Source organism: Bacillus sp. T-10(2022), assembly GCF_056502895.1.
The window spans coordinates 3,930,106-4,160,791 of the sequence record NZ_CP113518.1; the positions used below are offsets into that span (position 1 = coordinate 3,930,106).

The 230,686-nt window shown below is 42.1% G+C and carries 215 protein-coding genes, 1 tRNA gene, 1 other RNA gene, 3 pseudogenes, 1 riboswitch and 6 other annotated features; of the genes and pseudogenes, 33 read left to right on the plus strand and 187 right to left on the minus strand.

Features of this window, described 5'->3' with window-relative positions; genetic code table 11:
• Positions 1–24: 24 nt before the first annotated feature.
• The 13 genes from cps2T to OSJ91_RS19290 all read right to left on the minus strand — a co-directional run bounded on the left by cps2T (position 25) and on the right by OSJ91_RS19290 (position 14,435).
• Positions 25–1,182, minus strand: a complete 1,158-nt coding sequence (cps2T, locus tag OSJ91_RS19230) for a beta 1-4 rhamnosyltransferase Cps2T (RefSeq protein ID WP_485890244.1) — start codon at positions 1,180–1,182, stop codon at positions 25–27.
• The gene (locus OSJ91_RS19235) at positions 1,179–2,570 is read right to left on the minus strand and encodes a glycosyltransferase (RefSeq protein ID WP_485890245.1); all 1,392 of its coding nucleotides are present in this window, start codon (positions 2,568–2,570) and stop codon (positions 1,179–1,181) included. Before OSJ91_RS19235 ends, cps2T begins: the two co-directional genes overlap by 4 nt.
• Before the next feature lie 5 nt (positions 2,571–2,575).
• Positions 2,576–3,280: a DapH/DapD/GlmU-related protein gene (locus OSJ91_RS19240; protein ID WP_485890246.1), complete on the minus strand. Its 705-nt coding sequence runs from the start codon at positions 3,278–3,280 to the stop codon at positions 2,576–2,578.
• A gap of 12 nt (positions 3,281–3,292) precedes the next feature.
• Positions 3,293–4,594, minus strand: coding sequence for a glycosyltransferase (locus OSJ91_RS19245; protein ID WP_485890247.1), 1,302 nt, complete (start codon positions 4,592–4,594; stop codon positions 3,293–3,295).
• A 292-nt stretch (positions 4,595–4,886) separates the two neighbouring features.
• Entirely contained in the window at positions 4,887–6,149 is a 1,263-nt protein-coding gene (locus OSJ91_RS19250) for an oligosaccharide flippase family protein (protein ID WP_485890248.1), read from the minus strand.
• Positions 6,150–6,155: 6 nt separating this feature from the next.
• A complete protein-coding gene (locus OSJ91_RS19255; RefSeq protein ID WP_485890249.1) occupies positions 6,156–7,889 on the minus strand; it encodes an asparagine synthetase B family protein in 1,734 nt (577 codons plus the stop codon).
• Between the two features lie 34 nt (positions 7,890–7,923).
• A complete protein-coding gene (locus OSJ91_RS19260; protein WP_485890250.1) occupies positions 7,924–9,039 on the minus strand; it encodes a glycosyltransferase family 4 protein in 1,116 nt (371 codons plus the stop codon).
• Between the two features lie 18 nt (positions 9,040–9,057).
• Positions 9,058–10,320, minus strand: coding sequence for a UDP-N-acetyl-D-mannosamine dehydrogenase (gene wecC, locus OSJ91_RS19265; RefSeq protein WP_485890251.1), 1,263 nt, complete (start codon positions 10,318–10,320; stop codon positions 9,058–9,060).
• Between the two features lie 18 nt (positions 10,321–10,338).
• Positions 10,339–11,019 carry a sugar transferase gene (locus OSJ91_RS19270; RefSeq protein ID WP_485890252.1) on the minus strand — a complete coding sequence of 227 codons (681 nt, stop codon included), beginning with the start codon at positions 11,017–11,019 and terminating at the stop codon, positions 10,339–10,341.
• A gap of 28 nt (positions 11,020–11,047) precedes the next feature.
• The gene (gene galU / locus OSJ91_RS19275; RefSeq protein WP_485890253.1) at positions 11,048–11,923 is read right to left on the minus strand and encodes a UTP--glucose-1-phosphate uridylyltransferase GalU; all 876 of its coding nucleotides are present in this window, start codon (positions 11,921–11,923) and stop codon (positions 11,048–11,050) included.
• Between the two features lie 224 nt (positions 11,924–12,147).
• Positions 12,148–12,915, minus strand: a complete 768-nt coding sequence (locus OSJ91_RS19280) for a tyrosine-protein phosphatase (RefSeq protein ID WP_485890254.1) — start codon at positions 12,913–12,915, stop codon at positions 12,148–12,150.
• Between the two features lie 94 nt (positions 12,916–13,009).
• A complete protein-coding gene (locus OSJ91_RS19285; protein ID WP_485890255.1) occupies positions 13,010–13,702 on the minus strand; it encodes a CpsD/CapB family tyrosine-protein kinase in 693 nt (230 codons plus the stop codon).
• Positions 13,695–14,435 carry a YveK family protein gene (locus OSJ91_RS19290; RefSeq protein ID WP_485890256.1) on the minus strand — a complete coding sequence of 247 codons (741 nt, stop codon included), beginning with the start codon at positions 14,433–14,435 and terminating at the stop codon, positions 13,695–13,697. Before OSJ91_RS19290 ends, OSJ91_RS19285 begins: the two co-directional genes overlap by 8 nt.
• A 198-nt stretch (positions 14,436–14,633) precedes the next feature.
• On the opposite strand from OSJ91_RS19290, the gene OSJ91_RS19295 reads away from it, so the two are divergent.
• The gene (locus tag OSJ91_RS19295) at positions 14,634–15,416 is read left to right on the plus strand and encodes an SGNH/GDSL hydrolase family protein (protein WP_485890257.1); all 783 of its coding nucleotides are present in this window, start codon (positions 14,634–14,636) and stop codon (positions 15,414–15,416) included.
• A gap of 47 nt (positions 15,417–15,463) precedes the next feature.
• Here OSJ91_RS19295 and OSJ91_RS19300 read toward each other — a convergent pair whose 3' ends face one another.
• Positions 15,464–16,231 carry a tyrosine-protein phosphatase gene (locus OSJ91_RS19300; RefSeq protein WP_485890258.1) on the minus strand — a complete coding sequence of 256 codons (768 nt, stop codon included), beginning with the start codon at positions 16,229–16,231 and terminating at the stop codon, positions 15,464–15,466.
• Positions 16,232–17,208: 977 nt separating this feature from the next.
• Between OSJ91_RS19300 and OSJ91_RS19305 the strand changes: the two genes are divergently transcribed.
• Together OSJ91_RS19305 and OSJ91_RS19310 are read left to right on the plus strand one after the other, a co-directional pair.
• Positions 17,209–17,400: a hypothetical protein gene (locus tag OSJ91_RS19305; RefSeq protein WP_289350504.1), complete on the plus strand. Its 192-nt coding sequence runs from the start codon at positions 17,209–17,211 to the stop codon at positions 17,398–17,400.
• A 127-nt stretch (positions 17,401–17,527) separates the two neighbouring features.
• Positions 17,528–17,872: a VOC family protein gene (locus OSJ91_RS19310; protein WP_485890259.1), complete on the plus strand. Its 345-nt coding sequence runs from the start codon at positions 17,528–17,530 to the stop codon at positions 17,870–17,872.
• A 63-nt stretch (positions 17,873–17,935) separates the two neighbouring features.
• Here OSJ91_RS19310 and OSJ91_RS19315 read toward each other — a convergent pair whose 3' ends face one another.
• Entirely contained in the window at positions 17,936–18,100 is a 165-nt protein-coding gene (locus tag OSJ91_RS19315) for a hypothetical protein (protein WP_181762351.1), read from the minus strand.
• A gap of 358 nt (positions 18,101–18,458) precedes the next feature.
• Between OSJ91_RS19315 and OSJ91_RS19320 the strand changes: the two are divergent.
• Together OSJ91_RS19320 and OSJ91_RS19325 are read left to right on the plus strand one after the other, a co-directional pair.
• A pseudogene (locus OSJ91_RS19320) lies at positions 18,459–18,727 on the plus strand (MFS transporter); the annotation flags it as partial.
• Between the two features lie 203 nt (positions 18,728–18,930).
• The gene (locus tag OSJ91_RS19325; protein ID WP_048681418.1) at positions 18,931–19,122 is read left to right on the plus strand and encodes a hypothetical protein; all 192 of its coding nucleotides are present in this window, start codon (positions 18,931–18,933) and stop codon (positions 19,120–19,122) included.
• Positions 19,123–19,285: 163 nt separating this feature from the next.
• Here the strand turns inward: OSJ91_RS19325 and OSJ91_RS19330 are convergent, their stop codons facing one another.
• On the minus strand, positions 19,286–19,795 hold the full coding sequence (locus OSJ91_RS19330; RefSeq protein ID WP_413019063.1) for a hypothetical protein: 510 nt from the start codon (positions 19,793–19,795) through the stop codon (positions 19,286–19,288).
• Between the two features lie 207 nt (positions 19,796–20,002).
• Between OSJ91_RS19330 and OSJ91_RS19335 the strand changes: the two genes are divergently transcribed.
• A complete protein-coding gene (locus tag OSJ91_RS19335) occupies positions 20,003–20,476 on the plus strand; it encodes a VOC family protein (protein WP_350299579.1) in 474 nt (157 codons plus the stop codon).
• A 49-nt stretch (positions 20,477–20,525) separates the two neighbouring features.
• Here the strand turns inward: OSJ91_RS19335 and OSJ91_RS19340 are convergent, their stop codons facing one another.
• From OSJ91_RS19340 to OSJ91_RS19400, 13 genes are all read right to left on the minus strand, one after another.
• Entirely contained in the window at positions 20,526–22,409 is a 1,884-nt protein-coding gene (locus OSJ91_RS19340) for a S8 family peptidase (protein WP_485890260.1), read from the minus strand.
• Between the two features lie 623 nt (positions 22,410–23,032).
• Complete coding sequence (locus OSJ91_RS19345; RefSeq protein ID WP_350299582.1) at positions 23,033–23,740, minus strand: ABC transporter ATP-binding protein; 708 nt, start codon at positions 23,738–23,740, stop codon at positions 23,033–23,035.
• Positions 23,740–24,522: an ABC transporter ATP-binding protein gene (locus OSJ91_RS19350; protein WP_101222747.1), complete on the minus strand. Its 783-nt coding sequence runs from the start codon at positions 24,520–24,522 to the stop codon at positions 23,740–23,742. Before OSJ91_RS19350 ends, OSJ91_RS19345 begins: the two co-directional genes overlap by 1 nt.
• Positions 24,494–25,459, minus strand: a complete 966-nt coding sequence (locus tag OSJ91_RS19355) for a branched-chain amino acid ABC transporter permease (RefSeq protein WP_101222748.1) — start codon at positions 25,457–25,459, stop codon at positions 24,494–24,496. Before OSJ91_RS19355 ends, OSJ91_RS19350 begins: the two co-directional genes overlap by 29 nt.
• A 13-nt stretch (positions 25,460–25,472) precedes the next feature.
• Positions 25,473–26,351 (minus strand): branched-chain amino acid ABC transporter permease, encoded by an 879-nt coding sequence (locus tag OSJ91_RS19360; protein WP_095390668.1) that lies wholly within the window; start codon positions 26,349–26,351, stop codon positions 25,473–25,475.
• 162 nt (positions 26,352–26,513) lie between these two features.
• The gene (locus OSJ91_RS19365; RefSeq protein WP_350299583.1) at positions 26,514–27,692 is read right to left on the minus strand and encodes an ABC transporter substrate-binding protein; all 1,179 of its coding nucleotides are present in this window, start codon (positions 27,690–27,692) and stop codon (positions 26,514–26,516) included.
• A 549-nt stretch (positions 27,693–28,241) separates the two neighbouring features.
• On the minus strand, positions 28,242–28,949 hold the full coding sequence (locus OSJ91_RS19370; RefSeq protein WP_137020395.1) for an ABC transporter ATP-binding protein: 708 nt from the start codon (positions 28,947–28,949) through the stop codon (positions 28,242–28,244).
• A complete protein-coding gene (locus OSJ91_RS19375; RefSeq protein WP_260358218.1) occupies positions 28,949–29,728 on the minus strand; it encodes an ABC transporter ATP-binding protein in 780 nt (259 codons plus the stop codon). Before OSJ91_RS19375 ends, OSJ91_RS19370 begins: the two co-directional genes overlap by 1 nt.
• Positions 29,703–30,674, minus strand: a complete 972-nt coding sequence (locus OSJ91_RS19380; RefSeq protein WP_350299584.1) for a branched-chain amino acid ABC transporter permease — start codon at positions 30,672–30,674, stop codon at positions 29,703–29,705. The genes OSJ91_RS19375 and OSJ91_RS19380 overlap by 26 nt, the downstream gene beginning before the upstream one ends.
• Before the next feature lie 13 nt (positions 30,675–30,687).
• A complete protein-coding gene (locus tag OSJ91_RS19385) occupies positions 30,688–31,566 on the minus strand; it encodes a branched-chain amino acid ABC transporter permease (protein WP_101222754.1) in 879 nt (292 codons plus the stop codon).
• A gap of 76 nt (positions 31,567–31,642) precedes the next feature.
• A complete protein-coding gene (locus OSJ91_RS19390) occupies positions 31,643–32,833 on the minus strand; it encodes an ABC transporter substrate-binding protein (RefSeq protein ID WP_350299585.1) in 1,191 nt (396 codons plus the stop codon).
• 190 nt (positions 32,834–33,023) lie between these two features.
• Positions 33,024–33,785, minus strand: coding sequence for a tRNA threonylcarbamoyladenosine dehydratase (locus OSJ91_RS19395; protein WP_241593321.1), 762 nt, complete (start codon positions 33,783–33,785; stop codon positions 33,024–33,026).
• Positions 33,786–33,896: 111 nt separating this feature from the next.
• Positions 33,897–35,003: a M20 family metallopeptidase gene (locus tag OSJ91_RS19400; RefSeq protein ID WP_350299586.1), complete on the minus strand. Its 1,107-nt coding sequence runs from the start codon at positions 35,001–35,003 to the stop codon at positions 33,897–33,899.
• A gap of 170 nt (positions 35,004–35,173) precedes the next feature.
• On the opposite strand from OSJ91_RS19400, the gene OSJ91_RS19405 reads away from it, so the two are divergent.
• Complete coding sequence (locus tag OSJ91_RS19405; RefSeq protein WP_485890261.1) at positions 35,174–35,494, plus strand: hypothetical protein; 321 nt, start codon at positions 35,174–35,176, stop codon at positions 35,492–35,494.
• Here OSJ91_RS19405 and OSJ91_RS19410 read toward each other — a convergent pair.
• The 5 genes from OSJ91_RS19410 to OSJ91_RS19430 form a co-directional block, all read right to left on the minus strand.
• On the minus strand, positions 35,451–36,467 hold the full coding sequence (locus OSJ91_RS19410) for an NERD domain-containing protein (protein ID WP_485890262.1): 1,017 nt from the start codon (positions 36,465–36,467) through the stop codon (positions 35,451–35,453). The two genes, OSJ91_RS19405 and OSJ91_RS19410, sit on opposite strands and share 44 nt — an antisense overlap.
• Positions 36,468–37,024: 557 nt before the next feature.
• A non-coding RNA gene (ssrS, locus tag OSJ91_RS19415) (6S RNA) lies at positions 37,025–37,210 on the minus strand.
• Positions 37,211–37,296: 86 nt separating this feature from the next.
• A complete protein-coding gene (aspS, locus tag OSJ91_RS19420) occupies positions 37,297–39,066 on the minus strand; it encodes an aspartate--tRNA ligase (RefSeq protein WP_350299588.1) in 1,770 nt (589 codons plus the stop codon).
• A gap of 12 nt (positions 39,067–39,078) precedes the next feature.
• On the minus strand, positions 39,079–40,350 hold the full coding sequence (gene hisS, locus OSJ91_RS19425) for a histidine--tRNA ligase (RefSeq protein ID WP_413243181.1): 1,272 nt from the start codon (positions 40,348–40,350) through the stop codon (positions 39,079–39,081).
• A 97-nt stretch (positions 40,351–40,447) separates the two neighbouring features.
• Positions 40,448–40,686 (minus strand) — a binding site (T-box leader).
• A gap of 78 nt (positions 40,687–40,764) precedes the next feature.
• Entirely contained in the window at positions 40,765–40,938 is a 174-nt protein-coding gene (locus OSJ91_RS19430; protein ID WP_034308777.1) for a hypothetical protein, read from the minus strand.
• Positions 40,939–41,066: 128 nt separating this feature from the next.
• Here OSJ91_RS19430 and OSJ91_RS19435 point away from each other — a divergent pair, with 128 nt between their 5' ends.
• Positions 41,067–42,836, plus strand: a complete 1,770-nt coding sequence (locus OSJ91_RS19435) for an N-acetylmuramoyl-L-alanine amidase family protein (RefSeq protein WP_350299590.1) — start codon at positions 41,067–41,069, stop codon at positions 42,834–42,836.
• Between the two features lie 66 nt (positions 42,837–42,902).
• Here the strand turns inward: OSJ91_RS19435 and dtd are convergent, their stop codons facing one another.
• The 6 genes from dtd to OSJ91_RS19465 form a co-directional block, all read right to left on the minus strand.
• Complete coding sequence (gene dtd / locus OSJ91_RS19440) at positions 42,903–43,346, minus strand: D-aminoacyl-tRNA deacylase (protein WP_241593340.1); 444 nt, start codon at positions 43,344–43,346, stop codon at positions 42,903–42,905.
• A 15-nt stretch (positions 43,347–43,361) separates the two neighbouring features.
• Complete coding sequence (locus tag OSJ91_RS19445; protein WP_413019088.1) at positions 43,362–45,560, minus strand: RelA/SpoT family protein; 2,199 nt, start codon at positions 45,558–45,560, stop codon at positions 43,362–43,364.
• A gap of 320 nt (positions 45,561–45,880) precedes the next feature.
• On the minus strand, positions 45,881–46,393 hold the full coding sequence (locus tag OSJ91_RS19450; protein WP_034308789.1) for an adenine phosphoribosyltransferase: 513 nt from the start codon (positions 46,391–46,393) through the stop codon (positions 45,881–45,883).
• Positions 46,384–48,759 (minus strand): single-stranded-DNA-specific exonuclease RecJ, encoded by a 2,376-nt coding sequence (gene recJ, locus OSJ91_RS19455; RefSeq protein WP_350299592.1) that lies wholly within the window; start codon positions 48,757–48,759, stop codon positions 46,384–46,386. Before recJ ends, OSJ91_RS19450 begins: the two co-directional genes overlap by 10 nt.
• Before the next feature lie 146 nt (positions 48,760–48,905).
• Entirely contained in the window at positions 48,906–51,167 is a 2,262-nt protein-coding gene (gene secDF / locus OSJ91_RS19460) for a protein translocase subunit SecDF (RefSeq protein WP_350299593.1), read from the minus strand.
• 195 nt (positions 51,168–51,362) lie between these two features.
• Entirely contained in the window at positions 51,363–51,668 is a 306-nt protein-coding gene (locus tag OSJ91_RS19465; protein ID WP_137020410.1) for a post-transcriptional regulator, read from the minus strand.
• Between the two features lie 171 nt (positions 51,669–51,839).
• Here OSJ91_RS19465 and spoVB point away from each other — a divergent pair, with 171 nt between their 5' ends.
• Positions 51,840–53,402: a stage V sporulation protein B gene (gene spoVB, locus OSJ91_RS19470; protein WP_350299594.1), complete on the plus strand. Its 1,563-nt coding sequence runs from the start codon at positions 51,840–51,842 to the stop codon at positions 53,400–53,402.
• Between the two features lie 29 nt (positions 53,403–53,431).
• Here spoVB and OSJ91_RS19475 read toward each other — a convergent pair whose 3' ends face one another.
• Positions 53,432–54,088 carry a DUF421 domain-containing protein gene (locus tag OSJ91_RS19475; RefSeq protein ID WP_350299595.1) on the minus strand — a complete coding sequence of 219 codons (657 nt, stop codon included), beginning with the start codon at positions 54,086–54,088 and terminating at the stop codon, positions 53,432–53,434.
• A 193-nt stretch (positions 54,089–54,281) separates the two neighbouring features.
• Here OSJ91_RS19475 and OSJ91_RS19480 point away from each other — a divergent pair, with 193 nt between their 5' ends.
• The gene (locus OSJ91_RS19480; protein ID WP_096337820.1) at positions 54,282–54,653 is read left to right on the plus strand and encodes a TIGR04086 family membrane protein; all 372 of its coding nucleotides are present in this window, start codon (positions 54,282–54,284) and stop codon (positions 54,651–54,653) included.
• Between the two features lie 46 nt (positions 54,654–54,699).
• Here OSJ91_RS19480 and yajC read toward each other — a convergent pair whose 3' ends face one another.
• The 10 genes and pseudogenes from yajC to safA all read right to left on the minus strand — a co-directional run.
• Positions 54,700–54,984: a preprotein translocase subunit YajC gene (yajC, locus tag OSJ91_RS19485; RefSeq protein ID WP_214773395.1), complete on the minus strand. Its 285-nt coding sequence runs from the start codon at positions 54,982–54,984 to the stop codon at positions 54,700–54,702.
• A gap of 43 nt (positions 54,985–55,027) precedes the next feature.
• A complete protein-coding gene (gene tgt / locus OSJ91_RS19490; RefSeq protein ID WP_170946880.1) occupies positions 55,028–56,173 on the minus strand; it encodes a tRNA guanosine(34) transglycosylase Tgt in 1,146 nt (381 codons plus the stop codon).
• Between the two features lie 30 nt (positions 56,174–56,203).
• The gene (queA, locus tag OSJ91_RS19495) at positions 56,204–57,232 is read right to left on the minus strand and encodes a tRNA preQ1(34) S-adenosylmethionine ribosyltransferase-isomerase QueA (RefSeq protein WP_350299596.1); all 1,029 of its coding nucleotides are present in this window, start codon (positions 57,230–57,232) and stop codon (positions 56,204–56,206) included.
• Between the two features lie 38 nt (positions 57,233–57,270).
• Complete coding sequence (locus OSJ91_RS19500) at positions 57,271–57,477, minus strand: DUF2905 domain-containing protein (protein ID WP_034308809.1); 207 nt, start codon at positions 57,475–57,477, stop codon at positions 57,271–57,273.
• On the minus strand, positions 57,474–58,472 hold the full coding sequence (ruvB, locus tag OSJ91_RS19505; RefSeq protein ID WP_413019099.1) for a Holliday junction branch migration DNA helicase RuvB: 999 nt from the start codon (positions 58,470–58,472) through the stop codon (positions 57,474–57,476). The genes OSJ91_RS19500 and ruvB overlap by 4 nt, the downstream gene beginning before the upstream one ends.
• Before the next feature lie 11 nt (positions 58,473–58,483).
• Positions 58,484–59,098, minus strand: coding sequence for a Holliday junction branch migration protein RuvA (gene ruvA / locus OSJ91_RS19510; RefSeq protein ID WP_350299598.1), 615 nt, complete (start codon positions 59,096–59,098; stop codon positions 58,484–58,486).
• 335 nt (positions 59,099–59,433) lie between these two features.
• The gene (locus tag OSJ91_RS19515; RefSeq protein WP_350299599.1) at positions 59,434–59,934 is read right to left on the minus strand and encodes a BofC C-terminal domain-containing protein; all 501 of its coding nucleotides are present in this window, start codon (positions 59,932–59,934) and stop codon (positions 59,434–59,436) included.
• Between the two features lie 110 nt (positions 59,935–60,044).
• Positions 60,045–60,644, minus strand: coding sequence for a YhcN/YlaJ family sporulation lipoprotein (locus OSJ91_RS19520; protein ID WP_350299600.1), 600 nt, complete (start codon positions 60,642–60,644; stop codon positions 60,045–60,047).
• Between the two features lie 102 nt (positions 60,645–60,746).
• Positions 60,747–61,694 carry a phosphotransferase gene (locus OSJ91_RS19525; protein WP_413019104.1) on the minus strand — a complete coding sequence of 316 codons (948 nt, stop codon included), beginning with the start codon at positions 61,692–61,694 and terminating at the stop codon, positions 60,747–60,749.
• A 2,721-nt stretch (positions 61,695–64,415) separates the two neighbouring features.
• Positions 64,416–64,560: pseudogene (gene safA, locus OSJ91_RS19530) on the minus strand (SafA/ExsA family spore coat assembly protein); the annotation flags it as partial.
• Positions 64,561–64,944: 384 nt separating this feature from the next.
• On the opposite strand from safA, the gene ypfJ reads away from it, so the two are divergent.
• Complete coding sequence (gene ypfJ / locus OSJ91_RS19535; RefSeq protein ID WP_485890263.1) at positions 64,945–65,790, plus strand: KPN_02809 family neutral zinc metallopeptidase; 846 nt, start codon at positions 64,945–64,947, stop codon at positions 65,788–65,790.
• 418 nt (positions 65,791–66,208) lie between these two features.
• Here ypfJ and nadA read toward each other — a convergent pair whose 3' ends face one another.
• Genes nadA through nadB form a run of 3 tightly spaced genes read right to left on the minus strand, consistent with a single transcriptional unit; the run spans position 66,209 to position 69,727 of the window.
• On the minus strand, positions 66,209–67,315 hold the full coding sequence (gene nadA / locus OSJ91_RS19540; RefSeq protein WP_350299604.1) for a quinolinate synthase NadA: 1,107 nt from the start codon (positions 67,313–67,315) through the stop codon (positions 66,209–66,211).
• Positions 67,312–68,163, minus strand: a complete 852-nt coding sequence (gene nadC / locus OSJ91_RS19545) for a carboxylating nicotinate-nucleotide diphosphorylase (RefSeq protein ID WP_350299605.1) — start codon at positions 68,161–68,163, stop codon at positions 67,312–67,314. Before nadC ends, nadA begins: the two co-directional genes overlap by 4 nt.
• Positions 68,144–69,727 (minus strand): L-aspartate oxidase, encoded by a 1,584-nt coding sequence (nadB, locus tag OSJ91_RS19550; RefSeq protein WP_485890264.1) that lies wholly within the window; start codon positions 69,725–69,727, stop codon positions 68,144–68,146. Before nadB ends, nadC begins: the two co-directional genes overlap by 20 nt.
• 103 nt (positions 69,728–69,830) lie before the next feature.
• Here nadB and OSJ91_RS19555 point away from each other — a divergent pair, with 103 nt between their 5' ends.
• Together OSJ91_RS19555 and OSJ91_RS19560 are read left to right on the plus strand one after the other, a co-directional pair.
• On the plus strand, positions 69,831–70,958 hold the full coding sequence (locus OSJ91_RS19555; RefSeq protein WP_485890265.1) for an IscS subfamily cysteine desulfurase: 1,128 nt from the start codon (positions 69,831–69,833) through the stop codon (positions 70,956–70,958).
• Between the two features lie 49 nt (positions 70,959–71,007).
• Entirely contained in the window at positions 71,008–71,538 is a 531-nt protein-coding gene (locus OSJ91_RS19560; RefSeq protein WP_101222780.1) for a transcription repressor NadR, read from the plus strand.
• A 58-nt stretch (positions 71,539–71,596) separates the two neighbouring features.
• Here the strand turns inward: OSJ91_RS19560 and OSJ91_RS19565 are convergent, their stop codons facing one another.
• From OSJ91_RS19565 to OSJ91_RS19615, 11 genes are all read right to left on the minus strand, one after another.
• A complete protein-coding gene (locus OSJ91_RS19565) occupies positions 71,597–72,289 on the minus strand; it encodes a DUF6944 family repetitive protein (RefSeq protein ID WP_485890266.1) in 693 nt (230 codons plus the stop codon).
• A 368-nt stretch (positions 72,290–72,657) separates the two neighbouring features.
• Positions 72,658–73,533 (minus strand): prephenate dehydratase, encoded by an 876-nt coding sequence (pheA, locus tag OSJ91_RS19570; RefSeq protein WP_350299610.1) that lies wholly within the window; start codon positions 73,531–73,533, stop codon positions 72,658–72,660.
• 614 nt (positions 73,534–74,147) lie between these two features.
• A complete protein-coding gene (locus tag OSJ91_RS19575; protein ID WP_034308837.1) occupies positions 74,148–74,597 on the minus strand; it encodes an ACT domain-containing protein in 450 nt (149 codons plus the stop codon).
• A 40-nt stretch (positions 74,598–74,637) separates the two neighbouring features.
• The gene (gene obgE, locus OSJ91_RS19580; RefSeq protein WP_485890267.1) at positions 74,638–75,927 is read right to left on the minus strand and encodes a GTPase ObgE; all 1,290 of its coding nucleotides are present in this window, start codon (positions 75,925–75,927) and stop codon (positions 74,638–74,640) included.
• Between the two features lie 48 nt (positions 75,928–75,975).
• Positions 75,976–76,515 (minus strand): Spo0B domain-containing protein, encoded by a 540-nt coding sequence (locus OSJ91_RS19585; RefSeq protein ID WP_485890268.1) that lies wholly within the window; start codon positions 76,513–76,515, stop codon positions 75,976–75,978.
• 541 nt (positions 76,516–77,056) lie between these two features.
• A complete protein-coding gene (gene rpmA / locus OSJ91_RS19590; protein ID WP_061143474.1) occupies positions 77,057–77,347 on the minus strand; it encodes a 50S ribosomal protein L27 in 291 nt (96 codons plus the stop codon).
• Positions 77,348–77,359: 12 nt separating this feature from the next.
• Complete coding sequence (locus OSJ91_RS19595; protein WP_101222784.1) at positions 77,360–77,692, minus strand: ribosomal-processing cysteine protease Prp; 333 nt, start codon at positions 77,690–77,692, stop codon at positions 77,360–77,362.
• A 13-nt stretch (positions 77,693–77,705) separates the two neighbouring features.
• Positions 77,706–78,014: a 50S ribosomal protein L21 gene (gene rplU, locus OSJ91_RS19600; protein ID WP_034308849.1), complete on the minus strand. Its 309-nt coding sequence runs from the start codon at positions 78,012–78,014 to the stop codon at positions 77,706–77,708.
• Between the two features lie 13 nt (positions 78,015–78,027).
• Positions 78,028–78,111: a sequence feature (ribosomal protein L21 leader region), on the minus strand.
• Between the two features lie 75 nt (positions 78,112–78,186).
• Positions 78,187–79,659, minus strand: coding sequence for an Rne/Rng family ribonuclease (locus OSJ91_RS19605; protein ID WP_485891925.1), 1,473 nt, complete (start codon positions 79,657–79,659; stop codon positions 78,187–78,189).
• 42 nt (positions 79,660–79,701) lie between these two features.
• A complete protein-coding gene (locus OSJ91_RS19610) occupies positions 79,702–80,568 on the minus strand; it encodes a M50 family metallopeptidase (RefSeq protein ID WP_485890269.1) in 867 nt (288 codons plus the stop codon).
• Positions 80,561–81,310 carry a peptidoglycan DD-metalloendopeptidase family protein gene (locus tag OSJ91_RS19615; protein WP_485890270.1) on the minus strand — a complete coding sequence of 250 codons (750 nt, stop codon included), beginning with the start codon at positions 81,308–81,310 and terminating at the stop codon, positions 80,561–80,563. The genes OSJ91_RS19610 and OSJ91_RS19615 overlap by 8 nt, the downstream gene beginning before the upstream one ends.
• Positions 81,311–81,547: 237 nt before the next feature.
• Between OSJ91_RS19615 and OSJ91_RS19620 the strand changes: the two genes are divergently transcribed.
• Positions 81,548–81,991 carry a S1 domain-containing RNA-binding protein gene (locus tag OSJ91_RS19620; RefSeq protein ID WP_034308861.1) on the plus strand — a complete coding sequence of 148 codons (444 nt, stop codon included), beginning with the start codon at positions 81,548–81,550 and terminating at the stop codon, positions 81,989–81,991.
• Between the two features lie 125 nt (positions 81,992–82,116).
• Here OSJ91_RS19620 and minD read toward each other — a convergent pair whose 3' ends face one another.
• The 9 genes from minD to OSJ91_RS19665 all read right to left on the minus strand — a co-directional run bounded on the left by minD (position 82,117) and on the right by OSJ91_RS19665 (position 89,933).
• The gene (gene minD, locus OSJ91_RS19625) at positions 82,117–82,920 is read right to left on the minus strand and encodes a septum site-determining protein MinD (protein ID WP_034308862.1); all 804 of its coding nucleotides are present in this window, start codon (positions 82,918–82,920) and stop codon (positions 82,117–82,119) included.
• 2 nt (positions 82,921–82,922) lie between these two features.
• Complete coding sequence (minC, locus tag OSJ91_RS19630) at positions 82,923–83,606, minus strand: septum site-determining protein MinC (RefSeq protein WP_350299613.1); 684 nt, start codon at positions 83,604–83,606, stop codon at positions 82,923–82,925.
• A gap of 116 nt (positions 83,607–83,722) precedes the next feature.
• The gene (gene mreD, locus OSJ91_RS19635) at positions 83,723–84,241 is read right to left on the minus strand and encodes a rod shape-determining protein MreD (RefSeq protein ID WP_350299614.1); all 519 of its coding nucleotides are present in this window, start codon (positions 84,239–84,241) and stop codon (positions 83,723–83,725) included.
• On the minus strand, positions 84,238–85,110 hold the full coding sequence (gene mreC, locus OSJ91_RS19640) for a rod shape-determining protein MreC (protein ID WP_034308869.1): 873 nt from the start codon (positions 85,108–85,110) through the stop codon (positions 84,238–84,240). Before mreC ends, mreD begins: the two co-directional genes overlap by 4 nt.
• A gap of 126 nt (positions 85,111–85,236) precedes the next feature.
• Positions 85,237–86,256 (minus strand): rod shape-determining protein, encoded by a 1,020-nt coding sequence (locus OSJ91_RS19645; protein WP_034308871.1) that lies wholly within the window; start codon positions 86,254–86,256, stop codon positions 85,237–85,239.
• A 148-nt stretch (positions 86,257–86,404) separates the two neighbouring features.
• Positions 86,405–87,079 (minus strand): RadC family protein, encoded by a 675-nt coding sequence (gene radC / locus OSJ91_RS19650; RefSeq protein WP_053537324.1) that lies wholly within the window; start codon positions 87,077–87,079, stop codon positions 86,405–86,407.
• Between the two features lie 58 nt (positions 87,080–87,137).
• Positions 87,138–87,707, minus strand: a complete 570-nt coding sequence (locus tag OSJ91_RS19655; protein ID WP_413019121.1) for a Maf family protein — start codon at positions 87,705–87,707, stop codon at positions 87,138–87,140.
• 191 nt (positions 87,708–87,898) lie between these two features.
• Positions 87,899–88,873, minus strand: coding sequence for a hypothetical protein (locus OSJ91_RS19660; RefSeq protein ID WP_350299616.1), 975 nt, complete (start codon positions 88,871–88,873; stop codon positions 87,899–87,901).
• A 307-nt stretch (positions 88,874–89,180) separates the two neighbouring features.
• The gene (locus OSJ91_RS19665) at positions 89,181–89,933 is read right to left on the minus strand and encodes a prepilin peptidase (protein ID WP_485890271.1); all 753 of its coding nucleotides are present in this window, start codon (positions 89,931–89,933) and stop codon (positions 89,181–89,183) included.
• Between the two features lie 557 nt (positions 89,934–90,490).
• Here OSJ91_RS19665 and OSJ91_RS19670 point away from each other — a divergent pair.
• Positions 90,491–90,802 (plus strand): annotated as a pseudogene (locus tag OSJ91_RS19670) (transposase); the annotation flags it as partial.
• 15 nt (positions 90,803–90,817) lie between these two features.
• Here OSJ91_RS19670 and OSJ91_RS19675 read toward each other — a convergent pair.
• Complete coding sequence (locus tag OSJ91_RS19675; protein WP_485890272.1) at positions 90,818–92,107, minus strand: bifunctional folylpolyglutamate synthase/dihydrofolate synthase; 1,290 nt, start codon at positions 92,105–92,107, stop codon at positions 90,818–90,820.
• 98 nt (positions 92,108–92,205) lie between these two features.
• On the opposite strand from OSJ91_RS19675, the gene OSJ91_RS19680 reads away from it, so the two are divergent.
• A complete protein-coding gene (locus OSJ91_RS19680) occupies positions 92,206–93,147 on the plus strand; it encodes an ATP-grasp domain-containing protein (protein WP_485890273.1) in 942 nt (313 codons plus the stop codon).
• Complete coding sequence (locus tag OSJ91_RS19685) at positions 93,116–93,958, plus strand: ATP-grasp domain-containing protein (RefSeq protein WP_485890274.1); 843 nt, start codon at positions 93,116–93,118, stop codon at positions 93,956–93,958. The genes OSJ91_RS19680 and OSJ91_RS19685 overlap by 32 nt, the downstream gene beginning before the upstream one ends.
• Before the next feature lie 49 nt (positions 93,959–94,007).
• Here the strand turns inward: OSJ91_RS19685 and OSJ91_RS19690 are convergent, their stop codons facing one another.
• Positions 94,008–96,659: a valine--tRNA ligase gene (locus OSJ91_RS19690; protein WP_485890275.1), complete on the minus strand. Its 2,652-nt coding sequence runs from the start codon at positions 96,657–96,659 to the stop codon at positions 94,008–94,010.
• Between the two features lie 43 nt (positions 96,660–96,702).
• Positions 96,703–96,929, minus strand: a binding site (T-box leader).
• Between the two features lie 225 nt (positions 96,930–97,154).
• Here OSJ91_RS19690 and OSJ91_RS19695 point away from each other — a divergent pair.
• Entirely contained in the window at positions 97,155–97,346 is a 192-nt protein-coding gene (locus OSJ91_RS19695; protein ID WP_101222799.1) for a hypothetical protein, read from the plus strand.
• Positions 97,347–97,403: 57 nt separating this feature from the next.
• On the opposite strand, the gene ysxE is transcribed toward OSJ91_RS19695, so the two are convergent.
• From ysxE to hemA, 8 genes are all read right to left on the minus strand, one after another.
• Positions 97,404–98,474 carry a spore coat protein YsxE gene (gene ysxE, locus OSJ91_RS19700; RefSeq protein ID WP_350299622.1) on the minus strand — a complete coding sequence of 357 codons (1,071 nt, stop codon included), beginning with the start codon at positions 98,472–98,474 and terminating at the stop codon, positions 97,404–97,406.
• An 87-nt stretch (positions 98,475–98,561) separates the two neighbouring features.
• On the minus strand, positions 98,562–100,004 hold the full coding sequence (locus OSJ91_RS19705; protein WP_485890276.1) for a LysM peptidoglycan-binding domain-containing protein: 1,443 nt from the start codon (positions 100,002–100,004) through the stop codon (positions 98,562–98,564).
• 433 nt (positions 100,005–100,437) lie between these two features.
• Complete coding sequence (gene hemL, locus OSJ91_RS19710) at positions 100,438–101,727, minus strand: glutamate-1-semialdehyde 2,1-aminomutase (RefSeq protein WP_350299624.1); 1,290 nt, start codon at positions 101,725–101,727, stop codon at positions 100,438–100,440.
• Positions 101,728–101,768: 41 nt separating this feature from the next.
• Positions 101,769–102,761 carry a porphobilinogen synthase gene (gene hemB / locus OSJ91_RS19715; RefSeq protein WP_485890277.1) on the minus strand — a complete coding sequence of 331 codons (993 nt, stop codon included), beginning with the start codon at positions 102,759–102,761 and terminating at the stop codon, positions 101,769–101,771.
• Between the two features lies 1 nt (position 102,762).
• A complete protein-coding gene (locus OSJ91_RS19720; protein ID WP_485890278.1) occupies positions 102,763–103,554 on the minus strand; it encodes a uroporphyrinogen-III synthase in 792 nt (263 codons plus the stop codon).
• Complete coding sequence (gene hemC / locus OSJ91_RS19725; protein WP_485890279.1) at positions 103,554–104,486, minus strand: hydroxymethylbilane synthase; 933 nt, start codon at positions 104,484–104,486, stop codon at positions 103,554–103,556. Before hemC ends, OSJ91_RS19720 begins: the two co-directional genes overlap by 1 nt.
• Positions 104,487–104,495: 9 nt before the next feature.
• A complete protein-coding gene (locus tag OSJ91_RS19730; RefSeq protein WP_350299627.1) occupies positions 104,496–105,326 on the minus strand; it encodes a cytochrome C assembly family protein in 831 nt (276 codons plus the stop codon).
• Positions 105,327–105,336: 10 nt separating this feature from the next.
• Positions 105,337–106,683 carry a glutamyl-tRNA reductase gene (hemA, locus tag OSJ91_RS19735; protein ID WP_350299628.1) on the minus strand — a complete coding sequence of 449 codons (1,347 nt, stop codon included), beginning with the start codon at positions 106,681–106,683 and terminating at the stop codon, positions 105,337–105,339.
• A gap of 254 nt (positions 106,684–106,937) precedes the next feature.
• Here hemA and OSJ91_RS19740 point away from each other — a divergent pair, with 254 nt between their 5' ends.
• Complete coding sequence (locus OSJ91_RS19740) at positions 106,938–107,420, plus strand: LiaI-LiaF-like domain-containing protein (protein WP_101222808.1); 483 nt, start codon at positions 106,938–106,940, stop codon at positions 107,418–107,420.
• A 73-nt stretch (positions 107,421–107,493) separates the two neighbouring features.
• Here OSJ91_RS19740 and yihA read toward each other — a convergent pair whose 3' ends face one another.
• The 20 genes from yihA to OSJ91_RS19840 all read right to left on the minus strand — a co-directional run bounded on the left by yihA (position 107,494) and on the right by OSJ91_RS19840 (position 129,549).
• A complete protein-coding gene (gene yihA, locus OSJ91_RS19745; RefSeq protein WP_034308918.1) occupies positions 107,494–108,075 on the minus strand; it encodes a ribosome biogenesis GTP-binding protein YihA/YsxC in 582 nt (193 codons plus the stop codon).
• Positions 108,072–110,393 carry an endopeptidase La gene (gene lon / locus OSJ91_RS19750; RefSeq protein WP_137020107.1) on the minus strand — a complete coding sequence of 774 codons (2,322 nt, stop codon included), beginning with the start codon at positions 110,391–110,393 and terminating at the stop codon, positions 108,072–108,074. The genes yihA and lon overlap by 4 nt, the downstream gene beginning before the upstream one ends.
• Positions 110,394–110,648: 255 nt before the next feature.
• Positions 110,649–112,319, minus strand: coding sequence for an ATP-dependent protease LonB (lonB, locus tag OSJ91_RS19755; protein ID WP_350299629.1), 1,671 nt, complete (start codon positions 112,317–112,319; stop codon positions 110,649–110,651).
• A 407-nt stretch (positions 112,320–112,726) separates the two neighbouring features.
• Positions 112,727–113,995, minus strand: coding sequence for an ATP-dependent protease ATP-binding subunit ClpX (gene clpX / locus OSJ91_RS19760; RefSeq protein WP_101222811.1), 1,269 nt, complete (start codon positions 113,993–113,995; stop codon positions 112,727–112,729).
• 430 nt (positions 113,996–114,425) lie between these two features.
• Complete coding sequence (gene tig, locus OSJ91_RS19765) at positions 114,426–115,718, minus strand: trigger factor (RefSeq protein WP_485890280.1); 1,293 nt, start codon at positions 115,716–115,718, stop codon at positions 114,426–114,428.
• Between the two features lie 184 nt (positions 115,719–115,902).
• On the minus strand, positions 115,903–116,937 hold the full coding sequence (locus OSJ91_RS19770; protein ID WP_350299630.1) for a tetratricopeptide repeat protein: 1,035 nt from the start codon (positions 116,935–116,937) through the stop codon (positions 115,903–115,905).
• Between the two features lie 160 nt (positions 116,938–117,097).
• Positions 117,098–117,697, minus strand: a complete 600-nt coding sequence (leuD, locus tag OSJ91_RS19775; protein WP_241593815.1) for a 3-isopropylmalate dehydratase small subunit — start codon at positions 117,695–117,697, stop codon at positions 117,098–117,100.
• Between the two features lie 28 nt (positions 117,698–117,725).
• Complete coding sequence (leuC, locus tag OSJ91_RS19780) at positions 117,726–119,135, minus strand: 3-isopropylmalate dehydratase large subunit (protein ID WP_485890281.1); 1,410 nt, start codon at positions 119,133–119,135, stop codon at positions 117,726–117,728.
• 70 nt (positions 119,136–119,205) lie between these two features.
• Complete coding sequence (gene leuB, locus OSJ91_RS19785) at positions 119,206–120,318, minus strand: 3-isopropylmalate dehydrogenase (protein WP_350299632.1); 1,113 nt, start codon at positions 120,316–120,318, stop codon at positions 119,206–119,208.
• 15 nt (positions 120,319–120,333) lie between these two features.
• Positions 120,334–121,869 carry a 2-isopropylmalate synthase gene (locus OSJ91_RS19790; protein ID WP_350299633.1) on the minus strand — a complete coding sequence of 512 codons (1,536 nt, stop codon included), beginning with the start codon at positions 121,867–121,869 and terminating at the stop codon, positions 120,334–120,336.
• Positions 121,856–122,884 (minus strand): ketol-acid reductoisomerase, encoded by a 1,029-nt coding sequence (gene ilvC, locus OSJ91_RS19795; protein WP_101222818.1) that lies wholly within the window; start codon positions 122,882–122,884, stop codon positions 121,856–121,858. The genes OSJ91_RS19790 and ilvC overlap by 14 nt, the downstream gene beginning before the upstream one ends.
• A 66-nt stretch (positions 122,885–122,950) precedes the next feature.
• The gene (ilvN, locus tag OSJ91_RS19800) at positions 122,951–123,463 is read right to left on the minus strand and encodes an acetolactate synthase small subunit (protein WP_101222819.1); all 513 of its coding nucleotides are present in this window, start codon (positions 123,461–123,463) and stop codon (positions 122,951–122,953) included.
• A 3-nt stretch (positions 123,464–123,466) separates the two neighbouring features.
• A complete protein-coding gene (ilvB, locus tag OSJ91_RS19805) occupies positions 123,467–125,182 on the minus strand; it encodes an acetolactate synthase large subunit (protein WP_350299635.1) in 1,716 nt (571 codons plus the stop codon).
• A gap of 115 nt (positions 125,183–125,297) precedes the next feature.
• Positions 125,298–125,556: a binding site (T-box leader), on the minus strand.
• A gap of 291 nt (positions 125,557–125,847) precedes the next feature.
• Positions 125,848–126,369: a M15 family metallopeptidase gene (locus OSJ91_RS19810; protein WP_413019154.1), complete on the minus strand. Its 522-nt coding sequence runs from the start codon at positions 126,367–126,369 to the stop codon at positions 125,848–125,850.
• Positions 126,370–126,518: 149 nt separating this feature from the next.
• Positions 126,519–126,794 (minus strand): GNAT family N-acetyltransferase, encoded by a 276-nt coding sequence (locus OSJ91_RS19815; protein ID WP_350299637.1) that lies wholly within the window; start codon positions 126,792–126,794, stop codon positions 126,519–126,521.
• Positions 126,795–127,234: 440 nt separating this feature from the next.
• Positions 127,235–127,597, minus strand: coding sequence for a YidH family protein (locus tag OSJ91_RS19820; protein WP_485890282.1), 363 nt, complete (start codon positions 127,595–127,597; stop codon positions 127,235–127,237).
• Between the two features lie 44 nt (positions 127,598–127,641).
• Complete coding sequence (locus OSJ91_RS19825) at positions 127,642–127,815, minus strand: hypothetical protein (protein WP_170971560.1); 174 nt, start codon at positions 127,813–127,815, stop codon at positions 127,642–127,644.
• Positions 127,816–127,994: 179 nt separating this feature from the next.
• On the minus strand, positions 127,995–128,273 hold the full coding sequence (locus OSJ91_RS19830; protein ID WP_252278123.1) for a 2TM domain-containing protein: 279 nt from the start codon (positions 128,271–128,273) through the stop codon (positions 127,995–127,997).
• A 139-nt stretch (positions 128,274–128,412) separates the two neighbouring features.
• The gene (locus tag OSJ91_RS19835; RefSeq protein WP_350299639.1) at positions 128,413–128,775 is read right to left on the minus strand and encodes a GIY-YIG nuclease family protein; all 363 of its coding nucleotides are present in this window, start codon (positions 128,773–128,775) and stop codon (positions 128,413–128,415) included.
• A gap of 18 nt (positions 128,776–128,793) precedes the next feature.
• On the minus strand, positions 128,794–129,549 hold the full coding sequence (locus tag OSJ91_RS19840; protein ID WP_485890283.1) for a DUF2087 domain-containing protein: 756 nt from the start codon (positions 129,547–129,549) through the stop codon (positions 128,794–128,796).
• A gap of 267 nt (positions 129,550–129,816) precedes the next feature.
• Here OSJ91_RS19840 and OSJ91_RS19845 point away from each other — a divergent pair, with 267 nt between their 5' ends.
• Positions 129,817–130,077: a hypothetical protein gene (locus OSJ91_RS19845; RefSeq protein ID WP_485890284.1), complete on the plus strand. Its 261-nt coding sequence runs from the start codon at positions 129,817–129,819 to the stop codon at positions 130,075–130,077.
• Between the two features lie 91 nt (positions 130,078–130,168).
• On the opposite strand, the gene OSJ91_RS19850 is transcribed toward OSJ91_RS19845, so the two are convergent.
• The 16 genes from OSJ91_RS19850 to OSJ91_RS19925 all read right to left on the minus strand — a co-directional run bounded on the left by OSJ91_RS19850 (position 130,169) and on the right by OSJ91_RS19925 (position 143,325).
• Entirely contained in the window at positions 130,169–130,369 is a 201-nt protein-coding gene (locus tag OSJ91_RS19850; RefSeq protein ID WP_063575539.1) for a hypothetical protein, read from the minus strand.
• Between the two features lie 191 nt (positions 130,370–130,560).
• Positions 130,561–130,634: transfer RNA gene (locus tag OSJ91_RS19855), tRNA-Arg, on the minus strand.
• A gap of 173 nt (positions 130,635–130,807) precedes the next feature.
• Complete coding sequence (locus OSJ91_RS19860; RefSeq protein WP_350299642.1) at positions 130,808–131,320, minus strand: metallophosphoesterase; 513 nt, start codon at positions 131,318–131,320, stop codon at positions 130,808–130,810.
• A 2-nt stretch (positions 131,321–131,322) separates the two neighbouring features.
• Entirely contained in the window at positions 131,323–131,934 is a 612-nt protein-coding gene (locus tag OSJ91_RS19865) for an XTP/dITP diphosphatase (RefSeq protein WP_485890285.1), read from the minus strand.
• A gap of 207 nt (positions 131,935–132,141) precedes the next feature.
• A complete protein-coding gene (locus tag OSJ91_RS19870; protein ID WP_350299644.1) occupies positions 132,142–133,263 on the minus strand; it encodes a Ger(x)C family spore germination protein in 1,122 nt (373 codons plus the stop codon).
• Positions 133,260–134,735 (minus strand): spore germination protein, encoded by a 1,476-nt coding sequence (locus OSJ91_RS19875; protein WP_350299645.1) that lies wholly within the window; start codon positions 134,733–134,735, stop codon positions 133,260–133,262. Before OSJ91_RS19875 ends, OSJ91_RS19870 begins: the two co-directional genes overlap by 4 nt.
• The gene (locus OSJ91_RS19880) at positions 134,732–135,814 is read right to left on the minus strand and encodes a GerAB/ArcD/ProY family transporter (RefSeq protein WP_485890286.1); all 1,083 of its coding nucleotides are present in this window, start codon (positions 135,812–135,814) and stop codon (positions 134,732–134,734) included. The genes OSJ91_RS19875 and OSJ91_RS19880 overlap by 4 nt, the downstream gene beginning before the upstream one ends.
• A gap of 218 nt (positions 135,815–136,032) precedes the next feature.
• On the minus strand, positions 136,033–137,118 hold the full coding sequence (locus OSJ91_RS19885) for a GerMN domain-containing protein (protein ID WP_350299647.1): 1,086 nt from the start codon (positions 137,116–137,118) through the stop codon (positions 136,033–136,035).
• Positions 137,119–137,180: 62 nt separating this feature from the next.
• The gene (locus tag OSJ91_RS19890) at positions 137,181–137,309 is read right to left on the minus strand and encodes a dihydrofolate reductase family protein (RefSeq protein ID WP_350299648.1); all 129 of its coding nucleotides are present in this window, start codon (positions 137,307–137,309) and stop codon (positions 137,181–137,183) included.
• 273 nt (positions 137,310–137,582) lie between these two features.
• Complete coding sequence (gene racE, locus OSJ91_RS19895) at positions 137,583–138,386, minus strand: glutamate racemase (protein WP_101222834.1); 804 nt, start codon at positions 138,384–138,386, stop codon at positions 137,583–137,585.
• A 10-nt stretch (positions 138,387–138,396) separates the two neighbouring features.
• Positions 138,397–138,840 carry a MarR family winged helix-turn-helix transcriptional regulator gene (locus OSJ91_RS19900; RefSeq protein WP_485890287.1) on the minus strand — a complete coding sequence of 148 codons (444 nt, stop codon included), beginning with the start codon at positions 138,838–138,840 and terminating at the stop codon, positions 138,397–138,399.
• A gap of 222 nt (positions 138,841–139,062) precedes the next feature.
• Complete coding sequence (locus tag OSJ91_RS19905; protein WP_028392149.1) at positions 139,063–139,287, minus strand: helix-turn-helix domain-containing protein; 225 nt, start codon at positions 139,285–139,287, stop codon at positions 139,063–139,065.
• 122 nt (positions 139,288–139,409) lie between these two features.
• On the minus strand, positions 139,410–139,874 hold the full coding sequence (locus tag OSJ91_RS19910) for an acyl-CoA thioesterase (RefSeq protein ID WP_350299650.1): 465 nt from the start codon (positions 139,872–139,874) through the stop codon (positions 139,410–139,412).
• A gap of 229 nt (positions 139,875–140,103) precedes the next feature.
• Complete coding sequence (sdhB, locus tag OSJ91_RS19915; protein ID WP_048689018.1) at positions 140,104–140,877, minus strand: succinate dehydrogenase iron-sulfur subunit; 774 nt, start codon at positions 140,875–140,877, stop codon at positions 140,104–140,106.
• 17 nt (positions 140,878–140,894) lie between these two features.
• The gene (sdhA, locus tag OSJ91_RS19920; protein ID WP_048689080.1) at positions 140,895–142,646 is read right to left on the minus strand and encodes a succinate dehydrogenase flavoprotein subunit; all 1,752 of its coding nucleotides are present in this window, start codon (positions 142,644–142,646) and stop codon (positions 140,895–140,897) included.
• 70 nt (positions 142,647–142,716) lie between these two features.
• On the minus strand, positions 142,717–143,325 hold the full coding sequence (locus OSJ91_RS19925) for a succinate dehydrogenase cytochrome b558 subunit (protein ID WP_034308986.1): 609 nt from the start codon (positions 143,323–143,325) through the stop codon (positions 142,717–142,719).
• Positions 143,326–143,709: 384 nt separating this feature from the next.
• Between OSJ91_RS19925 and OSJ91_RS19930 the strand changes: the two genes are divergently transcribed.
• A complete protein-coding gene (locus OSJ91_RS19930) occupies positions 143,710–144,180 on the plus strand; it encodes a YslB family protein (RefSeq protein ID WP_048689015.1) in 471 nt (156 codons plus the stop codon).
• 63 nt (positions 144,181–144,243) lie between these two features.
• On the opposite strand, the gene OSJ91_RS19935 is transcribed toward OSJ91_RS19930, so the two are convergent.
• From OSJ91_RS19935 to zapA, 14 genes are all read right to left on the minus strand, one after another.
• Positions 144,244–145,476, minus strand: coding sequence for an aspartate kinase (locus OSJ91_RS19935; RefSeq protein WP_350299651.1), 1,233 nt, complete (start codon positions 145,474–145,476; stop codon positions 144,244–144,246).
• Between the two features lie 90 nt (positions 145,477–145,566).
• A riboswitch (Lysine riboswitch) is annotated at positions 145,567–145,743 on the minus strand.
• Between the two features lie 61 nt (positions 145,744–145,804).
• Positions 145,805–147,577: an excinuclease ABC subunit UvrC gene (gene uvrC, locus OSJ91_RS19940; RefSeq protein ID WP_485890288.1), complete on the minus strand. Its 1,773-nt coding sequence runs from the start codon at positions 147,575–147,577 to the stop codon at positions 145,805–145,807.
• Positions 147,578–147,680: 103 nt separating this feature from the next.
• Complete coding sequence (gene trxA / locus OSJ91_RS19945) at positions 147,681–148,001, minus strand: thioredoxin (protein WP_328113193.1); 321 nt, start codon at positions 147,999–148,001, stop codon at positions 147,681–147,683.
• 201 nt (positions 148,002–148,202) lie between these two features.
• The gene (locus tag OSJ91_RS19950) at positions 148,203–149,180 is read right to left on the minus strand and encodes an electron transfer flavoprotein subunit alpha/FixB family protein (protein WP_485890289.1); all 978 of its coding nucleotides are present in this window, start codon (positions 149,178–149,180) and stop codon (positions 148,203–148,205) included.
• A 69-nt stretch (positions 149,181–149,249) separates the two neighbouring features.
• Positions 149,250–150,023, minus strand: coding sequence for an electron transfer flavoprotein subunit beta/FixA family protein (locus tag OSJ91_RS19955; RefSeq protein WP_350299653.1), 774 nt, complete (start codon positions 150,021–150,023; stop codon positions 149,250–149,252).
• 122 nt (positions 150,024–150,145) lie between these two features.
• Positions 150,146–150,919 (minus strand): enoyl-CoA hydratase, encoded by a 774-nt coding sequence (locus OSJ91_RS19960; RefSeq protein WP_350299654.1) that lies wholly within the window; start codon positions 150,917–150,919, stop codon positions 150,146–150,148.
• Positions 150,920–151,043: 124 nt separating this feature from the next.
• Positions 151,044–151,631, minus strand: a complete 588-nt coding sequence (gene fadR / locus OSJ91_RS19965) for a fatty acid metabolism transcriptional regulator FadR (protein ID WP_053535880.1) — start codon at positions 151,629–151,631, stop codon at positions 151,044–151,046.
• A gap of 197 nt (positions 151,632–151,828) precedes the next feature.
• Complete coding sequence (locus OSJ91_RS19970; protein WP_485890290.1) at positions 151,829–153,532, minus strand: long-chain-fatty-acid--CoA ligase; 1,704 nt, start codon at positions 153,530–153,532, stop codon at positions 151,829–151,831.
• Positions 153,533–154,128: 596 nt separating this feature from the next.
• Positions 154,129–154,299, minus strand: coding sequence for a hypothetical protein (locus tag OSJ91_RS19975; protein WP_350299656.1), 171 nt, complete (start codon positions 154,297–154,299; stop codon positions 154,129–154,131).
• 199 nt (positions 154,300–154,498) lie between these two features.
• The gene (locus OSJ91_RS19980) at positions 154,499–154,906 is read right to left on the minus strand and encodes a DUF350 domain-containing protein (protein WP_034309012.1); all 408 of its coding nucleotides are present in this window, start codon (positions 154,904–154,906) and stop codon (positions 154,499–154,501) included.
• Between the two features lie 65 nt (positions 154,907–154,971).
• Positions 154,972–157,326 (minus strand): endonuclease MutS2, encoded by a 2,355-nt coding sequence (locus OSJ91_RS19985; RefSeq protein ID WP_350299657.1) that lies wholly within the window; start codon positions 157,324–157,326, stop codon positions 154,972–154,974.
• Between the two features lie 35 nt (positions 157,327–157,361).
• Positions 157,362–159,080, minus strand: a complete 1,719-nt coding sequence (gene polX / locus OSJ91_RS19990) for a DNA polymerase/3'-5' exonuclease PolX (protein ID WP_350299658.1) — start codon at positions 159,078–159,080, stop codon at positions 157,362–157,364.
• 210 nt (positions 159,081–159,290) lie between these two features.
• Positions 159,291–159,836 (minus strand): CvpA family protein, encoded by a 546-nt coding sequence (locus tag OSJ91_RS19995; protein WP_485890291.1) that lies wholly within the window; start codon positions 159,834–159,836, stop codon positions 159,291–159,293.
• 4 nt (positions 159,837–159,840) lie between these two features.
• Positions 159,841–160,101, minus strand: a complete 261-nt coding sequence (zapA, locus tag OSJ91_RS20000) for a cell division protein ZapA (RefSeq protein ID WP_048678967.1) — start codon at positions 160,099–160,101, stop codon at positions 159,841–159,843.
• 173 nt (positions 160,102–160,274) lie between these two features.
• On the opposite strand from zapA, the gene rnhC reads away from it, so the two are divergent.
• Positions 160,275–161,234 carry a ribonuclease HIII gene (rnhC, locus tag OSJ91_RS20005; protein ID WP_485890292.1) on the plus strand — a complete coding sequence of 320 codons (960 nt, stop codon included), beginning with the start codon at positions 160,275–160,277 and terminating at the stop codon, positions 161,232–161,234.
• Positions 161,235–161,805: 571 nt separating this feature from the next.
• Here rnhC and pheT read toward each other — a convergent pair.
• From pheT to OSJ91_RS20020, 3 genes are all read right to left on the minus strand, one after another.
• Complete coding sequence (pheT, locus tag OSJ91_RS20010; protein WP_413019196.1) at positions 161,806–164,220, minus strand: phenylalanine--tRNA ligase subunit beta; 2,415 nt, start codon at positions 164,218–164,220, stop codon at positions 161,806–161,808.
• Between the two features lie 28 nt (positions 164,221–164,248).
• The gene (gene pheS, locus OSJ91_RS20015) at positions 164,249–165,289 is read right to left on the minus strand and encodes a phenylalanine--tRNA ligase subunit alpha (protein WP_098370018.1); all 1,041 of its coding nucleotides are present in this window, start codon (positions 165,287–165,289) and stop codon (positions 164,249–164,251) included.
• A 58-nt stretch (positions 165,290–165,347) separates the two neighbouring features.
• Positions 165,348–165,589, minus strand: a binding site (T-box leader).
• 44 nt (positions 165,590–165,633) lie between these two features.
• Entirely contained in the window at positions 165,634–166,392 is a 759-nt protein-coding gene (locus OSJ91_RS20020) for a TrmH family RNA methyltransferase (protein WP_350299661.1), read from the minus strand.
• A 122-nt stretch (positions 166,393–166,514) separates the two neighbouring features.
• On the opposite strand from OSJ91_RS20020, the gene sspI reads away from it, so the two are divergent.
• Positions 166,515–166,724 carry a small acid-soluble spore protein SspI gene (gene sspI, locus OSJ91_RS20025; RefSeq protein ID WP_076364828.1) on the plus strand — a complete coding sequence of 70 codons (210 nt, stop codon included), beginning with the start codon at positions 166,515–166,517 and terminating at the stop codon, positions 166,722–166,724.
• Positions 166,725–166,740: 16 nt separating this feature from the next.
• Here the strand turns inward: sspI and OSJ91_RS20030 are convergent, their stop codons facing one another.
• The 7 genes from OSJ91_RS20030 to OSJ91_RS20060 form a co-directional block, all read right to left on the minus strand.
• The gene (locus OSJ91_RS20030) at positions 166,741–167,124 is read right to left on the minus strand and encodes a general stress protein (RefSeq protein WP_485890293.1); all 384 of its coding nucleotides are present in this window, start codon (positions 167,122–167,124) and stop codon (positions 166,741–166,743) included.
• A gap of 380 nt (positions 167,125–167,504) precedes the next feature.
• Positions 167,505–168,305, minus strand: coding sequence for a general stress protein (locus OSJ91_RS20035; protein ID WP_485890294.1), 801 nt, complete (start codon positions 168,303–168,305; stop codon positions 167,505–167,507).
• Between the two features lie 166 nt (positions 168,306–168,471).
• Positions 168,472–169,401 (minus strand): YsnF/AvaK domain-containing protein, encoded by a 930-nt coding sequence (locus OSJ91_RS20040; RefSeq protein WP_485890295.1) that lies wholly within the window; start codon positions 169,399–169,401, stop codon positions 168,472–168,474.
• A 244-nt stretch (positions 169,402–169,645) separates the two neighbouring features.
• Positions 169,646–170,971 (minus strand): (Fe-S)-binding protein, encoded by a 1,326-nt coding sequence (locus OSJ91_RS20045; protein ID WP_485890296.1) that lies wholly within the window; start codon positions 170,969–170,971, stop codon positions 169,646–169,648.
• Entirely contained in the window at positions 170,968–172,380 is a 1,413-nt protein-coding gene (gene glcD / locus OSJ91_RS20050) for a glycolate oxidase subunit GlcD (protein WP_350299666.1), read from the minus strand. Before glcD ends, OSJ91_RS20045 begins: the two co-directional genes overlap by 4 nt.
• A 115-nt stretch (positions 172,381–172,495) precedes the next feature.
• Positions 172,496–173,608, minus strand: coding sequence for a PucR family transcriptional regulator (locus OSJ91_RS20055; protein ID WP_485890297.1), 1,113 nt, complete (start codon positions 173,606–173,608; stop codon positions 172,496–172,498).
• A 74-nt stretch (positions 173,609–173,682) separates the two neighbouring features.
• The gene (locus OSJ91_RS20060; protein WP_485890298.1) at positions 173,683–175,371 is read right to left on the minus strand and encodes an L-lactate permease; all 1,689 of its coding nucleotides are present in this window, start codon (positions 175,369–175,371) and stop codon (positions 173,683–173,685) included.
• A 254-nt stretch (positions 175,372–175,625) separates the two neighbouring features.
• Here OSJ91_RS20060 and OSJ91_RS20065 point away from each other — a divergent pair, with 254 nt between their 5' ends.
• The 4 genes from OSJ91_RS20065 (at position 175,626) to OSJ91_RS20080 (ending at position 179,406) form a co-directional block, all read left to right on the plus strand.
• Positions 175,626–176,357, plus strand: a complete 732-nt coding sequence (locus OSJ91_RS20065) for a FadR/GntR family transcriptional regulator (RefSeq protein ID WP_350299669.1) — start codon at positions 175,626–175,628, stop codon at positions 176,355–176,357.
• Between the two features lie 179 nt (positions 176,358–176,536).
• On the plus strand, positions 176,537–177,253 hold the full coding sequence (locus tag OSJ91_RS20070) for a (Fe-S)-binding protein (protein WP_350299670.1): 717 nt from the start codon (positions 176,537–176,539) through the stop codon (positions 177,251–177,253).
• Between the two features lie 24 nt (positions 177,254–177,277).
• Positions 177,278–178,708, plus strand: coding sequence for a LutB/LldF family L-lactate oxidation iron-sulfur protein (locus OSJ91_RS20075; RefSeq protein WP_485890299.1), 1,431 nt, complete (start codon positions 177,278–177,280; stop codon positions 178,706–178,708).
• Positions 178,702–179,406: a LutC/YkgG family protein gene (locus tag OSJ91_RS20080; RefSeq protein ID WP_350302915.1), complete on the plus strand. Its 705-nt coding sequence runs from the start codon at positions 178,702–178,704 to the stop codon at positions 179,404–179,406. Before OSJ91_RS20075 ends, OSJ91_RS20080 begins: the two co-directional genes overlap by 7 nt.
• A 63-nt stretch (positions 179,407–179,469) precedes the next feature.
• On the opposite strand, the gene OSJ91_RS20085 is transcribed toward OSJ91_RS20080, so the two are convergent.
• Complete coding sequence (locus OSJ91_RS20085) at positions 179,470–180,555, minus strand: M42 family metallopeptidase (protein ID WP_350299671.1); 1,086 nt, start codon at positions 180,553–180,555, stop codon at positions 179,470–179,472.
• Between the two features lie 64 nt (positions 180,556–180,619).
• A complete protein-coding gene (locus OSJ91_RS20090; protein ID WP_485890300.1) occupies positions 180,620–181,114 on the minus strand; it encodes a dUTP diphosphatase in 495 nt (164 codons plus the stop codon).
• 102 nt (positions 181,115–181,216) lie between these two features.
• Here OSJ91_RS20090 and OSJ91_RS20095 point away from each other — a divergent pair, with 102 nt between their 5' ends.
• Positions 181,217–181,597 carry a sigma-w pathway protein ysdB gene (locus OSJ91_RS20095; protein WP_101222875.1) on the plus strand — a complete coding sequence of 127 codons (381 nt, stop codon included), beginning with the start codon at positions 181,217–181,219 and terminating at the stop codon, positions 181,595–181,597.
• 54 nt (positions 181,598–181,651) lie between these two features.
• On the opposite strand, the gene OSJ91_RS20100 is transcribed toward OSJ91_RS20095, so the two are convergent.
• The 26 genes from OSJ91_RS20100 to OSJ91_RS20225 all read right to left on the minus strand — a co-directional run bounded on the left by OSJ91_RS20100 (position 181,652) and on the right by OSJ91_RS20225 (position 207,965).
• Positions 181,652–182,221, minus strand: a complete 570-nt coding sequence (locus OSJ91_RS20100) for a TVP38/TMEM64 family protein (protein WP_485890301.1) — start codon at positions 182,219–182,221, stop codon at positions 181,652–181,654.
• A 60-nt stretch (positions 182,222–182,281) separates the two neighbouring features.
• Positions 182,282–182,557 (minus strand): DUF1294 domain-containing protein, encoded by a 276-nt coding sequence (locus OSJ91_RS20105; protein ID WP_350299673.1) that lies wholly within the window; start codon positions 182,555–182,557, stop codon positions 182,282–182,284.
• Positions 182,558–182,625: 68 nt separating this feature from the next.
• Positions 182,626–182,985: a 50S ribosomal protein L20 gene (gene rplT / locus OSJ91_RS20110; RefSeq protein WP_034309067.1), complete on the minus strand. Its 360-nt coding sequence runs from the start codon at positions 182,983–182,985 to the stop codon at positions 182,626–182,628.
• A 35-nt stretch (positions 182,986–183,020) separates the two neighbouring features.
• On the minus strand, positions 183,021–183,221 hold the full coding sequence (gene rpmI, locus OSJ91_RS20115) for a 50S ribosomal protein L35 (RefSeq protein ID WP_034309070.1): 201 nt from the start codon (positions 183,219–183,221) through the stop codon (positions 183,021–183,023).
• A 34-nt stretch (positions 183,222–183,255) separates the two neighbouring features.
• The gene (gene infC, locus OSJ91_RS20120) at positions 183,256–183,756 is read right to left on the minus strand and encodes a translation initiation factor IF-3 (protein WP_034309072.1); all 501 of its coding nucleotides are present in this window, start codon (positions 183,754–183,756) and stop codon (positions 183,256–183,258) included.
• 98 nt (positions 183,757–183,854) lie between these two features.
• Positions 183,855–183,991, minus strand: a sequence feature (ribosomal protein L20 leader region).
• Between the two features lie 125 nt (positions 183,992–184,116).
• Entirely contained in the window at positions 184,117–184,611 is a 495-nt protein-coding gene (locus OSJ91_RS20125) for a GNAT family N-acetyltransferase (protein ID WP_485890302.1), read from the minus strand.
• A 52-nt stretch (positions 184,612–184,663) separates the two neighbouring features.
• Entirely contained in the window at positions 184,664–184,834 is a 171-nt protein-coding gene (locus OSJ91_RS20130) for a hypothetical protein (protein WP_153246102.1), read from the minus strand.
• A gap of 106 nt (positions 184,835–184,940) precedes the next feature.
• Positions 184,941–186,872, minus strand: coding sequence for a threonine--tRNA ligase (gene thrS, locus OSJ91_RS20135; protein ID WP_214748463.1), 1,932 nt, complete (start codon positions 186,870–186,872; stop codon positions 184,941–184,943).
• A 389-nt stretch (positions 186,873–187,261) separates the two neighbouring features.
• Positions 187,262–188,122: a sporulation protein YtxC gene (gene ytxC / locus OSJ91_RS20140; RefSeq protein ID WP_485890303.1), complete on the minus strand. Its 861-nt coding sequence runs from the start codon at positions 188,120–188,122 to the stop codon at positions 187,262–187,264.
• Between the two features lie 121 nt (positions 188,123–188,243).
• The gene (gene dnaI, locus OSJ91_RS20145) at positions 188,244–189,182 is read right to left on the minus strand and encodes a primosomal protein DnaI (protein ID WP_485890304.1); all 939 of its coding nucleotides are present in this window, start codon (positions 189,180–189,182) and stop codon (positions 188,244–188,246) included.
• Positions 189,169–190,587, minus strand: coding sequence for a replication initiation and membrane attachment family protein (locus OSJ91_RS20150; RefSeq protein WP_350299677.1), 1,419 nt, complete (start codon positions 190,585–190,587; stop codon positions 189,169–189,171). The genes dnaI and OSJ91_RS20150 overlap by 14 nt, the downstream gene beginning before the upstream one ends.
• 58 nt (positions 190,588–190,645) lie before the next feature.
• Complete coding sequence (gene nrdR, locus OSJ91_RS20155; protein ID WP_034309080.1) at positions 190,646–191,107, minus strand: transcriptional regulator NrdR; 462 nt, start codon at positions 191,105–191,107, stop codon at positions 190,646–190,648.
• A gap of 269 nt (positions 191,108–191,376) precedes the next feature.
• Positions 191,377–191,757 (minus strand): adenosylmethionine decarboxylase, encoded by a 381-nt coding sequence (speD, locus tag OSJ91_RS20160; protein ID WP_034311443.1) that lies wholly within the window; start codon positions 191,755–191,757, stop codon positions 191,377–191,379.
• A 347-nt stretch (positions 191,758–192,104) separates the two neighbouring features.
• Positions 192,105–193,142 (minus strand): glyceraldehyde-3-phosphate dehydrogenase, encoded by a 1,038-nt coding sequence (locus OSJ91_RS20165; RefSeq protein ID WP_350299678.1) that lies wholly within the window; start codon positions 193,140–193,142, stop codon positions 192,105–192,107.
• A 159-nt stretch (positions 193,143–193,301) separates the two neighbouring features.
• Positions 193,302–193,901, minus strand: coding sequence for a dephospho-CoA kinase (gene coaE / locus OSJ91_RS20170; RefSeq protein ID WP_350299679.1), 600 nt, complete (start codon positions 193,899–193,901; stop codon positions 193,302–193,304).
• A 21-nt stretch (positions 193,902–193,922) separates the two neighbouring features.
• Entirely contained in the window at positions 193,923–194,555 is a 633-nt protein-coding gene (gene ytaF / locus OSJ91_RS20175) for a sporulation membrane protein YtaF (protein ID WP_034309090.1), read from the minus strand.
• Positions 194,556–194,634: 79 nt separating this feature from the next.
• The gene (gene mutM / locus OSJ91_RS20180; RefSeq protein ID WP_350299680.1) at positions 194,635–195,465 is read right to left on the minus strand and encodes a DNA-formamidopyrimidine glycosylase; all 831 of its coding nucleotides are present in this window, start codon (positions 195,463–195,465) and stop codon (positions 194,635–194,637) included.
• Positions 195,466–195,484: 19 nt separating this feature from the next.
• Complete coding sequence (gene polA / locus OSJ91_RS20185) at positions 195,485–198,109, minus strand: DNA polymerase I (protein WP_485890305.1); 2,625 nt, start codon at positions 198,107–198,109, stop codon at positions 195,485–195,487.
• 126 nt (positions 198,110–198,235) lie between these two features.
• Positions 198,236–199,168, minus strand: coding sequence for a protease modulator HflC (gene hflC / locus OSJ91_RS20190; RefSeq protein WP_350299682.1), 933 nt, complete (start codon positions 199,166–199,168; stop codon positions 198,236–198,238).
• Positions 199,165–200,199 carry an FtsH protease activity modulator HflK gene (hflK, locus tag OSJ91_RS20195; RefSeq protein WP_485891926.1) on the minus strand — a complete coding sequence of 345 codons (1,035 nt, stop codon included), beginning with the start codon at positions 200,197–200,199 and terminating at the stop codon, positions 199,165–199,167. Before hflK ends, hflC begins: the two co-directional genes overlap by 4 nt.
• Before the next feature lie 444 nt (positions 200,200–200,643).
• A complete protein-coding gene (gene pnpS, locus OSJ91_RS20200; protein WP_350299683.1) occupies positions 200,644–202,422 on the minus strand; it encodes a two-component system histidine kinase PnpS in 1,779 nt (592 codons plus the stop codon).
• Entirely contained in the window at positions 202,419–203,138 is a 720-nt protein-coding gene (locus OSJ91_RS20205) for a response regulator transcription factor (protein WP_101222903.1), read from the minus strand. The genes pnpS and OSJ91_RS20205 overlap by 4 nt, the downstream gene beginning before the upstream one ends.
• Positions 203,139–203,379: 241 nt before the next feature.
• A complete protein-coding gene (gene mdh / locus OSJ91_RS20210) occupies positions 203,380–204,315 on the minus strand; it encodes a malate dehydrogenase (RefSeq protein ID WP_350299684.1) in 936 nt (311 codons plus the stop codon).
• Between the two features lie 122 nt (positions 204,316–204,437).
• The gene (gene icd / locus OSJ91_RS20215; RefSeq protein WP_342605834.1) at positions 204,438–205,754 is read right to left on the minus strand and encodes an NADP-dependent isocitrate dehydrogenase; all 1,317 of its coding nucleotides are present in this window, start codon (positions 205,752–205,754) and stop codon (positions 204,438–204,440) included.
• Positions 205,755–205,849: 95 nt separating this feature from the next.
• The gene (citZ, locus tag OSJ91_RS20220) at positions 205,850–206,965 is read right to left on the minus strand and encodes a citrate synthase (RefSeq protein ID WP_048681140.1); all 1,116 of its coding nucleotides are present in this window, start codon (positions 206,963–206,965) and stop codon (positions 205,850–205,852) included.
• 538 nt (positions 206,966–207,503) lie between these two features.
• Positions 207,504–207,965: a DUF441 domain-containing protein gene (locus OSJ91_RS20225; protein ID WP_350299685.1), complete on the minus strand. Its 462-nt coding sequence runs from the start codon at positions 207,963–207,965 to the stop codon at positions 207,504–207,506.
• Positions 207,966–208,157: 192 nt separating this feature from the next.
• Between OSJ91_RS20225 and ytvI the strand changes: the two genes are divergently transcribed.
• Positions 208,158–209,282: a sporulation integral membrane protein YtvI gene (gene ytvI / locus OSJ91_RS20230; RefSeq protein WP_137018179.1), complete on the plus strand. Its 1,125-nt coding sequence runs from the start codon at positions 208,158–208,160 to the stop codon at positions 209,280–209,282.
• Between the two features lie 87 nt (positions 209,283–209,369).
• Here the strand turns inward: ytvI and aceA are convergent, their stop codons facing one another.
• From aceA to dnaE, 10 genes are all read right to left on the minus strand, one after another.
• Positions 209,370–210,653 (minus strand): isocitrate lyase, encoded by a 1,284-nt coding sequence (gene aceA / locus OSJ91_RS20235; RefSeq protein WP_350302917.1) that lies wholly within the window; start codon positions 210,651–210,653, stop codon positions 209,370–209,372.
• Between the two features lie 39 nt (positions 210,654–210,692).
• Positions 210,693–212,285, minus strand: a complete 1,593-nt coding sequence (gene aceB / locus OSJ91_RS20240; protein ID WP_350299687.1) for a malate synthase A — start codon at positions 212,283–212,285, stop codon at positions 210,693–210,695.
• Positions 212,286–212,661: 376 nt separating this feature from the next.
• Positions 212,662–213,054, minus strand: a complete 393-nt coding sequence (locus tag OSJ91_RS20245) for an FxsA family protein (protein WP_034309123.1) — start codon at positions 213,052–213,054, stop codon at positions 212,662–212,664.
• Positions 213,055–213,136: 82 nt separating this feature from the next.
• Complete coding sequence (gene pyk, locus OSJ91_RS20250; protein WP_350299688.1) at positions 213,137–214,897, minus strand: pyruvate kinase; 1,761 nt, start codon at positions 214,895–214,897, stop codon at positions 213,137–213,139.
• 119 nt (positions 214,898–215,016) lie between these two features.
• Positions 215,017–215,976, minus strand: coding sequence for a 6-phosphofructokinase (pfkA, locus tag OSJ91_RS20255; RefSeq protein WP_485890306.1), 960 nt, complete (start codon positions 215,974–215,976; stop codon positions 215,017–215,019).
• 280 nt (positions 215,977–216,256) lie between these two features.
• Positions 216,257–217,255, minus strand: coding sequence for an acetyl-CoA carboxylase carboxyl transferase subunit alpha (gene accA / locus OSJ91_RS20260; protein WP_350299690.1), 999 nt, complete (start codon positions 217,253–217,255; stop codon positions 216,257–216,259).
• On the minus strand, positions 217,252–218,115 hold the full coding sequence (gene accD, locus OSJ91_RS20265) for an acetyl-CoA carboxylase, carboxyltransferase subunit beta (protein ID WP_230176751.1): 864 nt from the start codon (positions 218,113–218,115) through the stop codon (positions 217,252–217,254). Before accD ends, accA begins: the two co-directional genes overlap by 4 nt.
• 90 nt (positions 218,116–218,205) lie before the next feature.
• Positions 218,206–218,835, minus strand: coding sequence for a FadR/GntR family transcriptional regulator (locus OSJ91_RS20270; protein ID WP_350299691.1), 630 nt, complete (start codon positions 218,833–218,835; stop codon positions 218,206–218,208).
• A gap of 5 nt (positions 218,836–218,840) precedes the next feature.
• Positions 218,841–220,082 carry an NADP-dependent malic enzyme gene (gene ystJ / locus OSJ91_RS20275; RefSeq protein WP_485890307.1) on the minus strand — a complete coding sequence of 414 codons (1,242 nt, stop codon included), beginning with the start codon at positions 220,080–220,082 and terminating at the stop codon, positions 218,841–218,843.
• Positions 220,083–220,194: 112 nt separating this feature from the next.
• Positions 220,195–223,581: a DNA polymerase III subunit alpha gene (dnaE, locus tag OSJ91_RS20280; RefSeq protein WP_485890308.1), complete on the minus strand. Its 3,387-nt coding sequence runs from the start codon at positions 223,579–223,581 to the stop codon at positions 220,195–220,197.
• Positions 223,582–223,736: 155 nt separating this feature from the next.
• Here dnaE and ytrH point away from each other — a divergent pair, with 155 nt between their 5' ends.
• Positions 223,737–224,072, plus strand: a complete 336-nt coding sequence (gene ytrH, locus OSJ91_RS20285; RefSeq protein ID WP_034309135.1) for a sporulation membrane protein YtrH — start codon at positions 223,737–223,739, stop codon at positions 224,070–224,072.
• Positions 224,069–224,572 (plus strand): sporulation membrane protein YtrI, encoded by a 504-nt coding sequence (ytrI, locus tag OSJ91_RS20290; protein ID WP_350299694.1) that lies wholly within the window; start codon positions 224,069–224,071, stop codon positions 224,570–224,572. The genes ytrH and ytrI overlap by 4 nt, the downstream gene beginning before the upstream one ends.
• A 68-nt stretch (positions 224,573–224,640) precedes the next feature.
• On the opposite strand, the gene OSJ91_RS20295 is transcribed toward ytrI, so the two are convergent.
• Positions 224,641–225,579: a DHH family phosphoesterase gene (locus OSJ91_RS20295; protein ID WP_485890309.1), complete on the minus strand. Its 939-nt coding sequence runs from the start codon at positions 225,577–225,579 to the stop codon at positions 224,641–224,643.
• Positions 225,580–225,747: 168 nt separating this feature from the next.
• Here OSJ91_RS20295 and OSJ91_RS20300 point away from each other — a divergent pair, with 168 nt between their 5' ends.
• Entirely contained in the window at positions 225,748–226,050 is a 303-nt protein-coding gene (locus OSJ91_RS20300; RefSeq protein WP_034309143.1) for a YtpI family protein, read from the plus strand.
• A 25-nt stretch (positions 226,051–226,075) separates the two neighbouring features.
• Here OSJ91_RS20300 and OSJ91_RS20305 read toward each other — a convergent pair whose 3' ends face one another.
• From OSJ91_RS20305 to OSJ91_RS20315, 3 genes are all read right to left on the minus strand, one after another.
• A complete protein-coding gene (locus tag OSJ91_RS20305) occupies positions 226,076–227,395 on the minus strand; it encodes a DRTGG domain-containing protein (protein WP_137018167.1) in 1,320 nt (439 codons plus the stop codon).
• Between the two features lie 71 nt (positions 227,396–227,466).
• Positions 227,467–227,691: a hypothetical protein gene (locus tag OSJ91_RS20310; protein WP_350299696.1), complete on the minus strand. Its 225-nt coding sequence runs from the start codon at positions 227,689–227,691 to the stop codon at positions 227,467–227,469.
• A 198-nt stretch (positions 227,692–227,889) separates the two neighbouring features.
• A complete protein-coding gene (locus tag OSJ91_RS20315; protein ID WP_485890310.1) occupies positions 227,890–228,570 on the minus strand; it encodes a metal-dependent hydrolase in 681 nt (226 codons plus the stop codon).
• Between the two features lie 120 nt (positions 228,571–228,690).
• On the opposite strand from OSJ91_RS20315, the gene OSJ91_RS20320 reads away from it, so the two are divergent.
• Positions 228,691–229,788: a M24 family metallopeptidase gene (locus tag OSJ91_RS20320; RefSeq protein WP_485890311.1), complete on the plus strand. Its 1,098-nt coding sequence runs from the start codon at positions 228,691–228,693 to the stop codon at positions 229,786–229,788.
• An 81-nt stretch (positions 229,789–229,869) separates the two neighbouring features.
• On the opposite strand, the gene OSJ91_RS20325 is transcribed toward OSJ91_RS20320, so the two are convergent.
• A complete protein-coding gene (locus OSJ91_RS20325) occupies positions 229,870–230,439 on the minus strand; it encodes a hypothetical protein (RefSeq protein ID WP_350299699.1) in 570 nt (189 codons plus the stop codon).
• Between the last annotated feature and the right edge of the window lie 247 nt (positions 230,440–230,686).

Sequence of the window (230,686 nt, forward strand, 5' to 3'; positions counted from 1 at the left end):
AACCTTGCTTTATACAGCAGGGTTTTAATTTTTAGAAAATAAAGTTTCATATTCATTAATGATTTTTTCCCATGAGTATTCTTTTCTTATTCTTTCCTTAGCCGCTTTACCTAGGTTCTCAATCTGACTTGGGGTATAATTCTCCACTTCATTAATTAAATTAGAAAGTGAATCAGTTTCTTTCGAGAAATAAACAGCTCCATTTTGACCAACTTCTTTATTGAAAACGACGTCCAAGAGTAAATTTAAATTTGTTGAAGCTAATGCTTCTAAAAGTGAAGGATTTGTTCCCCCCACTTCATGTCCATGGAAGTAACCGTAAGCATTTTCTCTTATTCTTTTAAGTAATTCTTGATCATAAACCGTTCCAACAAACTTAATACGCTGATCCTTTTCAAAATTGGTGGTTTGTTTCAATTGTTCATAAAATGCATTTTCCTCAACATTTGCGATAAGAATAAAATCTTTTGTTGATGAAGATTTCATAAATTCTTTTATCATTAATTCATAGTTGTTTTCAGGAACAAATCGTCCAACAACTAAATAATACTCTTTAGACTGAATTTGATGCTTTTCATACCAATCGATAATCTTTTTATCCTCATTACTCAAAATAGACGGAGTAATATCAGCACCGTAAGCAATAAATGTTGTTTTAGGTTCAAATGCAGAGTAATCGGTTTGTATATAATTCTCTATCCCGATAGAGTCACAGATTAATAAATCTGCATTTTTTACCATTAATTTTTCAGATATCTTCCAATAGCGCTTAACCCAGTAATTCCATTTACTTCGTTTCCATTCATGCCCATCGGGATTTACAAATACTTGTGCCCCAAGTTTCTCTAACTGACTTTTAAAGTACGAAAAGACTGGACCAATTCGACAGGCTAAAATATATACAATACAGTTCTTTAGCTGATTCTCCTTAATATATCGAATACTCTCTTGTAAACTTAATATGTCATATAAAATAGCTCTTGCACTTCCTATTTTGGGAACTTTCACATTAAAACAACGCGCTTTATTATGATAGAATTCACTATTATCTTCACCTAAACACGAAACATGATACATGATATTATTACTGACCTTACGTGCTGTTAAATACTCTACAAAAGTTTCAAATCCTCCGTATTTAGCCGGAATACCTTTAGAACCTATAATAAATATATTTTTCATTTTAAAACTCCTAGAACTTCATTATATAAAGCTTCAATATTTATCGAATGTTTTTCTAGAGAATATGGAAAAGCATCATTATAAATATTGTGGTTCATTTTTTTTAGAATATTTCTATCATTTATTAACTTTTCTAAAATTGTTTCAAGTTCTTTGGTATCTGGATCAAAGATAATTCCTGTCTCCCCGTCCCTTAATATATCTTTAAATCCTACATGGTTGGATACTATAACCGGCACTCCAAAAGATAAAGCCTCTAACCCAATAAATCCAAAAGTCTCTTTCCAAACACTAGGAACAATTAAAACGTCTGTATTATCGAAAATATTTTCTAATTCATCATGCTGATAACGCCCATGAAACCTGATATGATCACTTTCACCTTGTTCTAATACTAGCTCAGCATTGTTACCGTACACATTTAACTCCCAGTTATTTTGATCAATACTTAACAATCTATTGACTGTCTCACGAAGCAAAGGAAAACCTTTATATATATCTAATGGACCTAGAAAGCTAATCTTTAATGGGAAGTTACCGTTGTATACTTTCTTTTTTCTATTATCAGCTATATTCTTATGTGAAATTGGCAAAACAGCACCATTGATATCTAAAAATCTTTCAAATTCAATTTTGGTATTTTCACTATTAAAATGAAAATAATCAATTAAGCCAAAAATCCCTAAATAGTATTCTCTCAAATCATTGAATTTGGCAGCTAAAAATTCATCAATTTTCTTACTATGTGTTATCTCCTTATAATTTGAATTTTGTTCCTTAATAGTATTATTTTTTCTTTTTCTTAATTTCTTGATTATTTTACTATCCTTAAAATTCCGATAGGTTTTAGATTGCATTAAATAAATTAATGGTAAACTATAGGCATTTTGATTGCAGGTCACACAGTTATTACCAAGAACATTATCAAAACAGATATCTCCCTTATAATCAATAAGATTCACCTTCGGACAAATTCCATAGTAATCATGAGAGGTAAAAACCAATTTAATTTTTAAATCTTTCGCAGCTAAAAAAAATTCCTTATGAATCCCCATAAGAGTATGAATATGAATTATATCTGGCTTTAATTTATTTAAAAAGGAATAATAAATATCCTCTGGAAAAACATTTTTCATGAATTGTACTGGATCACTGATTCCACCCAATAGCGAAACGGGTAATGGGTTGATAATTTCAAACACTTCTAATCCTTCAATCTTTGATTCTGCATTTATTGATGTTTTTTTACTGATATTGAATTGACCTGGAAAAAGTAAAAAAACCTGATGGCCTGTATTTTTTTGGTGATTCATTAAATCAAATGAGTATTTTGTAAGGCCACCGGTCCTGAAAGGCGGTAACCCCAATGAATAATGTAGTATCTTCATATAAGTTACGACTCTTTCCTGTTTTTAACAATTTTAACAGGGCTACCAACTGCTACACTATACGAAGGAATATCTTTATTTACTAGGGCATTTGCACCAATTACACAACCATCACCTACAGTAACTCCATCTAAGAAAACAGCCCCCGCACCAATCCAGCAATCAGAACCTATTTTTATCCCTTGGTTGCTAACACCTTGGTGTTTAATCGGAATATCTAATCTACTAAAATTATGATTCTCAGAGTGAAATCTTACATTTTGACCCATAATTACATTTTCTCCAATATTAATACCACCAGCAGCACCAAAAAAGCAAAAATCACCAATACCACTATTTTTCCCTATACGAATACCATCACCAATATTTTTTAAACTACCAGTACATTTTATCTGCGTATAACTACCGATTTTCACATTTTCCTCTAATATGAGTCCTTTCCTTGATAAACCATCAAGGACGACAAATTCTTCAATTGTAACTCCATTTCCAATTTCTATATTCCTTTTAGATTTTATTTTTACTCCTCTTCCAATAAATAATATTTTTCCACATTTTTTAAAGCCAAACCGTCTAAAAACCCCATTTATAAAACTAAAAATTTTCTCGATTATTAAACCCAATAAATAAGTTGAGTGTAATCCATCAGACAACTTGTATTCTTCTTTCTTTATAATAGATACACCCAACTCTAAAATTTTTTTAAACATAACTAACCCCTATTAATTGAATATTTTATATTCCAAATCTTTAACAACATTCTCCCATTCATATTGCAAATTAGTCTCTTTCCATATTGAGTTTATATTATCTTTATTATATCCCTTAATGATATCTTTAAGTGTCAAGTATATTTCTTCTTTATTGTTTTCGATAATAGGGCCTTTTTTGACGTCCTCCATTATCTTTCTCAGTTCATCATTTGGATCACCATACAAAGTCATTATTACTGCTTTACTACCAAGGTACTCGTATACCTTACCAGGTATTTGTGTACTATTTTTATTACCATATAGCAATAATGCGTCAGCTTTTACCGTGTACCTTAATGCATCTTCATAAGGTATTAGTGGTAATATTGAAACCACCTCATGAGTTAAGAGTTGTTTCTGATCATCTATGTTATCAAACTGTCCTATAAATAAAATATTAAGCTTTTGATATAAATCAAAATCATTCTTTTTTAAATTATTTAATGCATTACATAGCGGTTCTACATCTCTAAGTTTCTTGTATATTGTCCCAATATGTATAATGTTAAATTTGTCATTCTTAATTCCATGTAAGTTCGAAAGATCTTCATTTTGTACCTTCAAATAAAAATCTTTATCATATCCTCTGTACACAAGCGATACTTGCTTATCGTCCAATTTATAATTTTTCTTATATAATGACTTAGTTTTTTCTGTTGTAAATAATAATTTATCACTTTCTTTTACAATTAATTTTTCCAATCTTTCTTCAATAAACTTTTTAAAATAACTTCTTTCTTCTCGTAAGCTATCTCCATTCCATGGGTCACTCCAATAACTTACCCAACTTATTTTTTTGAATTTTCTTTTTATAAGATATCCTACAATGTGACTTGATGGGGTCTCATGGAGTGTAAATATTACATCATAATCATTTTTTTTTATTAGATTTTTTCCAAACCCATAAGCAGGAAAAATCCAAAGCACAAAAGCATCAGGGATTACAAAATTTTTTTTTATAAAAGAGTTAATCTTTCCTTTGAGAGAACTATTAATTGATGTATTACCATTGTTTGTTCTTGCTGTTTCATGAGACTTTTTTCTATAAAAAAAGCGATAAAAATAACCTGGTTTTATTCTATTAACTGTAACTTTCTCATCAAAGGAATTTTCCAAATGTATATCATAAGCTACTGAATCTTTTGGATAGTCAACACCAATTACATCTACTTGGTGACCTAATCGAGACAAATAATTTATATAATTTAAAGCCCTAACATTACCAGACCCAATATATGGTGGTAACTGTGTTGCAATTACTAATATGTTCAATGTATCCCTTCCTTATTTACGAAGAATGCATTTGATTTCATTTTTTAAACCAAAAGTTCATTGCCTCTTATTCTATTGCACGATTCCAAAATTTATAAATATAGGAAAATGTATTTTATTAAATATTATAGAATTAAACTTTCAAAAACATGAATCCTGCTAGAGCCTCGTTATTACAGTTGGGGAAATTATCAATATGACCTGCAAATTTTTTAGAAAAGATTAGGTAAGGAATTCATAATAATTTATAAAAGTCCTAGCACTGAAGCTACAGTAGCCTTTCAAACTTAAGTTATTCTTTTCTTTTTTTGAAATATCTTAATAAAAAAACATTATAAATCAAAGCAGATAACCCAATAATTATAATAGTTGTCAAGGCTGCACCGATTATTGAATAATATTTAATCATAAAATAATCTAATAGTATATTGATGACACCCACAAATAGATTGACAACAAATAAGGTTTTTACTTGTTTTACCATTGCTAGCACATTTCCTGCTGGTATACGGAAAGTACTAGCAAAGAAAAACCCTAAAGATAAGATTCTGAAAACTAAAACACCTTCGAGATATTCTACGCCAAACAATAACTTAATTATTAAAGGCGCAAATATCAATAAAATTGTTGTTATAAAGATATTAATTAACAATAAATATTTTACCAATATTTTATATGTTTTAATTAACCATAATATATTCTCTCTATTTTTAGCGAAGTAAGGATATACAAATGTCATTATTGATAACGGAATAAAATTCAATGCAAACGGAATTAAAGTAGAAGCTTTATATATGGCTACGATATTAGGATCTTTAATTAAAAGACCAATTAAAAAGATATCAATCAGGTAAATGATTTGAGAGATAAAATTATTCGACATAGAAATAATTGAGTAGTTTTTCAATTCTTTTTTTTCAGATACTGTTAATGAACTTGATAGCTTTACAAAAAAACTATCTGCCATTAATAAATAGCACCCTATTAGAATTGATGTGAAATACGCAATGTATACCCCAATTACAACTCCGACAACTCCTTCAATCAGAGCTCCAAATACTGAAAATATGAATATTGCCAATGTGTTATAGGTACTTAATCTTGAAAACTCAATATTCATTAGATTTGTGCGAAAATATATTTGGATATACTCATATCCAAATAAAAAAATAGGCATTAAAAACATCAATAATAATAAATTTGATGTCATAATGTTCTCTTTTAAAAAAACAAAACTATATAATAAAAGAGCTATAGAAATGAAAATATTAAAAAACATTCCAATTTTAAAAGAATACTTGAAATACGCATTGCTTTTCTCTTTTGTTTGACTTTCGCTGCCAAATTGCAATAGTGCAAATAATATTCCCATTCCATTAAACAACATAAAAATATTTAAGATATTTTGAGCATAGCTATAATTCCCAAAATCTTCTTTCATAAGTAACCTTACTAAAAAGATACCACTTGAAAATTGAACTATTTTATTTATTACATTAGAGCCAAATATATGAAAAAAACCCTTTTTTACTATTTTATTAATCAATTCTTTCATTACAATTTATTCCTCACTAAGAATCACATTCATAGTAGATAGAATCGTTAGAACTTGAATTTTCTCTACTGTTATACCAGTTTTAAACATTACTTCACACATTTCTTGTATATTCTTGTACTCATTTAATATTCCAATATTCTTTTCATAGTAATTATCAATAAATTTCTTAAATTCATTGTTGTGCCTATACCAATAATCAAAAGGATTCATACCTCTTTTTGTATTGTATCCGTATAAAGTTGGCAACTTTAAAATATTTAATCCTTTATTGATTACTTTAAAACCAAAGTTCATACTTTTTATCACTAGTTTCGGTGTCGTTATTTTAGATTTTATTCTCTCATATTTGTACTTCGCAGCTGAGGGGTACTTCTTAAGTATCCATTTATAATACAAATTATGATTAATCCTGTATTGAAGAGGAATATTTAAACAGTACTGCATAAAATCAACATCACAAAATGGAGAAAATGATTCCGTTCTTTCTTGGAAAGAAAGATTTCCATTTAATGCAAAATTCAAGCCTCTATTGTACATTTTGAACAATTCATCATTACCATAATCTTCAAAGGCTAAGTTTTTTAACCTATTTTGATATTTAGTGGAATAAACATAGTTGGAGAACTCCACCTTTTCATGCTGAACAGATTTTGAAAAGCTTCCTACAACAACATCACCTATCTGACCTGTATGTACAAGACCATAAGCTTCTAAATTTAAACTATCTAAATTATTTTTCGAATGTGCTAATCCATAATATATACTAGTTCCACCATTAATCTTCACAATACTATCTATATCAAACAGAAACTTAGCATCATCAAGAGATTTAAATATAAATTCATGATTTAGGTCTACGGCAATTTCCTTGGCAATTTTTTCGTCCAAATAGTTAGATTGTGAAAAAGTATAATTTAAAATATCGTTATATCCTAAGTCATGTGCCACAACATTCACCATTCTAGAGTCAAGCCCACCACTGATCGAAGCTAGATGTTTATAGCCATATTCATTATCTTTTTCAAATTGAAGTTTTACTGATGATCTAAATAATTCATCTAATTGATCAATTATTTCATCTTCAGTACCTTGAACAAGTGGTTTGTTATTAAATTGGAAGTATTTTTTTATTTGCAAACTATTATTTTCAATTTTCAGGTAGTGACCCGGTAATAATTTTTTAATTTCCTTAACCATAGTATTTTCATCTATCATGTAACCAAAGGTTAACATGCATAAAGAACTATCTTCATCAAGTGATAATTTTTTTTTATTAGCCTTAAATACAGTAGCGATATCAATGACTCGAGAACCAATTATGTAACCTTCATTAACCTCAGAGAAATAAACTTTTTTATCGCCTAATTGATCCGTGTACATTAACCATTTATTAAATTTTTTATCAAATAATACACAGGAATAACTTCCTCTAATTTCACTAAAAAATTGTTCACCTTTAATTTCATACATTCTAATTATTGTATCTACAAGGTTTTTACTTTTATATTTGTTAATCAGTTGCATACTATTTAGTAAAATTCCATCCGTTATAATAAAATATTTATCAGTATCATAAAAAACTTTATCATTTTGAAATTTTTTATTCACTTTATTTTCGAAGTGATAATTATCACCTTTAGCTTCATTAAATAGTAAATTGGATTCTATATCATTAGCTGATTCAGGAAAATATAAATCCTCCATACTTTTACCTATATAACCTATAAACCCTGGCATTCTTGTTCCCCCTTATAACTTGGGACTACTAATACTACTTATTTTGTATAACGTTTACTTCTTCATTTATAACTTTTTCTGGACTACATCTGGTCATCGAAGCAGAGGCATTTCTTGAGAGTTCACTAAAGACTAAAGGATTTTTATATAAATAATCGATTTCGCTTACAATACCATCTGCATTTTTAGTAATTAAACCAGTTGAGTTATGTTCTACAAACTCGGGAATTGCAGAATTGTTGGAGGTAATAGGTACCAAACCACTAGACATTGCTTCACACATTGAAACCCCTTGAGAGTCTTGTCTTGTTGGGCACAAAAAAATACCATTTTTACTATGCTGTTCTTTTATTTCATTGTGTTTAAGATAAGTATCGTGTATTTTCACATTATCCAAATGCCGTATAGAACTAACTGTTTTTTCAAATAATCGCCCAGAACCGAATATATTAAACTCTAACTCACTAAAATATGCCTTCTTTTTTAATTTCAATATTGCATCAACTGCAACATCATTTGCATATTTCCTGGACTCAAAAGGCCTAATTAGTAATATTTTCTTTCTTAATTCAATATCTTTTTCCTCATACTTAAACAAATTAGTATCTACGACATTGTGTATAATTTTATAATTATCAATTTTGGTAAAAGTATCTTTTTGTGTTGCATTTTTTATCCATTTTGAAACAAATACAAATTTTATATCTCTTTTATTTGATTTTTTAATAAATTGCCTTAAATTTATCATTTGCCTAGTATTTTGTAGAATATACTTAAAAAACCCACCATCTTTATAGTTAAATAACCTTCTATGCCATCCAATAGCTTCCATTAGATGAATCCATACAATTATTCCAATTTTTTTATCAATTGAATTCAAAACATCAATCATGTGACGATTAATAAAATGTATTAGAATTTTAGCCGGTTTTTTATTTGAAGTATACTCGATAAATGAGTTCTTATTGCCTTCTATTACTTTGATTCCTTCAAAAAAATATATCTTGGTTTCGGAAGTCTTCTCGTCCAAAACAAAGACTTCGATATCTAATCCTCTTTTAACATATTCTATAACCCTGCGATGTATAAAAACATTCCTATATAAACTCTCATCCTTAGGATACATATTTGTGAGTACTGTATAATTCAAAGATTAATATCTCCTATCTTAAGTTAGACTTGCAACTTTATTTGTCCCATTATTTGTTATCCCCCTAGTATCAACAACTATCTTATCTTGTAAATCTAGAGCATCTATCAATTTAAAGTAATCATGATCTACTAGTAAAACAATCAAATCCGCGCGTTTAATAGCCTCTTCTGTGCTAACTAAACATACATTAAAATTATTCAATGAAGAAGGAAGTTCATTAATGTGTGGTTCTGCTATCAATATATTTTGGTTGGATTCCTTTGAAAGCTCTTTGACAATCTCTATTGCAGGACTTTCTCTTAAGTCATCGATATTGGCTTTGAAAGATAACCCCAAACATGCTATAGTCTCACAATTGTATTTATTAGCCGCTTCTTTTACTTTATCAATCACAAATATCGGCTTTGAATCGTTTACCTTTCTGGCCGTATGAATTAACTTAGACGTTTCGGGTGCAGCATCAACAATAAACCACGGATCAACAGCAATACAATGTCCTCCTACTCCTGGTCCAGGTTGTAAAATATTAACACGAGGATGATGATTAGCTAATTTTATCAGTTCCCAAACATCTATATCTAAATCATCACAAATCATGGAGAGTTCATTTGCAAAGGCAATATTTACATCTCTATATGAGTTTTCAGTTAGCTTTGATAATTCAGCAGTCTTTGCATTTGTTTGAAGAACCTTACCATCAACAAATGATTCGTAAAACTCTGCTGTCTTTTGCGTGGACAGCTTATTTACTCCACCAACAATACGATCATTTTCAATTAATTCTTTTAGTATTTTTCCAGGCAGTACACGTTCTGGACAATGTGAAACATATATTTGACTAGAACTTTTTTCATCTATACTTAAATCTGTTCTTTCATTTAATATCAATTCGACTATTTTTTCAGTAGTACCAATAGGACTAGTAGATTCAAGGATTATTAGATTCCCTGGTTCAATATAGGGAATGATTGATTTCGTTGCTGATTCTACATAGGCTAGGTCTGGCTTATGATTTTCTTTAAATGGGGTAGGAACCGCTAGAATATAAACATCTGCCTTTATTGGCTTTATATCGGCACTCAATTTTCCTGCTGTTACAACTTTTTTCACAACTTTTTCTAGGTCTGGTTCATAAATATGAACTTCTCCATTATTTATTAAATTAATAGCCTCTTCATTAACGTCCACACCATGGACCAAAAACCCTTTATCTGCCAATACGGCAGCAGTTGGTAAACCAATATAACCCAAGCCAACTATACATACTTTTTTATTCAATCTAATCATCTCCATTTTTTAGTATGCCTCTTCCGAGTTAATCATGCATTTCACGGTTTTCAAGATTATTTTGATATCAAATATTATATTCCGGTTATAAATATAGTAGATATCTAATTTAACCATTTCCTCGAACCCCAAACTATTCCTACCATTTACTTGCCATAATCCTGTACATCCAGGTGTTACTAGTAATCTCTGTTTATCGAAGGGTAAGTATTCATCAACTTCGCGACGGAGTGGAGGTCTTGGTCCTACAAGACTCATTTCTCCCTTTAATACATTCATCAATTGTGGTAACTCATCAATACTTGTTTTCCGAATAAATTTCCCGATTTTCGTAATCCTCGGATCATTTTTCATCTTAAACATGGCTCCTGATACTTCATTTAGGGCAAGTAAATCTTTTAATTGCTCCTCAGCATTCGAGACCATTGATCGAAATTTATACATTTGAAATTCCGTTTCGCCTTTCCCAATTCGAATCTGCTTGAAAAAAACAGGTCCTTTTGGGTCTTCTATTTTTATCAAAATAGCTACTATCAAAAAAATGGGCGATAGTAAAATAAGTCCAATAATTGATCCAAATATATCTATTAATCTTTTCATTCTTAAATAACTCAAATTAGCGTTTACTTGATCTTCTGTTAATAAGCGGTCAGATGACGCTACTCTCTGCTCAACTGCTACAGCTTTCAAATTGGCTCCTCCCTTACTCTTGTTATTTTTATAACTTTTGTTTTTCTAGTAGGTTTTCCATAAACTCTAAAACATCATCTTTTATAGTTATATCCTTCAAAGCAAACTCTATCGTTGTCTGAATGAATCCTAATTTCTCACCAACGTCGAATCGCTTCCCTTCGAAGTCATATGCAAAAACTCGTTGAATTTCGTTTAATTTTTGGATTGCATCTGTCAGCTGGATCTCTCCGCCTGCTCCCAGTTCTTGTTTTTCCAAGAACATAAATATTTCTGGCGTGAATATGTACCGGCCCATAATTGCCAAGTCGGATGGAGCTGTTCCTTGTGCAGGCTTTTCGACAAAGTTATTTACTTCATAGCGTCGGCCGTTTTGGTTACTTGGATCTACAATCCCATAACGATGGGTTTCTTCTTTAGGGACTGTTTGTACACCGATGACTGAGGATAAGGTTTTATCATATTCATTCATTAACTGTTTTAAGCAAGGTGTTTCCGCTTGGACGATATCATCACCTAATAAAACGGCGAATGGTTCATTTCCAATGAATTTCCTTGCACACCAAACTGCGTGGCCTAGACCTTTTGGTTCCTTTTGTCTAATGTAATGAATATCAACTTTGGAAGGAGCTTGGACCTTTTCAAGTAATTCGAATTTATTTTTTTCCATTAAATTATTTTCAAGTTCAAATGCATTATCGAAATGATCCTCAATTGCACGCTTACCTTTTCCGGTTACAATAATGATGTCTTCAATACCTGAGGCCACCGCTTCTTCGATGATATATTGAATGGTTGGTTTATCCACGATAGGAAGCATTTCCTTCGGCATAGCCTTAGTCGCTGGCAGGAACCTTGTACCCAATCCTGCTGCTGGTATTATTGCTTTTTTTACCTTTTTCATTTATTCTCCTCCTCATGTTATCCTGTTCATTTATTAAAAATATCTGGATGCTGATAAAATTTTATGCATTTGCCTATTTATCGAAAAAGGATTAAAGTATTAGAGTTTTAGTCCGATATATACTATGCCATAATATTTGTTCTTCGTTAAAAATTAGAAACATTCAGAAAACATAAAATGACTCTGCTGGTTATTAGAATTGACCAAAAATCGTGCTTCAGACATTAAAAAATTCCCAATATTTTTTTCTTTTTAATCTTTTCGGGAACTTCTTTATAAACCGTCTTCCCTGCTACAAGCAATTCCGCATTATCTAGAAAAAGATCAACATAATCGACACTGAATTTCTTTTCAATCACATCAAAAGCGTCATTCATTTTGAAGCTTCGACTTGTGATATTGTGAGCATCTGATGAAATGAAATGTGTTAGATTCGATTCAATTAATTGCATCGAAAACTTTTGAATGTTCTTTCCGAAGGCACCTGAAACACTGGCAGCAGTTACCTGGGTAAGTGTTCCGTTGTTCACAAACTTGTATAAAAGGTCTGGATTTTCGATTAATTCTTGGTTTCGTTCTGGGTGGACGATTATCGGAGTCAGTCGCTCGAATTGTATATCTGAAAGCAATTGTTCCGTATAACGCGGGACATGTGCAGATGGCAGTTCAATGAAAAGATACTTTTTTCCATCATTCAGTGTGATGATTTCTTCCAGTTCATAGTCTTTCAAAATCTCTCCATATATCCTTGTTTCTTGCCCTGGCAGGATTTCTAGTGGAATCGCTTCAGCTTTCAATACCTCATTAAGCTCTGCAACTCTGTTTATGATATCTTGTTTCCGATTTTCGTATTTCCCATTCATATGATGCGGCGTGGCAATGATCTTATGTATACCTTCTAAAACCGCCATTCTCGCCATCTCTAAACTATCCTCAATCGATTGAGCGCCATCATCTATCCCTGGTAATATGTGCGAGTGAATATCTATCATTTCCCGACCTCCTCCCTCTGATTCTTTCAACCTATAAAAATTACAATCTTTCCCTTGTAAATATAATATAAAAAGCAGGAAATAAGTAGTGCTTTTACTTATTTCCGTAATAATAATAATATTGGCTGTTTTTTTGCATTTTTTTATTATTTAACACAACCCCCAAAAGGTTACATGAAGCTGCATTCAATAGTTCTTTTGCCTTCAACGCTTGTTCAGTTCCTGTTTTCCCGCTCGAGATTACAAGAATCGTTCCGTCACATTTGTTCGATAGAATTTGTGCATCCGTAACCGCTAAGACTGGTGGTGTATCCATGATAATGACGTCAAATTCTTCGTAGAAACGTTCGAATAATTCATTCATCGAGTTAGAGCCTAGCAATTCAGCCGGATTAGGGGGAATTGGGCCGCTGGATAATACGTATAGATTTTTTTCATCCGTTTCAACGACAGCATCTTTCAAATCCATCCGTTTCGTTAATACATTCGTCATTCCAAAGGTATTAGGTAAATTGAAGGTATAATGAACTGTTGGTTTTCTTAAATCCGCATCTACAAGCAAAACCTTTTTTCCTTGCTGTGCAAATACGACCGCAAGATTGGCTGCTGTGGTAGATTTTCCTTCTCCTGGTCCTGTAGAAGTGACCATGATTGAACGCATTTCTTCATCAACGGCAGAAAATTGAATATTCGTCCGAATGGTACGGAATTGTTCCGATATCGGGGATTTCGGATTGAATTTCGCAATTAATTTTCTTTTAGTATCCAAATTTTTCTTTTTAGCCAATTTTTTCACCTCTTCCACGTGTTGCTGGTCTTTCAGAACGTAAGCTATTATCTCCTTGACCATCAATTGTCCCAATGACACCAAGAATAGGCATACCTAGTTGCTTCTCGATATCTTGCTCTGTCTTTATCGTGTTATCCAAATATTCCAAAAGGAAAGCAACACCTACACCTGCCATTAATCCGACAACCAAAGCAATCGCAATGTTAAGTAATGGTTGCGGCTTGATTGGTGATGGATTTTCTTTATACTCTGCCTTTGCCAGCAAAGTCACATTATCTACATTCATGATCTCGACTATTTGCTTTTGAAACACTTCTGCCGTTTTATTAGCAATATCCACTGCTGTTTTGGGATTTTCATCCTCGGCAATGATGTTGACAACCTGTGAATTTTGTTCACTGGCAACCGAAATTTTTTCATTTAGCTCTGCTGCTGTCATGTCAAGATTAAGATCTTCTTTAACTAATTCCAATATCGCCGAACTTTTAATGATGACATTATATGTATTAATTAATTGAAGATTCGTTTGAACTTCGTTGTAATTATAAAGTGCTTCTTCATTCTTGGATTGATTGACAAGTAATTGTGTGGATGCCTGATAGATTGGCGTTAATAGAAAATAGCTGACAATACCGCTTACTAAAACAGCAAGTGCCGTAATGACGATGATAAGGCTTAAACGCTTTCGCAAAGTTAAAAATAGGTCTTTTATACTTATTGTTTCTTCCATGATTCCCTCCAACTTTTAAATAACAGCATTGGTATTATAACACAAAACCTTGCCATTCATTGTTTTTTTTGTCATAATTTTAGGTAATTTGATATTTATATTAAATCTTATTTCCCTATATATTGGTATGGTTATTTGATAGTTGGTATAAATTACAAAAAAACTGTGTCTAAATACAGCATATTATGGAGGAATCATATGAAGGTCTTCTTACCTACTTTTATTATTTTAGCATGCGTCGTATCTCTAGTTATAGGTAATATTCATTGGAATGGTAAAATCTCTGATGCTAGTGTCAGTCAGACTGAGCAAAAAAGTACGAAGGGGGAAACTAGTAATTCAAGTCCCGATAATGGAGAACTCGTAAAATACATAGGGAATTGGCCGAAGGCAAGCAAAGACTTATATAAAAAAAGATTGGCAGAAGGGAAACCTTTTAAGATTTTGCTGGTTGGATCGAATTCCCTTGGCAATGAGGGGTATAACTTGCCTGATGATTTAGCTGATCAGCTTAAAGATGTTTATGGAGACACCGTTCATGTGGACGGTTTACTTTACGATTTGATGTCTTCACAGTTTGTTCTTCAAAACAAACAAAATGATTTAATAGAGGCCAAAGCCGATTTAATTTTGTTCGAACCTTTCACACTAAAGGATAATGGGAATGTCGCCATTGAAGATTCTCTTGGAAATATAACGACGATTATTGAGGATGTCACTGCAGCAAACAAAGAAACACAATTCATTCTGCAGCCCCCTAACCCTTTATATAATGCAACCTACTATCCTAACCAAGTGAAGGAATTGGAAAAGTATGCAAAAGATAAGGATATTCCTTATCTCAATCATTGGAGTAATTGGCCTGATCAAGCATCAGATAAAATGATAGACGTTTTGAACGAAGAACGGGAATTACCTAATGAAAAGGGCTATAAAATATGGAGTTTGTATCTGGAAGAATTCTTTATTAAGCAGTTTTAAAACAAAAAGCCGCATCACCCTATACTGGGATGCGGCTTTTTTGGTATTTAAAATATACCTAAGAATTTTCTTGATTCAATTTTCTGCGGCATTTCTTTGTATGCCAATTTACCTTGAATCAAAAGCTCGGCATTGTCCATGAATAAATACCTCATATCGACACCAAACTTATTTTCTATTTCAGTAAAAGCCTCGGTCATATGGAAAGCACGGCTTTTCGTATTATGGGCATCAGATGCTATATAGTGAGTCAGGTTTTTCTCGATGAGTTGAAAGGCAAACTTTTTAGTTTTCTTACCAAATCCACCAACGATACTTTTTGCTGTTATCTGAGTCAAAGCTCCATGTTTAACCAGCTTGTAAAGGTGATTTGGAGATTCCATAAACTCCAGATTCCTTTCTGGATGGACAATGATGGGAACTAGCCCTTTCATTTGCAACTCATATAATAAGGGCTCTGTATATGCAGGAACATGGTCTGTCGGCAATTCGATGAACACATATCTTCCACCATCATTCAAAGTTAAAATTCTTTCGGCCTGATAATCCGCTAAAAGATCTCCATAGATTCGTGTTTCCTGACCTGCTAACACTTCCAAATCAATTGATTCAGCTTTCAATGCATCGTTTAGTTCTGCCACTTTTTCTATAATATTAAATTTCTCATTTTCAAAAGAACCATTTTTATGATGAGGAGTAGCAATGATGGTCCGTATACCCTCCGATACAGCAAGCTTAGCCATGGCTATACTCTCTGTAATGTGCTTAGCCCCGTCATCAACGCCTGGTAATATATGTGAGTGTATATCAATCATCTATAAAACCTCTTTTCGCTCTTTCGGACAAACTTTGTAATTATTTACACATAAATCTAACATTTTAATGAATTTTATACAAATAAATATGATTGGTAATTACTATTAAACTCCAGAAATCCTTAAACGGATATTTTTAGTCATAAAAATCCTTGAACTATTGAATTATCCTGAATATTACATAAATCTTAACTCTGTTCTCTATTATGAACAATAGGAAAGAAGGCATGACTTTTATTTAATAACCAATACTAAAAATTTATTTCAATAGATTTGTCCTATAGTCTTTTTATGTTTTCATCTGAAATATAAAAATGCTTTTCATTAAATTTTAACGATATAAACCCGAGGACATGATCTCCCATCTGGTTTATTACCAAGGGGCAACTACTCACATTGTATTAGCTGTACCTGATTTGATGCTGCGATTAAGTGGCATGAACAGCTGTTGTACTTCAAGTTATTGGCAAATTGCAGATGCAGTGTTTGTTTCTCCAACACCAAAATAAAAAGAGCCCTAGGGCTCTAAAATAAACTATTAAGAATTAATTTTATCCATCCAATAAAAGAAATCCATAACGGTATGCTCAAAGATGTACCAAACAAAAGTCCTTTTAAGAAATTCCCTTCATTTTTACCTACCATATTGAACACACCTCTCGGCTTGGTTTTCTTGTGATAATTATAATTGAAAGCGCTTTCTTTGTATATGAGGCATTTGTAGTAATTACTTTACAATTTTGATCCTTAAGAGGTGCCGGCAAGTTGAATCAGTCGGTTAACTGAAGAAATTAAAACAATCCTCTAGGACTCATCATGAAACTCTACCCCTGATGCTAGACATGATTCCCCATCGGCACATTTTTTAACCCTATGTAAACTATGTTATGGTTTTATTTGTTTTAAGTAATGTTATTGTATTTCCAGTTTCCTTCTCACTTTTTCGTTGTATGATAGAAAAAAAAGGAGTTTTGGGAATGATTATTCTGCAGTATATTGGAAAAGTTTTTTCATTCATGCATAAGGATATACCGGAAACTCATGTTAAATGCCATGTTTGTGCAGGTACAGGTGCCTATGATATTTATACAGATTGTCTTACTTGTAATGCAAAGGGATTAATAAGTAAATTTGAGTATAATAGGAGGCTTGAAGAGGGTGAAATCTAAGGAATTCGTGAGGTCGATATATGTAATCAAAGAAGCAGTATTGGCTATTGCTTCTTTTTTTTGTCCAAAAAAAGTACCGTTTGCCCCTCACCTTAAATGGGTATTTTAATGATCAGGGGGGAAACATATGACAGCAATTACTCACATTGGATTGGCTGTACCTGATTTGTGTGCTGCGATTAAATGGTATGGGCAGGTATTGGGATTCAGGTTATTGGCGGGTCTCTATTCGTTTGATGCAAGTATGGAGAATAAACCTAATATGACTAATGATCTTCTTGGTAATACTGTTAAAAAGATGCTAAATGCTCATTTGATGGCGGATAATGGAGTGGGGATTGAGCTTTTTGAGTTTCTGGAAATAAGCCGCGATTATTCCGCTTTGCCATTTACTTTTGTCGTTTTGTACCACCTCCATTTACTGTCGGTTTCACAGAGGCTGTTTTATCTTCTATATCATTCGAAGTACTAGATCTAATTAAAATTATTTAAATTCAAAAATCCAGCATTTCTGCTGGATACTCCAAAGTACCAATCACTTAACCAAATTCAATACTTCTAGAAGTCTACCATCTGAATTATAGTTGAAAGTGACCGTCTTATCGTCATGAATGTGATAGCTTAAACCAAAAAACTCTCCGTCTTCCGGAAATTTTTGTATAAAATCCTCGAGTTGTTCGGAATTTAGTTTAACGACCATAGGTTTCTTCCTATTATGTAGAGAATCTTCTACCCTCTCCATTACAGTCTCTGTAAATCTACCCATAATTAACTCCTTTAATCTCTCATTTCCCAAATAATATACCTTATAAAAGGTAAATAAAAGGTCCTTAATTAAAATTTCATAATAATGACACGATTCCTTAACAACTCTCCCAAGCATCTGATATTTTTACCATAATTACCAATAATATTAATTAATTACCATTGTATCTGCACGGTTGTTTCACGCAAAGTTAATTCCACGCTACAGAAGGGTTCTGTATAGACAGGAACATGATTTAATGGCAATTTGAAAATAATCCGCTATAATATCCTGGATGCCAAGTAACATAATTCTGTGTATGGCAGCTATTTTTTATGGCATTGGATTCGGTGCTGTCCAACCGGCTCTTCAAGCGTGGTCTCTTGAACACGCTGCCCGAAATCGAAAAGGCATGGCCAATGCCACTTTCTATTCCTTCTTTGATCTTGGAATCGGTTTCGGTGCCATCCTCTTCGGACAAATCGGCTATCTGTTTGGTTATAAAGGCATTTAGATAATGGCAGCTGTCTCTGTGGGGATTCAATATTGGCTTACCTATGGATTTTAAGAAAAATGAAGTAATTTAAATTAAGGGACATCTTTGTGGATGTTCTTTTTTTCTTAAAACAGAATGATTTTGTAGAACAGTTTATCGCATTTGCATAAGCACATTTTTAACCCTATGTAAACTATGTTATGGTTTTATTTGTTTTAAGTAATGTTATTGTATTTCCAGTTTCCTTCTCTCTTTTTCGTTGTATGATAGAAAAAAAGGAGTTTTGGGAATGATTATTCTGCAGTATATTGGAAAAGTTTTTTCATTCATGCATAAGGATATACCGGAAACTCATGTTAAATGCCATGTTTGTGCAGGTACAGGTGCTTACGATATTTATACAGATTGTCTTACCTGTAATGCAAAAGGGTTAATAAGTAAAGTTGAGTATAATAGGAGGCTTGAAGAGGGTGAGATTTAATGATTCCATAAACAAAAAGTTAAATATCATCATCTTATAGAGGATTTAAATTGTTACGCTAAAGCAGAATGAAACTGCACTGGGACTAATTCACAAAACAGTTTTAAATCCATTTTTCTAACTCACTATTCCACCGTTAGTTAAAAGATTTTTAATAAACATTTTAATTCCACACAAAATTGGGATTGAACTCTTCTGGGTCGATCTCTGCTTGTTTGTAGATAACAGGTTTTTCATTGGGCTTTTTTATAGTTAATTCAGTTTTTTCTTCGTTTAATTCTAAGGTAAGAAATGAAGTCCTGTTTGGCTCTTCTTCATTAAATATGACAGCAGTGATTTTGTTTTCCACTGGCTCTGTTACTTTGAAATAACTCACCATTTTCTCTTTGCCTTTTTTTGAGATTTTATCCATTATGTAATTGCCATCACCATCACTTTGGATAAGTATATACGACTCATCCTCTATCCAACCACCGTAAAGATGATACTTTGGAGCATCATAAGATGGTACATTATTGGGTCTTATAGGATTTTGAATCTCTTTTTCCTCTTGTACTTCCACCTTTTCGGTTTTGATGTTGTCACACGCAGCAAGACTTACCATAACAAGAAATCCTAAAGCAATTTTTTTAATATAAACAAATTTGTTCCCCAAAAAAAGTGCATGATGCATATAATGAACACCCCAGTTTTTTTATAGGTTCAATATTCTATTCTCCATCGTGTTAATTCCATTATACGTAAAAAATGGTAATTTCACTATCCCGTTTTTTGATTTATAACTTTAAATATTAAAATATAAAAACGAAAAGCCTCTCCCGCAAATGTACCGTTTGTCCCTCCCCTACAAAGGGTATTTTAATGATCAGGGGGGATACATATGACAGCAATTACTCATGTTGGATTGGCTGTACCTGATTTGGATGCGGCGATTAAGTGGTATGAGCAGGTGTTGGGATTCAAATTATTGGCGGGTCCCTATTCGTTTGATGCGAGTGAGGAGAATGAACCTAATATGACGAATGATCTTCTTGGTGATGAAGTTAAAAAGATGCGTAATGCTCATATGATGGCGGATAATGGAGTGGGGATTGAGCTTTTTGAGTTTGAGGAACCGAGAATGCCTAAAGGTGAGAGTCGCGGTTATGAGGGCTTTTTTCATATTTGCTTAGTATCGGATGATATCGAAAAGCTGGCTGATGATATTGCTGCTTCTGGCGGTAAAAGGCGAAGCGATATATGGAATACCTGGGAGAACAAGCCCTATTATTTAATCTATTGTGAAGATCCTTTCGGCAATATCATTGAGCTTTACAGCCGAAGCACGGAATTGATGTATGGCAACAAAGATTGAGACAGAAGCAGCCCCCAATTTATTATTGGGGGCTGCTCTTGTTTTTCTATCACTTTTTAACCGTTACTTTTCTTGATTCGCTTACGTTTTTCGCTTTATCTTTGGCATAAATATATAGGTTCCTTCCCTCTTTTTGCTTAGGAATTCTAACCGTGAAGGTACCTTTGGTCGTTGCTGTGGCAGAGCCGATCACTTTTTTTGATGCTTTGATGTACACTGTGGAGTTAGCCTCTGCTTTCCCTGCTACTATTGTGGTTTTTATGTTGACTGGGTTGACCGTCGGTTTACTTGGTGCTGTTTTGTCTGCGACGGTCACGGTTTTGATCGAGCTTATATTTCCTGCTTTATCGGTTGCTGTAACGGATAGGACTTTTCCGGCTTTTTGTTTTTTTGACATCGTTACGGTGAAATTCCCTGAGCTGTTCGAATTTGCTTTGCCTAAAACCGTTCTGCCAGTTTTGACAGTGACGGAGGAGCTTGCTTCCGCTTTGCCGGTTACTTTTACGGTATTGTCACCTACCGTATTTACCGACGGTCTTGCAGGAGCCGTTTTATCTGCCACTTTAAATGAAACGGGTATACTTTTATTTCCCGATTTATCGATAAGCCTAGTAGAGATGGTCGTACCGGCTGTTTGTTTTGCGATGGTCGCTGTAAACGTTTTTTCGCCGTTGATATTCATTGTGGCCAGTTGTTTTTTATCGGTATAAATGGAGACGGTCCCCGTTTTAAAATCAACCGGGATTTTCCCATTGATTTTGGTGTCCTTATCGGATATTGCGGTCACGGCCGGTTTGGTCAGCGTCTTCATTTCCAGTGCTTTTTTTGCATTGACCCTCCCGTTTCCATAGTAGATGTCTTTCCCTTTTGCACCTAGGTCCAAGGCTGAATCATAGAGGCGGTATTCGACCTCCGTTGTGTTGAGTTTGGGCTCATGGGACCAAATCAGTGCAGCTACACCCGCCACCATCGGCGTGGCCATCGATGTTCCGCTCATCCAGCCGTATTTACCATAAGGCAGGGTCGAAAGGATATCATCTCCAGGGGCCGCAATATCGACTGTTGAATGGTAGTTGGAATAACTGGGACGCTTGTCCCTTGAGTCAGTGGCAGCAACGGAAATGACGTGGCTGAAGGCGGCTGGGTACACACGCTGTACATTTTTTCCCATATCCCCTTCATTCCCGGCAGCCGCCACGATCAGGACGCCTTTTTTATAGGCTTCCTGGACAGCCTTGTTCAAGGCCTCCGAATAACTGGTGTCTCCTAAACTCATATTGATGATGTTTGCCTTTTGCTGAACGGCATAATGTATCGCTTCAATAATGTCGGCCGTATCGGCATACTCCCCATCAAAGACATTGATCGGCATTAGTTTAACGTTCGGGGCAACACCCGTTCCGCCTATGCCGTTGTTCGCAGAACCGGCAATGATGCCTGCGATATGCGTTCCATGCTCCCCTTTTGGGACGATATGCTTCCGATTGCGTATCGTATCATAGGCATTGACGATCCTCCCTTTTAAATCTTCGTGGTTGCGATCGATTCCGTCGTCAATGATGGCCACGATCAATTCCTTCGAGCCCATCGATTTTGTCCACGCTGCATTCGTACCAAGCTTTTTATGGTGCCACTGGTCTATGTAGGCTGGGTCGTTCGGACTTTCCATCTTCTTGAAAAGATAGTTTGGTTCTGCATATTCCACATTCTTCTGTTCTTCAAGTTCCTCAATCAGGGCGTCGGTTGTCTCCCCTTTAGGAACCTCCACCTTTTCTATCAACTCGTTGATCGGTTCATCGTTTTCCTCTTTATACTTGACGATGACACCATCAGATTGCGGCGTTTCTTCTGCAGAAGCAGAATCTGGCTGGTAGATTGGCAGAATCATAAACAGTAATACTACCGGCAATATGGCCTGAATAAGTTTGTGCATACAATCACTCCAAAAAATATGATTAAGAATAGCTAACGATGAGGTTTGATCATGAACCATTTCTACTATTATTCCTAACTAGATTGTATACCGTCTGATTTGGATTTACTAACCTTTTTATCTAGTTAAATTAACTTATTTGCACAACAAAAAAACCACTATAAAGTGGTTTTAGTTTGTCGACAAAATGGGGTCTACACAAAGCGGTTGACTGTAGATAATAATTTGACTGTAAATTTGTACGTTGATTTCCTCTCCAGGCACTCGCTTTTCCCGCAGGAGTCTCGTACCTTCCGTTCCAATCAAATTATTCAGGTAGAACACTTTTGTCTAAAAAAGGGTTCTAATTCTCACCCCGAATCCTTTTTTTAAAAGAAGACTTGTATATTCTTCATGTTTTTTACTTTTTATATGGATCAAACACTAGATTGAAGAAATTTGCGACACTCCTGCCGAATTACTGGCTAGCCGAGACCACAGCCAGTTACTTTGATGAAGCATGGCAGACAGTCGGCGGAAAATGAGCGGATTTCTGCAATCAACTGGAACTTTTTAAAATAAAAAAACTGTAGACAAATTCGCTTTCCTTCGAGTTTGTCTACAGTCAACCGCTATAAAGTGGTTTAATGTCCGCCTAAATAGGCATTCTTGATTTCTTCGCTTGCGGTCAGTTCCTCTGATTTGCCTGATAGGACGATTCGGCCGGTTTCGACAACATAGGCTCTGTCCGCGATGGATAGTGCTAAGTTGGCATTTTGTTCGACTAGCAGAATCGTTGTACCCGTTTTGTTGATTTCTTCGATGATATTAAAGATTTGCTTCACCAATAATGGCGCAAGTCCCATCGATGGCTCGTCCAATAACAGTAGCCGGGGCTTGGCCATGAGTGCCCTGCCCATTGCGAGCATTTGCTGTTCCCCGCCGGAAAGTGTTCCGGATTGCTGTTTCAGGCGCTCTAGCAAACGCGGGAATAATTCATAGACTTTCTCCATATCCTGCTTAATGCCTGCCTTATCCTTACGTAAATAAGCACCAAGCTGAAGGTTTTCTTCAACGGTCATGTTGGCAAAGACCCGCCGGCCTTCTGGGACATGGGAAATGCCCATTTTCACGATCGATTGTGCTGCCTTTCCGCCGATGGAATCCCCTTCGTATAGAATCTTCCCTTGTTTTGGTTTTAATAGGCCGGAAATGCTTTTCAGCAACGTGCTTTTCCCGGCTCCGTTCGCCCCGATCAGGGTTACGATTTCGCCTTCGTTAATAGAAAGCGAGATTCCTTTCAGGGCTTGAATGTTTCCGTAATAGACGTTGATGTCCTCGATTTTTAACATTATGAAACCTCCTCGCCCAGATAGGCCTCGATGACTTTTGGATTGTTACGGATTTCCTCTGGCTTTCCTTGAGCGATCAGTTGTCCGTGATCGAGTACATATATGCGTTCGCAAACACCCATGACGAGCGGCATATCATGTTCAATCAATAATACGGTCAAATCGAATTTCTCACGGATGAGGGCAATCAGGTTCATGAGTTCGTGCGTTTCCTGGGGGTTCATCCCTGCAGCCGGTTCATCCAGCAAAAGCAGTTTTGGGTTGGCTGCAAGTGCACGGGCGATTTCCAAACGTCTTTGTTTACCATATGGCAGGTTCTTCGCCTTTTCATCCTTATATTGATCAAGGTTGAAAATCTTCAGGAACTCAATCGCCTTTTCATCCATTTCCTTTTCGCCTTTAAAATGGATCGGCATGCGGAAGATCGAACTTAAGATATTATGCTTCGAAAGCGAATGATAGGCCACTTTTACATTATCGATCACGGATAGTTCACTGAACAAGCGAATGTTCTGGAATGTCCGGCTGATTCCTTTTTGCGTGATTTTATATGGAGGCAGTTTTCTTAAGTTCTCACCTTCCAAAGAAATCGTGCCCTCCGTCGGGACGTAAACTCCTGTCAGTAAGTTAAAGAAAGTCGTTTTTCCAGCGCCGTTCGGCCCGATCAAGCCAATCAGTTCTCCTGGATATAACTCGACGTTAACATCAGAAACGGCTTTAAGACCCCCGAACTGGATGCCGACTGAATCGACTTTAAGCAGCGGTGTTTTTATTTTTTTCATGGCTGCTTCCTCCTTTACGTTTGAACATGGATGTTATTTCTTTTGTCCCCATTAAGCCTTGTGGGCGATAGAGCATCATCACGATTAGCACAAGACTGTAGATGATCATTCGTGTTTCCGGATAATCCTGCAGGAAAGTCGTTACGACAGTCAATAATATCGCGGCCAATACGGCACCGGAAAGACTTCCAAGACCGCCAAGCACGACTAGGATCAAAATATCAAATGATTTCAAGAATCCGAAGTTCGATGGCTGGATGATATAGAAGTTATGAGCGTAAAGCCCTCCGGCAATACCGGCAAAAAAAGCACCGATCGCAAATGCCACAACTTTATAGTACGTCGTGTTGATTCCCATCGAATCGGCAGCCGTTTCGTCCTCGCGGATCGATATGCAGGCCCTGCCGTGGGTCGAGCTAGTAAAGTTTCGGATGACGATGATTGTTACGATAACGGAAGCGAATACCCAAGGCCAAGTGGTCAAATGGGAAACCTGCATGCCGCTCGCCCCGCCGACATAATCGATATTCAAAAGCATGATCCGGACGATTTCACCAAAACCCAGGGTCGCAATCGCCAGATAGTCACCTTTTAAGCGTAAGCTTGGAATTCCGATGATCAAGCCTGCCAGCGCTGACGCCAAACCGCCGACTATCAATGCCGCATAAAATGGCATTTCCAGCTTCATCGTCATGACGGCTGAAGCATAGGCACCGACTGCCAGGAATCCGGCATGTCCGATGGAGAACTGCCCGGTTATCCCGATGATCAAATGCAGGCTCGCTGCCAGAATGATATTGATCCCGATGAACATGAGCGTATTTTGATAAAAAGGATTTAGCGATCCGCCGCCGATTAACACTTGAACTGCGGCGAAAAAGATCAATGATAGTGAAATCGAGAGCCAAAAACCTTTTGCTCGCTTAATTGTAGTCATTGCTTTGTCTCCCCTATACTTTTTCTTTTTTGTTTTTACCGAATAAGCCTTGTGGCATGAAAATCAAGATAAGAATCAGTACGACGAAGGCTACAGCATCACGCCATAATGAGTAACCGGCGGCACTGACCAAAGCTTCGATGACACCTAGCAATAGGCCACCGACCATCGCGCCCGGTATAATCCCGATCCCTCCAAGTACGGCGGCAACGAATGCCTTCAATCCCGGAAGCACACCCATGAGCGGCTCGATCTTAATATAGTAAATACCGAAAATGACGCCCGCTGCCCCAGCCAATGCGGAACCGATTGCAAAGGTGGCAGAAATCGTGTTATCGACATTTATCCCCATTAGCTTAGCTGCATCCGCATCGTAGGAAACGGCACGCATCGCTTTTCCTATTTTTGATTTATGAACGATGATTTGAAGGATGATCATCAAGACTACAGCCACTCCAAAAATCAAAACCGATTGACTATTGATGGAAACTCCAAAAATATTGAACTTGTCTGTCGGCAATACATCATTCGGATAAGCTTCCGGCTGTGCACCGCGGACGTAGATGAATCCGTATTCAATCAAAAGGGAAACACCGATGGCAGTGATAAGTGCCGCGATACGTGTTGCGTTACGTAATGGCTTGTACGCGATACGTTCGATCAATACTCCAAACAGCGCACAGACCGTCATCGAGATTAATAGGGCAGGCACGAATGACAGATCCAGGACCGTTATTGAGTAAAACCCAACGAATGAGCCGACCATGAATACATCACCATGTGCAAAGTTTATCAATTTAACAATCCCGTAAACCATCGTATATCCGAGAGCGATAAGGGCATAAATACTTCCTAGTGAAACCCCGTTTATTAACTGTTGTATCAATTCCATGTTCGACTCTCCTTGAAAATCTAATTTTATGAGTGATTAGTCCAGTCTCTTTCATTCCGCTAAGGGGATGTTCAGCATCCTGGCATGCTTGAAAAATGAGAATTCGCCAGCACCTTCTTATTGACGAAGGGCCGGCGAAAGGATTGGAGTTGTACTCCGAAATTAAGGATTGATTTTTGTGTTGAAAACTTGCTCTCCCTCTTTAAACTCAAGGATGGTAGCAGATTTGATTGGATTATGTTTTTCATCCAATGTGAATGTACCCGTTACAAGCTCAAGGTCAGCCGTTTTTTCCAGCGCTTCTTTGATTTTTTCTGAATCCGCTGATCCAGCACGTTTAATCGCGTCTGCAAGGAAGTATCCTGTGTCATATCCTAGAGCGTTAAATGCATCCGGGGATTTATCTTTGTACTTCGCTTTAAATGCAGACACAAAATTCTGAATTTTCTCATCAGGGTCACCTGAAGAATAATGGTTCGTGATGAACGTATTATTTAGAGCTTTTGCACCGGCAATTTCTACTAGCTTAGGAGAATCCCAGCCGTCGCCGCCCATGAATGGAACGTCAAGTCCAGTTTCACGTGCCTGCTTCACGATCAGACCAGCTTCCTCATAGTAACCAGGAAGGAAAATGAAATCAGGTTTTGCCGATTTCAAACGAGTCAATGTGGAACGGAAATCAGTATCCTTCGCGATGTAAGCTTCCTCAGCAACGATTTTTCCGCCATTTTTTTCAAATTGTTCTTTAAAGGCTGCCGCTAATCCTTTTGAATAATCACTTGCGCTGTCAATATAGATGGCTGCACTTTTCGCTTTGATTTCTTTAGTGGCAAAGTTCGCAGCTACCGTTCCTTGGAACGGATCGATGAAGCTTGTCCTGAAAACGTAATCGTTCAATTTATCCTTGCTGAAAGTGATTTCCGGGCTTGTACCGGAAGGTGAGATGACCGGCACTTTATTATCTTGTGCAATCTGTACTTGTGCAATCGAGTTCGTGCTTGTCGCTGCACCTACGATCGCTGCAACCTGATCTTGTGATGTCAGCTTGATCGCTCCGCTTGTCGCTTCTGACGCTTCTGATTTATTATCGACTTTTATAAGTTTGATTTTTTTACCGTCAATGCCTTCTTTATTTATTTCTGCAGTCGCAAGCTCCAGACCTTCTGCAATCGATTGTCCATATGAAGCAACACCGCCTGATAATTCAAGGTTGACACCGATTTTTATCGTATCTCCATCTCCGCTTGATTTTTCTGATGAACCAGAGCTGGAACAACCGGCTAGCACTCCTGCAGCAAGTGTTAGAGAAAGGAATGCACCTGCTAGTTTTTTCTTTTTCATAAATAATCCCCCCGTTTAGTAATCATCGCTCTGATGCATGAATATTTATTCAAGATGCCTCAGAAAAAGTTGATTAGATGAAATTTTTGAAATTAAATTAATATTTCGAAAAATAGTTTACCGCATAATTTTCATTCCGTCTATACAATAATTGTGAGAAGATTTCGCCAAATAGGATATTTTTCACAGGAAGTGCTATATCATTTTTATCTTTATATATTTTAAATATTGCGAAAATAGGCGGTATAATCAGAAAAAACTGATAATTTAATTATATCGATATTGTAAATTCCTTATTTATTGCTCAAAAAATTTTATTCATTCCCTTATTTTTTTCATCCTTTTAATTACATTTTTACCAAAATAGAAGTATATTGATAGGGAATTAAACCCAGTTTTTTAGTTCTTTTTTAGTCTTAATTCCTATATCAAAATTGAATAATACTATATTGGATGTATAAAATCATGCATGAAAATATTGTACTTTTTTATCTTCCTGCATATATTGCATAACCCGATCATCAAACAAAAAAACCGCCAAACGGCGGTTCAATGGCCTCCTAAATAGGCCATTTTTATTTCTTCACTTGAAGTGAGTTCCTCGGCATTGCCCGACAGGACGATTCGGCCCGTTTCAACTACATAAGCCCGATCTGCAATCGATAATGCAAGGTTGGCGTTTTGCTCTACCAAAAGGATCGTTGTTCCGGTCTCACTGATTTCCTGGATGATGTTGAATATTTGCTTCACCAAAAGCGGTGCAAGGCCCATCGAAGGTTCATCGAGCAGTAATAACCGTGGTTTTGCCATTAAGGCCCGGCCCATTGCAAGCATCTGCTGTTCACCGCCTGAAAGCGTGCCGGCCTGCTGTTTGATTCTCTCCAGCAGCCTCGGAAATAGCTCATACACCTTTTCCATATCATTATTGATGCCATCTTTGTCTTTCCGCAAATAAGCCCCAAGCTCCAGGTTTTCGGCAACCGTCATGTTGGCAAAGACACGTCGCCCTTCAGGTACATGGGATATGCCCATTTTCACGATGGACTGTGCAGCTTTTCCTCCAATCGGCTCGCCTTCGAACAGAACCTTTCCTTGCTTTGGTTTTAACAGACCGGATATCGTTTTGAGCAACGTGCTTTTTCCCGCTCCGTTCGCCCCGATCAGGGTCACGATCTCGCCCTCGTTAATCTCCATGGAAACCCCTTTTAACGCTTGGATATTGCCATAATAAACATTGATGTCCTCTATTTTCAGCATCAGGAAACCTCCTCCCCTAGATATGCCTCGATAACCTTAGGATCATTGCGGATTTGTTCCGGCTTTCCGTGAGCGATAAGCTGTCCATGATCAAGAACGTAAATCCGTTCGCATACCCCCATGACAAGTGACATATCATGCTCGATGAGCAACACGGTAAGGTTGAATTCCTTCCGGATAAAAGCAATGAGGTTCATTAATTCTTTCGTTTCGTGCGGGTTCATCCCGGCTGCGGGTTCGTCCAGTAAAAGAAGTTTCGGATTGGCGGCTAGAGCACGCGCAATTTCCAGCCGCCTTTGCTGTCCGTATGGAAGATTCTTCGCTTTTTCATCCTTAAAATGGTCAAGATTAAAAATCCTCAAGAATTCGAGCGCCTTTTCATCCATTTCCTTTTCACCGGAAAAATGTCCCGGCAGCCGGAATATGGAGCTTGGAATTCCATGCTTGGCAAGCGAGTGGTAAGCAACCTTCACGTTATCGATCACGGATAACTCACTGAAGAGGCGAATGTTTTGAAAGGTCCTCGAGATCCCTTTTCGGGTAATTTTATATGGCGGCTGCTTATTTAGATTTTCCCCATTCAAAGCAATCGTTCCTTCTGTAGGGACATACACACCCGTCAATAAATTGAAGAAAGTCGTTTTCCCAGCTCCATTCGGCCCGATCAGGCCTACAAGTTCCCCTGGAAATAATTCCACGTTCACATCGGACACAGCTTTCAACCCGCCAAAACGGATACCCACCGAATCTACTTTAAGCAACGGTATTGTGGCTTCCATCCTTTGGGCCCCCTTTCGTTTTTTTATTTGTGAACAATGCCGTGATTTCTCTTGTTCCCATTAAACCCTGCGGGCGGAAAATCATCATCAGGATCAAGACAAGGCTGTAGATGATCATCCTCGTTTCCGGATAATCCTGTAGGAACGTCGTCACGATCGTCAGTAAAATTGCGGCCAAAACCGAACCTGAAAGACTTCCAAGACCGCCAAGTACGACGAAAATCAGAATATCGAAGGATTTTAGGAAACCGAAATTCGATGGCTGGATAATATAGAAATTATGGGCATAAAGCGATCCGGCGATTCCGGCAAAAAAAGCTCCGATGACGAAAGCCGCCACTTTATAATAGGTCGTATTGATTCCCATCGCATCAGCGGCCGTTTCATCTTCCCTTACGGATATGCATGCCCGTCCGTGAGTCGAATTGGTGAAATTCCGGATGACTAAGACGGTGATCATCACACAGGCAAAAACCCATGGCCAAGTAGTCAGGTGGGATACCTGCATCCCGCTTGCCCCGCCTACATAATCAATATTCAAAAGGACGATCCGGACAATTTCTCCAAATCCAAGCGTAGCTATCGCCAGGTAATCCCCCTTCAGACGCAAGCTCGGCACCCCGATCACCATGCCCGCAACAGCGGCTATTACGCCCCCAGCCAATACAGCTATGATGAAAGGAAGTTCAAGCTTCATTGTCATGACTGCCGAAGCATAGGCCCCTACCGCTAAAAAACCTGCATGACCAATCGAGAACTGCCCGGTTATTCCAATGATTAAATGCAGGCTCGTCGCCAGCATGATATTGATGCCGATGAACATGAGCGTGTTGATATAAAATGGGTTGAGCATTCCGTTTGAAATGGTGTACTGCATGATTCCGAAAAAAATAAGTGCGAGCACGATCGAGAGCCAAAAACCCTTTGAATTCTTTAAAGTAGTCATCGCCATGTCTCCCCTATACTTTTTCTCTTTTATTTTTACCGAAAAGACCCTGCGGCAAGAAAATCAAAATCAAGATAAGTACGACGAAAGCCACACCATCGCGCCATAATGAATAACCGGCAGCACTGACCAAAGCCTCGATCACTCCAAGCAGTAGACCGCCGACCATCGCGCCCGGAATGATGCCGATGCCGCCCAAGACTGCTGCAACAAATGCTTTAAGGCCAGGAAGGACACCCATCAACGGCTCGATTTTAATATAGTAGATTCCAAAAATGACACCCGCTGCCCCTGCTAGGGCCGAACCTATGGCGAACGTAGCTGAAATCGTATTATTCACATTGATTCCCATCAGCTTAGCCGCTTCGGAATCGAATGAAACGGCACGCATCGCTTTGCCGATTTTGGTTTTATGGACAACGAATTGTAGGATGATCATTAATATGATGGAAACAGATAAGATCAATATCGATTGACTGCTGATGGAAACTCCCAATATATCGAGTTTATCCATCGGAAGGACATTATTTGGATAGGCTTCCGGCTGGGCGCCCCGGATGTAAATCAGCCCGTTTTCTATCAGAAGGGAAACACCGATGGCCGTTATCAAGGCCGCAATCCGTGTTGCATTACGAAGGGGTTTATAAGCAATCCGTTCAATTAAAACGCCAAAGATGGCACATGAGACCATCGAAATCAATAAAGCTGGGATGAAGGATAAGTCCATTACGGTAATGGCGTAAAACCCTACAAATGAACCGACCATGAATACGTCTCCATGGGCGAAGTTTATGAGCTTGACGATTCCATATACCATCGTATAACCAAGCGCGATCAAAGCATAAATGCTTCCGAGTGAAATGCCATTTACCAATTGCTGAATCAGTTCCATATTGCACTCTCCCCGTTAAGGTGTTTTTTAAGTGAATATAGAATAGGGGGGACTTGCCCCCTATCCACGTAAGGTATTATGGATTGATTTTTGTTTTGAATGTTTGTTTGCCATCCACATATTCCAAGATGGTCGCCGATTTGATCGGATCATGGTTTTCATCGAGGTTCAGCGTTCCGGAAACTAATTGAAGATCTTTGACATCTTCCAACGCTTGTCTGATTTTTTCGGGAGAAGCATCACCAGATCTCTTGATGGCATCAGCCAGGTAGTAGCCAGTGTCATAGCCAAGTGCGGCAAAGGCATCCGGTGTTTTATTGTATTCCTTTTTGAAGGCTGCAACGAAATCCTGGATTTTTGCATCTTCATCTTCCGGAGAATAGTGATTCGTGATATAAGTATTTTTCAAAGCATCCGCTCCGGCAATTTCAACGACCTTCGGGGAATCCCAGCCGTCTCCGCCCATGAATGGAAGGTCTATGCCGTCTTCACGTGCCTGTTTTAAGATCAATCCGACTTCCTCATAATAACCAGGAAGGAAAACGAACTCTGGTTTTGCGGATTTGATACGTGTCAATGTAGAGCGGAAATCAGTATCTTTAGTTACATAAGCTTCTTCCGCCACGATTTTACCGCCCTTGGCAGTGAACGCTTCTTTAAAAGCTGCGGCCAATCCTTTGGAATAATCACTTGCGCTATCCACATAGATCGCAGCCGTCTTTGCCCCTATTTCGTCAGTTGCGAAATTGGCTGCCACCGTACCTTGGAATGGATCGATAAAGCAAGTCCTGAACACATAATCATTTAATTTTCCAGCTTTGTTGGTGATGTCGGGATTTGTTGCAGTTGGTGTGAGTAGAGGAACTTGATTATCCTGTGCGACCTGAACCTGTGCCAATGTATTAGTGCTTGTCGCAGATCCGACTACAGCCACAACCTTGTCCTGGCTGACCAGCTTGATCGAACCGCTAGTAGCTTCTGCAGCATCTGATTTATTATCTACCTTAACTATTTCCAATTTTTTACCGTCGATGCCCTCTTTATTAATCTCATCGATGGCCAGTTGCAATCCATCGGCAGCCGATTGGCCGAATGATGCCGTACCTCCGGACAATTCAAGGTTGGCCCCAATTTTGATTGTGTCACCCGAGTTTGATGAACCCCCGCCTGAACTGCTAGTTTTCGAGTCGCCGCCACTACAACCTGCCAGCGCCCCTGCAACCAATGAAAGTGATAGAAACACTCCTGCTAGCTTTTTCTTCTTCATTTGAAACCCCCTTGTTTTGTATGTTCTTTTAACCAAATAGAATATCTGAATAAAAATAATATTCTGAAAATAGTTTATCTCATTCTTTCGACCCCGTCTATATGATATGGATAAAAAAGTTATTAAAAGGGAATATCTACTATTCGACACAAAAAAAAACTGACCCTTTATAGAGTCAGTTAACTTCTTATCAATCGTTTACACGGCGAACTTCAATGTTTTTTAATATATCATTGATCACCCAGCTAGCTGCAATTAAGCCTGCTACGGATGGTACGAAAGCATTCGAAGATGGCGGCATTTGCGCTTTACGGATTTTTGCCTCATCATTGCCGACTTCTTTTCGGACATCCTCACGAATGACAATAGGGCTCTCATCGGAGAAGACAACCGGGATTCCCTTTGTTATGCCCTCTTTACGCAATCTAGTACGAATGACCTTGGCAAGCGGATCGGTATGCGTTTTGGAGATATCGGCAATTTGAAAACGCGTCGGGTCCATCTTATTAGCGGCCCCCATGCTTGAAATCACCTTGATATTCCGTTTCAGGCATTCCTTCATCACATGCATCTTATAAATGACCGTATCCGATGCATCAATGACATAGTCAAGGCCATAACTGAAGAATTCCTCAAACGTTTCTTCTGTATAGAACATTTTAAGAGCGATCACTTCGCAGTCGGGATTGATGTCTTGAATGCGATTTTTCATCAATTCCGCTTTCGGTTGACCGACTGTTGATAATAGAGCATGGATCTGCCTGTTTACATTCGTGATGTCGACATCGTCTTTATCCACAAGAATAATACGGCCTACCCCCGTACGTGCCAATGCTTCGGCTGAAAATGAACCAACGCCTCCTACACCCAGGACCGCAACCGTCGTGTTTTTCAGAATATCGATTCCTTCCTTGCCAATTGCCAATTCATTTCGTGAAAACTGATGCAGCATATATATTCAACTCCAATAAATTCTGTTCTTATTTAGCTTCCCAATTAACAATATATCATAAACATCATTTATGACAAGCGAAATATGAGCAGTCTAATCGGAATTAGTGCACTAGGTCATTTTTGATAATTTTTGAAGGACGGTAGCCAAAAGGAGCGTCCTTTCCGTCAGGCTCGGAATTTCCAAATACTCCTCTTCACTATGTGCATTTCCTCCAACGGGCCCGAGTCCATCCACTGTCGCGATTCCCAATTCAGAAGTGATGGAAGCATCCGAGCCTCCACCCGTGGCCGTATCCGTGATTTCGATGCCGATTTCCTTCCCAGCCTGACGGATCGTCTCTAAAAGCAAGTTTGATTTCTCATTCTTTTCCATGGGAGACCGATCCATTTTTCCGCTTAGTGTCGTTTTCGTTCCGGGAATATAGGTCTCGGCACAGATTTTTTTCAACTGCTTGAGAACGATGCCTTCCTGTTTTTTTTCCGAAATCCGCACATCGACGAAGGCAGCCGCATGGGAAGCGATCATATTGACAGCGGAGCCTCCTTCAATTTTGCCGACATTAACGCTGATCCCTTTCTTTTGATCATTCAATCGGTGTAAGGCGATGATCTTATGGGCCAATTCTTCAATTGCACTTCGTCCCTTTTCCGGTTCGATCCCCGAATGGGCAGCCACTCCCATAATATCGACTTTAAACTGACCGCAGCCCCTTCTTGCCGTGACAAGCGAACCGTCAGTCCTTGCCGGTTCAAGAATTAATGCGAACTTCTTATTTGCCGCTTTTTCCGATATGAGGGATGCGGACGTCGGTGACCCGATCTCTTCATCACTATTAAGAATGATTTGGATATGCTTATAGCCTGTCTGCCCCGTCTGTTTCAAGCAATGGATCGCATAAAATAGCTCAACCAAACTAGACTTCATATCCGCCACACCAGGACCGTATGCCCGATTTCCTTTCACCTTAAATGGACGTTTTTGCGCTGTCCCCTCTGGAAAAACCGTATCCATATGGGCAACGATTAAAATATGCGGTTGATTCGCCTCACGATGCTGGATGACCAGCTGATTGCCATAATTCTGTTGCTCAACAGTATTCACAATAAAATCCAGACTTTCAAATTTCGCTTTTAATATCGAACCAATTTCATCAATACCCTTTTTCGTATGAGAACCACTATCTATATTCACTAGCCGCTCCACTAATTGAAGCATTTCCTTCCTCTTTGCATACAATAAGTCTTTCAAAGCCCTCACTACTTTCTATCCTTGGCTGAATATTGCTCAACCTTACTATAATTTACGAATCTATATTGCCGAATGTTACTTAAATGGGAAGATTTGAAGTTTATTCGAGGTTTTTGGGTTTTTTTCGTTAGATTGGGGTGTTTAATCGTGAATTTGGGCCATTTACTCGTGAGTTTGCGCCTTTTACTCGTGAGTTTCCGCCGTTTACTCGTGAATTTGGGCCGTTTACTCGTGAGTTTGCGCCATTTACTCGTGAATTCGGGCCGTTTACTCGTGAGTTTGCGCCATTTACTCGTGAATTAGGGCCGTTTACTCGTGAGTTTGCGCCGTTTACTCGTAAATTTGGGCCGTTTACTCGTGAGTTTGCGCCTTTTACTCGTGAATTTGGGCCGTTTACTCGTGAGTTTGCGCCTTTTACTCGTGAATTAGTCCATCAAGTCTATACGCTCTATTTTTAAATTGCCCCGAATAAGGCAACTCCAGTGCAGACAGTATCCGCTGCATGATATCAATTGAATCTATTTGTAAAAAGAGCCGTGCTTGTTTATTTGTTATATTGGGTTTTATAAGGAGAGCAAAATCGCGAAGAGCTTGAATGTGGGCATCCTTTGAAGTGTAAGAACAATGACTACAGGACCATTTGCCCCAGTGATATTGCATATGGAGAGCAGAGCATTCTGGACATTGAACGCTTTTGAGCAGATCTTGCTCATCGATTTGATACAATTCGAGGATATCAGGATTATGCGGAGTGTTTTTTTGCAGAATCGTATTCGAAAGTCTATTGCTCTGCCTTTGGGTTAATTGCTTAGAAGAATATTTTTCATCGAGGGTATGAATTTTGGAGATCAGGGTTTCTTTTCCCGTGATTTTTTTGAAAATGGGGGTAAAACCTGGGGTAGTCCGGATGATGGTATTCGAGTTTGCATTGGCAATGAGCGTTTCAATCGGCAGCGAGGGGAATTTGTGAAAAGTAAGCCAATCATTAAATCGGGATTTTTGCACGTCAACCTGGATCAGCGGATCTAGATAAGCTTGTTCCTGTCCATCTTTTGTCCGAATCAGTTGGGGATAGGCACGGTCAAAATAGAGCGTTCCCGCAAAGTTTTTTACTTCGATGATGATGCCGTAATTCCGGGTGATTATTAGGAAATCCATTTGAAAATAACGGCTCCCGTCGTAGCCTAACCTCAAATCATGAAATACTCGATATTCTTTCGGAAGATTCTTCAGTTCTTTTCCGATACTCCGCTCCCCGTTAAATCCTGTACGGATTTTCCGGAAATCGTTCCTTATTCTTTCCTGTTTTGGATGATTTGCTGATAGCCTCCTGCTTAATGCCTCCAGTTTGAGCATTTTCATAGGCCTTTCACACGGTTTTAGCATATATATATCAACTCCTTCTCCTTTAGCTTCTTTGTTAATGCCCATTTTTCCTGCTAAAATACTGAAATCAGGTGTTTTACCGTGAGTTTGCTCGGTTTAATTCTTGTGATTTGTAGCTTACTTATGAGTTCTCATCATTTACTCTTGAATTTGCACGATTTACTCGTGAGTTCCCGCCATTTACTCGTGAATTTATGTTTTACTCGTGAATTCGCATCATTTACTCGTAAATTTGAACTATTTACTCGTGAATTCTCACCATTTACTCGTGAATTTATGTTTTACTCGTGAGTTCGCGGCATTTACTCGTGAATTTGCACGTTTTACTCGTGAGTTCCCGCCATTTACTCGTGAATTCTCACCATTTACTCGTGAATTTATGTTTTACTCGTGAATTTGCACGATTTACTCGTGAATTTGCACGTTTTACTCGTGAGTTCCCGCCATTTACTCGTGAATTCTCACCATTTACTCGTGAATTCTCACTATTTACTCGTGAATTCGCACCATTTACTCGTGAATACACGCATTTTCTCGTAAGTTCACTATTTTCACGCACAAAAAAACCCATGTTATGTAACATGGGTTGCTTTGTAAGGTGTAAGAGTCCCAATTGTGCCGTTTACGCCTTTGTTTTGAACCCGCTCTCCGCAGGTGGGTGCTCGGTTCCTCGCGTTTGTAAGTCCTCTTCGAGGGAGGCTTTTACGCGGCCAGGAAACTAGTGCTCCCGGTAACTATAAGTGTTCGGTCAAAACTTATAGGTTAAAGAACGAACACATCAGGACTCTTACTTATTGGAAATATCATATCATAATGCTTAACTCTGTTTCAAGAAAAAACACCTAGGTATTTTTTCATATTTTTCCCAAATGAATTATTTTTTAAGTGCTGCAAGTCTTAGGTTAAGTTCGGCCAATTGCTTGTCACTTACAGTACTCGGTGCGTCAACGAGCAGGTCGCTTGCACTTGCTGTTTTCGGGAACGCGATGGTGTCGCGAAGGTTCGTGCGGCCTGCGAGCAGCATGACCATGCGATCCAGTCCAAGGGCGATTCCGCCGTGTGGAGGCGTTCCGTATTCGAATGCATCCATTAGGAAGCCGAATTGTGCGTTTGCTTCTTCTTCGGAGAATCCAAGTACTTTGAACATTTTTTCCTGAACGTCGCGTTCGAATATCCGCAGTGATCCACCGCCAAGTTCGTAGCCGTTCAGTACAAGGTCATATGCTTGGGCACGGACGCTTGCTGGGTCTGACTCCAATTTGTCCATGTCTTCACGGAATGGCATTGTGAATGGATGGTGTGCTGCATAGTAGCGTCCTTCTTCTTCGTCATATTCAAATAATGGCCAGTCCGTCACCCATAGGAAGTTGAATTTGCTTTGATCGATCAAGCCTCTTTCTTTACCAAGCTTGATGCGTAGTGCTCCAAGCGCATCAGCTACTATGCCTTTCTTATCCGCCACGAATAAGATTAAATCGCCCACTTCGGCTTCCAATACAGATACTAATTGCTCTTGATCTTCAGCGAAGAATTTGGCGATCGGCCCTTTTACGCCGTCTTCTTCAACTTTCAGCCATGCAAGGCCTTTTGCACCGTAAATCGCTGCAAATTCAGCCAATCCATCAATGTCTTTACGGGAATAATCCGCATTTCCGTCCTTAACGACGATTGCCTTTACTTGTCCGCCGTTTGCAACAGCGCCGGTGAACACTTTAAAATCACTGTCTTTGACGATTTCGGAAACATCTTTAAGTTCCATTCCGAAGCGTGTATCCGGTTTGTCGGATCCGTAACGGCTCATCGCTTCATTGTAGGTCATTCTAGGGAATGGCAGTGTTACGTCCAGTCCTTTAACATCTTTCATCACTTTAGCCATCATATTTTCTGCGGTCTTGATGATATCTTCTTGGCTCATGAAGCTTGTTTCGATATCGATTTGCGTGAATTCAGGCTGTCTGTCAGCACGTAAGTCTTCATCACGGAAACAGCGGGCAATTTGATAATAACGTTCGAAACCTGATACCATCAATAGCTGCTTGAAGATTTGCGGTGACTGCGGAAGTGCATAGAACTCCCCTTCGTGCACACGGCTAGGCACTAAATAGTCACGTGCTCCTTCAGGTGTACTTTTTGTTAAGATAGGTGTTTCGATATCAAGGAAGCCTTCACCGTCCAAGTAATCACGGATGGCTTTTGTTGTTTGGTTACGCATTTTCAGCGTTTCGAACATCGCTGGACGACGGAGGTCCAAATAACGATATTTCAAGCGGATGTCTTCTGATACATCCGTTCTTTCATCAATGATGAATGGTGGGGTCTTTGCTTCGTTTAAAATTGTAACGTTTTCGGCTTGAACTTCAACGGTCCCTGTTGTTACGTTCGGGTTGAAGTTGGCTTCATCACGTTTGATGACTGTCCCTTGGATATCAAGGACGTATTCATTACGGATTTTTTCGGCTGTTGCCAGCGCTTCTGCCGAAATGTCCGGATTGAAAACGACTTGGACGACTCCGCTTCTGTCACGTAGGTCGATAAAGATGACACCGCCCAAATCCCGGCGTTTTTGTACCCATCCTTTTAATGTTACTTTTTCACCAATAGCTGCTTCTGTCACTTCACCATTGAAGTATGTTCTGCCAAACATGGTATTTCCCCCTTAAGCCTGTAGCTTTTTGAATTGTTCAACGAATGTAGCAAGATCCATCTGGACTTGTTCACCGGTTTCCATGAACTTCACATTGATTTTATTATTTGCCAATTCATCATCTCCGAGTGTCGCCACATATCTTGCTTCGAGGCGGTCGGCTGATTTGAATTGTGCTTTCACTTTACGGTCTTGATAGTCTTTTTCGACGGTAAAACCGGCATTCCGCAATTGATGGGCAAGTTTGACGGTATAATCCTTGGCTGTTTCACCTAATGAAACAAGATAGCAGTCAATTCCCTTTTTGATCGGAAGCTCGATGTTTTCTGCTTGGAGGGCTGCAATCAGGCGTTCAATGCTAAGTGCAAAGCCGATTCCGGGTGTTTCCGGTCCGCCAAGTTCTTCAGCAAGCCCGTTATAACGGCCGCCTCCGCAAAGTGTAGTGATGGCGCCAAAGCCTTCTGCATCACTCATGATTTCAAAGGCGGTATGATTATAGTAATCCAAGCCGCGCACTAGAGTCGGATCTTCGACGAAATCGATTTCCAAATCGGTTAAATGCTGTTTCACCTTTTCGAAATAAATACGGGATTCATCATTTAAATATTCAATGATGGATGGAGCCGTGTTCATCAATTCGTGACCGTGATCCTTTTTGCAATCCAGGATACGCAAAGGATTCTTTTCCAGACGGTTTTGACAATCGCCGCAAAACTCACCGATGCGGGGTTCGAAATGTTTGATTAACGCATTGCGATGCGCTGTCCGGCTTTCCTTATCACCAAGGCTGTTGATCACAAGTTTCAGCTTTTTCAAACCAAGTTCCTTATACAGGTTCATTGCAAGTGACAGAACCTCTGCATCAATTCCGGGATCCTTACTTCCTAAAGCTTCGATGCCGAATTGAACGAACTGGCGGAATCGGCCTGCTTGCGGACGTTCGTACCGGAACATCGGCCCGATATAATAAAGCTTGACCGGTTGATTGGCCAACCCGAACATTTTGTTCTCGATATAAGACCGTACAACAGATGCGGTGCCTTCCGGACGAAGGGTTAAGTTCCTTTCACCGCGATCTTGAAATGAATACATCTCTTTTTGGACGATATCGGTTGTATCCCCTACACCACGTAAAAATAATTCCGTGTGCTCAAAAATTGGAGTGCGGATTTCTTTATATTGATAACGGTGACAGATCTCACGCGCCGTGTTTTCGATATACTGCCAAATTTCCGTTTGGCCCGGCAATAAATCCTGGGTACCTCTAGGAATCTGAATAGACATTTGTGTTTCCTCCTTTAAAGCAAGACGCCCTTTCTGATACGGCGCTATACTGATTTTTTCCAAACAAAAAACTCCCGCCCCTTGTAACTTATATGTTACAAGGGACGAGAGTTTGGATATCCCGTGGTGCCACCCTAGTTGAAACACAAAAAAAAGTGCCTCCGCTCAAAAAACAGTTAACGCCTGTTTTACGTTCATCTCCTATTAAGTAAATCCGTTCGGAGTGAAGCCTACGGAGGGTTCTTTCATTAAGTCATCATGTGGAATGCTTTCAGCCTCGGCATTTCCTCTCTTTTCATGTGTTTCTTAATTACTCTTCTCCATCATTGGTTATTGCAGTAATAAGTCTGATATTTTATAATCATACGGACGTTAACATCAAATGTCAAGGCAGACTGAGGATTTTGTCTCATTTTATTGGTTCAAACGTTTTTTCAGATTTTTGATCGTCCGGACATTGACTCCGAATTCAGATGCCAATTCAACAAGGTTTGCGCTTTGTTCCTTTTGGATGAAATCGTGAAAATCGACACCAAGTACTTGATTGCCTCCGCTTAAGCTCGTTTGATCTTTTTCGCTGAATTTCATGTGGTTCCCTCCTAGAGTTATATAAGCTCTATTCTTTCCTAAAAAAAATGTTTTTTGCACAGGGAAAGAGGGAAATTTTCATTGAACGAGAATACATACATATAGACATTAAAAGGGAGAGACAACTTATGAAGAAGAAATCGGGTTTATTCGGCCTGACACTTATGCTGATATTCTCAGCGATTTTCCCCGTCAATCACGCTTTTGGAAAAGATGAAGGGAAAAATATCGTGACGACCCAATTGGTCAATGTCCGTGAAGGTGCAGGTCTCAGTTTCCCTATCGTAAAAAAACTGGCAAAAGGGGAATCGTATCCCATCCTGAATGAAGATGGCGACTGGATCGAAATCCGGATTGGCGCCGGCAAAACGGGTTGGGTTGCCAATTGGCTAGTGGAGAGACAAACGGGGTCTGATACAGATCTGGTCAAAAAGGAATCCGGACAAGGTGTGATATCAGGCAGCTCGGTCCGCGTCCGTACAGGTCCAGGCACTACATTTCAAACGGTTGGGTCCTTGAGTAAAGGTACAGCTGTTGACATCATCGAAAAAAATGAAAATTGGATAAAGATCAAAACGGCGGATATCGAAGGGTGGGTCTCTTCTGACTACCTTAATCTCCCCGCCGCATCAGGAAATGCAGCGAAAAAAGATTCAACTAAGAAAAAAGAAACGAATCAATCCGTAAAAACCGGAGTAACTTTGGTGGATCGGCTCAATGTCCGTTCGGAACCGTCGAAAAGCAGTGCCACACTCGGAAAGCTGAATAAAAATACGGCAGTGACCGTTTACCGGGTTGAAAATGAATGGGCTGAAATTGATTTCCAAGGAGTCCGCGGTTGGGTAGCTGAACCCTACATACAAGTAAGCGAAGGTAAAGAAGACATGAAAAATGATCCGGCAGGCGCCACTGCAAGGGTGACCGCTACGGGTTTAAATGTCAGGAAAGAAGCCTCTCTCTCAAGCAAGGTCATCGGTTCGGTGAACAAGGATGAGACGTACGCCGTGCTGCAAACAAAGGGAAATATGACACAGATCAAGCTCTCCGGTTCGAAAAAGGGCTGGGTCGTGAGTTGGTATCTGGAAAAAGAGAATGTTGAACAAACGGTGAAGGAAAAAAAGGTTGATGTAAAAGGTAACAAGATTACCATCATTCATGATGGTACGATCCTTAGAAGCGAGCCTGATGGCAACTCGAAGATTGTCGAACAGGCCAATGCAGGTGAAACGTTCTCCGCATCAGGTATGGAAGGCGACTGGTATTCCATTAAACTGAAGAGCGGACAAACGGCTTATGTGGCCGGATGGATCGTGACGATCGAAGGGAATTCCGAGCAGATCCAACGACCTGGCGTTGAAAAATACTTAAAGGATAAAACCATTGTGATCGATCCGGGCCATGGCGGCAGGGATAGCGGTACAATAGGCGTCGGTGGAACATTCGAGAAAAACCTGACGATTCGTACGGCAGAGCTGCTGCGGGACAAACTTCAGGCGGCAGGAGCTAAAGTGATCCTGACCAGAAGCGGAAATACCTATGTTCCACTCCCTTCCCGGGTCAGCACTTCTCATATACATAACGCGGATGCTTTCATCAGCCTCCATTATGATAGCACCAAGGACCAGATCACCAGCGGGATAACCACATACTACTATCATGACTACCAGCGTGCATTGGCGGCTACACTGGCCAATTCACTCGGTACAACCATGCAGGTGCCCAATCGTGGATCACGTTACGGGAATTTTCATGTTACCCGCGAAAATAAACGGGTAGCTACACTTATTGAACTAGGTTATTTAAGCAATCCCGTGGAAGAATTGACGTTAACATCGAATGAGTATCAAGAAAAAATCACATCTGCCATCTATAATGGATTGGCGCGGTATTTTAAATAAGAATTAGAAAAAAGCCAGCTTCGCATCGAAGCTGGCTTTTCTACAAAAAAAACCTGCCGCAGCAGGTTATTTTTTGCTTTCAAGTATTAGTGTAACGGGACCGTCATTAGTAAGCTGAACATCCATCATGGCACCAAATTGACCGGTTTCCGTATGGACGCCTTTCTTGCGGAGTTCCTCGTTAAATGCCTCATATATTTCATTCGCCTCTTCAGGACGGGCGGCGTCCATGAAGTTCGGTCGACGGCCTTTGCGGCTATCGCCGTATAAGGTGAATTGTGAAACTGATAAAATCGAACCTCCCACATCCAAGAGTGAATGGTTCATCTTTTCATTTTCATCTTCAAATATTCTGAGATTTACAATCTTATCTGCCAAATAGGCGGCGTCATCGATGGTATCCCCATGGGTGACACCAACCAACAGGACGAGCCCGCTGTCGATTTGCCCGATTATTTGGTCTGCGACAACGACTTTTGCCGCTTTGGAACGTTGTAAAACAACACGCATGGCAATAAAAACTCCTTAGTTCATGATCCTTCTAACGGAATAAACATCTGAAATTTGTTTGATACGGTCGACGACCTTTTGTAAATGGGCAATGTTATGGATATAGATCGACATGTGAATGGTCGCCACCTTATTCCTGTCGGATTTACCCGAGACCGCCGAAATGTTGGTCTTGGTTTCATTGACGGCTTGCAGCACTTCGTTTAATAAGCCGCGACGGTCATAGCCGCTGATTTCAATTTCAACGATGTATTCCTTGCGTTCATTAATCGTACTTTCCCATTCAACCGGCACAAGGCGATGGTCGGCATCCCCGCTATCCAGATTTGGGCAGTCCTGTCTGTGAACTGAAACTCCACGGCCTTTGGTTATATAACCAACGATTTCGTCCCCTGGCACTGGGTTGCAACAGCGTGATAAACGGATAAGCAGGTTATCAATACCCGGTACCTGTACACCTGAGTCACGTTTTTTAGATGGATTGGAGAAGGTTTTCAGATCGGCTACCGCTTCAGAAATATCCGCTTCTTGCTCGACCATTTTCTGCTTACGCCATTTTTCGGTAAGGCGGTTAGCTACCTGAAGGGCAGTGATTCCGTTATATCCGACTGCTGCATACATATCTTCTTCATTCAGGAAGTTGAATTTATCTGCAACACGCCTGATATTCTCGGCCGTCAGGATTTCCTTCAGGTCGAACTCCATATCCTTGATTTCCTTTTCAACAAGTTCTTTGCCTTTTTCGATATTTTCTTCCCGGCGCTGCTTCTTGAAAAATTGGCGGATCTTGTTTTTCGCCTGAGATGTTTGCGTTAGTTTAAGCCAATCCTGACTTGGACCATATGAATGCTTGGAAGTTAAGATTTCTATGATGTCGCCAGTTTTCAGTTTATAATCCAGCGGTACCATTTTCCCATTCACTTTGGCACCAATCGTTTTGTTTCCGATTTCCGAATGAATCCGGTATGCGAAATCTATCGGGTTGGATCCTGATGGCAGTTCGATGACATCGCCTTTTGGTGTGAAAATGAATACCATATCAGAAAAAAGATCTATTTTAAGGGATTCCATGAATTCCTCTGCATTAGTCGCATCATCCTGGAATTCAAGAATTTCCCGGAACCATGTCAATTTTTCTTCCAGTGAAGGCTGTTCACCGACATCTTTTCCTTCTTTATAAGCCCAGTGCGCGGCAACCCCGAACTCGGCAATGCGATGCATATCGGAAGTACGGATCTGCACTTCCAGCGGGTCGCCTTTCGGTCCGATCACCGTCGTATGGAGCGATTGATACATATTCGGCTTCGGCATCGCAATATAATCTTTGAATCGGCCAGGCATCGGCTTCCAGCATGTATGGATGATCCCTAAAACGGCATAGCAATCCTTTATGCTATTGACGACGATCCGAACTGCAAGCAAATCATAAATTTCGCTGAACTGCTTATTCTGCAAAGCCATTTTACGATAAATGCTGTATATATGTTTCGGTCTCCCGGAAAGGTCAGCCTTAATATTGACTTCCTCAACGTTTTTACGCACTTCATCAATGACTTCTTCCAGATACTTTTCACGTTCTGCACGCTTTTTCTTCATCAGGTTGACGATTCGGTAATACTGCTGAGGATTCAAATACCTTAGTGCAGTATCTTCAAGTTCCCATTTAATTGTACTGATACCAAGACGATGAGCAAGCGGTGCGAAAATTTCCAACGTCTCGTTCGATATCCTTCTCTGCTTTTCCTGGGGCAGATGCTTCAAAGTCCGCATATTATGAAGTCTGTCCGCAAGCTTGATCAAGATGACCCGTATATCCTGGGCCATAGCCACGAACATTTTCCGATGGTTTTCCGCCTGTTGCTCCTGCTGTGATTTATACTTGATTTTCCCTAACTTTGTCACGCCATCCACAAGCATGGCGACTTCAGGACTGAAATTTTCTTCAATATCCTTCAGAGTGATCTCCGTGTCTTCAACAACATCATGTAAAAAACCTGCCGCAATGGTTGCAGGGTCCATTTCAAGTTCAGCCAGAATGCCCGCCACTTGAATCGGATGAATAATATACGGCTCTCCCGATTTACGGAATTGTTCTCGGTGAGCATACTCTGCATACTTAAACGCTCTATGAATAAATTCAGCTTCTTCCGGCTGAAGATATAAGCTGGCCCGTTCTACAACCTGCTCGGCAGTCAATATTTGATCATTAGCCATTTAATCACCTTAACCCCACTTTAACTGCCACCGGATATGATCCGGATTGAGTATGATTGGTAGCACTTCCCTTTATTATTCTGCAAAACGTGACAATTTTTGCGAAAAAAAATAAATCCGCTTAAACGGATAAAAGTGCAAATAAACTTATTAGCAGAAAAACTCTTTATTATTACTATTATCGAAAAAAAAGGCAAGGATGTAAAGAGTTAAACGTGTATTTTATAAAGAATACTGCATTTTTTCACTGGAAATTCGACAAAATCCAGAAAAAACGGGTAAAAACAGAAAGAGCACCCTGGTCAGAGTGCTCTTCTTTATTAAAAGCTCATTAATGTCAAGACATCATAGCCGTCTAATTTATCTTTACCATCCAAGTCAGTCAATTCAATAAGGAATGCAATCCCGGCTACAATCCCGCCAAGCTGTTCAACCAATTTGATCGTCGCTTCGATTGTTCCCCCGGTAGCAAGTAAATCGTCCGTAATCAGTACACGCTGTCCCGGTTTAATGGCATCTTTATGGATTGTCAATACATCCTTGCCATATTCTAATCCATATTCGACTTTTATCGTTTCACGTGGAAGTTTTCCTTCTTTTCTCACTGGCGCAAAGCCCACTTCCAATGAGTATGCGACTGGACATCCGATAATGAATCCGCGCGCTTCCGGCCCGACCACCAAGTCGATATTCTTATCGCGAGCGTACTCGACGATCTGGTCTGTTGCGTATTTATAAGCTGCACCGTTATCCATTAATGTTGTAATATCTTTGAAGACAATACCCGGTTTTGGCCAGTCTTGCACAATTGTTACATATTGCTTTAAATCCATTGCTTTGTTTCCTCCTCAAGGTCTGTTGCCTCATGAACTAAATAATGATTGAACCAATCGAATAATTGCTGATAGGAAGAATAAACAAGCTCTTGTTCAAGCTCAAATTGCTCTTTCTTTCTTGTATACGATTCAGATTCACTGAGATCGCGTTTTTTCGCATTGGTTGTGAGCATAATTAACCCATTCTCTATTGTAACAAAATCAAGCTCAAAAAACACCTTAGAAATGAAATCCACCGTATCTCTTGACCAGCCGCGATATTTGGCTAGGTCATCACCATATCTTTTCACATCGAGCGGCCCCTTTTTGGCAAGGAAGGCATAAAACCATTTAAAATGATCTCTTGTTGGCATCGTACTTAGAAAATGGTCCTGTTCATGGGAAAAGTGAGCGTAGATACGCGAAGGGTGTTTATCGGCAATCACCCGTTTCAAATATTCCCTTGACTGCGGCATGTCCATGAATACCAAATGACCTTCGAAGCAATCGAGCTGCTCTGCATCCAGTTCATTCTTTATAATAACGAGATCCGGATGGTTTTGTAAAAATGGATATCTGCTATAAATATCTTCCGAGAAAATGACGATCTTCCGGTTTTGTGCAGGAATGTCGGCAAGCCACTTCTCTGCCTGTCCCTTGCCGCGGTAATCGAATAACTGCCAATGGTTTACCGAGACATCCTGGACAAAGATCTGGGGCTTTTTCATATTATTCCACTCATTGATGGAAAGCTCACCAATAACCGAGACCTCAGCATGCGGAGCTATTTCATCGACAAAATGACCAAGACCGAAGCCCACACCGTCAAGTTTGTGATTTTCACCATCTTCAAGCGAGACCTTCAAGTGATTTTGGTTGGCACCTATTTTGCGGACACTTGAAAGCTGTACGGAATCTATCAATATTTTCGGCTTGGGATTCGTTACCCCAAATGGCGCCAGCAAGCTCATTTCCTGAATCGTTTGAATGGAAACGTCAGCTAAAGTCGTAGCACCGTCCAAGTTTGTAATCGGTGTGAAGTCCTCTTCGTTCAGTTGTTCCTTCGCAATCAAGTTCATGCGGTCCCTGAGTTCCTGGACATCTTCAATTTTCAATGTCATTCCAGCAGCCATCGGATGCCCACCGAAATGAGGCAGCAGTTCACGGCATGCGGAAAGACTTTGAAAAAGATCAAAACCGGCGATGCTCCGAGCAGAACCTTTCGCGTATCCCTTTTCCCGGTCATAGCTCAATACAATCGTGGGCCGGTAAAAGCGTTCAACAAGTTTTGAGGCCACAATCCCCACGACTCCTGCGTTCCAGCCTTCCCTTCCGATGATGAGCACGCCATTGGACTCCGGCGGGAAGTTTTCCTCGACCTCAGCTATCGCTTCCGCCGCCATTGCTGCAACCATTTCCTGCCGCTCTTTATTGATATCATTGATTTCATTCGCAAGTTCCACCGCTTCTTCCAGGCTTGCGGACATCAATAAATCGACAGCGGGATCGGCATCTCCAAGGCGCCCGACAGCATTGATCCTCGGTGCCATCGCAAAGCCGATCGATTCTTCATTCAATGCTTCCTGCTGAACATTCGCCACTTTCATTAACGCAACAAGTCCCGGGCGGCGAGTCAAACGTAACTGCTCGATGCCTTTCGCAGCAATGAGGCGGTTTTCCCCTTGCAAAGGCACTAAATCCGCTATCGTGCCGATTGCCGCTATTTCAAGCAGATCCTCAGGCAATTCCCCAAGCAGGGCGTGTGCAAGCTTAAATGCGACCCCTACTCCGGCAAGGTCTTTAAATGGATAGGAACTGTCCTCAAGTTTAGGATGGATGATTGCCAATGCCTCAGGCAGTTCCGGCCCCGGTTCGTGGTGGTCAGTCAATATATAATCCATGCCAAGCTCGCCGGCAAGTTTCGCTTCATCGATTGCAGAAATTCCTGTATCGACGGTTATTAATACGTTCACCCCTTGCTCAGCTGCAAGGCGGAACGCCATCGGATTCGGACCATATCCCTCTGTAAAACGATTCGGGATATAAAAATCAACATTGGCCCCCAATTTCATCAATGCCGTCATCATCACTGTGGTCGATGTCACGCCATCCGCATCATAATCACCGAATATACGTATTTTTTCTCCATTTTGAATGGCTTCTCTTATTCTATATACCGCTTTATCCATATCCTTCAATAAAAATGGATCATGAAAAGTTTGATTTTTTACAAATAAAAATGATCGGGCACTTTCAATCGTATCCAGGCCTCGATTCACAAGCAGGGCTGCAACCAAAGGTGTGATATGAAGCTCTTCAGCTAGTACAGCAACTTTGTTTTCATCGGCAGTACGCAAGTTCCACCGGGTTTTTGGCTTTAACATTTATTCACCCCTCAACTTACTCATTATACAAAACGAATATACCAGTTTCAATTTTATTTTAAACTCATAAATGGCTGTAATTCCCTATCCTATAAACTTAGTTTAACAAAAAGAAGGCTGGCATCATGCCAGCCCCCTCTCACTTATTAAACTTGTCCTTCAAGACTTTGTTTCTTTTCTTTTGCGGTATTCAGCGGACCTTTCTTCTTCAATTCCCTGATTTTCAAATCAAGCCAGAATTGGGAAGCGATCAATAGCGATGAATACACGCCGCATATTAAACCGATAAACAGCGCAATGGAGAAGTTACGGATAGCTTCACTACCGAAGATCATCAACCCGATAACTGTAATTAGAACGGTCAGAACCGTGTTAATGGATCTCGTCAAAGTTTGCCTGATACTGATGTTCACAATGTTCTCAAGCTCTTCGGCGGTTTTGATTTTACGGCTGAAGCGCAGGTTTTCACGAATACGGTCAAAGGTTACAATCGTATCATTGATCGAATAACCGACAATCGTCAGAACCGCAGCAATGAAGGTGATATCCACTTCGAGCCGGAGTAAGCTAAAAATCGTGATGATGAAGAATGCATCATGTATAAGCGCAACCACAGCAGGTACGGCCATTCGCCATTCAAATCGTATCGATACATACAAAATGATACCGATTGATGCAATCGCTAACGATTTCATGGCATTTTTCGCAAGCTCTTTCCCTACAGTCGGTGATACGGTGCTGACATTCGGTTCTGCTCCGTAATCCTTTTTGAAATGGTCCTTCAATTCAGCAATCTCTTGTTTATCGAGGACACCGACTGTCCGAACGACAGCATTTTTATTGTCTTGTCCAGCGAGCCTGACATCCTTGATATCCTTCTCGTCAATACCGACCTTTTCCATTTCGGTTACGACTTGCTGCTTCGTTAAAACATCGTTGGACGCAATCTCGATGCGGGTACCGCTCGTGAAATCAATCCCAAGATTCAATCTGAAGACGAGCAGGAAGATGATCCCGATAATGGTGACACCGATTGAAATGCCATAAAAAACTTTCCGATGTTTGACGAAATCGATTTTATCAAAGCGTGTTGGCAATGACATTAAATCCATTTTCTCGGATAAATCGTGAATGTGCTTCTTCTTCACGCCAAACCATGTTGTACGTTTGTCGAGGAATCCGCTATTCACCCACAGGCTCATGAAGAGGCGTGTACCATAAACGGCTGTAATGAAACTCATTAAGATCGAAATGATCAAAGTGGTGGCAAACCCTTTAACCGAGCTTGTTCCATAATAGAACAGTACGGCCGCAGCCAACAAGGTCGTTAAGTTGGCATCCGTGATTGTAGCAAGTGAATTCTTGGTACCTTCTTTATAAGCTGCCTTAACGGATCTGCCAAGTTTCAATTCATCCCTGATTCGCTCATAGGTTATGATATTGGCGTCGACAGCCATCCCGACACCGAGAACCAATGCCGCAATACCAGGCAGAGTGAGCACCGCATTCATCCAATCAAACACTAATAGCGTCAAGAAAAGGTATATGCTTAAAGTGACGACTGCAATGAATCCCGGGAAGCGGTAATACACAAGCATGAAGATAAAAACAAGTGCAATTCCGATGATTCCTGCAAAAATAGTATCATTCAGGGCACCTGCACCGAATTGGGCACCTACTGAAGTGGAGTACTTTTCTTTCAAATCAACAGGCAGGGCACCTGCATCCAGAAGGGCTGCAAGCTCTTTCGCTTCTTCCACCGTGAATTGACCGGTAATATACACCTTCTTCGTATTAAAAACTTCACTGACAGCTGGAGCTGAAATCATATTGTCCTGTGAAGAGGTATCTTTGATGGAATCTTTTCCTTCCTCAAAATCCAGCCAGATTGCAAGTACATTAGTAGGACTTTCCATCGTGGATATTTTTTGAGTGATATCCTTAAATTTATCCACATCTTTCAATGTGACTTCAACAACCGGTTGATTATCTTGGAACGTTTGTTTCGCGCCGCCTTCTTTCAGATCGGCACCGGTCATCATTTCCTTATCGTTGTAGTCACGGAAGGATAATTTAGCTTGTGTCGAGAGGATTTCCCGAGCGTTGTTTTGGTCTTTGACCCCAGCCAATTGAACGCGAATCCGGTCTTTCCCTTCGATTTGAATGTTAGGCTCGCTAACACCCAAAACATTGACACGCCGCTCAAGTGAGCTTACTGTAGCCCGTAAAACATCGGGGGTGATCTTTTCCCCATTCAGCGGTTTTACTTCATATAACACTTCAAAACCGCCTTGAAGATCAAGACCCAGCTTGATATCCTTTAGGATTCCTTTTGAAGTCGTCCCCATCGCTGCGAAAATCAAAAGTGCGATTAGAAAAAACGCAACGATCCTGCTTCTTTTTACCATTATGTAGTAGGCCCCTTTCTATAATACGCCTGTTCCTGAAGTTAAAAAAACTGTCATTTTTTGTTTAAATGATAACTGCATTCCCTTTGCTGTTTAAGAAAAAAGACACAGCTTTCCATGCTTTTCCAAAAAAAGCATAACCATATCTATTATGAGTCAAATACAAACAGCTGTCAATTTAAGTATATCTTTGCGTCATTCTTTCAAAAGTTCCTTCAGTTCCTCTTCAGAAAGCGGCTCAAATAGGTTTGGTGATTTATAAGCTTCGACCATTTGGAAAGTCATGAACTGGTTGCTCGAAAATGTCACGATATCTGCGACAAGTTCATGTATGTGAATGTTTTCCTGCGGACGCTTCCATTTATTTTTGGTTAAGGTTCCCCATATGTCTTCCTCCGTTACGGCATTCAATCCGACCATTTGGAATTCCTCACGCTTGCTCTTCAAGAATGGACGCACCTTTAGATAATACCTTTGATAGGGATGATTCTTTTTTGCCATCACTTTGCCTCCAGTAAAAATGATTCTCAAATGAATGCGCATTTTCTTAGAAGGGTTTCTAATCATTTGTTAGAACGCAAACAAACACTTTTGTCATGCTTTGTCCAAGTACAAGCATATAGATAATTGTATAGCATAACCGCTTTTTTGAGAAGGCAGGGAGGGAGTTCAATGTCCAAATTTTTAAAAGGGACGCTGATATTATTAATCGCAAGCCTGATTACAAGGGTTCTTGGTTTCATTAACCGCATTGTCATCGCCCGCTTCATCGGCGAAGAAGGCGTTGGTTTATATATGATGGCTTTACCGACCCTCTTTCTCGTCGTGAACATAACCCAGTTAGGCCTGCCAATCGCCATTTCGAAATACGTGGCTGAGGCAAATGCCAGAGGTGATGAACGGAAAATCAAGAAAATCCTTGTCGTTTCTTTGGCCTGCACCTTTACTCTATCGATGATTTTCACTCCTGCGATGCTGCTTTTCGCGCCGGCTCTCTCAGAATACCTATTCACTGACAAACGGACGTTATGGCCGCTCATGGCGATTGCCCCTATCGTACCTATCATCGCCATATCTTCCGTACTGCGCGGTTATTTCCAAGGCAAGCAAAATATGAAGCCCTTCGCTTTCTCACAAGTTATCGAACAGGTGGCCCGAATCACTTTCATAGCCGTCCTGACGAAGGCCTTTTTGCCATATGGAATCGAATATGCTGCAGCCGGGGCGATGTTCGCATCGATTATCGGTGAGCTTGTATCTCTCATCTACTTATTGACCAGCTTTAAATTAAAGAAACATTTTAAGTTCAGAAAGGGTTTCTTCAAGAATGTCAAATCCGGAAAAGGAACATTCACCGAATTGATGGGGATTGCCCTTCCTTCCACCGGGAGCAGGATGATTGGATCGGTTTCGTGGTTTTTCGAACCGATAGTGGTCGCCCAGAGTTTGGCACTTGCCGGAGTCACCGCGGCCGCAGCCACAAGTCAATATGGGGAGCTGACAGGGTACGCCCTGCCTTTACTCATGCTTCCTTCCTTCGTTACGTCATCATTGGCGACGGCACTTGTCCCGGCAGTGAGTGAAGCCCGTACGACCGGAAACTTTTTACTCGTTGAACACAGGCTTCAGCAGGCACTGAAGATCACCTTTATCACAGGCTGTTTAGCTATCGTCATTTTATTCATCTTTGCCGAACCGATTTTACAAGTCATGTACGGCTCTTCGCATGCTGCCGTTTTCATTAAATTCCTGGCACCCTTTTTCATCCTATATTACTTTCAATATCCGCTGCAATCCATGCTGCAAGCACTGGATCTTGCAAAGGCCGCAATGTTCAACAGCCTGGCTGGTAACATCCTTAAAATCGGTGTGATCTGGCTGCTGGCGTCAAAGGAAAGTTTCGGAATCATGGGAGCCGCAATCGGGATAGCCGTCGGTACGATGCTCGTTACCTTCCTGCATTTTTCAACTGTGCTGAAGGTCGTCCCTTTCACGCTTCATTTCCGCAGCTATATGTCAGCTTTGGTCCTTGCTTTAATTTCCGGATGGGGCGGTTATTATCTTTATCAATTCCCGCTCTCCTCACAGCCACTTGGCATACGGCTTTTGCTTTCCGTGACGGTCGTTATCCTGCTGTTCACATTTTTCCTGTTCATGACCGGCAGCATAAAAAAGGCCGATCTGATCAGGATTCCCGTAGTGGGCGGCTTTTTATCAAAATTCGCTTGGAAATAAAATGAACCGAAGCATCCAAGGGCTTCGGTTCATTTCTTCGTTTCATTTTTATCGATGTAAAATTGGCCATCTATGTATCCGCAAATCGAAATCTCTTTAACCTTCGTTTCTCCATGTTTTTTTAACTGATTCAGAAGCCAAAAATGGTTTTTCCCAATTTTATCAAGATTTTCTTCCTGTATCTCTCCGTCAACAATTAGCGGGAATGGTACCTGACTTTCTGACCCTTCTTCGTCGCTTTTTTTAATCACCGAGAGCCTTCCTGAAGTTTCAAGGATGGCAAATTGAACTTCGTTTATATCAATAATTCCTTGTTCACGAAGTTGGGTCAATAAGTCATCAAAATTATATCTTTGTCTGCGCATCGCTTTTTCATCTATTTTCCCCTGATTAATGATGATCTGCGGCTTGCCGTCCATGAAATTGCGTAATTTGACACTTTTCAATGAGGCAAATGCCAATGTAATTTGGAGGATCGCGAGGACAAACATTGGGATAGTCTGTCGGATAAACGGTTTTTCCAAATCTTCAAAGGATAGCACAGCAATGTCCCCTATCATGATGGATACCACTAAATCGAGAACGCTCAGTTCCCCAACTTCCCGCTTCCCCATCATTCGAAAAAGGAACCAGATGACCAGATAGATTACCGCCGTTCGAAAAATGATCCCTAGATAGATATCCACTTTAACAACACTTCCTTCATCCATAGCATGGCTTGGGAATTGAAAAATTACTCCATAATATTTTCTAATTTTACGGGAAGCTTCTTAAACCTGGTCTAAAGGTTCGATATCGGGAATATGCTTGTACAAACACATAAACAGGCTATACGTATCAGCCTTTTAAAAAGGAGGAATACCCATCGAAACTAAAAAAATGAGTGTCGCCGTAATTTATGGCGTAGGCTCCATCTTTGCCATAGCGATGATTGCTAGTTTAATCGTTTCCATCCTTCTTCGTTTTACTTCACTGACGGAATCATCCCTGACATACGTGGTCATGATCGTGTCCTTTTTATCGCTGTTCATTGGTGGATTCATTTCAGGAGGCAAAGGGAAAAAGCAAGGACTATTCTTGGGCGGAAGCACTGGGCTGCTTTATCTGTTGGTCGTGTTCCTTTTTCAATATTTAGGTCACGATGCACTTTTCACCATCAAGCAATGGATATACTATGGCTGTTTTGTGATTACGGCCATGATGGGTGGCGTTCTTGGGGTCAACATGAGTTCAGACTCACGCTCCGATTAAAAAAAGACAGCAAAAAACCGGGCACATGGCCCGGTTTTCGTTTGTTTTATAGGGATGTTTCTTTATTCGGTGCGCTTTCCGTAATTTCACGGATTGCTGCACGGTCAAAAGTCAGTTTTGTACCGTCTGGTGATTTAATGACGATTTGCAGTTCATCGATTGCATCGATTGTTCCGTGCATGCCGCCGATAGTAGCAACCTTATCACCTTTTTTCAAACTGCTTTGCATGTTTTGCGTAGCCTTTTGGCGTTTTTGCTGCGGGCGGATCAATAAGAAATAGAACAATACGAACATTAAAATCAACGGAAGTATTTGTGCTAAAGAACCCATTTAAGTATATTCACTCCTTTCGTTCATTAAAATATTTATGGAATTAGAAGTTTCTCGCATTTGGTTCATTGAAACCATACTGCTCAAAAAACTCTTCCCTAAAGTCTCCAAGACGATCTTCTCGAATAGCTTGTCTGACCTGTTCCATCAAGTTTAACAGAAAGTGAAGATTATGGTAAGTCGTAAGGCGAATACCAAAGGTTTCTTCACATTTAATCAAATGGCGGATATATGCCCGGCTATAATTCTTGCAAACATGGCAATCGCAATTTTCATCGATTGGACCGAAATCGCGTGCATACTTCGCATTTTTCACAACCAGCCGCCCATTGCTCGTCATGAGCGTGCCATTACGTGCGATTCGCGTCGGCAGTACACAGTCAAACATATCAACACCGCGGAGTGCACCATCGATCAATGAGTCCGGTGAACCGACCCCCATAAGGTAACGCGGTTTGTCAGATGGCAGCAGCGGAGTTGTAAACTCAAGGACGCGGTTCATGATATCCTTCGGTTCCCCTACGGATAACCCTCCAATAGCATAACCCGGGAAGTCAAGGGAGACAAGGTCTTTTGCACTTTGTTTGCGAAGATTTTCAAACTCCCCGCCTTGAACGATTCCGAACAGCCCTTGGTCATTTGGACGCTCATGTGCATTCAAACAGCGTTCAGCCCAGCGCGATGTCCGTTCAACTGACTTCTTCATATACTCTTCAGTCGCCGGAAATGGCGGACATTCATCAAATGCCATCATAATATCGGAGCCAAGCGCATTTTGTATTTCCATAGCTTTTTCCGGAGATAAAAATAATTTATCGCCATTCAGATGGTTCCTGAAATGCACACCCTCTTCTTCAATTTTGCGGAACTCGCTTAAACTGAAGACTTGAAAGCCGCCTGAATCGGTCAAAATCGCCCGATCCCAGTTCATGAACTTATGCAATCCGCCAGCTTCCTTGATGATTTCATGCCCCGGACGCAGCCATAGGTGGTACGTATTGCTCAGGATGATGCCTGCCCCCATTTGTTTCAAATCTTCCGGGGACATCGTTTTGACAGTAGCCATCGTTCCAACCGGCATAAATGCCGGCGTTTCAAAAGAACCATGCGGTGTATGGACCCGGCCTAGCCGTGCCCCTGTCTGTTTACATGTTTTGATTAACTCATATCGTATTGCAGTCAACGCAATAACTCCCTTCAAGAGCTTCTCACTCTTATATTACTTAATTAACATTGCATCTCCAAAACTAAAGAACCTGTATTTTTCTTCCACAGCCGTTTCATAGGCATGAAGGACATGCTCCCTGCCTGCAAGTGCAGAAATAAGCATGATTAAAGTCGATTTGGGCAAATGGAAGTTCGTTATCATCGCATCGATCCCTTTGAACTCATATCCAGGATAAATGAAGATGCTCGTCCAGCCATTCTCTTCCTTGAAAACCCCATCATTGCGGGACGCAATCGTTTCCAATGTCCTTGTGGACGTAGTGCCGACCGTAATGATTTTCCCGCCTTTTTCTTTCACATCATTCAGTAATCTGGCAGTGCCTTCCGTCATTTGATAAAATTCCGAATGCATTTCGTGACTATCTATATCGTCGACACTTACCGGACGGAATGTACCAAGCCCAACATGCAGCGTGATGAAGGCGATGTGGACACCCATCCCTTTAAGTTTCCCGAGCAAATCCTCCGTAAAATGCAGGCCAGCGGTAGGTGCGGCTGCAGATCCCCGTTCCCGCGCATAAACCGTTTGATAGCGGTCCTGGTCGTCGAGTTGTTCCTTGATGTATGGAGGTAACGGCATTTCGCCAAGCTTCTCCAGTATTTCATAAAATATGCCTTCATATTTAAATTCAAGGATTCGGCCGCCATGCTCAAGTACACCTGTACAAACAGCACTCAGCTTACCATCGCCGAAAACGATCGTCGAGCCTTCTTTAATCCGTTTGGCCGGCTTCACAAGCGTTTCCCATACATCATCATGCTCTTGCTTAAGCAGCAAGACTTCGATTTTTGCACCCGTTCCTTCTTTACTGCCGTATAGCCGGGCTGGAAGCACCTTCGTATCATTCAACACAAGGCAATCTCCCGGTTTGATATATTCCGTAATATGGCTGAATACATCATGCTCAAGCTTGCCGGTTTCTTTGTCTAGCACCATCAATCTACTTGCTTCTCTATCCTCCAAAGGAACTTGGGCAATCAGTTCCTCCGGTAAATGAAAATCAAACATATCCAATTTCATCTGTTCCACTTCCTTACGTGTCTATCAAGCTGTAATCATTATTTAAAACGGCCGATCAAATAAAAAATCGCGGACAATACAACACTGACGATGATTGATGTAACGATGGGAAAGTAAAACGTCGTATTCCCCTTTTTTAGAAAAATATCTCCCGGCAGCCTGCCGAGATGGATATATTTCATCGCAAAACCAATCACGAATATAATCACACCCAAAATCATGACCATCTTTGGTATATTCATCATTCAGGCATCTCCATTCCGAAATGCTCATAAACAAGCTGTGTTGCCATCCGGCCTCTTGGGGTACGCTGAAGAAAACCGACTTGTAACAGATATGGTTCATACACATCTTCGATCGTATGTGCCTCTTCGCCAATCGTTGCCGCAATCGTTTCCAGACCCACGGGCCCGCCACGGAATTTTTCAATGATCCCTTTAAGTAATTTATGGTCAATATGATCGAGTCCTAAACGGTCGACCTGCATTAATTCAAGCGCATAATCGGCAAGTTCGGCCGTTATCGTACCATCACCGCGTACCTGGGCGAAATCCCTGACCCTTCGTAAAAGCCGATTGGCAATCCTCGGTGTGCCCCTTGATCTTCTTGCAAGCTCTGCCGCTGCTTGATCATCCATTTCCGTATCCATGATTCTTGCCGTACGGATGATGATATCAGTCAAATGGTTTTCCGTATAATATTCAAGACGGCTCAAAACGCCAAAACGGTCCCTGAGCGGTGCAGACAGTGAGCCTGCACGTGTTGTGGCCCCTACGAGGGTAAACGGCGGCAAGTCGATCCTGATCGAACGGGCTTCCGGTCCCTTGCCGACTACAATATCCAGACAGAAGTCCTCCATAGCCGGGTATAGAACTTCTTCAACGACACGGGGAAGACGGTGAATCTCATCAATGAACAATACATCACCCGGTTCAAGTGCACTCAAAATGGCCGCCAGATCTCCCGGCCGCTCAATGGCGGGACCGGAAGTCGTGCGGATATTCACACCCATTTCATTGGCGATGATGACGGCAAGCGTCGTCTTTCCAAGGCCAGGCGGTCCATATAAAAGTACATGATCGAGCGTTTCTTCACGCATCCTTGCCGCTTCGATGTATACACCTAAATTCGCTTTCACTTTATCCTGTCCGATATATTGCTTTAAGTTTTGCGGCCGCAAGCTTTGTTCAAAGGACAGTTCGTTCAAATCGGCTTCCTGATTGAATATTCTCTCCTCCATTGCGCCACTCCTTATCTTAACATCATTTGCAATGCTTTCTTAATATATTGCTCGGTCGTCATATCTTCAGACTGCAATTTCTTGGCAACCTTTTGGACTTCCTTTTCAGAATAACCAAGAGCCTTCAATGCAAGAACGGCTTCATCCAACTCCTCTGTATAACCATTTGGACTGAGTGCAGCCGTGACGCCTTCGTTAAACAAGCTTGGAAACGCATCCGGAATAATATTTTCAAGTTTCCCTTTTAAATCGAGGATCATTTGCCGTGCCGTTTTCTTTCCGACTCCCGGGAATTTCACCAAAAACGATTCATCTTCATTTTCGATCGCCTGCACCACCTGATCAACCTGGCCAGATGCCAATATGGCTAGAGCACCCTTCGGCCCGATTCCGGTTACATTCAATAATTTTGTGAATAACGCCTTTTCTTGACGAGTCTGGAATCCGTATAATGCGGCCATATCCTCACGAACATAATGATACAAGAAAACTTGAATTTCTTTCTGGTATTGAGCGGAAAAAATAAAAGGATTCGGCGTCATCACTTGATATCCGATCCCCCCATTTTCCACAACTATGTATTCAGGTCCAATATAATCGACCTTGCCTTTTATATAATCATACAAATTAATTCTCTCCCTGATTTTGCTGTACCTCTCATTTTATCATAAAAAGGGGGTGTTGTTCATTAAAAGTTATTTCATAATCGGCAAAGTCTTTTCACAAGGATTTTCGGGTGTTACAACTATGCTTAAAACAAAGTTGATTGGAACGGGTGTGCGAGACTCCTGCGGGAAATACGCGTCCAAGGAGACCGCAAAGGCGCCGTGGGCGGACCGCCCGCGGAAAGCGAGTGCCTGCAGTGGAAGTCAACGGCCAATGTAAAATACTAAAAAAACTGTAGACAAACTCCATCCTATCGAGTTTGTCTACAGTCTGAAAGATGGGGTGTAATCCCACCCTAGTTTACCGAATATGGCTCATATTCTTTAATGAGCTGTTTATATTGGTCTTTATTCATGATCGGAATCCCTTTTTGCAGTTCCTCCTGCTTGTATGCTTCAAGTTTACCAACGTCTATTTGGTAGAAAGTATGAATGATCTTGGCGTGCTCAGGCCTTCCGATAAAAATGGATAACGTACCATCTTCCCTCATCCCAAGGTAACCATTCGCTTTTAAAAGCGGAGATATGTCATTTTCAATTTTCTTCATGACAATCTGCTCTTCATTTTGATCGACTACTTTCCATCCTTCATATTTTGACCAAAAGTCCTCCATCGACCAAATGGTTTCTGTCAATTTCTCTTCACTTAACTCGCCATCCAGATACATACGCTGAAGAATGACCTTCCTCTCAATTGGATCATTTTCCTTTTGAACGGTTTCTTCGGCAAAAACGGTTAAGCAAAATGGCAATATGATAAGCGTCATGAAAAATTGGATTCTGAGTTGATTAATCAATATACTCACCTCTTAAGGCGTTTACTTTTTATGTAGTTTGACCCAAATAAGGATTATTAACCAGAAAAAAATCAAAAAAGAGCTGACTCCATATCGGGTCAGCCCACTAATTATTTCAAGTGATTTTCGTGAATGTTAAGATTATCGAACATGTCATTGGCATCCAAAGTGATCATTTCCCTCGTGTCTCCATCCCGAAGATTGTTATCAAGTGTCATCGTTCTGAAATAGACACCTTCATCGGTGGTGACATATAGGGTACGGCCATTGGTAAGCGGTCCGATTTCCTTCTTGATTCTTTCTTTAACATCTTTTGCTTGGCTGTAGTCATCAAGCAGCAAGGCTACCAGCATTTCGTCTTTCATGATGATCGTCCTGGCATCGATGACCGGCTCCACTTTATTGGCGACACCATTGACTTTGTCGGCTAAAGCGCCTTCATAAGAATTATAATAAGATGATCGCGCCTTTAGCGGTTTACTCTCATGTCCATGGTAGTTACGGTCACTCTTACTGTATGCATCATCTTTATTGTATAAACCTTGCACCATATTCTCATAATTGATGTTGCGTACCAATGCATCTTTTTCATGGTATCCTGTATCATTCGTGATATTTTCATCTTCCGCAGTATCATTATTAGCACATCCAACCAAACTGACGGCGGCCAATACCGTACAAAGCGGCTGTGCCCATTTTATTTTCTGCACCAATAACCCTCCCATTGCAATTGAATGAGCTATATTCCGCTCATAATTAGCATGGGTGTCGAACGGGAAATGTACTCTGTAAGATACGGCCAAAAACCCGTTTTAATTCCTATTAAGGGAAGAAATCCTTTTTGCCAATTTTTCATTCATCGCCATCCGCTCCGAAAAACCTTCCACGGTCATTTTCCAGACCGAATGAAGCTGGGAAGAACTTTTATTAAGACGATTCCATTCTCGGAAAATATCGGTAGGATAAGTTAAAGCATATAAAAAGGCCAGGTCTGACTGATACCTTTGCAATTGCGGCACATCCCACAGCTCGGTGGCCGCATCTTCCAAATGATGCGATATTCGATTTGCATATTGTAAATAATCAATGCACCTCGGGGCATTTGCCATTAAGTCAAAATCGATTAAAGTCAAAGTGCCGTCCGCTCTGCGCAAGAAATTATGGTGGGCACAATCACCATGAATGATTACTTTCTTTTCCTTATTCCATAAAGACTGATTTTTATCAAACCCCTCTAGCGCCCACTCACCCCATCTAATCCATTCCTTGATAATATCTTCGGAAACATATTGGCGAACATAAGAAAAGTTCTTTTTAAAAAGTGATAAACGTTCTTTCCACTTTTTTGATTGATTGAACACAGGCGCGTTAATGGAGAGATGTTCCGACACATCATGGAAGCTTTCCAGTAACTTAATTCCCTCTAAACGGTCCTTATGATTGGAATATCTGAATTTTTTCTTACTCGGCGGAAAATAGTCCATACTCCCATACCATTTCCCTTTAAATTCAAAGGGCATTAAATTCTGATGAATATAATACGTTTGATGAAAACCCTTTTGTTTTAACAAAGAAGTCAATTCTCTTTGCCGATCCCACTTTTCAAAGCTATCGAATCCTTTAAGGATCATTGGATGACCCTTTTCAAAAGTTATTAAATAGACACTGCTTTGAATATGGCGGACATTCTTTGGCTTACGATTTAAATAAGATAGGAGACGAGTGTTAAAAACACTGTCTCCTTGATAATTAGTAGTCATCGCTTTCATCTACATATGTCGGTATCCCAAATGTTTCAGGCGCACGAACGCCCCCGAATTGGCCTGGCTGGCCACCCATTTGTCCAGGTAACATAGCTTCAGGTTGCCCCCCTAGCTGACCGCGCATCATTTCCGGCTGACCACCAAATTGTCTAGGCATCATTCCCGGCTGGCCTCCATTTTGACGGCCCATCCACGGCAGACCACCGTTTTGATCGCCCATCATCTCTGGCTGACCTCCGTTTTGACCGCCCATCATACCTGGCTGGCCTCCATTTTGGCCGCCCATCATCATACCTGGTAGGCCTCCGTTTTGACCGCCCATCATCATACCTGGTAGGCCTCCGTTTTGACCGCCCATCATCATACCTGGTAGGCCTCCGTTTTGACCGCCCATCATCATGCCCGGCTGGCCTCCGTTTTGACCGCCCATCATCATGCCTGGCTGGCCTCCGTTTTGACCACCCATCATCATGCCTGGCTGGCCTCCGTTTTGACCACCCATCATCATGCCTGGCTGACCTCCGTTTTGGCCGCCCATCATCCACGGCTGACCTCCGTTTTGACCGCCCATCATCCACGGCTGACCTCCGTTTTGACCGCCCATCATCCACGGCTGGCCTCCGTTTTGGCCGCCCATCATCATACCTGGCTGGCTTCCATTTTGGCCGCCCATCACCATGTTCGGCTGGCCTCCGTTTTGACCGCCCATCATCATGTTTGGCTGGCCTCCGCTTTGTCCGCCCATCATCATGTCTGGCTGGCCTCCGTTTTGGCCGCCCATCATCATGTCTGGCTGGCCTCCATTTTGGCCGCCCATCATCATGTCCGGCTGGCCTCCGTTTTGGCCGCCCATCATCATGTCCGGCTGGCCTCCGTTTTGACCGCCCATCATCGTGTCTGGCTGGCCTCCGTTTTGGCCGCCCATCATCATGTCCGGCTGGCCTCCGTTTTGGCCGCCCATCATCATGTCTGGCTGGCCTCCGTTTTGACCGCCCATCATCATGTCTGGCTGGCCTCCGTTTTGACCGCCTATCATCATGTCTGGCTGGCCTCCGTTTTGACCGCCTATCATCATGTCTGGCTGGCCTCCGTTTTGACCGCCCATCATCATGTCTGGCTGGCCTCCGTTTTGACCGCCCATCATCATGTCTGGTTGGCCTTCGTTTTGACCGCCCATCGTCATGACCGGTTGGCCTCCGTTTTGACCGCCCATCGTCATGATTCCTTCATATTGGTAAGCCGATTCTACTGACTCTTCTTCATATTGTTGCATCTCTTTCTCCATTTGAGATGCATTAGGTGACATCCCTTGGTATGGGGCCTGATGCTGTTGCTGGTGCTGCAGCTGTGACTGAACGGATTGATATTGGTGATAATCTGGATGGTGATGTGCATCGGCATCCATTTTTTGGTTTCCTTGATACTGCCCCTTCACTTCCGGCCCATAAGTTCCAAGTAACCCCTTATTACAGCCGCAATCTTCCTCTTCCTCACCGGCAGCCTGGTTATACTGCTGAGGAAAGTTATAGTTATTGTTGTTGTATGAAGATGGCGATTCGCCTGGTGACTCATAATCTTGCTGCATATATGAACCTGCTACTTGAGCTTGTTGATTCATCCCTCCATAGTAATGGTGCGGAACCGGTGCGGAGGCTTGATATGGATATTGTTGCTGGCTTGGTATATTCATGCTCGCCCCTTGGACGAATCCTTGATCCATCATGTACATGTCAGAAGATTCTCCCCAAACATCAGAGCTCTCTTCCATCATTTGATAACCATGTACTTCCGGAGCCGCCTGATACCCTGGAACTCCTTGATATGGGGCTTGCATATGCATCTGCGCCCACGGTGGCGGCTGAATGCAATAACCGCTTCCGGGCAAAATTGGTGTTACTGGAATACAATCATCCACCGGCTCACTGTATTCCTGAGCTGGCTGTACAGCTGGCTTTTTCTTCTTCTTTTTAGTGACTGCCGGCTCTTCTTTTTTCTTTGGTAAAGGTGGTGGTGCAGGAGGCTTTTGCACACTCATATTGGTCATGTTGACCATATAATAATTATTGATATCGATTTCCGGAATCACCGGCATGGGCACCGGAACTTCTTTTGGAACGATTTTTTGCTTTTCTTTAATGATCGGCTTTGGCTGAATGATCTGCTGCTCTTTCTTGACTGGTTGTTCCTTCACTGGTTGTTGAACGATTGGTTGCTCTTTTATCGGCTGTTGATATTTCGGCTGCTCTTTTACCGGCTGTTGAAACATCGGCTGTTCTTTTACCGGCTGCTGAAATTTCGGCTGTTCTTTTACCGGCTGTTGAAACATCGGCTGTTCTTTTACCGGCTGCTGAAATTTCGGCTGTTCTTTTACCGGCTGTTGAAACATCGGCTGTTCTTTTACCGGCTGTTGAAACATCGGCTGTTCTTTTACCGGCTGTTGAAACATCGGCTGTTCTTTTACCGGCTGTTGAAACATCGGCTGTTCTTTTACCGGCTGTTGAAACATCGGCTGTTCTTTTACCGGCTGCTGAAATTTCGGCTGTTCTTTTACCGGCTGTTGAAACATCGGCTGTTCTTTAACAGCCGGTTTTTGCATAATTTGCTGTTCTTTTATAGGCGCTGGCTGAGCCTGGTACGGTTGAATTTGGGATTCTTTAATTCCCGGTTGAATATTCACGTTTGATTTAGCCGTTTCTTTTATTACAGCTCCGGATGTCCCTGGTATTTTAATTTTCATTCCGGGCATCATCATGTCCGGGTTGCTCAATTGTGCGTTAACTTTTTTAAGTTCTTCAAAACTGACGCCGTATTTTTTGGCGAGTTTCCAAAGTGTATCGCCTTTTTGGACTATATGAATTTTCACGCTGTTAACCCCTCCTGTGCATATGTCCATATATTCTATGAAGCAGTGGGTGAATTGCTATTATTTTTATCATGAAAACTTATGCGTGAAAAATGACATTTATGATTGGATCAATGATTTAGGAAAATGGAAGGTACTTTTTTGGAGAGGAAATAAATGATATGACATCTTCGAAAAGGAATGCCATTCTTAAAAAGTATTTAATTGCGACCATTGCCTTCATTCTAAAAAAAGGAAGCAATGGTTTTTAAGTTTGAAGCTATCATGTTATGAAACACTTCTTTCAAGCTTCTGTCTAAACTCAGGGAAATCCGGGTATAAGAAAGTAAATGACCTAAGGCTTTGTCTTCAGGTACTTATCTTACATCCCTGGGGGGAATAATAATGAAATGGAAAGGTAGACAGGGCAGCTCGAACGTCGAGGACAGAAGAGGCATGAGCGGAAAAGGCATGGCCGGAATCGGCGGAGGGGTCGGATTGGTAATTGTCTTGATCGTGACGCTCCTTGGCGGTAATCCTAGCGAATTGCTAGGCAGTTTGAATTCTACTGAATCGAACGATGGCAGCACTTATGTCGAGACTGATGAAGAGAAGGAACTTGCGCAGTTCGTATCTGTCGTCCTTGCAGAAACGGAGCAGGTCTGGACAGAAGAATTCCGAAAAAATGGACTGGAATATAAGGAACCGAACCTTGTCCTGTATTCAGGCAGTGTCGAATCGGCATGCGGAATGGCAGCTTCTTCGGTAGGGCCATTTTATTGTCCGGGTGACAAGAAACTATATATTGATCTCAGCTTTTATCAAGAGTTGAAGCAAGAGTTCCAGGCACCCGGTGATTTCGCCATGGCCTATGTTATTGCCCACGAAGTCGGACATCACGTTCAGACAATTTTAGGGACAACGGAAAAGGAAATGCCCGATCGTTCACAGGTCAGCGAGACCGAATATAATAGGTATTCTGTCCGTCTTGAACTTCAGGCCGATTATTTGGCTGGAGTTTGGGCACATCATGTCCAAGGAGAGAATTTACTTGAAAAAGGCGATCTTGAGGAGGCCTTGAATGCAGCAAGTGGTGTGGGGGATGACCGTATCCAAGAAAAGGCACAGGGTTACGTGGTTCCGGACAGCTTCACGCACGGTACATCCGAACAGAGAAAACGGTGGTTCAATAAAGGTTTTAAATCCGGTGATATGAATGAAGGCAATACTTTTAAATCGAGTAACCTTTAAAAGTTCTTACCTGTTTTGATTACAATAAGAGAAAAGGGGGTCTTATCCCCCTTCAGATTGTAGACCAATTCGAAGAAAAACGAGTTTGTCTACTAAAAATTGCAGTTGATTTCAGAAATCCGCTCCCTTTCCGCCGACTGTCTGCCAAGCCTCCTCGACGCAAGCGTCTGTGGGGTCTAGGCTAGCCAGTTATTCGGCAGGAGTGTCGCAAATTTCTTCACCCCTGTGAGTTTCAGCTAAAAACAGTAAAAATACATGAGGATAACTCGGTATTGTTTTAAAATCATGGCAATAATCCCTTGATAAAATCGTGATAGGGATTCGGGATAAGACCATTCCAATCCCCATTAGGTGGACAAACTCAAAGGGGTATTGCCCCTATTTCCTTATGATCCAAAGTCTTTTTAAAATGCACAACTCAAACGCGTTCCAGCATTCTGTTTAAAGCTAGGATGGCATTATCCGCAATGTTCTTCTCCACTTTGATCGGATTGATGATTATACCTTCTTCAATTGATTCAAGCGCCCACAGCAGGTGAGGCAGATCAATTCGATTCATCGTAAGACATGGACACATATTCGGATTTAACGAGATGATGTTCTTGTCAGGATTATTGGCGATAAGTCGCTTGACAAGGTTCATTTCCGTTCCGATTGCCCAGGAACTACCTGGTTCGGCTCTTTCGATCATATTGATGATGTACGATGTCGAACCCGCATAATCTGACAGTGCGACTACCTCACGGCGGCATTCGGGATGAACGATGATATTCATTTCAGGCTGCTCCGCTCTAAGCGTTTCAATATTCGCAATGGTGAAATTTTCATGGACTGAACAATGGCCTTTCCATAGAAGTACTTTCAGGTCTTCGAGTTCCCCTTCATAAATCAATTCATCCTTATGCGGATCCCAGACAGCCATTTCATTCAATGGGATTCCAAGGTCAAAGGCTGTATTCCTTCCAAGATGCTGATCGGGAAGAAAAAGGATCCTTTCTTTTTGCGAGAGGGCCCAGGAGACCATCCCCTGTGCATTGGAAGAAGTCACCGTCGCCCCGCCATTTTTCCCAACAAAAGCTTTGATGGCCGCGGTGGAATTAACATAAGTTAGCGGAAGGATCGTATCGCCAAATAAATCCTGAAGCTTTGTCCACGCCCGTTCCGTTTGTTCAATATCCGCCATATCCGCCATAGAACAGCCTGCACGCATGTCAGGAAGGATAACCGTCTGCCCTTCTTCCGTCAAAATATCGGCTGTTTCAGCCATGAAATGCACACCGCAAAACACGATATAATCCGCTTCGCGATTTTGCGCGGAAAGCTGAGCCAATTGAAGTGAATCCCCCGTTGAATCCGAAAATTGAATGACTTCCTCCCGTTGATAATGATGGCCTGGGATATATAGACGGTTCCCCAGTCGTTTCTTGATGTCATGGACCCGATTCTCCATCTCTTCCTTTGTCATCGTTTTATACTTTTCAGGCAATGTATTTCCTGCTGTTTTAGCCATCTCCAATATGTTCATTTCAATATCCCCTCACGTTCTTTGACCTTTGCGCTAATATCAAGTGACCTGACACTGTGCGTCAAGCTGCCCAACGAAATATAATCTACCCCAGTTTCCCGATATGAAGCTAGATTGTCTAAATGGATCCCTCCAGAGGCTTCAGTTATGATGTGGGCGGGAACCAATTTTATCAGTTGCTTGATTTCTTCGGGGCTCCGGTTATCGAACATGATGATATCTGCACCGGCTGCCACTGCTTCAAGCACCTGTTGTGGTGATTCCGTTTCCACTTCCACTTTAGTGGTATGTCCCAGTTTGGATTTTACCGTTTGAACCGCTTTCGTTATGGACCCAGCGAAAGAAATATGGTTGTCCTTTATCATGACTGCATCATACAGACCATTTCTGTGATTGTATGCCCCGCCGGAACGGACCGCATATTTTTCAAGCATCCGCAGGCCTGGTGTTGTTTTCCTCGTATCACAAGCTCTCGTCTTCGTCCCCGCTAAAATCATGGCAGCTTTATGAGCCTGTGTCGCAATGCCGGACATACGCTGCACTAAATTCAAAACGACCCGTTCCCCTTTTAAAAGAGAGGCCATATCGCCGGTCATTCTTGCAAGCTGCTGCCCTTCTTCAAAGACTTCGCCATCTTGAACAAAAACGAAAACCTCGATTTGCTCATCCAACAATGCAAATCCCGTCTTGATGACGTCCCCTCCACTAAAGACCCCGCCTTCTTTTGCGATGAATGTCAAAGTTCCTTGTTCACCTTGATCAAAAATCGTATCACTCGTTACATCGCATTCCCCTATATCTTCCATTAAAAATTGTTGCAGCATCTGCTTAAGCTTCAATATATTCATATAGTCGTCTCCCTTTCACTCGGTTTTTCACATCCGTGCAAGCAAGGATAACCGAATTTTCAAGCCATTGGGCGTCATCTTCGTTTGGATAGTCACTGCGGAAATGACCGCCCCTGCTTTCCGTCCTGGTCAATGCGGATTCGGCAATCAGCCACGCCACTATCATGGCATTGGTTTTCGTTATTTCTTCTATCGATAATTCCGTTACTTCCAAATGCAGCAATTTTTCGATATTAAATGTCTCAAGATAATCCTTTAGTCGAGTTAATCCCGCTTCATTTCGAACGATTCCCGCTTCGTTCATTAATTTTTCCTGCAATGTCTTGAGATCAGGTAAAAAGGAAACTGGACTGGAACTCTTGGACTGCTCTTTTTCTTCCGGTATCGCCCTTGCCGGCACTTTAGCAAGGAAACGGCCAAGTGCATTTCCAAAAACCAGCCCTTCGAGAAGGGAGTTGCTTGCCAATCGGTTTGCACCATGTACACCCGTGCACGCTACTTCACCTACAGCAAACAAAGAAGGAACTGAGGTCTGCCCGAATTCATCCACTTCAATTCCCCCCATTAGAAAATGGTTTCCAGGTGCAACGGGGATTTTCCCTGATTGAAGGTCCAGCCCGCTTTTTTCACATAATGAGCTCACTGTCGGAAAACGATTCTTAAAATCCTTAATCATCGAAATATCCAAAAATACCTTTTCACCGCGCTGCAAATAAGAAAAAATCGTTTGTGCCACAATATGCCTTGGAGCTAGATCTTTCAAGCTATGGACATCCTTCATGATCGGCCTTCCCATTTCCGTCACTAATCTCGCACCATCGCCCCGGACCGCTTCTGAAACCAGCCCTTGCGCTTTGCCATTTACAAAAAGCAGGGTCGGATGGAACTGTATGAATTCCATGTCACGAACTTTTGCACCGGCCTTGAATGCAAGTGCGATTCCATCACCTGAAACCGTTCGTGAATTTGAAGTGAAATGGTATAGTGAACCACAGCCGCCTGTTGCCAAAACCGTCTGTTCAGCATGATAGGTAACAAGATCCCCTGCCTTATCAAGTGTTTTGACCCCTATGCAGGAATCATCTTTCCCGATGATCAACTCCACTGCAGCAACATTCTCCATTACAGTAATCGATGATTTTTTCAAGCACCCTATAAGATGTTCCATGATGTACTTTCCTGTAGCATCTCCGTGACTATGGAGGATTCTTCGTTCACTGTGGGCACCCTCCATGCCAAGCAATAGAGTTCCGTCATGATCATGGTCAAATCGCATACCCGATTCTATTAGCTCAGCTATAACCGAAGGTGCCTCTGCGACGAGTTTTTCCACTGCCTTCACTTTGTTATATCTCTGACCAGCCGCCAGCGTATCTTTTTTATGTAAGGATACTCTGTCACGACCAGATATTGCAGCAGCAATCCCGCCCTGAGCTAAATATGAATTGCCATGACGGATATTTGATTTTGTGATGAGTATCACATGCTTATGTTCACTTGCTTCCAATGCCGTTTTCAAAGCAGCAATCCCGCTGCCTATCACGATGATTTCCGCTTTTCCCATTATTTCATTCCTCCTGTTTATGACAGGTGTCTTGACAACTATATTTACATATTATTAAACTATTATCAAGAGTTTTTTAAGATTAAAGGATGGAAGTGATTTCTTGATTTATTTGGATTATGCCGCTACAACTCCGATTGATGAGGAGGCTCTCGACGTATTCAGCCAAGCATCCCGGAAGTTTTTCGGGAATGCGAGCAGTTTGCATGATATTGGCTCTGAGGCGGCACGTTTATTGGATATGTCACGACAGCAACTCGCAGAAATGCTGAACATAAAAAAGGAAGGAATCATCTTTACGAGCGGCGGATCAGAAAGCAATATGCTTGCCCTAGATACATTCATCGCTTCGAAACCATCCTGGCAGAACCACTTGATCGTAAGCCGAACTGAACATGCATCTCTTGCCAATTTCGTGGCAAAGCTTGAACAAGATGGCTTCGAGGTTACTTATTTACGGCATTTGGAAGATGGCCGTGTTGATATTGAACATCTCCAGGAATGTATGTCGGAGAAAACATGTTTGGTCATTGTTCAGCATGTGAATTCGGAAATCGGGGTCATTCAACCCATTGAGCAAATAAGTGAAATCGTTCGTAAACACCAGGCTTTTTTTCATGTGGATTGTGTCCAATCATTTGCCAAATTACCGCTTGGCAAGATAGCTGCCTCATGTGATGGACTATCCGTTTCCAGCCATAAAGTTTATGGTCCAAAAGGGACTGGGGCCGTCATTTTCCCGGCCATCCACCAGTTGAAGGCTTCGGTACCGAATATCACACATGAGTATGGTTTCCGACCAGGAACAGTGGACGTCCCCGGAATAGCCTCCTTCGTAACCGCTGCTAAGAAATTGGGGGATGTCATGGAAGATGAACGAAAACGGATTTCCACACTTAGGATGCAATTGATCCAACAGCTAACGGAAAGGAAAATCGATTTTGAAATCATCGAAGCAAAAAACGAGCAATTGCCTCACATCCTGGCGCTGACCTTCGCTGGATTGCAAGGACAGTACATCATGCTGGAATTAAACCAGAAAGGATTCGCCGTTTCGACGGGAAGCGCCTGTCAAATCGGTAAACAGGATCCTTCAAAAACGATGATGGCCATTGGGAAAAGCGAAGATGAAGCCCATCAATTCGTCCGCTTTTCCTTTGGCAAAAACACGTCGGCCGACGACATTCACAAGTTGGCGGACTGCATCGAAGGAATAGCTGCCATTCGATAAAACCCTACAATCTGTGTTAGAATGTTTGTAATTAAAGAGGTGAATGTTTATGGAAAGAAAGAAATTACTCGGGGAAGAAAGACGGACGAAACTCTTACATTTATTGCAAACAAGCGCGGAGCCTGTAACAGGCAGCGAGCTTTCGCAGATAACGAATGTAAGCCGGCAGGTTATCGTTGGTGACATAACCCTCCTGAAAGCGCGGAATGAGCCTATCATTGCGACGAGCCAAGGCTATCTGTACTTACAAACGGGGAGCACGCAAAAGCCTGAACGGATCATTGCTTGCCAACACGATCCTTCCCGGACCCAAGAAGAGCTATATTTACTCGTGGATATCGGCATCACGGTGAAAGATGTCAAAATCGAGCATCCCGTATACGGCGACCTAACAGCTTCCATTATGGTCAGCAGCCGTAAGGAAGTCCAGCAATTCCTTTCAAGGGTAACGGCAACGAATGCATCGTTTTTATCGGAACTAACGAGCGGCATCCATCTCCATACACTGAGCGCATCATCTGAAGAACTGCTCGACGAAGCGGAGTGTGCTTTGAGGGATGCCGGCATTTTAGTCGATTGAATGAACGAAAAAACCTCAAAAGCCATATCTTTTGAGGCTTTTTTTATTGGCCTTATGTTCACTCATCATTGGAATTGCTTTCATTTGAGCTGCCATCCCCGGAGTTTTCATCTTCGTTACTTCTCAACTGCCCGATAAGACTAATGACGGAACCGACCGCCTGTACCCACCCTCCCATCACTTGGATTGATTCAGCATCAGATGGCTTCTCTTCCAAATAAGGATATTGATATTTTTGCAGTTCCTGCTCCTTATCTTGTTCTTCTTGCTCTTGATCCTTATCTTGGTCTTTTTCTAGAATGCTATTTTTAAGTTCGGCAATTCCACCTATCGCTTGCATCGAATTCCCAATCGCCTGTAACAAATTCCCCGTTGCATTGAAGGCCTGCTCCGGTTCATCCGGATTTTCGTATGCCCCCGCCAAAGCGGTGCCTCCGCCCAACGCTTGAATCAGATTACCTTTGATGATTAATTCCTGTTTCGTTATTTCATCAAAATCAACGACTAGGCCTAAGATAACGGTCGAATTCCCGATCGCCTGTATTATATTACCGAATTTATCCAGAGACCAGGTTTCTTCTGCGTCCGCCAATAAGGCATTTCCTGTTGCTTGAAGTTCATTTCCAATCAAATCCAAGTTCTTACGAAATTCTTCGTCCAAGACATTGGATGGTGTACCAGCAACAGCGGAAATGACGGTTCCTATCGCTTGAGTCCAAGAACCGAAAGTTTCTTTGAATTGACTATCCATCTCTGCTGACCACCACCCTCTCTCTGCTTTTTTGATTAAAAAGGTGTATCCACTGAATTAGTCATCAACTTATGTATTACCGTTCCTATTTCCACATGTGCCATATCGAGATTTACCTATTGTATTTGCTTTCATCACAATCGGTGTTTGTTTTTCATCCAGAATCATTCTGCCTATTTCTATATATTTCATAAAATGACAGCCAACCATTTTAGGAACTTGTACGCAAAGGGAATACAAACCTTTACGACAGCCTTCACAAAAAAATGCCCCGGAAATACTCCCGGGGCACCCTTTTTATTCTTGTATATAACTCAACTGAGGCTGTACCATTTATCATTTCAGAAAAAAATTTCACAATAAAAAAATCAGCGCTGCGGTACACCTGTTTGGACTTTAAAGCATGAATAGCTTCCCATGATCGATACCGTACATCCTAAGGCCTCAAGCTCGGAAATCGCTCCTGGGATTAGGACATCGTCAAGGGGCATTTCGATGTCGATGATGAAAAAGTAATTGCCCAATCCTGTTTTCATGGGTCTTGATTCAATCTTGGAAAGGTTAAGCTTCCTCCAGGAAAAAGCGGAAAGGACTTGGTGCAGCTGCCCTGAGTGGTCGGCAGGCAGCTGAATCATCAAGGTCGTTTTCTTGTCCCCTTCAACGGTCAAATGCCCTTCAAAGTCGACTTCACTGTTGGATACGACGACAAACTTGGTGTGATTATGTTCGTAATCGTGAATATTTTGTTTTGCAATCGTCAAACCGTATTCCTCTGCTGCCATATCATTTGCAATTGCAGCAATATTGATATCGGGATTCTCCATCACCATCTTCGCAGCGGCTGCTGTGGATGTGACATACTCATACGGAATGCCCCTTAGCTCATTATGTAGAAATTTGCGGCATTGAGCGATGGCATGGGAATGCGAATATACCATGTCAGGTTTGAAACCAGGATATGCATGGTCCGGATGCACCATATAATGCTGTTGGATTGGAATCGTCACTTCGCCTTTCATCGGCAATGTGACTTCATGGACTAAGTAATCCATCGTTATATTTACCGAACCCTCCAAAGCATTCTCGATCGGTACGAGCGCGTGATTCACTTCCCCGTCCCGAACAGCATCAAGGCAGTCCGGAATCGTGTTCATCGGTATTTTTATATCATTAGGAAATAGTCGCGATACAGCTAAATCCGTGAACGTTGCTTTTGGTCCAAGAAATGCAATTTTTGATGTCATATTATAAACTCCTTCTCACGGAAAATCTACTGTTTATGTTATGCCATTTTCTGATTTTTTACAATACTTAATCGTTAATTTCCTCTTACAAATGAAAACAGCCTGTAGACAAACCCGATAATAAATGAGTTTGTCTTCAGGCTGTTTTAGGTTTTTAAACTTTGACCGTTGATTTCCGCTCCAGGCACTCTCTTTCCGCGGGCGGTCCGGGAGCCTCCTCGGCGCATTTGCGCCTGCGGGGTCTCCCTTGGACTCGCTTTTCCCGCAGGAGTCTCGTACCTTACGTTCCAATCAACTTTGTCTATTCAGCGAGATCAACTTGAAATGATTACTAGAGCCCGTTGGTCTTTAGGTTACGGTTTCCATGATAAATGCCTCACTTCTCTACGTTCGGCAAAAATTATGAGCACTCTTTTGCGGTGCTACTATCGTCCCCAACACAAATCCATTACAGTCTGCGCCGCAGGAAACGAATAGGCATACTGTTTTGTTTCTTCACCTTTCACATAGTAGCCACTCTCAGGATCAGTTGGAAAAGGTTTCAGAATCAGACCAATTCGAAACCTTTTGTCTACAAACTGACAGCCTGTACATGTGAAATGTACAGGCTGTTTTCATGCGCCGTTACCAATGATTTCGACTTTTTCGACGAACTCCATTTTACGCAGTTTAGTAAGCAGTTCATTAATATCCATCGTCATCCCACCCGTATTCAGGGATAGGGTGACATTTGCACGTCCCTGCAAAGGAATCGTTTGGTGGATGGTCATGATGTTGCAACCGGATGAGGCGACGAGCCGTAAAAGCTCCGATAGAGTACCAGAACGATCTTCGAGATAGAAGAACAGTGTAATCAGCTTTTCCTTAACAACTGTATGAAACGGAAAAACCGTGTCACGGTATTTGTAAAAAGCACTCCTGCTTAGGTCCACTCGCTGTACCGCTTCCCAAACTGATTCCGCTTTTCCCCGTTCAATCATTTCTTTTGCATCCAGCGTTTTTTTCATCGCTTCGGGAAGGACATCCTCTCGAACGAGGAAAAATTTCTGATCGGACTTATTCAAACTCCGCACGCCTCCTTTTGCCTGCCATCATGGTCTCCAATCAATCAACAAATTCAAATTCATATTCAAGGATACGGACGATATCGCCATTTGTCGCACCTTTTTGGCGAAGGCCTTCGTCGACTCCGAATGAACGAAGCTGTCTGGCGAAACGACGTATGGACTCTTCACGGGTGAAGTCAGTCATTTTGAATAAACGCTCGATCTTGAATCCTGATACGGCAAAGCTGCCATCAGGTTCGCGTTCAATGTTAAATTCATCCGACTGTGATGTATGTTTATATAGAACCCGGTGGATTCCAGTATTCTCTTCTTCATGTTCAAGAGGGAACTCAGGTGTCTCTTCGATTTTATCAGCAATAGCATAAAGAAGCTCACGGATCCCTTCACGCGTCACGGCAGAAATCGGGAAGACAGGATAGTCTTCTTCCAGCATTTCTTTGAAAGCCGCTAAGTTATCCTCTGAGTCCGGCATATCCATTTTACTTGCTACAATGATTTGCGGACGTTCAGTCAAGCGCAGGTTATACTCTTCCAACTCTTTATTGATTGTTTGGTAGTCTTCATATGGATCCCGGCCTTCAAGACCCGACATATCGATTACATGAACGATTACCCTCGTTCTTTCAATATGGCGCAGGAATTGATGTCCAAGGCCCACACCTTCTGAAGCGCCTTCGATCAGACCAGGTAAATCGGCCATGACGAAGCTGCGGTGATCTTCCGTTTCCACCATTCCGAGGTTCGGTACGATCGTCGTAAAATGGTATTCGGCAATTTTGGGCCTTGCTGCGGATACGACAGATAGCAAAGTGGATTTCCCTACACTTGGGAAACCAACCAAACCGACATCAGCCAACAGTTTCAATTCCATGACTATATCACGTTCTTGGCCCGGTTCGCCGTTCTCAGCGATTTCAGGTGCAGGGTTGGCTGGTGTGGCAAAACGGGAATTTCCCCGACCTCCGCGGCCACCTTTGGCGATAACGGCGCGTTGTCCGTGCTCAACTAAATCAGCAATGACTTCCTTCGTTTTATCATCAATGACAACGGTGCCAGGTGGAACCTTGATGACCATATCCTTTGCAGCCGCACCATGCATGTTTTTGGACATGCCATGTTCTCCGCGAGGTGCCTTAAAGTGACGTTGATAACGGAAATCCATTAATGTACGCAAGCCCTCTTCCACTTCAAAAACGACATTGGCTCCATTACCGCCATCTCCGCCGGCAGGTCCGCCTTTAGGTATGAATTTCTCACGACGATAAGCAACTATCCCGTTACCACCGTCTCCGCCTTTTACATAGACTTTCGTTTGATCGACAAACATGCTATCACTTCCTTGTTTTCTGCAAGTCATTTCTTGCTGTATACTTCTCTAAAAGTTAATATCCATCTTAAAAAATATTTCATCCTCATTACATTCAAGAATTTCAATTGATTGCTCGGCCGTTAATGAACCTTCCAAAAACTCGATCACTGGAGATTGATCAATGAACCTGCCTTGCAAATGAAATGAACAGTGCATATCGCTCACTTCTTTTTTACACATGGAAACAGCCAGTATATTTTCAAAAAACGGATCGAGATTCTTATCGAGAATTTTAAAGAAATCGTTTGTCCAGCGATACATCAGACAGTCCATCTCAGTTGAGCCTTCAAAAACATCAATGATTTCATATTCGCAATAAAATGATCCATTATTCCAATTCGACGTCAACAACATTTCGGTGAACTTAGGTAAATTCAAACTGGAGAGGCGTGCTTCATTCTGGGTTTCAACAATGATTTCATCAATGATGCCCTTGACACGATCAATTCTGTTCAACTCCAGATTCCCTTTGATGATTTGAATTTTATTCAGCCAGTCATGCCTGGTTTGACGCAGAGTTTCAATAGTCGTCCAATTTTTATCCATTATTAACACCTTCAATTATGATAAAGAAACTTTTTTTCAGCTCTATCATGTTGAATACTTCCATTTGTACAGTATATCAAAAAAATAACAAACAGGAAATGAAGCTCGATTCACATGCCTTCACATGAAAGCCCCCGTCCAAAAAATACAGCCGCACACCCTGAGTTCTTTGGACGATGGTAGAGCCATTTGAACTAAAAAAGAGAATGGGCCTTTTATGCACCAATTGGAGATATTATAGTTGAATTGGAGTGTCTATTTGGTTTAAACCAAATCGGATGGATGAGTAATCTTGGATTTCCCCCCTGAAAGTTTAAGAAAGCCCGCCGATTGGCGAGCCTTTTGTAAGTCAGAGGTTGTTTTCCTTATACTAATGACTAAAGTCTCCTGCAAAATGCTGGTTCATTTCCTATATAGTATAAATAAAGGGCCGGACCCCTTCATCACTATATAGCATACCATTATTAAAAATGACGCGGTATATAGTGTCTTGTAGAAGGAATCAGACCCTTTTGAGTCAGCCTCTGTTCAAAGATGCCAATTATGCTTCTTGTGCAACTGGATATACGCTTACTTTTTTACGGTCACGTCCGAAACGTTCGAATTTAACAACACCGTCTACTTTAGCGTATAGAGTATCGTCTCCACCACGGCCTACGTTCTCACCAGGATAGATTTTTGTTCCGCGTTGACGGTAAAGGATAGAACCACCAGATACGAATTGACCATCTGCACGTTTAGCGCCAAGACGCTTGGAGATTGAGTCACGTCCGTTCTTTGTAGAACCTACTCCTTTTTTCGAAGCGAAGAACTGAAGATTTAATCTTAACATTTGTTCCACCTCCTATTGGTTGAGGATAATTTTCATGTATTTACCATAATCACGTTCGATGGTTTGCAGCGATATGAGCATGCCGTTCAAAAGCAGCTGAACCTTCTCTTCCGATTCCGGCGAAAGATTCCCCGGAATGACGCAGCGAAGATAGCCGCCTTCTCTCCCTTGCTCAATCTCAGGCTCAACGTCCGTTAAGGACATGATTGCATTGACTGCCCCGAAGGAAACAGCCGATACACCTGCACAAACGATATCAGAACCTTTTTTAGCAAAATTAGCATGTCCGCTTAAGGTGAACGAAGCAATCCGTTCCTGCGGAGCATCAAATACAACTTTGATCATCTAGAATCAGCCCTTACGCGTTGATTGCTTCGATAACAACTTTAGTGTATGGTTGACGATGACCTTGTTTTTTACGATTGTTTTTCTTCGCTTTGTATTTGAAAACAGTGATTTTCTTTTGCTTACCTTGTTTTTCGACAGTACCTGTTACAGTAGCGCCTTCAACTAGTGGAGCACCGACTTTCACGTCTTCGCCACCTACGAATAAAACTTTGTCAAATGTAACAGTTTCGCCTGCTTCTGCGTTTAATTTTTCAATGTAAACCGCTTCGCCAGCTGCTACTTTAATTTGTTTACCGCCAGTTTCGATAATTGCGTACATACTTGCACCTCCTTAAATGTCTCAGACTCGCCAATCACAGGCGTTTTACCAGAAAGGCAAAAGCTTAAAACCTGATGTTGAGCGGTTGTAGCACGGGTGCTACAAACATAACATTAAAATCCTAACATGAAACAGGAAAGGCTGTCAATATATTTATAACAATTCCCGCCCTTCACTCGAAAGCCCGCCCGATTTCCTGAATGCTCCCGAAGCGCTTGATGGAGTAAGCATTCCTCGAACCTGGGATAAAAGACAGGAATATCTTTTTACCGATCAATTCCTCCAATGTCGGCCGATATGATTCCTTTTCACCAAGCAGCACGTCCGCCACCGCTTTACTGACCTCCACCCAGACCGCTTCATCATCCGTCTTCCTGTGTTCCAGCAGTTCACGTTCCAACCGGAAGGCCACCGTTTCAGGGCTCTCGATTTTACCGCTTCCACTGCACACAGGGCAAGGCACCGTCGTCATTTCACTTAAAGACGGGGAGGTTCGCTTTCTCGTCATTTGTAAAATGCCCAGTTCCGTAAAACCGATGACCTGGGTTCGCTTCTCATCCCTCACCGCTTCCTTTTTAACGATTTCGATGATTTCCTGCTTATGCCGGGACTGGTCCATATTGATGAAATCTATCAGGATGATTCCGCTGATATTCCTCAATCTCAGTTGACGGGCGACCTCTTTCGCCGCAGCCTGATTAACCGCAAATAATGTTGCTTCCTTCGCCACCTTGCCGGTGAACTTACCTGAATTGACGTCGATTACGGTGAAAGCTTCAGTTTCTTCAAAAATTAAATATCCGCCATTCTCAAGCCAAACGATTTTCTTGGCCATTTTCTCAACTTGCGCTTCCACATTCCATTCGGAAAAAATATTCTTTGTACCCGATACATGGGATATTTCCCACTCCTTACGGTTTTCCTGTATCCACTTTTTCAACTCGCGATAGGCCTCGAAGTCATCGATGGCAAGTTCCCCGGTCGCCGTTCCCGACATTTCGGAAATGATCATATCAAGGTATTCGTCCCTCTCATAGAGAAGGGACGGGGCCTTGAGGGACGCAGCCTTAAGTTCAAGCCCTTTAAAGAGCTCCCGCAATCCATTTAACCTGTCAAGGAAGACCGATTCACTTTCGTTCTCCATCGAGGTGCGGACAATCAATCCCTCATCAGGATTTTTATGCTGCAAGGCAGTTTCGCGCCATTGCTTCTGAAGATCATTGTTTTTGAATTTCTTTGAAACACCGACATAATCTATTCCATGTATGTATACGAGGGAATCTGTCGAAAACTCGATCAGCCCAGTCAATTTAGCTCCTTTGGTGCCCGTTTCATCCCGCGTCACCTGAACTAGCAGCTTATCTCCCTGACGGACAAATTGACCGATCGATGCTTTCCCATCACTTTTTTTTGTCAGCTGGAAAGAGGGAATCTCGTCACGGTGTAAAAAACCATTTTTCTCTGCACCATAATCAATGAAGACGGCATCCATGCCCGGTAACACCTTCGTCACCTTCCCAAGATAAATGTTACCGACCGTACTGCGCTTTTGAGGCGGCATGATTTCAAATTTACGTAAAACACCATTCTCAAGTACAGCCACTCTTTTTTCGCGTGAAGCTAGGTTCGCGATCATTTTTTTCATCAAAAAAAATCCTCTCCTCAATTTGAAGAAAGGATAACATATTTAATAAGAATATAATAGGTCGCCGATTTTCCCGTTTGTCATTTTCTCGGAAAAATAGGCATGAAGGATTTCCGTTTCATCCAACGAGCCGCTCTCTTTCCCGTTTTTCATGATGATCACGGGGTGTTTACAACCGCGTTGAAACATTTCCAACACTTTATAAATCGGTTCTTGTGAATCCACCGAGATCGGCTTCAGTTTCGCCAAATCATTCGTATGCCCGTAATGGCGCTGCAAAAGAAAGCGGATGAAAGCATAATACCTCTGCCGCCATTCCATGACGAGTGAGAGACTTATGAAAAAGATGATGAGCCAGATGTTCAAATTGAGCGGATCCAGAATGAGCCAGGTCAAAAAAGCAAGGAAAGCGAATACTGCAGAAAAGTGAAGTGTATGTTTCTGCGCTTCCAGAAAGGTGCAGTATAGGGAAACACCGATGAATAGCAGCCGTCCCCCGTCCAGGGGCCAAATTGGCAGCAGATTAAAAATCAGCAGCATAAGATTCATATACAAAAATGGCTGGTACAGCTCATATGGGATAATGGTAAAGAAATAGAGCAAAAAAGCTGCGCCAATGAGCCAAACATGTTGAAGCGGACCGGCAAGCACCACCGCCAAATCCTCCTTCAAACTCTTGTTTCCATATTCCTCAGTCTCGACAGCCCCGCCAAAAGGAAGCAGCTGGATTGACTTTATCCGCCATTTGAAGTGCTGGGCACAGACGGCATGCCCCATCTCATGTATGAAGACGATGAGCAACAGCATCATCACTTCAACGAAATGGGCTGTGAGGATGGCGATGCCAATGACAAACCACAATGTCGGATGCACCTTGATTTTAAACAGTAACTTCCCATATTCACTCAAAGGAAATCACCTTTTTAGGATCGACGAAAGCATCATTTTCTTTTATCGCTAAATAAAACCTGCCCATGGATCCATCTTCACTTAGTGTAACCTGTCCGACTTCATTGCCCTTTTTAACGAACTCATACAATTTCACATCAATTCCTTCCAGCTGCCCATACCAAGATTCACTTTTATTGGCATGCTGAATGACGACCGTCTTTCCGATCCCCTCCTTTTCACCGGCAAAAATGACTACCCCTTCATTAACGGCCTCGACCTTTGAGCCTTTGCTCGTTTCCAAAATGATTCCCTCACCGTTCGTCTCGAAGTTTTGGGTAATCTTCGCAGAAGCTGGCATTGCATATTCTCCATTCGAATCAACAGTTTCCGTATCGGCTTCATTCGGTAAAAAAGCGATCGGTTTACCAAACGCACTTTCGTACCAATTGGAGATTGAAGCGAACTGAAATTCCTTGTTCATGTTCTCCGTGACAAAACTCCTGGCAGGGTCAAGCCGCACAGAAGGGTGTTTGAACATCACCGCGACAATCAGGAACAGGCATACACTGGCAAGGATTTTAAAGAAAAAATATTCTTTCTTGAAGAGCGGATGATCTTTTTCGGAATACCCGTTATATGAATCAATACCATATGGTTCCTCATTGTTGATCTCCGTCCAACTACTGCTTCCTGACGGTTTATCATTAAACTTGCGTCTCTTGGCGATACGATTGCGGATATCTTTCCTGCGATCATCCATTCCAGACTTCCCCCCCTGCTCATGTCAAAGCGCTATATTACAACGTATGAGCAACTTGTCCAGACTATTCTGCACTTCCCTGAAAATTTTTTTCCGATGAAAAATTCACCGAAACTTATGAATTCCCAAGGTGGTTCGGGCATCGATTCAGAAAATCGAATAATTGAGATTGATATTGTTCCCCGGAATTTGTTATAATAAAGTGGTTTTAACATTATTGAGGGGGAACATTTTTTTATGTCAATCGAAATAGGCAGCAAAGTACAAGGTAAAGTAACAGGTATCACTAATTTTGGAGCATTCGTAGAATTACCAGGAGGCTCAACAGGTCTTGTGCATATCAGTGAGGTAGCAGATAGCTATGTAAAAGACGTAAATGACCATCTTAAAGTAGGCGACCAAATTGAAGTAAAAGTGATTAGTGAGAAAGACGGAAAAACTGCCTTGTCCATCAAAAAGGCTATAGATAGACCCGAAGGGCAAACCTCTTCTTATACCAAACGCCCACCACGCCAAGGGGATAGCCGTTCTAAAGATTTTCGTTCAAAAGGTAATTTCCAACCAAAGGAAAATTTCGAAGATAAAATGGTGCGCTTTTTAAAGACTAGTGAAGAAAATTTATCGACTCTTAAACGCAGCACCGAATCAAAACGCGGCGGCAGAGGCGGAAGACGCGGATAACCCGCTGCATTTTTAGCATATGGATCAGGCAAGCCAGTATATGGCTTGCCTTTTTTATTTCACAAGAAGCATAAAAAAAGCGAGGGCATCAAATGCTCCCCGCTTCTTGACAAAAGAATATAGATTTACCTCACGCTGAAGAATTTTTTCAATTTGGACATGAAGCCCTTTGGTTCGCTGCCAATTGGAGTCAAGGGCACAGATTCACCAAGGATCCTTCTGGCGATGTTCCGATAGGCAAGTGAAACTCTATTGTCCGGATTATAGGCAATGGGTTCCTTTTTATTCGCTGCCACAATGACCTGGTCATCATCAGGAATGACGCCGATCAAATCAATCTTAAGAAAATCGGCAACTCCATCGATATCCATTTCTTCATCCTCATGAAGCAAATGGCCGCGGATCCGGTTGATGATCAATTGAGGCGGTTCAATATGCTCTTCTTTTTCAAGCAGGCCAATAATACGGTCAGCATCCCTGACAGCCGGTCTCTCTGCAGTCGTAACGATGATTGCCTTGTCTGCCCCTGCAATGGCATTCCTGAAGCCCTGTTCAATGCCTGCAGGGCAATCAATGATGACATAATCATAGTCAGGCTTCATATCGCTGATGAGTTTCCTCATCTGCTCTTCATTCACCACTGTTTTGTCACTATTTTGCGGAGCGGGAAGCAGATAAAGCAAATCCTCGAAATGTTTATCTTTTATAAGCGCCTGGTGTATCTTACAGCGCCCTTCGACCACATCGACCAAATCATAGATGATGCGATTCTCCAATCCCATGATCACATCCAAATTCCGAAGACCAATATCCGTATCAATCAAGCAAACCTTTTTGCCTAGAAGAGCTAAAGATGTTCCTAAATTGGCGGAGGTGGTCGTTTTCCCGACACCACCCTTACCGGATGTTATAACTATTGCCTCTCCCACGATTAGAGACCCCCTTCTAATCTATTTAAATTAGGTCTATATTTCTTTAAGACTTGCAATTTTTCTATTATGATATTTTGTTCTTCATCCATGAAGGCACATTCCAAGTCATGTCCCCATTTCGCATATTGGTCAGGAGATAAATTCACTTTTCCGGCAATGCGCAGCTGGGCAGGCTTCATGACAGAGGCAGCTATAATGGCCTCTTTATTCCCTTTATATCCGGCATGGGCTATTCCCTTTAGCTGTCCCATGATATATATGTTGCCACCCGCACGAACCGTTCCGTCGGGATTGACATCCCCTATCAGCAGTAAGTCCCCAGGAACTTCAAAAACCTGTCCCGACCTTATCACCTTGGTCACGGTCGTCACTTGGTTTTCATCTTTCCATCGTTTCGCTTCATCCTTCGTAAGGACATTCGAAATCATCTCATCTACGAAAAGCTTCTTCTTTTTATGGATGACCTCTTTAATCTTTTCTTCTTGTTGTTCATCAAGATAGCGGTTCCCTGTATGTACTTTTACGGAAATGGACGGGTCATTTTCTTGAAACTGATAGTTTGCCGAAAGCTTCACTTCTAACTCTTTCAATAATTCGGAAAATGAGCAAGAATCATCGAGATGAAGCATAAACCCGTCTTTTGTTCCCTTAATCATGACATTTTGCTGAATTCTTTTATTCATGACGTTTGTTTCACCTCAATGAAATATAATTCGACATAGGAAAACAAATTTCCTTTTTCTACGTACACGGAAAAGAGAAAATACATTTCCCACCTGCTTCTTAAGACACAGGAACGTTATTCCGTTTCTCCTTGCAAATCAAGTTTTTCAATCATTCTCTTTAAAGGGTAGCAGCTGATAATAATGAATGCGAGATTCAATAATAATGTCGGAATCAATCTCCGTTCCGCAAATTCACCAAATCCCATATCAGCAAAAGATAGTATGATATTCATTTGATAGATGACAACCTCTAAAACTGCCGTGAATAAAAGCGCAGTAAGACAGGCAATCAATATATTATTTTGCAGGATTTTCATGCATTTCGATATCAGATAGGCAAGAAAAGGCAGCAGGAACATGTAAGTCCCAAGGATTTCCGTATATACGACATCATAGGTCAACCCAAGAATCGCACCATAAAGCATACCCATTTTCCTTGAACCGAACATGGTCAGGAAAAAAACGAAAGCCATCATGAAATGGGGCACGAGGATTTTATCGGCCCCGAATGCATTTCCAGCAAACATCTGGGCGAAGATGCTTTCAAAAACAAAAAAAACCAAGGCTATAAAAGAAAGGATGAAATATCTCACTCAGCTTCATCCTCCCCTTCACTTTCTTTCGGTACACCGTCCACTTCGCGCTGAACGACCATGACATTATTAATATCATAAAAATCCGTGGAAGGTTCAATATATGCGGTCTGGTTCAATCCATATTGATCCACTTTGACATCGACAACTTTCCCGATCAGCAGACCTTTCGGAAAGATCCCTCCATAACCGGATGTGATGACCAATGAATTTTTCTTGATCTTTTTATCATATGGGATCCGTTTCATCAGCAAAAGGTTCTTCTTATCATCGAATCCTTCAATCAAGCCATATGCTTTATCATCACCTTGGACAATCGCTGAGACACGATTGGCTTTATCGATCGAGCTTAAAAGTTGAACCGAGGCCGTGAAATCCGTCGCTGATTTCACCTTACCGACTAACCCATTGGACGTGATGACAGCCATATTTTTTTCTACCCCATTACGCTTCCCTTTATTAATCGTCAGCATTTCATGCCAGCGGTCGGGATTACGTCCAATGACCGTCGCCTGAGTGGGCGAATACTTGCGCAGGTCATCTTCTTTTTTGAGGTTATCGCGAAGTTCTTCATTTTCTTCCTTTAAATCTTGGACTTGGGTTTTCAATAATACATATTCATCCAAGCGGGCTTTCAATTTTTTGTTTTCATCGTATGTATGTTGAAGGTCTTTTAAGCCCCCTACAAAACCTGTTATACCCGATACTGGCTTATTAAACACATTTCCGACCCAGCCTGTCGTATCTTTCAGGAATTGCTCCGGCCAAGTCAACTCTTCTCTCTCCCTTAATGAAAAACCGATCAATGCCACGAGAACGATAATACTAACGAGCAAGAGAAGGAGCTTTTTATTAAAAAACTGTGGCATGGTGATTACACCTCTATCTAAAATTTCTTAAAAATACACTATGGATTTAATTAAACAGCAAAACATAAGAAAAACCGGCTCAAAATTGCACCTTTTGTTGAGCCGGCCCTATTTGAGAAGTAATGCTTATCGCGAATCTCTTGATTTAGTCTTGAATAAATGAATGTGGTCCAGCGCTTTTCCCGTTCCGATTGCAACACAATCCAGCGGATTTTCAGCGATGATCACCGGCATTTGCGTTTCTTCACTGATGACTTTATCCAAATTGCGCAGCAAAGCGCCCCCGCCTGTCAGCACAATGCCTCTGTCCATGATGTCAGCCGCTAATTCAGGTGGTGTTTTCTCTAAAGTGTTTTTCACGGAATCCACAATTGCAGAAACTGTGTCGCTTAATGCTTTGGATATTTCCTCAGCTGTAATTTCGATCGTTTTCGGTAATCCAGTCAATAAGTCACGGCCGCGAATTTCCATGTTTTCTACGCCTTCCGTATCCCCAGCAGAACCAATTTCCATTTTGATCGCTTCAGCAGTACGCTCACCGATCATCAAATTGTAGTTCTTACGGATGTAAACGATAATGGCATCATCCATTTCGTCACCGGCGATACGGATCGATTGGCTTGTAACGATTCCGCCAAGGGAAATGATTGCCACTTCCGTCGTTCCTCCGCCGATATCAACGACCATGCTCCCTGTAGGCTCCCAAACAGGAAGGTCCGCACCGATCGCTGCTGCAAACGGTTCTTCGATTGGATATGCGTCACGGGCTCCAGCTTGTCTAGCTGCATCGATGACTGCACGCTGCTCAACTGCCGTAATTCCAGAAGGCACACAAATCATGACATATGGCTTGTTGCCGAATACGCCCTTCTTTTGAGCTTCCTTCATATAGTACTTCATCATGGTAGCCGTCGTTTCATAATCGGCAATTACTCCATCCTTCATCGGGCGGAGGGCAACCACGTTACCAGGTGTACGGCCGATCATGTTTTTCGCATCGTTTCCGACTGCAACGATTTGCTTTGTATCTGTTTGCACAGCTACAACCGATGGTTCACGTACTGCGATACCTTTTCCTTTCACATAGACAAGCGTATTCGCCGTCCCTAAATCAATCCCTATATCTCTAGCGCCAATTCCAAACATTATGGTATCTCCCTTTCGTAAACAAAAATGCCTTTTTATAAGTTCAAATAATAATTTGTCGTTTTTTGACAATAAGAGTTTTGAAAAAGTTTCCTCTTTTAAAAATCATAAACAATATTATATCGTATCGTCAAAAATTTTGATAGTGTCATAAATAACCTTTTTCCTTCAAACTAACATATTTATGTTCCCCGATGATGATATGGTCCAATACTTCAATCCCGATTATTTTACCACATTCGACTAACCTTTTCGTCACTTCAATATCTTCTCTGCTGGGAGAGGGGTCTCCGGAGGGGTGGTTATGAAGACAGATGATAGAGGCAGCGGACCTTTTGAAAGCCTCTTTGAAGACCTCGCGCGGATGCACGATCGAGGCATTGAGGCTGCCGATGAATACCGTAGTTTTTTGAAGCACTTGATTTTTCGTATTTAAATAAAGACAGACGAAATGTTCCTGTGATAAAAACCGCATTTCTTCCATGCAATAATTGGCTCCATCTTCAGGAGATCTAATCACATAACGGTCTTGATCATTTAAATTGTTAATTCTCCTGCCAAGTTCGACAGAGGCCAGGATTTGAATCGCTTTTGCTTCACCAATCCCTTTAATCACGGTCAGTTCTTCCACTGAGGCTTCTTTTAGCAGGCGCAGGCCCTTGAAAGAATTGATGAGCCTACCGGATAGTTGCAGGACGGATTCTTCCCTTGATCCCGTCCTCAATAGCAGAGCGAGCAATTCCTGATTGGAGAGACTCTGCGGTCCGTCCTGCAGAAACCTTTCGCGCGGTCTCTCCTCTTTCGGGTAATCCCGTATTAACATTTTTTCGCTCAAAAGATCAACCCTTCCTTAGAAAAGGAAAGATGCCAGAGGAAATCGATCAGCCTAACTCTTCCTGCATCGCTTTAAGTTCCCGGGCCAGTCTCGAGACAGGAAGCCCGACAACTGAGAAATAGTCCCCTTTGATTCGTTCGACAAGAAGAGATCCGTATCCTTGAATCCCATAGCCGCCAGCTTTGTCAAAAGGTTCCCCGCTATCCAGATAACGTTCGATTTCAGCCTCTGGCAGCTCCCAAAATGTAACTTCCGTTTTTTCTGCGAATACTCTGCGATGCTTGCCGAATAGAATGGCGACACCTGTGTATACTTCATGTGTCCGTCCCGATAACATTTCCAGCATTCTTTTTCCATCCGCACGGCTTGTCGGCTTACCCAATATCTCACCATCAAGAACAACAACGGTATCCGAGCCGATTACCCAGCTTTCCTGAAATTTTGCCGCGATGGCTTCCGCTTTACGGGAAGCCAGTTCTTTCACCGCTCCATCAGGACACATGTTTTCATCAATACTTTCATCGACATTGGAATTCATGCTTTCAAAGGGGATTTGAAGAAATTGTAGAAGTTCTTTACGACGTGGTGATGAAGAAGCTAAAATCAATGGCTGCATAATATAAAAGTCACCTTTCTTTACATAGGGAGATACATATCTATCCTATCAAATAATGGTGCAATCCACAATTATTGTTTACTAGGAATCGACAAATGCCTGTAAGTATTTCCCGGAAAATAAAAAAGGTGTCACAGATGGTTTCATATTGGGGAGCTTGTCCCATTAGGCAGCCCCCCTTTTTTCTTTACTTAACTCGATATGTTTTGGTAATTCAATAAAAAATTCAGAAGACTTTCTTGAGCCTGGAATAGCTTTTCTTCATTTTTGGAAGTCTCATATTCATCAATCGACTTTGCCGCAGCAGTCAGGTCATCGTTCATCTTTGAAAACGCCGGCGATAATTTCCCCGCCTTCAGTTCATCCATGTTTTTTTTCAGGGTTTCTTCGTTTACCGTCCCTGCCTTTCCACGAAGCTTTGTTGCGGATGTTTCTGCCAAAGAAGCATATACTGCCTTCATCTTGTCGAGAGTTTTCTCTTCTTCTTGGCTTGTCCCGGCCGCTTCAAAATTGATTTCCTTCCAATATACATCCACATCATATGACTTTAAGTACAAGGCCAGCTCTTTACTTGCAGCTAGACTCTCTGCTGATCCCAAGAATAGATAATAGCTGTCTTCCAATTTGAAGATTTCAGCAGGAACCTGCTTTTCAATGATTTTCTTTTGTATTTGCCTTGCCGCATCCTCGCTGCTGAATACTCCACCCTGTACAAGGAATGTCTTCAGCTGGTTTCCTGGTTCAGTCACTGCCGCTTTTTTATCTTCAACAGTGGCTTCCGTTGGAACCGGGGGCTCGACCGAAGATACTTCGGCTTTTTCCTTTGTAATCGTTTTAACGGCGATCAAGCCAAGAATCGACCCAAAAAAAACAGCACAAATGACAGCGATCATGAATGTCTTGATCGGTCTTTTATCAGAACTTTTCAGCGAACTGGTACCAAAACCGATGAGCTTCGGCATTTTCTTCTTTGGCGGTGTGGGAACCAATACGATTTTGTTTTCATTTGAATCCTCAGGGAGTATCCATTCGAAACTCTCATCTGTGTGTTCCTGTTCCTGCTCCTTACTCGCCGCCTCTTGACTTTCAATCTTTTTATCGGCAAATACTTTTTCTTCCCCATTTATTTTAATCGTTACACCCTTGCTTTGTTCCGGCTTGCCCAATTTTTTTCCTCCCCTCCAGATCATTTTTTTCATCCTAACATAGAGGTAAAAAAAAATAACAAGACTTTTGTCGTCTTGTCATTAATAGGTTTCGTCAAATTTCCCTATTCATAAATGGGTAACGAAAATAGACTTACAGGTACTGGTACTTCTGGTTCATGAACCATTCAATATCGCCTCTCACCAATTACATATATCACTCTTTCGTGTCAGCTTCACTTGCAGCCAATTGGGGATAGTTCCCTACTGAGCTATTGTTCAGGTGATTTTTGACAAATTCCTCTTGAATTAGGATGGTTCTATAAGCTCATCTTAAAAAAGTTACATACCAATGTAAAAGGGAATCGCCCCAAAAATAAGCAGTCAATGTCCCAAAAACGATATACGGTCCGAAAGGAATAAGTGTTTTCTTTTTAAGGATTCCGGTCAGCAATCCGATGATGCCAAGCAATGCCCCATAAAAGCACGCAAAAAGAAACGATAACAGCACCATCTTCATTCCCAGTACAAAGCCAATCACTGCAAACAGCTTGATATCACCGCCACCCATGCCACCCTGACTCACTACTGCGATTAATAACAGCAGGCTAAAGCCAACCACGGCCCCGACAATTGACCCCCACCAGGGCGACAGCGGAAATGAGACTCTTAAAACGATAAAAATCACCGTAAAGAAAAGCAGTATTTTATCGGGTATGAGCATATAGGCGACATCAGTCACGAAGATGATCATAAATAATGAAATCAATGTCAAGCCAACCAAGAGTTCGCTCGACCAGCCAAGGAATATCGGAGCAGAGGTAAACAAAACACCGGTCAGCATTTCCACGGCCGGATAAAGGGGGGAAATCCTTGCTTTACAGCCCCGGCATTTACCGACTTGCAACATATAAGAAATAACCGGTATCAACTCGAAGAATGTCAATGTATGCCCGCAAGAAGGGCAGGCGGAGCGACGATTCGCAAATGAATGACCAGCTGGAACACTTAAACCGACAACGTTAAAGAATGAGCCTAAAATTAAGCCCAATACGAAGAGATAGATATGGATAGCCATCATTTATACAAAGTGCATGAGGATTCGATTGCCTTTCTTTGAAACCCTGATATAAAAGTCCCTTCCGCTATGTAATCATCACTGGGGTTCTTCATGATTAATCATTCCTCCCATCATTTCAATAAGTAGATCCTACTATTCATCAATCATGTAGAATCAATATATAAACATATTTTAACAAATATACTTGGTGATTTGTTATCAATCACTCTATTAGAGTTTTTTCTTTTCAAGAGGCTCTTTAACAAGAGAAAAGGACCTTTAAAAAAGGTCCTTTCAGACTGTAGACAAACTCGATAAAAATCGAGTTTGTCTACAGTTTTTTTTGGCTTGTACAAATTTGGACGTTGATTGGAACGTAGGGCACTCGCTTTCCGCGGGCGGTCCGGGAGCCTCCTCGGCGCATTTGCGCCTGTGGGGTCTCCCTTGGACTCGCTATTCCCGCAGGAGTCTCGCCCCTTCCGTTCCAATCAACTATGTTTAAAATTTTAGATGGAACTCCTTTTGCCTATAGACTTTTTTGTTTTAAAATAGAACTATTAAAACTTGAGGTGATGAGGATGCTTTCGAAACATAATTCTATTCAGCGAGACCAACTTGAAATGATTACTTTAGATCAACTGGTACCCGCGAATCATTTGGTTCGTAAAATTGAGGCTGCCATTGACTTCACTTTCATTTATGATTTGGTGAAAGATATATATTCAGAGATAGGAAGCCCAAGTATTGATCCAGTTATATTAGCCAAACTGACTTTCATTCAATTTACCCTCGGTATTCGTTCAATGCATAAAGCAATTGAAGAAGTTGAAACAAATATGGCTTACCGTTGGTTCTTAGGCTGTGGTTTCCATTATAAAGTGCCTCATTACGGTAATGCACATCCTTTAGGCATTTCCCCTGATTAGGAACTCCCTCACAAGTGAAAGGAAATGAAGCGACCCTGTGATGACAAGAATCTCTTTTTCCCCTGTTTTCCTTCTGCCTTCCGTTATCGCCGCCTGCCATTCCTTGTTTATACGTTTATTTGGATGACTGCATTTTTCATAAAGCGTTTTCGCATCCGCCGCCCGTTCATGGTCGAATTCGGTAATGATGATTTCCATCGCTTCCGTTTCCAGTCCATGAAGCATCTCGGAATAATTTTTATCTTTAAATGAACTGAATACGAATCGGTACTTATAGTCGGGGTAATGCACTTTTAGCGTTTTCTTCAGCACGTCGATGCCGGCAGGATTATGTGCACCATCGATGATCACCAACGGCTCATCCGATATTTTTTCAAAGCGGCCATCCCATTTCGCTTCGCCTATTCCTTTAAGGATGCTTTTTTCATCGATATTTTCCATTCCTAATGTGACAGCAGCAATGGCCAATGCCGCATTCTCCATTTGATGACGCCCTAACATCCGCATTTCCACATTATCGATGGACCTGTCGGCAAGCGAAAATGAGAAACTTTGCCCTCGTTCACTTTGCTTTATATTCCCTATATGAAAGTCTTTACCTAATTTGTAATAAGGTACGCCTAATGATGACGCTTTTTCTTCAATTACTTTTGCTGGCTCCCCAGCTATGACTCCGCTGATGATCGGCGCCCCGCTTTTAATGATGCCCGCCTTCTCAAAAGCAATTTCCCCAAGTGTGTTACCCAGGATGCTCGTATGTTCCAAAGAAATCGAAGTAATGATCGAAAGAAACGGCTGGATGACATTCGTTGTATCGAGCCTGCCTCCCAAACCGGTTTCCATCAAAACCAAATCCACTTCCTTTTTGCTAAAATAAGAAAATGCCACCGCAGTCAAAATTTCGAACTGAGTAGGACCGTCCCCTTTACTGTCCATCTCTTGGATAATCGGCCAAAGCTCCCGGAAGACAGCGATAAAATCCTTATCACTGATTTCATCTTCATTAATCTTGAGCTGTTCATTCATCCGTATTAAATAAGGTGATGTGAAGGAAGCGACCCGAATCCCTTGGGCAAGCAGGATTTCTTTAATATATTGCAGTGTTGATCCTTTCCCGTTAGATCCTGCAATGTGAATATACTTTAGCCCCTTGTGCGGGTCACCTAATTCAGTTAACAATGCTTCCATCCGTGATAGGCCAAAATTCATGCCCAATTGAACTTGGCGCCGTTCAAAAAAATGATTGATTTCTTTCATGGTTGTTACCATTATCGTTGTGCCTCCTCTTTCTTTATACCGCTCTAATGCGTTAAGATTATTTTATCAATATATGATCGATTAACCTAGATGAAAGGTAGTGTTTTACCATGAAACCTTCAGATTTCCACTGTTGGATTGTCGTTAACGGCTATTTACAGCATGATAAGTTTTCCAGTTTAGCTTTGTTCATTAAAGAGGCGGCTGAAAGGAAAGATATCACGGCAACCCTTATCCGTAATTCAGATCTCATTCCCATAATCGAAAAAGGAGTGCCACTGCTTAAAGGAAACTTTGATAAGCTTCCTGATTTTGTTCTGTTCATGGATAAAGACATTCATTTGGCACGCCATTTGGAATTGCTCGGCATCCCCGTTTATAACAGCAGTAAAGCGATCGATATTTGCGACAGCAAAGCAAAAACACATCAAGCATTGACCGGGCATGGCATACCGATGCCGAAAACCTTATTTCCCCCTTTTACGTACGAAGGGATTGAAAGGGTCAATATGGATGCTTTTATACAAATCGGCAATGAACTTGGGTATCCACTTATCGTTAAGGAAGCATACGGTTCTTTTGGGGAACAAGTATATTTGATCCAAACAGAGGATGAGTTACTAAAGACGATCCGTAATCTTGGCCACAAACCATTTATACTCCAGGAATTCATCGAGCACAGTAAAGGTCGGGATATTCGTGTGAATGTCGTGGGAAATCAAATCATAGCAGCGATGCAACGCCATTCGGAGCAAGACTTCCGAGCTAATATGACTGCCGGAGGGCAGGCTGCTCCATATATACCCACCAGTGAAGAAGCACAACTTGCCATCCGATGTGCGCAAATTCTGGGTGCCGACTTCGCTGGCGTCGATTTGTTGTTCGGTGAAGAAGGCCCGCTTTTGTGCGAAGTGAATTCGAATTCGCATTTGCTGAATATTTATGAATGTACAGGCATCAACATCGCTGATAGCATGTTCGATTATATCTTGAAAGAATTAGGAAAAGGAAGTGCATCTGATGAAAAAACAAGCAGGCTGGTTGATTTATAACCGTGAGGATGCCTTAAAAAACAAAGGATACATAGATTGGATGCTTGACGAAGCCAGTAAGCTTGATCTTGATTTACACTTTCACTTTCGGGAAGACCTTAGGATCGGTCATCGTTTCAACGAGTTGTACGTGGAACATGAGACGCAGCCAATTTCATTGCCAGACTTTGCTATCGTCCGGACCATCGATCCTTTTTTTACAAAGCAACTTGAGCAACTGGGGATTGCTTGCTTTAACTCCTCCTTCGTATCGGAAATCGCGAATGACAAAGCAAAGACGCATCAATATTTGTCCTCGCTTGGGATTCCAATGGCCGATACCGTATATTGTAACGGAAGGCCGAGTGCCGATGATATGGAGTTCCCTTTCATTGCTAAAGAGACAAGTGGACGCGGCGGGAAACAAGTATATCTAATACAACATGCCGATGATCTTGCCGAACTGAATGATGGAAATTGGATAGTCCAAAAACCCGGCTTATTCGGTAGAGATATCCGAGTATTTGTAATTGGAAAAAAAGTGAAGGCTGCTGTACTTAGGGAATCCGCTTCAAGTTTCAAGGCAAATTATACGCTGGGCGGATCGGCTTCACTATATGAGCTATCTGCAGCTGAATTAGCCCTTGTCGAAAGAGTAATGAGGCCGTTTGATTTCGGCCTGGTCGGTATCGATTTCATATTTGCCGAAGATGGCAGCCTCATGCTTAACGAAATCGAGGATGTCGTCGGCAGCCGGACATTGAGTGCACTAAGTGATATGAATATCGTATCGGAGTACCTTACATTCATAAAAGAAAGAATATCCTCCTAACGAAATACAAAAAAGGATGAACCGGCATAAGCTGGTTCATCCTTTTGTTTTACAGTTGTTTCAGTTCGCTGATCCTGTGGATTACAGAGTCGCGTTTTTCGCTATAGTCTTTTTCCTTGGCACGTTCTTCTTCGATGACGCTTGCCGGCGCCTTTTTAACGAAGCCCTCGTTGCCTAATTTTTTCTGTACGCGCTCAACTTCTTTATTAAGTTTGTCGAGTTCTTTTTCAAGACGTTTCACTTCTTCGTCGATATTGATCAGTCCTGTCAGCGGAAGGATCAGTTCTACGCCAGTTACGACAGCTGTCATCGCTTGAGCAGGTTCCTCGACTTCGATTCCGATCGTCAATTGTTCAGGATTACAGAAACGCTCGATATAGCTGCTGTTTTTCTGTAACGTCTCTAAGATTGACTCATCTTTCGCTTTTAAAATCAAATTGATTTTTTTGCTTAGCGGTGTGTTCACCTCAGCACGGATATTACGGACGGAGCGGATGATTTCAACAAGCAGCTTCATTTCCTCGGCTGCAGCTGTATCTGTCAATCCTTCATTCACTTCCGGCCAAGCGGCAACAGTGATGGACTCACCTTGATGCGGAAGGTTCTGCCAGATTTCTTCGGTAATGAAAGGCATGAACGGGTGTAACAATCTCATCGTGTTATCCAGTACATAAGCCAAGATCGAGCGCGTCGTTTTCTTCGCTGCTTCGTCTTCGCCATATAACGGAAGCTTCGCCATTTCAATATACCAGTCACAGAAGTCATCCCAAATGAAGTTGTATAGTACACGGCCCACTTCACCAAACTCATAACGGTCCGCAAGTCTGGTTACGTTGGAAATCGTTTCATTCAAGCGCGTCAAGATCCATTTATCGGCTACAGACTTCTCACCGCTTAAATCGATTTCGTCATAAGCCATGCCATTCATGTTCATCAAAGCAAATCGGGATGCGTTCCAAATCTTATTGGAGAAGTTCCAGACCGCTTCCACTTTTTCCGTGCTGTAACGAAGATCCTGTCCTGGCGAGCTGCCAGTAGACAAGAAGTAACGCAGTGAATCGGCACCGTATTGATCGATTACATCCATCGGATCGACACCATTGCCAAGCGATTTACTCATCTTGCGCCCCTGTTCGTCACGAACGAGACCGTGGATCAGCACATCTTCAAATGGTCGTTCACCCGTGAACTCAAGAGCTTGGAAAATCATCCGCGATACCCAGAAGAAAATGATATCATAGCCTGTCACAAGTGCCCCTGTTGGATAGTAACGTTGGAAATCGACACTGTCCTTATCAGGCCAGCCCATAGTCGAGAACGGCCATAATGCCGAGCTGAACCATGTATCCAGAACATCCGTATCTTGTTCCCAGTTTTCAGCGTCCGCAGGCTCTTCGTGACCTACATACACTTCACCTGTTTCTTTATGGTACCAGGCTGGAATGCGGTGACCCCACCAAAGCTGACGGGAAATGCACCAGTCGCGGATATTTTCCATCCAACGCAGGTACGTTTTTTCGAAACGATCAGGTACGAAATGAACTTTTTCCTCATCGGATCCTTTTTGAAGCTCAACGGATGCATCAGCCAGCGGCTGCATTTTAACGAACCATTGCGTCGAAAGATATGGTTCAACAACAGCACCGCTTCTCTCTGAATGGCCGACTGAGTGAAGGTGATCTTCGATTTTGAAGAGTACTCCTTCTTCCTGAAGGTCTTTGACGATTTGTTTACGGCATTCAAACCGGTCCATGCCTTCATATTTACCAGCCTTTTCATTCATCGAGCCATCTTCATGCATGACAAGGATGCGCTCCAAATCGTGACGGTTCCCGATTTCGAAATCATTCGGGTCATGAGCCGGAGTAATTTTGACCGCGCCTGAACCGAATTCCATATCGACATAATCATCACCGACAATCGGGATTTCCCGGCCTGTAATTGGCAAGCGGACCATTTTGCCGATCAAGTGTTTATAACGGTCATCTTCAGGATGTACAGCAACAGCAGTATCACCAAGCATCGTTTCTGGACGGGTAGTGGCAATTTCAATTTCACCTGATCCGTCAACCAACGGATATTTCATATGGTAAAATGCGCCCTGCACATCTTTGTAAATAACCTCGATATCGGATAACGCCGTTTTCGTCGATGGATCCCAGTTGATGATGTATTCGCCGCGATAAATCAAGCCCTTGTTATAAAGCGAAACGAACACTTCGCGCACAGCTTTTGAAAGCCCCTCATCAAGAGTGAAGCGTTCACGTGTATAATCAAGTCCAAGACCCAGCTTTGACCATTGTTCACGGATATGGCTCGCATATTCCTCTTTCCATTTCCATGTCTCTTCTACGAATTTTTCACGTCCTAGGTCATAACGGCTCACGCCTTCCGCACGAAGTTTCTGTTCTACTTTCGCTTGAGTGGCGATACCGGCATGGTCCATGCCCGGCAACCATAAAACATCATAGCCCTGCATTCTTTTCATGCGTGTCAAAATATCTTGAAGTGTCGTATCCCAAGCGTGGCCAAGATGAAGCTTACCTGTCACGTTAGGCGGCGGGATGACAATCGTATATGGTTCTTTTTTATCATCACCCGTCGTTTCGAAAAACTTTCCATCAAGCCACCATTTGTAGCGGCCTTTCTCTATCGTCTGCGGATCATATTTAGTCGGCATAGAAATTTGATTTTCTTCCATATCATTTCCTCCTTTTTAGGCATAAAAAAAACTTCCATCATCATAAAAGGACGAAGGAAGTTGTTCGCGGTGCCACCTTTTTTCCGAAAAAGAAAAAACTTTTTCGGCTCTCAAATCGGATAACGGCTCTTCACCGGCCTTCGCTACTAAGAGGTTCACGAAGACTGCTCACGGACGACTTCGGATGCTGCTGCCTGGAAACCTCGCACCAATTTGGTTTCCTCTCTGAAAAGTGCATATCATCTTACTATTTCCGGTCTTTGCATTGATTTATATTCATATGTAAATTCATTGAATGCATATAGTATATAGTACAAAAAATATGGGGCTCCAGTCAATCATCTTTTCGCTTACTTTCCCAGGAATCATCCCATTTGATACATTCAAGGTCGTTTTCTTTATTTTATCCTCCAGGAACAGTAAATGTGATGGTTTATCACCTTTTCCACTGCCCACCCATATTATATAAGAAGTCCTAAAAAGGAAGGTAATAATATGAAGCGAAGATATACTCCCTATACTTTACCGCCTTGGATGAAGAAATTCCGCGGTGTCTGCCAGCAGTTCATCGTCCCCTTTATCGTATTCCAAGGATTACGCACACTGATTTTTCCGACTTTCTTCGATATGCTCCTGCTAATCGCATTTATTTTCCTGGCCATGTCTTTATATTTCGAATGGATTTAATTATTCCCTTACAGCAAAAAAAATATACATGACTGGAGATGATCCAATCATGTATATTTAGCTTGGAGGTGATTGTTCTTCTTTGGCAGCCTCTGCAGCAGCTTTTTTCTGCTGTTCGATCTCTTCGATTTTCATCACCATATATTCAATATTTTTCAGAAGCCAAAATTGCCGCTGCAGTTGAGTAACATTATCAAGCTCTGAACGATGGACCCTGCCATCGGAATAACTCTTCACTAATTCCAAAGCTGATCCAGGGAATGCCAGATAACTTTGCATGAGCAGCAATTCTTCTTCCTTCAACGGAAAATAACGAAAATAGTTATATAGCCAGTCAACGCAGTCATCGCATTGGACAGGATAGGTCCTGGCCGATTTAACGAGAAATGGCAGTAAATCGAAATGCGGCGGAGCCGTATTCGAATTCTCAAAATTGATGAAGTAGCCATACCCTCGCTCATCATAAACGAAATGTTTCAAAGAAACCTTTCCGTGCGTGACCACGGTTCGAACCTTTTCACTTTCCTTCGTTTTTTCATACCAGGTTTCAAACTTCTTGATCGAATACTTCAGCGCCTGTGAAATATCAGTGTAGAAAGAACAAACCGTCATTTCGAATGGAGACATATACCACTTCTTTTCACAGCTGACAATATACTCATCCATAAAGTCCTTCTCGTTATTCCAGACATCAAGCGTCCGCTCATAATGGGCTTCCCTTTCCTCAATATCCACTTGTATTTCCTTAACGGAAAGTGTATGCATCCGAGCAAGCTCCCTGAACATTTGCTTATGTTTTTCATCGCGCTCCCCGTCCCCCTCATTATTGAGCCAGGGCATCAGGTAATACAAACGGCCATTATGCAGAACGGCGTAACGCTGATCCATCGTTTGATAAATCGGAACGATCCGATTATAGCCGCGATGGTATAGTTTTTGAACATTTTTGATAAAATCAATGCCGTTCTGGGGTAACATCGATTTCAAGGCAAATGTACCGCGATCACTGTATACTTTTTTCACACGCCCGAAGTCCTCGATATATTGTACATACATGGCATATTCCTTCAATACGGTTTCCGTGTCCCGATTCCGATTGGCAGGCTGCTGATTCTCGTTTTCCCTCACGAGACTCACTCACTTTCTCTAAAAAACTAAAGATTCTCCAGCACCTAAAAAACAGGAGCAGACCATATGCTCTGCTCTCTGTCCCGATCAATTCTTATATGCAACCGCCTTCGGTATATAGATGACTTGCCCTTCATGAACGTTTTGATTCGACTCCAATTCATTGCTGAAAAGTATCGATTGAACCGTAACATCATATCGTTGAGCCAAGTCATCAAGCGTTTCCCCTTGCTGAACAATGCAAACTTTCATCCTTACCAGTTCTTCTTCCTGTTTCCGTCCGAATAAATCCATGATGGAAGGCTGCTTCTCACCATGATCGGCCGTTTCTTTATCATCACGTTCCGCGGCTTGTTTCCTGCCTTTGAAATTCTTAACCTCCTTAGCCGGAGGCGCGGGTCTTTCCCTCTTTTTGAATAGATCGCTTAAGGACGAATTGGATTCCTCTTCCTGCTCCACCTTTACATGTTCATTTAGAATAGGACCCGCTGCAACGCCATCTTCCTCCTGCCGTATGACATCCTCGGTTTCTTTGGAAACAGGGCTATTTTGATGATTGGCTGCTTGACTTGGCTCTTCTACTACTTCTTCTACTTCTTCTTCTACTTCTTCTTTCAATGTCACTCTAGGAATCTCTATCTTCTCCACTGGATCCTGCCTGCTTGGTTCCTGCCTGCTTGGTTCTTCCTCCAGTTTCGCCTCTTCCATGGAAGGTACCTTATCCGTTGGGTCAGACGGATCTCCAATAACTTCTTCCTCTACAGCTTCAGCTTCTTCCTGTCTATGCACTTCCGTTTCCCACTCCTCCTCTTCAGGATATGGTGAAACGGGAATTTCAAAAACTGGAGCACTATGCTGATCGCTTAAATAAATCGGTTCCTCTTCTTCTTCTTCATTTACTTCAGAAACTCGTTTTGACTCTGCAGAAAAGGGCGCGTATAACTCTTCTTCCTCCTCATCACGGAAAACAGGCTGAAAGTCCGGGATCGGCGGCACTGCTGCCGCATAAGGAATATACGACTCATTTTCCCCATCCGTTTCTTCTTGTTCCTCTGTTTCCCCAACTTCCTGCTCCGTATCGAACCGTTCTTCGACATATGAATCATTATAGATTCCGGTTATCAAAAGATCCGCCTGCAATTTCAAACAGTTATGCTCTGGCAGGGCATAATCAAAGCTTTGAATCGAGACATCGACCTCATCCAATGAGGCAATCCGATTATTCGGAATCGTTATGTCAACCGGAAAACGGTGTGTGAACTCATTTAGTCCATTGAGATGCCTCTCGACCTTTTGAACCGCTTTTGGCAAAAAGGTCTGCGAAAACTCCTCTTCTTCACCATTTTGCGAGTCTTTATATTCACCGCTTAAATCCAACGAGCCTCGTATAAAAACATATTGATCACTTTCTTGAATCGTCACATTTGGATCAAGCGAAATGGAATATAGCTCAGCCACTTCCTGTCCCTTCTGGAACCAAACGGATTCCTCTAAAGAAAATCGTAAATACGATTCATTTTCTTGCGACAAAAACAACTCCTCCTTTCAGCTTCAGGAAACGGTACCTATACCAATATCAATCTATGAAGGAAGGAAGATGATTATTCCTTAATTTCATATGCCACACTCGAGACCTTATATTTCCTGAACCTTTTAAAAAGAAGGGATTCAAATTTTTCAGGCTAAATTGTATCAATCGGCCTGAAACCATTTTATTTCGGCCTATATCTATTTTAATTCGTCCTACCACTCAATAGTTTCAACCTATCTCCATATTAATTCGACCTTTCGCCATTTATTTCGACCTAGCACCATATTAATTCGACCTTCAACATTTAATTCGACCTTCACGTACTGATTGAATTCAAAAAAACTGGCTGCAATTCTCCAAAAGTTTTTGGAAAATGGTAGCCAGTTCAAATTTATCATTATTCAATATATCGGTAGTTCATGAAGCCTTGCATCATTTTTTTAATTTTGCAAAAGCCTGTTCTGCCGCTGTAATGGTCTTTTCGATATCTTCATCACTATGTGCAGTGGAAAGAAATAAACCTTCAAACTGTGACGGCGGTAAGTAGATGCCTTGATTCGCCATTTCCCTATAGTAAGAAGCAAAGAACTCTAAATCGGATGTTTTTGCTGTATCATAGTTTACGACTTCTTCATTCGTAAAGAAAAGTCCAATCATGGAACCGGCACGGTTGAATGTATGGGGAACTCCGTACTTTTCCGCTGCTTCCCCAATACCTTTTTCGAGCATGTCCCCTTTTCGGGTGAACTCATCATAAGATTCTGGAGTCAATTGGCTCAGCGTTTCAAGGCCGGCCGTCATGGCAAGAGGGTTACCCGACAATGTTCCCGCTTGATAGATTGTCCCACTCGGGGCAATTTGTTCCATGAATTCTCGCTTGCCTCCGAATGCTCCTACAGGCAAGCCGCCGCCAATAACTTTCCCAAGGCAAGTCAGGTCAGGTACGATGTCAAAATAGCCTTGTGCACAATTATAGCCGACACGGAACCCTGTCATAACTTCGTCAAAGATCAATAGAGCCCCGTATTGGGTCGTCACTTCACGTAAGCCTTCGAGGAAACCAGGTTGTGGCGGAACCACACCCATGTTCCCTGCAACAGGTTCTACGATGATACAGGCAATGTCTTCGCCAAATTGTTCAAATGCGTATTTGGTCGCAGCTAGATCATTATATGCTACGGTAATCGTATTTTTTGCGATGCCTTCCGGTACTCCCGGGCTATCCGGTAAACCTAATGTCGCAACGCCGGAACCCGCCTTGATCAGCAAGGAATCGCCATGGCCATGATAGGAGCCTTCGAATTTAAGGATTTTATCACGGCCTGTAATGCCTCGTGCCAGCCTTAGTGCACTCATCGTCGCTTCGGTACCTGAAGATACCATACGGATCATTTCAATCGAAGGCACTCGTTCAATAACCAACTTGGCCAGTTCATTCTCAATCAGCGTCGAGGCTCCAAAGCTTGTACCTGACTCCGCTACCTTTTTCAATGATTCCACGACACGGTCATTCGTGTGACCCAGGATAAGCGGTCCCCATGAAAGAACATAGTCGATATATTCATTTCCATCGATATCATACATTTTTGAGCCTTTTCCACGCTCCATGAATATGGGGTCCATGTCCACAGATTTGAAGGCGCGCACCGGGCTGTTCACGCCGCCTGGCATCAAATTTTTTGCTTCGGCAAACGCTTTTTTCGATTTTTCATATGACCGCATGATTCAATCCCCTTTTTCCATTACAGGTTATATTTTTTATATCATTGATTATCTTCGTTTATCCAGCGTGCTACCTCTTTTGAAAAATACGTAATGATCAAGTCGGAACCTGCGCGTTTCAAGCCTGTCAGCATTTCCATCACTATCGCTTTTTCATCAATCCAGCCATTTTGGGCAGCTGCCTTAACCATTGAATATTCACCGCTGACATTATAGGAAACAATAGGAAGATTAAAGTTATTCTTAACGTCCCTGATGATGTCCATGTAGGAAAGGGCCGGTTTCACAATTAGGAAGTCCGCACCTTCAGCAACATCGGATTCAGCTTCACGGAATGCTTCAAGGCGATTGGCGGGATCCATTTGGTAAGTTTTCCTGTCGCCGAATTGTGGCGCACCATTTGCGGCATCACGGAATGGGCCGTAAAAAGCCGAAGCATATTTCACCGCATAGGACATGATCGGAATATCTTCATAACCCGCTTCATCCAGACCTGCACGGATGGCCGCAACGAAACCGTCCATCATGTTGGAAGGTGCAATGATATCGGCGCCGGCCTCTGCCTGGCTGATTGCCGTTTTGGCAAGAAGGTCAAGTGAAGCGTCATTGAGGATTTTTTCCCCTTCCACGACCCCGCAATGGCCATGGCTTGTATACTCACATAGGCAGGTATCCGCTATGACAATAACATCAGGATATTGTTTTTTAATAAAACGGGTTGCCTCTTGGACAAGTCCGTTATGGTGAAATGCCCCTGTGCCCTGTTCGTCTTTATCATGATCGAAAGGGACACCGAATAAAATGACTGATTTAATGCCCAGACTCACGACTTCATCCATTTCGGCCCCCAGATTATCCATGGATAGCTGATGGATACCTGGCATGGAGTTGATCTCATTTTTCACATTTTCTCCGTCGATGACGAAGATCGGATAGATCAAATCCTCTTTATGCAATTGTGTTTCACGGACTAAAGCCCTCATGCCAGCACTTGCACGCAAGCGACGGTGGCGATTGAATGGAATGTTTTTCATTTTAAAGTTCCTCCTTTTTACTTCTTTTCAAAATGAAGCGTATTAACTCCGCAACCATGGCATCCGTTGTATAAATATCTGGACAGACATTGACGGATAGCCCATGTTTTTCAGCCGTTTTAGCGGCAATCGGCCCGATGCAGGCGATGATGATCCGGTCTATGTATGTATCCAATTCATGGCGTTTCATGATCTGTAAAAAATGATTGACCGTCGATGAACTCGTAAAGGTTATGATGTCGATATCATCGTTCTTAATAAGCTGCACCAGTTTTTTTTCACTGCTTCGAGGAAGCACGGTATGATAAATAATCACTTCATCACAGGATGCACCAGCTTCATTGATTGCCTCCGCAATAACCGCCCTTGCGAGATTTCCTTTTGCCAGCAACACGCGGGACCCTTTATCAAGCAGGGCATTGAACTCCGCCACGAACCCTTCGGCAACAAACTGAGTTGGAACGAAATCCGCCTTATATCCATGACGTTTCAGTGCCGCTTCTGTTTTGGAGCCGATTACGGCTATTTTCGGAAGCTTTAAAGGCTGGTTACCAAGAAGCTTAAAGAAGAAATCCACCCCATTTTGACTTGTCAGAATGATCCAGTCATATGTAAGCAACTCATCTAACCGCTGTTGTACATCTTCCAAATGATCAGGAAGAGTGAACTCAAGCAATGGCACAAGAAGCGGCGTTCCGCCATTTTTTTCGATCGACTCTTTTAAACCATCTGCCTGTCCTTTCCCTCTGGTGATTAATACCTGATAATCCTTAAGAGGTTGAAAGGGATTCATTACTGATCAAGCTCTTCTTTTACGCGATCGATCAATTCTTTACCGCCCATTTCGCTAATCTGTTTGGCAGCAGCATGCCCAACCGCCTTGGGATCGGTTCCCTCAACCATTTCTTTATAAATAACCTTGCCATCCGGGGCAGCGACCAAAGCCGTCAAGGAAACGGATCCATTATCTTTTGCCACCGCAAATCCGGCAATCGGCACCTGGCATCCGCCTTCCATTTTATCCAAAAAGGCACGTTCCGCTTCAACCGTTCTTTTCGTTTTTTCACAGGTCAATTTCGCAAGTTCCGCCAGCAGCTCTTTGTCGTCTTCGCGGCACTCAATGGAAAGTGCTCCTTGTCCAACTGCCGGAATGCAAATATCTTCATCTAAAAATTCCGTTACGATGTCCTTCTCCCATCCCATTCTTGATAGTCCGGCAGCAGCTAAAATGATAGCATCATAATCTTCCGTTTTCAGCTTATTCAGACGGGTATCGATATTACCGCGAATCCATTTAATTTCAAGGTCCGGCCTTCTAGCCAATATTTGCGCGCCACGCCGCAAGCTGCTTGTACCTATGATGGAACCCGGCTTCAGTTCGGAAAGGGTTTCATGATTTTTTGAAATCAAGGCATCCCGATGGTCCTCCCTCGGTGGTATACAGCCAATTGTCAAGCCCGGAGGCAGCACTGCAGGCATATCTTTCATACTATGTACTGCCATATCAATTTCTTTATCCAGCATCGCTTGTTCGATTTCTTTAACGAATAAGCCTTTTCCGCCTACCTTTGAAAGTGTTACATCAAGGATTTGGTCACCCTTTGTGACAATTTCCTTCACCTCGAACTCGTATGGGACCCCAAGCTCTTTAAGTTGATCGATAACCCAGTTCGTTTGGGTGATCGCTAATTTACTACGTCTAGAACCGACAATTATTTTTCTCATAGTTTCCTCCTATGTATTCCAAAAGTGGAATGTTGAAAGGCTTCCGAAAAGGAAAAAGTTAATTAACACAATCATGAAAGATCCAATATTCAGAAAGGCTAGCGTCCTTCCATACATTTGTTTCCGAATTTTCAAGTATAAAAACACACTGTAAGCGATAAGCAAAATAAATGAGCCGATGATCTTCATGTCCAGCCAGGATACCCCAGGCACTTTTATATATGCCCATTGAATCCCCAGGATAAGGGAAACCACTAACAATGGAACACCTATTACTGCGAGGACATAAGACATTTGCTCGAGCTTTGTTAGATCGCCGAGTCGAAGCAGGCGTTTTCCCCATTTCTTCCGTTTCAATAAATCATATTGGATTAAGTATAAAAGTGAAAAAACGAAAGAAAGCGTGAATGCCCCATATGATAGGATGGCAAAAGTGATATGTATGAGCAGTAGCTCTGAAACCAGGCGCTGTGCAAGCACTTGAGATTCTATCTGAACAGGTGCAAAGGTATGGATGGCCATAACCATGAAACCTAATACATTCGTAAAAAAGACAATAAAATCGACTCTTAGCAATCGGTTAATGATTAAAGATAACGATATGAGGACCCATGCATAAAAATATAATCCTTCAAAAATCGTCAATACCGGGAACCTTCCCGTTTTCAACACATACAGAAATAAAAAAATTGTTTGCAGTACCCAAACAATAGAAAGCAACCAGAAGGCGACCCTGTTCGCCTTCTGGTTATTATTGAGGAAATCGATAAAATATAAAAGCATACTGATGGCATACAACAATACAGTGGCTTCATGCAATCTTGTCATTAGTAATTCCATATCTACCTCATTACTGGACAGGAACTGGATTCAATAGGGATGACTTGGAGCTGTTCCGTTCTTTTTCATCCGCAACCAGCTGGTCTTCAATCAATTCCTCTAAATGGAAGATTTTCACGAAATTATTTAATTGCTCTTTTGCATTCGGCTCATCTGCCAGCTCTTTTGCATAAAGAATCGGATCTTTCAGCATTTGGTTGATGATGCTTTTCGTATGCTTGTTCAGAACTTTTTTGTCACGTTCGCTCAAATGCGGAAGCTTTCTTTCGATGCTTTCCATCGTTTCCTTTTGTATTGATAGGGATTTTTCCCTTAAAGAAGAAATGACGGGAACCACACCAAGTAAATTGATCCATTGATTGAAATCAACGATTTCTGATTCGATCATCAATTCTATTTTCTCGGCAGCTATTTTACGTTCTTCGATATTGGCTTGCACGATCCCTTCAAGATCGTCAATATCATACAAGAAGACATTTTCCAGCTCAGCCAATGTTGGATCGAGGTCACGCGGCACTGCGATATCGACCATGAAAATAGGACGGCCTTTACGAAGCTTATTGATGAATGACATCATTTCTTTTGTTACAAGGAGATCTTTTGATCCAGTGGAAGTAATCAGGATATCGGCTTCCACTAAAGCGCATTGCAGCTCTTGAAGCTGTTTCGCCGTACCATTGAATCTCTCCGCCAGGTCGACCGCTTTCTGAAAGGTGCGGTTAATGACTGTAATGCTGTCGGCACCATTGCTATGCAGATTTTGAATGGCCAGCTCACCCATCTTACCGGCCCCAAGAATCAAGACATTCTTGCCGTTCAGGCCTCCAAAGATTTTCTTGGCAAGCTCGACTGCCGCATAGCTGACGGAAACGGCATTTGTATTGATTTCGGTTTCCGAATGAGCTTTTTTAGCCAATGTAAGGGCTTGCTTGAAGAGATGGTTAAAAACGGTACCGATCGTATCTTCCTTCTGCCCTAACAGATAGCTCGAACGTACTTGTCCCAAAATCTGAGTTTCTCCCAGTATCATGGAATTCAAGCCGCAGGTAACTGAAAATAAATGCTCGACAGCCCCATCGCCTTCATAAATGAACAGATATTTAGAAAATTCTTCTTTATCGATATTAAACCATTCCGAAAGAAATTCCTTTATATAATACCTGCTTGTATGAAGCTGATCACCGACCGCATAAATTTCCGTCCTGTTACACGTTGAAATAATAATATTTTCCAAGATGCTTTTTTTATTTTTAAGAGCTTTCATTGCCTCGGCAAGTTCGGCTTCGTTAAACGATAGTTTTTCCCGAATTTCTACAGGGGCAGTTTTGTAATTTATACCAACCGCTAGAATATGCATCCTTTTGTTTTGCACCCCCAAAATTTTTCATGTAAATTTATTATACCATGTACTAAAATGGTTTTACGCAAATAATATGAACAGTTTATGAATAACGTATGCTACCATGAAAAGACAGCCGAAACGCCCGAAATGCTACAAAAGGTGTCTAAGCGGGATTGGTAAGTTACATACATATTTCGACATTGTGTACAAAAGTACCATATCAAAAATGGCAAAAAACTTCAAGTAATCGAATTGCATAGGAGGATAAAATGAAAACGCAGCGCATTTTCCCAGGAATCGTATTAATCGGTTTCGGGCTCTATTTTTTTCTTGAACATTCCCAAATCGAAATCTTTCCAGGCTTTTTCAGCTGGCCCACTTTATTATGTATAGTCGGTGCAGCCTTCCTGATTCAGGCATATAGCGGTAATGAATATGAGTCCATCCTGCCAGGCGTCATCTTACTGGGGTTCGGGGCTCACTTCCATATCGTCGAGAATCTGGATATTTGGCCGGATAATATAGGTATCTTTATTTTAATCATCTCGCTGGGATTTATTCTCCGGGCACGTAAAACAAATTCTGGAATGTTTCACGGGATGGTAATACTTCTCATCTCGATCACTTTCTTATTCTATGATCAAATCACATCGTCTTTTGGGCTTGTTGAAACAAGTACTGCGAACATCGAAAGGTTTTGGCCATTTGCGTTGATGGCAATCGGCATTTATTTTTTGGTTCGAAAAAAGTGAGAATTGCCGATTCGCAATGTTAGCAAATTCCATGATGAAAAAGGGTATTCCAGATGCGGAATACCCTTTTCTTTTACATATATTTCTTAAGGACGCCCCAGGCTTGTTCCTTGCCTTCGCCTGTTTCACCAGAGAATAGAAGCAATTCATCTTCTTTTTCCATATTTAACGTTTGGCGCGTGATTTTCAAGTGTTTCTGCCATTTGCCTTTTGGAATCTTATCCGCTTTGGTTGCAATGACGATCCGGGGCAGATCATAATGCTTCAGGAATTCATACATCGCGATATCATCCTTTGTAGGCGGATGACGCAAATCCACAATCAGAAGCGCAGCGCGGAGCTGGTCTCTGGAAGTGAAGTAGGTTTCGATCATTTTTCCCCAAGCATCACGTTCAGTCTTGGATACTTTCGCATAACCATAACCCGGTACATCCACAAAATGGAGTGCTTCATTTATGATATAAAAATTCAAGGTCTGCGTCTTACCCGGTTTAGAGGATGTGCGCGCCAAGTTTTTTCTATTGATCATTTTGTTGATGAAACTGGATTTTCCAACGTTGGAACGACCTGCCAAGGCAAATTCCGGTATTGGAGTATTGGGATATTGTTCAGGCTTCACAGCACTGATGACAATATCTGAACTCGTCACTTTCATTCGTTCACACCTACCAATGCATGCTCAAGGACTTCATCGACGTGTGAAACTGGAACAAATGTTAATGCTTTACGGACACTTTCCGGGATATCATCAATATCCTTTTCATTATTTTGCGGAATGATGATTTTCGTAAGTCCTGCGCGATGGGCCGCTAAAGATTTTTCTTTAAGCCCGCCGATCGGAAGAACCCGTCCGCGTAATGTAATTTCGCCTGTCATGCCTACCTCTTTTCTGATCGGCCTATTTGTAAGGGCCGATATTAACGCTGTTGCAATCGTGATGCCTGCAGAAGGGCCATCTTTTGGGACCGCACCTTCAGGGACATGAATATGAATATCATATTTTTCATGGAAGTTCGCATCAATCTGAAGTTTCTCGGTTTTTGAACGGACATAACTGAAAGCAGCCTGGGCCGACTCTTTCATTACATCGCCAAGCTTTCCTGTCAGAATCAACTTGCCTTTACCTGGTGATAAGGAAACCTCGATTTGCAGCGTATCGCCGCCTACCGATGTGTATGCCAATCCATTAGCTACACCAACTTGGTTCTCGACCTCCGCCTGTCCATAATGGAACATGGTTTTCCCTAAAAACTCCTCGACATTCTTTTCTGATATGACGACCCGCTTTTTATCTCCGGACACGATGATTTTTGCAGTCTTACGACAGATGCCTGCAAGCTGTCGCTCCAAACTACGAACACCGGCCTCCCGAGTGTAATAACGGATGATTTTTGTAAGAGCTTCCTCACGGATTTGCAGTTGTGTCTTCAATAAACCATGGTTTTCCAGCTGTCTAGGCAGCAAGTGATCCTTGGCTATATGAAGTTTCTCTATCTCAGTATAACCTGCAATCGAAATGATTTCCATACGATCACGAAGCGGGCCAGGAATCGATCCCAAATTATTCGCCGTCGCCACGAACATGACTTTGGAAAGATCGTAAGTTTCTTCAATGTAATGATCACTGAAATTATGATTTTGCTCTGGATCGAGCACCTCCAGCATCGCTGCAGATGGATCTCCCCTAAAGTCATTGGACATCTTATCCACTTCGTCCAATAAAAAGACTGGATTGATCGTTCCAGCTTTTTTCATGCCTTGAATGATCCTTCCTGGCATCGCCCCTACATATGTACGGCGATGTCCGCGGATTTCTGATTCATCGCGCACCCCACCTAAAGATATACGGACGAAATTCCTATTCAGCGATGAAGCGATCGATTTGGCCAAGCTGGTTTTCCCAACCCCTGGCGGTCCCACCAAGCAAAGGATCGGTCCCTTCAATGAATTGGTCAATTGCTGGACGGCCAGATACTCAAGCACCCGCTCCTTCACCTTTTCCAAACCATGATGGTCCCGGTTCAGAATTTTTTCGGCTTTATGAATATTCAAGTCATCTTTCGTCGCTTTGGTCCAAGGAAGCGAGATCAACCATTCGATATAATTGCGGATGACAGAACTTTCGGCCGAGCTGGAAGGAACCTTTTCATAACGGTCCAATTCCTTTAGTGCCGTTTCTTTGATGTGCTCAGGCATTTCCGCTTCTTCTATCTTTTCGTTGAGAACCTCAATTTCCCCTGTTTTTCCTTCTTTATCTCCCAATTCCTTTTGGATCGCTTTCATTTGTTCTCGTAAGTAATATTCCTTTTGAGTCCGTTCCATCGAACGCTTAACACGCTGGCCGATCTTTTTCTCGAGAAAAAGAACTTCTTTCTCGTTATTGATGATCTCGATTACTCGGCTTAAACGCTCCTTCATATCAATGGTCTCAAGCACTTCTTGCTTCTCCTTCAATTTCAAAGGCAAATGGGAAGCGATTATATCCGCTAATCGGCCAGGCTCTTCAATATCCGAAGTAGAAGAAAACGTTTCACCGGTTATTTTCTTGGACATTTTTATGTATTGTTCAAAATAATCCAGTAGAGTGCGCATTAATGCCTGATGTTCAGCATCCTTTTCATCACTGTCTTCATATATTTTAATCTTGGCACCATAATGTGTCTCATAATCGTAAAATTCAATGACTTCTGCGCGGTTCAACCCTTCCACCAACACCCGGATTGTACCATTTGGAAGCTTCAGCATCTGTTTTACCTTTGTTAAAGTTCCCATTGTAAATAAATCTTCTTCACCTGGTTCGTCCAACGAAACATCTTGTTGTGTCGTCAAAAATATAAGATGGTCTTCCACCATTGCTTTCTCAAGGGCTTGTACCGATTTATCTCGGCCTACATCTAAATGAAGTACCATCGTTGGATATACAAGCAGTCCTCTAAGCGGCAGGAGGGGGACGATGATTTCTTTATCAGTCATTTCCTGACACCTCCATCTAATTAGTATCGTCGTTGTAAACTATTTACCCATGTTCTCAACCTTTTAACAATTCTATCCTATTTATATAGAAGTGTCTATTCGTTTACCTTAACACGTTTCGACTGCTATTATTATCTCCAATATTAGATAAAAAAGCACGTCTGAATGCGTGTTTATTTTTACTTCAGGTTTGTCCGGAACGCTAATATAGTCCTTAAAATGCCCCGGTTCTTGTTTTTAGCCGGGGCATTTCCTTTATACACTTTCTTTTTTTGATAGGTCCAAGGTTGTGAGGATTTGTTCCGACATCAATTCTTTTTTCAGTGCCTGATCCAGCACTTCTTTCACATTCGAAACGGGAATGATTTCTATATCCTTGATTTCAGATAGAAGTGGCTGCATGTTTTCGGCTGGGACGATTACTTTCTTTGCCCCGGCCAGTTTTGCTGCCTTGATTTTCGGAATGACACCGCCGATCGGTTTAACGCCGCCATGAATGCTTATTTCTCCAGTCATCGCCACTGTGTGATCAACAGGGATTTTATATATGGCCGAGTATATGCCTGTGGCCATTGCAATTCCTGCAGAAGGGCCATCTACTGGACTTCCGCCCGGAAAGTTCACATGGATATCGAATTGATCGGCAGGCACTCCCATCGACCGCAAAACCGTAATGACATTTTCAATTGAACCTTTTGCCATGCTCTTGCGGCGAATCGATTTGCCGCTTCCGCCGCCGATACTTTCTTCTTCAACGATGCCAGTAATGTTTATCGATCCTTTTTCATCAGTAGCGGCCATGACCGTAACCTCGATTTCCAGCAACGCCCCGCTGTTGGGACCATAAACTGCAAGACCGTTGACAAGACCTATTTTAGAATTCGCTTCTATTTTCCTGTCCATTCTTTGGGTCAGCTGGCTGCTATGGGCCATCCAATCTATATCTTCTTCTCTGATAAAAGTCCTGTTTTCATTAATTGATATTCCAGAAAGAGTCTGAATCATGTTGACAGCTTCCCTGCCATTCCGGGCATAATCCGAGATCGACTGCAAGCCTTTTTCACTGATGGTGATCCCCACTTTATCTGAAGCATTCTTAGCCACGGTGATTATTTCTTCCCGATCAAGTTCACGGAAAAACACTTCTATGCATCTTGAACGTATCGCAGGCGCGATTTCATTTGGTGTTCTAGTTGTGGCTCCAATCAATCGAAAGTCAGCCGGCAGTCCATTTTTAAAAATATCATGGATGTGAGTGGGAATATTTTGATTTTCCTCTTGATAATAAGCACTTTCCAGAAAGACCTTACGATCCTCCAATACCTTTAACAGTTTATTCATCTGTATTGGATGAAGCTCCCCTATTTCATCTATGAAAAGTACGCCTCCATGAGCATTGCTGACTGCACCCTGCTTTGGCTGCGGAATGCCTGCCTGTCCCATTGCCCCGGCTCCTTGATAGATTGGATCGTGCACAGAACCAATAAGCGGATCGGCAATCCCCCGTTCATCGAACCTGGCTGTGGTGGCGTCCAATTCAACGAAAACGGCTGAATTCTTAAAAGGGGACTTGCCATTTTTCTTCGCCTCTTCCAAAACAAGTCTGGCAGCTGCCGTTTTCCCTACCCCTGGAGGACCGTAAATTATCACATGCTGGGGATTCGGCCCGCATAAAGCAGCTTTTAAAGATTTAATCCCATCTTCTTGACCGATGATTTCATTAAATGTGCTTGGTCTGACTTTCTCTGCCAATGGCTCTGTTAACGAAATCGATCTCATCTTCCGTAATTGGTCCATCTCCTTACGTGAATCTCGGTCAATGGAAACTTTTTGTGTCCGCTGGCCTTTCAATAAGTTCAAAAAATACAATCCAATAATAATCCCAAAAAACAGCTGGATAAACAACGCCAATCCTGTCCAATTCATCGTATTCCCTCCTGCTCTCTCCTAGTTTGTCATTTCTGTTAGTATCTCCTTTGGAAGGGCGAAATTATCCAAGAAATTCGTGTTGAAAATTTGGCGTTTTTATCCTAAATAACAACAATTTGAAAAAAAGACAAAGAAAAAGACTGCCGGGATGAACTGGCAGTCTCAGACTGTAAACAACTCGAAATTAACTGGTTTTACCCTACTATTTTGAGGTTTTAACGTTGATTGGAACGTAGGGCACTCGCTTTCCGCGGGCGGTCCGGGAGCCTCCTCGGCACTCTGCGCCTGCGGGGTCTCCCTTGGACGCGTATTCCCGCAGGAGTCTCGTACCTTCCGTTACAATCAACTTTGGTCTATAAAAAAAGACTGCCAGATGAACTGGCAGTCTTTCTATTCCTTATAAATCAAGCAGATGTTTTCTTTTCTTGTCCTTTGATGGTTGTACCGTCTTTAAGGACGAGCTTTGGAGATTCGTTTTTCGAAATCGTGCTGCCTGTGATTACACATTTTGCAACATCATCACGTGAAGGCAGGTCGAACATCACTTCAAGAATGATGCCTTCGATGATGGATCGCAGACCACGTGCACCAGTTTTACGTTCAATTGCCTTTTTAGCAATTTCACTTAGCGCTTCCTGTTCGAATTCCAATTCAACATCGTCAAGCTCAAGCAACTTTTGATATTGTTTAACAAGGGCATTTTTCGGTTTTGTCAGGATTTCGATCAAAGCAGCTTCATCCAATTGCTCAAGAGTCGCAATTACCGGAAGACGTCCGATGAATTCCGGAATTAAACCGAAACGAAGCAAGTCTTCAGGAAGGACTTTGGAAAGCAATTCTTTTTCTGCAACATCATCCTTCTTCACGTCAGAGCCAAAACCAATGACTTTTTGACCAAGACGGCGTTTGATGATCGGTTCGATGCCATCAAAGGCACCGCCGCAGATGAACAAAATATTGGTCGTATCTATTTGGATGAATTCCTGATGTGGATGTTTACGTCCACCTTGAGGCGGAACGCTTGCAACCGTTCCTTCAAGGATTTTCAATAATGCTTGTTGCACACCTTCACCAGACACGTCACGTGTAATAGAAGGATTTTCCGATTTACGGGCAACTTTATCGATTTCATCAATATAAATGATGCCTTTTTCCGCTTTTTCCACATCATAATCAGCGGCTTGGATCAGCTTTAGAAGGATGTTTTCAACATCTTCCCCAACATATCCAGCTTCCGTCAATGAAGTGGCATCAGCAATCGCAAAAGGAACATTCAGTAATCGCGCCAATGTTTGCGCAAGAAGGGTTTTCCCGCTTCCCGTCGGTCCGATCAGGGCGATGTTACTTTTAGAAAGCTCCACATCGTCGACTTTGCTATTGGAATTGATACGTTTATAATGGTTGTAAACAGCGACAGCCAAAGATTTCTTTGCCTGTTCTTGTCCAATCACATATTCGTCAAGAATTTCACGGATTTCCATAGGTTTAGGAACATCCCTGAATTCTACTTCTTCATCAGTGCCCAGCTCTTCTTCGACGATCTCCGTACAAAGTTCTATACACTCGTCACAAATATAGACACCTGGACCAGCAACCAGTTTACGGACTTGTTCTTGTGTTTTACCGCAAAAAGAACATTTTAACTGTCCTTTTTCATCATTAAATTTAAACATGTACGTTCACCCCTTTAAATACTCTTCCAACTCTATTACATAGCGGTACCCAATCGTATTGAAAAAAACTAGGCACACATCTACTTAAGCATTCCAAAATCCCTAGTATGTTTTGCATTTTATCATGTTCTTGGAAGTTTAGTAACAAAAATGCTCACGCGTCCGAGTTGTTAAATAAGTACAATAATCAATCAATATGTATTTGCCCTTTACCAGTATGCCCAAAACTTTGGATTTTTAAAAGCAGGATTTGCTGTATAAATATGTATATGCGGTATTAGAACTAATCTACACTGAAATCCAAAAAAAATCAATCAGGAAATTACCGATATTTGAAATTTACACTAATTCTCAATATGTATAAAACAAGGCACGATTACTCGCGCCTTGTTTTTTTAAGGAAATATTTAAATCTACTTATTTATAAAAATTATTTTGCGTCAACTGTTTTGCTGTTTTCTACCAAGAAGTCAATTGCTTTCTTAATTTTAAGATCGCCTTTGATTCCTTCTGTGTTTCCAAGAGCTTGTTTGATCGCATCAACTTCCATATTGTACATAGTAGCCATTTGTGCAAGTTCAGCTTCTACATCTTCGTCAGTCGCTTCAAGTTTTTCAACTTCAGCGATTGCTTCAAGAGTTAGGCTCGTACGAACTTGTCCTTCAGCTTCTTCTTTCATTTGCGCTTTTAAAGCTTCTTCGTCTTGACCTGAGAATTGGTAGTAAAGTTCCAGATTCAGACCTTGAGATTGAATGCGTTGAGAGAACTCATTCATCATGCGGTCAACTTCATTTGAAATCATCGCTTCAGGAACGTCCATTTCTGCGCCTTCAACAGCTTTACCAATTACAGTGTTTTGAATGAAGTTTTCTTCTTCGTGTTTTTTGTCATGCTCTAATTTATGTTTTGTTTTTTCTTTAAGTTCAGCCAAAGTTTCCACTTCGTCGTCGACATCTTTCGCGAACTCATCATCCAGCTCAGGAAGTTGTTTTGTTTTGATTTCATGAATTTTCACTTTGAATACTGCTGGTTTACCTGCAAGTTCAGCAGCATGGTATTCTTCAGGGAATGTAACTTCGATATCTTTTTCAGCGCCAGTTTCAAGACCGACAAGTTGCTCTTCAAATCCTGGAATGAAAGAGTTTGAACCGATTTCCAATGAATGGTTTTCTGAAGCTCCACCTTCGAATGCTTCACCATCAACGAATCCTTCAAAGTCAAGAACAACTGTATCGCCTTCAGCAACTTGTCCTTCTTCTTTAACGACAAGCTCAGCTTGACGCTCTTGTAAAGTTTTCAATTCGTTTTCAACATCTTCGTCAGTTACTTCAGTATTGAATTTTTCAACTTCAACACCTTTGTAATCTCCCAATTTAACTTCAGGCTTAACTGTTACAGTTGCAGTGAAGATCAGGTTTTCGCCTTTTTCCATTTTCTCGATGTCGATTTCAGGACGATCTACAGGCTGAATTCCAGCTTCTTCGACAGCATTTGCATAAGCATCTGGAAGAATGATATCAAGCGCATCTTGGTAAAGTGATTCTACGCCGAATTTTTTTTCGAACATTTGACGTGGCATTTTACCTTTACGGAAGCCAGGTACATTTACTTGTTTCACTACTTTTTTGAAAGCTGCGTCTAAACCTTCGTTTACTTTTGCAGCGTCAACTTCAATTGTTAGTACGCCTTGATTACCTTCTTGTTTTTCCCATTTTACAGACATGTGTTTCCCTCCAAAAAATCTATATACTTCAATAATAAGCATTGGATGAATATGCTTTGCAAGTGTTAACAAGTCATCCTTCAAATATACCCAAAAAATATTGGGGAAATCGTCAAAATTAGACGAATATACATTACAACCACTACATTATACCACAGGATTAATCTGTTACAACAGCAATAGCTTAAATAATGGGATAAGAAATTTCTTCAATTTCTTTTATATAGGAAAGAATATCCGTAATGCTTTCCTCATCGGCCTGGTACAGGTCCGCTAAGTCCCTACCGAAAACTTCCCCGGTCATGTATTCTTCCGCCAAGGCATGATAGGCAGCTGCCCATGCAGGCAAGCTTTCAGGTCCGGGTTCAAGAGGAAACAATAAAAAAGAATGACGTTCAATCAAACTATGGACCATTTCAAATAAGCTCGGATTATCCTGACTGATTTCCGCTTCGGTCAGTCCGGTTACCTTCTTATAGAAGTCCGTCTCCTTCAAACTTTTCAATTCCCTTGGTATGACCGACTTCGATTGATTGAATTTCCTCAACGTCACTTCCTCGTTATATTCCTGGTCGATAAGGATGTTAAGGAGCATCGTTTTAAAGAAAGGGTGTCCTTCATCTTTTTGTAGAAATTTTTCGATTTGAGGGATAAATGGTCGAATATTGATATTCGTGAGTTTTGAAATGACCATTAGCATTTCATTATCCGTTTTCCCTTCAAAAAGTTCATCCTCCTGCAATTCCTCTGAAAGCTGCTGATTTTGCCTTTCCTTCTCCTCTTTTTTATCCTCAAGGGCCCTTTTACTGAACTGAAGCATCTTTTCGAAATGTTCCTCTTTATCAAAGGGAATTTGGCTTTCTTCAAATAGCAGTTCGATCGTCGTGACCATTTCCTGATGCTCGCCTAATTGCAGAAGTACCATCAAATAAATATTGATCAGTTGAAAATAGTCACCGATGCCTTTATTCAGCATCTCTATACACAACTCTTTTGACTCCTTGTAATGCTCAAGTTCGACTAGTGAGACCACTAGCCCCATGCAAACTTCATCATTCTCGGGCTCATACTCCCTGGCTTGGCTGAAAAGCTGTGCAGCCGCTTTAAAGTTTCTGTTCCCAAGCTCATCCAATCCCTTTGCAATCAGCCTTTCACCGAGATTTGGAAAGGCGATAATCTTGGTTTCTCCGGCCTTCTTTTGGTTATTCTCATTATCCATCCTATTTTCCGCCTCACCGTTCGCTTTTTGAAAAACAGTTTAGCATGTAATAGCAGGAAATACAAAATTTATATGGGCGGATGAACACCTTTCTTTCCCAGATAAAAAAATCCCGCATCCTTTCAAATTAAGAAAGGAGAACGGGATATGCCTTCTTCTATTAAATACTCGAAACCGCCTTTTTTTGAGATTCATAGGCAGAAATCTCTTTATCATATTGAAGCGTTATCGAAATTTCATCCCAGCCTTTGATGAGCATTTCCTTCCAATATGGATGAATTTCAAAGCTTGTTTCAAACCCTTGACCATCATTCAATGTCTGATTGGGAAGGTCGATCGTCAACTCATAGTCAGGTGCGGACACTCTCTCCATTAAATAGTTTACTTCAGCCTGGGTTAAAGCGATGGGGACCATGCCATTTTTCATGCAATTACTTTTAAAGATATCAGCATAAGACGGAGCGATGATGATATCGAATCCGTAGTCTTTCAATGACCAAGGGGCATGCTCACGCGAAGAACCGCAGCCAAAATTTTCTCCTGCTATTAAAATGGACGTGTTTTGATTATGAGGCTGATTCAATTCAAAATCAGGACGCTTCTTTCCATTTTCATCAAAACGCCAGTTATAGAATAAAAATTCGCCAAATCCGCTTCGCTCAATCCGTTTTAAAAATTGCTTTGGAATGATTTGGTCCGTATCCACGTTTTTACGGTCAAGTGCCGCCGCTCTTCCTTTATATATAGTAATTGGTTCCATTCTATGCACCTCCGGTTAATTCGTATTCTTAATGGACTTGTTCAGTTCTTTTCAAATTCCTAATATCGACAAATTTCCCATGAATGGCGGCCGCGGCAGCCATAGCCGGACTGACCAGGTGCGTTCTTGCTCCAGCGCCTTGCCTGCCTTCGAAGTTCCGATTACTTGTGGAGGCACAATGCTCACCGGCCGGAACCACGTCAGGATTCATGCTCAGGCACATGCTGCAGCCCGATTCACGCCATTCAAAGCCCGCAGATTTGAAGATTTCATCCAACCCTTCATCTTCCGCTTGCCTTTTGACGCTTTGAGAACCGGGAACGACCATCGCCCGAACTCCTTTTTGAACAGTTTGGCCTTCAATCATTTCTGCAGCTTGCCGTAAGTCCTCAATGCGTGAATTGGTACACGATCCTATGAAAACATGTTGTACGGGAATTTCCGTGATCGGCATGCCTTCCTTAAGACCCATATACTCAATGGCTCGATTCAGTTCCTTGGAATCCATGATATCTTCCGCGTAGGTAGGCACTTTACCATCCACGCCACTAGCCATTCCAGGATTCGTCCCCCAGCTCACCATTGGTGGAATCAAACTGCCATCAAGAATGATTTCTTGGTCATAAACAGCATCCTCATCACTGGAAAGTGTCTTCCAGTCTTGAACACATCGCTCGAACTCTTCTCCTTTCGGCAAATATTTACGACCTTTCAAATAAGAGAACGTTGTTTCATCGGGAGCTACCAGCCCCGCTCTTGCCCCGCCTTCGATCGACATATTGCAAACCGTCATTCTCTCTTCCATCGACATATCCCGGAAAACTTCCCCGCAATACTCAATGATATGTCCAGTACCGAAATTGACGCCGAATTTAGAAATCACATATAAAATGACATCTTTCGCCATTACACCATGACCAAGCTTTCCATTAACCTCAAGCTTTAATGTTTTCGGTTTAGTTTGCCATAAGGTTTGTGTGGCCAATACATGCTCGACCTCACTCGTACCGATTCCAAACGCAATCGAACCAAACGCACCATGTGTGGAAGTATGACTGTCTCCGCAGACAATCGTCATCCCTGGCTGTGTAAGCCCTAATTCCGGCCCGATAACGTGAACGATACCTTGATCCGGGCTGTCTAAATCAGCAAGGCGGATACCGAACTCCTTACAGTTTTGCTCAAGCGCCTCTAGTTGTTTCCTTGCAATATCATCCTCGATGAAATAGCGATTAACGGTTGGCACATTATGATCCATTGTCGCGAAAGTACGGTCGGGTCTCCTGACTGTGCGTCCTTTTAATCTCAATCCTTCAAATGCTTGCGGAGAGGTCACTTCATGAATATATTGAAGGTCTATATAAATTAAATCCGGTTTATTCTCCTCTTCATTTACAATATGGCGATCCCATATTTTCTCTATTATCGACTTTCCCATCACTATCCCACCTCGATCAATCTTGTATTTTTTTAAAAAACACGGCCTAATGTTAGGCCGTGAAAGAAGTTTATGCGTAAGCTCCCATGATGTTGGAAATGGCTTCCTGGTCTAAAAGATTTGCTTTTATTTCTGCAATCATCTCTGTAGTGGACGTAATACTTGGCTGGCCATTTGCGATATCGCCTGTTCTTAAGCCATATTCAAGGACCGTTTCCACCGCCTGCTCAACGGCTTTTGCCTCATCTTCCAAACCAAAGGATAGACGCAGCATGGACGCCGCTGATAAAATCGTCCCAATCGGATTAGCCAGGTTTTTGCCTGCGATATCCGGGGCGGAACCATGAATCGGTTCATATAGATTAGGCCCACTTGTTGATATGGAGGCAGAAGGTAGCATTCCAAGCGAGCCAGTCAATACCGACGCTTCATCGCTTAAAATATCACCGAACATATTCTCCGTCACGATAATATCAAATTGTTTCGGATTTTTGATCAATTGCATGGCTGCATTATCAACAAGCATATGTTCAAGGATTACATCCGGATAGTCCTTGGCAATTTCTTCTGCCGTCTCACGCCACATCCGGCTGGATTCAAGAACATTCGCTTTATCCACGGATGTTACTTTTTTCTTGCGCTCCGATGCTAATGCAAAAGCAAGTTCAATGATGCGCTTCATTTCGCTTTTCTGATAGAAAAGTGTATCGACGACCGCCTCTTTCCCTTCTTTTTCAACGCGCTCACTTGGCTTTCCGAAATAAAGGCCGCCAGTTAGTTCCCTGACAATCACGAAATCCACATCTTCAATGAATTCCTTTTTAAGAGGAGAAGATTCCGACAAGCTGGAATAATAGCTGATTGGACGGATGTTGGCATAAAGATTCAAATCTTTTCGGATTTTCAACAAACCTCGTTCCGGTCTTAGGTGCGCAGGCTGGTCATCCCACTTAGGTCCTCCAACGGCCCCTAATAATACCGCATCGCTGTTTTTACAAATCTCCACTGTTTCATCCGGCAGGGGTGAACCTGTGTTATCGATGGCCCCGCCGCCAATCTCACCATATTGAAATTCAAAATCGTGTCCATATCTTTGGGCAACGGCTTCGAGGATTTCTACAGCGCCTCTTGTTACTTCTTTCCCGATGCCATCTCCTTGAAGCACCGCAATATTCCTTTTCATCGAAATCTCCCCTTCCTATTGTAATACTGCTTTTTCTTCCAGTTCCTTCATGATGATCACACGGTTCACAGCATTCAAATACGCTTTGGCGGATGCTTCCAAGACGTCCTGATCAAGACCCCTGCCGCTTGTTTCCACACCGTTATAATCAATTTTCACAAAAACCTGAGCAAGGGCATCCATTCCGCCGCCCACCGATTGAATTCGATAGTCCAGCAAGTTGATCTCGCTGCCCAAACATCTTTCAAGCGTGTTATATAAGGCTTCTACACTTCCTGCACCTGTAGCCGCTTCCTGAATCTCTTCATTATCGCCTTTTTTCAGTGTGACCGTCGCTGTCGCCGTCTGATGAGTACCATGGGAGATCTGTAAGGAAATCATGTCATAAAAACTGATATCCGTCGCTTTCTCTTCAAGCACCAGCGCAACGATATCTTCATCCGTCATGTTCTTTTTATTATCGGCCAATTCCTTGAACTGAATGAATAATGAGTTCATTTCCTCATCCGTTACCGTAAAATTCAACTCTTGTAATCTTTCTTTGAAAGCATGGCGTCCTGAATGCTTTCCTAAAACTAGTGAATTGGACGAAACCCCGACAAGTTCAGGTGAAATGATTTCATATGTCGTTTTTTCTTTTAAAACGCCATCCTGGTGAATGCCAGATTCATGTGCGTATGCATTGGCACCAATAATGGCTTTATTAGCCGGAACTTGCATTCCCGTAAGGCGGCTGACCAAATCACTGGTCCTTTTTATTTCATTCAATACAAGACCCGTTTCCGCTTGATAGAAATCTTTACGGATGTAGAGTGCCATGGCCACTTCTTCAAGCGCCACGTTTCCCGCACGTTCACCAATTCCGTTGATTGTGCCTTCGACTTGCGTAGCCCCGCCTTCGATGGCAGCCAATGAATTGGCCGTCGCCATTCCAAGATCGTCATGGCAGTGTGCGGATAAACTAACTTTATCAATAGAAGGAACATGTTCACGAAGGTATCTGAAAATGTTTCCGTACTCGATTGGAGCTGCATACCCTACTGTATCCGGGATGTTAATGACCTTAGCACCAGCTTGAATGACCGCTTCGACGATTTCAGCCAAATAGTCAAGTTCTGTACGGCTTGCATCTTCTGCAGACCATTGTACGATAGGAAAACGAGCTGCCCCGTACTTGACCATCTCAACTGCCTTTTCAATCACTTGCTGCTTCGACATTTTCAACTTATATTCACGATGAATGGGCGAAGTGGCGATGAACGTATGCAACCTTGGTTCTTCCCCGCCCCTTAATGAATCCCAAGCTGCATCGATATCTCCTTTTACAGCACGCGCCAGCCCTGTGACAGAGCTGTTTTTGATTTTGCGCGCGATTTCCTGTACGGAGTTGAAATCCCCTTTGGATGCTGCCGGAAAACCGGCTTCGATAATATCAACACCCAATCTTTCAAGCTGATAAGCAATTTCAAGTTTTTCGGTAAAATTCAAATTTACACCGGCTGATTGCTCCCCATCTCGAAGTGTAGTTTCAAATATATTAATTTTTCGCAACGGCTACCACTTCTTTCTCTTTTTGTTGAGGTTTTACGAATGGCATCATTTTTCTTAATTCACGGCCAACCACTTCGATTTGATGTTGGTTTTCACGATTATTGATAGCATTGAAGACTGGACGATTCGCTTGGTTTTCCAAGATCCATCCTTTTGCGAACTCACCGTCTTGGATGTCTTTCAAGATCGCTTTCATTGCCTCTTTCGTAGTTTCCGTCACAACGCGTGGTCCAGAAACGAAATCTCCCCATTGAGCTGTGTCAGAAATGGAATAGCGCATGTTTTCCATACCGCCTTCATACATAAGGTCGATGATTAATTTAAGTTCATGTAAACACTCGAAATATGCTACTTCCGGTTGGTATCCAGCTTCTGTCAAGGTTTCGAATCCAGCTTTCACAAGGGCAGTCAATCCGCCGCAAAGTACGGCCTGCTCTCCAAATAGATCCGTTTCCGTTTCTTCCTGGAATGTAGTTTCCAAACCGCCAGCTCTTAAAGAGCCGATTCCCCGAGCGTAAGCAAGGGCCAAATCTTTTGCTTCACCCGTAACATTTTGATAGATGGCGAATAATGCCGGCACCCCTGCACCTTGTTCATATGTACGGCGAACAAGATGTCCCGGACCCTTTGGAGCGACTAATAATACATCTACGTCTGCCGGAGGAACGATTTGGTTGAAATGGACGTTGAATCCGTGTGCGAACATTAACGCTTGACCTGCACGCAGTACCGGTTTGATTTCTTCTTGGTATACTTTCGGCTGGGTTTCATCCGGTAATAGGTTCATGATCACGTCTGCCTGTTCAGCTGCCTCTTTCACCGTGTAAACATTAAAGCCGTCTTCCACCGCTTTATCGAAGGATTTACCTTTCCTGATTCCGATGATTACATCTACACCGCTGTCACGTAGGTTTTGTGCGTGTGCGTGTCCTTGTGAACCATATCCGATGACCGCTACCTTTTTATTGTTGAAGAAATTCTCGTTTGCTTCTGCGTTATAATATACTTTTGCCATAATAATTACATCTCCCTTTTCATCATTGTTTTTTGTTTTGTTTTTTGTTTTGGTTTGGTTTTTGTTTTATACGATTGTCGCACTCTTAGCGTGTGCAATTTGCATTCCACGCGGGATGGCGGCCGTCCCTGTCCTTGCCAATTCCTTGATGCCATATGGCTTGATCAGTTCAATGAAGGCTTCGATTTTATCCGATTCCCCTGTGATTTGAACTGTCAGGCTATCTTTACTGACATCAATAACTGAAGCTCGGAAGGGTTCGATGACTGAATAAATCTCAGCTCGGGTTTGTGTAGTCACCAATATTTTAATGAGCGCAAGTTCCCTCGCCACAATCGATTGATTCGTAATATCATATACTTTCAAAACATCGATCTGCTTATTCAATTGCTTGGTAATCTGTTCAATGACAGCTTCGTCATCAACATCGACCACGAAGGTCATCCTTGAAATGCCATCCTGTTCGGAAGGTCCGACAGTCATGCCTTCAATGTTATAATTTCTTTTCGTGAACAGGTTCGTAATCCGATTCAGGACGCCTGGCCTGTTGTTCACGGTGAGGCTAAGAATTCCCTTCATTGATTAAACTCCTTCCATTTCATCAAGCCCTTTTCCTTGTGCTACCATCGGAAAGACATTTTCGTTTTGTTTTACCCGGAAATCAATCAACACTGGACCATCAGTCTTTAACGCTACATCCAGGCAGTTGCTTGCTTCTTCCTCCGTCGTCACTTTGTATCCCGGAATTCCATAAGCATCGGCCAATTTCACGAAATCCGGATGCGATTGAAAAATACTGTGTGAGAAACGTTTATCATGAAAGAGTTCCTGCCACTGTCTTACCATCCCTAGTGCCCCGTTGTTGACGATGATGATTTTGATTGGCAGATTCATTTCGGCAATGACTGAAAGTTCCTGCAGGCACATCTGGAATCCACCATCCCCCGATATGGAAAGCACCGTCGCTTTCGGATTCGCCAGTTGCGCTCCGAGAGCCGATGGTAAGCCAAAGCCCATCGTCCCCAATCCACCGGAAGTGACCCATGAATCCGGTTTGTTAAATGGATAGTATTGCGCTGCCCACATTTGATGCTGTCCAACATCCGTCGTAACAATGGCTTCCCCATTCGTTTTTTCATGAAGCATCTGGATGACCCGCTGAGGTTTCAATACGCCTTCTTCATGGGTATAACGCAATGGGAACTCTTCATTCCATGCAGTCAGCTGTGTTGTCCATTCATCAATTTCCGGTTTCTTGCCATTTTGCGTAATCAACTCCGCCAGCGCTTCCTTGGCACTTCCGACGACCGGAATTTTTGTCGGCACATTTTTACCGATTTCCGCTGGATCAATATCGATATGGGCCACCGTTGCATGCTGTGCGAATTTCGCTAGGTTCCCAGTCAATCGATCATCGAATCTGGCACCGATATTGATTAATAGATCACATTTCGCTAATGCCATGTTTGCTGCATAGCAGCCATGCATACCACCCATTCCGATAAAGAGAGGATGTTCCGCCGGAAAGCCCCCAAGACCCAATAAAGTGTGGACGACGGGAATGCCTTGCTGCTCGACATATTCCTTTAATAGATGGGAGGCCTTTGCATGCAGGACACCTGCCCCTGCAAGAATGACCGGTCTTTTCGCCCCGCTTACTGCTTCAACAAGCTTTCTGATCTGTAAGTAATTCGGCTTGGTCGTCGGCTGATAGCCCGGGAGATTCATTTCTGGCTCCTCTTCAGTCGATACACCTTCTATAATGGCCATGTCCTTAGGTATATCGATTAATACTGGACCGGGCCGGCCGCTTGAAGCGATATAAAAAGCTTCTTTTATAATGCGCGGAAGGTCTTCCGGCCTCCTTACCTGATAGTTATGTTTTGTGATCGGGGTAGTAATCCCCAGTACATCAGCCTCCTGGAAAGCATCCGAGCCAATTACACTGGTAGCTACCTGACCCGAAATTACCACAAGCGGTAAAGAGTCAATCATTGCATCGGCCAAACCGGTGACAATGTTCGTTGCCCCTGGACCGGATGTAACTATGACCACCCCCGGCTTGCCGGTAATCCTGGCGTATCCTTCCGCTGCATGAATCGCACCTTGTTCGTGCCTTGTCAAAATATGAAAAAGTTCTGAACTGTAAAGCTTGTCATAAATCGGCAATACAGAACCTCCCGGATAACCAAAGATGACTTCAACATTTTCCTTTTTCAATGCATTCAGCAGAAATTCAGCACCACTATAATGTGTCTTTCCACTTTTCCGATCAGCAACAACTGACTTTTGTGTCATTTCGTAAAAAACCTCCTTCACTTTTCTATTAAATATTTCATAACATTCAGAATTTTCAGCTTTTTATGCATACAAAAAAGCCTTTTCACCCCAAATGTACTTGCACTAGGCAAGTTAAAGGGGTGAAAAGGCTTGATGAGCCACTCCACGGTACCACCCTTTTTCGCATGAAACTCCATGCGCACTTTGAATAGCCTACACTATTCTCTGTTTTGGTAACGGGTACTGGTACGCACCCGTTCAGCCCTACTAGTCTGACGTTCAAGCTGAAACTCCAAGGTGAGTTCATCTTTAGGGACAATACCGGCTCTCAGCTACCCGGCTCTCTGTGACTGCCTTTTTAAAAGACTACTTATCCTCTTCAATGCTTTTCGCATTATTCATATTTTTCGAAACGCTTATGTTTGATGTCTTGTATTTGTGATTATCTTACGTGTATTTCAGGTAGTAGTCAACAGGTTTTTTGAAATTTTTTGATAATTCTAAATTGAAAGATTTGTTGTATCCGCTTACATACCTATCATGACCACATTCTACAAAAAAAGTTTTTTCAATATTTAATTTTTAAAAACGTCACATACCCCATTAAAATTATTAACGTGAGTGATAACAAACTTCTCCACTGAAATATCCTCGCACTACCCACATGATGCCAGTCACTAGTATTAGTGTTCACAAATAGCGGACCATCCATTTTCCCTTTCACTGTTCGCTGACGCCACTCTTGATACAAGATTCGGCCTCAATCCCTTTTGAAGATCTCTCGTGGATAAACCGCCTGCCATTCCAAGATGCGGAAAATCACGGAACAATTCAAAATCCCCTCCCCAAACAAATCCCAGGGATTTTGCTATGGCCGCCACCCTTGTCCACTTTTCGCCCTCTGTCCATAATGTCCGCTTGCCGTCATCACTAACAATGACAAAATCTACAGCAAGGCCATAGTTATGCAAGGACTGGCCCCCTCTGGCATAAGTCACGATTGGCTTTGATTTATTCGTTCTGCCCCGTTTATACAATTCATTTTGTTCTGGGAAACTTCGGTAACCAGCCGTTATTTGAACAAATATCCCCGCTTCATAAGCTAATTTAACCACTTCAAGTATCGTCTCGTTCACGACTGGGTTCATACCGCTTCCCATATTTTCCTTTGCACGATTCAATAGGGTTTGTAATTTGATGGCCATCCTAGCACCTCCCCTATATTAAATGCGAACAACACTGTAGGCGGAAAGGCGTTTAATATTTTTTCCTTCGAGAATTGAAGGGGTAAAAAAAAAAGACAAAGGGGCTGAACACAGGTGATATGAATCATCCCCTGGTTCAGCCCTCCGGTTCATTTAGCCAATACATCCTCGTATTCTGCATTTTTTTCAAATTGTTTTTGAACGAACGAACATACCGGAACAATTTTCAGTTTTTCCTCCCTTGCGAATCCTATTACCTTTTCAACAAGGGCATTTCCTACCTTTTGCCCGCGAAGCTTGTCAGAAACAACGGTATGATCGACCGTGATTTCATCATCACCTGATTTAAAGAATGTAATTTCCGCTAATTTCTCACCAGATTCTTCGACAAAAAAAGAACTTTCACCTTTTCTGATATCAACCATGTTAATGACCTCCTTTTAGTTCCTTTTTATCATATCTCACAAAATGGAAATTAAACAAATATTTAAAACTTGAATGAAATTGAATAAAGTAAAGCACTTTCAAGAGTTTTAAAGCTAGCATTATCCATGTTAAGTTTATTCACAAACTGATGGTGGCTAATATAAAATTTTTAAAGGAAGGCAAAAGGCAAAACTTGACCGACCTTTCCTAGCCTCGGATATACACTTCCGGTAATATCTAAGCTTTACCATGGCTGACGTGCACAATACTGAATGAAATATTTTTAAAAGGTTTTAATTTCTCTCCATAACCAAAATGAAATACATAGTTTTTCAAGCTTTCATTTTTTGATTGAATTTATATAATGGAAGAAATCTTTCCGTAAAGATGTAAGAATAAGTATTTAATAGTAGATACTGAAAAAACTGCCCTTTAAATGTTAGGACAGTTTTACACTTTTATGAAAACAAAATATAAAATGATCATCGATAACAATATGACCATAAAAACAGCGATTAGAATAACGTGCGCACTCGTGGGCCCCTTCATTGATTTGCCGCTTCTTCTGAAGATAACCGAACGTCGCCAGCACTGTAATCACAAGGCCCAATGCACATGCAAACATCCCCAGCACGATACTGATCAGGTCAATACGGGGATCCCGATGCACACCAATCGTAAAATGCAGGCTTGTCGCAAGAAAACCAACCCCCACTATCGCAATCACCGTTCTTACCCACGCTAAAAAGGTGCGTTCATTAGCCAGATGCTGCTGGGCATATTTCAATTGGTTTTTCTCCATGTCATCACCTTAATCGAACGTTTTTGATCAACCTTAAAAATCAGTCATCTTTTCAGCAGCGAAAAGGCCCTGAACATAGACCCGACAAACATTAGCCCTGCACCGCCGAGCAATAAATATATACATAGAGTTTTATCAATAACATTCAAAGGATAAAGTAATGCCCCTAGCGCTATGATTGCTCCTATCCCCGTTATGGTCCATCCTATTTTTTTCATTCGCAACTCCTAAAATTAATTATTTAGTGAAGGTCCTCCACGGGTTTCCCCCTTTTTCATAGATAGGTCCCTCATTACTAGCTTAAACCATTTAAAAACTTACAACAAGTGAGATCCACCGATTATTTTCCCGCAAAAAAAGAGCCACAAATGACTCCCTGTTTTGAACACGCCCAAATTCAGCCGTTCTTTTTATCCTTTTCCATATACTCTTTTATTTTTCTTTCTTCCCACTCAGACCCGAAGTTTCCTTGTGCAAGAATGGTAATTCCATGTATCAGAACACCAATCCCCCACCCTCCAAGGGGATAAAGGAACCACCAATAACCGGAATCCGTCAATAGGTTAATCGCAATCAACATGACATTCACCAATACATACACCATTAGATGAATGTAGAATGCCTTAAGGTTTTCAACCCTTTTTTTCGCCCGTAGATATCCATCTCCATTTTCCATCCCAGTACCTCCTAATCATAAACACTAAAGTATATTACCATCTGCTTCCATAATACCTTATTTTTCATAAAGAAATAAGAATGAAATGCATCAAAGGTAAATCGGGAGCTGGGAATCAAGGAGAATCTCTAAAGGCCACTTACAAGTCAGTGGATTTCATTCTATTGTATCCCCGTTCTTCGTATGGCTGTATTTTGTCCATCCACATTTCTTCAAGTTTTTTCAATTCCCGTTTAACATCAAAAAATCCTGTATCTTTCGGCTTCAATACTTCCAGTACCTCAAAAGAAAAAGCATCTTTCCCATATTGGTTCCACTCACCTTGCAGAACTTTATTGGTGTTTGTTCCGACTTCCAATTCAAATTGTTTCCCCTTCAACGTCTTTAAATTCCTGGTGCTTCCGATAAAAACTTTATTATTTACCGTATTTCTGATTTGGTATACACCTGCTTCAACTTTCGTTTCTTTATATAATTGCTTCAATTCTTTTTTACGATCCATCTTTCTTGCCTCCAGTCATCATTTCTTCAGCCAATATTGGCTCCCATCAGTCTTTCTATCCAAGAATCCATATTCTATTAAATATCTTCTCAAAAGAACATGATCATGATAAACGGCACCCAATATTTGATTGATTTCTTTTTCTTCATATTTCCGCTCATTTTCAAAACGGTTCATAATTTCTTGGAGAATGATCAGCCTTTGTTTTTCCTTTGGCGGGAAAGACTTTAATGCATCCTGACTGCCTTTAGGGAAGTATTTTTTCAATACAGTCACCTTTTCTTCCTCTGTAACGTTATAACGATCATCGACCATCCTTGCTTTTTGATGAAGCGGGATAAATGCCGGCGCATGTTCATCTTTATCTTTCAAAAGTTCCATCAGGGCTAAAAACAACTTAGCCTGACGCTCTTTCTCTTTCAACACAAAACGATGGTTCCGAATGGTGGACGGACTGCCAATTCCCATTTCCTCCTGAACCTCAGCATCATTCTTCCCTTGGTAAAATAGGCGAAGAAGGCGGTTTTGATGGTCCGTGAGACCTGTAAGTTTTTTATCGAGATCAATCAAGTATTCAAAAACGGAGCTGTGTGCATGTTCAATATGAATTCGCATATACCTCTTTGCTTCATAAAGAACCCCATCTTTCGGGTATACTATCCCCTTTTCAACTGCATTTCCGCACAGCAAACAAACATATTGATTCTCACCTTCTATATATCCTTGTTTAAGCTCATCCTGAGATGCGCTCCAAAACATTTCAGCGTCCTTCATAAAACAAACACTTCCCTATAAAGTTTATAATATAATAAACATAATATTAATTCGTTTGCATTATGTCAATGTTTTTTCTGATTTAACTCCAGCAAAGTATCCAAAGATGACCTTGATAGTCAGAGGGGCTTCATAACATACAGCTGGCAGGCGAATACACCATCCATTCCCAGGACACTATGCCGATATAGTATATTGAATAATAAGCGTATTTTCCCCAATAATATGCTATATAAGCGTGAATAAGCTTTAGAGGAGGATATATTATTGAAAGATGAAAACGATGCAATTGTTCCATCAATCCATAACACCGATTTACACAAGGCAATAAAACATTTATCGGAACAATTCAAGGTATCACTGCCAGAATTACGCGATACGATTGATTTACTTATACAAAACCAATCAAGTGGGATGCAGCTTAGTGTAGAAGATCATAAAAGTTCACCCGTCGAAGAATTGAATACGGCAATAATCAAAAACCGTGAAATCATTAAAAAAAATCTCCAAACATTAAATAGAATTTGATATAGAAAAAAGGCATCCGATCATGGATGCCTTTTTTCTGTGGAGCATATGAAATTCCTAATATAAGTCCTTCGTTAGAGCTCATTAAGTATTAGCTAGGCACAAACTTAAGTATTCCTTCCAGATAAACACCTTGTTCTTTTCGTTTGCATTCCCTCAACTTGATTCTTCCTTCTTTTTCTAACTCCTTAGCTAATTGGACCACTTCAGTTCCATCTTCGGTTATTTCGACTGAGAAGAAATTGCCCCGAGTGGAAGTTTGAATGAACTTGAATAATCTATCTTTATTCATTTAAACATCTCCTTATTTATAACAAGTTCGACATAAAAGTTCATCCACCTGCGATAAATATAAATAAAAAACTTCTTGTCGTCATACGAACTTTAGCAGTTAAAAGGATAACAAATTGAAAACATCCTCGTTGACTTAAGCCAAAAGTAAAAAAGCCAAAACCTTAGAAGGTTTTGGCTTTTTCTAGTTAGTGTCCCAGGAGAGATTCGAACTCCCGACCGACGCCTTAGAAGGGCGTTGCTCTATCCAGCTGAGCTACTGAGACGTTTATGATATAAGTTGCGGTAAAACTTATGTATTACCTTAACTGTTCCCTTAGGACACTTCTTATTATAGTAGGATATCAAAAGAAAGTCAACGGTTTTTCATAAAAAGTTTTTTTCTTTTTTTATGAACCAGGAAGCGGGGAAAAACGCTTCCTGTTCATTATACATGAAGTCATTCCATTTGATAAGCATTTCTTAGTTCTTCAACGATTTTTCCTTCAAGGTCAAAATAGATGATTTCAAGTTGGTCATTTCCGATTTCCAAAATGGCATAGGTTTTCTCTTTTCGTCCACGCGGCTGACGTATGCTTCCCGGGTTGATGAAGAGCTTGCCGTCAATCAATTCGGAGCCTGCAGCGTGGGAGTGACCAAAGCAAATAATATCCGCCCCTGTCTCTTCACTTTTATAAGATAGGTTCATCAAGGTCATATTTATGTTATAGAGGTGTCCATGCGTAAGGAAGAAACGCTTGCCTGCGATATTCTCCACAATATCATTCGGATATGCCGAATCATAGTCACAATTCCCGCGAACGGCTAAGAACCCCGACATGTGAGGGTCATTTCTTTCCAACTCTGAATCACCGCAATGGATCATGGCAGCAACCTCTTGTTTATGACGGTCGGTAATCATGCTGATTTCATGAGTTAAGCCATGACTGTCACTCATTATTAGCACTTTCATCGTCACATTCCTTCTTCCCTTTTTAGAAATAGATCAAGTTTTTCATCTAGAGCCCTCAATGCGTTGGCACGGTGGCTGATTTTATTTTTTTTCTCTTTTGTCAATTCGGCGTTTGTTTTGCCCTGTTCCTCAACAAAAAAGATGGGATCATAACCAAATCCATTCGTTCCTGAAGGCTGTTCCGTAATCAAGCCTTCCATCGTTCCCGATACCGTAACTGTTTCCTGGTTGGGTGACGCTAGTGCCAAGGCGCAATAAAATCTCGCAGTCCTAGCCTCTTTTGGCACGCCTTCCAGTTCGCGGAGGACTTTTTCCGTGTTTGCTTCATCGCTCTTGTCCTCTCCAGCATAGCGCGCAGAATATACGCCTGGACGGCCCTCCAATGCATCTACAATCAATCCGGAATCATCAGCAATGACAAAGTGGCCTAGCTGATGGGCAATGGCCTCTGCCTTCAGGATCGCATTTTCTTCAAAGGTCGTGCCTGTTTCCTCAACATCCGGAGCATCCGGTACATCGAGAAGTGTTTTGACTTCATATCCTTTAGCAGAGAATAAGCTTTCGAACTCCTTGGCTTTCCCTTTATTTTTCGTTGCAATGATTACTGTCTTCATTTTTCATTTCACCCTTTTTCATTTTATCGGCATGAGAGCTCTTTTCGGGCTAAGAAAGAATTTGCTGTAATTCGTCATATGTAAAAGCCGCTTCTTCCAGTGCCAAACGGACGGATTCAGCGCTGCCTTTCATGATCAACAACAGCCGCTGAACTTTCCAGATAAGTTAAGTCTAACACAACTCCCTTATCTGCAATACTTATAAAACTAACGTTTGTAATTTTCACTATGTTCAATATGGATATTAACTTTTATGTTATTTATTGAAGACTTATCAAAGGAATTAATAATTTTATTATCCCACTTATTGGCATGGTATCTGTATGCCTTTTCACTTATGTTAAAAAGATCTGTATTGATTTTTTCCCCAGTCTCCAACGTCTTCAAAATATCTTGCTTAATTTTTATTTCTACCTTTTTTTCGATTTTTTCCATATCCAAGTTGTCTATATTTTGTTTCAATATTCCATTTGCTCTAACTTCTAAATCATATAAGGGTTTCTTTTGTTGTTCCAATACTATGATGTTTGTTTTGGGGTCCATGATTTCAACACTTACCTTTTGTTTGTTCAGGGAAAAAAACATTACAGTCGCCTTATTTCCAACCCATTTCATACCTATCAAATCTTGTTTACTTACGAACCCTTTATACTGTTGTTTTGATAAAACATAGCCGCCATTCAACGTTGGTATCTTTTTTTCTTTCCCCTTCTCTGAGTAATGACGCTCATTTATTACCATAGAGGGAATTAAAATGGAACCAACCGGTTGATAAAATTTCGAAACCAGCTCATTGAATTTTAACGGGGATATGAAATAATTCTCATTAATAACGGTCTCTGGCCTTTGAATGATCGTGAATAGGTTAGGAAGATTAAAGAAACTATCACTGTCAAACACCTTTTTAATATCTTCTTTTGTAACAAACAGCCATGAATTGTATCGCAATAAGGGCTCTTTCCCCACATATTCAATGAAATCCTTCATTTTCTTATTGATTACATTCTCACTTAAAATGAAGGAGTTAATATGCCCGATATACAGTGGCAATGCTGCATTTTGTTCTAATTCAGTAAATGCTTCTTCGATACTTTCCCCTTTACCTTCCCCAATGACAACAGAAGATTTTTCTTGTAATGCTGTGGCCCCCTCTTGTTTTGCTATATCCGCAAAATTCAATGCTTGAAAGTATAAGATGAATTCACCCTCTTTATAATCGACGCCTAGAGCGGATCCATATGTTTGAGCTTGAATTTCCTTCATTCCCCAACAGCCTGTCGTCAATAAAAGTTGACAGCCAATTACCATGACTGCAATTAGCTTTCTCATTTGTTCGACTCCTTTTGCGGTTCATTATCACTGGACTGTAGAGCTTGATTCCGCTGTCTTAACATCCCATACGGAAGCTTGAATAAGACTTTTAACATATCCGATTTATTTGGTTTGGAAAATGGATTCACAAAAGGCTGTCCGAAACTTTCCAAGGAAACCACAACAATCAAGATGAGGAATATTCCCATGAAGAATCCAAACAAGCCTAAAAACGCTGAACATGCAAATATGAATAACCTTATAAGAACGATATTCCCAGCAATATTCTGATTGATCAAGGTATAGCTTGAGAGAACTGTTACAGCTATTATTACGAGCATGGAGGGTGAGGTCAGTCCTGCCCGAATCGCTGCATCACCTATAATTAGTCCACCCAACACAGAAACCGTCGGACCTACAGCTTTTGGCAGGCGAAGACCGGCTTCTTTAAATAGTTCAAACAATATGATCATCAAGAATGCCTCCAAAGAAGCAGGTATGGGTAATCCCTGTCTCGTGATTGAAATCGTCGCAAGTAGCGAAAAGGGAATTTGATCGAATTGATAGGTAACTAACGCTATAAAAAAACCCGGTAACGTAACGGTTACAAATAAGGCGACTACACGAATGATGCGTATAAAACTAATGTAAAAAAAGCTTGCATGTGCGTCATCAGCAGAATAAAGCAACTGATTAATACTTGTTGGTCCGATCAAGCATGTGGGATTCCCGTCCACCAGGATGGCAAAGCGCCCTTGATTCAATGATTCAACAACATAGTCCGGTCGACCGATATAATCCATTAAGGGGAAGATGGAAAGTTGATTATCATATAAGAGTTCTTCAACTTGGTAACTGCTGACTATGATATCAACCTTTAATGAATCCAATCGTTCTTTAATATCCAAAAGAATCGAGGGATTAATAATGTCATCAATATAAAGCAGCAATATTTTTGTTTTACTTCTTTTCCCGATTGTATATTCTATACATTTAAGTGATGCCGTTTTTAACCTTTGGCGAATTAAAGACATGTTATCCGATATATTCTCAACAAATCCATCTCTAGGTCCACGAATGGAAGATTCTATATTGGATTCTTCCGGACTGCGCTTAGGGGAATTAGCTAATGGGGTATAGTAAATTTCATTAGAAGATTCATTAATAATGATCAGGTCTCCAGAAAAAAGAATGCTTTCCACTTCCTCTTTTAAACCGGAGCCCTTTTCAAGCATACTGATTTCCATAATATTGCTTAATTGATCAATTGTTAATTCCCCATTTTCTTGAACCGCTTTTGATATTGTAGGCAGTATCACTTCATTGATAAATGGCATATCCACTAAGTTCGGCGCATATAAAAAACCCAACAAATAACGACCTTCATTATCAAAAGTTTTTGTTCTTAAAACAACATCGGAAGAATGTTCGAACCATTTTTGGATTTGGTCAATGTAAGAAGGAGTTCCATTCAATTTTCCCTTCTTCATAATGTTTCACCTTTTCCTTTTCCCTTTATAAAAATAAGAATTAACAGTATAATTGCAGCACTTAAAAGAAACAGACTGCTGATTGGAAAGAAATACTTGTAGATAAGATTAAAAAATGAAGTAGCATCCCAATGGATTAGCGTGCCAATAACAATTAACAAATATAGCGAAAGCAGTATCCACTTCTGATGTTTTGAATTTGAGATTAATTTATAGCCTATAAATAAACATAAACTTATTCGAATCATGGCACCTGAAAGCCATTGGAAAATGGAAAGGAAATCAAGTCGAGTAATATAATAGCCAAACCTTAGCAACTTCCACTGTTCGTAAGCTGGATTCCTCATTTTCACTGCTTCCACAGAACCAAATTCTGCAATCGCTCCCATGAGGGGTCCTAACGTCAGCATGATTAAGATAATACCAACCAGTAAAAGCCACTTGGCTTTTAGCTTATTTTTCAGGTAAGGAGTTAAAAATAAAAAAACGATGATTTCTAAATATCCTGCACTCGTATACAGAATTCCATTTAAAGTATTGCTATATCCGCTTTCAAATATCGGGAACAATAATTCGTAATTCTTATTACTCGTATTCCCCAGCCCCACAAATATCCCGAAAAAAGTGACGACCGGAAGAAATAGGAGAGCCAAAGTACTTATGGTGCGTATTCCTTTATAACTTGCAAAAATACATATAAAGGTGAATAGGCTGACAACTACGATGTTTGGTATTTCATGAGTATAATTAGCTTTTGCCCAAATCACTGTAAATTTGACGGTAATGAAGGCGTTAATTATAAAGTACAACCCAAATGCTATAGTGAAGATATATGTAACAAAAGGTGTAGACCATTTTTTCAGAAAAGAGATTATATCTTCTTTATCTAGTTTTTTATAAATATAAAAAATAAATAGTGTCCAAACAAAACATGGAACAACACTTATTATGACACTTATCCATGCGTCGCGTTGAGATGCGGTCAATATATTGGGAAGGAGCAGGACATGTACCATGAATCCTGTATTCATAATGATCAAAACATAGATGTGTAAAGCCTGAATGACCTTTTGATCCAAAATAATATCCCCCCATTAATTACATGATTAAAAGTAATTTCCCCTTTTAAAAATTTATTTATGTAAAAACTTTCTCTTGATACGAGAAATTGCTTAGCTGAGGTATTAGTTTTCAACTAAAACAACAATTAAAATGTATATAACAGGGGCAATGGTGGAATAAAAAAAAGAGGCAGCTGCTGGCTGCCTCTTTGTGTTTTCTAGATATAAATCGCGCTTTAAAAACTACCTGTGTTGACTTTCTCTGGACGGACCACTGGTTCGGATAATTTCTTGCCTTCTTCATTAAGAACATCTGCGCTGCCCTGCACTTGCACTTCAACGCTTTCAATTCCTTTCTGTTCCGTTAAGGAAAGGACCAAGGCATCAAGGACTTCTTGTGATACCTTTTTCTCTTTAAAGCTTCCAAGGATATTTTCGTTAAAATTGAGGCTGACCTTACCTTCTGCCACCTTAGGCTCGTCAAGTAAAGCTACATCGCTCATGAACCCTGTTTGCAGGCTTGAACCCGAAGGACTCTTCGTTAATTCCTGAATGACCGCTGTTACATTATCAGACACCGTTTCGCTGATCCTGCGTGTCACAGGAACATAATAGGTGTACTCCTCGTCACCGCCTACATAATAAACGGTCAGTGATTTGGTATTGGAAATGTCGACTACGTCACTCGTATCGATATTGATTCCTGACGACCTTGAGATATTCTCATCTATCGGTGTGCCATTGACAGGCATTTCGGATATATCTTCCCCATTAATTCTCATTTGGATTTTCTCGACCGAGTCGAATTGTGTCAGTGTCCATGTAATGGCTTGAAGGATTTTAAGTTCATCCTCTTTCTGATAATTTTTGAACTCCGGCGAAAAGTCCGCCACAGCCACTCCGTCTTTAATGTTCACGCTTATTTGGGTATCGGCAGGAATGACGGCCCTGAATCCATTCGGAAGTTTATCCGTGACAGGTCCGTTAGTGACAAGGTAATCAAGAGCCTGTTTGGCGACAGCTTCCGATTTAGGAAGTTCCAACGTCTGTGGAACCACATACCCGCTTTTATCAATTAAATATAACTCCGTCTTCACTGTTTTCGATTCAACTGCGCCCTCTTCTCCATCAGTCGCGGGCTTTTCCTCACCATTCGTTTCTGTTTCTTTTTCTTTTAATGAAGATTCATCCTCGACTAATGAAACATCCTTTGGCGGATCTATTTCCTTTTTCTCTTCACCGCCAAATAATCCGCAGCCTGAAAGCCAAAAAGAAGATGCCAGAATGGTCACAGCCATTGTTACTTTTGATTTATTGGACATAAAATCACTCCTAGGACAGTTTGTACTCCTATTTATACGAGCCCTAGGGGAAAATAGACCAATTATTTTTCCCTCTGATAGTGGAGCTGGGCAATTTGCCCGTACTGCTGCATCTTTGTCAGCTTCTGATTGAGCAATCGATTCCCATCCCCAAGTATAATCGGAATGATGGACAGGATCATTTCATCCACCTGCGTTTCCCTCATGAAGTCCTATTTCTGCACCGCCAACAAGACAGATCCTTGAACCTTCTTTCTGTCTTCCGATGAAATCACCTACAACTTCGTTCATAAACTCGGCATATCCTTCTATCCCTTTCGCACTTCTTGAAAAGACATAGCAGGCTTTATGTTGATAGTGAATTCTTGTTCCAAAATATGAATCTGATATATGTCTCATAATCACCGTATCTATACTAACACCGTCTGTTCAAGACAAGAAAAAAAGACTTCCAAATGGAAGTCTTATAAGTGATCGATTTTAATTGTTTCGATGGTATTGACATGAATACCGAGCCAGCTCGACGCGATGGAACCAAACATATCTCTGGAACCGGTTGTATAAAAGCGATGAACGGGGCGGAGCTTGCTTTTATTGATTAATTTATAGTAATCCAAAATGACACTTGCCTCACGGGCCGTTTCTTCCCCAGAGGAAATGACTTGTACTTCATCCCCCATATAGGAAGAGATTACAGGCCCCAGCAGTGGATAATGGGTACATCCAAGGATCAATGTATCGATCTTCGTTTTCTTCAACGGGTTCAAGGTTTGTGCCACGACCCTATTGACGATACCCCCTTCAAACTCCCCGCTTTCTACGATTGGGACAAATTTCGGGCATGCTAAACTATCTACTTTCACATCGGAATTGATGGAGGCAAGCGCGTCGTCATATGCTTTGCTTTTCACCGTGCCTTCCGTACCAATAACGCCAATATGCAAGGAATCAGAAACTTTCAATGCCGCCCTTGCCCCTGGATGGATGACACCCAACACCGGAATCGGAAGTGTTGCCCTGATTTCATCCAGTACAGCTGCAGTCGCTGTATTGCAGGCGATGATCAGCATTTTTATTTCCTTCTTCATCAAAAACCTCGTCATTTGCCATGTAAAGGTTTGGACATCTTTTTTGGTCCTCGGCCCATAAGGGCATCTTGCTGTATCACCTAAGTAAATTATATTTTCATTTGGAAGCTGACGCATGACTTCTTTAGCTACTGTCAAACCGCCTACCCCTGAATCAATGATGCCTATCGGTTGTTTCAAAAAACTCGCCTCATTTTTCTTTCATTTCTTGATGTAGTTTTACTAGAATCCCTTTGAGGGACATGATGTCAGATTCGTTAAAATTGACTAATACGCCACTCAAGTACTGCTGCCGTTTATTAATCACTTCTTCGATTATCCGTTCACCTTCTTCAAGAAGGTGAATTCGAACCACACGCCGGTCCTTTTCATCCCTGACACGCTGGACAAGCTGATGTTTCTCCATGCGGTCAATCAGATCCGTCGTTGTGCTGAAGGCGAGAAACATCTTCGTGGACAATTCGCCAATCGTCATGTCTCCTGATTCAAAAAGCCATTGCAAAGCCACGAATTGAGGAATGGTAATTTTATAATCATGGAGAATTTCTCTTCCCCTTTGCTTAAGCCATGACGATACATAGCGCAATTCCCTCTCGATATCGGCTACATATGCCGCCTGCTTCCCTTCATCCATACACACAGCTCCCCACTTCATGAAACTTATCATACTACCATTTTGGATGAAAGTGAAATGATTTTCAAGATTGATTACCTGGAATCTTAATGAAACGCTCTCCATAAAAATAAGCAGCATCCAAAGAAGTCAAAACAACCAAATTGTTTTGCCCTTCCTTATATGCTGCCAATGAACGGGAGAGAAAATATTTATAAGGCTTACGTATTAAGAGTTAACACATTAAAGCTTAAGTTCTCCCATACGAAGGAGTTCTATGACTGCCTGCGAACGTCCTTTAACTCCAAGCTTCTGCATCGCATTCGAAATATGGTTTCGAACTGTTTTTTCGCTAATAAACAATTCACCTGCGATTTCTTTTGTTGTTTTGTCTTGTACTAGTAACTCAAATACTTCTTTTTCTCTTTTGGTGAGTAGTGGCTTATGAGTGAATTCGTTCTCCTTCAAGTAATGTTACCCTCCTTGCCTTCACCAGCATAAAACCCGGAGTGGGTGTCTATTTAGTCAAGATATAGTATGTCGGCTGGGGCAATGGAGTGACTCTTTTACTTGTCTAAATGGAAATATTTTTAGGAATGTTCCAGCACAGTATGCCACATCGACTGCTTCATCTCTTCCGTCCAAGGTATCGGCTTTCCGGTGGCCTTGGAGACTTGCACAATCGTCCCCCTGCCCGTTAGACAAATTGATCCATCTTGTTTGATCCCCATATAATGTATGTCCACTGAAGAATTTCCGATATGGTCAGCTTTCACATGGATCGTCAATAGATCATTGAAAAACACCTGCTTCAGGTAATCACACTGTAAGTTAGCAACAACCGGCATCTCACCGCATTCAGCAGAGGTCCAATCCTTCATGAATCCCATGCTATTGAAATACTCAATCCGTGCTTCCTCAAAATAAGTAAAAGGAATCGTGTTATTCAGGTGCCCAAACATATCAGTTTCTGAAAAACGGACCTTAATCTCATGTTTAAAGGAAAAATCATTGATCCACTCCGCTATATTATCGATATATGATATTCTGCCCAACTTGTGCACACCCTTTCTGAAATGAATGACTATTCACTCATTTTATAAGAAAACAGCCATAATGAAAAGTATTTTATATTGGAAGCTGTTTAATTTGATCATTCTAACTTCATTAATCGAACATTATGCATTTGCCGGGTGCCGCAAATCATTTTACACATCAATCCCAGCTATCAATCCAAAAAAAAAGAACCCATATCAAAAGATACAGGTTCTTTCATGTTCATTATTAAACTTCATCGCTGCCGAAGAAGTTACGGAATTGTTGGATCGTAGTATCACGGTTCAACGCTGCAATCGAAGTCGTTAATGGAATGCCTTTAGGGCAAGACTGCACACAGTTTTGTGAGTTACCGCAGTTTGCAAGTCCTCCATCACCCATGATCGTATTTAAACGTTCAGCTTTGTTCATTGCACCAGTTGGATGTGCGTTGAATAAACGAACTTGTGATAATGGTTGTGGCCCCATGAAGTCTGAATTGCTGTTTACGTTCGGACAAGCTTCCAAACATACACCGCAAGTCATACATTTAGATAACTCGTAAGCCCATTGACGTTTCTTTTCTGGCATACGCGGTCCTGGTCCAAGGTTGTACGTTCCATCGATTGGAATCCATGCTTTTACCTTTTTCAATGAGTCGAACATACGGCTGCGATCGACTTGCAGGTCACGAACAACAGGGAATGTACGCATTGGTGCTAGACGAACCGGCTGCTCCAATTGATCGATAAGAGCTGTACATGATTGTCTTGGTTTACCATTGATAACCATTGAACAAGCACCACATACCTCTTCAAGACAGTTCATGTCCCATGCGATTGCTGTAGTGTGCTTGCCTTGTACCGTTACTGGATTACGACGAATTTCCATTAGGGCGGAAATTACGTTCATATTCGGACGGTACGCTAATTCGAATTCCTCATCATAAGGAGCTGAATCCGGTGTATCTTGACGAGTGATTATAAAACGGACTGTTTTAGTCTCAGATTTAGTTTCAACCATTTTTTTGCTCCCCCTCTTTAGTGTTTCGTAGTGTAGTCACGTTTACGCGGTGCGATCAGTGATACATCTATGTCTTCATAATGGAATTCAGGTGCTTGATCCAAGCCTTTGAATGTTGCCATAGTAGTTTTCATGAATTCCTCATCATTACGTTCTGGGAAATCAGGTTTGTAATGCGCTCCGCGGCTTTCGTCACGGTTTAACGCACCAATTGTGATTACACGAGCCAATTGCATCATGTTTTGCAGCTGTCTAGTGAATGCAGCTCCTTGGTTACTCCATTTAGCCGTGTCATTGATGTTAATTTTCTTGTAACGTTCCATCAGCTCAAGAATCTTGTTATCCGTTTCTTTCAGCTTGTCATTGTAACGAACTACAGTAACATGCTGTGTCATCCACTCACCAAGTTCTTTGTGAAGGACGTACGCATTTTCGTTACCATCAAGAGACATGACTTCATTCCATTTCTCTTGTTCTTGTTTTTCGTACCCTTCATACAATGAAGAAGGAATGGATTCTGAAGTTTTAGCAAGGCCTTCAATATATTTAACGGCGTTCGGTCCAGCGACTGAACCACCATAGATTGCAGAGAGAAGTGAGTTGGCACCAAGACGGTTACCGCCATGTTGTGAGTAATCACACTCACCTGCAGCGAATAAACCTTTGATGTTAGTCATTTGGTCATAATCAACCCAAAGTCCGCCCATAGAATAGTGCACGGCAGGGAAAATTTTCATTGGAACTTTACGAGGATCTTCACCCATGAATTTCTCGTAGATTTCAATGATTCCGCCAAGTTTAATATCAAGTAATTTAGGATCTTTATGTGATAGATCCAGGTAAACCATGTTTTCACCATTAATGCCAAGCTTCATGTTCATACATACGTCAAAGATTTCACGAGTCGCGATATCACGAGGTACTAGATTACCATAAGCAGGGTATTTTTCTTCAAGGAAATACCAAGGTTTCCCGTCTTTATATGTCCAGATACGTCCACCTTCACCACGAGCGGATTCACTCATTAGACGAAGTTTGTCATCGCCAGGGATTGCTGTCGGGTGAATTTGTATGAACTCACCATTAGCATAATTAACACCTTGCTGATAAACGATGGAAGCTGCTGAGCCTGTATTGATCATTGAGTTCGTTGATTTACCGAAGATGATTCCAGGGCCGCCGCTCGCCATGATGACTGCGTCTCCAGGGAATGATTTGATTTCCATTGAAGTCAGGTTTTGTGCTACGATACCGCGTGCTGTTTGCTCATCATCGATAACAGCTCCAAGGAATTCCCAGCCTTCATATTTCGTTACAAGGCCTTCAACTTCATAACGGCGAACCTGCTCGTCCAATGCGTAAAGTAATTGCTGACCAGTTGTTGCACCAGCGAATGCTGTACGGCTATGTTGAGTACCACCGAAACGACGGAAATCAAGAAGACCTTCCGGAGTACGGTTGAACATAACACCCATACGGTCAAACATATGAATGATCGATGGTGCTGCTTCGCACATCGCTTTAACCGGCGGTTGGTTAGCCAAGAAATCTCCGCCATAAACTGTATCGTCGAAGTGGATATATGGAGAATCCCCTTCACCTTTTGTATTTACTGCCCCGTTGATTCCGCCTTGGGCACAAACTGAGTGAGAGCGTTTAACAGGCACTAAAGAAAATAAATCAACCTGTTGTCCCAGCTCTGCTGCTTTGATCGTAGCCATTAATCCAGCTAGACCTCCACCAACGATAACTATTTTACCTTTACCCAATTCTGTCACTCCCTTATTTCCATTAGCCAAGCTATGTTTTTCCTAATTCTTATAAATGAACTCTATCTTCTTATACGAATGCGAAAATTGCGCTGATTCCGATATAAGAAAGAAGAACGAAAACGATCAATGTAAAGTAAGTCATGATTCTTTGCGATCTTGGTGAAACTGTAAGACCCCAGCTCACTGCAAATGACCATAATCCATTAGCAAAGTGGAAGATTGCCGAGATAATACCAACTATATAGAACACAATCATAAATGGACTAGAGAAAATTTCAGCCATCATGTCAAAGTTAACTTCAGCACCCATAGCTGCTTGAATTCTAGTTGCCCATATATGCCAAACAAGGAAAATCAACGTTATGATTCCAGTTAGACGTTGCAGCATGAACATCCAGTTACGGAAGAAACTAAATCTGCCTAAATTGTTTTTTGCTGTAAAGGCAATATAAATTCCGTACACAGCATGGAAAATGAGCGGTAGATAGATGACGACCCATTCTACCAAAATCTTCACGGGCGTATACTCAATTAAATGAACTGCCCCATTAAAAGTCTCTTCTCCTTTTGTTGCCATAAAGTTTACCGATAAATGAAAAATTAGGAATAGACCAATTGGAATTACTCCTAGAAGTGAATGAAGCCTGCGATTCCCAAACTCACGATTTTTTGCCACTAAGTGCCCCCCCTTAATTTGTGAAAAATCATGCAAAGATAAACTGGTGGCTACCTTTTATCTCCGCGTGAAAATACAGTATAGAGTCAAAAAAACTCCTCCATACTTCCTTTACAATTATGTGACATGTCCATTTTACTCCTGACTTCTATGTGCGTCAAGAAAACGGATACAAGAAATCTCTTTTTCAGAATAGATTTTATTGGATTAAATTGGCTATTTTTTGTATGTCAAGATGATATTTTGAATAAATTTCTAATTTAACTATTAATATCTCGGTATAATTTCTCATTTTTTTCCAATTGTTATTTAAATAAATAAAAAACAGTATAATTTGCAAAAGAAATACGTTTATAATAGATTTACAGAAAGAGGCGATAAATTATGAAAAAAAATATTGCTGCTGCGATAGAAGAAGAGATTCAAACTGAAGAAATTCAAACTGAAGAATTCCAAGTTCCAGCTTTCGGATACGAATTAATCAGAGAAGTTCTATTGAACGATATTCTCGGAAAAGACTCTAATCAAATCCTCTATTGGGCAGGTAAACAATTAGCAAGAAAATTCCCATTGAATGGCGATCAGGAAGTGATTGAATTTTTCCAAAGCGCTGGATGGGGCAATCTGGAAATCTTGAAGTATACGAAACACGAGATGGAATTATCCCTGACGGGTGAAATAATCAGCCGCCGCCTGGATTTACACCCTGATTGTCACTTCCAACTTGAAGCAGGTTTCCTTGCCGAGCAGTTTACACTGCAAAAAAAATTCCTCAGCGAATCAACGGAAGAAATCAAACGCCGCGCAAAAAAAGTGATATTCACCATCCAATGGGATCCCAGAGATCCAATCTAATGAGCCCTTAAAACAGACTTACCCTTTTTACCGGAAGTCTGTTTTTTATTGGACTCCTGACACTTAAGCTAGCACATTTGCATGCTGACCTAGTTTAAATGCTTCATGAAGAGATTCGACCGCCTTCACCATTTCCTTTTCATTGACGACAGTCGAAACTTTAATTTCCGATGTGCTGACCATTTTCACCTGGATGCCTGTATTGGCCATCACTTCAAACATCTCGGCAGCCACTCCCGGATTGGATACCATACCAGAACCGACGATGGACACTTTGGCCAATCCGCTCTCCGTTTCGACTCGGTCGAATCCCAATTGTTCTTTATTATTTTCCAGCACGATCAAGGCCGCTTCCGTATCTTCACTTTTTGTGGAAAAAGATAGATTGGTCGTATCCTCGGCAGTCATGCTTTGAATGATGATGTCCACATTGATCCGGTTTTTCGCAAGTGTTGTGAAGATTGTGGATAATGCACCAAGTGATTGGGGCAAACCATATATTGTGACCCTCGTAATACTGTCTTCAAAAGCAATTCCGCGTACAATTAAGTTTTCTTCCATAGTTGCTTCCTCCTCAATGATCGTTCCTGATTCTCTCTCCATGCTTGAACGGACTTCAAGCGGAATTTGATAATTTTTTGCATATTCGACAGCCCTTGGATGAAGGACGCCTGCCCCCAGGTTGGCAAGTTCCAGCATTTCATCATAAGAAATGGATTGGAGTTTTCGTGCGCCTTTTATGTAGCGAGGGTCCGTTGTGAAAACGCCCGTTACATCCGTATAAATATCGCATCTATCCGCATTCAGCGCTGCAGCGATGGCAACCGCCGTCGTATCGGAACCGCCTCGCCCTAAGGTAGTGATTTCCCCATTTGCATCGTTACCCTGGAAACCGGCGACGACCACTATTTTCTTCTCCTGTAGCTTAGCTTGGATCCTCGTGGCATCGATGTTTAAAATCCGGGCATTCCCATGAACGGATTCCGTTTGCATGCCAGCCTGCCAGCCAGTATACGAAATGGCTTCATGTCCTTTTTCAATCAATGCCATCGTTAACAGGGAAATCGTTACCTGTTCCCCCGTAGTCAAAAGCATATCCATTTCCCTCTTGCTCGGGGTTCCGGAAATATCCCGGGCCATGGACACCAATTGATCCGTGGTTTTCCCCATGGCTGAAACAACGACGACTACCTCATTTCCATTCTGCGCTTCCTCGATTACCCGATCGGCAACATTTTTGATTTTTTCTACGCTTCCGACGGATGTTCCGCCAAATTTTTGAACGATTAATGCCATCCTCATGCACCCTCTCTACCTTTTTAGGCAATAAAAAAAGCAATGAGAAATATCTCATTGCTGTGATCACATATCTAAATACTGTAAACACAGTGAGATAGCTCTCCAGGGTATAAACCCTGACAATCCGCCATTTATTAAATGTCGGACCAGGAAAACAAGGTATGAGTCTTGTATTCCTTCGGCGTCATCCCCTTTCAAAACCTTTCATGGAAGCTCATACTTCTCCAGGTTTTTACTCTTGAATTCCGCACCTCTATCAGCACTTTTAAGTTGTCTAGTTAAAAATTCTTTTTAATCATAGCATAGAGATTTATCGGTAGCAAGATTATTCTTGTAATTTTCTAACGATTCCCTCGGCTACCCCTTTTGGCATGCCAGCTTCCATGATTTCCTCGGCCGTCGCCTCTTTGATTTTCTTCAATGATCCAAAATGCCTTAATAATTGCTTCCTTCGCTTTTCCCCGACTCCTGGAATATCATCAAGCTGGGAGTGAACTGCATTTTTCCCGCGTAGCTGGCGATGAAACGTAATCGCGAACCGATGCACTTCATCCTGAATTCTTTGCAATAGGTAAAATTCCTGGCTCCGTGAATCAAGAGGTACGATTTCAAGCGGATTTCCGATCATCAATTGCGAGGTCCTATGCTTTTCATCCTTAATGAGGCCTGAAAGTGGAATATCAAGGCCCAATTCATTTTCCAGAATATCCCGAACGGCTTCGACATGTCCCTTTCCGCCATCAATGATGATCAAGTCCGGAAGCGGCAGCCCTTCTTTCAATACTCGTGAATACCTTCTTCTGACCACTTCACGCATCGATTCATAATCATCAGGTCCCTGGACCGTCTTGATCTTATATTTTCGGTACTCTCTTTTTTCCGGCTTCCCATCAATGAACACGACTAAAGCGGAAACGGGATCACTTCCCTGGATATTGGAGTTATCGAAAGCTTCAATTCGATGCGGGGTGTAGATACCCAGTTGCTTCCCGAGGTTTTCCACCGCATTGATCGTTCTTTCTTCATCCCTTTCTATCAAAGAGAATTTTTCCTGAAGCGCGATGGAGGCATTTTTATTCGCCAATTTAAGCATGTCTTTTTTCGCTCCCCGTTTCGGGTGAATCGTTTTGACACCAAGCAGCCCTTCGGCCATTTCGGCATCCACTGATTCAGGCAGCAAGATTTCCTTTGGTTTAAAGTGGTTCGTAATCTCGTAAAACTGACCGAGGAATGTAAGAAGTTCCTGTTCGGGTTCATCGTAGACCGGAAAAAGCGAAACATCCCTTTCTATCAATTTACCCTGCCTGACAAAAAATACCTGAACGCACATCCAACCTTTATCATAGGCAAAGCCAAATACATCCCTGTCGATGAAATCGGTCGTCATCATTTTCTGCTTCTCCATCGTAATATCGATGTGGGCAATCTTGTCACGGAACTCCTTGGCCCTCTCGAAATCGAGCTCTTCCGATGCCTCCAGCATTTTTACAGTCAGTTCTTTTTTTATTTCAGTATGCCCGCCGTTCAAGAACCGGTTGATATCCTCGACCATTTTTTTATATTCCTGTTCCTCTACATCATATACACATGGGGCCAGGCACTGGCCAAGGTGATAGTAGAGACAAACGCGATCCGGTAACGTATTGCATTTTCTTAGGGGATAGATGCGGTCGAGCAATTTTTTCGTTTCGTTAGCTGCAAATGCATTCGGATAAGGGCCGAAATATTTCCCTTTGTCTTTTTTGACTTTTCGCGTAATGATTAGACGCGGGTGGCGTTCCGCAGTCAGCTTGATGAAAGGATACGTCTTATCATCCTTTAGCATGACATTATATTTTGGGTCATGTTTTTTGATTAAGTTCAACTCTAAAATAAGAGCCTCGATGTTGGAAGAGGTGACGATGTATTCGAAATCCTCAATCTCATTCACGAGTCGAAATGTTTTCCCATCATGAGATCCCGTAAAATAAGAACGGACACGATTTTTCAACACTTTCGCTTTGCCTACATAGATGATCGTTCCCTGACGATCTTTCATTAAATAACAACCAGGTTGATCGGGAAGAAGGGCAAGTTTATTCTTTATTTGTTGATTCATGCATTCAGCCTCCTGTTCTCCCTTTTTTACAATCATTATATATCAAGATAGCGAAAAAAGCTTCAAGTCCGCAGACTTGAAGCTTTTTTTAGCTATCTTACTATTACGCGTGTTTTGCAATAAGTTCAGCAAGTGCTTCTTTAGGTTGGAAACCAACAACCTTATCGACCACTTCACCGTCTTTAAGCACGATTAATGTCGGGATGCTCATCACACCGAATTTTCCAGCTGTTTCTTGGTTTTCATCTACATCCACTTTTACGATTTTTGCTGTATCGCCAATTTCAGTATCAAGCTCTTGAAGAACAGGAGCGATCATTTTACAAGGTCCGCACCATGGAGCCCAAAAATCTACAAGAACGACACCTTCGCTAGTATCTGTTGTGAAAGTCTGGTCAGTTGCATTTACAATAGCCATATATATTTCCTCCTCAAATTTACTCAAATAACTAAAAACAGTATACCACTGTTGCTCAAATCGATGCTAATATTTTGCTTCAGTGGTAGGATGTCCAAAAAAAGAGTAATTATGCAGGCCAAACCCCCTCCCCATTAGCGCAAATAAAGGGGCAAGACATGTATCGGCTTATGCCGAATGTCTTGCCCCTCATCAGTATTATTTCTATTACGCGTTAACTTTAAGTTTTTTGAATTCTTCCGTAAGTAATGGAACGACCTCGAAAAGATCTCCGACAATTCCATAATCAGCCACATTGAATATGTTAGCTTCCGGGTCTTTATTGATGGCAACGATAACCTTGGAGTTGGACATTCCTGCTAAATGCTGGATCGCACCGGAAATTCCGCAGGCGATATAAAGGTCAGGTGTTACGACTTTACCCGTTTGCCCGATTTGTAATGAGTAATCGCAATAGTCTGCATCACATGCTCCGCGGGAAGCTCCTACCGCTCCGCCAAGAACCTGTGCCAGTTCCTTTAATGGTTCAAAACCATCTTCACTTTTCACGCCACGGCCACCCGCGATGATTACTTTCGCTTCTGAAAGGTCGACCCCTTCACTGGCTTTTCTAACAACATCCTTAATGATTGTCCGTAAGTCCTTAATATCCACACTTAATGTAGAAACATCACCAGAGCGGGACTCATCTTTCGCTAATGGTTCGATATTGTTCGGACGGATTGTCGCGAAAATCACGCCATCTGTAACAATTTTCTTTTCAAATGCTTTACCAGAATAGATTGGGCGGGTGAAAACGATATTTCCGCCTTCTTCTTCAATGGATGTAACGTCGGAAATCAATCCTGATTCAAGTTTTCCAGCCAATTTAGGTGCAAGGTCTTTTCCTAAGGCCGTATGTCCAAAGAAAATCCCTTCTGGCTTTTCCTGCTCGATGACGGCAAGCAAGCTTTGCGCATATCCATCTGAAGTATATTGTTTCAATTGATTATTTTCGACTGCAATAACCCGCTCTGCACCATACTGGATCAATTCATTACCGAAATTTTGAACACTGTCACCAACTAAAACACCAACGATTTCCCCGCCATCCGCAGCAAGCTTAGCCGCACCGATAGCTTCAAATGATACATTTCTTAGTGAACCATCACGAACTTCGCCCAATACAAGAAACTTTCTAGCCATTTATAAAAACCTCCTGTGCTCTATTTTTCTTTTTGTCGTGTGTTGTTGTTTTGAAAAGTACCGTTTCGATTAAATCACTTTTGCTTCACTGCGTAATAATTGAACTAGCTCGCTAACTTGAGCACTGATTTCTCCGTCCAAAACTTTTCCAGCTTCTTTTTTAGCAGGAAGGTAAATTTCAATCGTTTTTGTTTTGGCCTCAACATCGTCTTCTTCCAAATCCAGGTCATCCAATTCCAATTCTTCAAGCGGTTTTTTCTTCGCCTTCATGATTCCTGGCAATGAAGGATAACGTGGCTCATTTAGCCCTTGTTGCGCTGTCACCAATAATGGAAGAGATGCTTCGATCGTTTCAGAGTCCCCTTCGACATCACGGATAACGCTTACATTTCCATTTGCTATGTCCAATTTAGTAATGGTTGTAATATAAGGAATCTCCAAAATTTCGGCAACGCGTGGTCCCACTTGACCAGAGCCGCCATCGATTGCAACGTTCCCTGCAATGATTAGATCGGCATTTTTATCTTTTAAGTATTCGCCAATAATTTTGGCAGTCGTGAATTGGTCGCCATTTTCTATGTCGTCTTCTATATTTATCAATACGGCTTTGTCAGCACCCATTGCCAGCGCCGTACGTAATTGCTTTTCAGCCTCTTCTGTTCCGACGGAAATAACCGTTACTTCGCCGCCTTGTGCATCACGCACCTGGATTGCTTCTTCAACTGCATACTCATCGTATGGATTAATGATGAATTCTGCTCCATCCTCATTAATTTTCCCGTTGGATAGCGTAATTTTTTCTTCTGTATCAAATGTTCTTTTCAGCAGTACATAAATGTTCACGATAATACCTCCCGAATAATTTGAGTTTTGAAGATTATGAATTTTATTGATATATAGTAATGTTCTACAGATTTCACCAAAATCCTGCATGATATATAAAAATAGTTATTTATACCGAAACATCATTTCCCTTTGAATACTGCTTCCCTTTTTTCAATGAAAGCGGCGATTCCTTCTTGTGCATCAGCAGTATCGAAAGCCTGGCCAAAGAGGGCGGCTTCCCTTTCCACACCTTTATGGTAGGAATCATGCTTGGAATAATTCAATAACTCAATGGCCGACTTTAATGCCAGTGGGCTTTTCTTGGCAATTTTATTGGCTAGATCCTTAGCCTTTGGAATCAGTTCTTCATCCGTGAAGGCATGATTCGCCAATCCGCATTGCACAGCTTGGGTGCCTGAAATGGGTTCACTTGTAAACAGCATTTCAGCTGCCTTTGCCATGCCTACGTAACGAGGAAGACGTTGGGTCCCAGCAAACCCTGGGATTAAGCCCAACTGCAGCTCAGGCAAACCAAGTTTAGCCCTTTCGGTGACTAAGCGGATGTGGCAGGCCATAGCCAGCTCCAATCCTCCGCCAAGCGCCGCTCCATGGATGGCTGCAATGACCGGTTTTGGAAAAGATTCGATTTTCTCAAATACAGATTGACCATTCTTGGTCAGCTTCTCGAAAGCTTTCCCGTCTTTCACTTCCGTAAACTCTTTAATGTCTGCTCCTGCAGAGAAGAATCTTCCTTCACCATGAAGAAAGACAACCCGTACTGCTTCGTCTTTCTCAATTTGATCGAAGGCCTGTGAAAGCTCTCCGATGATAGCCGAAGAAAGTGCATTTGCTGGTGCATGATCAATCGTTATAAAAGCCACATGATTTTCGACAGAAAGCTTAAGATATTCCATATCAATCCCTCCAGGCATGCTAGTCAAACTTTTTTGAAAATTCTATATGTATCACTTCCAGTTAAAGCTAGAAGCAGAATTAACCGTTTCTTTCGAGGATAGCTAGCCATCCTCGAAAGAATCGTTAACTTTTCAGGCCACAGCCGCCAATCAGCAAGCGGTGAACGTCTGGTGCAAGGTCAGGAAGCGAATACTTTTGCTCATTCATGACCCAAGTCGTCACAGTTTCATCAATCGTTCCAAAAATCATCTGCCTGGCAAGTAAATTATTTAAATCAGGCAGGAATTCGCCGTTCTCTTTTCCTTCTATAATGATCTGATCGATTAAATTTAAATACCCTCTTAACACATCATTAATTCTAAGGCGCAATTCTTTATTCGACTGTCTTAATTCCAACTGAGTGACAATTGCTAAATTCACGTCTTCTGAAAGGTTTTGAAAATGTTTTTGGATGAGCACATGCAGTTTTTCCGAAGCAGTGGTCTTTCCTTTTATCTCTTCTTCAATCTGTTCCACAAAATAGCCCATCTTTTCATGGAATAATGATATTAAGATATCTTCTTTATTTTTAAAATAAAGATAGATGGTGCCATCCGCTACTCCTGCCTGCTTGGCGATTTTGGATACTTGGGCTTGATAGTAACCGTTTTGGGCAATTACAATAACGGCCGCATCAATAATTTGATTATACTTTGGTCTGTTGCTTTTCACTGGATGTCCCCTTTCAGAAAATGAATGAACCATCATTCATATTTCTATCATAAAATGACGACCCTTTACTGTCAAGCAAAACTTCTAAGGGTCCTGACATTCCACTCTGTTCATTGTACAGTCCCCATCCATAGGTTGTCCAGTTGTTCTGCGAAACGGAGCCCTCTTCCGCTGCTCCGTTAAAAGGGGGTGCCTGTTTAAGCTTCTTTTCTTTCCTCGGATATTTTTTTCTTTTCTTCCTCGATAAGGACTCTTCTCAGGATTTTTCCTATCGTCGTTTTAGGAAGTTCATCCCTGAATTCATAGCTGCGCGGCACCTTATAGGAAGCCAGGTTCTTTCTGGCAAATTCATTCAATTCCTCTTCAGTGACCCTGGCATTTTTTTTCAGGACGACATAGGCCTTGACGGTCTCCCCGCGATAAGGGTCAGGGATGCCTGCCACAACTACTTCCTGTATGGCCTCATGCTCGTATAGCACCTCTTCCACCTCACGTGGATATATATTGAAACCGCCCGCAATGATTGTATCCTTTTTCCTCTCGACGACATAAAAGAACCCCTGCTCATCCATGTAACCCAGATCGCCTGTAAGCAGCCAGCCATTTTTAAAGGTTTTTTCCGTTTCATCCGGACGGTTCCAATAACCTTTCATTACCTGTGGTCCTTTTATGGCAATCTCGCCTATTTCATTCGGAGGAAGCTCTTCATTGGATTCCAGGGACAGAATCGCCGAGTCAGTGTCCGGCCACGGCAGTCCAACGCTTCCTTTTACACGCGGCTGATCCCAAATGAAATTAGCATGTGTCACCGGTGAGGTTTCTGAAAGTCCATAGCCTTCAACAAGCTTCCCGCCGGTAATTTTCTCAAACTGCTCCTGGACCTCTAAGGGCAATGATGCAGAACCGCTTATACAGGCATTGATGGAAGAAAGATCATATTTAGCGATATCCGGATGGTTCAAGAGACCGATATACATCGTTGGCGCACCTGGAAACATGGTCGGTTTCTGTTTTTGGATGGTTTTAAGCGTCGCTTCGACATCAAACTTTGGCATGATGATCATGGTGTTCCCTTCCATGACGGAAAGTACCAAGACTGTAGTCATGCCGTACACATGGAAGAAAGGCAGAATCGCAAGGATCCTTTCCTCACCGCGCTTATTTTTATAAAGCCAAGCATTGCACATTTTCGTATTTGCCAGCAAGTTCTTATGGGTAAGCATTACCCCTTTGGGAAAGCCAGTTGTCCCGCCTGTATATTGCAAAAGGGCAAGGTCATTATCCACATCGATCGGCACAGTGACGACTTCTTCAGTGATGATCTTTCGTTTCATGATTTCGGAAAATAAATGATGATTCCCTTCATGCTCAACATTGATGACAATGCCGTATTGCTTTTTTTGAATAAAAGGATAGATTAGATTTTTCGGGAATGGCAAATATTCCTTGATAGCGGTTACAATTATATGTTCTAAATCCGTTCTTGATGCCACTGCAGAAACACGGGGAAATAAAATATCCATCGCTAAAATTATCTTCGCTCCGGAATCTTTCATTTGATATTCTAATTCACGTTCCGTATAGGTTGGGTTCGTTTGAACGACGACTCCTCCGGCCATCAATATCCCAAAAAAGCTTATGACACCCTGAGGGCAGTTAGGAAGCATGACGGCAACGCGTTCACCTTTTTGAAGTCCGATACTTTTTAAATAGGCTGCAAACTTTAAAGCAGATTCATGCACTTCCCGGAAAGTTAGTTCTTTTCCCTGGAAATGAATCGATACTTTATCAGGGAATTCTTCGGCTGATTCCTTCAAAAAAGAATAAAGAGGTTTATCTTCGTACGACAAAACAGCGGGTATCTGTTCCGGATAAATAGCTTGCCATGGCTTATTGCTCATTTGCCCCCTCCTTCTGAATATTCTCAATACTCTTTATCATTATAATACAATCGGGATTTTCTTACAATTGCCGAATTTCAGAGTATAAAAACCTTATGATGAGAAGCAGGCCAGTATATATGTCCTATGCCAACCACAGGGAATATTGGATGAAACACTTAAAAAGGGAAACAAAAAAAAGGAGTGGTTCCACTCCATACAGACTGTAGACAAATTAGAGTAGAACCAGTTTACCTTCAATTCTAGTAAAGGTTTCATCTCATATAAAGAATAAAAAAATCATGGAGTATAACTAAGTCTTGTTTTATAAATTATGGTAATCATTCCTTCAGTAAAATCGTGAAAGGGATTCGGAATGAGACCATTCCTAATTGTCGACATATTGATTGAAATGCCAAACTGTAGACAAATTTGAAGAAAAGCCAGGTTTGCCTACTGTCTTTAAAAAGACAGTCCAGTTGATTGGAACGGAAGGTACGAGACTCCTGCGGGAAAAGCGCGTCCAGGGGAGACCCCACAGGCGCAAAGAGCGCCGAGGAGGCTCCCGGACCGCCCGCGGAAAGCGAGTGCCTGGAGTGGAAATCAACGCTCAAATTTTACAAACCCTCAAGAAAAAGGTTCCAGTTGATTTCAGAAATCCGCTCCCTTTCCGCCGACTGTCTGCCAAGCATCATCAAAGCAAGCGTCTGAGGGGTCCCGGCTAGCCAGTTTTCGGCAGGAGTGTCGCAAATTTCTTCAATCTTTTGTATCAATTTGGAGTGAACCATATTCCTCCTCCTCTGCCGTCAAGTCTATTTGACCAATGTTATTCTATCTTTTGTAAGAGTTCAAATAAAAGAAGCGGCACAATGGCCGCTTCAGTTGAAGAATGTCATATAAATGATTCCAAACAGAAAAAAGATACCGCAACAAACAATTAATACTTTTGCAAGTTTCTCCACAGCTTACTCCCTCTCATGAAGGGCATTAAGAAATTCCGGCGCCGATGACAAAAGATAATGCGATTGATATGATCATCGATAGGAATCCAACTGCCCGATTATCTTTTTGTATTTCTTCATCTATTTTAAATCCAGGAGTCATAAATTCAAAAATGAAATACCCGATCAACAGCAGGACAAATCCGTATACGCCCCAGCCAATCATGGTAAGAAGCGAATTCTGATGGAGAATGGACTGTTGGAATACATAGGCGATCCCAAATATTTTACCACCTGTTGCCAATGCGACAGAAAGGTTTCCCTGTTTGATTTCTTCCCAGTTCTTGTACTTTGTGACAAGTTCAAAAATGGCTAAAAAAACAATCATGCACAAAATAACGACACTGTAACGAGCAGCTATATATACATATTCATTTTCCCACATGTTCTCCATGGTCCAACTCCCGAATGGTAACTAGCCACCCGGCTTGGCTGAATAGCCGGAGTGACCGCTTTCCTTTATTTAAATTCCACCACCGTAACACCTGTTCCGCCTTCACCGGCTTCGCCGAAACGAATCCTTTTGACAGAGCGGTGATTTTTCAAGTATTCCTGGACCCCGGATCGAAGAGCTCCCGTTCCTTTACCATGAATGATGGAAACACTCGAATAACCGGCCAAAAGAGCATCATCAATGTACTTTTCCACTCTTGAAATTGCATTTTCATAGCGTTCTCCACGGAGGTCAAGTTCCACGCTAACGTGATAATCGCGGCCTTTGATCGTGGTAAGCGGCTTTGTTTCTTTTACTTTTGTGCTCTTGATGAATTCCAGGTCAGACTCCTTCACCTTCATCTTCATGATGCCGATCTGAACCTGCCATTCATTATTTGAGACCTTCTCAATCAAGTGACCTTTTTGACCAAAGCTTACTACCTTAACTTCATCTCCAGGTTTCAAGCTTTTATCCAGCGGCCTCGCAGCTTTATTTGTTGTTTTTTTCACTTTAGGCGCTGCTTCTTCAAGGCGTTTTTTGGCATCGATCAGTTCATGCTCTTTAACATCGGCATGCTTTTCAAGTCGCAGTTTACGTAAGTCGGCAATGATTGCTTCCGCTTCCCTTTGTGCATTTTCAACGATTGCCGCTGCCTCTTTGGCTGCCTTTTCAACCATCGCATCCCGTTCTTGATGGTACTCATCAATTTGCTTTTGAAGGTCTTTATGAAGAATTTCCGCCTGTTTCAGGTGATTCTTGGCTTCCAGTTCCTCTTCTTCGGCCTTCTTGCGGCTGTCTTCAAGGGACGCTATCATATTTTCAACTTTATTCGTATCCTCACCAATATGGCTGCGGGCATTGCTTATCACGTTTTCTTCTAAACCAAGGCGCTTGGAAATTTCAAACGCATTACTCCGCCCTGGTACACCGATCAAAAGTTTATAGGTGGGACTCAAGGTTTCCACATTAAATTCGACGCTTGCATTAATGACGCCTTCCCGATCATATCCATACGCTTTTAATTCCGGGTAATGTGTCGTTGCAATCACACGTGCTCCGCGCTTATACACTTCATCCAAAATGGAAATGGCCAAAGCTGCGCCTTCCTGTGGGTCAGTTCCCGCTCCAAGCTCATCGAATAAAACAAGGCTGTCATAATCGACATGCTTAAGGATATCGACAATATTGACCATATGCGAAGAGAAAGTACTTAAGCTTTGTTCAATCGACTGTTCATCGCCAATATCGGCATAAACAGAGGAAAACACAGCCGTTTCGGAACCATCCAGCGCAGGGATCTGCAGACCGGACTGGGCCATTAACGTACAGAGGCCAATCGTTTTCAGGGTAACCGTCTTACCACCTGTATTCGGACCGGTGATGACGATTGTCGTAAATTCATCACCAAGAAAAATATCATTGGCCACGACAACATCATTCGGAATGAGCGGGTGTTTCGCTTTGAATAACTTTACGCGCCCCTCATTATTCAGAATCGGCTTGGATCCTTTTATCGCTTTTGCATACTTTGCCTTGGCGACAAGGAAATCGATTTGTGCTAGTACTTTGACATTATGAAGCAATTCAGGGGTGAACGCACCGACTTTTTCCGATAGTTCGACCAATATCCGTTCTATTTCCTGCGTTTCCTTCACTCGGGTTTCCTGCAGGACATTATTCAGCTGAACAATTGCTTGCGGTTCAATGAACAACGTCTGCCCAGATGATGATTGATCATGAATGATCCCGCCATACACACTGCGGTATTCCTGTTTTACCGGGATGACGAATCGGTCATTCCGGATGGTGATGATGGCATCGGATAACATTGTTGATGCATTGGAAGAACGGATCATACTTTCCAGTTTTTCCCTGACACGACTTTCGTTCGTCCGAATTTGGTTTCTTAGGGTACGAAGCTTGTCGCTGGCAGAATCCATCACTTCGCCATGTTCGCTTACTGCATACGTAATTTCCTGCTGCAAATCAATCAATGGATGAAGGGAATCGATATATTCGGCTAAAAGCGGAACATCAATTTCCTGCTCTGCGAGTTCTTCGAAGAAACGGCTTAGGATCCTGCCGGCACGAATCGTACTCGCAAGTTCCATCAGTTCCATCGGTGAGAGCATACCGCCAATCTGTGCCCTTTTTGCATGTGGACGGATATCGAAAATCCCGCCCAATGGCAAGTTACCTTTCAACCTTACGATTTTGGCAGCCTCATCTGTTTCTTCCTGCCACCTCGAAACTTCTTCAAAATCCGTGGAAGGCATCAATTGCTCTGCCTTTTCCTTTCCTATGGATGAGGATGCGTGTGAGATTAATTGTTCTTTTATTTTATGAAATTCCAATGTCTTTAAAGCTTTATTATGCATGGAGTTAAAGCTCCTCCTTATTTATGGGCAAATAGTTAATCATTTCTCTTTAAAAACGCCAATAAGCCATCCGTATCCCTTGCATTAAGAACCGTGGATTCTTTAATCCAGCCCTTTTTGGCTGATGCGACCCCAACAGGCATATGTTCAAGCATGTCGATGCTGTGGGCATCCGTATTGATAACGATCGGAACGCCTGCTTCCTGAGCCTTGCGCAGATGCGGAGGTGCCAAATCCAATCGGTTCGGATTCGCATTCAATTCCAAGGCAGTATTCGTTTCACGGGCCAGTTCGATCAGCATTTCTATATCCACATCATATCCGGTGCGTCTGCCGATGATCCTTCCCGTTGGGTGGGCGATGATATCTACATGCGGATTATTCAGAGCCGTTTTTAAGCGCTCCATGATCGTTTCCCGAGGCTGTGAAAAGCTTGAGTGAATCGATGCGATCACCAAATCCACCTCTGCAAGCAGCTCATCGTCATAATCAAGTGTCCCATCAGGAAGTATATCCATCTCTATCCCGGAAAGAACGGTAAAGTCAGTGTATTTTTCATTAAGTTCATGGATGATCCGTTTTTGTTCACGTAAACGTTCAGCGGTCAAGCCGTTCGCCACTTTCAGATATTGCGAATGATCGGTGATGGCCATATATCGATACCCTTTTGCACGGCATGCTTCAATCATTTCTTCAATTGTATGAGCCCCATCACTCCATGTGGTATGCATATGCAGATCACCTTTAATGGCCTCTAAAGATATGAGAGGTTCATTAGCATCATAATGCTCCACTTCCGTTCCGTCTTCACGTATTTCTGGCGGAATGAAAGGAAGGCCAAAATGATTATAAAATTGTTCTTCCGTCTCAAACGTCAATACATCACCGGTTTCAGTCACTTCCACCCCATATTCGCTGATTTTCTCTCCACGATCTTTAGCAAGCTGGCGCATCCGCACATTGTGATCCTTCGAACCTGTAAAATGATGGAGTGTCGTGATGAATTCCTTATCCTTAACGATTCGGAAATCGACAGAAATGTCATATTCATAATCAAGCACTACCGATACTTTTGTATCACCGGCCGCAATCACCTGTTTTATCCCTTTTATTGCAAGCAATTGATTCTTAACCTCTTCGGGATGATCTGTCGAAATGATGAAATCGAGGTCCTTGATCGTTTCCCTCATACGCCGGATGCTTCCGGCCCTGGAAGATCGGATGATGTAATCCATGTTAGCAAGGGCCGTTTCAATATCAGCCGCAATCGGCCTCATGAAGGCTAGGGGCAGTCGATCGGGCCTTGAACCCGCCTCGGCAATTGCAGACAGGATTTTCTCTTCCGTTTTTTTGCCGAAACCGGCAAGCGCCGCGACCCTGCCTTCTTCACAGGCGATTTTAAGATCATTCACATCATTGACATGCAGCTCTTTATGAAGCTTGGCAATTTTCTTCCCGCCCAAACCTTGAAGTTGCAGAAGCGGAATCAATCCTTTTGGCACCTGCTCCTGAAGCTCTTCAAGTACAGTCGATTTCCCCTCATTTATATACTCTTCGATGACCGATGCCGTTCCTTTCCCAATCCCATTCAAAGCCGTAAAATCCTCGATCTCCGACAGGCTCCGGTCATCCGTTTCCAAGGCGCCTGCTGCCTTTCGGAAAGCTGAAACCTTGAACGGGTTCTCTCCTTTTAGTTCCATATATATTGCAATTTTTTCTAATAGTTTAATGATATCTTTTTTATTAATTGTCATTTAATTCACCGCCGAAAAAATTAGTAGGGTGTCCCATATTCACTTTCTTAAAGATACCTTTCTTGGAGGTAAAGTACAAGCAGTCCGATTCTTAACTTCCTAATCAAATAGGGGGAAGTTACATGCTGCTACATAAAAAGGGGCCTCCCCCTTTCAAAGTATAGGAATCCAGAACTTTGAGAAAGGGAGGCAGGCCCACTTATACTGACATTAAGATTGTTTTAGATCATGAAACCAAAGTTCCTTCACTTGCTCGGAAAGGAACGGCGTATGTTTCACGATCGATTCTGCCAGAAATGAGCCCGTTAATGGTTTCTGGATGGATTCCATTGGCAGCATGGCAGCTATATATAATATAATAAACATGATAAGATAGACTTCGAGAAAGCCCAATATCCCTCCACCCCAGCGATTCAGCTGCTTTAATATCGGAAGATGGGTAATGAAGTTGAGCATCGATCCTATCATTTGCCAAAGAATCTTGGCAGCAAAGAAAATGATTGCAAAGGCAATTGCATTGTAATATGCCGTATCAAGCCCGACTGTATCGAAAAACATATTAAGGGTTGAGGAATCACCCATCGTTGGGAACGGAATCCACAATTTCAAATTGGGAGCAAGATCTCCGTAAAATACATAGGCGACGATGAAGGCTACTATGAACCCTGTCATATGAACCGTTTGTAAAATGAAGCCACGCTTTAAACCGATTAATAAACCGATTAAAAGAATGGCCAGAATTGCTAAATCAAGCATGTACTCAGTCCTTCTCTCTCTTTAATTCCAGTTGAAGCTGGTCTAGTTCATCTTTTAATTTAATATATTCGTGGATGGTATTCACGGCCGTTAGCACCGCTAGCTTACTTGTATCCAAGTATGGATTTTTCATCCTGATCTCTCTCATTTTTTCGTCAACCATCGAAGCGACCAGGCGCATATGACTTGCGCTTTCTGTGCCGACGATTGTATATGGTTGTCCGTATATATCAACTGTTGTTTTATTTCGTTTATCGTCTGACAAAATGATGCCCCCAATCTAAACAATCCTAATTCTATCATATCACGAAGTTTTTCGTCATGAAAGAGAGTACATCGTCATTTCTCGCATAAAAATTTCAATAATTTGTCAAACGAAAACGAATTTTAGGAAGAGGATTACCTAATAAACAAAATGAAGTAAGGAGCTTACCCATTATGTCCCATGTTGTTTTACTTATCAGTCCTGAACAAATAAAGGCGATGAAGTCCCACTATTCTTCATCCTTGGCCGCCAAGCTGCCGCCCGGGAGCATCTTTTCCGCCAAACCGCCGCTATGTACGGTGACCGCGTATAAATCTGGAAAGGTGCTTTTTCAGGGGAAAAATGCCGAACTAGAAGCGGTAAAATGGCAAAATGGCACCACTGCTGCTGCTCCAAAGAAAAAAACGGCATCCCCTGCATCAGTCAATGTCCATCGATATTCGCCGCCTTCAAATATCGGGACCATGTCTGTGATTGGATCCGATGAGGTCGGAACAGGAGACTATTTCGGCCCGATCACCGTCGTAGCCGTATATGCAAAAAAGGAGCAACTAGCCCTATTAAAGGAGCTTGGTGTCCAGGATTCTAAAAATCTCAAAGATCCACAGATCATCGAAATTGCCAAACAGATTAAGGATGTAGTGCCATTCAGCCTGCTCACATGCGACAACCCGAAATATAATGCGCTCCAGGCAAAGGGAATGTCACAAGGAAAAATGAAGGCACTCCTCCATAACCAAGCAATCAAGAATCTCATGCAAAAAATCTATCCGGAACAACCGGAAGCGGTCCTTATTGATCAATTTGCTCAACCAGAGGTATTTTTCAATTACCTTAAAGGGCAAGAACTATTTCAAGCTAATGCCACCTATCTATGCACAAAAGCGGAAGGCATACACCTTGGAGTAGCAGCCGCATCCATCCTGGCCCGATATGCTTTCGTCAAACGCTTTGACTTGCTGAGTGAAAAAGCCGGATTCAAAATCCCTAAAGGAGCCGGATTTGCAGTCGATGAAGCGGCCGCAAGATTGATTCACGAAAAAGGAATCGATTCATTACACGAATTCACGAAAACCCATTTTGCCAACACAGAAAAAGCGAAGCGATTATATCAACAGAAATATCATAAATAGAAGAAAGCGGCTGATCTTTTGGAAAAGCCGCCTTTTTCTCGTGAGGTTGCGCGGTTTACTCGTGTATTCGTGACATTTACTCGTGAGTTTACGCCATTTACTCGTGAGTTCACGCTATTTACTCGTGAGTTTGCACCGTTTTCTCGTGAGTTTGCACCGTTTACTCGTGAGTTTGCGCTATTTACTCGTGAATTCTCGCGGTTTACTCGTGAATTCGTGACATTAACTCGTGAGTTTCGCCAATTACTTGTGAGTTTGCGCTATTTACTCGTGAATTCACGCTATTTACTCGTGAATTCTCGCGGTTTACTCGTGTATTCGTAACATTTACTCGTGAGTTTACGCCATTTACTCGTGAGTGCACCATTTACTCGTGAGTTTCGCCGTTTACTCGTGAGTTTGCACCATTTACTCGTGAGTTTGCACCATTTACTCGTGAGTTTGCACCATTTACTCGTGAGTTTGCACCTTTTACTCGTGAGTTTGCACCTTTTACTCGTGAGTTTGCACCGTTTACTAGTGAAATCCAAAAAGACAGCTCCCCAAGATTCAGGGAGCTGTCTTTTTAGTTTTATCCTCTTAGCTCTGCGCCGGCTTTTTCTTTAACGGCTTCAAGCACTTTATCATGTGCTTTTGTAATGTCCTCGTCCGTCAGTGTACGTTCCGGGTCGAAGTATTTCAGTGAGTAGGCAATGGATTTCTTGCCTTCCTCCATTCTTTCACCTTCGTATAAGTCGAAGATGCTTACTTCTTTCAGCAGTTTGCCACCAGCTTCTTCAATAATATCCTGAATGTCCCCGGCTTTCGTAGCTTGATCCACAACAAGCGCTATATCGCGTGTGGTTGATGGATAGCGCGGAATGGTTTGGTACGAAATCGGCGCGACTTCGGCTTCTGCCAATGCTTTTAAGGAAAGTTCGAAAATGTATGTTTCTTTAATATCCAAGTCTTTTTGGACAGTTGGGTGCACTTGGCCGATAAAGCCAATCACTTCACCATTCAATAGTATTTCCGCTGTCCGTCCTGGATGCATGTCGTTGATTTCCGCTTGGCGATAACTGATTTGATCAGCTAATCCAAGTGTGTCGAATAATGCTTCGATCACGCCTTTGGCTACAAAGAAATCCACTGGTTTCTTTTCACCTTGCCATAAATGTGACTCCCATAGGCCTGTGATTGCTCCAGCAATATGTTCTTTTTCTTCAGGCAGTTCTTGTTCGTCACGCTTAAAGAATACCGAACCGATTTCATACAGTGCCAGTGAATCAATTTGGCGAGCATTGTTATATTTCACGACTTCCAGCAATTGAGGCACAATGCTTAAACGCAGCTGGCTCCGTTCTTCACTCATTGGCATTGCTAATCGTATGGATTCTCTTGCTTCCAATGCGAATTGTGACGCTTTTTCCTGGCTTGTCAGTGAATAGGTCACCGCTTGATAAAGGCCTGCGCCTTCAAGTGTACGGCGTGCCTTCCGCCGTTTAATTTGATAGTCAGTCAATTGGCCTGGGGTAGCAGAACCGATTGGCAGTGTAGCGGGAATGTTATCATATCCATATAAACGTGCAGCCTCTTCGACTAAATCAGCTTCAATCGTAATATCGCCACGGCGCGTCGGCACTGTGATCGTGAATGTTTCATTGTCAAGTTCCACTCCGAATTGCAGACGTTTGAAGATTGACTCCACAACTGATACGGTCATGCTTGTGCCAAGAAGGGTGTTGATTTTTTCAAGAGTGATGTTAATGACCGCAGGTTCCATTGTCAATTCGTCAACTTCTGCTGCTCCTTGTAAGACTGTTCCGCCTGCATATTGTGCAATCAATTGTGCTGCACGTTCTCCAGCTTCACGAACACGGGCCGGGTCGACGCCTTTTTCAAAGCGGGCACTGGCTTCACTACGTAATCCATGGTCCTTTGAAGCTTTGCGAACTACTGTACCTGCAAAATATGCACTTTCAATAATGATGTTCGTCGTATCATTTTTCACTTCGGAATCCGCTCCGCCCATCACACCAGCAATCGCAACAGGCTCGCTGCCATTTGTGATCACTAAATGGTCAGGTGTCAAAGTGCGTTCCGCTTCATCCAATGTTACGATTTTTTCAGCATCATTTGCTCTGCGGATGACGATTTCCTTTGAACCAAAGCGGTCATAATCAAAGGCATGGAGAGGTTGGCCGTATTCAAGTAAAATGTAGTTCGTGATATCCACCACATTATTATGAGGTCGGATACCTGCAGACATCAACCTAGTTTGCATCCAAAGCGGTGAGGGTCCAATCTTAACATCTTTGATGATTTTAGCAATGTATATCGGGTTATCTTCTTTCGCTTCCACTTTGACACTGATATAATCAGTTGCTTTTTCAGCAGCCTCTTCTTTCTCGACTACCGGCCATTTCACTTCCCGGCCTAGAATGGCTCCCACTTCGTATGCAACACCAAGCATGCTCAATGCGTCGGAGCGGTTTGGAGTCAGCCCAAGTTCCAGCACTTCATCACTTAAACCAAGTTCCTCCAATGCATCTTTCCCTACTTCCACATCATTAGGGAAGACGAAGATACCTGTCGCATAATCCTTGGAAACAAGCTTGGATTCGAAGCCCAATTCTTGAAGCGAGCAAATCATCCCGTGCGATTCCTCTCCGCGAAGTTTCGCTTTCTTGATTTTGAAATTACCTGGAAGGACTGCGCCAACAGTAGCGACTGCGACTTTTTGGCCTTTATCTACATTCGGTGCTCCACAGATGATCTGAACGGGATTTTCGGCCCCGATATCAACTTGGCATTTATTCAATTTATCCGCATTTGGATGTTGTTCACGTTCTATGACATGCCCGATGACGACCCCTTTTAGCCCTTCACTTTTCTTTTCCACCCCTTCAACTTCAATGCCGCTTTTCGTGATTTTGTCAGCTAGCTCCGTCGCATTGATGCCTGAAAGGTCAACATAATCTTGTAACCATTTATATGAAACAAACATGGTAGGTCCTCCTTTTTAAAATAAAAATTTATGCTTCGTGATGGTTGAATTGTTTTAAGAATCGAACATCATTCGTATAGAAATGACGGATATCGTCCACACCGTACTTCAACATGGCAATCCGTTCCACGCCGATTCCAAATGCGAATCCAGAGTATTTCTTGGAATCGAAGCCAGCCATTTCAAGGACGTTCGGATGAACGATCCCGCCGCCAAGCACTTCGATCCAGCCTGTTTGTTTACATACACTGCAGCCTTTACCGCCGCAGATTTTACAAGAAATATCCACTTCGACGGAAGGCTCCGTAAATGGGAAGAAACTTGGACGAAGACGGATTTCACGGTCTTGCCCGAATACTTTTTTCGCAAATACGTCTAACGTTCCTTTCAGGTCGCTCATGCTGATGTTCTCATCGATGACCAACCCTTCAATTTGCTGGAATTGGTGGGAGTGTGTCGCATCATCGTTATCACGGCGATAAACTTTTCCTGGGCAAATGATTTTAACAGGACCTTGACCTTTATGTTTTTCCATCGTTCTGGCTTGAACAGGTGAAGTGTGCGTACGCATAAGGATTTCATCCGTGATGTAGAAGGAATCCTGCATATCACGTGCCGGATGGCTTTTTGGCAAGTTAAGTGCCTCGAAGTTGTAGTAGTCGCTTTCGACTTCAGGACCTTCCGCAACGGTATAACCCATCCCGATGAATAAGTCTTCGATTTCTTCCACGACACGTGTTAATGGGTGTAGATTCCCCTTGTTTACCGGACGTCCTGGAAGTGTGACGTCAATCGTTTCAGTTGCTAGCTTGGCATTGACTGCCGCAGTTTCAAGCGCTTTTTGTTTCTCCTCGATCTTTGTTGCGATCGCTTCCCGTACATCATTGGCTAGTGCCCCGATTTTCGGGCGTTCTTCGGCAGATAATTTACCCATGCCGCGCAATACCTCAGTGATTGGCCCTTTTTTCCCTAAATAAGCAACACGGACTTCATTCAGTTCTTTTAATTCGGAAGCGGCGGCAACTTTTTGCAACGCTTCTTCCTGCAGTTCTAGTAAACGTTCCTGCATCATGTCTTCCTCCTTTATTTTCCTTTTGTAAAAATGAACACAAAAAAACCCCGATCCCTAAAGGGACGAGGTTTATGTATCGCGGTACCACCCTTATTAGTGCACAAACAAAAAAGCTTCTGCACTCACTTCATTAAAAATAACGGCTCTTCACCGGAACATTTTTCGGACAATCTGTCTTCCCAATGCCAACTCGAAAGGTGAATTCACTTAAGCAATGCCATAAAAATGCTTTCAGTCAAGGCATTTTCTCCCTGGATATGTTTAACTAAAGCTACTACTCTTTGTCATCGTTGTTTTCATTATAAAATTCTGTTTTATTATATTATAATTCTTCGGCCGTTTCAAATCGATTTTCGTAAATGGTACATTAAAATCCCGGCAGCGATACCCACATTCAATGATTCGCTTTTTCCGTAGATGGGAATATAGAGGTTTTTAGTCGTTTTCTCCAGTAATTCCTTCGATACTCCTTGGCCTTCATTACCGACCAGCAGGGCAAACCGGGAAGACTTTTCCACTTCCTCAAATGGCGATGCGCCTTCTAATGCCGTGCCATAAACTGGTGTGCCGCTTTGCTTCAGCTCATCGATGATTTCGGAAAGGTTCCCTTTAATGACAGGCATATGAAAGAGGCTTCCTTGCGTCGAACGGACCACTTTAGGATTATACAAATCAGCACACCCTTCGCCAAGTATGACTGCATCGATTCCAGCTGCATCCGCTGTCCTGATCATCGTTCCAATATTACCCGGATCTTGAACGGCATCGATCAACAATAGCTTATCCGGATTGATGGACGCCATGCTCGTTGATTTCTGCTCACAAACCGCGGCAATTCCCTGCGGGGCTTCGGTATCGCATATCGCCTTCATAATATCATTTTTCACATAAATGAGTTCTGTGCCTTCCACCTTAAAATGGGCAGGCATTTCAGTTTCTTCATTTATGATCACTTCCAAGACGATTTCTTCTTTTAAGGCTTCTTCAACTAGGTGAAAACCCTCGATTAAATATTTACCTGTTTTATCGCGTTCTTTTTTGGTCAAAAGTTTTTTCCATTGCTTAACTTGCGGGTTTTTTACGGATTCTATATATTTCAAGGGTAAACGCTCCTTTAACTTCACACTGATTTTCCTATTATAACGCAATTCACATACATATTGCATGCGAGTTTGTGAAATGCTAGTAATGTCAGTCATTATGTGTTAGAGGAGGAGTAATTATGAATTTAAACTTACGTAATGCGATCATCCAAAATGTATCAGGAAATTCGCAAGAGCAGCTGGAAGACACGATTGTCGATGCCATACAAAATGGCGAAGAAAAAATGCTTCCTGGATTGGGAGTATTATTCGAGGTCATCTGGCAAAATTCATCCGAGCAGGAAAAACAGGAAATGATTACTGCCCTTGAATCAGGATTAAAAAAATAACAGCCTTCAGAGGCTGTTATTTTTTTAATTTCGCTTCGCCAGCCTTAAGTTCTTCGACGGAGACTTCTTCATCAAGCAGCAAGATGAATTTTTTAGAGCTCACTTCTTCAAGCATCGCTTTTGTCTCATCATAAGAGTAGCCATATTTCGTGAAAAAGCTGCGTAAATCTCCAGATCCTTCATCTGTGAAGTAGTGGAAGATTTTTAAGAAAAGAGTGTCCTCCTTATCCTGATTGGCGATGATCAGTATATCCGTATGTTCATTTCCAAGCTGCACATGATTTTTTATATCAGCTGCCACTGTCATTTGGGTGCCAGATACGCCTTTTGCTTTTAAGTCTGAAATTGCAGCAAGTAGTTCCGGATTAGAGTCAAAAACACCATATACGTTTTTTTCCATGTTTCTCCCCCTCCTTGTTACTTTACTTAAAATAAAATTCCTTTGTCATTATACCTTGCAGCTTTATCAATAAACAAGCAAATAGTCTATGGAGACGAACAAGGGAACCCTCTGCCTAAAGGGTTTTTATAAAAATAACAGCCTGTAGCTAACTCTAAGAAAATCGAGTTTGCCTGCAGTTTTATTAAAAAACGCTGCAGTTGATTTCAGAATCCGCCCCCTTTCCGCCAACAGTTTGCCAAGCCACATCAAAGCAAGCGGCTGCGGTGGCTCGGCTAGCCAGTAATTCGGCAGGAGGGTCGCACATTTCTTCAATCCAATAACGACTACAGTAAAAAAACAAACAAAAACAGCCTTATGCAGGCTGTTCTTGTTGCGTATTACAGATTGTCGGTATTGATTCGATTTTTGATGTATTCATCTTGTAAGCCTTCCTCTTGCTGTCCGCTGTCATTCGGGCTCGGGGTCCGATCCAGTGATCCTTGAGCGTCAAGGTTTTTGTCAGTATCGACAGCAAACGGGTCGCTTGCCAGTGTTCCTTCACGATTCCCTGGTTTTTGCTTCTTGAATTTTTCTGTGGAGTTCCCCCAGATTTCCCTTTCTTGAGCTCGCTTCGTATCCAGCTCTTCATTTTCATAGAGGTTGGCGGAATTTCCGTGAAGCTCTTCGCTTCTTCCTGGCTGTGCTTCCATTTCCCTTATTTGATAGGCATTCGCGGTTGTTTCCGGAAAAAGGTTCGGGTCCGGATTGTTCACCACCCCTGTTTGAAGCGGATTCTCTGCAGGTTCGTCCGTATCCTCGATGAGAATGGAAGTTATGTTATCGCGTGCTGATACGGTTTTCGATTCATCTAAAAGAATCAGGAATTTTCCAGCCTCCACTTCATTTATATAAGCGGTTGCTTCACTATCGGCAAGCCCTAACTCACCTAGTCGGTTCCTTATATCTTCAGAACCCTCGTTCAGGAAAAAATGTTTCATCTTATCAATGAAGGAATCCTCATTTGAGTTAGTAACGACGTCGACATCCGAATCATGCTTGTCATTAACGAAATCCAAATCTTCTTTCTTATCAGCCATTACCGTTATTTCCCCTTCATGAACCCCCTTTTCCTTGAGGGATTGTATAGCCTGGATCATTTCTCTTTCCGTATTAAAAACACCATATAATGTTTTTCCCATGCATCTTCCTCCTCCTTTTTCCGATATTTCTTCTTATGTGTATTTATACCCTGATGGGTGCCAATTAAACAAAAAGGTTTGCCTTCCCTAGGCTCGAACCTTTAATCATTCTTTAAAACCAAAAGGAAACCTGCAGTTTTAAAACTGCAGGCTTTTTCCTTCAAGCTTAGAAGCGGTCGGTTCTACGTTCAGTTGCCTTTTTCTCATTTACGATCGATTCATCTGTACTATCAAGCTGAATATCTTCCTTTTTAAGAGTATCCTGAACTTGTTCCGTTTCTTGTACAGCATGTTTCTTGATGACAATTTCATCAGTGACTACGGGTTTTTTCGAAACTTCCAGTTTTTCTTCAACAACCGGGATTCGTAATGTTTCCCCATCTTCAATGGTTCCGGTTTCCCGATTCGCTTCACGTCCTGAAACCGATCTATGCTCAACTGTCACTTCTTCGTGTTCAACAGGGACATTTATCGTTTTATGCTGTTCATTGACTTCTTTATTAATGACGACTTCTCCTGTCTGAACTCTTTCTTTGTCAATGTTCAGCTGTTCTTCCCGAAGTGTAAGTGTCCTTTCATCTTCTGGCAATTCACGGCCTTGTCCGTTGACTCCATAAACATCTTCTTTATTTAATGCATCGGTTTTTTCCGTGCCATTATATAGTGGGTTGGTGGAGTTTGTATCAAGCCTTGTACCGGCAGTGTCCATTGTTCCAGTCGTGAATTTATCTTTTGCCGTTCCAAGATGGCCTTCACCTTCTTCAACCAGAACCAGGACTTTTCCGTTTTCTACATCAAAGACATGTTCCGCCGCTTCACTATTCGAAAGGCCTGCATTCGCCAACCTTGTTGAAAGATCTGCCGTATCTTCCGGCATGAAGAAACGTGCCACCTTGTCCATAAACGATTCGTCGTTAGGAACATTCGTCATTGTATGAACATCCGTTTCGCGTTTGTGGTTCGTGAAATCCAATGTTTCTTCCTTATCCGCGACGACAGTAATATCGTCCCCTTCAAAACCCTTTGCCTTAAGTGCATTAATTGCTTGAATCACTTCTGCGTTTGATTCATATACTCCATATACTGTTTTATTCATTTTACATTCCTCCTTAGGTTTTGTTGTTTCGTTTAGTGGATGCTATATATAAACACTACCCGCCATGGTCCTAAGTAAACGAGGAATCAATATTTCTTTTTTGTTATAACATTTACAATTTGTTCTCAGCACAGAACGCATTATCATCTAAAATCTAGGCTTTACAAGGGTTTCCTCATTTATTAAAATGTAATGTTTAACCAAATAATCCCATTTATTTTCTACTTACATTCTTTTTCTTCTATTATAAAGCCACAGCCTTTATTAGCAGGTCTGCAATATGCACCGCTTTCGTACATTCCCCCAAGTTTTCCCTCTCGATCCCCAATTGCATTTGTAACAGACAGCCAGGGTTTGCCGTGACAACAATATCGGCCTGTGTCGATTTCGTGTGCTCCATTTTAGAGTCAAGAATATTCATGGACATCTCTGATTCAACAATATTATAAATCCCAGCAGAGCCGCAGCATCGATCGGCATCTTTCATTTCCCTGAAATTGATTCCTTCTATCGATTGAAGGAGAATTCGCGGAGCCAAGGAGATGTTCATCACATTCCGTAAGTGACAGGAATCCTGAAAAGTTACGGATTGAGCTGGCAGCTTCAGGGGAACTTTTTCCTGAAAACGCAAATCAACAAGAATCTCGCTGATATCTTTCAACTTATTTTTAAAGGCGATTGCACGGTCGTGCCATTCCGGTTCAGCCTGAAGCAGATGGTCATAATCTATGAGAAAAGCTCCACAGCCGCCGGCATTCGTAATAATATAATCAACTTCCTCCGCTTCAAAAGCTTCTATATTACGCTTGGCCAGTTGCTTTGCACCTTCTTTTTCACCACTGTGCCCATGCAGCGCCCCGCAACATGCCTGGGATTTCGGAATCACGATTTCACATCCGGCCAACTGAAGAAGCTTTAGTGTGGCCTTGTTCGTTTCCAAAAACATCGTATCCATCAAGCAGCCGGAAAAGAAAGCAACCTTTTTGAGCGGCGTTCCGATTGCAGGCAGCTCGGTTGGCCTATTATTCATTTCTGATTTTTCCGGGACTTTCGGCAGCACTTTTTCCATGGTTGCCAAATTATTCGGAAGCAGGTTGAGGACTCCCGTTTTACGGGCCATGTATTGCAGTCCTGATCTCTGATAGAAGCCAAGCAAACTCGTCATGGCCTGCATTCGCTCCTGGTGTGGGAATAACCCACTAAAAACGGCCTTGCGGATCGTTTTAACAGGGTAACTGTGTTTTTTATTCTGATGGATGATATCCCTTGCTTCTTCAAGAAGATGTCCATATTTGACACCTGAAGGACACACAGGCTCACAAGCCCTGCAGCCGAGGCAAAGACTCAACGAACGTTCTACATCCTCATCAGGCTCAATCACACCATCCGCCACCGCTTTCATAAGTGCGATCCGGCCCCTTGGTGAATAGGATTCCTTCAGCCCCGATTCTATGTATGTCGGGCAATGGGGTAAGCAAAAGCCGCAGCGCATACAATTCAACAATTCATCTTCATTCATTTTTTCCGCGAATTGAATGGCAATGGTTTCCCTTTCCTGAACTGTCGTCATGAAGTAACCACCACCCTTTTCCTGGTTTCCTTGGCAAATACTTTACCGGGATTCATGATGTTATTGGGATCGAAAGCTTGTTTAATCGCCCTCATGGCCTCAATCCCTTCTTTCTTCAGCTTCCATTCAAGATACGGGGCCTTCATGGCTCCCACACCATGTTCACCGGTAATCGTCCCGCCAAGGTCGATAGCCGCGGCAAAAATGTCGGCAAAAGCGAGCTCCACCCTCTCCATTTCCTCATGATCACGAGCGTCGGTAATGCACGTTGGATGCAGATTCCCATCCCCAGCATGACCAAAAGTGCAAATGTCCACGTTATGCTTGTCTGCAATTTCATTAATTGCTTTAACCATTTTGGCAATTTCCGAGCGGGGAACTGTGGCATCTTCCAAAATGGTCGTCGGCTTGAGGCGTGCCAGTGCGGAAAGGGCTGTCCGTCTTGCTGTTTTCAAGGCGACAGCGTCAGATTCCGTTTCGGCAATTTCCACTGAAACCGCCTTTTCCTCTAGACAGATATCGGCCATCCTTTTCATATCACGTTCCACCACTTCAGGCGGACCATCCTGTTCAATCAGCAGGACGGCTTCCACATTGGTGGGCAAACCGATTTTCGCGAAGTCCTCAACAACGATCAAAGTCGGCCGATCCAGAAATTCCAATGTAACAGGAATGATTTTATTTGAAATGATCTTGGCCACTGACTGGGCTGCAGCATCCAGATCTTGATATAAGGCAAGCATCGTCTTTGTCGTTTCCGGCATGGGGATCAGCTTTAAGATCGCTTCCGTAACGATTCCCAAGGTCCCTTCCGATCCGACAAATAGTTTCGTTAAATCATATCCGGCTACGTCTTTGGCAAGTTTGCCCCCTGTTCGAATGATGTCCCCATTCGGCAGGACAACTTCAAGCCCGATGACATAATCACGGGTGACTCCGTACTTTAATCCTCGCAGTCCACCGGAGTTCTCATTAATGTTGCCGCCAATCGTGGAGATTTTCATTGAACTTGGATCTGGCGGATAAAACAATCCCTTTTCTTCAACTGCTGAAATCAAGTCCAATGTGATGAGCCCAGGCTGTACGGTCGCCGTTAAGTTCTCCTCATCTATTTCAAGTAATGAATTCATTCGATTGAATAAAAGGACAAGCCCTCCCTCTGTAGGGCAGGTGCCTCCGCTCAAGTTCGTCCCAGACCCGCGTGGAACGATTGGAACATTATATTCGTTACAAACTTTGACGATGGCTGCGACTTCAGCTGTGCTGCCCGGTTTAATGACAGCATCCGGCATCGCTTGAAAGCCTGGCGTTGCATCATATGAATAGACTAGACATTCCACTTTTGAGTCATCGTAATTCTCCTGACCGACGATGGTAAGAAGTAGCTGCTTAACCTGCTTTGTTAACATGTACATCCTCCTCATAAACATAGGAAATTCGAGATTTTTTATATGATGTAAGTATAAGAAAAAAACACTCAACCTTCTATGTATGAACATATAGAATTTAGTGCTTTCCAGAGAATTATTTTGTATGTTTATCCAATACTCTTACTGCTAGATACATAGTGACTAAATCGGCTAGCTTCCTAGGGTTCAGTCGGGTCAAATCCTCTATGCGCTTAAGCCTGTAATGAAGGGTATTGATATGGATATGCAGGGCTGCGGCTGTTTCCTTCAAAGATAGATCACATGCAAAATACATGGAAAGGGTTTTAAGCAGCTCCTCATTAGGAAGCAGCTCCTGAATCGTCCTGGATAAATACTCCTGTCTTGTTTCAGCGGTAACTTCATCAAGCAGTACCTCAAGCTTCAAGTCCTCGTCAAATATGATTCCCGATGAAGGAAACGCGATTTTCAAGGAACGTTCCGCTTTAAAAAACGCTGACCTGAAAGCGGATCCTGATGCACGCGAACTAACTCCTGCACACACTTTATAACCCGAACTCTCCTCCAGCTTTTTTTGCAGTTTACTAAGTTTCTTATATTGCTGGTTTTTTGAACCGATGAAATCTGCTATTGAAAGAATGACGAATTGGTTCCTCCCCCAACGGACTGCGATGTCATTGGGATGCTGCTGTCTTATGTATATCTGAAGCGTTCTCCATACATGAGGTTCAATGATTTCCTCAGTCTTGAATTCACCATATGTGATGATCCGGTCTGCATGAACATCGACCCCAAGCAACTTGGCCTTCTGAAGGAAGTGTTCATTGAACGTCTGCAGCTGATGCCATTCAAATACGAAGAATTCCATCAGACGTGATTGGGATTCTGCTTGTTCGATATGATAGCTTTCCTGAATGAACATCTCCGTCATCTTTTTTAATAGTTCCGCATAAGGGGAAACATGTTTGGGGTCACCTGTAATTCCAATGACACACACGGCTTCCTGGTTGAAGAAAATAGGCAGGTTTATACCTGCCTTCACTCCCTTCCAACTTCGTTCATCCTGTTTGTTGATGATCAATTTCTCACGATTGTTGAAAGCGTGGATGGCTCCTTCATGATAAGATCCAATACGGCTTCTGTCGGTGCTGGCGATAATTGTGCCAGCATGATCAATAATGATGATTTCCTCTTCAATCAGTTTCCGAACCTCATGAACCAACTTTCCTGCCACAGCTGCCAATTGCATGATATTTCCTCCTTTTTTGTATGGGTTTGATAAATATTTCGAGGCTCCCCTATGAAAGGAGAGCCTCATTCTACTTATGGAATCATCCAGGAAAGGACGCCATTTTGCAAGAAGGTAATTACACAAACAAGCAGCAATAAGAAAAGACTATGTTTGAGCGTGAATCTCAATAATTCCGATTCCCTGCCCGCCAATCCCACGGCAGCACATGCAATCGCTATCGATTGTGGTGAAATCATCTTTCCAGTGACCCCTCCGGAAGAGTTCGCCGCCAGTGCCAGGACCGGTTCCATCCCCACCTTAAGAGCGGTCACTTTCTGCAGACTGCCAAATAAGAGGTTGGCTGATGTATCCGATCCGGTAATGAATACACCCAGCCAGCCGAGAACCGGTGCGAAGAACGGAAATAAATCACCCGATTTTGCAAGGGTCATCCCTAATGTTGTCGACATGCCTGAAGAATTCGTTACATAGGCAAAGGCCACCACGGTAGAAATCATCAAGATCGGTTTTGCCAACTCTTTCATCGCTTCAACAAAGGTGCCAAAGAAGTCTTTTGCTGACATGTGTGCGATGAACTTCGTTACGATGGCAGCCAGTAAAATGGCCGTCCCGGCTGCTCCGAGCAGTTCTATTTTATAGAAAGCCGCAATCGGCAATCCATTGCTTCCGATTATTTCATTATGCAGACCTGGGACTTCGATTTGGAAGGTTAATAGCTTCCCGATTTCATTGATTGCGCCAAGCAGCACATTGTTGCCTTCATAATGTCCGGAGAGTGCCGGCTTTATTGGGTTCATCCCCCATATTGTTATGAAAAGCGTTAACAGAAGGAATGGTGACCAAGCATGGAATATCTGCCATTTCGTATATTTTGCTTCCGCTTCTGCTGTATATGAAGGCTCGACAGTGGCTGCCGTTTCCTCGGATGCAAAGCGAAAAATCGTTTTAGGTTTCCAGAATTTAAGGAAGATCGCCAATGCAAACAGTGACACTAACGCAGAAAGGATGTCCGGTAATTCGGGTCCAAGAAAATTTGAACTTAAGTACTGTGTGACGGCAAAGGAAATTCCGGAAACCAGAATTGCCGGCAGGACTTCAAGCGACCTTTTCCACCCAGTCATTATCAAAATGAGATAAAGCGGAATGAAAGCCGAAAGGAATGGCAATTGGCGGCCGACCATTTTTGAAATCTCCATGGCGGCTATGCCAGTAGGGCCTTCCATGGCGATGATCGGTATTCCAACCGCCCCGAATGCTACCGGAGCGGTATTCGCGATCAAACAAATCCCGGCTGCATATAGCGGGTTAAATCCGAGACCTACCAAAAGCGCGGCTGAAATGGCGACCGGTGCTCCAAATCCCGCGGCACCTTCTAAAAAAGCACCGAAAGAAAATGCCACCAATAATGCCTGAAGACGGCGGTCTTCCGTAAGCGAAAGCACCGAAGAACGAATGATATTGAATTGTCCGCTTTTAACGGTCATTTTGTACAAAAATACGGAGGTGATGATTATCCATCCGATTGGGAGCAGTCCATATACAGCTCCCTGTGAAGCAGACATCACTGCTTTTCCTGCAGGCATTCCATATATCAATATAGCCACTGCAATAGCTACAATCAACGTGGTTATACCTGCAATGTAACCTTTCATACGTTTGATGGTAAGTGCCCAGAAAAAGTAAAGAATTGGAATGAGTGCGGCAAGAGATGATAAAACTAAATTATCGGTGATCGGCGTAAAGTTTTGTGTCCATGTCATTCATTTCGACTCCATTTTCTATAGTTTTTTTAAAAATTCAGAAATCAACCGCTAATTGAAACCCCTTACATATCGAAATATTCAAAGTCATCAGATGACTTGATGAGTACTCATTAAAATTAAATGATTGAAAATATAAAATCAAGATTTTTTTTATTTTTTGTTGATTTTTCAACTCTTCTGGAAGTGTCAAAGATCATTTGTGTTATATAATATTAACCAGAGAAACTCATAGAAAATAGAGGTGCTACTACTTGGTATATAAAAAAATAAAGCCGAAAAAAATTTATGAAGAAGTCAGCGATGAACTTTATGAAATGATTCGGTCAGGCAGCCTGAAACCAGGTGAACAATTGGATTCCATTCAGCAGCTTGCGGAAAATTTCCAAGTCGGGCGCCCGGCCATCCGTGAAGCATTAAGTGCTTTAAGTTCAATGGGTCTTATTGAAATAAAACAAGGTGAAGGAACATTCGTTAAAACCTTCGACCCCGCCATCATGAACCACCCCTTGTCTGCCGCCCTTTTAATGGATCAAGACAATATCAAGCATTTACTGGAAGTTCGGAAAATACTTGAGTCCGGTACGGCAGAAGTGGCAGCGAAGAAGAGAACGGAAGAAAACCTTATCGAACTCAAGGACAGGCTTTTTGATATGGAAAAGGTATCAGATGATGAAGAACTAAGTGATAAAGCGGACATCGCCTTCCATGTTGCCGTGGCAAACGCATCACAAAATGAGCTGCTGATTACATTGATGAACCATGTTTCAGAATTAATGACGGAAAAGATGCGTGATATCCGTCGGGTTGCGCTTTATTCCGAAGAGATGACACTCAAGCAGCTTTACCAGCAGCATGTCAGGATTTATGATGCAATCTTGGCACAGGATGAAGACGGAGCCCGCAGTGCCATGCTGTTTCACCTTCAAAGCGTCGAGGAATCACTAGACCGGGTCATCCAAAAAAATCAGCAAAAGAATCATTGACATTCCTTTAAATTTCAAAAATACCCTATACAAAAAAGGATTAAATTGATATATTATTTTGAAAACGATTACTTCATTTAAAAAATCTTGGAATTGGTATCTTTTCTCAGCCATTTCCTTTTTCCATTTTCTAGTCATCAGATGACCTGTTAACCTATTTGAAAAAGGAGGAGTTCAGATTGAAAGTTACTCTCTTTGCAACATGTTTAGTAGATTTGTTTCAATCCAATGTCGGCAAAGCGACAGTGGAGCTACTCGAGAGATTAGGCTGTGAGATCGATTTCCCGGAGTCCCAGATATGTTGCGGACAGCCGGCATATAATAGCGGGTATACGAAGGAATCGAAGGAAGCCATGAAAAAGATGATTAAAACGTTCGCGGATGCTGAATACATCGTAACCCCTTCCGGTTCCTGTGCAGCGATGTTCAAGGAATATCCGGCCCTTTTCAAAGGCGATGCCGAATGGGAAAAGAAAGCTGCATCATTAGCGGCTAAAACATATGAATTGACCCAATTCATCGTGGATGTCTTAAAAGTGATCGACGTCGGGGCGACCCTTAAGGGAAAGGCCACTTATCATACTTCATGCCATATGACACGGCTGCTTAAGGTCAAGGAAGCACCTGCCATTTTATTAAGCCATGTCAGGGGGCTGGAAATGACACCACTTCCGGATGCCCAAAACTGCTGCGGGTTCGGGGGAACCTTTTCGGTCAAGATGGGTGACATTTCCGGGCAAATGGTCGAGGAGAAAGTTTGCAATATTGAAGATACCGGGGCCGATTTTTTAATCGGAGGGGATGCAGGATGTTTGATGAATATCGGCGGGCGGATCCAAAGGAAGGGGCAACCGGTGAAAGTGCTTCATATTGCGGAAGTCCTGAATAGTATTTAAAGAAAGCGAGGAGGGGAAAATTTTATGGCTATGAAAACCAGCTCTGCCAAGTTTAAAGACCGGGTGGATGAAGGAATACATAATGATTTTATGCGATTAGCCGTATCGAGTGCCCAAGAACGATTACACGGACGGCGGCTGACTGCCGTTGATGAATTGGGAAACTGGGAGGATTGGCGTTCCCTTGGGGAAGAAATCCGGCAGCATGTGCTTAGTAACCTTGATTTCTATTTGCATCAGCTCGCAGAAAATGTTTCGAAAAGAGGCGGTCATGTCTTCTTCGCTCAAACGGCTGAAGAAGCAAGCGGATACATCAAGGATGTTATTGTAAAAAAGAATGCCAAAAAGGTCGTGAAATCCAAATCGATGGTCACGGAAGAGATCAATTTGAATGCCACTCTTGAGGCAGTTGGGCTCGATGTCGTTGAAACGGACCTTGGTGAATATATTTTACAAGTGGATGATCATGATCCCCCTTCCCATATCGTCGCACCTGCTCTCCATAAAAATAAGGAGCAGATTAGGGATGTTTTTAAAGAAAAGCTTGCATATACGCAAACTGAAAAACCGGAAGAGCTTACCGCCCATGTGCGGGGCATTCTGCGGAAAGATTTCTTAAGCGCCGATGTAGGCATTACCGGCTGTAATTTTGCGATTGCGGAAACGGGCTCGATAGGTTTGGTTACGAATGAAGGAAATGCCGATTTGGTCACTGCCCTCCCAAAAACGCAAATCACCGTGATGGGAATGGAAAGGCTTGTACCTACATTCGATGAATTCGAGGTCCTTGTCAGCTTATTGACAAGAAGCGCTGTCGGCCAAAGATTGACCAGTTACATCACCGCACTTACCGGTCCGCGTGATGAAGGCGATGTAGACGGCCCCGAGGAATTTCACCTTGTGATCGTGGATAATGGACGCTCCTCCATTTTAGGTACTGAGTTTCAATCCGTTCTTCAATGCATTCGCTGTGCTGCCTGTATAAACGTCTGTCCGGTTTATCGCCAGGTTGGCGGTCATTCATATGGTTCAATATATCCGGGACCAATCGGTGCTGTGCTTTCACCCTTACTCGGAGGGTATGATGATTTCAAGGAGCTGCCGTATGCCTCCACTCTATGTGCAGCCTGTACAGATGCCTGTCCAGTAAAGATTCCTCTCCATGATTTACTGAGGAAGCATCGGGAAGTCATCGTTGAAAAGGAAAAAATGGCGCCGTTTTCAGAAAAGATGGCCATGAAGGCCTTCGGAATTGGTGCGGCATCGCCTATGCTTTATAAGTTCGGTTCCAAAATCGCCCCATCAGCGATGTCACCTTTTAAAACGGGGGATATCATCTCGAAAGGACCGGGACCACTCAAAACTTGGACAGAGAGCCGCGAGTTCCCTGCTCCAGGAAAGGAGAGCTTTCGGGACTGGTTCAAAAATCGGGAAAAAGGAGGGAAACCATCATGAATGGAACCATCCATAATGAAGGGACATTTTTAAACAATATAGCCAACAACCTGGGAAGGGCTCCTATTACGGAAGGCATCTCCGTTCCGGAATGGAAGCACGCCCCCCAAAAAGAAGTTTTGAAACATGCGACACCAAATGATCTTGTCGCGGAATTGAAGGAGCAATGTAAACGGGTGCATACTCAATTTCACGTTACCGACTCCAAACAAGTGATGCATTGTTTAAAACAGGTGATTGAGGAACTTGGAAACGGACCCTTGATCATCCCTAAGGACGATCGATTTTCCGACTATGGGTTAGAGGGTATCTTAAAGGAAAAAGATGTCCATATATGGAATCACCAAGCCGGGAATGAAAATATCGAAAAAGCAGAAAGTGCTAACATCGGAATCACATTCAGTGAGATGACACTAGCAGAATCAGCGACCGTCGTCTTGTTCAGCGACAAGGACCACGGCCGTTCCATCAGCTTCCTTCCTTCCTGCCATGTTTCCATCATTCCAAAAAGCACCATCGTTCCGCGAATGACCCAGGCTGCTGCGGTCATCCGTTCAAAAGTTACCCGGGGCGAAGTCGTTCCTTCCTGCATCAATTTCATAACAGGGCCGAGCAATTCGGCTGATATCGAAATGGACCTTGTCGTCGGCGTCCATGGACCCATCAAAGCGGTCTATATAATCGTCGAAGACAAGTAGAAATAAAAAAAAGAAAATGGAGAGGACCTAAATTAGGCCTCTCCATTTTTAACTTACACTATATTATTCGTAAATGATCCGATCAACCGCTTCGCGATCGAGGCGTTTAATCACTTCGACAATGAGCTTAACTGCATTCTCATAATCATCCCTGTGAAGCATTGCTGCGTGTGAATGAATGTAGCGTGTGGCAATCGTGATCGCCAGTGCGGGCACGCCATTTGCCGTTAAATGGATGGAGCCGGCATCCGTCCCGCCGCCTGGAATCGATTCATATTGATAAGGAATATTCATTTCATCAGCCGTGTCTGTGACGAAATCGCGTAATCCCTTATGTGCCACCATCGATGAATCATAGATGACGATTTGCGGGCCTTCCCCCATCTTACTCATCGCTTCTTTTTCGGAAACCCCCGGTGTATCACCAGCAATGCCGACATCGACGGCAAACCCGATATCCGGCTGAATTTTGAATGTGGATGTTTTGGAGCCACGCAGGCCGACCTCTTCTTGCACTGCGCCAATTCCATATACTACATTAGGATGGTCGCTGTCTTTCAGCTGTTTAAGCACATCAATGGCGATTGCACAGCCAATTCGATTGTCCCAGGCTTTGGCAAGCAGCATCTTTTCATTATTCATGACCGTGAATTCAAAATATGGCACAACCATATCCCCTGGCTTGACGCCCCATTCCTTAACCTCTTCTTTACTGGATGCACCAATATCAATAAACATATCCTTAATATCAATCGGCTTCTTCCGCGCCTCCGCTGACAGGATATGTGGCGGCTTGGAACCGATAATGCCAGTTATATCACCTTTACCTGTAACGATCGTCACGCGCTGGGCCAGCATTACCTGTGACCACCAGCCCCCTACCGGCTGAAAACGCAAAAATCCTTTATCATCAATTTGGGTGATCATGAAACCGACTTCGTCCATATGCCCGGTAACGACGATTTTCGGTCCGTTTTCATCACCCGTTTTCTTGGCAATCAAACTTCCCAGGCCATCTGTCGATATTTCATCCGCAAATGGTGTTATGTATTCGGTCATCACTTTTCTTACTTCACTTTCATTTCCTGCAATGCCTTTAGCATCCGTTAAGTCCCGCAGCATCCTTAACGTTTCATCCAATTGAGCCATTCTTTTACCTCCCTATAACTTACATTACAAGAATAATTATACAGACAATCGATTACATAAACAATCAGTAGCCTTGCTTTTGCCTTTCGTAATTCACTTCATTTTTGCTTACATATGCTTTTTCCACATCCGCTGCCGAAAATCCAAGCAACTCTCCTAAATGTAAATACGCAGCAAAAACTTTTTGGAAAGATGACTCTGTCAACTGTGTGCGAAATTCACTGATGTAGCCGTAAATAGCAGTAAATTGAACAGTCAAATCCTCCTGATGCATGTTGGGGGCAGATGGAACTTCCGGTACAAATCCCCGTTCGATCCCGAGTGACAAAATGAAATGAATCCCATCCACGTATTCAGCCAAAATCGTTTCTTTATCAGAGGGTCCTTTAAGACTCCAGAATTTAAAACATCTCGTTTCATTGGCAAGCTCTCCAAGCTCCACTAAAAGAGCAAGTATCTTCCGTTCCACCAAGTCTTCAGCACCCAATTCATGCTTTGATTGTATATGCTCATCCAAAGCTGCCTGCATTTCCATTAATTTACCTATGTTCATTTTCATCACTTCTTTCCTTGTCTTCCCCTAAATTATATCAAATAAATGAAACTTATTAAAAACCCATACGTAAATGAAAGGAATCACTCTGTTTAAGGAGGTAGCTCCATGGTATTGATCATGCGGTTCATTCTTTTGGCTCTCATCATTTTCTTAATATATACAGTCATCAAATACCTATTTAATCCGAAAAGAAAATTAGAGCTGGCACATGAACAGAAAAAGTTCTTTCTGCTCGACGATACAGCCAATATACGAAAGAATTTTTTATTGACGTACAACGGGGTGATGTTTGAAGGGGAAAAGTATCTAGGGACGACGGAACGCTCCTTTGAGGTCATCTCCATCTTCATATGGCCCAAGAAAGTGGCCGGCCTAAAAGGCTTGAAGCGAAATGACTTCTTAAAAATCGAGGAAGCCATTAAAAAACAATATCCGGATGCCGTTATTGATTGGAAGAGCCCTGTTAAGGAATTTTTACAAAAATGAAAAAAAATCACGCGTAATGAAGAGCCTTGAGAAAAATGTACTCAAGGCTCTATATTAATCATCTGAACGAAAAAATTCCTTCCAGGGAACGACCGTCTGCTTCTCTCTCAATAAATAGAGCAATAAGGTTAAGGATAATAAAATGATGACGATCAGGGTTGGACTGAAATCTGCAATATAGTGGCCAAAAACGGTATATACGAATGCTACAGGGAGATTGGTCATGAAGGATAGATAAAAATAATTTTTCAGCCCTTTATTGGATTCCAATAAGCAAAGCGACAGCAAGTAAAAGTGAATGAATGGTATTAGCCTCAGTACTGCAATTTGCCGGCTGTTTAGCTTTCGGTTTCCAAACAGCTTATTCTTAAGCCGCAGCAGCCTAACCTTTGTCTTCGGAAATTTGCCTATCACGAAATAAAAGGCCATACTGGACAACGTCAAACCGATTACCGAATAGATGGTTCCAAAAGCTGCCCCGAATAATACTCCGCCAGACATGCAAACCACAATGACGGGAATGAATAAAAATTGCCTTAATAAATGAAAAGTGATAAAAATCAACGGTGCAAACACGCTTCCTGATTGAACGTAGCTCATCACAAGTGTCAGTTTATCATTCATGCTCTCCCTCCAGCTACTCTTTGCTGCTTCTACAAGCATATACATTATACGGGCTACATATTACAATTGAATGAATATCTTAATCAATAAGCCTATCTGAAGAATCATCAATATAGGCAGGCCCCACTTAAAAGCGGCATGCTTCGTCTTATGGCGGAATTGCTTCATCCCCAAAAAGGACCCAGTCCCTCCGCCTATGACCGCCCAAAACCAAAGTGTCTTTTCACTGATCCGGTACTCCCCATTACGCGCTTTCCTTTTGTCGATTCCCATTAAGGCAAACCCGATGATGTTTGTGATGATTATATAAGCAGCAATGAACCATACTCCTTGCATCCTCATTCCCTCCTTTAAATATGTAAAAAGCCACCCTCTTGAAAAGAGAGTGGCTGTATCAGTCAGACTTATTTGTCTAATTGTTGTTTAGCAGCAGTTGCTAATTGAGCAAAAGCTTGTTCGTCAGCAACAGCAAGATCAGCAAGCATTTTGCGGTTCACTTCGATACCAGCAAGCTTTAGACCATGCATTAAACGGCTGTAAGAAAGACCGTTGATGCGTGCTGCAGCGTTGATACGAGTGATCCAAAGTTTACGGAAATCACGTTTCTTTTGACGACGGTCACGGAAAGCATAGTTTCCTGACTTCATTACTTGTTGGTTAGCTACTTTGAAAAGAATATGTTTCGCGCCATAGTAACCTTTAGCTAATTTTATTACCTTTTTACGACGTTTGCGAGTAACAGTACCGCCTTTTACACGTGGCATGTTATTTCCCTCCTATTTAACTCGATAAATCGAACTTATTTAATGTTGTCTAGCATATGACGAATACGTTTGAAGTCACCTTTGCTTACAAGGCTAGCTTTGCGAAGCTTACGCTTTTGCTTAGTAGATTTGTTAGCAAATAAATGGCTTGTGTAAGCGTTAGAACGCTTAAGTTTGCCGGATCCAGTCTTTTTGAAACGTTTAGCAGATCCGCGGTGAGTTTTCATTTTAGGCATAAGGTATTCCTCCTCATTACAAATTACTTTACAATTACTTTTCGTTTTTCGGTGCTAAGATAATGAACATGCTGCGCCCGTCCATTTTTGGGTGTTGCTCGATTGTAGCCACTTCTTTACATGCTTCAGAAAAACGAACGAGTACACGTTGACCAATTTCCTTATGCGTAATGGCACGTCCTTTGAATCGGATAGAAGCTTTTACTTTATCGCCTTTTTCAAGGAATTTAATACCGTTGCGAAGCTTCGTATTGAAATCGTGTTCTTCAATCGTCGGGCTCAAACGAACCTCTTTCAGACTGATGACTTTTTGATTTTTACGTGCTTCCTTGTCTTTCTTTTGCTGCTCGAAGCGGTGTTTTCCGTAGTCCATGATCCGGGCTACCGGAGGCTTTGCATTTGCAGCAACTAAAACTAGATCAAGATTTACACGAGCGGCAATTTCCAATGCTTCGAATTTCGTTTTAATTCCAAGTTGTTCTCCGTTTTGGTCAATAAGACGAACTTCACGGGCTCGGATGCCCTCGTTTACCATCGCGTCTTTACTAATAGTTAGCCACCTCCAAAGATATTGGCGAATACGAATATTTGAATAAATTCGGTCACGCTCACAACTCGCTTACAGGATATAATCATAATAAAAAAGTGTGGATGCATGCTGCACCCACACTGATAGACTCATTCAGAAAGATCCAAATAATCAAATCATGACCTGTTAACTGCATTGTTTGCGTCAACCAGGTGAGAAGCGGGTGCTTCTTCTTTTCATCAAACACGTATTCAATTCACTTTAGAAATATATCATAAACACTGATGACTTGTCAAATGCTAATTTATTCGTTTTTCACAACAAAATTAATATTATCAGACATTCAGTTATTTGACAATACGTTTTTTAAAGTAATTTGGACAAAAAATATTCATCATGATACTTCCCATCAAAAAACAGTGATTCCCGCTTTATTCCTTCCTTTTCAAAACCCATCTTTCGATATAAGGAAAGCGCAGGGGCGTTGTTTGCAATCACGGACAATTCCAGGCGCCGGATTTCGTTTGTCCGTGCATGCTCCTCCATTTTCTGAAATAGCTTCGTACCGATGCCTTTTCCCCTGTCCTGTTCATTGATGCCGATGACGATTTTGGCTGAATGCCTCGTTCGGCCCATTTGATTGCCCAATAATATCAGGTAACCATTCAGTTCATGGCCGCTAGCAGCAACGAGGAAAACGGAAGGGGGATTTTTTTCGATTTGTTCCATTTGCTTCTCCATTTGTTTCGCTGTCGCTTTTCTTTCCCCAGGGTTGAACAGCATATACCCGGAATCTTCAACATGATTGAACAGAGCAGCCAAGTTACCCGCGTCTTTACATGAAGCTCTTCTAATCTCCATTTATCCCACTCCCCCTTTAGTTACAGTCCATAATGACCGAAGCCATCAAATGTTAAGAGTCTTCTTTCGCCTTTTTCTTTTTCTCAATGGCGTCCCAAGAAAATAGGGCTATCCAAAAAAACAGGACCGGGACGATGGCGTATTGTCGATAACCATCCAATAACAATAAGATGATGATGACAAGGAATGTCGGTCCGAATAGATAAGTAAATTTCTTTTTCATGCTGCCCCTCCTTTTCATTGCTGTACATATTTTCACATGATGGTTTCATTTTATCATGCCATAATTAAAAAGAGGGACACAACTATATGTGCCCCTCTTTTTGCTGTTAACGGCTCACTTCCGCCTTAATCGCTGAAACGAAATCTTCAAAAGCGATCGTTTCGGATTTTTGTTCACCGTACTTACGTACATTCACGCTGCCTTCTTTGGCTTCATTGTCTCCAACGACCAGCATGTACGGGATTTTTTGCATTTGCGCTTCACGGATTTTGTAACCGATTTTCTCGTCACGTGTATCCAGGTCGACACGAATGCCTTGCGCTTTAAGTTTTTCCTGTACTTCTTTCGCATAATCCAAGTGCACTTCAGGTGAGACCGGAATCACTTGTGCTTGGATAGGTGCAAGCCAAGTCGGGAATGCCCCCTTGTATTCTTCGATCAAGTAAGCGACAAAACGTTCCATTGTGGAAACGACGCCGCGGTGGATAACAACCGGACGGTGCTGCTTGCCGTCCTCACCGACGTAATTAAGATCAAAACGTTCAGGAAGCAAGAAATCAAGCTGAACAGTGGAAAGCGTTTCATCTTTTCCTAAAGCAGTACGTACCTGAACATCGAGCTTAGGACCGTAGAATGCCGCTTCACCTTCCGCTTCAAAGTAATCCAGACCAAGTTCATCCATTGCGCCTTTTAACATGCTTTGCGCTTTTTCCCACATGTCATCATCATCGAAGTATTTTTCTGTATCCTGCGGATCGCGATAAGACAGGCGGAATGAATAATCCTTGATATCGAAATCTTTATATACTTCCAGAACCAGGTTCACAACGCGCTTGAACTCTTCTTTGATTTGGTCGGGGCGGACGAAAATGTGCGCATCATTCAATGTCATCCCACGTACACGCTGAAGGCCGGAAAGGGCACCTGACATTTCATAGCGGTGCATCAATCCTAGCTCGGCAATCCGGATTGGCAGTTCCCGGTAGCTGTGGATGCTGTTTTTATAGACCATCATGTGATGCGGGCAGTTCATCGGACGCAGGACAAGCTGTTCGTTTTCCATCTCCATGACTGGGAACATGCCATCCTGGTAATGATCCCAGTGTCCAGAAGTTTTATAAAGGTCCACGCTACCCATCACAGGTGTGTAGACATGGTCATAACCCAAACGTTCTTCCTTGTCCACGATATACCTTTCGATTGTCCGTCGGATGGTCGCTCCTTTTGGCAACCACATCGGCAGCCCTTGTCCCACTTTCTGTGAGCTCATGAACAAGTTCAATTCTTTACCGATTTTACGATGGTCACGTTCCTTGGCTTCTTCAAGGAAACGCAGGTGTTCGGCCAAATCTTCTTTTTTATAGAAAGCCGTACCGTAAATGCGTTGCAGCATTTTGTTTTTGCTATCGCCTCTCCAGTATGCTCCAGCGATGCTCAATAGCTTGAATTCTTTGATTTTCCCAGTTGATGGAACATGAATTCCACGGCAAAGGTCAAAGAATTCCCCTTGCTCATAAAGTGTTACCTGCTGATCGGCAGGAATTGCATCGATTAACTCCAATTTATACTCGTCGCCGATTTCTTTAAAACGGGAAATCGCTTCATCACGACTTACTTCGATGCGGGAAATTTCCAAGTTCTCGTTGACGATTTTCTTCATTTCTTTTTCAATCAATGGAAGGTCTTCGGGAGTCAAAGATTCCTCCATATCCATATCATAGTAAAAGCCGCCCTCGATGACTGGCCCTACGCCGAATTTAGCGTTTTTGTACAAACGTTTGATCGCTTGTGCCATCAAGTGCGCTGTACTGTGACGCAATACTTCAAGAGCATCCGCTGTGTCCTGTGTGACGATTTCGATTGAACCATCTTGTTCAATCGGGCGTTTCAAATCATATAATTCACCATTGAATTTTCCGGCAATGGATTTTTTCCTTAAACCAGGGCTGATGGATGCAGCGATGTCTTCAGTTGTTGTGCCTTTAGCAAACTCCTTAACCGCTCCGTCAGGAAAAGATATTTTCAGTAATTCTGACATTGAGTTTCACTCCTTCTTATTGTTCGAACAAATTACAGGTATTTGATTCCATTACAACACAAAAAAGCCCGTCCCTGTATAAAACAGGGACGAGCTTAGTAATAAATATCATTAACCCGCGGTTCCACCCTCGTTCCAGCTTGCTTTTCACGGCAAAATGGCACTTGTAACTTGGTAACGGCAGCTTCCCGTCAGCTCATATTCGCAGAATGCCTGCTTTCCGAGCCGAAGTTTAAAGGTGGTAAGTGTTCCATGCGAATAGGAAGCTTACAGCCTGTTGGCTCCCCTCTCTGATAATCGGCGACTAGAATACCCTTGTCCTCATCATAACTTTTAGTTTTTTAATAGTATGTAGGAAATTATAATTTGTTATACGGTGAAAATCAAGGTTAATTTTCTTTTTTCCACGAAAGATCATTCAAATGCATAGCAAATGACGAAAGTGGCAGGATAGTGGCCCGTTCTTCGAAAATCCTTGAAATGGTCTGGATCAGCCCCTCTTCCTTGTCATCGGTATAGATACACAAGTTTTCAGGAGCAATCGATAAAAGCGGGGCAAGTATCACCGTATCGAGAAATAGTGAACTTTTGGCAAGAAGCCTCCTGTCGATCATACTATTGATTTTTGGACGGTCGAGCTTGCTGAACTTCTGATCATAGAAATGAAAACCATCCCGGTTCACCAGGTGAAGTTTTCTTAATTTCGACTCCTGCCCATGAAGGCAATCACGGAGCGTAGCAATGAAATTTTGATAGTCCTGTTCCAGCTTGTATTCATCAATCGCTTTGACGACATACTTTTCCAACGTGTGCTGAAATGATTTCAAACGGAAGGTCGTAAAAGAATCGAATGAAAAAGATACCTTTCCAGCCAAGATGCTTTGAAGTCCTTCCTCAATCAATCGTTTCTCCGTACTGAATGCTTCATCTTGACTCCTGGCTCTTTCCACCTCGATGATTGATGATGCAATTTCAATGATGGCTTCAATTTCTTCCCGTTCCCTATAAAAAAATTTACCGACTATTATTTGCTCCAGAACAGGAAGCGTCTTTTCTTCCAATAAAAAAGAATGAAATGCATCACGAAGCAGAATTAGCCATTCATCACCTGAAGACTCCGTCATATCCACATACATGCCTTGTTGCGGAAGAAATCGAATATATGCTTGAAATTCTGCCCCCAGTGGATGGGCAGAAACGAAATTCAGTAATTTCAATGCCTCTGAATCGTTTTGAAAAGAAATTTGCACTACGACATCCCCCCTTCCCCCTTGCTTCTTTTTTCATGTATATGGGGATGGGGACGTGTTTAGAAGTAGGATGGGCCTTGTAAGAAGAAAAAAGTGACCTCCATTAAGAGACCACTTTTCTTCATCTTCTCCGATTCACGCCATCAAGCTTGACCGGCTCAGCTAAATATTGAATTCTTTCCAGTACCCTGGCCGCCTTCACTTCTTCCTTCTCACCACGCTGTGAAAAGGTCAGGTGGTTCTCCAGGCCATTCAAGTCAAAATTCGAAGTGAAAAACGTCGGCAGGTTTTCCAGCATCCTAAATTGCAAAATCGGACCAAAAACCTCATCGCGTCCCCAGCTCGTCATGGACTCCGCTCCAATATCATCAAGCATGAGGACAGGTGCCGTTTTCACCATTTCAATTTTTTCATTGACCGTATTATCACCTATCGATCCCTTAAGTTCCCTCAAGTAATCAGGTACATAGACAATAAGGGAGGAAATTTGCCTTTTTGCAAGTTCATTGGCGATCGCACCTAATAAGTACGTTTTCCCAACACCGAATTTCCCATATATATATAAGCCTTTTTGCCTTTTACCTGGCTCATATTCCATAATGAACGACATCGCTTTACTTAAGACAGACAAGCGTTTGTTTTCATTATCCGTTTGGGTAAAGTCTTCAATGCTCGCCTTTAAAATATCCTTCGGTACATACAGGCTGCGGATCAACTTTTCCCGTTTCCGCTTTTCATCCTCTGCCAATTTCCGCGGGCAGACTTCATAATGCAGGTTCAGGGCTTTCCCTTGAACCACCAATTTGGGATAATACCCTTGCATCATATTGATGCAGCCATCCAAGCTTGGACATTTATCACACTTATTGCTTTGTGAAGTGAACTCATAAAGCTTCCCCAAGTTTTTATCAATCATTTCCTTCGTGACCGTCGAGCTGTTGGCATTCAAAAATAACCGCACTTGTTCGTTTTCAAAAATCTCCTGTTTCAGCTTTTCATAACGCTGTTGAAATTGATTTGTATTGGCCAATTTATTAAGGGACCTATTAATCTTTTCCATCGTTCATTTCACCTCCTGCTTTCCACTGCTTCCATTTCTCCAGAAGCTCGCGTTTCTGGGCATCCAATTCAGGCTGATCTGCATTCTGCTCCTGCTGTGCTTCTTCTTTTTTCTCAAGCCACTCCGGAACCACTTCTTCCCGTATCGCCTTTTTCCGGCTGCCCTTCGCAGCATTCCTGCTTCCTTGAGCCCAGTCCTGATATTTCCTATGTTCATTTTTAGCCAGCTCCATCGCCTCGACCACCGTGGAGACCTTCAGTCGTGCCCAATGGCCTGCCAGCTTTTCGACATAGCCCTTCGTGAACTTCATATCCGTTTTGAGCATGACATATTCAATCAAGACATTGACGACACCCGGATTCAGCTTTTGATTGATCATCACGCCCTCAACGACTTTCAAATCACCGCTTGATGGCTCTGCACCGCCAGACAATTGCATCAGCCGCTCCCTTGGGGAAATCGTCTCCAAATGACGGATTAACTCTTGTTCCTGTGTTTTCGGTTCCTCTTTTTGTGTCCGTTCACGAATCGGCTGCACCCGATTGACAAGGGAAGGCATATCGGCCTGTCGTTCAATCTGATACCAGTCCCTTGCCGCCTTTCTGAGCACTTCCTCATCGATCTCATCATCCAATGAAACGGCATCCATTACTAGTTTTTGCATTTCAAGCGGATCGATGCCATATAAAAAAGCAAGTTTGGCAATCGTATTTTTTATTTTCGGAGTAAAGGCCTTTTTCGGTACGATCGAGGATTTCATCCCGGCAAATAAAAGGTCAAAATCAAATAAGTCATCAAACCCCGATGGCTCGACGCCTTCAGTCCGATCGATGTATTGCTGTTCAGGCATCGGTTGCCATTCATTTTTCGCTTCATCCGTTACATATAAAGAATCCAAATGATCTGATGAGAACACTTCCGCAAAAGATTTAGTCACACCTTCATATTGATCGGTTAAGATATGGTCATCACAAAAGAATCTCTTTAACCGGTTGAATTGCGCTTTACCGATTTTTTTGTATAAGTAAATATTCAGCATTCCATCCGTGAAAAACTGCTGGGGGGAAAGCGGCGGGTTTAACTCATAGATGAATTCCTTCGTTTCATTTTTCGATTTCTTATATACATTCAACAAACCGATTCCCTCAAGTAAAAGCCGGGCTTCGTAAATATCAGCTAACTTAAGGCCGATGGTATTCATTAATTGATAATGTGAGGAGGTTTCCGACCATAACCTGTTCTCCTCCAACTCACTCCATAACGTCATATATAGGCTAATGCATATAGGTCCAATAAGAGGTTGATATAGTCGGGTAAGTATTTTCCGATCATAGTCATGAAGCAGCCCCGCAGATGAGACCAAATATGAATCAGCTGGGAGCAATTCTTGCCAATGCTTTGACATCTCCATTCAAACCTTTCAAAAGATGTAGTGAAAAAAGAGCCAAAGTGAATCTTCAGCTCTACTTTCTTTCTTTATTTATCAAATCTTTCAATTCATCGATAAAGACATTGATGTCTTTAAATTGTCGATAGACGGATGCGAACCTTACATAGGCAACCTCATCGACTTCTGCCAGCTTGTCCATCACCATCTCGCCGACACTGTCGCTTTTCACTTCCGATATGCCCTGGTTGCGTAGTTCTTTTTCTACATAACTGGTAATTTGCTCTAGTTCTTTCAAGGGAACCGGACGTTTTTCGCAAGCCCTGATTAAGCCACGCAGGATTTTATCACGACTGAACTCTTCCCGCGTCCCGCCCTTTTTCACTACAATAAGCGGTGTTTCCTCCACCTTTTCAAATGTCGTGAATCGAAAACCACATGCCTCACATTCACGGCGTCGTCGAATCGATTTACTTTCATCGACTGGCCTGGAATCGAGCACTCTTGTTCCGTTATATTGACATGATGGGCATTTCATCATTATCAGCTCCGTATTTTATGTAGGACTCCCCTATCTAAATGTTCCCCAAGGAATTACTTCTCTATCTTAATCTTATATTAAATGGAACGGCCAGTACAAGTAAAAAGTGTAACTTCCGGCAGCAGGCACTTTTTGTTCTGCCGTTGAAGCACCGTTGTCAAAGTCTTTATGCTGCAAGGGCAGCCTCCCCTATAAGGGGAGCAGACTGCCGATTGATTGCATTAAAAAAGAGATGCACCCATGGCATCTCTGTGTATACGTGTTTTTTATAGGGCACTTATATTGGCTTTTTTCATTTGTACAGGACCTAATCCACGTGGTAATTCTATGTTTTCACGTGTTTGCGCATTCAAAGCTTCTGCAATATAATCTGCCGCAATATTCGGATCCAAGTTACCGCATGTATAGACATCAATGCTCGCATAGCCGTGTTCTGGAAAACTGTGAATCGTTAAGTGTGATTCAGAAATGATGACAACCCCGCTGACTCCTTGTGGAGCAAATTTGTGAAAGGCAACTTCTCGTACCTCTGCACCTGATTTCAAAGCAGCATCAACAAAAATCTTTTCAATTAAATCGATATTGTTCAGTTTTTCAAAGTCACAACCCCAAAGTTCAGAAATGACGTGTCTACCCATAGTTTCCATAGTGTAAGCTGTTTCCATATTAAGCTTCCCCCTTACCATGATTTAAAAATAAGTTCTGATAACTACCACGGGGGAAAGTTAGTCCAAAGAGGTCCTAACCCTTTAAGTAGCCATCATGCAAACCGCTATTGAAGAAGTTCACGATTCATAGTATATATGGTTTGAATTTTTTTTGCAACTCCAAATTGAATTTTTGGAAAGATAAACTTTATATGTAATAGGGATATTGCGATTGGAGCAAATTCTGTATTCTGGTTTATTCAGCGCCTTAAAGCAGCAAGGAATTGATTGATCACTGTATTAAAAATAGCCCGCTAAAAAATTTTAGCAGGCTCGGCTTTTTCTTTTTATTTTACTGATAATTCGACTTCTGAAGTTTTTTTCAACTCTGAGCCAACCAATTTCACTAGGTCCACTACCCGGTTGGAGTAACCCCACTCATTATCATACCATGCAAGGACTTTCACTTTCCTGTCCCCGATCATCATCGTCGTCAACCCATCGATGATTGCAGAGTGTGGATTCGTTTTGAAATCACTGGAAACTAAAGGTTCCATCGTGAATTCCATGATTCCTTTGAGTTCATTTTCTGAAGCATCGATGAAGGCTTGGTTCACTTCATCAATCGTGACATCACAGTTTAAATCCACAACAAGATCGACTAAAGATACGTTAGGTGTCGGTACGCGTATCGCCATTCCATGAAGCTTGCCTTTTAATTGCGGCAAAACTAGTGAGATGGCTTTTGCAGCTCCTGTAGTCGTAGGAATCATGCTTTCCGCAGCGGCACGGGCACGTCTCAAGTCTTTGTGCGGGTTATCGATATTATTTTGATCATTTGTATAAGAATGTATCGTTGTCATTAAACCGTTGTTTATGCCAAATTTTTCATCAAGCACTTTTGCAACCGGTCCAAGGCAGTTCGTTGTACAAGATGCATTGGATATGACGAAATGCTTGTCAATTTCCAGCACTTCCTGATTTACTCCCATTACAATGGTAACGTCTTCATTTTTACCCGGGGCTGATAAAATAACTCTTTTTGCTCCTGCGTCTAAATGAAGAGCCGCTTTAGAACGATCATTGAATTTACCAGTGGCTTCAATTACAATATCTATGTTCATCTCTTTCCAAGGCAATAGCTTTGGATCGCGGTTATTTATTAGTTTTACTCGGCGGCCATTCACTACTAGTGAATCATCTTCAGCTATAATGATACCGTCGAATTTACCATGTATCGTATCATATTTTAGTAAGTGTGCTAAAGTTTCAGCTGGATAGCTTGCATTAATGGCAACAATGTCCAAACTCTCATCTAATATGGCTTTTCGGAAAACCATTCTTCCAATTCTCCCAAATCCGTTAATCGCTATTCTTGAATTCATTGTTCGGACCCTCCAGAAAATATTAGTGTTATACTTATTACCTTTCGTATGTAATTAGTATAACATAATTCAGAGGAATTGTGCTAATAAAAATGTGGATTGTTCTTATTTTTTCAACATAAAAAGAAGAAACCGGGCGGTTTCTTCTTTTTATCATGATTATATGACATACCATTCGCTAAGTATGGACTTCACTTGCCGCTTCGTTTCATTAATGTCCCCATTATTATCGATGACGGCATCCGCTAAAGCCTTTTTATCAGCCAAGGGCATTTGCGAATTGATCCTGGCAAGTGCCTCCGTCTCCGAAAGACCATTCCTGTTCATTAATCGCTGCAATTGAACTTGCTCATCCACATAGATCAAAAGCGTCTTATCCACCATGAATGTCAGCTTGCTTTCGAATAGGAGCGGAATATCCATGAACACCGTTTCTTCTCCTGATGATAGTGCCGCTTCCGTTTTCAGCCGCATCCAATTCCTGACGGCAGGATGAACGATGCCATTCAATAGCAATCTCTTTTCTTGATCATTAAATATAATCGACCCGAGCTTTACGCGATCTATATTCCCATCCGTCAATAAGATATCTTCACCAAATGCCTTCACAACTTGGTGATAGGCTTCTTCACCTGGCTCAACGACAGCACGGGAAGCCAGATCAGCATCGACAATCGTGAATCCGAGTTCCTGTAAATAGAGGCTAACGGTGCTTTTCCCACTGGCAATGCCTCCGGTGATTCCGATGATTTGTCCCATAAGCTCCCCCTTTTAAACTTATCATAACTTGAATAAACCGATGATAATCAATAGTACACCTGGAAGAAAGGTCAAATGCTGGACAACTTTATTATTTGAGAGCAATTTCCCGCTTTGAATTCCGCTCCAAATGAAAATCGAACTCATAACAGCGATGCACCCTGCGAGGATGATGGGTGAAATCCCGATCATAGCCGCTCCTACTCCGGCCCCGAACGCATCCAGCGAAAGTGCAAACCCCAGAACAAGCGCTTCAACACCTGTAATCGTACCTGATTTATCAAAATCGGCATTCAATGGTTTTTGTAAAATATTAATCACTACCCCAAGTGATTTAATTTCAAAATTAAAGATGATCTTTTCATGATATCTATCATCTTTCAAATCTTTTTCAGGCTTAAAATACTGGTATACCATCCAGGCACCAAGAAAAATGAGGATGATGCCGCCTGTTTTTTCAGCCGCCCCGATAGATATGAGCTGACTGATGAATTGTCCGATGACCATCGCTATACCTAAACTCAATGCAGAACAAAATGAGATGACCGCTATTGACCTTAAGGGGATTTTCATCTTCCGCATACCGAATGTCAAACCTACGCCAAATCCGTCAATACTAACTGCAAAAGCGAGAAAAATAATTTGTAGCCACATCGGAATATTACTCCTTCCCTACACGTTGCTACCCTAGTATATGGAAGGAGCCCATCCGATGTGTTTTTAAAAACATTACCTATTTAAGCGGCTGGCATAACGGGCAAATATGTGTACCCCGTCCTGCAACAACCAGTTTCTCAAGGGGCGTGCCGCATGCTTTGCAGTTCTCGCCTTTTCGTCCATAAACATTCAGTTCCAACTGAAACATGCCGATTTGCCCTTGGGAATTAATGTATGAACGAATCGTACTTCCGCCTTTTTCCACAGCTTCCCCTAAAGTCGCAATGATTTCAGCATGCAACGTCTTGATTTCCTGCAATGAGAGTGAAGAAGCGATTCTCTCCGGATGGATACGGGAGCGGAATAACGACTCGTCCACATATATATTCCCAATCCCTACGACAACCGTTTGATCAAGGAGAACGGGCTTGATTTTCCTGTTGGTTCTTGCCAGCTTCCTACTTAGCCCCTCGACAGTAAAATCTTCAGACAACGGTTCCGGCCCTAAATGCAACAGGGGCAGCCGATCAAGTTCTTCCCCTTTGGCAAATAGATGCATCGTTCCGAATTTCCGGACATCCCTGTACCGAAGTTCACTGCCATCAGTGAAAGTGAAGATCACATGGGTATGCTTATCATACGGCTCTTCTTTTGGATGCACGCCGTATTTCCCCTCCATTCTTAAATGCGAAACCATCGAATAATCATCCAAGGTGAAAATGAGGAACTTGCCCCGACGGCCTATTCCCCTTATCGTCTGTCCCCTTAAAGCATCCTGAAACTGTTCGACAGGTTCAGGTGCTTTAATGATCTTTGGCCAGAAGACGGACACTTCCTTGATCTCTTTTCCGAGTATGAGCTGCTCTAACGTTCTTCTGACTGTTTCCACTTCTGGAAGTTCTGGCATTGCAATCACCTATCTTATATTATTTGGCATCAAACCATGTTGGCCCGAAAGCATAATCCACTTTAAGGGGCACGTTCAATTCAATGGCATTTTCCATTTCCTCCGGAACGATCGCTTTAAGGATTTCCAGTTCCTCAGGAGGGGTTTCAAAAATCAATTCATCATGCACCTGAAGAAGCATTCTCGTTTTAAGCCCTTCACTTTTCAGGCGCTTATTCATGTTTATCATGGCAAGCTTGATGATATCCGCGGCGCTGCCCTGAATCGGCGTGTTCATTGCTGTCCGTTCGGCAAAGCTCCTTATGTTGAAATTCCTGCTTGTTATCTCAGGTATATAGCGCCTTCTTTGCATCAGAGTCGTGCTATACCCTTTTTGACGGGCCTCATGTATGCTTTCTTCCATATATTCCTGAACACCAGGAAAGCTTCTTAAATACTTCTCGATGAACTCTCCAGCTTCTTTTCTCGTAATGCCAAGACTTTGCGATAACCCGTAATCACTTATACCATAAACGATTCCGAAGTTGACCGCTTTGGCATGGCGCCTCATGTTCGAAGTGACTTCCTCTGCCGATACATGGAACACATCCATGGCTGTCTTTGTATGGATGTCCATCCCGGCCTGGAATGCTTCCACCAATCCGCTGTCATTGGCGATATGCGCCAGAACGCGCAGCTCGATCTGGGAGTAGTCGGCAGCAAAAATGATCCAATCCTTTTCGGAAGGAATGAAGGCCTGCCTGATTTTCCTTCCTTCTTCCAGTCTGATCGGGATATTCTGCAGATTGGGATCTGTTGAGCTTAAACGGCCGGTCTGGGTCAATGCTTGGTTGAACCGGGTGTGCACCTTGTCCGTTTTACCATTGACCACCTTAAGCAACCCTTCAATATAAGTGGATTGCAACTTACCAAGCTGGCGATACAATAGTATCTCCTTAACGATATCATGCTTGCTCTCCAGTTTTTCCAACACATCGGCTGACGTCGAATAACCTGTTTTAGTTTTCTTCATGACAGGAAGCTCCAACTTTTCAAACAGGATGGCCCCAAGCTGTTTAGGTGAATTGATATTGAACGCCTCTCCAGCCAAATCAAAAATTCGTGCCTCGATGTTTCTTAAGCGAATGGCTATTTCCTGTCCCATGTTTTTCAGTCGACCTATATCCACCTTGATTCCCTGCCATTCCATATTGGCCAGGATGATCGATAGTGGCAGCTCCAGTTCCGTAAATAGGTGAAATTGCTCGAACTCTTGCAGCTTATCAATCATCGGTTCTTTCAGGGACAGAATCGCCTTCGCTTTTCTGGCGATATGCTCCCTCAATTCCGCTTCCTCAGGTATTTTGCGTTTTGCACCTTTTCCATAAAAAACGTCATCCGTTTCAAGGCGGATAGCACCTTGAGTTTTCGTGATTTCTGCCACTTCGTCCACTGACTCTGCCGGATCCAGGATATAGGATGCCAAAAATACATCAAAATCGATGCCTTTTATTTCGACTCCTCGATGGCGAAGTGCCACAACCGTACGCTTCGCATCGAAAACCGTTTTCTTTTTTGTTTCATCCTCTGCCCAGGATTTAAAGGCACCGGAACTCAGAGCATCATCTCCATGGAAGTAAAAATGACCTTGTTCATTACTGATGGCGATCCCTATTATATCGGCACGATGATAATTATCTTCTAAAATTTCAACATACAAAGCACTTTCATCGGCAAACATCCCTTCTGTCATTTCAGCCGAGTGAACCTCAATCTTCTCCTGTTCAAGCGGCGCACTTTCCGTTACATCCAATTTATCGAGCAAAGTCGAAAAGCCAAGCTCCTTATAGAATGAGATGACTCGATCCTGATCCATGCCAGTATACTCGGTCTCGTTTACGGAAACTTCAAGCGGCGCTTCCCTCGTTATTGTAGCCAGCTCTTTGCTTAATAAGGCCAGGTCTTTATGTTCTTCTATTTTCTCTTTCAATTTCTGTCCGCTAACCTCATCAATCGACTGCAGAAGGTTTTCAACCGTTTCAAATTGATGCAATAATTTAAGGGCAGTCTTTTCACCAACACCCGGAATACCGGGGATATTATCGGAGGCATCTCCCATCAGCCCTTTTAAATCAATGATTTGCAAAGGGGATAGACCATATTTTTCATGTATATGCTTTGGAGTGTATTCCTCAATTTCAGTAATCCCCTTTTTCGTGATGGAAACCGTCGTACTAGGGGAGGATAATTGTGTTAAATCCTTATCACCGGAAATGACCTTCACTTCAAAACCATCTTTTTCCGCTTGTAAAGACAGCGTACCGATAATATCATCGGCTTCGTAGTTCTCCAGTTCATACCTTTTTATTTGAAAACAATCAAGCAGCTCGCGAATGAAAGGGAATTGCTCCGATAATTCTGGCGGCGTTTTTTGGCGCCCCCCCTTATATTCTTTAAATGATGCATGTCTGAATGTCGTTTTACCTGCATCGAATGCCACAAGTATGTGCGTTGGCTTTTCTTCTTCAAGAATGCGGTTGAGCATCATGGTGAATCCGTACACGGAATTCGTATGGACACCCTTATCATTATTCAAGAGCGGAAGCGCAAAAAACGCACGGTATGCAATGCTGTTTCCATCTATGAGTACTAGCTTTTTATCCAAATCCGTCTTCCTCCAGTCATACAGATTTATGTAGTTATAGCTTCTATATAAAACGCAAAAAGCCGTTCATTTTCCTTCTCTATTCTACCATGAGTAGAAGCGGAAAGAAAAATGACGGCATCAAGGTTATTTAGTATTTCCCATTAACAAGCTGGCATAAGGGGAATCCGAAGGAAGAACGATGACCGTTTGATCTCCGATCGTTTTTTTGTAGGATTCAAGAGTCCGGTATAGTTTATAAAATTCGGGGTCTTTGGAAAACGACTTATTATAGATTTTCGCTGCTTCCCCTTCTCCTTCAGCCCTGATCACTTCTGCATCAGCCTCTGCAGTAGAGAGCAATTCTTTCACTTTCCGATCGGTATCCGCGATGATACGGTTTTTCTTCGCATCACCTTTTGATAGGTATTCTTGCGCTTTCGATTCCCGCTCGGAAATCATCCTCTTGAAGACGGATGCTTCGTTTTCGGCAGGCAGGTCAGTACGCTTTATCCGGACATCCGTCAGGCTGATGCCATAACTGTCCTTTTGCAGCAGATCGTTGACTTTTTCGGTTATGCGGTCGTTTAAACTTCCCCTGGATGACTTCTCATCATTGATGATCTCATCATAATTCAGCTGGCCCAGCTCTGAACGAACTGCCGAATAGATGAACTCTTCCATTTTCGTTTCGGCATTCTCAAGTGTCCTTGCATTTGTAATCAATTTCTTCGGATCTTCTATTCTCCAAACGGCATAGTTGTCGATCAGCATCCGCTTTTTATCTTTCGTATTGATTTCCGCTTCTGAAACATCGGAAGTCATTTGATACTTCGGCAAGGTCACGACACTCTGAATGAATGGCACCTTCGCCTTCAATCCCGGGGTCTTATCGATCCTTACCACCTCACCGAATTGGCGGACGACCTTGTATTCTCCCTCTTTGACGATATAGACATTGGTGAAGATGATTAGCAGCAGCGCGATGATAATAATCAGGAAAATGCCGAATCTCACATAGCCCCTCCAATGAAAATTCCCTTTTTTGAGTTCAGAGAAATCTATTATTTTTCCACTCATTGTTTAGAGCCCCCTTCCCCAGTCGCTTTTTCTTCCGATACATTCCCTTTTTTCGTTTCTTCTTCAGGTATAGCGGCTTCATCAGGGGCAGGAGTTTTTTTCGTTTCCTCCTTTTCAAGTGAGCGAAGCGGCAAGTACTTCATTGTGTTTCCGTCATCATTCATAATATAAATCTCTGCATTCGGCAATACTTCCTCAAGGGTCTCAATAATAAGGCGGTCCTTCGTAATCCCCTTATTGCCCTTATACTCACTGAGTAATTTTTCAAAGACCGCTACATCCCCGCGGGCAGCTTCCGTACGGGCAGCTTTATCCCCATTAGCCTGTGAAATGAGGGCATCTTTTTCCCCTTCCGCTTCATTCATACGCTTATTTTCATATTTATCCGCTTCGTTGATTTTCGTATTCGCCGTTTCCCGGGCATCCGTTACATTGGTAAATGCTTTCCGCACTTCTTCATTAGGTAACTCCACGTCCTGGAGTTTAACCGCAGATATGGAAATTCCGACATCATATTTCTCCATTAGCTGTGACAATAAATCGCGTACATCCGCTTCGATTTGCGCTTTACCAGATGTAAGGGCATCATCGATTTTCGTGCTGCCGATTATGCTCCGTAATGCAGCTGAAGTCGTATCGTATAATATTTTTTCTGGATCTTCTGCATTGTATAGATATTTTGGAGGGTCGGTGATTTTCCACTGAACCACTAGGTCGGCCAGCACAATATTTTCATCACCCGTAATCATTTTGGTCTCACTCGGGTAATCCGTCACCTCTCCATCCTCTTCCTTATATCCAAATTTAAGACTGAATGTTTCTTTGGATAATTTCTCGACCGATTGAATGGGCCAAGGCAGTTTAAAGTGAAGTCCTGGTTCCGTTATCGTCTCCTCCACTTTACCAAACGTCATTATGACAGCTTGATCGGATTCATCAACCGTGTACCAGGTCGATATCGCAACTACACCTAAAATTAAAATAAGAAAGACAAGTCCTGTGATTGTATATATCCTTTTTAAGCTAACGATATGTATCACCCCTTCTTTGCAGTTATATCTTATTTACGCAAGAAAGGGCCTAAAGTTTCATAAAAATCAAATATTTTCCCAGGAAAATAGGATAGAGGAATGGTTCCCGGGGAATATAGCCAAAATTAAAAGACAGAGACTATGTCTCTGCCTACAGTTTTTTAGGGTTTTGTACAATTTGAATGTTGATTGCAACGTAGGGCACTCGCGTTCCGTCCTTTGCACCTGTAGGTTCTCCTTGGACGGGCTATTCCTACAGGAGTTTCGCTCACCTGTTCCAATCATCTTTGCTTTAAAATTTAGATTGAACTACTACAAAATCAAACAGAGACTATGTCTCTGTCAATGTTTAACTCCTTGGATGAGGGGTTGTACAACCATTGTACCCCTGCATTATGAAGTCCGTTTTAAGGAATTGTAAAGGACATGTAAATAAGATACCCGCTACATTTTCCCTTTTAAGCTTTTATTTAAGGTGACTGTAAAAGTCGTCCCGGTTCCAGGTGTGCTTTCCACGTTGATTTTACCTTTATGGACTTCTATTATATGCTTGACGATTGCCAGTCCAATGCCCGTTCCTCCTGAATCTCGGCTCCTCGCCTTATCGATCCGGTAAAACCGTTCAAAGATCCTTGGCAGTTCTTTTTCTTCGATGCCGATCCCGCTGTCTTGAACTGTAATATCGACGGTCTGTTCATTTTCAATGATGTCAACGGTGACCCTGCCGCCATTTGGTGTATAGGTCAATGCGTTCGTAATCAAATTGATGAAAACCTGTTTGATCCTGTCAGATTCCCCTTCAATGAATACTGGTTCCGGTGATGTTTTAATTTCAAGGGATACTTCTTTTTCCTTCAGCTTGCCTATAAGCATCTCTTGTATTTCGCCAAGTACTTTCGTAATATCCACGACCCCTGCGTTTAAAACGAATTCCTGTTGCTCCATTTTGGATAAATTCAGAAGCTCCTGAATGAGTTCTTGCAGCCGGTCACTTTCTTTCAGGATAATCGATAAAAAGTGCTTTAGGGTCTTTTCGTCTTTTAAGGCGCCATCTAACAATGTTTCAGAAAAGCCTTTAATGGAGGTGATCGGAGTCCTCAATTCATGGGACACATTAGCAACGAAATCCTTCCGCATCTGCTCGAGCCTTTTCAATTCGGTGATATCATGGAAAATGAGGAGGATCCCCTTCCATTCATCATGATTCCCGATAATGGGCGCCCCGTAAATCTCAAAATGCTTTCGTTCTATGGCAAGCGGTATCTTCACCTGTCGTTTTATCGTTTTTTCCGTTCGAAAGATCTCTTCGATGATGGCTATCACTTCCTGATCTTTAATGACCGAATAATATTCCTGAAACAAAAACGTAGCGGCATTCACATGGAAGCTTTTCTTGAATTCCCGGTTGATTAAGGTCGTATACCCTTTACTGTCTATCAGCAAGACCCCGCTACCGATATTTTCAACAAGTGCTTCCAAACGATCCTGATTCATTTCCCTCGCTACCTCTGTTTCCTGAAGGTTCCTCGCCAATATGTTCAAGGAAGTTGTCAGCATTCCCGTTTCATCGGAATGCCGCCCGAATGTCCGGGTTCCGTAATTCCCTTTTGCCAGTTCGATGGCTGCCATCGTCGCCTCTTCGATCGGACGGGTATAATATGAAGTGATTTTACTCGCAAGCATGAGAATGATGATCAAGGCAACCCCTAAACAAATGATCAATATTTGCCACATTTGTTTATTCACTTGATGGATGGCCTCTATTTCATTGCTATGGACGACAAAGCCTTCAATCTCGCCGTCCTTTTCAACCGTCTTCCAATAATAATGGAGGTCCGATTCCCCTTCGACCACTTCATACCCTTCCCCATGCTTAAGCCCTTTTTCCAAAGTTATTTTGCGAAGGACATTGGCATGGCTTTTAAGTATTTCATTGGATGATGTCGAATCGTATAATATTTCCCCACTCGTAGAGAGAATGGTTAAATTCGAATCTAAAAGGGGTGTCAATTTTGCCGTTTTCCCTTTTTCCAAAAAGGACTCGATTCCCCCATGCTCCTGAATATATGTAGAAATGAAAAATGTTTCGTTCTGTATACGCTCATTGAACGTTTTAATATAATAACTTTTGAACAAGTGTCCTAATAAAAAGCCCACGGCCATCAGGACGACCATCACCAATGTGATGAGGGTATATAAGAGCTTTTTACGATAGGTCGTCATTCTTTTTTAGGCTCCTCAAGCTTATACCCCAAGCCCCTTATCGTTTTAATATAGAGAGGTTTTTTTGTATCTTTCTCTATTTTTTCACGAAGATGGCTAATATGGACATCGACGATCCGTGAGTCTCCCGCGAAATCATAATTCCATACCGCACTGAGCAGTTGATCCCTGGTCAGCACTCTTCCTTTATTCTTCGCCAAGTATAAAAGTAATTCAAATTCCTTTGGAGTCAATTCTAATTGCTGTTCATCAAAGAATGCTTCGTATCGTTCCGGGAACACTTTCAATTCCCCTAATTTCAAGAGACCATCTTCCTGATCCTGACTTGACTCACTTCCGTTCGATTGCAACTGGGATCTTCTTAAAATGGCTTTAATCCGTGCCACTACCTCCCTGGGACTAAATGGCTTGGTTAAGTAATCATCCGCCCCTAGTTCCAGTCCCAGCACCTTGTCAAATTCATCGTCCTTAGCTGTCAGCATCAAGATCGGTATATTGATTTTTTGCTGGCGAAGCTGCTTGCATACTTCAAGCCCGTCCATTTTTGGCAGCATCAAATCCAATACCACTAAATCGGGGCGTATATCCACGGCAGCCTCCAGCCCTTGTTCTCCATCCAAAGCTGTGATAACCGTATAGCCTGATTGTTCTAAATTGTACTGAAGTAAGGTAACTATTGATTGCTCATCATCCACTACGAGAATTTTCTTTGACATTAGATCCTCCTGAATTATGTATTACCCAAAAGACCAATTCCTTGGTCTACTCATCCAATTCCATTATAAAGAATATTATATGAAAATTACACATAAAAAAAACGGAAATAAAGTAATTCCTATCTTCAGCAGGGAGATTATAAGTTCCAGGGTTCTTTTGAAGCGGATTAAAAAACTGCCCGGAGTCGGAAAAAGGCCTTGGCCTCTTCTTCCAATATCCGGGCAGTCTGTACATGATCTCTTATTGAAGGACTTGCATAACAGCTTTAACTGATTCGACTGATTTTGAAAGTGCAGCCTTTTCATCTTCAGTTAAATCAAGTTCGATGATTTGTTCAATACCGTTTGCACCAAGTACAGTCGGCACTCCAAGGTAAATACCTTCAAAGCCGTATTCACCTTCAAGATAAGCGATGGATGGAAGAACGCGACGTTGATCTTTAAGGATCGCTTCAGCCATTTCCACTAGAGATGCAGCTGGTGCATAATATGCGCTTCCGTTTCCAAGAAGGTTTACGATTTCTCCTCCGCCAGTGCGGGTACGAGCTACTATTGCTTCTAAACGATCTTGAGGGATCAATGTTTCCAAAGGAATTCCGCCTGCATAAGAGTAACGCACTAGAGGGACCATATCGTCTCCATGTCCGCCAAGTACGAAACCAGTTACATCTTTAACGGATAAGTTTAATTCTTGAGCTACGAAAGTGCGGAAACGAGCTGTATCTAGTACACCTGATTGTCCGATAACACGTTCTTTAGGGAAACCAGATTCTTTGTATACAGTGTAAGTCATTGCATCTACAGGGTTAGTCAAAACGATGATTGTTGTATTAGGGGAATATTTAACTACTTCTTTAGTTACTGATTTCATGACTTTTTGGTTAGTTTGAACTAAGTCGTCACGGCTCATGCCGGGCTTACGGGCAATTCCGGCAGTGATGATCACTACGTCGGAATCAGCAGTTTCTGCATAGTCGGATGTACCGATGATATTAGCATCGAAACCTAGAACAGGTCCTGCTTCCGCCATATCAAGGGCTTTACCTTTTGTAGGGTTTTCAGCTTGCGGAATATCAACCAAAACGATATCACCAAGTTCTTTTTGAGCTGCAAGGAATGCAGCTGTAGCGCCAGTGAATCCAGCACCTACCACTGTGATTTTTTTACGTTTAGACATGTTATTTCCTCCTTAAAATATATAAATACTTTTGGAATACTTTTAACATTCTCTTGAAAATATATATAAGCCTCCTGGAAAAGCAGCCCGTTCAGGCACTTTTCCAGAAAGCATATAATGAATTATTTAAGGTTTTTGATAAGCTCGTCTGCGAACTCAGAACATTTAACTTCTGTTGCACCTTCCATTAGGCGGGCAAAGTCGTATGTAACAACTTTAGAAGCGATTGTTTGTTCCACTGATTTTGTGATGCTGTTTGCAGCTTCGTTCCAGCCAAGGTGCTCAAGTAAAAGAACGCCTGAAAGAAGAACTGAAGATGGGTTAACTTTATCAAGACCAGCATATTTAGGAGCCGTTCCGTGAGTTGCTTCGAAGATGGCATGTCCAGTTTCGTAGTTGATGTTTGCTCCTGGAGCGATACCGATTCCGCCAACTTGTGCAGCTAATGCATCAGAAATGTAATCTCCGTTCAAGTTCATTGTTGCAACAACATCAAACTCTTTAGGACGAGTCAGGATTTGTTGTAAGAAGATATCAGCAATGGAATCCTTAACGATGATTTTGCCTTCAGCTTCAGCAGCAGATTGAGCTTTGTTAGCAGCTTCTGTGCCTTCAGCATCTTTAATTTTGTCATATTGGTTCCATGTGAACACTTTATCGGCGAATTCTTGTTCTGCAACTTCATAACCCCAAGTTTTGAATGCACCTTCAGTGAATTTCATGATGTTACCTTTATGAACAAGCGTTAATGACTTACGGCCTTCTTTGATCGCATAGTTAAGTGCAGAGCGAACAAGACGTTTTGTTCCTTCTTCTGAAATCGGTTTGATTCCGATACCTGAAGTTTCAGGGAAACGGATGTTTGTAACACCGAATTCATTTTGCAGGAAGTCGATTAATTTCTTAGCTTCGTCAGAACCTTTTGCATATTCAATACCAGCATAGATATCTTCAGTGTTTTCACGGAAGATGACCATGTCAGTGTCTTCTGGACGTTTAACAGGTGAAGGTACACCATCAAAGTAACGTACTGGACGAAGACATACGAATAAGTCCAATACTTGACGCAATGCAACGTTCAATGAGCGGATACCGCCGCCGATTGGAGTTGTAAGAGGTCCTTTAATAGCGATTAGATATTCGTTAATAACATCAAGAGTTTCTTGTGGAAGCCATTCGCCCGTTTGGTCAAATGCTTTTTGTCCAGCTAAAACTTCTTTCCATTCGATTTTCTTTTCGCCATTGTAAGCTTTTTCAACTGCTGCGTCTAAAACGCGGGATGCTGCAGCCCAGATATCAGGACCGATTCCGTCTCCCTCAATATAAGGAACGATTGGGTTGTTTGGTACGTTAAGAGCACCGTTAGTAACTGTGATTTTTTGACTTTGTGTCATGTCTCTTACCTCCGATTCAAATTCAAAGGTTAGATGGCCTGCCATTAAATAAGGCAGAACCACTAACCTTTTTTACTCACATCTATTAATTTACTACAAATTCGATGAAATAAAAAATGATTTTTCGAAAAAACTTTTAATTAGCGGTTTTCAATCGGTACGTATTTTTGCATACCTGGTCCCACATACTCTGCACGCGGACGGATAAGGCGGTTGTTTGAATATTGCTCAAGGATATGAGCGATCCAGCCTGAAGCACGGCTTACAGCAAATATTGGTGTAAATAGGTCATGCTCGATACCTAAACTATGGTATACGGAAGCAGAATAGAAATCCACGTTCGGCGGAAGATTTTTTTGACCGGTTACGATTTCATGAATTTTGATGGACATATCATAATATTGCGGTTGTCCAGTAAGTTCAGTCAGTTTTTGTGACATTTCTTTAAGGTGTTTAGCACGAGGATCACCTTTACGGTATACACGGTGGCCAAAGCCCATGATTTTTTCTTTATTGGCTAATTTTTCGTTGATATATGGCTCAACGTTATCAACTGAACCAATTTCTGTAAGCATTTTCATGACTTGTTCGTTAGCTCCGCCGTGAAGTGGGCCTTTTAAAGCGCCGATGGCAGCAGTTACACCAGAATAGATATCAGCTAATGTTGCCACACAAACCCGTGCAGTGAATGTAGAAGCGTTTAATTCATGGTCAGCATGAAGAACCAATGCTTTGTTGAATGCTTCTTCTTCGATTGCCGTTGGTTCGTTACCGCTTAACATATATAAGAAGTTAGCAGCAAAGCTTAAATCTGTACGTGGAGCAACAGCTTCTTTCCCTTGACGGACGCGAGCGAAAGTTGTTACCAATGTAGGGATTTTTGCTTGGATGCGGATTGCTTTACGATAGTTAGCTTCTTCACTCATTACATCTGCTTCTTCATCATAAAGACCAAGAAGAGATACTGCAGTGCGAAGAGCTCCCATTGGATGTACTTTATCAATTGGGTATGTTTTGAAGTGATTTACCACTTCAGCTGGAATTTCAGCATTTTCAGCAAGTTGTTTAGTTAATTCTTCTAGTTGGCTTTTGTTCGGAAGAGCTCCGTGCCATAAAAGATAGATTACTTCCTCGAATGTTGCGTTTGAAGCCAAATCATCGATGTCATAACCTACATACGTTAATGTGTCATCGATAATGGAGCTTACTGATGAAGTTGTTGCTACCACACCTTCAAGACCTTTTGTTGCTGTCATACTAAATCTCTCCTTTTCCTAGATATTCCCCTATGCCCTTGCTATTAGCGTATAAATGTAGCGCTTCCAAGAAATTAGCTTTTATAAACAACCATCTATTTTTTAGCAGAAGACATACATCTTGTATTGGAAGCGTTCACAGAATATGACTCCAACAATATAAAATGTACGATAATCTTTAATACGAAATTCTAAAAATAATGCTTGTAGCTATTCCTAGTGAGCGCTTGCTCAATAACTACATCTTTTTTTTAAGATTCCTCAAAAATATCAATGATATTCGGAATCCCAATTTTAATAAATCAGAGCAGTTACATGATTATTATAAACAATAAACACTTTTTTGGGAATGAAAAGCACTTAAAATGTGAAAAAATTATTATTTTATTAGAAAAATTAGCTACATATTCTCTTGCTTATTTTAATGCGATTCATAACGGTTTTTTGAAAATTCGCCCCAAAGCAGAATAAACGAAACATTAAATAGAAAATCTATATTCCCAGGACTGACTGACTTTTCTACCCTTAGCCACTCGCTTCATTTAAAGAAATTGAAGACCTGCATGCATAAATAAGCAATTCCCGCCCCGATTAACGGACCGACAGCCACACCTTTGAATAATGCGACCGCAAGAATCGTCCCAAAAACAAGAGCCGTGGTAATGTGCGGATCATGTGACAGGAGCGTAATCCCATTCTTTGCTATGAGCGCAACGGCTATTCCAGATGCAAGCGCAATCCAGGCATAAGGAGATTTTATCGCATCTCCTAGTTCCTTGAAACCTATCGCCCCGTTTGCTATTGGTATGAGTACGGAAATCGTGATGATCGTAACGCCTAGGTTTATTCCTTTCGCTTCCAGGTATGGAAACACTTTGGCATCAAGGCCAATCAGTTTCATGATTAAAAGAAAACCCGCAGCCATGATCAGTGAGGTATTTTTCCCAAACCAACCGATTGCAGCAAGCAGAATTAAAAATACGACAGGACCGTTGATCATTATCCCTTCACCTTCTTCCTTTCTTTTTTGTTATTTTAACATAACAAACTCCCTTGTTTCCTAGGAGAAAAATGATTTATGGAACGATGCATCGGCGAAAAAAGTTAAGCCGAAAGATGAAAGAATCTTTCCTTTCTTTTCCATCATCGTTACAATTATAATACAAACTTTATGATTGAAGGAGGATATGACTTGAATCCGGTATATATGTATCGTTTCATTCGCTCTTTACTGGTCGTTGGAGGGGTAATTTTAGGCGGGATTGCCGTGTTTTATTTATCTAAATATACATATCCATTCATCATTGCCATGATAATCGCTTTCTTGATGAATCCCCTGGTCACTTTTTTCGAAAGGAAAGGGAGGCTGCCCCGAGGGTTGGCTGTATTCGTTTCCCTGTTACTCATTTTCCTTTTATTTGCAGGTCTTATCACCTTACTGGTTGCCGAGATCATTTCAGGAACCAATTACCTTGCCGGAGTCATCCCGAAACACATTGAAACCATCGTGGATTATATAGAAACATACATCGCGACCACCGTCATCCCTTTATATAATCAAATAGCTGCCATGTTCAATAATTTGGATATCGAACAGCAAGATACAGTCCTCAAGAATATCCAAAATATCGGTGAGTCCATCACTACCGGAGTAAGCGGCTTCATTCAAGCTTTCTTGAAGAACATCCCCACAATCATCGGATGGTTTCCAACTACAGCAACAGCACTCCTTTTTACACTGCTGGGCACTTTCTTCATCAGCAAAGATTGGGATACCTTTGGCCGAATGACCGGAAAAGTGTTGCCTGATAAGATTTTTGCGGGTGCAAAGCGTTTATTCAAGGATTTAAAAAGGGCTTTGTTCGGATTTATCCGGGCACAATTCACTCTTGTTTCATTGACGACTGTCACGATTTTAATCGGATTTCTCATTTTAGGGGTGAATTATTCAATTACCATTGCCCTGATATGCGGGCTGGTCGATATCATCCCCTATTTAGGGACAGGTACGATTTTCATTCCATGGATCATCTTTGAATTCATCGCCGGCAATACAAGTCTCGCAATCGGTTTGTCCGTCCTTTACATAATCGTCGTTGTCCAACGTCAGCTAATAGAACCAAAAGTACTTTCTTCCAGTATTGGTTTGGATCCGCTTGCCACTCTCATCGCCTTATTCATCGGCTTCAAATTGATCGGTTTCCTAGGTCTGATTGCAGGACCTGTAGTGCTTGTCATATTCAATACACTTCAGCGTGCAAATGTCTTCAAGGCCATATGGACTTTCATCATCGGGGATACAAAGAAAACCACTTAAGTTGATCAAGAATATCCTTAGCATTCACCGATTTCCATTTTAAAATCCGCCTTGGGTACAAGGCGGATCTTTGGTTTTAAGCTAAAATTATTTTGACGTCTCGAATTGTTCTGTTTCAGTGGAACCTGCAAGTGCTGTTGTGGATGATGTTCCACCAGAAACGACTTGTGCCACTTCATCAAAGTAACCAGTTCCCACTTCACGCTGATGACGTGTTGCTGTATAGCCGTCGGGCTCACTAGCGAACTCCGCTTGTTGAAGTTCTGAGTATGCAGCCATGCCGCGTTCTTTATAACCAAGAGCAAGGTTGAACATGCTATGATTCAATGAGTGGAAGCCTGCAAGTGTAACGAATTGGAATTTATAACCTAATTTACCCAATTCCACTTGATAATTGGCAATCTCTTCATCACTTAATTTCGCTTTCCAGTTAAATGATGGGGAACAATTGTAAGCAAGCAGTTTGCCCGGGAACTCTGCATGGATCGCTTCGGCAAAGCGGCGAGCATCCGCTAGATTAGGTTCAGAAGTCTCACACCAGATAAGGTCGGCATATGGAGCATAAGCAAGACCTCTTGCAATTGCTTGGTCAAGACCTGCGTTCGTGCGGTAGAATCCTTCTGGAGTCCTTTCACCCGTGATGAATGGTGCATCGACCGGATCAATATCATCGGTGATCAAATCTGCAGCATCAGCATCCGTACGGGCAATCAAGATAGTCGGTGTACCCATTACGTCGGCTGCCAATCGGGCGGAAACTAAATTCCGTACTGCCGTTTGGGTTGGAAGAAGGACTTTACCGCCTAGGTGACCACATTTTTTCTCGGAAGAAAGCTGGTCTTCAAAGTGAACGCCTGCCGCTCCAGCTTCAATCATGCCTTTCATTAATTCGAAGACGTTAAGGGAACCGCCAAAGCCCGCTTCAGCATCTGCCACGATTGGAGCGAACCAATCGATATCATCTTTTCCTTCAGCAAAGCTGATTTGGTCTGCACGCTGAAGTGTTTGATTAATGCGTTTAACCACTTGCGGTACGGAGTTGGCTGGATATAAACTTTGGTCAGGGTACATTTGCCCTGCGATGTTAGCATCTGCCGCCACTTGCCAGCCGCTTAAGTAGATTGCTTTTAAACCAGCTTTCACCTGCTGCATGGCCTGGTTACCAGTCAATGCTCCTAATGCATTGATGAAATCCTCTGTATTTAATAGATTCCATAGTTTTTCAGAACCACGACGTGCCAATGTTTGTTCAATATCGATGGAACCCCTTAGTTTAATAACTTCTTCGGCCGTATAAGGACGCTTGATTCCAGTCCACCGTGAGTCATTTTCCCAGCTTAGTTGTAATTTTTGCGCTCTCTCATTCTTCATCATTATTTCCTCCTAATTTATATCGTATTTTTTTGAATATTAAGATAATTTTTCGTATGCCGCGTTTGTTAAGAAATCTGCAAAGTCATCCGCTTCAATCAATTGTTCAAATAGTTTAGTAGACTCTTCAAACTTTCCTGATATGAAAGTTTCTTCCCCTACTTCCGATTTAATGACCGCCAATTCTTCTTCTTTGATTTGATGGAATAATTCCTCGGTTATTTTCCTGCCATCTTCGAGAATGCCTTTTGGATGACGGATCCATTGCCAGACTTGAGCCCTTGAAATTTCAGCGGTTGCAGCATCTTCCATTAAGTTATTGATGGGTGCCGCACCCCTGCCGCTTAGCCAAGAAGCTATATATTGGATGCCTACGTTAATATTCGTCCTTAATCCTGCCTCTGTGATCGTTCCTTCCGGTACAGCAAGCAGCTCTTGAGCTGTTACATGGACATCTTCCCGTTTTCGGAAAATTTGATTGGGTTTTGGGACGAGCAGGTCAAAAACCTCTTTTGCCGTGCTTACCATACCTGGGTGGGCAACCCATGTTCCATCATGACCGTCTCTTGCTTCGCGTTCTTTATCTGCCCTTACTTTCGCAAAAGCCTCATCGTTCTTAACCGGATCATTTTTAACAGGAATTTGCGCGGCCATCCCGCCAATTGCAGGAGCATTACGAGTGTGACATGTTTTGATTGCCAGCAGGGAATACGCCCTCATATTCGGGACGGTCATCGTGACCTGCTGCCGATCTGGGAAGATAACATCATCCGAGTGACGGAATTTTTTCAGGAAACTAAAGATATAATCCCAGCGGCCACAGTTCAGGCCTGCCGAATGTTCTTTCAGCTCGTACAGAATTTCATCCATTTCGAATGCAGCAAGAATCGTTTCTATCAAGACCGTTGCCTTGATGGTTCCTTGCGGAATTCTCAAATCGTTCTGTGCATATACGAATATTTCATTCCATAATCTTGCTTCGAGATGGCTTTCCAATTTTGGTAAGTAAAAGTATGGACCGCTTTGTTTTTCAATCAATGCTTTTGCGTTGTGGTAAAAGTACAGTCCAAAGTCAAAAATGCTGGCTGATATAGGCTGTCCATCCAAAAGGACATGTTTTTCCTCTAAATGCCAGCCGCGCGGCCTTACCTTTAGGACAGCTGTTCTTTCATTTAATTCATACACTTTGCCATTTGGATTTTTAAATGAAATGGTTCCGCGGATTGCATCGCGCAGATTCAATTGACCATCAATGCAATTCTCCCAAGTGGGCGAATTGGCATCTTCAAAGTCCGCCATGAATACATTGGCACCTGAGTTCATGGCATTAATGATCATTTTACGATCGACAGGTCCAGTGATTTCAACCCTGCGGTCCTGCAAATCATTCGGGAGGGGCGCAATTGTCCAATCACTTTCACGAATATGCATCGTTTCTTCAAGGAAATCAGGAAGCTTGCCTTGATTCAGTTCTTCCTGAACGCTTTTCCGACGTTCCAGAAGTTCTGCCCTTCTTCCACTGAAATGCCGTTCAATTCTTTCGATGAATTGAAGAGCATCCGTTGTAAGTATTTGTTCATATCCTGGCTTAATGCTGCCTGTAATTTGTAAGCCTTTTGCTTCCGTAATCATGTTGCCTCTCCACATCCTTTCCAACTCTCCTATGTTATAATACAGTTGTTTTATTTCCTGTTTGTATTATATAACACGTTGTATAAATTTGTCACCAGTTTTTTCTAAAAAATCTAAAAAAAGATTTTTCAGCATGTAAAAGCCTGATTTACCAATGTTTCCAAGGGGTTAATAATTTTTAAATCCTGTTATTATACACCTTTCATTCTCATGGAAATTATCATTTATTGGTGAAACAGAGAAAATCCATTTACATTGAAACTCCCATTTTAATGAAAAGCAAAAAAGCACCCTATAAAAATTTGGATGCTTTTATTGACCTTTTTTCCAGACCAAAAAGGCTGCCTAAAAGCTTGAGCCTTTAGACAGCCTTATATTATTTATGCCGAATGATGGTAACTTTCCCTTTATTCATCCTGTTCATGATAAACCGGATAACAATCGGTTTGAGGAGATTCCGGGTTGGCGGAAACACAAGGATCAATCCCATGATATCCGAGATGAGCCCAGGGGACAGCAACAGTGCAGCTCCGATAAAGATACAGATTCCATCAATGATTTCATTTCCTGGCATCATTCCGTAACGAATCTGTTCCTGTGCCTTTTTCCATGTTTCCATCCCTTGCCGTTTGGCCAAATAGGCTCCGATCAAGCCTGTGGCTACAATCAGGAACAGCGTTGGCCAAAAACCAATGAGATTGCCTGACAGCAAAAGGACAATAATTTCAACGACCGGCATCGCAATGATAAACATTAAAAAATATTTCATCCTACATTCCTCCTGCACAGCCCATTTCTGGTGCGGTACATCCATCTTACCTCATTGGCACGGAATCAGCCAAAATTTCGTTTTACAAAACGTTGGCATGTCCATCATAAATGACTCCACGACCTGCATCGACTGTTATTCTTTGACCATCCGTGAAAACCTTGGTCGCGTCCTCAGCCCCAACGATGACCGGTATGCCCAATGTGACTCCTACAACAGCTGCATGGCTTGTCAAACCGCCTTCTTCCGTAATCAATGCCGCACACTTTTCAATCGCCGGCATCATTTCGCGGTCCGAACCGATCGTAACCAATACAGAGCCTTCCGTCACTTTTTCCAAAGCTTCCTTGGCATTCTTGGCTATAACCACTTCACCTTTAGCTGATTTCCTGCCGATTCCTTGAGCCTTCAAAAGAACCTCTCCTAACACATGAATTTTCATCAAGTTAGTCGTACCTGTTTCACCTACAGGAACACCGGCTGTAATGACGACTAAATCCCCATGGGAAACTAAGCCAGAATGCAAGCTTTCATCTATTGCGGTTTGAAGCATTTCATCGGTAGTCGTCGCTTTTGGACCAATCTGCGGATAGACTCCCCAAGCCAATGCAAGCCGTCTTGAAACATGATCATTGGAAGTAACCGCAATGATCGGTGCTTTAGGGCGGTATTTGGAAATCATCCTTGCCGTATGGCCGCTTTCCGTAGGGGTGATGATTGCCCCGGCATTAAGATTAAGCGCGGTATGGGCAACGGATTGACCAATAGCATCAGTGACATTATGACGGTTCACTTTGCTTCTGACTGATAATATATCCCGATAATCAAGGGCAGTTTCAGCACGTGAAGCTATGTTATGCATCGTTTGCACCGCTTCGACAGGATAAGTTCCAGCAGCTGTTTCGCCAGAAAGCATGATTGCATCCGTTCCATCAAATATGGCATTGGCCACGTCACTTGCTTCTGCTCGGGTCGGCCTTGGGTTACGCTGCATCGAATCGAGCATTTGTGTAGCCGTTATGACTGGTTTTCCGGCATTATTACATTTTTTGATCATTTGTTTTTGGACTAATGGAACTTCTTCTGCAGGAATTTCCACTCCCAAGTCTCCACGTGCTACCATCAAGCCATCGGAAACTTCCAAAATTTCATCAAGACGGTCTACGCCCTCTTGATTTTCGATTTTAGGGATGATTTGAATATGTTCCGCTCCATTTTGCTGCAATAATTCACTTATTTCAAGCACGTCGGAAGCCCTGCGAACAAATGAGGCAGCAATGAAGTCGATACCCTGTTCGATTCCAAAAAGGATATCCTGTTCATCTTTCTCCGTTATGCCCGGCAGGTTAACCGAAACCCCAGGAACATTCACGCCTTTTTTGTTCTTAAGTGTACCGCTATTCAAGATCTTGGTATGGATTTCTTTTCTTACCTCATCTACCTTCAACACCTCAAGACCGATCAATCCATCATCCAAAAGGATTTTAGATCCTGGGTGGACATCATGCATAAGCCCTCCATAGGTAATGGAGAATTTTTCAGGTGTTCCCAGGACTTCATTCATGGAAATAATGACTTCATTGCCGGCTACAAGCTCCATAGAATCATTTTCCATATTATTTGTCCTTATTTCAGGTCCTTTTGTATCCAATAGGATGGCAACCTGTTTACCCGCTTTTTCGCTCGCTTCCCTGATATTGCGGATTCTAGCGGCATGTTCTTCATGATTTCCATGAGAAAAGTTAAGACGTGCCACATTCATCCCTGCTTCTATTAATTGAACCAGCTTTTCTATACTTTCACTAGCGGGTCCAATCGTACAAACAATCTTGGTTTTACGCATGTGTCATCCTCCTTTAAGGAAAACTCGCCGCCTGTCCACCTTTTGAAGACAGGGGCGCAGTGTTTTATGTCTTCTATTTAAATACCCAATTCTTTAAAACCAATTCCTATCAATAATGATTAAATCGATAGCTCTGCAGATAAATCATACATCTTCTTGTCAATTGTATGCGGTTTAGCAAGAGCTTCGATGATATCATAATCAACAAGTTGATTTTGTTCTATCCCTACAGCCCTGCCTCCTTTTCCTTCAAGAAGCAATTCAACCGCTTTTGCTCCAAGGCGGCTTGCCAATACCCGGTCATTAGCCGAAGGAGATCCTCCGCGCTGAACATGGCCCAGGACAGTTACACGGGTTTCAATTCCTGCTTTCGCCTCAATACTCCTGGAGATATCAACGGCACTTCCAACGCCTTCAGCTACAATGATGATACTGTGCTTTTTCCCTCGGTCATGTCCGCGGTTCAGCTTCCCAATCAAATCATCTATATCATATTCATATTCAGGACAAAGAATCGTTTCAGCTCCGCCAGCCAATCCAGCCCAAAGCGCAATATCGCCGGCATCTCTTCCCATCACTTCAACCACATAAGTCCTTTCATGAGAAGTAGCCGTATCCCGAATTTTATCGATAGCATCGATGACTGTATTCAGGGCCGTATCGAAACCAATCGTAAAGTCCGTACCCGGTATGTCATTATCAATTGTTCCAGGAATTCCGATACAAGGAAAGCCCCTTTCCGTTAAAGCTTTTGCTCCGCGGTATGAACCATCGCCACCAATTATGACAATGCCCTCGATACCAAGTTTATTCAATTGTTCAATCGCTTTCAGCTGGCCTTCCTCTGTCTTAAATTCCGGACAGCGAGCCGTATGTAACATCGTGCCGCCTCGATGAATGATATCCCCGACCGACCCAAGTTCAAGCTTCTTTATATTTCCATTTATTAAACCCTGATAACCATGATAAATCCCGAAGACCTCAATTTCATGAAAAATTGCTTTCCGGACAACCGCTCGGACTGCCGCATTCATGCCTGGAGAATCTCCTCCACTTGTCAATACACCTATTCTTTTCATAAATGTCACCTCTCTACAGCACTAATCAATTTCAAGCTTTATTATATCATTGTACCCTTTTTCAAGCTTCAATAAGCAGTAACTTGTTTCACTTATGCTCACTTGATGTTATAAGCCTAACCGATTCTCTTCAGAAATTGAAGTAAAATGGCGTAAAAGTTTACATTCTACACACAAACCATATTCTTTACTCGTTTCGGTAATGAATACATATGCGCCCATGAAAGGATGAAAAAACGTGTTGCCCCAGGCAGCACGTTTTTCCATTTACAATATGTGTTTATGAATGCTGTTCCACTTCCTTAGGTTCGCCCTCAGGTTGTTTTGCAAATTCATATTCACCGATTTTCTTGAATTTCATATAACGCTGGTTGATAAGATCATCACTATTCAATGGCAGAAGTTCATTGAATGAACGTTTCAGGATATCCTTGATGGCTTCAGCCTGTAAATTCGAATCCCGATGGGCGCCGCCCCTCACTTCAGGAATGATCTCATCGATGACTCCTAAGCGGTTTAAGTCGGGAGCCGTGATTTTCATCGATTCCGCAGCCCTCTTAGCCTGGGAGGCATCCTTCCACAGCAAGGCTGCAGCCCCTTCAGGGGAAATTACCGAATATGTTGAGTTCTCAAGCATGAAAATTCGGTCTCCGACGCCAAGTGCCAATGCACCTCCGCTTCCGCCTTCACCGATGACTATACTGATGACCGGTACCTTCAGCCCTGCCATTTCGAAAAGGTTTTTCGCAATGGCTTCACTTTGCCCGCGCTCTTCAGCAGCTTTACCAGGGAAAGCTCCCTTCGTATCAATGAAACAAATGATCGGCCGGTTGAATTTTTCAGCCTGTTTCATCAGACGCAATGCTTTTCGATAGCCTTCAGGATGGGGCATGCCAAAGTTACGACGGATGTTTTCCTTCGTATCCTTACCTCGTTGATGGCCGATGACCGTCACGGCAAGTCCATCAAATTGCGCGATTCCAGCGACAATCGCTTCATCATCCCCATAATAACGATCACCATGAAACTCGATGAAGTCATTGAATAATAGCGGAATGTAATCAAGCGTCGTCGGACGTGCTGGATGCCGGGCAATCTGAACGCGATCCCACGGTTTAAGATGGTTATAAATATCCACTTCCAGCTTCTCTAAACGCTTTTCCAATGTTTCGATTTCAGCGGTAAGGTCTACATCAGCATCCTTCGAAATAGACTTTAGCTCTTTAATCTTATTTCTGAGGTCCGTAATGGGACGCTCGAACTCCAATTCGTAAATCATAACCACTCACCGCCCGGGGCATGGATTTTAAGGATCGTCGTCAAGGTTTCCTTCATTTCCGTCCGTTTGACGACCGCATCCAATTGGCCGTGTTTCATCAAGAATTCAGCCGTTTGGAAATCTTCAGGAAGCTCTTCATGGATCGTCTGTTCAATGATCCGTCTTCCCGCAAAACCAATAAGGGCTCCAGGTTCGGCTAGGTTAATATCGCCAAGTGATGCGAAACTTGCCGAAACCCCACCTGTGGTAGGATGGGTCATCATTGATATGATCAGCCCGCCTTCATTGCTGAATATCTTAAGTGCTGCACTTGTCTTTGCCATTTGCATCAAGCTTAAAACACCCTCCTGCATCCGAGCGCCGCCTGATGCCGTAAATATGATGAACGGAATCTTCAATTCACCTGCACGTTCGATGGCACGGGTAATTTTTTCCCCAACAACGGAGCCCATGCTCCCCATCCGGAAATTCGAATCCATTATGGCTGTTGAAACTTGGTACCCATTGATGCTTCCAACTCCTGTGACAACCGCCTCATTAATCTTGGCTTTCTTTCTATCTTTTTCCAATTTTTCTAAGTAATCCGGAAATTCAAGCGGGTTAACGGAAATCATTTCTTTATCAAATTCATTAAAACTGCCGGCGTCGAATAAAAATTCGATGCGCTCATGGGAAGACATCGGATGGTGATGCCCGCAATGTAAACAAACTTTCTTGTTTTTCACCAATTCTTTTGTATACATGATTTTTTTACAGCCGGTGCACTTTGTCATGATCCCTTCTGGTACATCTTGTTTCTCCCGATCTAAAGGAACCGTTGCATATTTCTTCTTAGACTTCGCAAATAGCTCTTTAAGCAAGCTTAATCCTCCCTTTACCACCAATTATCTATTTTATGATACTTGGTACAAACTATATCAGAAATAAAATTAGTATCGTGTAAAAAGGTGTCACTCGACCTTCGACATATTTCTAATTCTAATAAGATACGTTTCGATGGCTTTTTCTTCATCACGTTCGAGCAAATATGTAAGAAGTGACAGATAATCTTCTTTTTTCACATTACCCTGTACCATCTCTGATGTTCTAGCATAGCTGTTGACAATGCGCCAAATTCTTTCCAGCAATCGATTGCGATTCAAAATGGCAATCCTTAAAAAGAAATCATCATCATGAAACTCATCCGCTTTGACCCAGACCATTAATCTTTTGATGTCCTCAGCCGTAGCGAAAAAGGCGACGATCCGCAAACAGTCAATTTCAATCAGCCTTTTCGTCTCAGACAAATCTTCTTGTACTTTTTTATCTTGCAAAAAAAAGGTTCCCAGAAGCTCGACTAGCTTATGCTCCTGGAAATCCCTGATAAACGTCCCTTCACCACGCCTTGTTTCTATTAATCCTAATAGCTCTAAGGCACGCAATGCTTCACGGACAGAGGAACGGCCTACATTAAAACGATCCGATAACTCCCGTTCTGATGGGATTTTATCTCCCGGCAGGAGGCTGTCCGCTTCAATCATGCTACGTAGGCTCTCAACTACATCGAGATAAATTTTGGATGAAGATGTACGACCTGCCAAATTAATTATTCCTCACTTTTTCCAATGATCGCTAATTTCCTTGTTTTTTCTTTAATTTCCTCGGGATTCACATTAATTCTAGCCACTCCCGTTTCCATCGCTGCCTTGGCAACAGCAGCCGCAACGGCAGGTGCTACCCTCTCATCAAATGGAGCAGGGATAACGTAGTCTTCGTTTAACTCATGTTCCTGTATTAAACCGGCAATGGCTTGTACTGCAGCAACCTTCATTTTTTCATTGATATGTGTTGCACGTACATCCAAGGCACCACGGAAAATCCCTGGGAAAGCAAGGACGTTATTGACCTGATTCGGGAAATCCGAACGGCCTGTTCCTACAACCTTGGCACCCGCTGCTTTCGCATCTTCCGGCATGATTTCCGGATCTGGATTAGCCATCGCGAAAATGATCGCATCCCGATTCATCGAAGAAACCATTTCTTTTGTCAATGCACCTGCGGCAGAAACACCGATAAATACATCAGCGTTTTGAATGACAGTTTCCAAAGGTCCTGAAATCTTATTTCGATTGGTGACTTTCGCCACTTGTTCTTTTGTATCATTCATACCTGTCGAACGGCCCTCATAAATGGCACCCTTCGTATCACACATGATGATGTCACGAACTCCATAGCTATAAAGCAATTTAATGATGGCAATGCCCGCAGCGCCTGCTCCATTCGCCACCACTTTTATTTCCGACATTGATTTATTCACAAGTCGTAACGCGTTCACTAGACCGGCAACAGTAACAATGGCTGTACCGTGCTGATCATCATGAAAAACAGGAATATTCATTTCTCTCTTGAGTCGTTCTTCAATTTCAAAACAATTTGGTGCGGCTATGTCCTCTAAGTTCACTCCGCCGAAAGTCGGTTCGAGTAATTTAACGGTCTCTACAATTTTGTCCACATCCGTCGTTTTTAAACAGATTGGGAAAGCGTCCACTCCAGCGAAACTTTTAAATAATACGGCTTTTCCTTCCATAACCGGCATAGCAGCTTCCGGACCGATGTTTCCAAGTCCCAACACAGCCGTTCCATCAGAAATAACGGCAACAGTATTCCCCTTCATTGTATAGTCATAGACGGTTTCCGGCTTATCGTAAATATCTTTACACGGTTCTGCGACACCAGGAGAGTAAGCCAGGCTTAAATCTACTGCATTCCGTACCGGTACTTTCGAAACTGTTTCTAATTTTCCTTGATTCAAGCGGTGCATATGCAATGCTTCTTCTCTTAATGTCATAGTTTCACTCCTAAAACAAATTGGATAACCCATATCTTATATGCTGAAATCTAGTGGTCAGACCACAGCGGCCTGTTTTCAATATAACATAACTATTAAAGTTGTAAAACAGTTATTCTTTCTTGTAAACCACATTCCCTTTTCCGACCAAGTCAAATAATGCCTGCATCAGACTATCTGAAGGATTGACCCAATCCCAATAAGATAGCTGTACATAGCGGTTTTCCCTCTCGTAAAAAAGCATGACCTTGGTTTCACCGCTATGCTGCGTTAAAATTTTTTTTATTTTTTGCAGTGTATCCTTCGTTTGCTTGCCGGCCTCAATTTTCAGGAATATCGTTCCGTTCTGTTCCTCTTTCATCTGCTTCACTTTTTCAAGCGGGTATACGTTCCTGATCAGGAGCTGTGTTTTTCCATCCCGCTCTTCCAATGTTCCTTGCAGCATAACGAGTTGTCCATGATTCAAGTCGGCAGAGTGGTTTTTATAAACATTTGGAAAAACGACCGCTTCAATATCCCCCTCTTCATCACTAACACTCAAGAAAGCCATCACATCGCCCTTTTTTGTCCTTATTGTTTTAACCGACGTAATGTATGCGCCAAGTAAGACTTTTGATTCCTTTTTATCGGTAGCTTCATCTATGGTCAAGCATCCGAAGTGCTGAAAAAGTTCTCTGTAGCTTGTCACCGGATGATTCGACAGATAAAGCCCCAATGCGCTTTTTTCCAATGAGAGTTTGTGCTCGATAGGGATGGGATCGACCCGGTTGTATTTCGGTTTGAGTGAAAACTCGCCATCCGAAAACATATCGAATAGGTCATCATCCGGATTAACCAATTCCGTATGATTGATCGCTACGTCCAAGCTCGCCAACAATGTTGCCCGGTCTTCACCGAATTCATCAAATGCACCTGAATGCACAAGCGCCTCCAACACTTTCCTATTTACGATTTTCCCTGAAACGCGCAAACAGAAATCGAATAAATCAGCGAACTTCTTCTGCCTCCTCGCAGCAAATATTTCTTTCAGGACCGTACCGCCTATCCCTTTTATGGCTCCAAGGCTATAACGGATCCCTTCCTTTTCCGGTAAAAACGGGTATCCGCTCCGGTTAATCGAGGGAGGCAGAACCGATATCCCTTTCTTTTTTGCTTCACGGATATATTGCGAAATCTTTTCATCATTCCCGACGACCGATGTCAAGAGTGCTGCCATGAAATATTCCGGATGGTGGGTTTTCAAGTAACCAAGCTGATAAGCGATGAAACTATACGCCACCGCATGGCTTCGGTTGAATCCGTAGTTAGCGAAGCGGACAATCAAGGAATAAATCTCATCTGCCGTTTTTTCGGAATATCCTTGTTTCAATGAGCCGCTCACGAAATGCTGCCGCTCTTGATCCAGTACATCCTTCTTCTTCTTGGAAACGGCACGGCGGAGCAGGTCAGCCTCCCCTAGTGAAAACCCGGCTAAACGGGAGGCAATTTGCATGATTTGTTCTTGATATACGATGACCCCGTATGTAGGCTCGAGGATATCCTTCAAATCCTCGTGAAGGTAATCAATCGGAGCCAGTCCATGTTTTCTCTCGATGAACAGCGGTATATTTTCCATCGGACCTGGACGATATAGGGCATTGACCGCGACGATATCCTCGAATCGGTTCGGTTTAAGCTTGATCAAAACCTTTCGGATGCCATCCGATTCGAATTGAAACACCCCAGTTGTTTCCCCTCTCCCTAAAAGGGCTAGCGTCTCGGGGTCATCCATCGGGATATGGGACAAGTCGAGCTTTTTCCCCGTTCCCTTTTTAATGTTATTTAGAATATTATCGATGAGCGTTAAATTGCGAAGTCCAAGAAAATCCATTTTAAGAAGTCCCAGTTCTTCGAGAAGGTCCATTGGATATTGAGTCAAATGGATTCCGTCATGCCCTCCCTGAATCGGAATATGCTCGGTCAGTGCTTGGTCGCTGATGACGACGCCGGCAGCATGAGTCGAAGCATGGCGAGGCAGACCTTCAAGCAATAACGCGGTTTGAAAAAGTTTTTGATTCAGGTCACTCTCATTAACGAATTCCCTGAGCCTTTTCGATTCCTTGAAAGCCTCGGGAAGCGTGATGCCCAGACGGCCTGGAATCATTTTCGATACCGCTTCCTGTTCCTTTGAATTCAAGCCGAAAACACGTCCTGTGTCCCTTAACGCAGCCTTGGCAGCCAATGTTCCGAATGTAATGATTTGTGCTACATGAAGTTCCCCGTACTTCTTCGCGACATAGGCAATCACTTCTTCGCGGCGGTTATCCGGAAAGTCAATGTCGATATCCGGCATCGAGACACGTTCCGGATTCAGGAAACGCTCGAACAGCAAGGAATGTTCGATTGGATCGACATCCGTTATCGACAGGACATAAGCAACCATCGATCCGGCGGCAGAGCCCCTTCCAGGACCAGTCAGGATTTGATGGTCCTTCGCGAATTTCATGAAATCCCAAACGATTAAAAAGTAATCGCTGAATTTCATCTTGGTGATGACATCCAATTCATATCGTAGGCGCTCTTCATATTGAATGGATGGCTCCGGCAATCTTTTCTTCAATCCCTGGAAACAGATGGCTTCGAGCATTTCCTCGGCTGTGACTCCATCTTCAGTAGGGTACTTAGGCAGCAGTGAACGATGAAATGGAATTTCCAGATTGCATTGCGCGGCAATATGTAGTGTATTTTCGAGTGCATCCGGTCTGTCATGGAATAGTTCTGCCATCTGAGCCCGGCTTTTCAAATAAAATTGATCTGATTCAAGAACCGTATGCGTCTCATCCGCCAGCTTGTCGCCATTTCCAATTGCCAACAGGACTTCTTGTGCGAGTGCATCGCTTTCATTCAAATAATAGACCGGATTCGTCGCGACAATCTTTATCTCTAAATCTCTCGCCAGCTGACTTATGGCTTCGTTACCTCTTTCCTCATCCGCAATCGAAAGTCTCTGTATGGATACATAAAAATCATCATGACCAAAAATTTCCATAAATCGCCCTGCTGCCTGTTTGGCTTCTTCAGGATTTTCTTCTCTCAATAGCGTTTCTATTTGCCCCTCCGCACCCGGTGTGATTGCAATCAAACCCCTGGAATAGGCTTTTAGCCAATTCATCGGAATGCCTGACGGGGATTTCGTTTTTATGGCACTGCTTATTTTAAGCAGGTTTTGATATCCTTGCAGACTTTTTGCCAATAAAAGAAGTCCATGTGACGATTCCCGTTCATCAAGGACATCCGCAAGTATGCCGATGATCGGCTTTATACCCTGTCTCTTGCATTCTTTATAAAAATAGACCGAACCGTACATAACATTTCGATCGGTTAAGGCAAGACTTGTACAGCCATCCGCTTTCGCTTTGGCCACAAGTTCAGTGATCTTCACCGTACTTGTCAGCAGGCTGTATCCGCTCTGAATATGGAGATGAGTATACACGTTTTTTCTCCCACCTTTGTAAGGCATGTTTCTTTTCATTATAGTGTTTATTTCAAAAAAAGAAAATATGTTCTCATTACCAATGCAATTTAACTTCCTGATTTCCGGCGACTATCATATTACCTCTGAACTTCCCATATATATGGAATAGAAGAATATCAAGCAAAAAAGGATGATGATATATGAATGAAGCCTTTGTTCCAGCCTTTCTCAACAGCTTTTTCATATCGCTTGGCGTATTGCTTGGCGGCTCGATCATCGGGGGCCTTGCGGCTTTTTTTACTGGACAAGCCCCGATGACGACTGTATTCCGGCTGTCGGACAGCCTTCGTATTTGGGCGATTGTCGCTGCGATCGGGGGTACTTTTGATATGGTCTATAATTTCGAACGCGGTATTTTCCACGGAGAAACGAAGGATATAGTCAAGCAGGTCCTATTGATTCTATCTGCACTTGGAGGGGCACAGACAGGAGCACTGATCATAAACTGGTTCACGCAAGAGCATATTTCACCATGAGAATTCCTCCCTATCACAGGTCTCCCACCTGGCAGCGTTTTTTTGCCGGAGCCGCACTTGGCGGATTGATCAGCTGGGTGATTTTCTTTTATATGCATGGTGTCCAGCAGGAAAAGCAGATCCGGACCCTTCACGAACAAAGAGAAGAGATCAAGGATTTAAACGGGGAAATCGCAATTTGGGAGCAGGATTATAAAAAATTGAACGAGAAAAACGAGGAAATCCTGACGATTCAGGAAGTGGAAGTAACCATCACGAATGAAAAATACAGTCTGGATCGGCTGAGCATTGCAGAAGCGGAGGATGTGATTGAGGACGACCTTTCCTCTCTTCTCGCCAAAGATGTCGCCAGTGTCTATGACGGAAAGGTGCTTTTGAAAAAATCGATAGAAAATAAGATCGTGACCATCAATAAAAAGCGCTATCGACTTGAAGTCGTCGAGATCATGTTTTATACGAAAATGAATATTGAAATCAAACTAAAAAGGACTACTTCTTAGATGTTGGCTTAATTGAATTCTACCAAATTTAAAGACCAAATCATATGCGATTTGGTCTTTAAGTTTTTTCATTCCGCTTTATTCAACTCTTCCATGTCGGCAAGGATATTATCCACTTCATCCCAGGAATGAATCGACGCCCCTGCTGCAAGCGGGTGGCCTCCGCCGTTATATTTACGGGCAATCGTATTGATGATTGGTCCTTTAGAACGGAAACGGACTCTGATTTCTTTATCCTCTTCAATGAAGAAGACCCAAGACTTAACATTTTTAATCGAACCGAGTGAGGAAACGAGCTGAGATGCCTCAGATGTAGAAGCATGGAATTTTTCAAGTATATCTTTTGTGATGATCATTTTCCCCGTTCCATATGGAAGGATTTCAAAATGCTGCAGCACATAGCCATTCAACCGGACTATGCTTTCCTCGACGTCATACATCTCCTGATATAACTGGGGGCGGGAGAACGAGTAGTGAATCAACTCACTGGCATAGGCAAATGTCTTTTCAGTCGTACTTTGGAATAGGAAACGACCTGTATCGCCAACAATGCCTGCATATAGAAGGCGTGCCGCTTCATCACTCATCTTCAAGCCTTCATCTTTCCCGAATTGGTAAAACTCATAAATCATTTCACTTGTCGAACTTGCCGATGTATCGACCCAGCGCATATCGCCATATGGATCTTCATTGGGATGATGATCGATCTTAATCAGTTTATCCCCCCTTGTGTACCGTACATCACAAATCCGGTCCGTATTTGCGGTATCACAAACGATGACCAGAGCACCTTCATATGTTTCATCCGAAATCACATCTAACCTTCTTAAGTAATTCAATGACGGTTCTTCTTTCCCGACCGTAAAAATTCGCTTTTCGGGGAAAGATGCTTTCAGGATTTCCGCCAATCCTCCCTGTGAACCATAAGCGTCCGGATCTGGACGGACATGACGATGGAGAATGATAGTATCATAACGCTTTATATCTGCTAATATTTCAGCTTTCATATAGATCTCCCCTTAACATATGTATTATCGAGCCTAATAAAGATGATATATTTCATTTAATCAAAAAATTGCGGAAATAGGAAGACTCATCTTGTTTACTGTGGCATTCTCTTTCATTTCCCGCTACAATAAAAAGGTACATATGTTAAATTGGGGGAATTTCAAACGATGCCTATTCTTGTCACCTTGATCGTTCTTTCATTAGGGGTCTATCTGTTTTATAAAATCAAATCGGTCCGAACCAGAATGCCGATGGAGAAAAAGTGGATTTCAGGGAAGTCTTCCATTGCCCTCGGTGCGTTTGTCGCACTATTCGGAATCAATCAGCTTTTTCTATTCCACACGACCATCACTTATATCATTGCTGCCGTTTTCATCTTCGTTGGCCTATTCAGTATTTGGGGCGGCTATAAAATGTATAAATTTTATTTGCCGCATGCAATCGAAGAAGCTGCAAATCAAAAAGGATAATCGAAATTCGATTATCCTTTTTATTTTATGATCGGTCGAGCAATTGGCAAGTCAACATCGCCTTGCCAACTAGTTTGCCTTGGTTAAACACTTCAACATCCACTTTTCCGAATTTACGTCCTACATCGAGGACACGCGGATGGATTTCAAGCGTACTGTCGATCTGGACTGGCTTGATGAAATAGATCGTCATGTTTTCCACGACCAAGTCACCGCGCTTATAGCTTCGAAGTGCACGATTTGCTGAGTCGGTGACCAATGTCGTGAACACACCGCTTGAAATGGTCCCAAGGTAATTGGTCATCTGCGGAGTGACTCCATAGTTATACACTTCCTCGCCCTTGCCCCGATTTGAAGTCATCACAAGCTGGCTTGTGATTGTATCGTCGATCGTTTCGCCGACCTGAGGCTGCCTTTGGCTCATTTGCAGTGCCTTCAGGACATCCTGCCTGCTCACGATACCCTTGAGGATATGACTGTCATTCACGACCGGGATTAACTCAATCCCTTCCCAAACCATCATATGTGCAGAAGATGCCACACTCATTTTATCGCCTACGGTCATCGGGTTTTTCGTCATCACCTTATCAATGAGCGTCAGCTCTTCCTGTCCGATGATATCTTTTGATGTGACCATTCCTTGAACCTTCATATTGTCATCGACAACAGGGAAACGGCTATGCCCGGATTCCTGATTCAGTTCATGCCAAGTCTGAACCCGGTCACCCACCGTTAAAAAGGTCGTTTCCTGTACGGGTGTCAAAATATCCTCCACCAGCAAGATTTCCTTTTTGATCAATTGGTCATAGATTGCCCGATTGATCATCGTTGCGACGGTAAACGTATCGTAACTTGTTGAGATGACTGGCATCTCCAATTCATCGGCTAACCTTTTAACGGGCTCTTCCGTATCGAATCCCCCGGTGATCAGCACTGCTGCACCCGCTTTTAACGCGTGCTCGTGGGCCTGTGTACGGTTCCCGACTATCAGCAGGTTTCCTGCACCCGTATATCTCATCATGGCATCCAGCTTCATCGCCCCGATGACGAATTTATTTAAGGTCTTATGAAGTCCCGTTTTCCCGCCCAGAACTTGTCCGTCAACAATATTGACTACCTCTGCGAAAGTGAGCTTTTCAATATTCTCTTTTTTCTTTTTCTCAATGCGGATCGTGCCTACCCGCTCAATCGAGCTCACGTAGCCCTGGTTCTCCGCCTCTTTAATTGCCCGGTATGCCGTACCTTCACTAACATTCAATGCTTTCGCTATTTGACGGACGGAAATCTTTTCGCCGACAGGGAGCCCATCGATATGTTTCAATATTTGTTCATGCTTTGTAGCCAAGCGCTTCACCCTTTTCACGGTATTCCTATTCTCCATTATAAGGTCAAAGAGCCTAGTTTATCAAACAACTACTAGTATTGGCGCAACCTTTTGTATTCCGGCTGTCGTTTTACCTTTTGTTTCTTAGGAGAATACAGTATGCCCGTCAAGTTTCCAGCTACCGCCAACAATGCAAACAACAGCCAGGATCCAGCAAACAGCGCCTCCAGACCGCCACTTTCCAACGACAAACGCGGTACGGCATAATACAGCATCACACCGCATAGAAGCAAACACAGTAATAACCTCTGTTTCATCCAATCCCCCCTTTTTTTCATCTATTCATTTTATGCCTTTGAAAGGAAAAAAGACTTGGCTGCAAAACGAGACTTTACTTTCCGATTGCTGTAATAACCTGCGTGAAAGGAAATGCTGCTGGGAAGACCCGTCATTTCAGCCGGTCAACCCACACGATACACATAAAAAAACGGAAGCTCTAAAGGCTCCCGCTTCTTTTAAAAGTCTATTTCATCCCCGGCTTCCATGATCAGTCCATTTCCCTCTTCAAGCAAGTCGATGAATTTTTCAGGATCCTGTTTGATGACAGGGAAAGTATTGTAATGAATCGGCACGACTTGTTTGGCTTGTAGGAATTTCGCTGCAAGTGCTGCATCTTCCGGGCCCATGGTGTAATTGTCGCCGATTGGCAAGAATGCCAAGTCAATCGGATGTCGCTCCCCGATCAATTTCATATCGGAAAATACCGCTGTATCCCCTGCATGATAGATCGTTTTCTCTTCTATCGTAAGCAATACGCCAGCAGGCATTCCTAAATAAATGATTTGCCCATCTCCGTTATTGAATCCCGTTCCATGGAATGCTGGCGTCAGTTTCACTTTTCCAAAGTCGAACTCGAAAGCTCCTCCGATGCTCATCCCGTGGGTCCTGACTCCTTGAGCACCCAGGTAGTCGGCAATCTCTGCAATGCCGATGACAAGTGCATCATCCCTTTTGGCCAATTCAACCGTATCACCGACATGGTCATTATGGCCATGTGTTAAGATGATCACATCCGGTTTCACATCTTCTACTTTCAAATCGGTCAATTCGTTTCCAGTAATGAATGGATCGATTAAAATCGTTTTACCATTCGTTTCAACTTTTACAACTGCATGTCCATGAAAAGATACTTTCATTTTTGCTGCTCCCTTCCCATACCCACTAATTTTTTTTAGGTAGCTTTCTTAGGCCTTTCCCATTTACTATACTTTTAAATATTGCTATGGTAATTATATCTTATTAATGGAGGTATCGTCATGAATGAACGTTTGACAGAACTACAAAATTGGCTACAGGCGAATGAGGCTGAAGCCGCTTTACTTACATCTACAGAGAGCATCTTCTATTTAAGCGGGTTTTTTAGTGATCCTCATGAAAGACTGCTGGCACTTGCCATTTTTGCAAATGCCGAACCATTCCTTGTCTGCCCGCAGATGGAAGTTCCGGATGCTAAACAGGCTGGATGGGATGGAGATATCATTGGATACACCGACATCGAAGATCCTTGGGGAAAAGTTAAGCAAGCAGTGGAGAATCGCGGGTTATCCATTCATAAAATGGCCATTGAAAAAGAGCATATGAATGTAGAGCGTTATGAAAAGGTCCAACAACACTTCGGCGCTCCAAAGCTCGTTTCCGCAGAAGAAAAACTTCAAAGGATGCGAATGATCAAGTCGGAAGATGAAATGGTCAAAATCCGTGAAGCATGCCGCCTTGCCGACTTTGCGATTGAAGTGGGTGTCAACGAAATTCATGAAGGTAAAACGGAAATGGAAATCCTTGCAGCGATAGAATTCGAATTGAAAAAGGCAGGAGTCAGCCAAATGTCTTTTTCCACCATGGTCCTGACTGGCAAAAATGGCGCTTCCCCACATGGCACACCTGGGAATACGAAGGTTCAACGCGGCGACCTCGTCCTCTTTGACCTTGGCGTCGTTCATGAAAGGTACTGCTCTGACATCACTAGAACGGTCGCATACGGAGATATCAATGATAAACAGGCAGAAATATATGAAACTGTACTTAAAGCACAAGAAGCTGCCGTTGCAGCCAGTAAACCTGGTGTATCCTGTTCCGAGATAGACTTGACGGCCAGAAACATCATCAGCAATAAGGGATACGGTGAATTCTTCCCGCACAGGCTCGGTCACGGACTTGGGATCAGCGTCCATGAGTATCCATCCTTGACTGAAACGAATTCTCTAAAACTTCAATCCGGAATGGTTTATACGATCGAACCTGGCATATATGTTCCGAATGTTGCAGGCGTAAGGATTGAAGATGATCTATTGATCACGGATGCAGGCTGTGAGGTTTTGACCAAATTCCCGAAGAGCCTGCAAATCATAAAGTGATACTGAAATAACCATTTAATATAACGAAACCCGGATACCCCCGCCTTCATTTAAGACGGGGGTATTTATTCAACATTTCAACTAATCGGTCCGCAGATCATACTTCATTGCTTTATCACTGCCGTCAAACGAAATGACCAGCCATTCACTATCTATTCTTATGATTCCCCTCTCGGCACCGAGATAATAAACAACATTATCTTTCTCTTTAAAATATTCCGTTTCTGTTGGAGACCCTAAAAGCGTGAACACTTCTTCTTTTGTCTTGCCTATCAATTCATGATCTTTGATTAAGTCATCTACCAGGTACACTCTTCCTTCATCATCATTTAACCATCTTTCGGTGGTGAACCTTGATTCATATTCATTTACCCCTAACCTAAAAACACAATAAAATAGAAGAGAAAAGCCAAGGCCTGATATGACTATAAATCTAATTTTGATTTTCCTTTTATTATGCTGATCGGTATATTTCCATGAAATCCATTGAAAAAATAGTAAAAGAACAAATGGAAGCAGCAGTGCTGATATACTCATTAAACTGATTGAAACATGTACAAAATTGATGTAAAAAATATAAATGAAATAGATCAAAGCATACAAAAGCACGTATAAAGATAATGCATAGTTTACTATTCTTGAAACACTCAAAGAAAAAAACTCCCCTCTCACATTAAATTTACCATAAATGAATAAATAAGGTAAATAAGGTGAGCGTTTCGCTTATGCAATGATTGGTGCTTATCTTTTCATCATAATAAGGCTATATTCATTTTTTTCATTTGGTAATTTCCAGATCATTGGCAAAAACATTCGCTAATTTGTTACAATTGAAATCAGATCCATTAGGTAAATCATAGTATAATAGGTATGAAATAGAAGGAGGAGATTCACTTGA

What these genes read in the sequence shown, in the direction of transcription:
- cps2T (WP_485890244.1), bottom strand. Translation starts at nt 1,182, where the DNA reads ATGAAAAATATATTTATTATAGGTTCTAAAGGTATTCCGGCTAAATAC.
- OSJ91_RS19655 (WP_413019121.1), bottom strand. Translation starts at nt 87,707, where the DNA reads ATGCAGCCATTGATTTTAGCTTCTTCATCACCACGTCGTAAAGAACTT.
- OSJ91_RS19595 (WP_101222784.1), bottom strand. Translation starts at nt 77,692, where the DNA reads ATGATCAAAGTTGTATTTGATGCTCCGCAGGAACGGATTGCTTCGTTC.
- OSJ91_RS19560 (WP_101222780.1), top strand. Translation starts at nt 71,008, where the DNA reads ATGGAAAGAAAGAAATTACTCGGGGAAGAAAGACGGACGAAACTCTTA.
- OSJ91_RS20090 (WP_485890300.1), bottom strand. Translation starts at nt 181,114, where the DNA reads ATGAAAATGAACATAGGTAAATTAATGGAAATGCAGGCAGCTTTGGAT.
- polX (WP_350299658.1), bottom strand. Translation starts at nt 159,080, where the DNA reads ATGACAATTAATAAAAAAGATATCATTAAACTATTAGAAAAAATTGCA.
- rplT (WP_034309067.1), bottom strand. Translation starts at nt 182,985, where the DNA reads ATGCCACGTGTAAAAGGCGGTACTGTTACTCGCAAACGTCGTAAAAAG.
- nadB (WP_485890264.1), bottom strand. Translation starts at nt 69,727, where the DNA reads ATGGGAAAAGCGGAAATCATCGTGATAGGCAGCGGGATTGCTGCTTTG.
- OSJ91_RS19280 (WP_485890254.1), bottom strand. Translation starts at nt 12,915, where the DNA reads ATGATAGATATTCACTCGCACATATTACCAGGGATAGATGATGGCGCT.
- OSJ91_RS20055 (WP_485890297.1), bottom strand. Translation starts at nt 173,608, where the DNA reads ATGCAATTGGCAGCTGTGGCAGGAAAGTTGGTTCATGAGGTTCGGAAA.
- ytrH (WP_034309135.1), top strand. Translation starts at nt 223,737, where the DNA reads ATGAATGAAGCCTTTGTTCCAGCCTTTCTCAACAGCTTTTTCATATCG.
- spoVB (WP_350299594.1), top strand. Translation starts at nt 51,840, where the DNA reads ATGTCCAAATTTTTAAAAGGGACGCTGATATTATTAATCGCAAGCCTG.
- infC (WP_034309072.1), bottom strand. Translation starts at nt 183,756, where the DNA reads ATGGTAAACGAGGGCATCCGAGCCCGTGAAGTTCGTCTTATTGACCAA.
- OSJ91_RS20095 (WP_101222875.1), top strand. Translation starts at nt 181,217, where the DNA reads ATGGTATTGATCATGCGGTTCATTCTTTTGGCTCTCATCATTTTCTTA.
- hemC (WP_485890279.1), bottom strand. Translation starts at nt 104,486, where the DNA reads ATGAGAAAAATAATTGTCGGTTCTAGACGTAGTAAATTAGCGATCACC.
- pheS (WP_098370018.1), bottom strand. Translation starts at nt 165,289, where the DNA reads ATGCAGGAACGTTTACTAGAACTGCAGGAAGAAGCGTTGCAAAAAGTT.
- OSJ91_RS19430 (WP_034308777.1), bottom strand. Translation starts at nt 40,938, where the DNA reads ATGAAATTCAGCGAAAAAGATCAAACGAGCTTAAGCGGAGGCAATCAA.
- pfkA (WP_485890306.1), bottom strand. Translation starts at nt 215,976, where the DNA reads ATGAAAAGAATAGGTGTATTGACAAGTGGAGGAGATTCTCCAGGCATG.
- hemA (WP_350299628.1), bottom strand. Translation starts at nt 106,683, where the DNA reads ATGCATATTCTAGCGGTTGGTATAAATTACAAAACTGCCCCTGTAGAA.
- OSJ91_RS19525 (WP_413019104.1), bottom strand. Translation starts at nt 61,694, where the DNA reads ATGACTACTAATTATCAAGGAGACAGTGTTTTTAACACTCGTCTCCTA.
- OSJ91_RS20105 (WP_350299673.1), bottom strand. Translation starts at nt 182,557, where the DNA reads ATGCAAGGAGTATGGTTCATTGCTGCTTATATAATCATCACAAACATC.
- OSJ91_RS19995 (WP_485890291.1), bottom strand. Translation starts at nt 159,836, where the DNA reads ATGCTTGATTTAGCAATTCTGGCCATTCTTTTAATCGGTTTATTAATC.
- aceB (WP_350299687.1), bottom strand. Translation starts at nt 212,285, where the DNA reads ATGATTACGGAAGCAAAAGGCTTACAAATTACAGGCAGCATTAAGCCA.
- OSJ91_RS19935 (WP_350299651.1), bottom strand. Translation starts at nt 145,476, where the DNA reads ATGGCATTAATCGTTCAAAAATTTGGCGGAACATCCGTCGGAAGCGTA.
- mdh (WP_350299684.1), bottom strand. Translation starts at nt 204,315, where the DNA reads ATGTCTAAACGTAAAAAAATCACAGTGGTAGGTGCTGGATTCACTGGC.
- nrdR (WP_034309080.1), bottom strand. Translation starts at nt 191,107, where the DNA reads ATGAAATGCCCATCATGTCAATATAACGGAACAAGAGTGCTCGATTCC.
- OSJ91_RS19365 (WP_350299583.1), bottom strand. Translation starts at nt 27,692, where the DNA reads ATGAAAAAGAAAAAACTAGCAGGTGCATTCCTTTCTCTAACACTTGCT.
- OSJ91_RS19370 (WP_137020395.1), bottom strand. Translation starts at nt 28,949, where the DNA reads ATGCTGAAAATAGAGGACATCAATGTTTATTATGGCAATATCCAAGCG.
- ilvC (WP_101222818.1), bottom strand. Translation starts at nt 122,884, where the DNA reads ATGGCAAAAGTATATTATAACGCAGAAGCAAACGAGAATTTCTTCAAC.
- OSJ91_RS19305 (WP_289350504.1), top strand. Translation starts at nt 17,209, where the DNA reads ATGATTATTCTGCAGTATATTGGAAAAGTTTTTTCATTCATGCATAAG.
- OSJ91_RS19375 (WP_260358218.1), bottom strand. Translation starts at nt 29,728, where the DNA reads ATGGAAGCCACAATACCGTTGCTTAAAGTAGATTCGGTGGGTATCCGT.
- OSJ91_RS19835 (WP_350299639.1), bottom strand. Translation starts at nt 128,775, where the DNA reads ATGGATCGTAAAAAAGAATTGAAGCAATTATATAAAGAAACGAAAGTT.
- OSJ91_RS19295 (WP_485890257.1), top strand. Translation starts at nt 14,634, where the DNA reads ATGAAGGTCTTCTTACCTACTTTTATTATTTTAGCATGCGTCGTATCT.
- OSJ91_RS19360 (WP_095390668.1), bottom strand. Translation starts at nt 26,351, where the DNA reads ATGGAATTGATACAACAGTTAATAAACGGGGTTTCACTAGGAAGTATT.
- OSJ91_RS19410 (WP_485890262.1), bottom strand. Translation starts at nt 36,467, where the DNA reads ATGGGCATTAACAAAGAAGCTAAAGGAGAAGGAGTTGATATATATATG.
- pheT (WP_413019196.1), bottom strand. Translation starts at nt 164,220, where the DNA reads ATGTTTGTTTCATATAAATGGTTACAAGATTATGTTGACCTTTCAGGC.
- OSJ91_RS19850 (WP_063575539.1), bottom strand. Translation starts at nt 130,369, where the DNA reads ATGAATAAAGATAGATTATTCAAGTTCATTCAAACTTCCACTCGGGGC.
- lon (WP_137020107.1), bottom strand. Translation starts at nt 110,393, where the DNA reads ATGACTGATAAAGAAATCATCGTCCCCCTCCTGCCGCTTAGAGGACTG.
- OSJ91_RS19870 (WP_350299644.1), bottom strand. Translation starts at nt 133,263, where the DNA reads ATGAGAAAGCTAATTGCAGTCATGGTAATTGGCTGTCAACTTTTATTG.
- leuB (WP_350299632.1), bottom strand. Translation starts at nt 120,318, where the DNA reads ATGAAAAGGAATATTGCGGTGCTTCAAGGAGATGGCATCGGGAAAGAA.
- OSJ91_RS20125 (WP_485890302.1), bottom strand. Translation starts at nt 184,611, where the DNA reads ATGGAGATTAGAAGAGCTTCATGTAAAGACGCGGGTAACTTGGCTGCT.
- OSJ91_RS19400 (WP_350299586.1), bottom strand. Translation starts at nt 35,003, where the DNA reads ATGCTTCAATTAGTGGAGCGGCTAGTGAATATAGATAGTGGTTCTCAT.
- nadA (WP_350299604.1), bottom strand. Translation starts at nt 67,315, where the DNA reads ATGAACATATTGGAGATGGCTAAAACAGCAGGAAATACATTGCCTGAA.
- galU (WP_485890253.1), bottom strand. Translation starts at nt 11,923, where the DNA reads ATGAAAAAGGTAAAAAAAGCAATAATACCAGCAGCAGGATTGGGTACA.
- OSJ91_RS19840 (WP_485890283.1), bottom strand. Translation starts at nt 129,549, where the DNA reads ATGAAGGACGCTGAAATGTTTTGGAGCGCATCTCAGGATGAGCTTAAA.
- OSJ91_RS20150 (WP_350299677.1), bottom strand. Translation starts at nt 190,587, where the DNA reads ATGTCAAAGCATTGGCAAGAATTGCTCCCAGCTGATTCATATTTGGTC.
- OSJ91_RS19980 (WP_034309012.1), bottom strand. Translation starts at nt 154,906, where the DNA reads ATGGAGAACATGTGGGAAAATGAATATGTATATATAGCTGCTCGTTAC.
- speD (WP_034311443.1), bottom strand. Translation starts at nt 191,757, where the DNA reads ATGGAAACTATGGGTAGACACGTCATTTCTGAACTTTGGGGTTGTGAC.
- OSJ91_RS19250 (WP_485890248.1), bottom strand. Translation starts at nt 6,149, where the DNA reads ATGAAAGAATTGATTAATAAAATAGTAAAAAAGGGTTTTTTTCATATA.
- leuD (WP_241593815.1), bottom strand. Translation starts at nt 117,697, where the DNA reads ATGGAACCAATTACTATATATAAAGGAAGAGCGGCGGCACTTGACCGT.
- OSJ91_RS20130 (WP_153246102.1), bottom strand. Translation starts at nt 184,834, where the DNA reads ATGAAAAAGAAATTTACTTATCTATTCGGACCGACATTCCTTGTCATC.
- clpX (WP_101222811.1), bottom strand. Translation starts at nt 113,995, where the DNA reads ATGTTTAAATTTAATGATGAAAAAGGACAGTTAAAATGTTCTTTTTGC.
- OSJ91_RS19885 (WP_350299647.1), bottom strand. Translation starts at nt 137,118, where the DNA reads ATGTCCAATAAATCAAAAGTAACAATGGCTGTGACCATTCTGGCATCT.
- OSJ91_RS19950 (WP_485890289.1), bottom strand. Translation starts at nt 149,180, where the DNA reads ATGGCTAGAAAGTTTCTTGTATTGGGCGAAGTTCGTGATGGTTCACTA.
- OSJ91_RS20030 (WP_485890293.1), bottom strand. Translation starts at nt 167,124, where the DNA reads ATGGAAAAAAACGTATATGGTGTTTTTGACTCTAATCCGGAACTACTT.
- OSJ91_RS19465 (WP_137020410.1), bottom strand. Translation starts at nt 51,668, where the DNA reads ATGGCAAAAAAGAATCATCCCTATCAAAGGTATTATCTAAAGGTGCGT.
- aspS (WP_350299588.1), bottom strand. Translation starts at nt 39,066, where the DNA reads ATGTTTGGCAGAACATACTTCAATGGTGAAGTGACAGAAGCAGCTATT.
- OSJ91_RS19820 (WP_485890282.1), bottom strand. Translation starts at nt 127,597, where the DNA reads ATGGAGAAAAACCAATTGAAATATGCCCAGCAGCATCTGGCTAATGAA.
- OSJ91_RS19740 (WP_101222808.1), top strand. Translation starts at nt 106,938, where the DNA reads ATGAAAACGCAGCGCATTTTCCCAGGAATCGTATTAATCGGTTTCGGG.
- OSJ91_RS20075 (WP_485890299.1), top strand. Translation starts at nt 177,278, where the DNA reads ATGGCTATGAAAACCAGCTCTGCCAAGTTTAAAGACCGGGTGGATGAA.
- OSJ91_RS19565 (WP_485890266.1), bottom strand. Translation starts at nt 72,289, where the DNA reads ATGGATAGTCAATTCAAAGAAACTTTCGGTTCTTGGACTCAAGCGATA.
- OSJ91_RS19675 (WP_485890272.1), bottom strand. Translation starts at nt 92,107, where the DNA reads ATGGTAACAACCATGAAAGAAATCAATCATTTTTTTGAACGGCGCCAA.
- OSJ91_RS20040 (WP_485890295.1), bottom strand. Translation starts at nt 169,401, where the DNA reads ATGAATAAAACAGTATATGGAGTATATGAATCAAACGCAGAAGTGATT.
- sspI (WP_076364828.1), top strand. Translation starts at nt 166,515, where the DNA reads ATGAATTTAAACTTACGTAATGCGATCATCCAAAATGTATCAGGAAAT.
- OSJ91_RS19235 (WP_485890245.1), bottom strand. Translation starts at nt 2,570, where the DNA reads ATGAAGATACTACATTATTCATTGGGGTTACCGCCTTTCAGGACCGGT.
- OSJ91_RS20045 (WP_485890296.1), bottom strand. Translation starts at nt 170,971, where the DNA reads ATGACGACAGTTCAGGAAAGGGAAACCATTGCCATTCAATTCGCGGAA.
- OSJ91_RS20060 (WP_485890298.1), bottom strand. Translation starts at nt 175,371, where the DNA reads ATGACATGGACACAAAACTTTACGCCGATCACCGATAATTTAGTTTTA.
- OSJ91_RS19290 (WP_485890256.1), bottom strand. Translation starts at nt 14,435, where the DNA reads ATGGAAGAAACAATAAGTATAAAAGACCTATTTTTAACTTTGCGAAAG.
- OSJ91_RS19395 (WP_241593321.1), bottom strand. Translation starts at nt 33,785, where the DNA reads ATGCTGCATCAGTTTTCACGAAATGAATTGGCAATTGGCAAGGAAGGA.
- OSJ91_RS19500 (WP_034308809.1), bottom strand. Translation starts at nt 57,477, where the DNA reads ATGATGAATATACCAAAGATGGTCATGATTTTGGGTGTGATTATATTC.
- leuC (WP_485890281.1), bottom strand. Translation starts at nt 119,135, where the DNA reads ATGGGAAAGTCGATAATAGAGAAAATATGGGATCGCCATATTGTAAAT.
- yajC (WP_214773395.1), bottom strand. Translation starts at nt 54,984, where the DNA reads ATGGGTTCTTTAGCACAAATACTTCCGTTGATTTTAATGTTCGTATTG.
- hisS (WP_413243181.1), bottom strand. Translation starts at nt 40,350, where the DNA reads ATGTCTATTCAGATTCCTAGAGGTACCCAGGATTTATTGCCGGGCCAA.
- OSJ91_RS19865 (WP_485890285.1), bottom strand. Translation starts at nt 131,934, where the DNA reads ATGAAGACAGTAATCATTGCAACGAAAAATAAAGGGAAAGCCAAGGAG.
- dnaE (WP_485890308.1), bottom strand. Translation starts at nt 223,581, where the DNA reads ATGCCTTACAAAGGTGGGAGAAAAAACGTGTATACTCATCTCCATATT.
- OSJ91_RS19680 (WP_485890273.1), top strand. Translation starts at nt 92,206, where the DNA reads ATGAAACCTTCAGATTTCCACTGTTGGATTGTCGTTAACGGCTATTTA.
- rpmI (WP_034309070.1), bottom strand. Translation starts at nt 183,221, where the DNA reads ATGCCTAAAATGAAAACTCACCGCGGATCTGCTAAACGTTTCAAAAAG.
- OSJ91_RS20315 (WP_485890310.1), bottom strand. Translation starts at nt 228,570, where the DNA reads ATGAAAGTATCTTTTCATGGACATGCAGTTGTAAAAGTTGAAACGAAT.
- OSJ91_RS19335 (WP_350299579.1), top strand. Translation starts at nt 20,003, where the DNA reads ATGACAGCAATTACTCATGTTGGATTGGCTGTACCTGATTTGGATGCG.
- OSJ91_RS19315 (WP_181762351.1), bottom strand. Translation starts at nt 18,100, where the DNA reads ATGGTCGTTAAACTAAATTCCGAACAACTCGAGGATTTTATACAAAAA.
- OSJ91_RS19690 (WP_485890275.1), bottom strand. Translation starts at nt 96,659, where the DNA reads ATGGAAGAAAATCAAATTTCTATGCCGACTAAATATGATCCGCAGACG.
- OSJ91_RS20320 (WP_485890311.1), top strand. Translation starts at nt 228,691, where the DNA reads ATGAATGAACGTTTGACAGAACTACAAAATTGGCTACAGGCGAATGAG.
- OSJ91_RS19350 (WP_101222747.1), bottom strand. Translation starts at nt 24,522, where the DNA reads ATGAAAAAAATAAAAACACCGCTGCTTAAAGTCGATTCAGTCGGCATC.
- secDF (WP_350299593.1), bottom strand. Translation starts at nt 51,167, where the DNA reads ATGGTAAAAAGAAGCAGGATCGTTGCGTTTTTTCTAATCGCACTTTTG.
- mutM (WP_350299680.1), bottom strand. Translation starts at nt 195,465, where the DNA reads ATGCCAGAACTTCCAGAAGTGGAAACAGTCAGAAGAACGTTAGAGCAG.
- OSJ91_RS20295 (WP_485890309.1), bottom strand. Translation starts at nt 225,579, where the DNA reads ATGAAAGCTGAAATATTAGCAGATATAAAGCGTTATGATACTATCATT.
- OSJ91_RS20035 (WP_485890294.1), bottom strand. Translation starts at nt 168,305, where the DNA reads ATGGGAAAAACATTATATGGTGTTTTTAATACGGAAAGAGAAATGATC.
- lonB (WP_350299629.1), bottom strand. Translation starts at nt 112,319, where the DNA reads ATGAATTGGACAGGATTGGCGTTGTTTATCCAGCTGTTTTTTGGGATT.
- citZ (WP_048681140.1), bottom strand. Translation starts at nt 206,965, where the DNA reads ATGACAGCAACAAAAGGTCTTGAAGGTGTGGTAGCAACAACTTCATCA.
- OSJ91_RS19665 (WP_485890271.1), bottom strand. Translation starts at nt 89,933, where the DNA reads ATGATGGCTATCCATATCTATCTCTTCGTATTGGGCTTAATTTTAGGC.
- OSJ91_RS19385 (WP_101222754.1), bottom strand. Translation starts at nt 31,566, where the DNA reads ATGGAACTGATTCAGCAATTGGTAAATGGCATTTCACTCGGAAGCATT.
- ytrI (WP_350299694.1), top strand. Translation starts at nt 224,069, where the DNA reads ATGAGAATTCCTCCCTATCACAGGTCTCCCACCTGGCAGCGTTTTTTT.
- OSJ91_RS20205 (WP_101222903.1), bottom strand. Translation starts at nt 203,138, where the DNA reads ATGTCAAAGAAAATTCTCGTAGTGGATGATGAGCAATCAATAGTTACC.
- ypfJ (WP_485890263.1), top strand. Translation starts at nt 64,945, where the DNA reads ATGAAATGGAAAGGTAGACAGGGCAGCTCGAACGTCGAGGACAGAAGA.
- rplU (WP_034308849.1), bottom strand. Translation starts at nt 78,014, where the DNA reads ATGTACGCAATTATCGAAACTGGCGGTAAACAAATTAAAGTAGCAGCT.
- OSJ91_RS19825 (WP_170971560.1), bottom strand. Translation starts at nt 127,815, where the DNA reads ATGAAAAAAATAGGATGGACCATAACGGGGATAGGAGCAATCATAGCG.
- OSJ91_RS19310 (WP_485890259.1), top strand. Translation starts at nt 17,528, where the DNA reads ATGACAGCAATTACTCACATTGGATTGGCTGTACCTGATTTGTGTGCT.
- OSJ91_RS19345 (WP_350299582.1), bottom strand. Translation starts at nt 23,740, where the DNA reads ATGTTAAAAATCGAGGACATCAACGTCTATTACGGAAACATTCAAGCC.
- minC (WP_350299613.1), bottom strand. Translation starts at nt 83,606, where the DNA reads ATGAATAAAAGAATTCAGCAAAATGTCATGATTAAGGGAACAAAAGAC.
- queA (WP_350299596.1), bottom strand. Translation starts at nt 57,232, where the DNA reads ATGAAATTGGATATGTTTGATTTTCATTTACCGGAGGAACTGATTGCC.
- OSJ91_RS20085 (WP_350299671.1), bottom strand. Translation starts at nt 180,555, where the DNA reads ATGGCTCAATTGGATGAAACGTTAAGGATGCTGCGGGACTTAACGGAT.
- OSJ91_RS19900 (WP_485890287.1), bottom strand. Translation starts at nt 138,840, where the DNA reads ATGGATGAAGGGAAGCAGGCGGCATATGTAGCCGATATCGAGAGGGAA.
- OSJ91_RS19330 (WP_413019063.1), bottom strand. Translation starts at nt 19,795, where the DNA reads ATGCATCATGCACTTTTTTTGGGGAACAAATTTGTTTATATTAAAAAA.
- ilvN (WP_101222819.1), bottom strand. Translation starts at nt 123,463, where the DNA reads ATGAAGGGAATTCTTAGCCTCACCGTGAACAACAGGCCAGGCGTCCTG.
- OSJ91_RS19985 (WP_350299657.1), bottom strand. Translation starts at nt 157,326, where the DNA reads ATGCATAATAAAGCTTTAAAGACATTGGAATTTCATAAAATAAAAGAA.
- dnaI (WP_485890304.1), bottom strand. Translation starts at nt 189,182, where the DNA reads ATGGAAAAGATTAATAGGTCCCTTAATAAATTGGCCAATACAAATCAA.
- nadC (WP_350299605.1), bottom strand. Translation starts at nt 68,163, where the DNA reads ATGAATATATTGAAGCTTAAGCAGATGCTGCAACAATTTTTAATGGAA.
- OSJ91_RS19960 (WP_350299654.1), bottom strand. Translation starts at nt 150,919, where the DNA reads ATGGAATATCTTAAGCTTTCTGTCGAAAATCATGTGGCTTTTATAACG.
- OSJ91_RS19240 (WP_485890246.1), bottom strand. Translation starts at nt 3,280, where the DNA reads ATGTTTAAAAAAATTTTAGAGTTGGGTGTATCTATTATAAAGAAAGAA.
- yihA (WP_034308918.1), bottom strand. Translation starts at nt 108,075, where the DNA reads ATGAAAGTGACGAGTTCAGATATTGTCATCAGTGCTGTGAAGCCTGAA.
- thrS (WP_214748463.1), bottom strand. Translation starts at nt 186,872, where the DNA reads ATGTCAGAATTACTGAAAATATCTTTTCCTGACGGAGCGGTTAAGGAG.
- ystJ (WP_485890307.1), bottom strand. Translation starts at nt 220,082, where the DNA reads ATGACATTAAGAGAAGAAGCATTGCATATGCACCGCTTGAATCAAGGA.
- OSJ91_RS20165 (WP_350299678.1), bottom strand. Translation starts at nt 193,142, where the DNA reads ATGAATTCAAGAATAGCGATTAACGGATTTGGGAGAATTGGAAGAATG.
- OSJ91_RS19445 (WP_413019088.1), bottom strand. Translation starts at nt 45,560, where the DNA reads ATGGCTAATGATCAAATATTGACTGCCGAGCAGGTTGTAGAACGGGCC.
- tig (WP_485890280.1), bottom strand. Translation starts at nt 115,718, where the DNA reads ATGTCTGTAAAATGGGAAAAACAAGAAGGTAATCAAGGCGTACTAACA.
- OSJ91_RS19810 (WP_413019154.1), bottom strand. Translation starts at nt 126,369, where the DNA reads ATGGCCATCAAATTACAAACCCTATTGAATCGTGCAAAGGAAAATATG.
- OSJ91_RS19975 (WP_350299656.1), bottom strand. Translation starts at nt 154,299, where the DNA reads ATGGTTCACTCCAAATTGATACAAAAGATTGAAGAAATTTGCGACACT.
- OSJ91_RS20100 (WP_485890301.1), bottom strand. Translation starts at nt 182,221, where the DNA reads ATGAATGATAAACTGACACTTGTGATGAGCTACGTTCAATCAGGAAGC.
- hemB (WP_485890277.1), bottom strand. Translation starts at nt 102,761, where the DNA reads ATGAAAAACATTCCATTCAATCGCCACCGTCGCTTGCGTGCAAGTGCT.
- mreC (WP_034308869.1), bottom strand. Translation starts at nt 85,110, where the DNA reads ATGCCACAGTTTTTTAATAAAAAGCTCCTTCTCTTGCTCGTTAGTATT.
- OSJ91_RS19390 (WP_350299585.1), bottom strand. Translation starts at nt 32,833, where the DNA reads ATGAAGAAGAAAAAGCTAGCAGGAGTGTTTCTATCACTTTCATTGGTT.
- OSJ91_RS19860 (WP_350299642.1), bottom strand. Translation starts at nt 131,320, where the DNA reads ATGAAAGTGCTAATAATGAGTGACAGTCATGGCTTAACTCATGAAATC.
- OSJ91_RS20225 (WP_350299685.1), bottom strand. Translation starts at nt 207,965, where the DNA reads ATGATCAACGGTCCTGTCGTATTTTTAATTCTGCTTGCTGCAATCGGT.
- icd (WP_342605834.1), bottom strand. Translation starts at nt 205,754, where the DNA reads ATGGCAGGCCATCTAACCTTTGAATTTGAATCGGAGGTAAGAGACATG.
- OSJ91_RS20300 (WP_034309143.1), top strand. Translation starts at nt 225,748, where the DNA reads ATGCCTATTCTTGTCACCTTGATCGTTCTTTCATTAGGGGTCTATCTG.
- OSJ91_RS19830 (WP_252278123.1), bottom strand. Translation starts at nt 128,273, where the DNA reads ATGGAAAATGGAGATGGATATCTACGGGCGAAAAAAAGGGTTGAAAAC.
- rpmA (WP_061143474.1), bottom strand. Translation starts at nt 77,347, where the DNA reads ATGTTAAGATTAAATCTTCAGTTCTTCGCTTCGAAAAAAGGAGTAGGT.
- OSJ91_RS19875 (WP_350299645.1), bottom strand. Translation starts at nt 134,735, where the DNA reads ATGAAGAAGGGAAAATTGAATGGAACTCCTTCTTACATTGACCAAATC.
- OSJ91_RS19720 (WP_485890278.1), bottom strand. Translation starts at nt 103,554, where the DNA reads ATGAATCCCTTTCAACCTCTTAAGGATTATCAGGTATTAATCACCAGA.
- obgE (WP_485890267.1), bottom strand. Translation starts at nt 75,927, where the DNA reads ATGTTTGTCGATCAAACGAAAGTCTATGTAAAAGGCGGAGACGGTGGT.
- ytaF (WP_034309090.1), bottom strand. Translation starts at nt 194,555, where the DNA reads ATGTGGCTACAAATTATTTTTCTCGCTTTTGCAGTTAGTATTGACGGA.
- pyk (WP_350299688.1), bottom strand. Translation starts at nt 214,897, where the DNA reads ATGCGTAAAACCAAGATTGTTTGTACGATTGGACCCGCTAGTGAAAGT.
- pnpS (WP_350299683.1), bottom strand. Translation starts at nt 202,422, where the DNA reads ATGACGACCTATCGTAAAAAGCTCTTATATACCCTCATCACATTGGTG.
- uvrC (WP_485890288.1), bottom strand. Translation starts at nt 147,577, where the DNA reads ATGAATCAACAAATAAAGAATAAACTTGCCCTTCTTCCCGATCAACCT.
- dtd (WP_241593340.1), bottom strand. Translation starts at nt 43,346, where the DNA reads ATGCGTGTTGTTTTACAACGTTCCAAAGCGGCAAAAGTCGTTGTCGCA.
- OSJ91_RS19770 (WP_350299630.1), bottom strand. Translation starts at nt 116,937, where the DNA reads ATGGATAATGAGAATAACCAAAAGAAGGCCGGAGAAACCAAGATTATC.
- OSJ91_RS19480 (WP_096337820.1), top strand. Translation starts at nt 54,282, where the DNA reads ATGAGTGTCGCCGTAATTTATGGCGTAGGCTCCATCTTTGCCATAGCG.
- OSJ91_RS19615 (WP_485890270.1), bottom strand. Translation starts at nt 81,310, where the DNA reads ATGGATGATCGCAGGAAAGATATCCGCAATCGTATCGCCAAGAGACGC.
- sdhB (WP_048689018.1), bottom strand. Translation starts at nt 140,877, where the DNA reads ATGGTTGAAACTAAATCTGAGACTAAAACAGTCCGTTTTATAATCACT.
- coaE (WP_350299679.1), bottom strand. Translation starts at nt 193,901, where the DNA reads ATGGGACAAATCATCGGAATCACCGGAGGCATTGCCAGTGGGAAAAGC.
- OSJ91_RS19435 (WP_350299590.1), top strand. Translation starts at nt 41,067, where the DNA reads ATGAAGAAGAAATCGGGTTTATTCGGCCTGACACTTATGCTGATATTC.
- OSJ91_RS20245 (WP_034309123.1), bottom strand. Translation starts at nt 213,054, where the DNA reads ATGAAATATTTTTTAATGTTTATCATTGCGATGCCGGTCGTTGAAATT.
- OSJ91_RS19450 (WP_034308789.1), bottom strand. Translation starts at nt 46,393, where the DNA reads ATGGATTTAAAGCAATATGTAACAATTGTGCAAGACTGGCCAAAACCG.
- OSJ91_RS19815 (WP_350299637.1), bottom strand. Translation starts at nt 126,794, where the DNA reads ATGGTTGATATCAGAAAAGGTGAAAGTTCTTTTTTTGTCGAAGAATCT.
- OSJ91_RS19685 (WP_485890274.1), top strand. Translation starts at nt 93,116, where the DNA reads ATGAAAAAACAAGCAGGCTGGTTGATTTATAACCGTGAGGATGCCTTA.
- accA (WP_350299690.1), bottom strand. Translation starts at nt 217,255, where the DNA reads ATGATTTACGAATTGGAGTTCGAGCGTCCCATTACGGACCTCAGAAAT.
- OSJ91_RS19620 (WP_034308861.1), top strand. Translation starts at nt 81,548, where the DNA reads ATGTCAATCGAAATAGGCAGCAAAGTACAAGGTAAAGTAACAGGTATC.
- aceA (WP_350302917.1), bottom strand. Translation starts at nt 210,653, where the DNA reads ATGAAGAATGAGAGAGCGCAAAAATTACAACTAAGCTGGGAAAATGAC.
- OSJ91_RS19300 (WP_485890258.1), bottom strand. Translation starts at nt 16,231, where the DNA reads ATGATTGATATACACTCACATATATTACCAGGCGTTGATGACGGGGCT.
- OSJ91_RS19645 (WP_034308871.1), bottom strand. Translation starts at nt 86,256, where the DNA reads ATGTTTGGAATTGGCGCTAGAGATATAGGGATTGATTTAGGGACGGCG.
- OSJ91_RS19325 (WP_048681418.1), top strand. Translation starts at nt 18,931, where the DNA reads ATGATTATTCTGCAGTATATTGGAAAAGTTTTTTCATTCATGCATAAG.
- hflC (WP_350299682.1), bottom strand. Translation starts at nt 199,168, where the DNA reads ATGAGTGGAAAAATAATAGATTTCTCTGAACTCAAAAAAGGGAATTTT.
- pheA (WP_350299610.1), bottom strand. Translation starts at nt 73,533, where the DNA reads ATGACATCAAAAATTGCATTTCTTGGACCAAAAGCAACGTTCACGGAT.
- glcD (WP_350299666.1), bottom strand. Translation starts at nt 172,380, where the DNA reads ATGTTAACAAAGCAGGTTAAGCAGCTACTTCTTACCATCGTCGGTCAG.
- rnhC (WP_485890292.1), top strand. Translation starts at nt 160,275, where the DNA reads ATGTCCCATGTTGTTTTACTTATCAGTCCTGAACAAATAAAGGCGATG.
- OSJ91_RS19605 (WP_485891925.1), bottom strand. Translation starts at nt 79,659, where the DNA reads ATGAAAAAAATGATCGCGAACCTAGCTTCACGCGAAAAAAGAGTGGCT.
- OSJ91_RS19695 (WP_101222799.1), top strand. Translation starts at nt 97,155, where the DNA reads ATGAAGCGAAGATATACTCCCTATACTTTACCGCCTTGGATGAAGAAA.
- OSJ91_RS20310 (WP_350299696.1), bottom strand. Translation starts at nt 227,691, where the DNA reads ATGAAACAGAGGTTATTACTGTGTTTGCTTCTATGCGGTGTGATGCTG.
- recJ (WP_350299592.1), bottom strand. Translation starts at nt 48,759, where the DNA reads ATGTTAAAGCCAAAAACCCGGTGGAACTTGCGTACTGCCGATGAAAAC.
- OSJ91_RS19380 (WP_350299584.1), bottom strand. Translation starts at nt 30,674, where the DNA reads ATGACTACTTTAAAGAATTCAAAGGGTTTTTGGCTCTCGATCGTGCTC.
- OSJ91_RS19970 (WP_485890290.1), bottom strand. Translation starts at nt 153,532, where the DNA reads ATGAGCAATAAGCCATGGCAAGCTATTTATCCGGAACAGATACCCGCT.
- OSJ91_RS19930 (WP_048689015.1), top strand. Translation starts at nt 143,710, where the DNA reads ATGAAAAAAAATATTGCTGCTGCGATAGAAGAAGAGATTCAAACTGAA.
- hemL (WP_350299624.1), bottom strand. Translation starts at nt 101,727, where the DNA reads ATGCGGTCATATGAAAAATCGAAAAAAGCGTTTGCCGAAGCAAAAAAT.
- OSJ91_RS19355 (WP_101222748.1), bottom strand. Translation starts at nt 25,459, where the DNA reads ATGACTACAATTAAGCGAGCAAAAGGTTTTTGGCTCTCGATTTCACTA.
- OSJ91_RS19340 (WP_485890260.1), bottom strand. Translation starts at nt 22,409, where the DNA reads ATGCACAAACTTATTCAGGCCATATTGCCGGTAGTATTACTGTTTATG.
- OSJ91_RS19255 (WP_485890249.1), bottom strand. Translation starts at nt 7,889, where the DNA reads ATGCCAGGGTTTATAGGTTATATAGGTAAAAGTATGGAGGATTTATAT.
- radC (WP_053537324.1), bottom strand. Translation starts at nt 87,079, where the DNA reads ATGTTAATACGGGATTACCCGAAAGAGGAGAGACCGCGCGAAAGGTTT.
- OSJ91_RS19730 (WP_350299627.1), bottom strand. Translation starts at nt 105,326, where the DNA reads ATGGAATTACTAATGACAAGATTGCATGAAGCCACTGTATTGTTGTAT.
- ruvB (WP_413019099.1), bottom strand. Translation starts at nt 58,472, where the DNA reads ATGGAGGAGAGAATATTCAATCAGGAAGCCGATTTGAACGAACTGTCC.
- ilvB (WP_350299635.1), bottom strand. Translation starts at nt 125,182, where the DNA reads ATGACACAAAAGTCAGTTGTTGCTGATCGGAAAAGTGGAAAGACACAT.
- OSJ91_RS19585 (WP_485890268.1), bottom strand. Translation starts at nt 76,515, where the DNA reads ATGGATAAAAATTGGACGACTATTGAAACTCTGCGTCAAACCAGGCAT.